The sequence below is a fragment of the Mesorhizobium sp. P160187 genome (assembly GCF_057766425.1).
In genome coordinates, this window is sequence record NZ_JBYMDX010000004.1 from 56169 (window position 1) to 277247 (window position 221079).

Genomic DNA, 221079 nt, shown 5'->3' on the forward strand with positions numbered 1-221079 from the left:
GCATCCTGCGCGGCGACGATTCCTCCGGCGAGTTCTATTCGATCGCTGTGTCGAACGGCTACCAGCAGGTCGATAGCGGCACCAAGATGATCCATCTCGGCAAGAACACGTCGAGCCGCATCATCTCCAAGGGCATTGCCGCCGGCTTCTCGCAGAACACCTATCGCGGCCAGGTCTCGGCGCACCGCAAGGCGACCAACGCCCGCAACTTCACCAATTGCGATAGTCTCCTGATCGGCGACCAGTGCGGCGCGCACACCGTGCCCTACATGGAAGCCAAGAACTCGACGGCGCAGTTCGAGCATGAGGCGACGACGTCAAAGATTTCCGAGGACCAGAAGTTCTACGTCATGCAGCGCGGCATCCCGGAAGAGGAGGCGATCGCGCTGATCGTCAACGGCTTCGTCAAGGATGTCATCCAGCAGCTGCCGATGGAGTTCGCGGTCGAAGCGCAGAAGCTTATCGGCATCAGCCTTGAGGGCTCGGTCGGCTGACCGGACAATATATCCAGGAAAGAAAAAATGCTTGAGATCAAGAACCTGCATGCCCGCATCGTCGATGACGGCACCGAGATCATCCGCGGCCTGAACCTGACGGTCAAAAACGGCGAGGTCGCTGCCATCATGGGTCCGAACGGCTCGGGCAAATCGACGCTGTCCTACATCCTCGCCGGCCGTGAGGACTATGAGGTCACCGAAGGCGACATCCTCTATAACGGCCAGTCGATCCTCGAAATGGACCCGGCCGAGCGCGCCACCGCGGGCATCTTCCTCGCCTTCCAGTATCCGATGGAGATACCTGGTGTCGCGACCATGGAGTTCCTGAAGGTGGCGATGAACGAGCAGCGCAAGGCGCGCGGCGAGGAGCCGCTAAAAATTCCGGAATTTTTGAAGCGGGTGAAGGAGGCGGCAGCCTCGCTCAACATGGACATGGCGATGCTGAAGCGGCCGCTCAATGTCGGCTTTTCCGGCGGCGAGAAGAAGCGCGCCGAGATCCTGCAGATGAAGCTGCTGGAGCCAAAGCTCTGCGTGCTCGACGAGACCGATTCAGGCCTAGACATCGATGCGCTGAAGATCGTCTCGGACGGCGTCAACGCGCTGCGTTCGCCCGACCGTGCCATCATCGTCATCACCCACTACCAGCGCCTGCTCGAGCACATCGTGCCCGATAGCGTGCACGTCCTATACAAGGGCCAGGTGATCAAGTCCGGCGACAAGTCGCTGGCGCTCGATCTCGAAGCCAATGGCTATGCCGGCGTGATCGGCGAAGCCGCGTGAGACGCCAGAAGGCCATTTTATGCTGAAAGGCGGGGCAAAACTGATGAATATGCATACACAACCCCAGCGCACGCAGGCCGAAACGGCGCTGATCGACGCCTTTGGCGAGCGTCTGTCGTTGCTGCCGGGTGACGGCGCGGTGATGCTGAAGCGCGACGACGCCATTGAGGCAATCAAGCACGGGCTGCCGACGCGGCGCATCGAATCCTGGCATTACACTGACCTGCGCCGGCTGTTGACTGCGGTGCCGGCGTTCGATCCGACGGCCGCCGCTAAGGGGCTGGCGCCCATCGTCGAAGGTTCCGCCGTGCTGGCAGTTCTAAACGGCGTCTCGAGTGCGAAATTCCCTGCCATCGAAGGCGTGACCGTCCAGCGCCTGTCGGAAAAGCTGACCGACGGCTCGATTGCGCCCGGCCTCGACCCCTATGGCAGCGATGACGCCATCGGCGCGCTGAACACTGCTTTCGTCGCCGACGGCTATTTCGTCGACATCGCCGATGGCGCAGCACTGGAGAAGCCGATCGAATTGCAGAACCTGCAAGCCGGCGGACAGACCCATGTGCGCTTTCCCGTGCGTGTCGGCGCCGGCGCCAAGGCTGCGATCGTCGAGCGTCAGGCGGGCGAGGGCGCGGCTCTGGCCAGCTCCGTCAGCCAGCTGGTGTTGGGCGAGGGCGCCGAGGTGACCTGGCTGATCATCCAGGAACAGCCGGAAACGGCCACCCATCTGGCGCAGTTCAAGGCGCATCTCGGCAAGAATTCGAAGCTGACGCTGTTCTTCATGAATGCCGGCGGCAAGCTTGTGCGCCAGGAGATCGTGGTGAAGACCACGGGCGAAGGCGCCGACTTCAAACTGCGCGGCATCAACCTGCTCGCCGGCGACACCCACACCGACGTGACCATGGTGCTCGACCATGCCGTGCCGCATACGACATCGACGGAAGTGATCCGCAATGTCGTGACCGGCAAGGCGCGCGGCGTCTTCCAGGGCCGCATCAACGTCCACCAATACGCGCAGAAGACCAACGCCAAGATGGCCTGCAACACGCTGCTTTTGTCGGATGATGGCGAGTTCTCGACCAAGCCTGAGCTGGAGATCTTCGCCGACGACGTCATCTGCGGCCATGGCGCGACCGTTACCGAGATCGACCACAACCATCTGTTCTACCTGATGGCGCGCGGCATCGACGAGAAGAGCGCCCGCGGCTTGCTGGTGAAGGCGTTCGTGGCCGAAGTGATCGAGGAACTGGACGACGAAACCATCGTCGAGGCCCTGGAAACAAGGCTGGACGACTGGTTCGTGGCGCACGGGTAAGCGCCTCTTTCCCTTCTCCCCTTGTGGGGTCCGAAGGACGGGCGAGGCAAGTGACTCGCCCCGGGCGGTGGCCGAGCGAAGCTCGGTCGGATGAGGGGTGCGTGACGAAGTGAGGCGGTGCCTCAAGAGAGCTTGTAATGGACCAGAAGATCGAAACAACCCCATACGACGTCGAGGCGATCCGCCGCGACTTCCCGATCCTGTCGCGCGAAGTCTACGGCAAACCGCTGGTCTATCTCGACAATGGCGCCTCGGCGGAGAAGCCGCAGGTGGTGCTGGATACGATCCAGCACGCCTATTCCCAGGAATACGCCAACGTCCATCGCGGCCTGCATTTCCTGTCGAATGCCGCAACCGACGCTTATGAGAAGGCACGCGAGACGGTGCGCCGTTTCCTCAATGCGCCAAGCACCGACAACATCGTCTTCACCTCGAACACGACCGCGGCGATCAACACCGTGGCTTACGGCTATGGCATGCCCAATATCGGCGCGGGCGACGAGATCGTGCTGTCGATCATGGAGCACCACTCCAACATCGTGCCGTGGCATTTCATCCGGGAGCGGCAGGGCGCCAAGCTGGTCTGGGTGCCGGTCGACGATCTCGGCATCTTCCACATCGAGGAATTCGAAAAGCGGCTGACCGACAAGACAAAGCTCGTCGCCATCACGCATATGTCGAACGCGCTGGGCACGGTGACGCCGATCAAGGAAATCGTGCGCATCGCGCATTCGCGTGGCATTCCCGTACTTGTCGATGGCAGCCAGAGCGCCGTGCACATGCCGATCGACGTCCAGGACCTCGACTGCGATTTCTTCGTCTTCACCGGTCACAAGGTTTACGGGCCGTCCGGCATCGGCGTGCTTTACGGCAAGAAGGATATTCTCTCGGCCATGCGCCCTTTCATGGGCGGCGGCGAGATGATCGAGGAAGTGACGGAAGACGTCGTCACCTACAACGAGCCGCCGCACCGCTTCGAGGCCGGCACGCCGCCGATCGTGCAGGCGATTGGCCTGGGTGCAGCATTGGAATACATGGAAAAGGTTGGCCGCGAGCGCATTGCCGCCCATGAGGCCGATCTCAAGACCTATGCGCATGAACGGCTGCGCGCCATCAACTCGCTGCGCATCTTCGGCGACGCGCCGGACAAGGGCGCCATCATTTCTTTCGAATTGCAGGGCATTCATGCCCATGACGTGTCGATGGTGATAGACAGGCAGGGTGTTGCCGTCCGCGCGGGCACCCATTGCGCCCAGCCGCTGTTGAAACGCTTTGGCGTAACCTCCACATGCAGGGCATCGTTCGGCATGTATAATACCAGGGCCGAAGTCGACGCTTTGGCCGATGCGCTGGAAAAAGCGCGCAAGTTCTTCGGGTGACAGGTTCTTTGGATGACGACCATGGATGATGCGAGCCACACCACCGCGCCGGAAGCAGCCATCAATCCGCTGGTTTCCGCCTCGGCCATTCCCGCCGACGAGCTGGCGCGGCTGACCGACGACATCGTCTCGGCGCTGAAGACCGTCTATGACCCGGAAATCCCGGCCGACATCTATGAGCTCGGCCTCATCTACAAGATCGACATCGAGGACAACCGCGCGGTCAAGATCGACATGACGCTGACCGCGCCCGGCTGTCCGGTGGCCGGCGAAATGCCCGGCTGGGTGGAAAACGCCGTCGGCGCCGTCGAAGGCGTCTCCGGCGTCGAGGTCAACATGACCTTCGACCCGCCCTGGTCGCCCGACCGCATGTCGGAAGAGGCGCAGGTGGCGGTGGGCTGGTACTAGGTTGACTGAGGTTGGTGCACTTGCACCAGTGGTAAAACTTCACCATTTTAGGTGAGGAATCATTCGGCAGGCCTTGAACCTGCATGGAATGGAAGAGGAAAAAGAATGGGACGCTTCGCCGTCATCACGATGACCGAAAAGGCCGCCGACCGGGTGCGCGAGATCGTCGCCACGCGCGACAATGCGCATGGCATTCGCCTCGGCATCAAGAAGGGCGGCTGCGCCGGCATGGAATACACGGTCGACCTGGTGACCGAGCCCAATACCAAGGACGACCATATCGAACGCGACGGCGCGCATGTCTATGTCGCGCCCGAGGCTGCCCTTTTCCTGTTCGGCACCGAGATGGATTTCGAGCAGACCACGCTGCGCACCGGCTTCACCTTCCACAACCCGAACCAGAGTTCGGCCTGCGGCTGCGGCGAATCCGTCGAACTGAAGCCCGCCGACCTGAAGGCGCTGGCTGAGGCGCGCGCTTCGGCCTGATCTTCCTTCTCCCCGTTCACGGGGAGGTGAGGAAATGGTCCGCGCAGCGGGCGAAAAGCCAATTGCTTGGCTTTTCGAATGACGAACGGCCCGAAGGGCCGGATGAGGGGCAGCGCTGACTATCGGAAGTCGCGCTCCGAGCCTCACTTCACCCACATCTTCGTCCGTTTATGCCAGTCGGCGATGGATTCCTCGGGATAGACGTCGAACGCATTGTCCTTCTTGCCGATCACCGGCTCGACCCAACTCGCCTTGTATTTCAACATCAGATGCACCTTCTCCGGCGGCTTCGGCAACTCGCTGTCGATTGCCGAGGCGAAGGGGTGGACCAGGTCCGGCCATGTCGGATCGTAGAGCCAGAGCGCCGAACCGCACTTCTTGCAGAAATTGCGCTCGCCCGTCGAAATCTCACACTTTGGATGCTCGTCGTCCGCGATCTCGGCCTGGTAGACGCCGAGATTGCGCTTGCCCTTGATTTTCAGCGTCTTGTAATCGGCGCCGAGATTGATGGCGAAGCCGCCGCCGCCCTGCTGCTTGCGGCAGATCGAGCAGTAGCACAGCATGAACGGCACCGGCGTGTTGCTCTCCACCTCGAAATGGACGGCATCGCAGCGGCAGGATCCCTTGAGCAGCAGCGGCATGACAAAACTCCGACGGATGACTCTCAACTTGCCAGCATGGTTTTTGATTGCAGCCGTGGCAAGCCCGGTGACATGATTGCGGCATGGACAATGAACGCATCGAAGAGCTGTTCGAAGGCCTCGGCCCGGTCAGTATCCGAAAACTGTTCGGCGGCAAGGGTATCTATTTCGACGGCGTCATCGTCGCCATCGTGCTGCGCGGCGAATTGCTGCTCAAGGCTGACGAGCAAAGCGCGTCCGACTTCGAAGCCGCCGGCTGCAAGCAATGGACCTATACCGGCACCCGCCACGGCAAGCTGGTTGCGATGCCGTACTGGAGCATTCCCGACAACGCGCTTGATGATCCTGACGAGATGAGGGTGTGGGCGCGCCGGGCGTATGAGGCGGGACGCCGGGCGGGGAAGTGAACCGGGACCGCCGCGTTTCTTCCCACCCCCCTCTGTCCTGCCGGACATCTCCCCCGCAAGGGGGGAGATCAGTTGTCACATTGGCCTTCGCCAATCACCAACGTTGAAAATGGGAGCCTGCGGCTAAGCTGTTAATCTCCCTCCTTGCGGGGGAGATGGCCGGCAGGCCAGGGGGGTGCTGTCCCGCCGACGTAGGCGATCCTACAGCGCCTTCGCAATCCTCGCCGCCAACCGCGCATTGTTCTCGACCAGCGCGATGTTGGTCTTCAAGCTCCGGCCGCCGGTCAGTTCGAGGATTTTGCCCAACAGGAACGGCGTCACCGCCTTTCCGGTCACATTCTGCACTTCCGCCGCCTTCTGCGCGGCCTCGATATAGCCGGCCATCTCGTCGGCCGGGATTTCATCGTCCTGCGGCACCGGGTTGGCGATCAGCATGCCGCCGACCAGGCCAAGTGCCGCCCTGGTCTTGTAGAAATGCGCGATCTCTTCCGGTCTGTGCAGGGTCAGCGGCGCGCGGAACGGCGAATGCCGCGACCAGAAGGCCGGCATCGTCTCGCAGCCATGGCCAATCACCGGCACGCCGCGCGTCTCCAGCACTTCCAGCGTCTTTTCGATGTCGAGGATCGCCTTGGCGCCGGCCGAGACGACGATGACCGGCGTGCGCGCCAACTCGTCGAGATCGGCCGAGATGTCGAAGCTCTTTTCCGCGCCCTTGTGGACGCCGCCAATGCCGCCGGTGGCGAACACCTTTATCCCGACCATGTCAGCGGCGATCATGGTGGCGGCGACCGTGGTGCCGCCGGTGCGGCCTTGCGCCACCGCAAAGCCGAGATCGGCGCGCGACAGCTTCATGGCGTCGCCGGTCATCGCCAGCGACTCGCGCTCGCCGTCGGACAGCCCGATCTTGATGCGGCCGGCAACCACGGCGATCGTCGCCGGCACCGCGCCATTGTCGAGGATGATCTTTTCGACATTGGCGGCCATGGCGCCATTGTCGGGGTAAGGCATGCCATGGGTGATGATGGTGCTTTCCAGCGCCACGACGGGGCGGCCAGCGGCGAGCGCCTCGGCCACGGGCGCGTGGATGTCGATGAAGGGGCGGGCGCTTTGCGGTGTCATGATGGTCTCCGATCCGGAGATCCGCGCGTCCGCTTGGACGTCGCGCTCCGGCAATGGCAATTGGCCGCCCTCATGCCATTTCCTGTGCGTCGGGCACAAGAGCCAGTGCCTCGGTGAAGGTCGCGGCCGTAAAGGCCGGAACCGCGTCGGCGCTTTCAATGGCCAGCGTGGCGGCGGCAACGCCCTCGCGCAATGCCCGGCGCAGGGGCAGGCCGCGCAGCAGAGCAGCGATGGTGGCGCCGGCCAGCGCGTCGCCGGCGCCGGTGACGTCGGCGACTTTACTCGGCGCCGGCGGCAGGATAGAGAAGGCGCCGGCTTCGTCGAATCCCAGCACCGGGCCATCGCCCGCCGTCACCACGCCACTGGTGAGGCCGCTGCAGCGCAGTCCGTCGATGGTCTCGCGCTCGGTGGCATTGGCATCGACGCCGGCCAGCACCATGGCCTCGCGCCGGTTCATGAAGACCTGCGCGAGCTCCTTCAGCACCGGTATCATCCGCACCACCTTGGCCGGCGAAATGGCAATGGCGAACACCGGCTTGCCGGCGGCGAGCCCCACCAGCCGCTCCAGCGCCGTTGATGACAGATTGGCGTCGCAGAGCACCGCATCGGCCTCGGCGACCACCTCGCGCACCTTGGAGCGGCGGATCTGCTTGGGGAACGCCAAATCGTAGAGCGCCATATCGGCAAAGCCGGTGATCAGCTCACCGTCGCGATCGATCAGCGCCGTGTAGCTCGGCGTCGTGCGGTCGAGGAAAACCGCCGACAGGTCGGCAATGCCGGAGTCGGCGATGGCGCGCGCAACCGTCTCGGCCGAGGCATCGCCGCCGCGCACCGACAAAAGCGAGGCCGAGACGCCGCGCCGCACCAGGCTGCGCAGCGCATTGAATACGCCGCCGCCGACATCCTCGCGCATCGTGCCGGGGTTGGACGCCGCGGGCACGTACGTGCCCGACACCTGGCCGCGGCGATCAATATGGGCGCCGCCCACCGCCAGTATCTTTGCTGATTTCACCATGCCGGCGATATGACCTTTGTTATTCGAGCCGCACAAGCGCTACGCTGTGCGGCGGAGCTTCGCAGGCAAGCCGGCGATTCGGCCGATCGAAACAGCCGGAGCGTCTGGCCCAATGGTGGATACATCCGGAAACGAAGGCGTGAGACAAAAAAAGAACAAATCCGGATAAAGATTGCTTTTCAGATATTTGACCCCTCTTGCCAAACGAGAACAAAAGTAGTACAAAATGGGCAGGGATTACGGATTGTCCGGCCTTCATTGACGACCAAGGGGTGATGTATCATGGCTCAGAATTCTTTGCGGCTTGTAGAGGACAAAGCGGTGGACAAATCAAAGGCTCTGGACGCGGCGCTGTCGCAAATCGAGCGCGCCTTCGGCAAGGGCTCGATCATGCGGCTTGGCGCCAACGAGCAGGTCGTCGAGATCGAAACCGTGCCGACCGGATCGCTGGGCCTCGACATCGCGCTTGGCGTCGGCGGCCTGCCGCGCGGCCGCATCGTCGAGATCTACGGGCCGGAAAGCTCGGGCAAGACGACACTGGCGCTGCACACAGTTGCCGAAGCCCAGAAGAAAGGCGGTATCTGCGCCTTCGTCGATGCCGAGCACGCACTCGATCCGGTCTATGCCCGCAAGCTCGGCGTCGATCTGGAAAACCTCTTGATCTCGCAGCCGGACACCGGCGAGCAGGCGCTAGAAATATGCGACACGCTGGTGCGTTCAGGCGCCATCGACGTGCTGGTCGTCGATTCGGTGGCGGCGCTGACGCCGCGCGCCGAAATCGAAGGCGAGATGGGCGATTCTCTGCCCGGTCTTCAGGCGCGTCTGATGAGCCAGGCGCTGCGCAAGCTGACCGCCTCGATCTCGCGCTCCAACACCATGGTCATCTTCATCAACCAGATCCGCATGAAGATCGGCGTCATGTTCGGTTCGCCCGAAACCACGACCGGCGGCAACGCGCTGAAATTCTACGCTTCGGTGCGCCTCGACATCCGCCGCATCGGCTCGGTCAAGGACCGCGACGAGGTCGTCGGCAACCAGACCCGCGTCAAGGTCGTCAAGAACAAGCTGGCGCCGCCCTTCAAGGTGGTCGAGTTCGACATCATGTATGGCGAGGGCGTCTCCAAGACCGGCGAACTGGTCGATCTCGGCGTCAAGGCCGGCGTGGTCGAGAAGTCCGGCGCCTGGTTCTCCTACAATTCGCAGCGTCTCGGCCAAGGTCGCGAAAACGCCAAACTGTTCCTGCGCGACAATCCCGACACGGCGCGTGAGATCGAACTTGCGCTGCGGCAGAATGCCGGGCTGATCGCCGAGAAATTTCTTGAAAATGGCGGCCCCGAGCGCGGCGAAAGCGACGACGGCTTCGAGGAAGAATCCGGCGCCATGTAGGGCACGGCCAGAGTTCGGCCATAAAAATCCAGTCTATTATCCGATGATTAAGTAACCGAGTTCTTTAGTATTGCGTTTCAAACCGCCGGCCTTCGCGCCGGCGGTTTTCGTTTTTGGGCAGCGTGAAGCCGGCTTGGCAGTTGCCGGGATGGCCCAATTCCGTGTTTCTGGACAGGGTGGGGCGTGCCCGCTAAAAGGCCAAGTCAATCTTCTAAAAAGCAGAGACCAGTGTCCGCCGGCCGTGCCGGCGGTTTTCGCGAAAAGGCAGCAGTCATGAGTGGCGTGAACGAGATCCGGTCGACATTCCTCGACTATTTCCGCAAGGAGGGCCACGAGGTCGTGGCCTCGAGCCCGCTGGTGCCGCGCAACGACCCGACGCTGATGTTCACCAATGCCGGCATGGTGCAGTTCAAGAACGTCTTTACCGGCCTGGAGAAGCGGTCCTATTCGCGCGCCACCACCGCGCAGAAAAGCGTCCGCGCCGGCGGCAAGCACAACGACCTCGACAATGTCGGCTACACCGCGCGCCACCTGACTTTTTTCGAAATGCTCGGCAATTTCTCCTTCGGCGACTATTTCAAGGAGCGCGCCATCGAACTGGCCTGGAACCTGATTACCAAGGAGTTCGGCCTGAACAAGGACAAGCTGCTGGTCACCGTCTATCACACCGATGACGAGGCGGCCGGCTTCTGGAAGAAGATCGCCGGTTTCTCCGACGACCGCATCATCCGCATCCCGACCTCCGACAATTTCTGGGCTATGGGCGACACCGGACCGTGCGGGCCGTGCTCGGAAATCTTCATCGACCGTGGCGAGCACATCTGGGGCGGCCCTCCCGGCAGCCCGGAGGAGGATGGCGACCGCTTCCTTGAATTCTGGAACCTGGTGTTCATGCAATATGAGCAGGTCACCAAGGATGAGCGCATCGACCTGCCGCGGCCGTCGATCGACACCGGCATGGGCCTGGAGCGCATGGCGTCCATCCTGCAAGGGGTGGAGAGCGTCTTCGAGACCGACCTGTTCCGCCACCTGATCGATGCGGCGTCATCGGCGCTCGGGCAGGGCCCGGACAAGGAGACGGTCGCCTCCTTCCGCGTCATTGCCGACCATCTGCGCTCGTCCTCCTTCCTGGTTGCCGACGGCGTGCTGCCGTCGAACGAAGGCCGCGGCTATGTGCTGCGCCGCATCATGCGCCGCGCCATGCGCCATGCGCAGTTGCTCGGCGCCAAGGAGCCGTTGATGTGGAAACTGGTGCCGGCGCTGGTGCGCGAGATGGGCCAGGCCTATCCCGAACTGCTGCGCGGCGAACAGCTGATCACCGAGACGCTGAAGCTCGAGGAGACCAGGTTCCGCAAGACGCTGGTGCGCGGCCTCGGCCTGCTCTCGGAGGCGACGGATACGCTGCACGCCGGCGATATGCTGGATGGCGAGACCGCGTTCAAGCTCTATGACACGTACGGCTTCCCGCTCGATCTGACGCAGGACGCACTGCGCCAGCGCAACATCTCGGTCGACCTTGCCGGATTCACCCATGCGATGGAGCAGCAGAAGGCCGAAGCGCGCAAGCATTGGGCTGGCTCCGGCGACGCGGCCACCGAGACCATCTGGTTTTCTGTACGCGAGAAGGCCGGCGCCACCGAATTCCTCGGCTACGAGACCGAACAGGCGGAAGGCCTCATCCAGGCGCTGGTCAAGGACGGCAAGACCGTCGACAGCGCGATCAAGGGCGACGCGGTGGCGGTGGTCGTCAACCAGACGCCGTTCTATGGCGAGTCCGGCGGCCAGATGGGCGACACCGGTATCATCTCCGGCGAAGGTTTCTCGATCGAGGTTTCCGACACGCAGAAAAAGGCCGACGGCCTGTTCGTGCACCTGGGCAAGGTGACGAACGGCACGGTCAAGCCAGGTGCAGCCGTCGAGCTGAAGGTTGACCATGCGCGCCGCACCCGGCTGCGCGCCAATCATTCGGCAACGCATCTGATCCACGAGGCGCTGCGCGAGGTGCTGGGCACCCATGTCGCGCAGAAAGGTTCGCTGGTCGCGCCCGAGCGCCTGCGCTTCGACATCTCGCACAACAAGCCGATCTCGGCCGAAGACCTCGAAGAGGTCGAGCGCATGGCCAACGAAATCGTCGTCCAGAACAGCCCGGTGACGACGCGCCTGATGTCGGTCGACGACGCCATCGCCGAAGGCGCCATGGCGCTGTTCGGCGAGAAATATGGTGACGAGGTGCGTGTCGTTTCGATGGGCACCGGCGTGCATGGCGCCAAGGCCAACCGGCCCTATTCGGTCGAGCTCTGCGGTGGCACCCATGTCCGGGCGACCGGCGATATTGGTCTGGTTCGCGTTGTCTCCGACAGCGCGGTCGCCGCCGGCGTGCGCCGCATCGAGGCGCTGACCGGCGAAGCCGCACGAAAATATCTCGACGAGCAGGACAGGCGCCTGAAGGCGACGGCGGCTGTGTTGAAGATTTCGCCGGCCGACGTGCCGGCGCGTGTCGAGGCGCTGCTCGAGGAACGCAAGAAGCTCGAGAAGGAACTGAGCGAAGCCCGCAAGAAACTCGCGCTGGGCGGTGGTGCCGCGGCCGATGCTCCGGCCACCACCGAAACCGTCGCCGGTATCGGCTTCCTCGGCAAAGCGGTTTCCGGCGTGTCGCCGAAGGATTTGAAGCCGCTGGCCGATGCCGGCAAGACTTCGCTCGGCTCAGGCGTCGTCGTCTTCGTCGGTGCGGGCGAAGACAACAAGGCAAGCGTCGTGGTCGCAGTGACGGACGATCTCGTCGGCCGCTTCAGCGCTGTCGATCTTGTGCGCGTTGCCTCGGCCGCATTGGGCGGGCAGGGCGGTGGCGGACGGCCCGACATGGCGCAAGCCGGCGGCCCGGACGCCTCGAAGGCCAATGATGCGATCGCCGCGGTGAGGGCGGCGCTGGAGGCAGCCTGAAAGCCACCCTATGTCGTATCTGGTTCGTGTGCGGCTTTCCGGCCTTCGCCGCCGTGCTTGCCATTCTGTGGCTGATAGTGGCAAGCCTGCAATCAGCTCTTAGACGGTCCGTCTAGCTAGTTCTTTTTCGCCGCTTTCAGGGCGCGCGTCATTCTGCTGGAATCGCCCCAGGTGGACAGCCAGATCAGCACGTCCGTGGCGATCGAAATCAGCGACCGTAAAAAGTTCAGCGCCGGGCCGGGCGATTTCAGCTGCTCTTCGGCGTGATGGAGATGGGCGAGCTCTTCCTCGCGGATCGCCAGGATGATGCCGTGCAAGTCGTGGTCGCGATTGGCGAGGAAAAACAGCTGATCGTCCAGATGGCGATGCACCGCCGCTTCAACCGCCGCCGTGCAGGCCCAGATGCCTTGCGGACCGAGCAGGGCGGTGACAAAACCCAGCACCCAGCCACCCCAGCTCCAGAACTGCATCACCCGGCACGGTCGCGACCGCCGCGCCGGCATGGCGGCGCGGAACGCAGCGCAATGCGTGCGCTCGTGCCCAAGCATCTCCGACAAGGATGGCACGCAATCCGGCCATAAGCGCCTGGCGACAAGAATCTGCGCCGAATAGATCCTGATCGCACCGAACTCACCGGCGTGGTTGACCCTGACAATTCTGGCGACGGTGAGCGCGTCCTGGCGAGATGGCTCAGCCATGGCCCGAACCCATATCAGCCCGCCGCCAGGCTCGGACGTTTTGCGATGCCCTCCCACCAGGCCTGGATGTCGGCGAACGCCGCAAGCAGCTTTTGCCCGTCGGCGACCTTGACGAAATAGGCGATGATGGATGCCGCATGCAGGTCGGCCAGCGTCAGTTGGTCCCCGAGCAGCCACGGCCCGGGAGGCTTGAGTGCGGTGAGCACCCGCAGCACCGTTTCTGCCTGGCGCAGCCCGTTGGCGACCAGTGCCTCGTCTGGCGCTTCCTTCTCAAGCCGCTCGACGGCGACGTCCCAGACCATCGACCTGTAGGCATAGGCGTCGAGCATGCCGATGATCTGGTTCATCGTTGCGCGGGTGCGGGCGTCTTTTGGCTGCAGTGCCGGGCCGTCGAACGCCTCGTCGACATAGCGGGCGATCGCGCTGGTTTCGAACAGGCGAAACCCGTTATGCTCGAAGGCCGGGATGCGGCCGAAAGGGTGATGCTCGAAGTACCAGGCGGGAGTGCCCTCGGCGGCAAAGACATCGACCGGCACAAGGTCGTAGTCGATGCCTTTTTCCGCCAGCACGAGGCGGACGATGCGCACATAGACGCTGTAGTCCGCCCCGTAGACGACCGGCTTGGCCATGGCTGCCGGCTTACGCCATCGCCTTCTGCAAATTCTCGTCGATCTTGTCGAGGAAGCCGGTGGTCGACAGCCATGGTTGGTCGGGACCGATCAAGAGCGACAGGTCCTTGGTCATGAAGCCGCTCTCAACCGTCTGGATGCAGACCTTCTCCAGCGTGTCGGCAAACCGCTTCAACTCGGCATTGTCGTCGAGCTTGGCGCGGTGGGCGAGGCCACGCGTCCAGGCGAAGATCGAGGCGATCGAATTGGTCGAGGTTTCCTCGCCCTTCTGGTGCTGGCGATAGTGGCGCGTCACTGTGCCGTGCGCGGCCTCCGCTTCCACCGTCTTGCCGTCCGGCGTCATCAGCACGGAGGTCATCAGGCCGAGCGAGCCAAAACCTTGCGCCACCGTGTCGGACTGGACGTCGCCGTCATAATTCTTGCAGGCCCAGACATAGCCGCCGGACCATTTCAGGGCGGAGGCCACCATGTCGTCGATCAGCCGGTGCTCGTACCACAGCTTCTTCGCCTTGAACTCGGCCTCGAATTCAGCCTCGTAGACCTCCTGGAAAATGTCCTTGAAGCGGCCGTCATAGGCTTTGAGGATGGTGTTCTTGGTCGAGAGATAAACCGGATAATTGCGCAGCAGGCCGTAATTCAGCGAGGCGCGGGCGAATTCGCGGATGGAGTCGTCGAGATTGTACATCGCCATGGCAACGCCGGCGCCGGGTGCGTCGTACACGTCATGCTCGATCACCTTGCCGTCCTCGCCGACGAACTTGATGGTCAGCTTGCCCTTGCCGGGGAAGCGGAAGTCGGTGGCGCGATACTGGTCGCCGAAAGCATGACGGCCGACGATGATGGGCTTGGTCCATCCCGGCACCAGACGCGGCACGTTCTTCATGATGATCGGTTCGCGGAAAATGGTGCCGCCGAGAATGTTACGGATGGTGCCGTTCGGCGACTTCCACATCTTCTTCAGCTTGAATTCCTCGACGCGCTGCTCGTCGGGCGTGATCGTCGCGCATTTCACGCCGACGCCCCATTTCTTGATGGCATGGGCCGAATCGATGGTCACCTGGTCGTTGGTGGCGTCGCGGTGCTCGACGCCGAGGTCGTAATATTCGAGCTTCAGGTCGAGATAAGGGTGGATCAGTTTGTCCTTGATGAACTGCCAGATGATGCGGGTCATCTCGTCGCCGTCGAGCTCGACGACCGGGTTCGCCACCTTGATCTTCGCCATGAAAAGAATGCCTCGCTTTTGGGGAACAAAACGGCCTCGCCCGCATGGCTTCGGCCGGGTATGCGGAGCGTATATCAAAGCCTATTTGGCCGCGCAAACGACGATCCGTGCAGAATGGGTCGTCTGTGCCGCGGCGGTTTTTCGCAAAAGCTTCATTTTGCCGAGCGGATGTGGCAGGGAACGATGAACATGCCGCAAACAGCAGTTCACTGAGATCATGTCCGCCGTCGATCATCCTGAAGACGCATCCGCCGCCGCCCCGGCGATCATCCTGGTCGAACCGCAGCTCGGCGAGAATATCGGCATGGTTGCGCGCGCCATGGCCAATTTCGGCCTTGCCGAACTGAGACTGGTCAACCCGCGTGACGGCTGGCCGAGCGATAAGGCGCGCGCCGCCGCCAGCCGCGCCGACCATGTCATCGATGCCGTAACAGTGTTCGGCGACCTGGCGTCCGCCGTCGCCGACCTCAATTTTGTCTTCGCCACCACGGCGCGGGAGCGCGACGGCTTCAAACCCGTGCGTGGTCCGGTCGAGGCGGGCAGGGCGCTCAGGGCGCGTCAGATAGCCGGCCTGCGCACCGGCATCTTGTTCGGCCGCGAGCGTTTTGGGCTCTACAATGACGAGGTCGGGCTGGCCGACGAGATCGTCACCTTCCCGGTCGATCCCGGCTTTTCCTCGCTCAACATCGCCCAGGCCGTGCTGTTGATGTCCTATGAGTGGATGAAATCCGGCCTGGAGGAGGAGACGGCGACCAATTTCTCCAGCCCTGAAATGAAGCCGGCAAGCAAGGAAGAGTTGCACGGCCTGTTTGCCTATCTCGAAGGCGCGCTCGAAGCGCGCGGCTATTTCCGCCCGGCGCCCAAGAAACCCAAGATGGTCGACAATCTGCGCGCCGTCTTGACGCGCGCCGGTTTCGCCGAGCCGGAACTGAAAGTGCTGCGTGGCATCATCTCGTCGCTCGACCGGTTTTCGCCGGCCATGCCGCGCGGTGACGGCTCGCCGGGAGACGATCCAAGGCGTTTGCCGGCCGCTGCGCGAAAACCCCAGGCAGACAAAGAAGATTAGAAATCGCTAAGCTTCGAACGGCTGAAGTAACCGAATTTTATTTGCTGCTCATCCATTGTTGTCAAAACGGTGGGTGGCAAATGTTCACGTCCAAAATCGGCCGTATGCGCTTCTTCTTCTATTCCCTCAGCGTAGCCCTGCTCGAGGCCGTTCTTGCCGTGCTGTGCATCGTTGGCACGATCGGCTTTGAGGGGCTGGTCAACTCGGCGCCCGGTCCATCGCGGCAAGGGATGGCAGGCGCGGTTCTGGTCGTTTCCCTCCTGGCCGTGGTCATGCGTGCCAACATCGCCTGGCGACGCAGCCGCGACGCCAACGGCAAAGCGTGGATCCTGTGGTCCTACATCGTGTTCTGCGCCATCTACGCCTTTCTCCAGGCAGGCACGCTGCTGGTCATCGATTTCAACAATCCGGAAAGCACGTCCAGCGGTCTCAACCTGCTTGCGCTGTCGATCTTTGGCCTTTGGTGCACGATCCTGGTGGCTAAGCCGGTGGCGGGCATCAATATCGACGAACTGACATCGGTTTTCGATTTCGATGGCGATACGCCCATGCCTGCGGGATCCGGCCGGATGGCCAGCAGCACGGCACAGTCTTCCATGCGCAACGCCACACCGGCCACGCGCTCGGTGCCGTCCGCCCAACCTTTGGGCCGTCCGCGGCCCGCCGGCTTCGGCAAGCGCGGGCTCTAGAGCAATCGAGGCAAGGTCGTCTTGGCCGGCTTTGCATGGAAGTTACTAACATTCGCCACTTCAAGACCATGATGGTTGCAGATAGAACGGCATTGGCCAATGACCGCCAAGCCTTCTGATCCAGCCTCTTTCATGGTCCGATATCAATGAGCCACCGTCCGATCCTGATGTTCGATTCCGGCGTTGGCGGATTGACCGTGCTGCGCGAAGCGCGCGTGCTGATGCCCGACCGGCGCTTCGTCTACGTCGCCGATGACAAGGCCTTTCCCTACGGCGCGTGGGAAGAGCCGGCGCTGCAGGCCCATATAGTCGAGCTCTTCGCCAAGCTGCTCGACCGTTTTGATCCGGAAATTTCGGTCGTCGCCTGCAATACCGCTTCGACGCTGGTGATCGATGCGTTGCGGGAAAAATTCCCTGGCCATCCCTTTGTCGGCACGGTGCCGGCAATCAAGCCGGCTGCCGAGCGCACCCGGTCCGGGCTGGTCTCGGTGCTGGCGACGCCGGGCACGGTGAAGCGCCAGTACACGCGCGACCTGATCGGCAAATGGGCGCAGAAATGCCATGTCCGGCTGGTCGGCAGCAACAATCTCGCCGGACTGGCCGAGGCCTACATGCGCGAGGGCTTTGTCGACGAGGAGGCCGTGCGTGCCGAGATCGCACCGTGTTTCGTCCAGCATGACGATTTGCGCACGGACATCGTCGTGCTCGCCTGCACGCACTATCCGTTTCTGGCCAATCGCATGCGCAAGACCGCGCCCTGGCCGGTCGACTGGATCGACCCGGCCGAAGCGATTGCGCGGCGTGCTCTGTCGCTGCTTCCGGCTGTCGACGGACCATTGCCGCAAAGCGAGCCCGACATCGCCGTCTTTACCTCGGGAAAGGCGGATTTCGCCATCAGCCGGCTGATGCAGGGTTTTGGATTGAGCGCGCGCTAATGCATGTCGCCCAAAAGTGCGCAGCGGTTTTGGGACAACGACATGCATAAAACGAAAAACTAAAGCGCGTCGCCGACGCGCTTTAGGCAGGCTCGAAGACAATGACGCGTCGATCCGGATCGGCCGAAACAAGCCTTAGCGTCAGGCCATCGCCCTGCCTGAACCCTGAGGCCTTCACATTCGCAACGACAGGCATGTCCGAGAGCTGAACGCGCACACGCTGATCACCGACGTCGGTGACGACGGCCTTGAATGTTTCACCCATGCGCCCCCTCAGCATCACCGCCTCGGCAAGGTCGATGGCCGCGTGGTTGATCTGCGAGGCGCGGGCGCCTGCGCGGCCCATCACCTTCGGCAGTCTGGAAAACGCCTCGGTAACGGCTTGCGGCACCGGCTGGCCGTTGACGATGGCCAGCACACAGCGCACGACATAGCGATCGGCCAGCCGCCTCAGGGGCGCGGTGGCGTGGGCATAGGTCGCGGCCATCGCCTCGTGCCAGGGGACAACGCCTTCTTCATAGGGTTGGTAGGACGCACCGGAGCCGGCGCGGCGGATTTCCAGCATCAGCGCTGCCTGGTGCATGTTGGTCGGATCGAGGGTTCGCTGATAGTCGGACAGGCTGGTCGAAGGAGGCCAGGACAGGCCTAAGGCCCGTGCCGCGCTGCGCAGTCTTTGTACTTTGGAAGCATCGGGCGGCGCCATCACCCGGAACAAGCCGGTCCGGTATGCCAGCATGGCGTCGGCAATCGCCATGTTGGCGGCCAGCGAAAGTGCTGCGTTGTCTTGCTCGGATTGCAGCAGCGGTCTGAACGCAAGCTGGAACGTGCCATCGGCAAGCTGTTCCACCTCCTGCTCGGGCGGGTCGACGCGCGAAGCGCCGCGACGGTCTTCGGCCGCCGCCATGCGCCGCGCGATTTCGGCGAAGCCGACTGGGACGTCGGCGGCCTGCACGCTGTCATAGGCGAGCTTGGCGCGGCTTTGAATGATTGCCCGCTCCGCGCCATCCAGCCTTACCGCTCCGTCGTCGGCGATCCGGACCGTGAAGATGACAGCCGGACGCGGACCGCCGGGCAGCAAGCTCGCGGCGCCCTCGGCAATCACCCGGGGATAGAGCCCGGCCTTGCCGTCCGGCAAATACAGGGTTTCGCCCCGCGCCCAGGCTTCGCGATCCACCGCGTCGCCGTCTGCGACGAACCAGGCTACGTCGGCGATGGCATAGTGCAACAGAAGGTCGCTACCGCTCGCTTCGATCGAAAACGCTTGGTCAAGATCGGTGGAAGCCGCGGGATCGAGCGTCACGAAGGGCATCGCCGTGCGGTCGGCATGCTGGTCGGGCACGCACCTGGCCGCCGTCTGTGCCATGACCACTACATCAGGGGGAAATCCCTCCGGCACATGGAACTCGGTGCGGATTTTCGCGAGGCCGGTGGCGAGTGCCTGCGAGGGATCGTTCAACGATTTCATGGCGCCGTCCTACACCGGCGTTGCGGGCACGGGAAGGTGGTTTTGCCGGCAGTGCCGGCCGACCATGGGCAGGCATGAGCGCGGAACGGAAGTTGACCGCCAGCGCTGGAACCGTCGCCGGAGCGCAACGTTTCTTCCTCTGTCAGCAAAGGAGGTGCCGATATGCCTGCAACCTCAAAAGCACAGCAAAAGGCCGCTGGAGCAGCCCTGTCGGCCAAGCGCGGCGAGACCAGGAAGAGCGAACTTCAAGGCGCGTCGAAGTCGATGTACAATTCGATGAGCGAAAAACAGCTCGAGGAATTCGCAGAGACCAAGCGCAAAGGCCTGCCGGAGAAGAAATCGGCAGACTGAAACCTTGAACCGAGTTGATAAACAAAGCCCGTGGCCGAAACCACGGGCTTCTTCGATTCAGGCCAAGCCCGAAACTCCTGACGTCACCAGCAGCGCTTCACCTTGTAGCGGATGACCTTCTTGTGGCCATGCCGCCAGATGACCTTCTTCTTCACCACGACATGGCAGGTCTGACGATGCTTGTGGCCCTGCCAATGCTTGGCCATCGCTGGCTCGGGCACGGCGATCGACATCGTCCCGGCCAGGACGGCTGCACCGACCAACGAGAGGAAAAACTTCTTCATGCGACTTCGGGCTCCTTTGGCTCCAGTCCCTTCCTAAATGCCGTCGGCGCAACAACCTCCCGCCGCATCCGGCACGGCACTCAACGCCAAAGACGTGATATGGTTGCCGGGCCCAGCGCCAGCGACGCGCTTGACTCTGCTCAAATCTCCGTTTAACGAGCCCACCAACACCGGGCCGCAATGCCCGGTTGTTTCTTTTGCATGGCAAGCCCGGGAAAGCAGGTTTATCGTTTCCTGGGTTTTGTCTAGACTGACGTGTCCCGTGGGTTTTCCGCCGCGTTGCGTGGGAAAACCCTGTCAGGCCTCGAAAACGGAGGCCAGAGGAGGGCGCGTTTCCTTCACCCGGACCATGAGGCTCCGGGTGGTTTGTTTTGAAAGGGAATGCGATGAGCAAGCGCGAATCCGCGAAGTACAAGATCGACCGCCGTCTCGGCGAAAACATCTGGGGCCGCCCGAAGTCCCCGGTCAACAAGCGTGAATACGGCCCCGGCCAGCACGGCCAGCGCCGCAAGGGCAAGCTTTCCGATTTCGGCCTGCAGCTGCGCGCCAAGCAGAAGCTGAAGGGTCACTATGGTGATGTCTCCGAAAAGCAGTTCCGCAAAGTCTATGAAGAGGCTGATCGCCGCAAGGGCGACACCTCCGAGAACCTGATCGGCCTGCTCGAGTCGCGTCTCGACGCGGTCGTCTACCGCTCCAAGTTCGTGCCGACCATTTTCGCGGCTCGCCAGTTCGTCAACCACGGCCACGTCAACGTCAACGGCAAGCGCGTCAACATCGGCTCGTACCGTTGCAAGCCGGGCGACGTCGTCGAAGTGCGCGAAAAGTCGAAGCAGTTGGTCATCGTGCTGGAAGCGGTCGGCCTCGCCGAGCGCGACGTGCCGGACTATATCGAAGTCGATCACAACAAGATGGTCGCGACCTTCTCGCGCATCCCCGGCCTGGCCGACGTACCGTTCGCCGTGCAGATGGAGCCGAACCTGGTCGTCGAATTCTATTCGCGCTAAGCGATCGCTTTTCTGCGATACCGGAAAGGGCCGCCCGTCGAGGCGGCCTTTTCTTTGTCGGCCATGTCCGCTAATCCGGTACTCTCGGCTATGGAAAGCGACAAGCCATGAACATGCTGGCAGACATCGAAACAGTTGAACCGATTGCTGAAGGCGGCTTCCATCCGCTGTTTGCCGACGTGCCGTCTTCCGTCGAGTTCAACAAACTGCGTAAGCGGCTGTTGCGGTTGACCCGCCAGGCGGTCGAGGATTTCGCCATGACGAGGCCCGGCGACCGTTGGCTTGTCGCTTTGTCCGGCGGCAAGGATTCCTACGGCCTGCTGGCCGTGCTGCTCGATCTCAAATGGCGCGGGCTGCTGCCGGTCGAGCTGCTGGCCTGCAATCTCGACCAGGGCCAGCCGAATTTCCCGAAGCACATTTTGCCCGATTACCTCGATGCGCATCGCATTCCCCATCGCATCGAGTATCAGGACACCTATTCGGTGGTCACCGACAAGCTGCCTCAGGGCAGCACCTATTGTTCGCTGTGCTCGCGGCTGCGGCGCGGCCATCTCTATCGCATCGCGCGCGAGGAGGGCTGTTCGGCGCTGGTGCTCGGCCACCACCGCGAGGACATTCTCGAAACCTTCTTCATGAATCTAATCCATGGCGGCCGCCTTGCCGCCATGCCGCCAAAGCTGCTCAATGACGACGGCGACGTCATGGTGCTGCGGCCGCTGAGCTACTGCGCCGAGGTCGATCTGGAAAAATTCGCGGCCGCTATGAAATTCCCGATCATTCCCTGCGATCTCTGCGGCAGCCAGGAAGGCCTGCAGCGCAACGCCATGAAGGCGATGCTGGACGACATGGAAAAGCGCATGCCGGGCCGCAAGGATACGATGCTGCGCGCGCTGTCCAACACCAGGCCGTCGCATCTGCTCGACAGAAAGCTGTTCGACTTTGCCGCCCTCAATGGCAGCCTCAGCACAGGACAAGACATTTCCGATGATATTTGACGACCAAGCGATCGACTGGCTGGCCGAGCTTCTCGCCGATGCAGCCAGGGCCGAAATCATGCCACGCTTTCGCCGGCTGGGCGAGGGCGACATCAGGCAGAAGACCTCGGCTGCCGACCTGGTGACCGAGGCGGACATCAACGCCGAGCGGCTGATCACGGCCAGGCTGCGCGAGCGCTATCCCACGGCGATGATCGTCGGCGAGGAAGCCTGTTCCGACAATCCGGCGCTGCTTCAGGGGCTCGGTGATGCCGACCTCGCCTTCGTCGTCGACCCGGTCGACGGCACCTTCAACTTCGCCTCCGGCGTGCCGCTCTTCGGCGTCATGCTGAGCGTCGTAGTCAAGGGCGAAACCGTCGCCGGTATCATCCATGACCCCGTAGGCCGGGACTGGCTGATCGGCGCCAAGGGCGCCGGCAGCCATATCCGCCATGCGCATGGCGCGCTGGAGACGGTGCACGTCGCCGATGCCGTGCCGATCTCACAGATGACCGGCTCCGTCTCCTGGCAATATCTGGCGGAACCGCAACGCTCGCTCCTGGCGCGCAACCAGACCAAGACCCTGTCGCAGTTCGGCTATCGCTGCGCGGCACATGAATACCGTCTTCTGGCCAGCGGCCATGCCCATTTCGTCGTCTACAACAAACTGATGCCATGGGACCATCTGGTCGGTGTGCTGATCCACGCCGAGGCCGGCGGCTACACCGCGCGGATCGACGGCAGCGCCTATCTGCCCTCGCATATCGACGGCGGCATTCTTGTCGCCCCGGACAAGGAAAGCTGGCAGGAGTTGCGCAGGGAACTCTGGGCGCAATAGGTCCAACTGCTGGTAGGGCTTTCGTCAAGTATATTGGCTCTGTTATAGTGTCCAATCTCTCGCGAAGTCGGAAGCCGCGAAATGAAACATCGGTCCGCAATTGTTGCAACGGCGCTTGCACTTGCCTTGGCCGCCGCTGGCGCCACTGAGGCAAGATCGCAGGAACGCGCGTGCGGCAGTCGCGATCCCGTCGATACCATAGACGAGATGTTTTCCGCGATCTTTGCCTGTTGGCAGCCGCCGCTTGGAAGTGCTGGCATGACCCTGACGCTGAGTTTCTCAATTCGCAAAAACGGCACGCTGATGGGCAAACCGCGCGCCACCTTTTCGCATATGGGAGACGATGCCGCGCTCAACCGGGTCTTCGTCACGTCCGTGCTCGAAGCGCTCGACAAGGCTCTGCCGATGCCGCTGTCGGACAGCATGGGTGGCGCCATCGCAGGGCGCCCGCTGTTCCCTCGTTTCACGGCAGTGATTGGCGGCGCATCCTGAAACGCGTCGCATAAAGGTGGATGCGGTTTTGAGACCAACAATCTCAAGGCGCGTCGCTCAATGCAGGTCGGTGACGTGCCCTGAAACGGGTGGGTTGTGCGGCTGGAACATCTTGCCGCGCTCGGCGATCAGGATCATCAGCAGGGCCGCAACCGAGACGCTGCAGAACCCTGCGGCCAGCGGCGTCACCGTGCCGTTGAAGGCCTGGCCGATCAGCGTACCGAGAATGCCGCCGAGAAATGTCTGCATGAAGCCCAGGATGGACGACGCCGTGCCCGCCAATTGCCCGAGCGGCTCCATTGCGAGCGCGTTGAAATTCGCGCCGAGCCCGCCGAAAGGCAGCATCGCAGAGGCAAAGAAGGTGATGAACAGCCAGAGCGGCATGTTCATTTCCAGCGAGACGACCAGCCAGGCAAGGCTGATGCACAGGAACAGAAGCAGCGCGCCTTGCGACAGCCGGCGCATGCCGACCCGTCCGACCAGCCGCGAGTTGAGGTAGTTCGAGAAGGCCAGCACGCCCGCAACGCCGGCGAAGATGACCGGGAATAGCTCGCCGACGTGGAAGATGTCGATATAGATCTGCTGCGCGGAGATGATGAAGCCGAACATGGCGGCGAAGATGAAGGTGCTGGCGAAAGCATAGCAGAGCGTGAGGCGGTTTGTGAGCACGATGCGGAAGCCGTCGATCACCGAAGAGACAGTCAACGGCCGGCGATGTTCGGGATGCAGAGTCTCCGGCAGGCGCAGCAGCGACCACGCCGACACGATCAGCGCCCCGACCGCCATGGTGACGAAGATCCAGTGCCAGGTTGCGAACAGCATGATGACCTGGCCGATCCCGGGCGCGATCACCGGGATGGCCATGAACACCATGAAGATCAGCGACATCACCTCGGCCATGCGCCTGCCGTCGAACGTATCGCGCACGATCGAGACGGCGATGACGCGTGTGGCGGCAGCACCGATACCTTGCACAAGCCGGCACAGCAACAGGATGGCGAAGGACGGGGCGATGGCCGCGGCCGCGGCCGCCACGACATAGATCGCCAGCCCGGCGACCAAGGGCGCGCGGCGCCCGAACCGGTCCGAAATCGGCCCGAAGAAAAGCTGTCCGCCGCCGAAGCCGAGCATATAGGCGGTGATCACATATTGGCGGTGGTTTTCATTTTCGACGCCGAGCGTGGCGCCGATTTGCTGCAGTGCCGGCAGCATGATGTCGATGGCCAGCGAGTTCAACGCCATCAGTGCCGCGCACAGCGCGATGAATTCCCAGCGCGGAATAGGCAATTTGCGTGCCTGTTGCGGCGCTTTTGCTGGCTGGTCCACGGCGGGTCCGATCTTCAAAACGAATATGCGCCGGCATGCCGGCGCATAAGTTCGTCCTCACTCCGATAGGGGGAGGTAACATTTTGCCGGGGCGGGGCTGCCCCGTCTCAACTCAGAATCAGGCTGTCGCTTTGACGCTGACGCCCTTGTCGACGAGCAACGTCTGCAACTCGCCCGCCTGGAACATTTCGCGGATGATGTCGCAGCCGCCAACGAATTCGCCCTTGACGTAGAGCTGGGGGATCGTCGGCCAGTTCGAATATTCCTTGATGCCCTGGCGCAGTTCGGCCGAGGTCAGCACGTCGACGCCCTTATAGTCGGCGCCGATGTAATCGAGGATCTGGACGACCTGGCCGGAAAAGCCGCACTGCGGAAAACCGGGCGTGCCCTTCATGAAAAGGACGACGTCGTTGCCCTTCACTTCGCTGTCGATGTAGTCGTTGATGCCGCTCATGAGATATCCTTTCACGCCTGTGGGAGTCAGGCTCGAAGCATAGCCATCAAATAAACCCATAGATGGGCCGAAACAAGATGTTTGCGCCGCCGTCGCGGAAATGGCGCAAAGGATCGCCTGTCTTGGGCCAAGCATCCGAGCCGATTGCAACCTTCGGAACATGATGAAAAGACGATATGGCGCCGCCCTTCCGATCGCCATCCTGCTGGCGGCGATTGCCGTTGTCTGGTGGCCGAGACGCCCGGAGCCGCCGCCGCTGGTCATTGGCGGAGACCTGCCCGCGCCTTGCCGGAATGTCGCCTTCGAGGCGGTGACCTATGTCGTCTGCGAGACCGATCTTCGCGCCGACAGCATCGGTGTTTTCCACGCCGGCGCCGATGGCAAGCCTTTTGGTTCGCTCGAAGCCTTCGACAAGGCGGTTGCGGGCGAGGGGAGGCCGGTGCTGCTCGCCATGAATGGCGGCATGTATCACGAGGATTTGTCGCCGGTCGGCCTGCTGGTCGAGGGCGGCAGCGAAAAGTCGCCGCTCAATCTTGCCGACGGCGAAGGCAATTTCTTCCTGAAACCGAACGGCGTTTTTCTGGTAGGCAAGGACGGCAAGGCGGCTGTCATGGAAAGCAACGCCTATGCCGTCGCCAAACCCGATGTCGCCTTCGCCACGCAGTCGGGCCCGATGCTGGTGGTCGATGGCGTGCTACATCCGCGCTTCGAGGCGAATGGCACCTCGCGCTACATCCGCAACGGCGTCGGCGTGCGCGATGAAAACACCGTTTTGCTGGCGATCTCGCGGTCTGAGGTCAGTTTCGGCATCTTTGCACGGCTGTTTCGCGACGCGCTACAATGCCGCAACGCCCTGTTCCTCGACGGCGCGGTCTCCGCGCTGTCGGATGGCGAGAGGATGATCGTCGGCGGAAAATACCCGGCTGGCCCGATCATCTCAGTGTCGGCGAAGCCGATCACGTCAGTGTCGGCGAAGCAGCCGCAGAAACAGTAGGCCAGTCTGGCTTCAGTCCGGCACGCTGGTCTGCAGGGCCAGCGCGTGCAGCACGCCGCCCATATTGCCCTTCAGCGCATCATAGACCATCTGGTGCTGCTGGACGCGGCTCTTTCCGCGGAAGCTCTCGGCCACCACTTCGGCTGCATAGTGATCGCCGTCGCCGGCGAGGTCGCGGATCGTCACCTTGGCGTCCGGAATGCCGTCCTTGATCAGTTTTTCGATGTCGTGGGCATCCATTGCCATGGCAAAATCCTGTTCTGGGCGGCTAGGCACGAAGTGACTCGGACGGCAGCCTAAAGCCTTTCTGGTCCGGGTTGAAGCCGTTCTGTCGGCGACGCAGTGTCTAAGGGCCATCCTGCGGCGGGTGCACCACACCATCTTCGGTGATGTCGTCGCGGGTCGAGAACCCCCGGCCAAGGCTGAACACCAGGACATAGAGCGGGATGTTGAGCGCCAGGTTGATGATCGGGAGATAGCTGGTCATCTGCCACAAGGGCGAAAAGAATGGTTGGCCATAGCCGTCGCAGATCAGCGATGAGCCGTATTCCCACAGCGCGCCGGTAATGACCGCAACGGCAAAGAGCTTGATGCAGGTGGCGACATGCCTTGCGCGCGCCGGGTTCGGCAAAAGGCGGCTCCACAGCACCAGGCAGAGGATGGGGATCGCATAGATCAGGCTTTGCAAGGCCAGCATCTGCAGTGTGCCATTGGCCGCCTCAAGGAACTGGTCACGCCTTTCCAGCAGCGGACAGACCTCGCTCGAGGTCGTCGACAGCAGGAAAAAGACGAACGGCCCAAGGAACCAGAAGAAGAACAGCGACGGCCAGAAGACGACTGCGATCAGCGTCCGGGCTGCCAGGCTGGTCAACTGGACTTGTCCATGAAGTTCGGGAACCAGCCTTCGTGGGCGGCGGTCAATTCGCTGACCGGGATCGCCCTGGCATCGCCGAGCTTCAGTTCGTTTCCACCGGTCGAGCCGATCCATGGCGCAAAGATGCCGAGCTTGCTCTGTTCCTCGCGGATGGCGTCCCATTCCTTGCTCTGCGGATCGACGGACAGCGTCAGGAGGTAGCGGCCCTGGTCTTCGCCGAACCAGACCGGGATCGGGTCGGTGCCGGCGAGCCCCGGAATTGTGGCGCCGATGCCGGACGCCATCGCCATCTCGGCCAGGGCTATCGCCAAGCCGCCATCGGAAAGGTCATGCGCCGCGGTCACGACGCCCGACGCGATCAGCGCGCGCACGTGGTCGCCGACGCGCTTTTCATGGGCGAGGTCGACGGGTGGCGGCGGCCCGTCGGTCCGACCGTGAATGTCCCTGAAATAGGCGGACTGGCCGAGATGGCTGCCCCAGCTTGGGGGCGCGCCGACCAGCAGGATCATCTGGCCCTCGGTGGCGAAGCCGATACGGGTCATCTTCGACCAGTCGGCGATCAGCCCGACGCCGCCGATGGTCGGCGTCGGCAGGATGCCTTGGCCATTGGTTTCATTGTAGAGCGAGACATTGCCCGACACGATCGGGAACCCGAGCGCCCGGCAGGCATCGCCAATGCCTTTCACCGCGCCGACCAGCTGGCCCATGATCTCGGGCCGTTCCGGATTGCCGAAATTGAGGTTGTCGGTGGCCGCCAGCGGCAGCGCGCCGGTGGCGGTAAGGTTGCGCCAGCATTCGGCCACCGCCTGCTTGCCGCCTTCATACGGGTCGGCCTCGCAATAGCGCGGCGTCACGTCGGAGGAGAAGGCGAGCGCCTTGGTCGGATGGCCTTCGACGCGCACCACGCCGGCGTCGCCGCCTGGAAGCTGCAGCGAATTGCCCTGGATCAGCGTGTCGTACTGCTCCCACACCCAGCGGCGCGACGACAGGTCCGGCCCGCCGAGCAGTTTCAACAGCGCATCGGCGACATCGGCCTTCGGCGCATCGCCGGCTGCGAGCGCCGCAGGCTTCTTCGGCTCGACCCAGGGGCGGTCATATTCCGGCGCCTTGTCGCCAAGGTCCTTGATCGGCAGGTTGGCGACCTCGTCACCCTGGTGAATGACGCGGAAGCGCAGATCGTCGGTGGTCTTGCCGACAATGGCGAAGTCGAGGCCCCATTTGTGGAAGATCGCCTCGGCTTCCTTTTCCTTCTCGGGGCGCAGCACCATCAGCATGCGCTCCTGGCTCTCCGACAGCATCATCTCATAGGCGCTCATGCGCTCTTCGCGCACCGGCACCTGGTCGAGGTGAAGCTCGATGCCGAGGTCGCCCTTGGCGCCCATCTCGACCGCCGAACAGGTGAGGCCGGCCGCACCCATGTCCTGGATGGCGATGACGGCGCCGGACGCCATCAGCTCAAGGCAGGCTTCGAGCAGGCATTTTTCGGTGAAGGGATCGCCGACCTGCACGGTCGGGCGCTTCTCGTCGATCTTGTCGTCGAACTCGGCCGAGGCCATCGTGGCGCCGCCGACGCCGTCGCGGCCGGTCTTGGCGCCGAGATAGACGACCGGCAGGCCGACGCCCTTGGCTTCCGACAGGAAGATCGCATCTGTCTTGGCGAGGCCGGCGGCAAAGGCGTTGACCAGGATGTTGCCGTTGTAGCGGGCGTCGAAATTGACCTCGCCGCCGACGGTCGGCACGCCAAAGGCGTTGCCGTATCCTCCGACGCCGGAAACCACGCCGCTGACCAGGTGCCTGGTCTTGGGATGGTCCGGTGCGCCGAAGCGCAAAGCGTTCATCGCCGCAATCGGCCGCGCGCCCATGGTGAAGACATCGCGCAATATGCCGCCGACGCCGGTCGCCGCACCCTGGTAGGGCTCGATGTAGGAGGGATGGTTGTGGCTCTCCATCTTGAAGACGACGCAGTCGCCATCGCCGATATCGACCACGCCGGCATTCTCGCCCGGACCCTGGATGACCTGCGGCCCGGTGGTCGGCAGCGTGCGCAGCCATTTCTTCGAGGATTTGTAGGAGCAGTGCTCATTCCACATCGCCGAGAAGATGCCGAGTTCGGTAAAGCTCGGTTCGCGCCCGACCAGATCGAGGATGCGCTGGTATTCGTCGGGCTTGAGCCCATGCGCGGCTATGAGTTCCGGGGTGATCGGCACGGAATTAGAAATGGTCATGGGCGGCGATTGGTGTCCATGGGAGAGGGAATTTGAGTCCCCTCATATCGCAAGCTTTGGCGTGATACACCCCATCGGATGACGAAAAACGCCGGAAAACACAAGGCGACGATGGTAGCGGGGCGCCGTTGGGGAACGCTATGGCATCCCGGCCGTTAGGCCTCAAACCAATCAGGAGATTTCGACATGGCCACCAAGCAAGGCAAGAAAGACAATCGCCTCTCCGACAAGGAGGCCATGCATATTGCCGAGACGACCGACGTTTCGCCCAAGCAGGCCAAGGACCTGGCCGAGAAGCACGGCAAGGACAAGGGCGCGAAGGAAGCCAAAAACTTCAAGGCAGAGGGCTGAACCTGAAGATCGGGATACAGGAGGACCGAGTCAGGACGAACTGTCGTAGCCGGCGCGGCCTTCCTCCAGCAGTCGCCGGATCACCGCGACGCCGCCGGTGATGTCCTCGCGCCGCCTTGGCTGCGAGACGCCGAAACGCACGCCGTGAAAAACCTGCTCGGAACGCCCCGCCTTAAACTCGTCCTCGTCGTCGAGGAGCACGCCATTTTCGAGGCATGCGCTCCTGAAAGTGCCGGACAGCCAGGGATCGGGCAGCGTCAGCCAGACGAAGGGCACGCTGCCGTGTGACTTGAAGGCGAAACCGGCCAGTGTCTCGCGCACGATGGCGATCCGGGCGGCAATTTCGGCAATGCTGCGTTTGCGGATATCGCCAGCCTTCCCAGACAGCACCAGCCGCGCATTCACCTCCGCCAGCAGGAACGGCATCCCGCCGGTCATCATCTTGTGGGCGACGCGGATGCGATGGCGATAGGCGGGCGGGCAGGAGAGCCAGCCGCCGCGAACACCTGCCGCGACCGATTTCGACAGACCGCCGGCGACAATGGTGCGCTCGGGCGCATATTCGGCAATGAGCGGCGTCGGATCTTCGGTCAGGCCGCCATAGAGATCGTCCTCGATGAGGATGACATTGTACGCGCGCGCGACGCGGGCGATCGCCTCGCGGCGCGAAACCGACAGGATCGCCAGGGTCGGGTTCTGCACCGTCGGCATCAGGAAGATCATCTTCGGGTGCTTTTGCGCGCAGACGCGTTCGAAATCCTCGGGATCGAGGCCTTCCACGTCCGATGCGACAAGTGCAATGCGCCGCCCGATCAGCCCGGCGCTGCGGGCGATCTGCGAATAGGTGAGGTGCTCGAAGGCGACATAGTCGCCCGGCGTGGTCAGCGCCGCGATCGCCGCCATCACCGCGGCATGTGTGCCAAGCGTGGGAACGATGGTTTCAGCAACCGGACGGAACGAATTGCGCGACAGCCAGCGGGCGCCGGCCTCGAACCAGCGCTCCGGAAAATCCCTGGTGTAGCTCGATATTTCGTGCGGATGATCCTGAACCGTGCGAAGCAACATGTCGGCGACAATGGCGCCCTGGCCGATGTCGGGCGCGGCAGTGCTGTCGAAACGCAGCTTGCCGGGCGGCGCATCGACATAGCGCGTGCCTTGCACGGCAGGCTCGGCGAATTCGGGTGACGCTTCCGATTGCTGCGCCAGCACATAGGTCCCGCGACCGACTTCGCCGCTCACCAGGCCGCGCTCGCGCAGCAGCTGATAGGCTCGGCCGATCGTGCCGACCGTCGTGCCGATATCATAGGCGAGATCGCGCTGCGGCGGCAATTTTGCCCCGGCATCGATGACGCCCTTGTCGATGTCCGACTCGATGCTGTCGGCAAGGCGCTGGTAAAGCGGGCCGGAACCGATGGTGAGGTCAGGGAGCCAATTTGTCATGGTGACAATTCTGTATATTGCACCAGATCGGGTGTCAATGCATATCAGAACCGAACCAAGATGGGTACAATTTGCAAGGTTGGCAGAAAGACAATGGATACAATCGAGACAATCCGCTGCGCGGGCATTGAATTGGTCGGGCCGCGCCCGTCCAGCCGGCGAGGCTTTGTCGGCCGGATCGTGCATGTGGTCAGATCGCTGGCGCGATCGATCGACGTGCTGATCGAGCGCCGTCGCGGCCGCCTGGCATTGCTCGAAATGACCGACGAGCAACTCAGGGACATCGGTGTGTCGCGTGACGACGCCCACCGCGAAGGCATCAGGCAATTCTGGGACTAACTTGTAGTCTGGTCAGCGGCGTGTGCCCGGAGCCCTGAGGCGTGAGACGCCCTTATCGGCAAGCACGGCGAGGATGCACAGCACCAGGAAAACACCGGTGACGGCCAGCGCCGCAAGGGCGACGTTGGCCGCGCCGTTTTTCGCAACGTCGAGGAACGGGTAGGGCACTTCGCCTGCGATCGGTGCGCGCGCCAGCGCATAGGCGAGATAGGCGATCGGATAGGCCATCCACCACGAAATGTCGCTCCAGCGTGTCCTGCCGTCAGCGCCTGCAACAAGCCACCACAGCACGAACAGCACCGGCGTCACATAGTGCAGCAGCACGTCACAGAGCAGGAACAGCCCCTGCGGCTGCCAGAGCTGCGCCAGAACTGTCGCGTAGACGATGAAGACTAGGGCGATGGAAGCCGCCACGCCCGCCCGCATCCGTGGCCCGGCAAAGGCCGGCAGCCAGGCGTAGCCCGAAGGCGACAGCAGCGAGACATGGACCAGCACTGCACCGATGTTGGTCAGGATGGTGAAGAAGCTGAACAGAAAGACGATGGAGCCGAGAAAGTTGCGGCCGGCTTCCATCGATGCCGGGATGGTGATGCACGCTTGCAGGACAAGCCCGGCCAGACCGATGATCAATCCCGCAAACTGCAGGAAGCGGCCCATGGCGTCAGGCGGCCGCGTTGCAGGAGGGGTTGCCCGTTTGCCAGCGCGCAATGTCGGATCCGATGCGCGCGCCGAGCGGATCGTCCATCAGCGGACCGAACACGTCGACGCGGCTGGAATTGCCTTGCGACTGGACGACCAGCAGCGGCTTGCCGCCATAATGCTTGGCCGGCACCAGCAGGAAGCGGGGCGTGCCGCTGAACGAATTCAGCTCATTGGCCATCTGATAGGATTTGAAGGCGGGATCCTTGCTGGCGATCCAGCATTTGTGGGCCGATATCGCTACCTGTTCCATGGCCAGCAGCGAAGCGCTCTTGCCCGTGGGGACCGGCGCGCTCTTCGGGCTGGACTGGCAGGACGCCAACGCCAAGCCGGCAGCAGCCAGGGGACCTAGGCGAACAATCGTCAGTCTCATGGTCAACCGCCCCCGCGTTTTGAAAGGAATTCGAAGAGATATCAGGCGGCGATGCCGAGTGCGCCTTCGAACAGCGCCCGGCCGTCACTGCCGCCATGCGCGGCCTCGATCAGGTTTTCCGGATGCGGCATCAGGCCGAGCACATTGCCCTTCTCGCTGATGATGCCGGCAATGTCGTTGATCGAGCCATTGGGATTGGTGCCTTCGGCATAGCGGAACACAACCTGTCCTTCGCCCTCGAGGCGCGCAAGCGTGTCGGCATCGGCGAAATAATTGCCGTCATGATGCGCAACCGGCGTGCGGATGATTTGGCCCGGCTGATAGCGGCGGGTGAACATGGTGTTGGCGTTGGCGATCTGCAGCTTCACCTCACGGCAAACGAATTTCAGCGAAGCATTGCGCATCAGCGCGCCGGGCAGCAGGCCGGCCTCGACCAGAATCTGGAACCCGTTGCAGACGCCAATGACCATGACGCCCTTGGCGGCCTTTTCAGCGACTGCCCGCATTACCGGCATCCGCGCGGCAATCGCGCCGCAGCGCAGATAATCGCCGAACGAGAAGCCGCCGGGAATGGCGATCAGGTCGACATCGGGGATTTCGGTGTCGGTCTGCCAGACGGTCGCCGGCGCCTGCCCGGAAATCTTGGTCAGCGCCGCAATCATGTCGCGGTCGCGGTTGAGGCCGGGGAGAAGAACGACAGCTGATTTCATATCAAGCGATCTCCACCGCGTAATTCTCGATCACCGTATTCGCCAGCAGCTTGTCGCACATGGCTTTCAGATCGGCTTCAGCCTTGGCCTTGTCGGTCTCTGAGAGCTCGAGGTCGAAGACCTTGCCCTGCCGCACCTGGCCGACGCCGCCGAACCCCAGTCCGGACAGAGCGTGCTCTATGGCTTTTCCCTGCGGGTCGAGCACGCCGTTCTTGAGGGTGACGGTGATGCGGGCCTTGATCATGCTGGACAGGTTCCTGTTCGAAGACTTAGCAATTCCAGGAAAAGTGTGAAGCGGTTTTCCGTCCGGAATTGCGTCAAGAAATGAAGACTTAGTGCGGCTTGCCTTTGAGGCCGTCGGTCGAGGCGACGAGCACCGGGCCGGTCGGGCGCGGCGGCTCGTTCTCGTTCATGATGCCAAGGCGGCGGGCAACTTCCTGATAGGCTTCGACGAGGCCGCCCATATCGCGGCGGAAACGGTCCTTGTCGAGCTTGTCCTGCGTTGCCACGTCCCACAGCCGGCACGAATCCGGCGAGATCTCGTCGGCAACGACGATGCGCATCATGTCGCCCTCGAACAGGCGGCCGCATTCGATCTTGAAATCCACGAGTTGGATGCCGACACCCATGAACAGGCCGGAGAGGAAGTCGTTGACGCGGATGGCCAGCGCCATGACGTCGTCGATCTCCTGCGGGCTTGCCCAGCCGAAAGCGGTGATGTGCTCTTCCGACACCATCGGATCGTCGAGCGCATCGGCCTTATAATAGAATTCGATGATCGAGCGCGGCAGAACGGTGCCTTCCTCGATGCCGAGGCGCTTGGACAGCGAGCCGGCGGCGACATTGCGCACCACCACTTCGAGCGGAATGATCTCGACTTCCTTGATCAACTGCTCGCGCATGTTGAGCCGGCGGATGAAGTGGGTCGGAATGCCCATGCGGTTCAGATGGTTGAAGATGTACTCGGAAATGCGGTTGTTGAGCACACCCTTGCCGTCGATGACCTCATGTTTCTTCTTGTTGAATGCGGTCGCATCATCCTTGAAGAACTGGATAAGTGTGCCCGGTTCCGGTCCCTCATAGAGGATCTTGGCCTTGCCTTCATAAATGCGGCGGCGATTTTTCATCTGATTTTTCTCTGGATTTGCGGGCAGGCGGCAAGCGACCAGTTCCTGTCCGTCTGCCTAAATTGGTGCGGCGACGGGTGGGGTTCAATGCCGGGTCTATCCCAATCACAGCGTTTGCTCAATCGGCAAATCCTTTCCATCGACCGCTTTCAGGAATGAAATGCCGCAGCGCAGCAAGCGATGTAGCATATTGACCGGCCCGCGCCCTTTTGGTTTGTGCTGCGGCAGCACACATATCCATCACCAACGCGAATCGATTTCATCGGAGGGAAGCCATGAGCAGCATGAAAGACCGCGAAGAGGGTTTTGAGCGCAAATTCGCCTTCGACGAAGAACTTCGCTTCAAGGCTTCGGCACGCCGCAACAAGGCGCTTGGCCTGTGGGCAGCCGAAAAGCTGGGCAAGTCCGGCACTGACGCCGACGCCTATGCCAAGGAAGTTGTGGTTTCCGATATCGAGGAAGCCGGCGATCACGACGTATTCCGCAAGATCCGCAAGGATTTCGACGCCGCCGGCGTCGACCAGTCGGATCACCAGATCCGCCGCACCATGGACGAACTGATGGCGCAGGCGATCGAGCAGATCAAGAACACCTAGAGCGAGTAGCGCTGGACCAATCGACCGCCCGGTCCAGCCGGGCGGTTTTTCTTTGCCTTTTCAGCCTTTTTCCGGCTGAAACTGTGCGTGGGCCTGTTACAAGGCTCTACCCAACGAGGAAAGCACCATGTCCCTGAAGTCACGCCTGGCGGCGGATGAAACGCTGTTCACCGCCTGGTCCGGCGTTCCGGACGCTTTGACGGTCGAAATCATCGCCAAGCAGGGTTTTGACGCCGTCACCCTCGATATGCAGCATGGCGGACACCACGAGGACTCGGTCCTGCGCGGGCTGGTGCCGGTGCTGGCCGCCAACAAGCCGGCGCTAGTGCGCATTCCGGTCGGCCGCTTCGACATGGCCAGCCGCGCCCTCGATTTCGGTGCCGAGGCGGTGATTGCACCGATGGTGAATTCGGTGGCCGATGCAAAACTCTTTGCCGCGGCGATGAAATATCCGCCGATGGGCGAGCGCTCCTGGGGCCCGACCTATGCTTTTCCGCGCCATGGCAAAGGCGACCACGCCGAATGGCTGCGCGACACCAATCAACGCACCATGGCCTTTGCCATGGTCGAAACGCGCGCCGCACTCGATGCGCTGGACGGCATCCTCGACACGCCGGGCATTGACGGCATCTTCCTCGGCCCATCGGATTTCTCCATCGCCTGGTCGAATGGCGCCACCGTCAATTCGACGCTGGAAAGCATGATGGAAACCGTCACCTCCATCGCCGAGCGGACGCGCAAGGCGGGCAAGCATGCGGCAATCTACGTCGTTGAGCCGGCGATTGCCGGCCGCGTCGTGGCGATGGGCTACCGGCTGCTGGCGATGGGCTCGGACCATGCGCTGATTTCGCTCGGCGCAAAGACACTCATCAAAAGCATGAACGATTCGATCAAGGGCTGAGGCGTGGTGCCTTGCCCGGTCAGGCCTTGAGGTCGGTCAGGAACTTGGCGAAGGTCATCGACCCTTCCGGCCACGGGCCGAAGCCGGCATCCTCATTGAGGTGACCGGTTTCGCCGGCATCGATGAACAGCGAACCCCAGGCAGCGGCAATGCCCTCGGCAACCTCGAAGGCGCAGAACGGATCGTTGCGGCTGGCGATGACGATGGACGGGAAGGGCAGCGGTTTGCGCGCATAGGGGCCAAAGGTCATCAGGTGACGCGGCCTTATCTCCGGGTTGGCGACGTCGGGCGGTGCGACAAAAAACGCGCCGGCGACCGGCTTCCTGAACTGCGGAATGGCCTGCACCGCGGCCGCCACACCGAGCGAATGGGCAACGATCACCACCGGCCGCTCGGCCTCGTTGACAGCGTTCGCCACGCTCGTCGTCCAGTCCTCGCGCACCGGCTTCGACCACTCCGCCTGTTCGACCCGACGCGCCGTCGACAGTTTCGATTGCCAGCGTGTCTGCCAGTGTTCGGGGCCGGAATTGGTGTAGCCCGGCACGATCAGAATATCTGCGTCTTTGACTTTCATGGCGCTGAGATAGCGAGCGACCGTGTCTCGTGCAACCCGCGCTGACGCATGCGGTGCATCACAATCGTGAACAACCTGTTCGATTCTTTCCATCTTGTGTGAACGATCGGGATCGACGATTTGAGGCGGGGAGAGATGGACAACAGAATAGGCTGGTGCGCGCCCTAGGGATAACGCGCTGAACGGAGAGTTTTATGAGCGAACTGCCTTTTGCCGCGACGACCCCCGTCAGCGTGTCACGCGTGGGCCTGAAGGCGCGCGACGCCGAAGGACTTGCCGATTACTACCGGGCTGTTGTCGGCCTGCAGGAATTGAGCCGCGCCGATGGCGCCATCACGCTGGGCGCTGCCGAGCGCCCGCTGCTGGTGATCGAGCCTGACGCAGCGGCCAAGCCCGACGATCCGCGCAGCGCCGGCCTTTTCCACACCGCTTTCCTTCTGCCCAGCCGCGCCGATCTCGGCCGTTGGATAAACCATGCCGCCGCCAACAAAATCCGCATCGAGGGCGCCTCCGACCATCTGGTCAGCGAGGCTCTCTACCTGACCGACCCCGAAGGCAACGGCATTGAAATCTATAGGGACCGTCTGCCGCAGGAGTGGAAGTGGAACGGCGACAAGATCGCCATGGCGACCGAGCGGCTGAACCTGGCTGCCGTGGTTGGCAGCGTGCCGGCCGGTGACGCCGGCTGGCAGGGCGCGCCGCAAAACAGCATTGTCGGCCATGTCCATCTGCGCGTCGGCCGGCCGGAAGATGCCGAGGCCTGGTGGCACGACGAATTTGGCTTCGACACGGTCGCTAAGTATGGAGGGCAGGCGGTGTTCCTGTCGTCGGGAGGCTACCACCATCATATCGGTGGCAATTCGTGGCACAGCGCGGGCGCCGGGCGCCGCGATCCGTCCCGCTCAGGGCTGGCCTGGGTCGAGATGCGCTCGGACAAGACAACCGCTGACATCACACGGGAAGATCCGTGGGGCACGGTGATCCGCACCGTGCCAGGCGCCCCAGGCTGAGCGTCTGCTCGGTTCTTACAAGGAATTGGCGGCGTAGCCCGTCAGCAGCCCATGCGCCCAGCTGTCGAATCCGGTCGCCGTGGCGCGGCCGGATGCTTCGGTCCAGTCATAGCTGACCGTATGATGGCTAAACGACCATTGTCTGTCCTTGCGCGTGGCAAGGGCATAGCGGGCATCCGGACTGCCGGTCACAGTCAAACCTGGGAATGCCTGGACGCCGACACTGCCGGGATTGAGGATTGTCCGGTTGTCCGACAAGCGCACAGCGCGCGGCGTATGTGTATGGCCGCACAAGGTCAGCCCGGCGCCGGCGCTGCCCAGCTTGTGCCTGATCTGCTTTTCATTGGACGGGTGGAAGTGGCTGCCTCCATCTTCCTCGAGCAGGAACACGTTGTCGTCACTCGGGCTGCCATGGCAAAGCAGGATGTCCTGGGCAGGCGACAGGGTGACCGGCAATGCCGAGAGCCAGGTCAATGATGCCTGGGACAGGCATTGGTGGGTGAAAGCATCGACGTCTTCCAACCCGGAAGCAGGCGGCTCGACCAGCACACGGTCGTGATTGCCGCGCACGGTCGGCCAATTCTGTGCAATTAGATATTGCGCAGTTTCTTCCGGCCATAGCGGCCCGGAAAGACAATCGCCCAGATTGACGATTATGTCGGGAGAAGCGTCTTTGATCTGCGCATGAACCGCCTCAAGCGCGCGCAGATTCCCATGGATGTCGGAAAGGACAGCCAGCCGCATGGAAGATCCTATCCGAAAACCCGCTTGAAGATCGTGTCGACATGCTTGGTGTGATAGCCCAGGTCGAATTTCTCGCGGATCTCGGCTTCGGGTAGCGCTGCGATGACTTCCTTGTCCGCCAACAATTCCTCAAGGAAATCAGCGCCATGTTCCCATACCTTCATGGCGTTGCGCTGCACCAGGCGGTAGGCGTCCTCGCGGCTGACGCCGGCTTGCGTCAGCGCCAAAAGCACGCGCTGCGAATGCACAAGGCCACGGAACTTGTTCATGTTCTTCAGCATGTTGTCGGGATAGACCAGCAATTTGTCGATGACGCCGGTCAACCGCGACAGCGCGAAATCGAGTGTTATCGTGGCGTCCGGGCCGATCATGCGCTCGACCGAGGAATGCGAAATGTCGCGCTCGTGCCAGAGCGCCACATTCTCCATCGCCGGCAGCGCCATGGAGCGCACCATGCGGGCAAGGCCGGTGAGGTTTTCGGTCAGCACCGGGTTGCGCTTGTGCGGCATTGCCGACGAGCCCTTCTGGCCCGGCGAAAAATACTCTTCCGCTTCCAGCACCTCGGTGCGCTGCAGATGGCGGATCTCGGTCGCCAGCCGCTCGACCGACGAGGCGATGACGCCGAGCGTGGCGAAGAACATGGCATGGCGGTCGCGAGGGATGACCTGCGTCGACACCGGCTCCGGCTTGAGCCCAAGCTTTTTCGCCACATGTTCTTCGACATAGGGATCGATGTTGGCGAAGGTGCCGATCGCGCCCGATATGGCGCAGGTGGCAATATCCTCTCGCGCGTGCACCAGCCGCTCGCGGCAGCGTGAGAACTCGGCATAGGCCTGCGCCAGCTTGACGCCGAAAGTGGTCGGCTCGGCATGAATGCCGTGGCTGCGGCCGATGGTGACGGTGTCCTTGTGCTCGAAGGCCCGGCGCTTCAGCGCGGCGAGCAGGCCGTCGAGGTCGGCCAGCAAAATATCGCTGGCGCGGCTGAGCTGCACCGCAAGGCAGGTGTCCAGAACATCCGATGAGGTCATGCCCTGGTGGATGAAACGCGCATCCGGCCCGACGAATTCGGCGAGATGGGTGAGGAAAGCGATGACGTCGTGCTTGGTGACCGCCTCGATCTCGTCGATCTTGCCGACGCCGAATTGGGCGGCGCCGCCCTTTTCCCAGATGGTCTTGGCGGCTTCCCTGGGGATGACGCCGAGCTCAGCCAGCGCATCGCAGGCATGGGCCTCGATTTCGAACCAGATGCGGAAGCGGGTTTCCGGCGACCAGATGGCGACCATTTCCGGCCGGGAATAGCGAGGGATCATCCGTCAGTCCTGATATGTCGGTGGTTAAGTGCGCCTCCTATCAGAGGCGGACCGAATGCTCAACGCTGCTGGCGTGCAAACCACAGGCTGGCGGCGGCAAGCGCGATGAATCCGAGCGGAAAATAGAGCCTGATACCCAGCACCACGAACTGGTAGAGCGCCGTCAGCGAGGTGAAGACCAGTTCGAACGCCCACCGGGCGGTGAAGGCCTCCGCGTGCCATTCGGCATAGTAGGAGCGGTATTGCAGCGCAAACAACCCGCCGGTGAAGGCGAGCGTCGTGGCAAGCAGGCAGACGAAGGCGGCGGCGAACGCCACCTCCCAATGCCGGTCGAGCGAGACAAGCCGCGCCGCGAACAACCCGACGGGAAAGGCCAATGCCGCGCCGGTCGCAAACAGCAGGACGACGAAGCGGATCTTTTCCGGGGTCTCCCAATTGTCGAGCCAAAGACCGGTCAGCGCGCTGGCGCCCATGGCCATCGCCCACAGCAAGGCGCCGACAAGCGCCGCGCCCGTCGATGGTATGGCGCGGCTGACGCGATTTCCGGCGCGCTTGCGCCAACTGGATTGATCGAGCGATGTCACAGGCGTCCGGTCACGGCGATCCAGCGAAAATCCGGTCCTTCGAAGCCGTATTGGCGCACTGCGATCAGCACCGCATAGGCGCTGATGCTGTCCATCGAGAACGTCTGCACCGCGCCGATCCTGTAGCCGTTCGGGCAGCCACGGCTTTTCGGGATCGATTTATCCTCATGCAGCAGATGGGTCTGGCCGCCATCCCTGGCCTCGATCCGCAGCAGGCGAAAACCGTTGACCTCGCCCTGGCTCTGGCAGCTTTCGGTGTCATTCATGCCGATCTCGTCCAGCCGGAATTCCAGCGGCGGGTCGACCGGCGAAAAGATCGGCCGTGGGTTCACCACCATGCGGAACGGGTCGGCCGACAATTCGGTCACCGGGTTGAAGCCGGCGGTGATGCCGCGGTTTGCGGTGAGTTCGGCCTGCACAACGACGGCTTCGCCCTTCTGCCTGGCTTGCTGACGGGCCGTCTCGAGCGAGGCGGTCTCATCCTCCAGCCGGACCCGGATTGGCGTGCCCTTCAGGAACGTGTCGTCGGCGGTGTTGATGTAGTAGCGATTAGCATAGGGAAAGCTCGAACCGTCTGCCACACCATATTCCTCGAAGGCGAAGACGCTGCCATCCTTGCTGAAGCCGAGGATTTCAAGCTCGGCGACATCGCCCGCTCGGGCGGCCATGGCGGATGCCAGATGGACCAGCAGGCAAACGCCAATCAGGACGAGATTTCGCATCGGGGTTCCGCTCCGCCTGCCGTGGTTCGATCGTTCCCTATCACGAGACGGTCAAAACATCGTGCTATTCAAAAGGCGATGCATCCAATTTCGCCTCTGTTTGTTATCGTCGATCGTTTTCAAAAGGAGAACACCCCATGACTGAGGCCAGCAAGATTCGCGAGCATATGGAAGTGGTCGGCGCCGACGGCGTTCACATCGGCACCGTCGACAGGGTCGATGGCGAGCGGATCAAGTTGACCAAGGCCGACAGCGGCGAGGGCGCCCATCAGGGGCATCACCACTACATTCCCTTGAGCCTGCTTGCCGAGGTCGAGGGCCAGAAAGTGTGGCTGTCGGCGAATTCGGATGTCGCGGTCAGCTTCGAGGAAGAGGAGTCCGACCCGACCTGACTGAAAGTCAGCGCGACGACCACACCGGAAACAGATCGCCTTCGGCCGGCGTCGCGGCATGGATGCCGCGGCTGATTGCGCGCGCCATGGTGGCGCCGGCGGCGGCAAAGAAATCGACGGCATCGTCGGCGCTGAGTTCTATGCCGCTCTTGCCCGTCGCCAGCGCGAACACCAGATCGCCGTCAGCCGGCGTGTGCACGGGCCAGATGGCGCGCACGAAGCCGTCATGCGCTGAAATGGCCAGCCGCTTGGCTGCCGCCTTGGTCAGCACGGCGTCGGTGGCGATGACGGCGATGGTGGTGTTGCCACCGGCCTCGGCTTGTCCACCGATACGCTTGTCGCGGTATTTCAACAGGATCCGCCTGGCGTCGTCCGGCATCGGCGAGGGATAGCCAAGCCCGCCGAACTCATCCCCGATCTCGAATGGCGCCGCCCAGAAATAGCGGGTCCGCGCGATCGTTACCGAGCCGGTCGGGTTGGCGGCGGCGAGCGCGCCGATGGTGACGCCCCTGTCGAGCACAGTCGAGGCAGAGCCAAGGCCGCCCTTCAGCCCGGAACTCAGCGCCCCGGTGCCGGCGCCGATTGTGCCGAGCGGAAAGTCGACTGTTGCCGCCTGGGCGGCTTCGTAGCCGAGGTCGCGGTAGGGAGGATAACGGCCCCAATCCTTGTCGCCGCCATTGCGCAGGTCGAACAGGATCGCCGCCGGCACGATCGGCACGCGAAAGCCGCCAACATCGACGCCAATGCCTTTTTCGCGCAGCGCTGCCTGAACGCCGGAGGCGGCGTCGAGGCCGAAGGCCGAGCCGCCCGACAGCACGACGGCATGAACCGCCTCGATGGAATTGTGCGGTTCGAGCAGGTCGGTCTCGCGCGTACCCGGCGCGCCGCCGAGGATCTGCACGCCACCGACCGCCGGTTCGTCGCACAATACGGTGGTGACGCCCGATTTCAGCTTGGCGTCCGACGCGTTGCCGACGCGCAGGCCGGCGACATCGGTGATCAGATTGCCCGGCCCGGTGCGAAACATCAATTCGTCTCCGCCGGCACGAAACGCGTCCCGTCGAAGCGGAAGGCGCGATAGAGGTTTTGGCTCAGATCGCCTTTGTCGTCGAACCGCAGCGGGCCGATCGCGGTGGTGAAATCATGCCCGGTTAGCGCGTCGGCCAGCCCCTTGCCCGAGGTCTCGGGCGCGGCCGAGGCCGAGGCCGCCTTGGCAATCTCCACCGCCGCATAGGCCGGCAAGGCATAGCCATCCGGCGCGATGTTTTTGGCCGTAAACGCCGCCAGCACCTTGGGATCGGCGACATCGGCCCATTCCGGCGGCGCGATCATCAGCGTGCCGACGGCGTAAGGCACATCGCCGGGTGGCGTGCGCAAATTCTCGCCGCCGGCAAAGACGATGCCGGCCTCGAGCTGGCCGGCGTCGCGGCCCATAATGGCGATGTCGTCGCCGTCGCCACCGGCAAAGACATGCGTAGCGCCCGCCTTCTTCAGCCGGCCGATCAGCCCGATCTGGTTGTCGAGCTGGGGCCGGAAGGTGTCTGTGAAGACCGGCTTCAGCGCCGCCTGTTCGGCCGCTGCGCGCAGCGTCTCGGCGATTTCGCGGCCATAGATGGTGCCGTCATCGACGATGGCGAACAATTCGCTCTGCCACAGCCGGGTCAGGATGGCGGCCACCGCATTGCGCTCGTCATCGCCGCGCGGGCCCAGCCGGTAGACCGGCCAGCCGGTTTTGGCGCGGCGGTCGGTCAGGCTTTCGGTGCGCACGCCAACGGTGATGACCGGTATGTTGGCGTCCTTCAGGATCGGCAGCGCCGCCTGGATCGCCTCGGTGCAGAGGAAGCCGAGGACGATATCGACCTTCGCAGCGGCGAATTCCCTGGCGGCGGCAGCCCCGCCATCGGCGGTGCAGGCATCGTCGACCGTCCTGATCTCGGCGCCGTCGGCTTCTGCTGCCAGGGCAGCACCCGCCTCGATCTGCTTGCCAAGTATCGCCGACGGACCGGACAGGGGTGCGGCGACGCCGACAAGCAAAGTCTGCGCGCCGGCGCTTGCCGGCAGCAGCCAGAGCAGTGCCGCTATTACAGCTGTTAGGGGTCGCATTCTGACGACGAATTCCTCCGTGCCGGTCGCATGCTTCCAGCGTCTCTTCCGCCAAGACCTAAAGGCTGCCCGCCCCAGGCGCAACACGGGAATTTGCGGATTGGCGTCAACCACTTCGCTTGTGGCCTATTGTGTGCCGCCATATATAACCCTTGGGTTCCCGCTTATGGAAAATCATCGGTGTTGAAGTTGAACGACATAGGGCCTCAGGCCTATCGCGACGCGATGGCGCATTTTGCCGGCCACGTCCATGTGGTGACCACCGACGGGCCCGCCGGCAAACGCGGCACGACGGTGATTGCCGCCTGTTCGGTGTCGGATACGCCGCCGACGGTTCTCGTCTGTCTCAACCGCGAGAATGCCAAGAACGAGCTGTTCGTGCAAAACGGCCGGTTTGCGCTGAACACGCTGGCTTCGCACCAGCAGCCGCTATCGGTGGCGTTTTCAGGCCTGACCGGGCTGTCGGCCGATGCGCGTTTCGCGCTTGGCGAGTGGGACGTCATATCGACGGGCGCGCCTACCCTGAAGGGCGCTCTTGCGGTTTTCGACTGCGAATTGATGGACACCAAGGATCTCGCCACCCATCGTGTGCTTTTTGGCAAGGTGACAGGCCTGCGCATGGGCGATAATTTGCGGCCGCTGATCTACCACGCCCGCGACTACCACGTGCTGCAGAGCGGAGCAGAGGCGGCAACGGAGAAAGAATGACCGAGCTGAAACCGCGCCCCGTGCCGCGGACGATCGACGAAACGCTCGATCTCCTGACCGGCGCGGACTATGTCGCGGATCGCTCGCTGGCCACGGTGCTGTTCCTGTCGCTGCGCATGCAGCGGCCGCTCTTCCTTGAAGGCGAGGCCGGCGTCGGCAAGACCGAGATCGCCAAGGTGCTGGCGCAGGCGCTCGGCCGCCGGCTGATCCGCCTGCAATGCTATGAAGGGCTCGACGTCTCCTCCGCCGTCTACGAGTGGAACTACGCTGCGCAGATGATCGAAATCCGCATGGAGGAGGCGGCAGGCAAGGTCGACCGCTCCGACATGGAACGCAACGTGTTCTCCGAAAAATACCTGATCCGCCGCCCGGTGCTCGATGCGCTGACCGGCAAGGCGGGTGCGGCCCCGGTGTTCCTGATCGATGAGCTCGACCGCACCGACGAGGCGTTCGAGGCGTTCCTGCTCGAAATCCTCTCCGACTTCCAGGTGACGGTCCCCGAACTCGGCACGATCAAGGCCGAGGAGCCGCCGATCGTCATCATCACCACCAACCGCACCCGCGAAATCCACGACGCGCTGAAGCGGCGCTGCCTCTATCACTGGGTCGACTATCCCAATGCCGAGCGCGAGCTGGAGATCGTGCGCCGCAAGGTGCCGCAGGCCAACAGCCGACTTTCCGCGGAAGTGGTGTCGTTCATCCAGAAGCTGCGCCGGGTCGAGCTGTTCAAGGCGCCGGGTGTCGCCGAAACCATCGACTGGGCCGGCGCGCTGACAGAACTCGACAAGGTGGCGCTCGATCCCGAAACCGTCTCCGACACGATCGGCGTTTTGCTGAAATACCAGGACGACATTGCCCGCATCGGCGCGGGCGAGGGCCGGCGCATCCTCGACGAGGTCAAGGCCGAGCTGGCGGCGGCGGAGTAGGGCAAGTGAAGGCGCCCGAACCCAGAGAGGCGACGGAAGACGGGCGCATCGCCGACAACATCGTCTATTTCGCCCGTACCTTGCGCAAAGCGGGCATGCGCGTCGGGCCGGCTTCGGTCAAGGATGCGATCGAGGCGGTGCTGGCCGCCGGCATCGGTTCGCGCGACGATTTCTACTGGACGCTGCATGCCGTGCTTGTGTCGCGGCACGAAGATCACCCTGTTTTCGACGAAGCCTTCCGGCTGTTCTGGAAATCGCGCGAGCTGATCGAGAAACTTCTGGCGATGTTCTCGCCGGTGGCTCCTGACACCAGGGAGAAGCAAAAGCCGCGCGCGGCAGAAAACCGCGTCAGCCAGGCCATGTTCGAAGGCCACGAGAAGAATCGGCCGGTCAGGGAAATCCCGGAGATCGAAGTCGACGCCCGGCTAACCTTCTCCGGGAATGAAGTGCTGCGCGGCAAGGATTTTGCCCAGATGAATGCCGACGAGATGGCAGACGCCAAGAAGGCGATTGCCCGGCTGCGGCTGCCGTTCGACATGGTCCGTACCCGACGCTTCAAGGCAGACCTGCATGGCCGCCGTATCGATCCACGCGCCATGATGCGCTCGGCCGCGCGCACCGGCGGCGAACTGATCCTGCCGAAATTCCGCTCAGCCCGCGAAGTGCATCCGCCGCTGGTGGTTCTCGCCGATATCTCCGGTTCGATGAGCCAGTACACGCGCATCTTCCTGCACTTTCTGCATGCGCTGACCGAAAAACGGCGGCGCGTGCACACCTTCGTCTTCGGCACGAGGCTGACCAATCTCACGCGGCAGATGCGCCATCGCGACCCCGATGCCGCCCTTGCCGACTGCTCGGCGGCGGTCAAGGACTGGTCGGGCGGCACCCGCATCGGCGATACGCTGGCGGAGTTCAACAAGCACTGGTCACGCCGCGTGCTCGGGCAGGGCGCGGTGGTGCTTTTAATCACCGACGGTTTGGAGCGCGACGATGTTTCCGGCCTGTCGCAAGAAATGGATCGCCTGCACAAATCCTGCCGGCGGCTGATCTGGCTCAACCCGCTTCTGCGCTTTGGCGGCTTCGAGGCGCGGGCCCGCGGCGTCAGAGCGATGCTGCCTCATGTCGACGAGTTCCGCTCGGTGCACAATCTCGATGCGCTGGCCGACCTCTGCGCCTCGCTGGACAAGAAATCGGCCGCTTCGGTCGATTCGCGTCGCTGGCTGGACGCTGGTGTCAGGCGCGCCGCATAGCCATATTGGATTCCGAAAAACAGGCTCCCAGAGAAAAACAGACTTTGAGGCAAGCGATCATGGACAACAGCATCTATCTCGATGAGGCCCGCGACCCCTTGATCATCGCGGAAGGCTGGATGAAGGACGGCAAGGATGTCGCCATCGCCACTGTGGTCGAGACCTGGGGTTCGGCGCCGAGGCCGGCCGGCAGTCATCTGGTCATCGACGCCGAAGGCAATTTTCACGGCTCGGTCTCGGGCGGCTGCGTTGAGGGTACCGTGGTGAGCGAGGCGATGGACGTCATCGACTCGGGGAAAGCGAAGATGCTGGAGTTCGGCGTTGCCGACGAAACCGCCTGGCAGGTCGGCCTGTCCTGCGGCGGCCGCATCAAGGTCTATGTGGAGCGGCTCGGTTAGGCATGGATCCCTACGCTCTCAAAGCCCTCAATGCCGAACGCCGTGCCCGCCGTGCGGCGATCCTGGTGACCGATCTCGGCGACGGCCGCGACCGCATCGTGCGAGAAGGCGACCAGGTTGCCGGCGATCTCGGGCAAGCGATCGCCAAGGCTTTCCGCACCGGCAATTCGGGTTCGGTCGAGGCTGAAGGGCGCACCTTCTTCCTCAACGCGCATTTGCCGCAGCCGCGCCTGGTGGTAGTCGGCGCCGTCCATATCAGTCAGGCGCTGGCGCCGATGGCCAGGATCGCCGGCTATCCCCTGGAGATCGTCGATCCGCGCACCGCCTTCGCCACCCCGGACCGTTTTCCCGATGTAGCCCTGCATGCCGAATGGCCGGAGGATGTGCTGAAACGCCAGCCGCTCGACAGCTATACGGCGCTCGCCGCCGTCACCCATGATCCGAAGATCGACGATTTCGCACTGAAGGCCGCGCTCGACGCCAACTGTTTCTATGTCGGCGCACTCGGCAGCCGCAAAACACACGCCAGGCGCGTCGAGCGCCTGCTGGCGCTCGGCGCCAGCGCCGACCAGATCGCCCGCATCCACGCACCGATCGGTATCGACATTGGCGCGGCGAGCCCGGCCGAGATCGCCGTCGCCATCCTGGCGCAGACGATCCACGCCTTTCGCTCGCGCGGGCTGGAATCGAAAGGCGCTGCGGCGTGAGATTCGGTCCGGTTCCAATCGACCAGGCCGAAGGCGCGGTGCTCGCGCATGCCACCACGGCGGGTGAGCGACGTTTCCGCAAGGCGCACACGCTGAGCGCACAGGACGTGGCGGCGCTGAAAGCAGCCGGCATTACCGAAATTGTCGCGGCGGTGCTTGCCGCTGATGATCTGAGCGAAGATGCGGCGGCTGAAAAGATCGCCGCTAGCATGATCCATCGCAACATCGAGGCAAAACCCGCCGCGACCGGCCGGGTCAATCTCCATGCCAAGGCAGCCGGTGTCTTCACCGTCGATGCCGCTATGATCGACGCTATCAACACGGTCGACCCGACCATCACCATTGCCACGCTGGCGCAGCACGCGCCGGTCGAGCAAGGCCAGATGGTGGCGACGGTCAAGATCATCCCGTTCGCCGTCGCCTCGGCCCTTGTCGATGCGGTGACAAAGATCTGCGCCGGCGGCGAGATCTTCGCCGTCAACGCCTACCATCCGGTGCGCATCGGCGTCATTCAGACGATGCTGCCCGGCATCAAGCCCAGCGTGCTCGACAAAACGCTGCGCGTCACCGAGGCCCGGCTGGCACGCTCCGGCGGTCGGCTGACGACGGAGCGCCGCACGCCGCACGAGATCGCGCGTGTAGCCGAGGCAGCGGCCGCGCTGGCGCGCGACAACGACATGGTGGTGATCTTCGGCGCCTCGGCGATGAGCGATTTCAACGATGTCGTTCCGGCGGCGATCGAGGCAGCAGGTGGCACGGTGATCCGCGCGGGCATGCCCGTCGATCCCGGCAATCTGCTGGTGCTGGGCACGCTCGACGGCAAGCGCGTCATCGGCGCGCCCGGTTGCGCCCGCAGCCCCAAGGAGAACGGTTTCGATTGGGTGCTCGACAGGCTGATCGCCGGCCTCGACGTCACCGCCAAGGACATCGCCGGCATGGGCGTTGGCGGCCTCTTGATGGAAATCCCGACCCGGCCGCAGCCGCGCGAGCCGCTGCCGGCGAGAGCCGGGCTGAAGGTCGAGATCGTGCTTCTGGCCGCCGGTCGCTCCAGCCGCATGGGCGGGCCGAACAAGCTTCTGGCGCTGTTCGACGGCAAACCGCTGGTGCGCCGGACAGTCGAGCGCGCACTGGCCTCGAAGGCAACCAGCACCGTTGTCGTCACCGGCCACCAGCGTGAGCGGGTGCACCAAGCCTTGACCGGCCTCGACGTGATCTTCGCCGACAATCCGGATTTTGCCGACGGCCTGTCCTCGTCTCTAAAAGCCGGCATTGCCCGCGTTGGAGCCGAGGCGGCCGGCGCCATGATCGTCCTCGGCGACATGCCGGGTATCTCATCGGCCGATCTCGACCGGTTGATCGAGGCCTTCCGTAGGGACGGCGGCCGCTCAGTGATGCGTGCCGCCCATGACGGCCGCCGCGGCAATCCGGTGCTGCTGCCACGCGCGCTGTTTGGAGGCATCGCTCACCTCGAGGGCGACACCGGCGCCCGCCATCTGGTCGAGGCCGAGGGACTGGATGTCATCGACGTCGAGATCGGCGACGGCGCGTCGATCGATGTCGACACCCGCGAGGCGCTGGAAGACGCCGGCGGCGTGCTGCAGGATTGACAAAGCGAAGCCGAAAAACGCATGCCTTTAGCATGGCTCTCTCTTTACTTGCCTCAGCGCTTCTACCCCCCTCTGGCCTGCCGGCCATCTCCCCCTCAAGGGGGGAGATCAGCAGCCTCGATGGCGGCGTCTATCCTACAGCTTTGAAGATTGGCGGAAGCCGGCGTGACATCCAATCTCCCCCCTTGAGGGGGAGATGGCCGGCAGGCCAGAGGGGGGTAGCCGCGCTCCATACCCTTCTGGTTTCACTTCTGTTCCTGTTCTCCACCACCCACGCTGACGCCCTCGAACTAAAACCCTACAAGGATGACCTCTTCGCCTATCCGGCGACGCTCTCTTCGTCTGACAAAGGCGCTTACGCCGTCATCGACTATCGCGAGATGCGCGACATCAACGACCGCGACGAAGTGCCGGAAAAGCGCGTGCATGCGCAGTATACCGACACCGGCGTGCGCAAGGTGCAGCGGGATTTGATGCTGAAAACCGAAGCCGGCGATGTCAGGCATGTCGCCGTAGGCAAGACCGAAGGCGCCGGTATCATCGTGCTTTACCTGCACGGGCAGGGCGGCAGCCGCAAGCAGGGCGTCGACGACTTCACCTTCGGCGGCAACTTCAACCGAATCAAGAACCTGATGGCCGGCAATGGCGGCCTCTATCTCTCACCCGATTTCACCGATTTCGGCGACAAGGGCGCGGCCCAGGTCGCGGCGCTGATCGGCCATTATGCCGAGGCCTCGCCGGACGCGAAAATCTTCGTCGCCTGTGGCTCGATGGGCGGCGCGCTGTGCTGGAAGCTGGCCGGCCGCAGCGATACGGGACGGCGCATCAACGGGCTGCTGTTGCTCGGCTCGCTGTGGGATGACAGTTTCCTGTCGAGCCCGGCCTACAGGCGCCATGTGCCGGTGTTCTTCGGCCAGGGCAGCAAGGACCCGGTCTTTCCCGTGGAGAAGCAGGAGGCCTTCTTCCGCTCCATCATTGCGAACTCGAAAGCCTATCCGACCCGGTTCGTCCGGTTCGAGACCGGCACCCATGGCACGCCGATCCGCATGGTCGACTGGCGCCAAACGCTGAACTGGATGCTGTCGAAGGCGCCCTGAGGCATATCGCCCAGAGGTGCCCCTTGGTTTTGGCAATCATGGTTCGGCCGATATCCTCTTAGGTGTAGGCTGATATGATCCAACAGATCGGAAGCACAGCGATGGACGCCCACCCCTTCAAGATCCAAATTCCGAACGAACAACTTGAAGATCTCCAGCGCCGGCTTAGCGCAACACGATGGCCAATTCCGCTAAGCGAAGCGGGCTGGAGCGATGGGGCCGAGCTGCCGTTTATCAAGCGCCTTGCGGATTACTGGCGAGACCGCTTCGACTGGAGAGTGCAAGAGGCGCGGCTGAACCGGCTGCCGCAATATCTGACGAGGCTGAACAACCTAGATGTCCACTTTGTCCACCAGCCAGGCAACGGACCGGCGCCGCTGCCGCTGATCATAACGCATGGCTGGCCCGGCTCACGGCGCGGTGTTGTAGTCGACCACTGTCTGCGGGTTCTCCTCGCCATCGTAAGACGCGTCCACATCATATTGGACGAGGGAAAAATCGCCGTTATGGAACAGGTATATCCCCTTGTCCGAGGCGTCGCCGATGCCGCGCCATTTGTTGAACGTGGTCAGCGTCTTGGCGTCTTCGTCATATTCGGAATTGGCCGCCCAGCCGGTTGTGCGGAAGCCGATGATATCCATGCCCAGCAGTTTGCCGTCGCTGTCATTGTTCTCGTAACGGATATCCATTTCGGGCTCGGTGAACTGCAACTGCCGCACGCCCGATACTTCGTCGGTCATGTAGTAGACCGAACTTGCGTTATAGGCTGCCGCTTGGCAGTAGAACTCGAAAAGCCGCGTTTCCTTGTCGGGATCGCTGGCAGCCGCGTCCTTTGCCTTGTATTTGATCGAAAAGATGTTCGGCTCCTCGCCGAGAAATTGCTTGTCACACTGATCGCCATAATCGGCGGCGAACAGTTTCTTCACCTGCTCGAGTGCGGTGTCCTTCTTCGGCGGCGGCGGCCCGTCACCACAGCTTGGCGGCAGCGCCCCCTCGAAATCGGCCTTGGATGGCTTCAGCGCGCCCTTGTCGATAAAGATTGGTCGGAACGGCGGGGCCTGGATCTGAGCGCTGACCTGGCGCAGCGTGTAGCAGCCGGCGAAGACTGCTTCCTTGCCGTCCTTGTCGGTGGCGCGGATGGCCACCGGGACACTGTAACAGATGCTGCCGGCGGCACCTTCATCGGAAATGGCGCCGGTTTCCACGTCGACCTTGTCGGTGCCGTCATAGCCCTTGACGAAAGTGTCGAAATCCTTTGCCGGCTTGGTATCGCCGTAGTAAGCCCAGGCGCGGGCGAATTCGTGCCGGTTGATGGCACTGTAGAGCGAACGGACCACCGCTGCGGCATCCGACCTGTCGTCGACATAAGGTGCCTGGTCATCGGTCGCCGGGTCATAATCGGCCAACAAAGCTTGGCTGGATACAGCAAGGGAGAAAAAAGCGGTCGCTGCCAGAAAGACAAGTCTCATCGGGGATCTCCACCACGACAGGATTCTATCACATCGATTGCGGCGACGTGGTGACGCTTGAAAAATCCTCCGGGAAGGCGCTACGTCCCGCCGTCGGCGCTTCAGCCGCAATGGAGATTTGAACGTGACACTATCGATGTATGAAGCCTCGGTGCCGGTGTTTTCGGCCAGGCTGAAGGCGCTGTCCGGCGTGCTGTCGGCGGCCGAACAGAATGCAATCGAGCGCAAGATCGACCCGCAGGTGTTTTTGACCGCGAGGTTGGCGCCCGACATGTACGCGCTGGTCAGGCAGGTGCAGGTCGCCACCGACCACGCCAAGGGCGCGCCATCAAGGCTGGCCCGTCGCGAGGTGCCGAAATACGAAGACAATGAAGCGACCTTCGCCGAGCTTCAGGCGCGCCTGACCAAGACGCTCGATCTGCTGGCGTCATTCTCGGCCGCCGAATTCGATGGTTCGGATGAAAGGGTGGTCGAACTGAAGTTTGGCCAGCGCGAAGCCTCGATGCCCGGCATGCAGTATCTGCTGCATGTCGCCATGCCCAACTTCTATTTCCACGTGACCACCGCCTACGACATCCTGCGCCACAATGGCGTGCCGCTGACCAAGGGCGCCTATCTCGGTAATCGTTGACGAATTCGGCATTCCGAGGTTTCCCGGTCGCTGCCGGGAAACCTCGTCTCGCGCTGGTTCAGCGCACGGACATTTCGCGGGCTATGCGCGGGAAGTCGGCCGGCTTGATGCCGATGTCGGCGCGGTCGGCATTGCTCATCGAGTGCAGCAGTGCCAGGGCGGAACGATAACGCAGATGCTCCTGCGGACGCGGACGGGCAAACATTTCAGTGAAGAACCCCATGATTCGGCCCCTAGTTGATCCTCCACATCTTCGAGTATAGGCAAATTATGAAGATTGTGGTGCAGCATTTGCATGGCAGCCATGCCGGGGGCGCAATTTTTTCGGCACAATTGGCTCACCCGCTGAAACTTATGACTGGTGCCGACCGTACGCATAGACGCTGGCACATGGCCGGCTTTTCCTCGCCACTCCTGGCGAATTTCCGGACTGCATGCAAATGCAGTCCGGCTTTTTGTTGAGCTGCACCATCAACCGGTCGCGCAAGCCCGGCGAACGCCTAAACTGGTTAAGATCAGCGGCATTCATTTTTAACGAGCCGGTTCTATGCTGCGACCGGCTCTGTTCGCACGCTTAAACGAGGGGGAGGCTGACATCGGCGCCAAGCGGGATTTCGCTTCCTTGCTCGACGATCTGTTCGTTGCCTCCGACAAGGATGAGGCGGCGGAAGAGACGAGCGCCCGGCCGTCGATCCCGTTCGACTATCTCTCCGTGGCCGACGAGCTTCATTCCGGCCGCATCAAGGTCTCGGGCGAAACGTTCGCAGCCGAATACCGCGAGGCGGGAGCCGATCTCGCCGCCGAATTCGCAGCCCTTCTCGATCATGCCAAGCTGGCGCTGGCCGGCGAAGAGGCAAAGCCCGAGGAAAAGCTGCCGACGATCGACCCTGACGCGATCGCCGTCGAGCTCGGCCTCGATCATCCAGTCAAGAACGCCGATCTCGGCCGCATGCGCCGCAGCTTCGCCTTCGCCAACCACCCCGACCGCGTCGCGCCGCATCTGCGCCAGCGCGCAATGATCCGCATGCAGGTGGCCAACATGCTGATCGACGAGGCCAAGCGGCGCGCTTTGGCTGGCGTCCGGCGCTGACTTTCCAGGGTTCACGCAAAAGTCGGTCCGCTAAGGGTTGGAGAGCGGCGCCGCTTTCCCTATAGATGCGGCTTCCTTCCAGCGTAGCCGCGCAATTCCCGCCGGAGAAAATTCGATGCATAAACGCCGTCTCGGTCGGACCGATCTTCTTGTGACCCAGATCTGCCTGGGGTCGATGACCTGGGGCGAGCAGAACACCGAGGCCGATGGCCATGCGCAGATGGATCTGGCTTTTGAGCGCGGCGTGAATTTCATCGACACCGCCGAGCTCTACCCGATCCCGCCCAAGGCCGAGACGCAGGGGCGCACGGAAAAGATCATCGGCAGCTGGATGAAGGCCAAGGGCAACCGCGACAAGGTGATCCTGGCCTCGAAGGTGGTCGGCCGCACCGCCAACAGCTGGTTTCGTGGCGACCGTCCGTCGAAATTGGTGCGCGCCGACATCTTTGACGCCATCGACAAATCGCTGGCCGAGCTCGGCACCGACTATCTCGACCTCTACCAGATCCACTGGCCGGAGCGCGACATCCCCTGGGGCGCCAACCCGACCCGCGTGGGTGCTGTGCCGCGCCGTGCCGATGCCGTTGGCGCGCCGGCCGGCGAGACGCCGATCGCCGAGACACTCGCAGTCTTCGAGGAGCTGGTGAAGGCGGGAAAGATCCGCCATCTCGGCCTGTCGAACGAAAGCTCCTGGGGTGTCATGCGTTTCATCGCCGAGGCCGACAAGGGCGTCGGCCCGCGCATCGTTTCGCTGCAGAACGCCTACAATCTGGTCAACCGTACGTTCGAGGTGAACCTGGCCGAAGTCTGCGGGCGCGAGGATGTCGGCTTTCTCGCCTATTCGCCGCTGGCGCAGGGCTATCTCACCGGCAAATACGACCATGGCGCACGGCCGCAGGGTTCGCGCTCGCAGCTGTTCAACCGCGGCCAGCGCTACGAGACGCCGAATGCGGCGGAGGCGCAACTCGCATACAACGAACTGGCGCGTTCCTTCGGCCTTGAACCGGCGCTGTTTGCCAACGCCTATGTCGCCAGCCGGCCTTTCGTCACGTCCAGCATCATCGGCGCGACGACGATTGCCCAGCTTGAGATGGCGCTGTCGTCAGCCGACGTGACCTGGACCGACGAGATGCAGAAGGGCGTGGATGCGATCCACCAGCGCGTCGGCAATCCGTGCCCATAAGCAGACCGTTTGGCCGGGATTGCCGAGCAAAGACAAGGGGAAGGGGACAGCCATGGATTTTCCGATCGAGACCGTCAGGGGAAAATTTCCGGCGCTGGACCTGACCGACAAGGGCCGCCGGCGCATCTATCTCGACAATCCGGCCGGCACGCAGGTGCCGCAAGCGGTTGCCGACGCGGTGGCGCGCTGCCTCCTCACCACCAACGCCAATCTCGGCGGCTATTTCGAAACCACGCTTGCCGCGCAAAAGGTGTTCGACGACGCCCATGAGGCGATGGCCGATTTCCTGGGTGCAGCGAGCGCGGAGGAAATAATCATCGGCGCCAACATGACGACGCTGACCTATCACATGTCGCGCACGCTCGGCCGCGGCTTCAAGCCGGGCGACGAGATCATCGTCACCCGCATGGATCATGAGGGCAATGTCTCGCCCTGGCTGCAACTGGCCGAAGATCTTGGCCTCCTGGTGCGCTTCCTGCCTTTCGACGAGAACAGCTGGCAGGTCGAGGAGGCGGCGCTCAGCGCTCTGCTTACCGACAGGACAAAACTCGTTGCGCTGAACTATGCCTCGAACCTCACCGGCTCGATCAATCGGGTGAAAGCGCTGACGGCCATCGCCAAACAGGCCGGCGCGGTGGTCTATGTCGACGCCGTGCAGTTCGCGCCGCATGGGCTGGTCGACGTGCAGGATCTCGGCTGCGACTTCCTGATCTGCTCGGCCTACAAATTCTTCGGCCCGCATATGGGCATATTGTGGGGACGCCGCGACATCATCGATGCGCTGCAACCCTACAAATGCCGTTGCTCTTCCAATGGCCTGCCGGAGCGCTTCGAACTCGGCACGCCGCAGATCGAACTGATGGCCGGGCTTACCGCAGCGGTCGATTACTTCGCCGAACTCGGTGCTGCGGCCGGCGAGGGCGGTTCGCGAAGGCAAAAGATCGCAAAGGCATACGAAGTGTCGATCGCCTACGAAAACCCGCTGGCGCTGAGGCTGATCGATGGGCTGTCCGCCATTGAGGGCCTGACCATCCGCGGCATCACCGATCAGAAGCGTGTCATTGAGCGCGTGCCGACCGTGTCCTTCACCGTCGACGGCATCGTGCCAGAGACGATCGTGCGGCAGATGAATGCCGAGAACATTTTTCTATGGTCGGGTCACAACTACGCCTGGGAGATCGTCCACCATCTCGGCATTCCGGCCGAGCAGGGCGTCGTGCGCATCGGTATTGCGCACTACAACACGGCGGCAGAGATCGACGAGACGTTGGAAAGCGTGCACCGGGTGATCGCCATGCTGAGGCAGCAGCGCTAGTCAGCTATCGCTGTTTGCCGCCGAAACCGGTGAGGAACGCCGTGAGATTGTCGCCGAGCGCGTCGCAAAGATAGCCGCCTTCCTGGACGATAACCGTCGGCAGGCCGAGCTTGGCAATTGCCTCGCCGATCCGCGAGAAACCGGGCGTGGTCACCGAAAGCCCGCCGAACGGATCGCCCTCGAACGCATCGAGACCGAGCGCCACGACCAGCGCGTCCGGCGAAAAGGCGCGGATACGCTGGAACGCCACTTCGAGGGCCTCCAGAAACGCCGCGTCGGCTGATTTGCGCGGCAATGGCAGGTTGAAATTATAGCCGAGGCCCGGACCTTCGCCGCGCTCATCGGCATGGCCCCAGAAGAACGGATAGAAGCGCACCGGATCGGCGTGCAGCGACACCGTCAGGACGTCGGAACGCGTATAAAAGATGCCTTGCGTGCCATTGCCGTGATGCAGGTCGACATCGAGGATCACCACCCGCGCTGCCTGCTTGCGCAACACCTGGGCCGCGACCGCTGAATTGTTGATGAAGCAGAAGCCGCCGGCGACATCGGCAAAGGCATGGTGCCCGGGTGGCCGGCAGAGCGCATAGGCGGCGGGCGCGCCAGCCATGACGGTTTCAGCCGCCTCGACCGCGCTCCAGGCGCTCCACAGCGCGCTGTGCCAGGTTTCGGCCGAAATCGGGCAGGCGGTGTCGGCCATGTGGTAGCCGGCCTGGCCGACCGCCGAGGCCGGATAGGACCCTGTGCGGGCCAGTGGATGGATGTTGGGGATGACTTCCGCGGATGCGCCCTCGATGCGCTGCCAGCGCGCAAAAATGTGTTCGAGGAAGGCGAGATATTCCGGCGTATGCACCGCCGCCACCGGGCCTAGGCCATGTTCCCTGGGCCGTTCGATGGTCAATCCGGCAGCTCTTGCGCCGGCTAACAATCGCTCGGCGCGCTCCGGCTGTTCCGGATTGGGCTGCGGCGCGCCGCTGGACAGGAATGCCTTCGGGTCGTGGCGTTTCTGCTCCTCGGCAAAGAAGGCTTTCATTCCGCGTCCCCATCCTGCGCTGCATCGGCAAAGGCGAAAAAGGCTTCACCGACGATCTTCTGCGTCTGCTCGTAGTGCGCCCAGGCAATGCCCAGCTTTTCATAAAAAGCCTTGGCGCCGTCATTATCGGTGTCGACGGACAGCCTGAGATAGACGCCGCCATCCCTGCGGCAGTCGCGGGCGACGCGGCGCAGCAGACTTTCGCCAATCTTGCGGCCGCGAAACCGGTCCTCGACATAGAGGTCCTGGATATAGACGCCGGGCCGCCCCATCCATGTCGAGAAGATCGGGAAATGCAGGCAGAGCCCCGCAAAATCGCCGCCGATCTCGGCGATCAGGGTGGAGAAGGCGGGCTTGTCGCCAAAGCCGTAGCGGCGGAGATCGTCGGCAGTGGACGTGATCTCCTGATGCGCGCCGATATGGGTGCCGAGCTTGAGCAGCGCGGCATGGATGGTGTCGACGTCGTCGATGGTGCCGGGGCGGAGGGTGACTGTACTCACGATAGGCAAGGCGCCCAGGCACCCCCCTCTGTCCTGCCGGACATCTCACCCTCAAGGGGGGGGATTGGCAGCTTTGGCGCTGCCATCCATTTTGCAACGATTGAGATTGGCGAAGGCCGCAGTGACATCCGATCTCCCCCCTTGAGGGGGAAATGGCCGGCAGGCCAGAGGGGGGTGTGCCAGAAGGCCATCATCGCAGATCAATCATCTCAAAACGCCACCCTATCACCGCCCTTCAGCGCCAGCATCTCGCGCGCCTCGGTCGGCGTTGCGACCTCCAGCGACAGGCCATCGAGAATGGCGCGTATCCTGCGCACCTGATCGGCATTGGATTTCGCCAATTGCCTTCCATCGTAGAGACTGTCCTCCAGCCCGACGCGGACATTGCCGCCCATCGCCGCCGCGATCGAGATCAGCGGCATCTGGTGGCGGCCGGCGGCGAGCACCGAGAACTGGTAGCTGTCGCCGAACAGCTTGTCGGCGATGCGCTTCATATGGATGAGATTGTCGGGATCGGCGCCGATGCCGCCGAGAATGCCGAGCACGAACTGGATGAACAGCGGCCCCGACACCAGCCCGCGGTCGCGAAAATGCGCCAGCGAATAGAGATGGCCGACATCGTAGCATTCGAACTCAAAGCGCGTGCCGCAGCCCTTGCCGAGCTTTTCGAGCACGCCTTCCATATCGGCAAAGGTGTTCTTGAAGATGGTGTCGCGCGTGGCTTCGAGCAGCTTTGGTTCCCACTCGTGCTGCCACTCCCTTGGCTTGTCGAGCATCGGGAACAGCGCGAAATTCATCGAGCCCATGTTCAGCGAGCACATTTCCGGCTCGGCCCGCAGTGGTGCCGCCAGCCGCTGGTCGAGCGTCATCAGCGACGAACCGCCGGTGGTGATGTTGATCACCGCATCGGTCGCTTGCTTGATGCGCGGCAGGAACTGCATGAACACCTCAGGATCGGCGGTCGGCCGGCCGTCTTTGGGATCGCGGGCGTGGAGATGCAGGATTGAGGCGCCGGCCTCGGCCGCCGCGATGGCGTCAGCCGCGATCTGGTCCGGCGTCACCGGCAGATAGCGCGACATGGACGGGGTGTGCACCGAGCCAGTGACCGCGCAGGTGATGATGACTTTCCTCGGCGCCATTCTTTAGCCCTCAGCCTTCGACCGGCAGGTCGAGTTCGGCGGCCAGAACTTCCAGCGAATCGCCGATGATGGAAATGATCTCGCCGACCTCTTCAGCCGTGACGATCATCGGCGGCGCCACCATGAAATTGTCGCCGTCGACACCGCCCTTGACCCTGCGGCCGTAGATGATCAGCCCGCGCTCGTAGGCGAGGTCGAGCAGGCGCTGCGTGGTTTTCTTGCCCTGCTCGATCGGCCGCAGCGTGTCGGGATCGGCAACCATCTCGGCGCCGGTGAGCAGGCCTTTGCCTCGGACATCGGCGATGAACGGAAAACGCTTCGCCAGCCCTTTCAGCCCGTCCATCAGCACGTCGCCCATCGCGGCGGCATTGGCGATCAGGTCGAGGCGGTCCATCTCGCCGAGCACGGCGAGCCCGGCCGCGCAGGCGAGCGGATTGCCAGCATAGGTGTGGCCATGCTGGAAGCCGCCCGACGCCAGCAGCGGCTCGACCAGCCGCATCGGGGCGGCCAGCGCGCCGAGCGGCGCATAGCCGGAGCCAAGCCCCTTCGACAGCGCGACGATGTCGGGCTTGCAGTTCCAATGGTCGCCGCCAAGGAATTTTCCGGTGCGGCCGGCGCCGCTCATCACTTCATCATGGATGAGCAGGATGCCGTAGCGGTCGCAGATCTCGCGTATACGCGGATAATAGCTGTCCGGTGCGACGAGGGCCGAAGTCGCCGCACCGCCGATCGGCTCCATGATGAAGGCGAGCACGCTGTCCGGGCCCTCGGCCTGAATCTTCTCCTCCAGCATGTCGGCATAGCGGACGCCGCGCTGCTCCATCGAAAGATTGTCGCGGTCGCGCCATGCCGTCGGCGCCGGCACGGTCGGCATCACCCGCATCATCGGTGTGAACGTTTCGGCCAGCGCATCGTCGCCGGTTATCGAAAGCGAACCCAGCGTGCCGCCATGATAGGAGGGAAAACGCGTGATAACCTTCCAGCGCTTCGGCTGGCCGGTCGCGACCGCCCATTGCCGCGCCAGCTTGATGCAGGATTCCGTCGCCTCCGAACCGCCGGAGACGAAGAAGATTCGGTCCATGCCCTCCGGCAGTTTGCCGGCGAGCTCCCGCGCCAGTTCTTCCGCCGGCTCGTTTTCGAAATGCAGGCGGTAGGCGAAGGTGGCGCGGTCCATCTGCCGCTTCATGGCGTCGAGCACGTTGCGGTTGGAATGGCCGATATTGGCGACCATCGGTCCGCTCGATCCGTCGATGAAGCGGCGGCCGTCCTGCGTCCACATATAAATGCCTTCGGCGCGGTCGATCAGCGGCCGGCGCAGGCTGGAGAGGTAGAACAGGTGCGAGGGCGCGCGCGTTCCTGAACCAGTTGATGAGGGCTTCTGCATGTCAGGACTTTCCGAGGTAGCGATCGATTACATTCCTGGTCACGCGCTCGACCATCGGGTCCTGCCTGAGCAGGCCGGCGACCCATTCGCAGCTTCCGGCGTGGAAAACCTCGCCCTTGCCGCGCGGGAAATTGACGATCATGCCGTTGCCGCGTTTGACCTTTTCCAGATTGGCGTCGGTCGCCTCACCAAACAGCGTTTCGGCCGTAAAGCGGCCATCCTCGTCGGTGAGAAACTGGTCCTCGATCGGGATATCGGCGCTTTCCTCGACCTGGCTCGCCATGCCGACGGCCAGCACCTGCAGCCCCTCAGGCGCACCGCTGTCCGGTGTCGGATAGGGCAGGCCGCCGCGGATCTCGAAATCGAGCCCGTCGACCTCATAGCCATAGACATGACTGTCGGCGCCAAGCAGGTCGCCATAATAGATTCCGGTGCCGGCAAAGGCCCAATGCTCGGGCCGATAGACCGGAAAGCCGCGCACGCCGCGCGGCGCGCAGCCGCCCCAGCCGGCATAGACGCCCCTCGTTGCGTTGAGGCCGAAGGTCAGAGCGCCGGGACGGCCGATCTCCGGCGCTTCCCAGGAGTTGGTGGCGCGGGTGACGTCGCCGCCATAGGCCGGGTCTTCGGCCCGCGCGCGGTATTTGTAACAGACCTGCCGGCGGCCTTCGTCCTCCAGCCTTGTCTGCCACATGAAATTGCCGGCAAAGCGCGCCGCATGGCCGCCGCGCTCGACGTAGCTGTCGACGGCGTCCCGCATTTCCCAGGTCCAGTACTCGTCATGGCCGACGAAGACCACGCAGTCATAGCCATCGAGGATTTCGGGCGAGAAGTGCAAATCGTGCTGGCTGGCGAGATCGACGCCGTAGCCGGCGCGCTCGGCAAAGCGGAAGAAGTGGCAGTCATAGCTCGCCCAGCCGGAGGAGGTGTATTTCTTCGAATGTCCGGTGGCGTACGCCCATTCCATGTGCGGATAGCGCGGCACTGTTTTCGGCGGCACCGCGACCTCCAGGGGCACGCGCGGCGCGTCCTTGGGCAGCACGACAAAGCCGCGGCACCACGGCCGCTGCGTCGACACCATGCGCGCATACTGGTCGCGGCCAGGTCCGGTGATACCCTGATAGGCGTTGGAGCCGCCCCAGGTGTTGTAGGACAGCCAGGTGCCCGTCGCCGCCACCTGCAGCACGCGACCGGGTTTTCTGCCGGGCAGGGGCGCGACGATGATGAGGTGATGGCAATGGATAGGCTCGCGCCCGTCCGCCGTCAGCGTCAGCCGATAGGCGCCGGATGGCCAATCGTCGCCGATGCGAAATTCGAAAGACGCCTCCCAGCCGCAGCCTTCGACCGAGCACTGGTCGGGCGTATCCTGCCAGCGCGCCGAAAGCCCCGTTTGCTCGAAGACCTTTGTCTCGCTGCCGCCGTCGCGGACAATGACAATGCTGAAGCGCGGCGCCGTCGAGCTGACATGCATCGTCACGCTCTCGCCGGCGCGGTAGGAAAATCGATCAGAATAGCACCAGATCTCGCCCCGCTCGCCGTCCATTCCCGGCCATTCATAGTAGTGGCCGCGCACTGCCTCGCGGCGCTGCTCGGGCGTCAGTCCGAAATCGGGAAATTCGGTTGGCAGATGGGTCATGAACACCGGAAAAGTGACAGGCCGCCATTTCGGCCATCTGCCGGCCAAGCGTCAAATGGAAACGATCGGGCCAGCAATTGCATACGACACAATTGCTTGGCCGCTCTTGGCCGCACCCGGCAAACCGACTATCTCAGGCGAGGCGGTATGTTCCGCCTCGGGAGCCGGCATGCTGAGAGTGCAGAAGGTCAAGGTCGATGACATCTACGTGCCGACGGCGCGCAAGAAGACGCTGCATCCCGAAACGGTCCGGCACCTGGCCGAAGACATACTGGAAAACGGCATGAAGACGCCGATCCAGGTTCGCAATGACGGCAAGCGCCACATCCTGGTCGAGGGCCTGCACCGGCTGGAAGCCGCCAAATGGCTCGGCGAGACCGAGATCGACGCCTATCTGGTGCAGGCCAAGCGCCACTGAGGCGCGCGACCCGATCGAAAACAGCCAAACCGGTCATTCTTCCGCGGATTTTTTCGCAGGGCATGTCGGCATGCGGCGTGCTCGCTCGTCCTTGGGGCGGAACCCGAGGAGACCGACATGTCCAGACCAATCTATTTCGCCATTCTTGCCTCGGTCGCTGCCTTGTTTGCAGCGCCCGGCCCAGCCAATGCAGTGGAGACCAAGCCCGCCATGACCACCGGAGCAACAGCCATGCCGAAGCCGGAAAAGTCCGGCCTGCTGCCGATCGACGGCCTGAATTACTACTATGCCGTCTACGGCAAGGGCGAACCGCTGCTTCTGCTGCATGGCGGCCTTGGCACGTCGGACATGTTCGCGCCGCTGCTGCCGAAGCTGGCGGAAAACCGCACCATCATTGCCGTTGACCTGCAGGGCCATGGCCGCACCGCGCTCGGCGAGCGACCCTTCAGCCTGGAGGGGATGGGCGACGACATGGCTGGTATCGTCAAGGCGCTCGGCTATGACAAGGTCGACGTGCTTGGCTATTCGCTGGGCGGCGGCGTCGCCTTCCGTATGGCCGTTCAGCATCCCGAGACGGTGAGACGTCTGGTCCTGGTCTCGACCGGCTTCGCCGCCAATGGCTTCTATGACGAGATGCGCGGCCAGCAGGCGCAGGTGAGCGCGGCCGCCGCCGATTTCATGAAGGACACGCCGATGTACAAATCCTACGTCGCCGTCGCCCCACGTCCCGACGATTTCCCCAAACTGCTCGATGCGCTGGGCAATTTCATGCGCAAGGATTACGACTATTCCGCCGATGTGGCGAAGCTGAAGATGCCAGTCATGCTGGCCTATGGCGACAGCGACATGTACAAGCCCGAGCACGAGATCAAGTTCTACCAGATGCTCGGCGGCGGGCTGAAGGATGCCGGCTGGATGCGTGAGAACCTGTCGCAGAACCGGCTGGCCATCATTCCCAATCGCACCCACTACGACGTCTTCTTCGCACCGGATCTGACGGCCGCGGCACTGCCCTTCCTCAATGGCGAAACCAAGGTGAAGACCTGGGACGAAGTCCTCAGCGAAACGAAATAGCTTGCCTGAAATGCATGCCGGCCGTCTCGAAGAGGCGGTCGGCTTTTTTGTGCCTGCGAAGCTACGGAGCCTTGGCGCAGCGATTGGTCGTATCAGCGCAATCGATGGCGCCATCAGGGCTTTTCAATTGACCGAAAGGTACCTGTCGATATCATCAAGAGACCTTCAGTGTGATGGGTTCGAATGATGACGAAATACCAGGGCGGATGCCATTGCGGGGCAGTGCGCTACGGCACCGAGGCGGCGCCGCTCAACCAGCGCGTCTGCCACTGCCGGCGCTGCCAGAAGGTCATCGGCGCGGCGTTCAACGCCCGCCTTTTGTTTCGCATCGACGATGTCACGGTCGAGGGAGAGGTGGCGACGGTCAACACCTCTCCGGACCTCAAGCGCGGCTTTTGCGCCGCTTGCGGCACCACGCTGTTTTCCCGACGCGACTCCGCCGGCATCGTCGGCATCACCACCGGCTCGCTCGACGATCCCTCGCTGTTCAAGCCGGAAATGCATATGTGGACCGCCTCGAAGCAGCCCTGGCTGCAACTCGATGACGGCCTGCCGCACCATGAAGGCGCGCCGCCTCCGAACTGACGCCGGCCTTACCGGAAATTAATCCCGAAACCACGACATAGCCGGCAAAGCGTCATTGGCGGGCCATGATTGCCTGCCTATCTATCGTCTGCGGGCCGGTATCGAGGAGACGACCGATGAGCGACAGAATCAGCACCCTGGACGAGCTTTTGAGCGACCCGATGGTCCTCCTCGTCATGGAGCGTGACCGCGTGCGCCCCGAACAGGTTCGCCTGCTGCTCGAACGTGCCCGCCGCCCGGCCGCCGACGCCGTGCCACCGGCGCATGTGGTGGCCAAAAGCTGCATGCAGCAATGGCTGGGAAGGTAAGGGCTTCCCCTTCTCCCCTTGTGGGAGAAGGTGGCCGAGCGAAGCTCGGTCGGATGAGGGGTGTTCCAGGGAACGCCAACGCCTCACTCCGCTGGAACACCCCTCATCCGTCTCGGCGCTACGCGCCGATCCACCTTCTCCCACAGGGGGAGAAGACAAGAGGGCCAATTCCTAACAACTTGATTCAAACTTTGTTGGTAATTTCTCGTTAGTAATCGAGGCCGGTTTGTCCGGCGGCGTCTGTTTGCCATCGGTCTGTTGTGTTTTGCGTACAGGTCCAGATGCGGATTTCAGGCGTCGTCAGTTTTGTCGTGGCATCGATTTGCCTTGCCGGCTGCTCGTCCACAGCGAGCGTCGATGGCTTGCAACCGTCGAACGAGACGACCAGTTCGGTCGTGCGTCCGAGCGCGCCGGTCACAGCGGCTCCGGCGGAGACCGCCGACCTCGCGCCGATGCGGTCCGACATGGTGGCCGACAACGCTGTGGCCGACAATGCGCCGCCCTTTTCCATGGTCGAGGAAGAAGAGGCCATCGTCGCGGGCACGCCGCAGGGGAGCACCAGACCACAGCTCGAGCCCGCCGCTCTGATGTCTGCGCCGAAGCGGTTGACGCGCGCTGCGCCGGCCATGCTGGCCTCGCCGGTCACCCGCTACGGTTTTCGCGACGCCAAGCCGATCAATTTCGGCAAGGCTTCGCCACGCTACCTTGCCGTCCACGGCGTCGACGTCTCGCGCTGGCAGGGCAATGTCAACTGGGGCAAGCTGCGCGCCCAGGGCGCCAACTTCGCCTACATCAAGGCGACCGATGGCGGCGACCATCTCGACCCGATGTTCATGAAGAACTGGCGCAATGCCGACGCCGCCGGGCTGAAGCGCGGCGCCTATCATTTCTTCTACTGGTGCCGCACCGCGGGCGAGCAGGCCGACTGGTTCATCCGCAATGTGCCAAGGGTCGAGGGCGCGCTGCCGCCGGTGATCGATGTCGAATGGAACGGCGAATCCTCCTGCAAGCGGCGGCCTTCGCGGGCCACCGTGCTGGAAAAGATGATGGTGTTCATGGACAAGCTGGAGCGCCATTACGGCCAGCGGCCCATCATCTACACCGCGCCGGATTTCTATCGCGACAATCTCAAGGGTGCGTTTCTCGATTATCCGTTCTGGCTGCGCGCCGTCGCGCGGCATCCCTCAAAAGTCTATCCCGGCCGCAAATGGCTGTTCTGGCAGTATTCCGGCTCCGGCCTGTCGCACGGCGTGACCGGCCGCATCGACCTCAACGTCTTCCATGGCGACGAGCGCGCCTGGCGGGCATGGGCAGGCGGGCAGACGACCGTCGCCGACGCCGACTGAACGTCAGGCAGGTGCCGGTGCGCCTGCGCTGCCTGCCGCTGCGCCTTGGATTGAATTTTCAGCGTCTCGCTAACGATCCGCTCACTCTGTCCTTTAGCGGTATCGCAACAGCCTTCCGGTAACGTGCCCGTGATCGGGTTTCGGAGGGGTCCATGCGCAATCCAGTTGTGGCTGTCGCACTTGCCGCCGCCGTCGGCTACGGGTTTTTCAGTTCGCTCGGCCACATGCCGGGCGGAAGTGGCGCTTCGCTGGCCGAGTCGAAGCAGAACGTCGTGTCCTATTCCACCGAGGACAAGGCGATGCAGGCCGCCAAGGACAGCGGCCGCTCGACCCTCAAGCGCTTCCACGAACTGATGGACGCCGGCACGCCGGGCACCTACACGGTAAAATTCCCGCTGACCCAGAACGGCGCCACCGAGCATATCTGGCTGCAGCTGGTCGGCTACAGCGAAGGCTCCTATATCGGCCTGCTTGCTGACGTGCCGGTCAATGGCAACAAGTACAAGATGGGCGACAGGATGACGGTAACCGAGGCCGACGTCGAGGACTGGATGATCAAGAACGGCAAGGTGATCTACGGCGGCTACACCACGCGCCAGGCGCTTGCGGATATGCCGAAGGAGCAGGTTGCAAAGTACGGGTTGACCTTCAAGGACTGAGGGTTGAGGCGCGGGCGAGTTTTATCGCGGTGCCTAGAGGGCTGTCGCGCTTTTCGCGTTCGCGTATCTCTGCCGTTTGCGCCAGCACCCAGTCGCGAAACACCTTGATTTTGGGCGCGTTGCGGCGGCTCTCCAGATGCACCAGCCAATAGCCGTCGCCGTCCGAGCCAAGCACGTCGAATGGCTGTATCAACTGGCCCTTTTCCAACAGGGCGCTGTAAAGGTTTTTGGTCAGGATCGCGGCGCCCTTGTCGGTCAGCGCCGCCATCGCATCATAGGCCTGCGTACCCAGCTTCGGGCCAGCGATGACGCGATCGGGCTCGAACGGCACGCCGGCAGCCTTGAACCAGATTTCCCACCAGGGATCGTCGGCACAGCATAGCGGCACTTGGTAGAGATCCTCGGGGCGGTGGATGCCGCCGACGCTTTCGGCGAGTCTCGGGCTGAGCATCGGCGTATAGTCCGCCTTGAACAGATAGTGAGCCGTCAGGCCCGGCCAATTTCCACTGCCGGTGCGAATGCCGACATCCATGTCGCCGCGCGTGAAATCGACCAGCCCGTGCGATGTATTCACCTTCACGGCAAGGTCGGGATGCATCAGCTGGAATGTTCCAAGCCATACGGCCAGCCAGTTCGATGCGAAGGTTTCCATGGTCGTCACCGACAGCACGCCGGTCGCTCCACCCTTGGTGGCGACCCATGCGTCGGCCAGTGTCGAGAACGCGCCTGTTGCGTGCGGCGCCAGCTGCTGTCCGGCCTCGGTCAGCACGATCTGCCTTGTTTTTCTTATGAAAAGCGGCGTTCCGGCACGTTCTTCCAGCACCTTTATCTGATAGCTGGCAGCTGATTGGGTCATGCCGAGTTCTTCGGCTGCCTTGGTGAAACTGCCCAGCCGGGCCGCGGCTTCAAAGACCCTGATGGCTCCTAATGGTGGCAGTTCCCAGCTCATGACGCATCAATCCTGCTGATGCATACTACGCGACGTTCGATTGGAAACCAAGCCCGGAAAACGGCATGCTGCATTCATCGGATCAAACCCTGGAGGATACGGCAATGACCACCACCATCGCTCTCTACAACACGCTTCGCCGGCCGATGCTCGACCTCTTCACCGCGCCGTTCAGACCTCGCAAGCACGGCCTGCTCGACCGCCGCTCGCTGTCGGATCATTTCCTCAGGGATATCGGTATGCTTGACGGACGCGTGCCTCCCGGCACCATTGGCTAAGCAAGCTCTTTGACCAGGGGAGGGAAAGATGACTGTGTTATCCGAGGATCTGGCGAAGAGCCGACAAACGATCAACGCCTATGAGGACTATGCCGAACGCTACGACGCTCTGGTGCGGCACGTTCCGAACCAAAGAGAACAGAAATGGCTGAAGCGCCTGGTGAAGATCGCCGGCAAAGGTGGCCGGATTCTTGAAGTCGGTTCGGGACCCGGATACGATGCGGACTTCGTCGAAGGGCTCGGTGTCCAGGTTCGGCGCACAGACGCAACGAAGCGGTTTCTCGAGTTGCAGGCCGCACGCGGCAAGCATGGTGAGTTTCTCGATCTCATCACCGACGATCTCGGCGGCCCCTACGACGCGGTGCTCGCATTGTGCGTCCTGATCCACGTGCCGCGCGAGCAGGCCGACCAGGTGCTTGCCAAGATTGCCGGGTCGCTGCGGCCGGGCGGCGCCTTCCTCGTCTCGATGCGCATTGGCGACGGTGAGAAGAGCGGCGAATATCATACGGTCTACTGGCGCAGGGACGACTTCGCGGCTCGCCTCGAAAACGCCGGGCTGGTTCTTGTCGGAGACGAATTCAACGTCGGCCGCGATCGCGAAGAGTGGACCACCTTTCTGGCTGTGAGGCCGTCATGACGCGCCGCGGACTGTTTTTGTTCGTGCTGCTCAGCCTCCTGTGGGGCATTCCCTATTTGTTGATCAAGCTGGCGGTTGCCGAGGTGTCGGTGCCCTTCCTGGTCTTTGCCCGAACAGCCGTCGGCGCCCTGGCGCTGCTGCCCTTCGTCCTTGTCCAGCGCAGTTTCGGATGGCTGAAGACACATTGGCGGGCGGTCGCCGCATTCTGTCTGGTCGAGATGATCCTGCCATGGGGGCTGATCACCCATGGCGAAGTCAGCATCGACAGTTCCACCGCCGGACTGCTGATTGCCATGACGCCGGCCGTAACCGTCGCGCTCTCAAAGCTGATGGGCTCGGATGAGCGGCTGGGGATACGCCGCTGGACCGGCCTTTTCCTCGGTTTTGCCGGTGTTTTCGTGCTGGCGCTGCCGACCTTGGGTGGCGGATTTCTCGCGGTCGTCGAGATTCTCATGGCCGCGGCCTGCTATGCCTCGGGTTCGATCATCGCGTCGCGCTGGCTGAACGATGTGCCGGCAACCTCGCTGACGGCAGTCTGTCTGGCAGGGGCCGCGCTGATCTACGCTGTGCCGGCGGCGTTGGCCTGGCCGGCGGCCATGCCGTCGACAACGGTGGTTGGCGCAATCCTCGGTCTTGGCGTGTTTTGCACGGCGATTGCCTTCGCCACCTACTTCCTGCTGGTGCGGGAGATCGGCCCCGAACGGGCGGTCGTCATCACCTATGTGGCGCCCGCCGTCTCCGTGGCAGCCGGCGTGCTCGTCCTTTCGGAGCCGCTCGATATCGGCATTGTCGCGGCCTTCGCGCTCATCCTGTGCGGATCATATCTCGGCACGTGGCGCGCTCCGCCAGAACCGTCCGCGTCCGCGACCTCGGCAAGTTGACCGGCGGCCGCCAGCCGCCGTCAGAAATAAGGTCGCAGGTTCTCGCGAATGCGGTCCAGCACCGTCTTTCCCGAGATATCGGCGGTGAAGGTCTTGCCGGTGATGGTCTCAAAGGCCTGCGTGTAAACCCGCGATGTCTGCTCGATGAGCTCGGCGGGGATTTTCGGAATACGATCCTTGTAGGGATCGCAGCGCGCGGTCACCCAGGCGCGAATAAAGTCCTTGTCGAAACTTTGCGGCCGCTCGCCCGCCTTGAAACGCTCTTCATAGCTTGCCGCAAGCCAGTAGCGGCTTGAGTCGGGCGTATGGATTTCATCGGCAAGGATGATGGCGCCATCCTTGTCCGTGCCGAACTCGTATTTGGTGTCGACCAGGATCAGGCCGCGCTTGGCGGCCAACGCTTTGCCGCGCGCAAACAGCGCCAGCGCATAGCGCGAGACTGTGTCCCATTGCTCTTCCGATAACAGGCCGCGCGTCAGGATCTCGTCGCGCGTCAAGGGCTCGTCATGACCGCCATCGAGCGCCTTGCTGGTCGGCGTGATGATGGCCTGCGGCAGCTTCTCATTGTCGCGCAGTCCGTCCGGTAGGCGGATGCCGTACATATCGCGTTCGCCGTTCTGGTATTTCGTCAGCACCGAAGTGCTGGTGGTGCCGGCGAGATAGTCGCGAACGACGATTTCCACCGGCAGAATGTCGAGCCTGGTGCCGACGACGACATTGGGGTCGGGATAATCGAGCACATGGTTGGGGCAGATGTCCGCCGTCTCCTCGAACCAGTAGCGCGCCGTCTGCGTCAGCAGCTCTCCCTTGAGCGGTATTGCGGTCAGGATCACATCGAAGGCGCTCAGCCGGTCGGTGGCGATGATGATGCGGCGGCCATCCGGCAGATCGTAATTCTCGCGGACCTTGCCTTTGTAGTGGTTCGGGAGTTCCGGAATGAAGGCATCCGAGAGAACGCGCAGTGCTGTCATCCTGGTCTCATGGCTCCTAACAGTTTGGGCGACTCTTAACAAAGTTGAGGGGGCTTCGATACCCGAGGAAGGGCGGTTCGTCCTTTGCGAATAATCAAGACATTGCCTTCGCCGTGCTATCTATTCGCAGCTTCCGGCACTCCTGGGGGACGCGGTGGACGTAGAGCTCAAATTTCTGATTGTCGGATTTGCCTGCGCGATCGCGGGCGGTCTGTCGTTCATCACCTTCGTCAAATGGCGCGAGGTGCAGGCGATGAGCCACTGGCTGCCGGCGCCGGGCAAGATCATCTCGTCGCGCGTCGAGGCGCGCGAAGTCAGAAGGTCGGGCGTCGGCTCGGACAGCAGCGACACCACCGAGATGCGCAATTTTCCGGCGGTCACCTTCGAATACAAGGTCGGTAAAAAGAAATATCAAAGCTCGCGCTACAGCGTGAAGGAGAATCTGGGGAATTTCGAAGTCACCGAAACCCTGGCGCAGTTTCCCACCGGCGCTGAAGTGACCGTCTTCTACAATCCGGCCGATCCGGGCAAGGCCGTGATCGAACGCACCCTGCCGGACGGCGCCTTCAAGTTCATGGTCAAGCTCTCGGCCGGGCTGGTGATCGGCACGGTGGTGCTGGTGTTTTCGCTCGGTGGCGTGCTGGAGGCGATCCGGCCGCACCTGCCCAAGCCGCAGAACCTCGGCGCCGGAGCGCTGCTGCTGTTCATGGGCCTGATGATCCTGCGCATGGCCTTCGTCCAGAAGTCGCTTGCCGAGCAGGCGGCAAAATGGCCGGTCGCCCCCGGCCGCATTGACTCCTCGGGCCTGCAGACGCTGCGAAACTACAGCAGCCATCGACGCTGGAGCACCGTCTTCAAATCCCGCATCGTGTACAGCTACGGCGTCGCAGGCCAGCACTACACCTCAGACCGCGTCACCTTCGGCGCCACGGTCACCGCTTCAATGCCCGGCCTCGTCAGCGGCCAGGCGCGCAGCTATGCCGAGGGCGGCAAGGTCGACGTGCATTACGACCCAGCCAACCCCGCCTCGGCAGTGCTCGAATGCAGGGTGGGCGGGCTTTGGCTGCTGTGGGTCTGTTCGGCCGCGTTTTTGGGCGGCGCGGCTTGGCTGGTCGGTTTTATCTGAGGTGCCACTTTCATGACGAGACATCCAATGATCGTTCGCAGGCTGGCCGTCGTTTGCCTGGCTCTGCTCGGCGCCGTGCAGGCAGCGAGCGCAAGAGAGTGTCTGCTAAGCCACGCCACCTATCGCGAGCCGCGTTCGGGCGCGGTATTGCAATTCCGGCCGCTCGACAATGAACCGGCGGCACTGACGGCCGAAGTGTTTTCGGTGACCGTCCCCAACACCGACACGCGCTTGCCGGCCGACATCACCTGGACCAATGGCAAAAATTCGTTTCCGCTCGGCACCATCCGCCATGCCTGCACCGACGACGACCGCGAAGCGGGGCTGGAAGACGGCAGCGGGATGTGCCGGATATGGATGGGCCAGGTCTATGCCTTGACCGGAGGCGGAGCCGAGCAGCTGAATTCACGCGAAGCGACACCGGCGCCCAAAGGGCTGTTGCTGCCCGATTTCGGCGCGGGCTTCACCGAATTTGCCGATTTCGCCAATGCCAATCCGGACGGCTCGGCGTGGGACGCCTTCACATTGACAGGATGCAGCGATGAATAGCGTCATGAGACCGATTGTCTGGATATGCACGCTGTTTGCCTCGGCGACGATATCAGCCGCAGCGCGGGCGGACGAGCCGGCGCCATCGCGCCCGCCGATCGACAAATGCGTCTGGGAAAAGCTGGCCGACAAGACGATCGGGCTGGCCGCCTGGGTGCAGCGCTGCGATTTCGGCTTCCGCCAGATTCATTTCGAATTCGTCGGCAACGCGCTCGCCATCAAATACAGCGATGGCGGCGCGCCCGATCCGCTGGTCGAGGTGTTCGACATCAAATCAGGCGAAACCGCCGAGGCCGCGGTGTTGCGCCTGTTGCTGGAAAAGACCGACAAATCAGGCAGCGCCCGCTGCGTGCTGACGCCCTACACCGAGGGCACCGTGCCCACCGGCGTCAAACTCTACACATTCAGCCCCGACGCCGCCTATCCCATAGAGCTGAAAGCGCTTGCCAATGACGAAGTTCCCGAACCGCCCTGCGGCGACTGGGGCGAAATGCCGGATGGTATTCAGTATTTCGAGGCGCCGGCGGGTGAGGGGCGGAGGGTGCTGTTCGTTCGGGCGGGGCAGGACGAGCCGCTGTTCGACGATCAGACGCTGCGGATGTTGCCGTAGGGTCTATGTGCGCGAAACCGACTGTAACCGTGCCGTGCGCCCTGACCTGCGAGCTAATGGTTGATCGTGCGTCACGCTTCGGACAAGTTTGATCGCCTATGACCACTACAACAGACAATGAGATGTACCAATGGCGCTGCTGACGATTGGCTATGAAGGTTCTGAAATTGACGACTTCGTATCCGTACTGAAGGCGGCGAAGGTCGAATTGCTTGTCGACGTGAGAGATCTACCTTTGTCGAGAAAACCAGGCTTCTCCAAAAATTCGCTCAGGAGCCATCTCGAAAACTCTTCGATCGACTATAGGCACACAAAAATCCTTGGTGACCCCAGAGAGGGGCGGTTGGCTGCTCGAAGCGGTGATCGTCCGCGGTTTGAACGCATCTTCAGAAACCATATCGCAAATGAGGCAGCCGGGAAAATTATCCGTGAATTAGCACTGCAGGCGGAGACAAAGAACATTTGTTTAATGTGTTTTGAAAGGGATCACAAAGACTGCCATCGATCGATTATTTGTGAAGAGATATTGAAAGTTAAGAAGAGTTCAATTAAAAATATTGGTGTTCCGAAGGGCTTTCGTCTAAAGGCTGCGTGATTGGCATCTCTCTCTCGGCGTGACTCTGCAGTGATTTTGGTAAAGGCGGCGCCACGAGTTGGAGAAACTCACGGCGAGCTGGTCTGTTGTGCAGGGCTAGATTTCAGCGGTAACTGGATTCGGCTATATCCAGTAGCTTTCCGGACGCTAGAAGATGCTCAGAAGTTCGGTCGGTGGGATACCATTGAGTACGGCTGGAGCCTTCCTAAAGGCGACCAAAGAAGAGAGAGCCGAAGGCTAGAGCATAAATCTCTCGTAATAACAGGCAGTTTGTCCGAAAAATCACGGGCTCAATTCTTAGCGCGGCATGTCGTTCCTAGCCTCAACACTGAACTGGAGGAAGGTCGAAGTCTGGCGCTTGTTCGACCGAAGAATGCTGAATTCGTGATTGAAAAAAAAGATCGCGCTACATTTGAGGACGAGAAAGCGCGATTTCGTATGTGGCATGACCAGGAGGCTAATAGCCTGTTTGGATTTCTGGATAAGAGCTTAGTTCCGTATGAGCCGGCTCCATTTCTTTTCAAATATAAATACGAAACGATGGACGGGTTGCGGGAAGGAACTTGTCAGGATTGGGAGATAGAAGCCACTTTTCTCAAGTGGCAACGGCTCTATGGCGAGACCGACACGCTTCAAAAGATGACCGAAAGATTTGGGGTTGAGTACTCGAGAAAAGGTTTTGTTCTCGCGATGGGTACTCACAAAGCCTATCCGCAATGGCTAATTAATGGCGTGATCCGGCTCGACCACGGAGTTGAGAACGAAATCCAACAATCGCTTTTTTAAAGGCCTATACGAAATCGGCCCGATCTTGCGACCGGGCCGATGATGTTGCGTTTTAGCGCTAGGACTTTCCTCAGCTGCACCCGCTCGTCGATCCACAAGTATCGCACTTCTCGCAGGTTCCGTTCCGTACCATGGTGAAGTTGTGGCATTCCGAGCATTCGTTGCCGGTGTAGCCTTGCATCAAGGATTGCTGACGCCGCGTAGAGGCAAGCGCCTTTGCCTCGGCCGCTTCTTTCGCTGCTTCGTCGGTGAACAACCCGGTGGGGTCGGCAGCCTCCTCGGAAACAATATCTTCGACCAGTTCCTTGGCTCGCTCCTCATAGTCGCGCTTGTAGGCGATGGCTTCGTCGCTTGCTGGTTTAAGCGCCAACACGTTGGAGCCCGAGAACGCAGTTGGAGTGACCCGGGCAGGGGCCGCGGTAGGCGATCCGGCAAAACCCTTGGGTTCGCCACCTAAGCCAGACACCAACTTGACCGGCGAGGCGCCGCGGGTAAGGCCCTTCGAGAACGGCGTCGCCTTGCCTTCGTTGATGCCGCGTCCGAGCGCCGTCTTGTCGAAATCCGACTGGTCGACATGGGCGAGGTCGTGGCGGCCGAGATAGGACACGGCGAGCTCGCGGAACACATAGTCGAGGATCGACGTCGCATTCTTGATGGCGTCATTGCCCTGCACCATGCCGGCCGGCTCGAATTTGGTGAAGGTGAAGGCCTCGACAAATTCCTCGAGCGGCACGCCATATTGCAGGCCAAGCGAGATGGCGATGGCGAAGTTGTTCATCATCGCCCGGAAAGCGGCGCCTTCCTTATGCATGTCGATGAAGATCTCGCCGATGCGGCCGTCATCGAATTCGCCCGTGCGCAGGTAGACCTTATGGCCGCCGACGACTGCCTTCTGGGTGTAGCCCTTGCGGCGGTTCGGCAGTTTTTCACGATCGCGATAGAGGCGTTCGATGACGCGCTCGACGATCTTCTCGGTGACCTGCACGGCACGCTGTGAAGCGGGCGCCGCGATCAACTGCTCGACCGCATCGTCCTCGTCATCCTCGCTGTCAGCGAGCAGCGACGAATTCAGCGGCTGCGACAGCTTCGAGCCGTCGCGGTAGAGCGCGTTGGCCTTCAGCGCCAGCTTCCACGACAGCATGTAGGCGCCCTTGGCGTCTTCCACCGTCGCATCGTTGGGCATGTTGATGGTCTTGGAGATGGCGCCGGAGATGAAGGGCTGTGCCGCCGCCATCATCTGGATGTGGCTGTTGATGGACAGCGAGCGCTTGCCGATCTTGCCGCACGGGCTGGCGCAGTCGAACACCGCGAGATGCTCGGCCTTGAGGAAGGGCGCGCCTTCCAGCGTCATCGCACCGCAGACATGGATGTTGGCGGCTTCGATGTCCTTCCTGGAGAAGCCGAGCGCCGGCAGCATCTCGAAGGAGAAGTCGTTGAGCTGCTCATCGGTGAAGCCGAACGTCTCCTTCACCCAGTCGGCGCCGAGCGTCCACTGGTTGAAGACGAACTTGATGTCGAAGGCCGACTTCAGTGCTGCGTTAAGCGCCGCGATCTTGTCATCGGTAAAGCCCTTCGCCTTGAGCGAGCCGGGGTTGACCGCCGGCGCCTGGTTCATGTTGCCGTGACCGACCGCATAGGCCTCGATCTCGGCGATCTGGCTTTCTGAATAGCCCAGCGTGCGCAGCGCTTCCGGCACGGCGCGGTTGATGATCTTGAAATAGCCGCCGCCGGCGAGCTTCTTGAACTTCACCAGCGCGAAGTCGGGCTCGATGCCGGTGGTATCGCAATCCATGACCAGGCCGATCGTGCCGGTCGGCGCAATCACGGTCGCCTGCGCGTTGCGGTAGCCATGCTCCTCGCCGAGTTCGATGGCGCGGTCCCAGGCAGCCTTGGCGTGCGCGGCCAGTTCCTGCTGCTTCAGGTCGGACGCGACCAGCGGCACCGGATTGACGGCGAGCTTCTCGTAGCCCTGCTTTTCGCCATAGGCGGCACGGCGATGGTTGCGCATGACGCGCAGCATGTTCTGCGCATTGCGGTCGTAATCGGCGAAGGCGCCGAGCTCGCCGGCCATCTCGGCCGAGGTGGCATAGGCAGTGCCGGTCATGATGGCGGTGAGCGCTGCGCAGATGGCGCGGCCCTCGTCGGAATCATAGGGAATGCCGGACGTCATCAGCAGGCCGCCAATGTTGGCATAGCCGAGGCCGAGCGTGCGGTACTCGTAGGACTGCTTGGCGATCTCCTTCGACGGGAACTGCGCCATCATCACCGAGATTTCGAGGACCACGGTCCACAGCCGCACCGTGTGCTCATAGGCGGCGATGTCGATCGTGCCATCGGCGTTGCGGTAGGGGAGTAGGTTGATCGAGGCCAGGTTGCAGGCCGTGTCGTCGAGGAACATGTATTCCGAGCACGGATTGGAGGCCCGGATCGCACCGGCCGAAGCGCAGGTGTGCCAGTCGTTCATCGTCGTGTTGAAATGCAGGCCCGGATCGGCCGAAGCCCAGGCGGCGTAGCCGATCTTTTCCCAGAGGTCGCGTGCCTTCAGCGTCTTCAGCACCTTGCCGTCCTTGCGGGCGGTCAGATGCCAGTCGGCGTCGTCCTCGACGGCGCGCAGGAAGTTGTCCTTCAGCGACACCGAATTGTTGGAGTTCTGGCCGGAAACGGTGAGGTAGGCGTCGGAATCCCAGTCGGTGTCGTAGGTCTTGAACGACATCGCGGTGTAGCCCTGCTTGGCGAACTGGATGACGCGGTAGATGTAGTTCTCCGGCACGGCCGACTTCTTGGCCGCCTTGATCTCGCGCTTCAGCGCGGTGTTGATCGACGGGTCGAAGCAATCGTCATCATGGCCTTCGCAATTGATGCAGGCCTTCATGATCGCTTCGAGATGTTTTTTCACGATCTTGGAGCCGGTGACCAGCGACGCCACCTTCTGCTCTTCATTGACCTTCCAGTCGATGAATTCCTCGATATCGGGATGGTCGGCGTCGACAATGACCATCTTGGCCGCACGACGCGTGGTGCCGCCCGACTTGATGGCGCCCGCCGCGCGGTCGCCGATCTTGAGGAAGCTCATCAGGCCGGACGAACGGCCGCCGCCCGACAGCTTTTCGCCTTCGCCGCGCAGCATCGAGAAATTGGAGCCGGTGCCCGAGCCATATTTGAACAGACGCGCTTCACGCACCCACAGGTCCATGATGCCGCCTTCGTTGACGAGATCGTCCTGCACGCCCTGGATGAAACAGGCATGCGGCTGCGGATGCTCGTAGGAGGACTTCGACTTGGTCAGCTTGCCGGTGAACGGGTCGACATAATAGTGGCCCTGGCTCGGACCATCGATGCCGTAGGCCCAGTGCAGGCCGGTGTTGAACCATTGCGGCGAGTTCGGCGCAACGCGCTGGGTGGCGAGCATATAGGCGAGTTCGTCGCGGAAGGCGCTCGCGTCTTCTTCCGACTTGAAGTAGCCGCCCTTGTAGCCCCAATAGGTCCAGGTGCCGGCCAGCCGGTCGAAGACCTGGCGGGCGTCGATTTCGGAACCGTAGCGCTCGGCTTCCGGCAGCTTGGCAAGCTCGGCCTCGTCGGCGACGGAGCGCCACAGGAAGGAGGGGACGTCGTTCTCCTCGACCTTCTTCAGGCGCGCGGGCACGCCGGCCTTGCGGAAATACTTCTGCGCCAGGATGTCGGCGGCTACCTGCGAGAACTGCGCCGGCACATCGATATTGTCCAAGCGGAACACCACCGAGCCGTCCGGATTCTTGATCTCCGAAAGCGCCTTGCGGAATTCGATCTCCGCGTAAGCTGATTGGCCTGGCTTGGTGAAACGACGCTCGATGCGCATTGGTCCGGTCCCTTTTGTCTATATATAGCGCTTTTCCCCGGGGATTTCTGCCCCCAATGCGAAACGCGCATGTCCGCCGTCTGCCGGCGTTCGAAAACACCGGCTCTCCTTGTGGCAGTCTTCGTCGCCTTGCTGGTCGAGCTTCTTACGAAGCCGCTGTTCCAACTCTGCGCCGAACCCTGCGGGTCCCTCAAAACTGAATTTTTCCTCGATTCCCTCGACCGAGGGAAATTCACACTATCTAGCGTCGAACCTGCCTGCAAACACTAAATATAGTGTTAACAGACAATTTATTCCAGTCCGACAAATCTCCCTTTTCGCTCCCGAAGCCCCCACGATCCAACGCTTCCGCCAGCCTCGTAAACAGGCAGAAATCATGGCCAAAACGCACAAAATCCGGGAAAAATGACCGGGCTCGAAACTCTCCGGTCGCGCCCTCAACAAGAGCACATGGCACATAAAAGGCGACTCGGTTTGCGTCGTCAAGGATTCGTTTGCGTAGCTTTTGTGACCCCAACATCTTGTGTGTCACATATGTGGATAACGGGGACAAAAAGCGGCTGAGGAAAGCCGATTCTGCCGGCGTGGACCGCTGGTGAGCGGTTCACCCGAGACAGGCCCGGCCGGATTCTGGCTCACAGCCTTTTCATTTTAGCTGGCGTGCATTATGTCTTTGGCGTCGCGCGGGGGCGCGTCTTGTCAATTCCAAGAGCATCCGTTACGCCCCGCTCATGACAGTTACCGTCCGTTTTGCCCCCTCACCAACCGGCCGCATTCATATCGGCAATGCCCGCACCGCCTTGTTCAACTGGCTGTTTGCCATGAACAACAAGGGCCGTTTCATCCAGCGCTTCGACGACACAGACATTGCCCGCTCGAGGCAGGAATTTTCCGACGCCATCCTCTACGACCTGCACTGGCTGGGCATTTTTCCCGACGCCACCGAATACCAGTCGCGGCGCTTCGAAACTTACGACGCGGCAGTGGAGCGGCTGCAAAGGGCCGGCGTTGTCTATCCCTGCTACGAGACCCCCGAAGAACTCGACCTGCGCCGCAAGGTGCGCCGCACGCGCGGCCTGCCGCCGGTCTATGGCCGCGAGGCGCTGGCGCTTTCGCAGCAGCAGATCGCCGAATACCGCTCCGATGGCCGCCGGCCGCACTGGCGCTTTCTGCTGCCGAATTTCACCAGCGATCCGCTGCAGCCCGAGCGCACCGAAATGCACTGGAACGATCTGGTGCGCGGCGAGGAAACCGTCGATCTGGCCTCACTGTCCGATCCGGTGCTGCGGCGTGAGGACGGCACTTATCTCTACACGCTGCCTTCGGTCGTCGACGACATCGAGATGGGCGTCAGCCATGTCATCCGCGGCGACGACCACGTCACCAACACCGGCGTGCAGATCGCGTTGTTCAAGGCGCTAGGCGCCGAGCCGCCTGTCTTCGGCCACCACAATCTCTTGACCACGGCCTCGGGCGAGGGCCTGTCGAAGCGCAGCGGTGCGCTGTCGATCGAGAGCTTGCGCGAGGAGGGCATCGAGCCGATGGCGGTTGCCTCGCTGGCCGTCCTTGTCGGCACCTCGGAAAATGTCGCGGCGGTGCATGACATGCCGGCACTGGCCGCGCGCTTCGATCCCGCCGCCACGTCGAAATCGGCGGCCAAATTCGACCCGGACGAGCTGTTCGTGCTCAATCGTGCGCTCATGCACCACATGCCTTTTTCCGAGGCGCGGGACCGGCTGATCGTGCTCGGCATCTCCGGCGACAAGGCCGAGCCGTTCTGGCTGGCGGTGCGCGGCAATCTCGACCGGCTGAGCGACGCGGTCGGCTGGTGGCGCATCCTTGCCGACGGCCCGCAGCCGGCGCCGGAATTTTCCGACGAGGATCGCGACTTCCTGCAGCAGGCCTTCGACCTGTTGCCGGAAGAGCCGTGGACCGGTACGGTCTGGAAAGACTGGACGGCCAGGATCAGGGAAGCCAGCGGCCGCAAGGGCAAGGCGCTGTTCATGCCGCTCAGGCTGGCGCTTACCGGACTTGCTTCCGGGCCGGAGCTTGCAGATCTATTGCCGCTGCTGGGTCGGGAAGGAACGCTGGCCCGACGACCCTGACCTTGCGCTGGTCCGGCGGGATCAGCGACACCGGCGACACCACCGGCTTGACGGCAAGGCGCTTGATGGCGGCGCGGTCGAGCCCGCCTTGTACGTTCGCCAGCGTCTCCGGATCCGCGCCCGGATCGGGTCTGGCCGCCGGCACCGGAATGAATGGCGTTGTCTCGGTATCAGGCTGCGATTGCTCGGGCGGTGGCGGGTTGCCTCCGATGATCTCGAAATTTCCGGCCTGCGCATTGCAGCCACAAGCCAGCGGCCGCGACATGTTGGGCTGTTTGTAGAGATAGGCGGTCGGCAACTCGCTGTAGGGCCTGCCGGTCACCGACGACGTCATGTTGGCCGAATCGTCTTCCATGCCGCGCGAATAGAACACCTGCATTTCGGTGCCGGGGCAGCTCGATTCACAATTCTTCTGGTCGCGCTCGAAATCGCCGAGCGAAGCCGAGTTCGACATCGGGAAGAAATAGCCGTCGCAGGTGCGCACGCAGCTCGTATGGAACTCGCCGCCAACCGTCGGGAAATCCGGCACGCCGGGCTGATTGAGCACCCGGCGCACATTGCGCTCCTCGCCGGGATCATCGGGCTGATCGAGCGTGTCGATCTGCCGGTTGCCGCCGAAAAGCTGGTCGAACAGATTGCCGTCGTCGGGTTCGCGGCTGGCTTCCTGCAGCGGCTCCCGGCGCGGCGCGGGCTCGTCACGGCAGCCATTGGCGTCGAGCGCGGCCAGGATGCGGCCGCGGTCGCGCCGCGAGCCGCCGGCAAGCTGCGCGCGCTTGGCTTGCAACGCATCGAGATTGGCGTTCATGCGATCGATGCTGCTGTTCAGCGCAGCACATTGGCTGACATTGCGCGAAAACAGCGAAAACCCGCAATTCGCATCGCTCGCACGACCGCGCACCTTTGATAGCTGTTCGAACTGGCGGGAGATGGCCTTGTCATACTTCCGCACCATGCTGGAATTGCCGCCGCCATTCGATGAAGAAGCAAGCTCGGCTTCCAGTTGACGGCAAACGCGGGAGGCGGCCTGCGGTTCAGTGGTGGCGACGGCCGAAAGCACAAGCGCGCCGAGCAGCGCAGCCAGGTGCTTCAGCCTCCATCGTCCGCCCGTCATTGCCCGAACCCCGCTTGCTTGCCTGTCTACCGGATTCGCGGTTAACCGTTCCCTCAATCTACAACCAAAGATGGTCTTAGCCCATAGAGGCGTTGCAGGAGGCGTTTGGATAGGGCCGCAACTGTGCGATCTCACCGCTGCATGAAAAAGGCGCAATCGCCCCGGAATTATCCCACGATCCAGCAATGCCCCGGGGAGCTGGCATGATCGCGATTACCCGTCGAACCGCGCTGCAGTTCGGTCTGTTGTGCCTGGCGGCGCCCGCCGCCCGGGCGCAGGAAAATCCGGCCGCTCCGGACTGGCGCAGCAAATTGGTCGAAGCCGCGCGTGAGCAGATCGGCGTCACCACCTTCTACGACCCGGCCTATGTCCGCCTCGGCTATCCCGGCGGCGACGTCGCGCCGGATAGGGGCGTGTGCACGGATGTCATCGTGCGCGCCTATCGCCGCGCCTTCAATCTCGACCTGCAGAAACTGGTGCATGAGGATATGGCCGCCAATTTCGCCGCCTATCCCAAGACCTGGGGCCTGAAAGCGACCGACCGCAACATCGACCACCGACGGGTCGGCAATCTTGCCGCTTTTTTCGGGCGCAAGGGAGTTTCCTTGCCCGCCAGCGAGTATCCTCCCGACTTTCAGCCGGGCGATATCGTCACCCAGATGCTGCCCGGCAACCTGCCGCACATCGTCATCGTCTCATCCGAACGCTCGGCGGACGTGCCGGAACGAGCGCTGGTCATCCACAATATCGGGGCGGGCGCCCGCGAGGAGGACACGCTGTTTGCCTTCAGGCAGACCGGGCATTACCGTTTCGTGCCTGCGTGAGAAACTCAGCCGAAATTAACCACCGCCTGCGCCTTGTGCGCCGCCTCGACCACCGCCAGCGCCGTCATATTGACGACGCCGCGCGACGTCACCGACGGCGTCAAAATATGCGCCGGCTTGTCGGTGCCAAGCAGGATCGGGCCGACATGCAGCGCATCCATCATCGTGCGCAGCGCGGTCAGCGTGATGTTGGCGGAGTCGAGGTTGGGGAACACCAGGAGATTGGCTTCGCCCTTCAGCCGCGAATGCGGATAGACGCGCTGGCGCAGATGCTCCGACAGGGCTGAATCGGCATGCATCTCGCCGTCGCATTGCAGGTCGGGCGCAACGCGCGCCAGGATCGCCGCTGCCTGCCGCATCTTCAGCGCGCTGGGAGAATCGCGCGAGCCGAAATCCGAATGCGACAGCAGCGCTGCCTTCGGCTCGATGCCGAAGCGCTGGATTTCCTCCGCCGCCAATATGGTCATTTCGGCGATTTCCTCGGCCGTCGGGTCGACCGAGACATGGGTGTCGGTGAGGAAGATGATGCCGCGCTGCGAGATCAGCATCGACAGCGTCGACAGGTCGCGGTCCTTGACGCTCGCGCGTGGTCCGATGACCAGCGTCACATTGCGCAGATGCCGCTCGAAACGGCCCTCGAGGCCGCAGATCATGGCGTCGGCGTCGCCGCGTTTGAGGGCCAGTGCCGCAATCACCGTATTGTCGGTGCGCACCATGGTGCGCGCGGCCTCCGTCGTCACGCCGCGCCGGCCGGCAAGCTCGATCAACAGGTCGACATAATGGCGGTAGCGCGGATCGTCTTCCGGGTTGATCAGGCCGAAATCGACGCCCGGCTTGATACGCAGGCCGTAGCGCTTCAGCCTGACCTCGATGACGTGCGGGCGGCCGATCAGGATCGGCTCGGCAATGCCTTCCTCCAGCACCACCTGGGCTGCGCGCAGCACGCGCTCGTCCTCGCCGTCGGCATAGATGACGCGCTTGGCGTTCGAAGCCTTGGCCGACGAAAACACCGGCTTCATCACCAGGCCGGAGCGGAAGACGAAGCGGTTGAGCTGGTCGATATAGGCGGCGAAGTCGGTGATCGGCCGGGTCGCGACGCCGGTGTCGCAGGCAGCCTTGGCCACCGCCGGCGCGATGCGCAGGATCAGGCGGGGATCGAAGGGCGAGGGGATAAGGAAGTCGGGTCCGAAGATCGGCGTCTCGCCGGAATAGGCGCGGGCGGCGACGTCGGATGGTTCCTCGCGGGCAAGGGCAGCAATTGCCCTGACCGCGGCCATCTTCATCTCCTCGTTGATGGCGCTGGCGCCGCAATCCAGCGCACCGCGGAAGATGTAAGGAAAACAAAGCACGTTGTTGACCTGATTGGGGAAATCGGAACGGCCGGTGCAGATCATCGCGTCGGGACGAGCGGCGCGCGCGACCTCCGGCATGATCTCGGGATTGGGGTTGGCCAGCGCCAGGATCAACGGCTTAGGCGCCATATGATCAAGCAATTCCGGCTTCAGCACGCCAGCGGCCGACAGGCCGAGAAAGACGTCGGCGCCAGGGATCACATCGGCCAGCGTGCGCGCCTCGGTGTCCTTCACATATGGGTCTTTCCAGCGATCCATCTCGTCGGTGCGGCCCTTGTAGGCGACGCCGAAGCGGTCGGTGACCCAGATGTTCTCTACCTTGGCGCCAAGCGAGACCAACAGGTTGAGGCAGGCGAGCGCTGCCGCACCGGCGCCTGAGGTGACGATCTTGATGTCGGAAATGGTCTTGCCGGCGAATTCCAGCCCGTTGAGCACCGCGGCGGCGACGATGATGGCGGTGCCATGCTGGTCGTCATGGAAGACGGGAATGCCCATGCGGGCCTTCAACTGCGCCTCGACCTCGAAGCATTCGGGCGCCTTGATGTCCTCGAGATTGATGCCGCCGAATGTCGGTTCCAGCGCCGAGATCGTCTCGACCATGCGCTCTATGCCCGGCGCGTCGATCTCGATGTCGAAGACGTCGATGCCGGCGAATTTCTTGAACAGCACCGCCTTGCCTTCCATCACCGGCTTGGAGGCGAGCGGGCCGATATTGCCGAGGCCGAGAACGGCCGAGCCGTTGGAGACGACGCCGACCAGATTGGCGCGCGCCGTGTAGTCGGCGGCGGTCGCCGGATTGTCGCGGATTTCGAGGCAGGGGGCGGCAACACCAGGCGAATAGGCCAGCGCCAGATCGCGCTGGTTGCCGAGTGGCTTGGTCGCCTGGATCTCGAGCTTTCCCGGCCTTGGATGCTTATGGAAGTAGAGGGCGGCTTCGTCGAGGTCCGAACGTGCCGTTTTCTTGTTCTCGCCTTCCATGCGGCCGCTCCCTCAAACCTGCTTTGCAGCCTTTTAGCACGCAAAAATGGTTTTTCGCGACGCCAAATGACGCAAGGGCGGCTAAAACAACCCGGTCCGGAAAGATCGAACTATTTCAAATGATTGCGCTGAAATCCTGCCGATTATCCATCGAGCCCTTCAGAACGCGCTGACATAGAGGCCGCCATCGACGGGGATGTTCTGGCCGGTGAGATAACCGGCATGGACCGAGCACAGAAAGGCGCAGATCTGGCCGAACTCTTCCGGCGTGCCGAGCCGCTTGGCCGGAACGTCGGCGCTGATGCGGGTCTTGCGCGCTGCGGCCGCTGCCGGGTCTTCCATCGTGCCGGCCTCATGCGGGCCGCGCAGCCGGTCGGTGTCGAGCTTGCCCGGCAGCAGGCTGTTGATGGTGACGTTGCGGTCGATCACCGTGCGCGCCACGCCGGCCAGGAACGAGGTCAGCCCGGCTCGCGCGCCGGACGACAGATCGAGGCCCGGAATCGGGACGTAGACCGACAGCGAGGTGATGTTGACGATGCGGCCGAAGCCGCGCATGGCCATGCCGTTGATGACGGCCTGCACCAGTTCGATCGGCGTCACCATGTTCTGCGTCACGCCTTCGAGGATCTTTGCGCGGTCGAGTTCGCGGAAATCGCGCAAGGGCGGGCCGCCATTGTTGTTGACCAGGATATCCGGGTCGGGGCAGGCGGCAAGGAGCGCGTGCTGCACGTCGGGTTTCGAGACGTCGCCGACGATCTCGGTCACCTTCACGCCGTAGCGTTCGCGCAGTTCGGCTGCGGTTTTTGCCAGCAGCTCGGCATTGCGGCCGTTGACGACGAGATCGCAGCCGGCCTCGGCCAGCGCCATGGCGCAGCCGCGGCCCAGCCCTTTGCTCGATGCGCAGACGATGGCCTTCTTGCCCTTGATGCCCAGATCCATGACGATTTTCTCCTGTGAATGGCGCGGCACGCTAGCCCTTTGGCTGGCCCAATCGCAACCGTCATACGGTTGTTGCATGAATCGAGGCATAGCCTGCGCGAAAGCAACGGTGACGATCTGATGTCCGGTACAGAAACCCGCACTTTCCGCAGCATGTTCATATCCGACCTGCATCTCGGATCGAAGGCGGCCAAGGCCGAGTTCCTGATCGATTTCCTGCGGTATCACGACGCCGATATCATCTATCTCGTCGGTGATATCGTCGACGGCTGGCGGCTGCGGCGCAGCTGGCATTGGCCGCAGAGCCACAATGACGTCGTCCAGAAACTGCTGCGCAAGGCGCGCAAGGGCACCTCGATCACCTATATCGCCGGTAATCACGACGAATTCGCGCGCCAGTTCCAAGGCGTGCATTTCGGCGGCATCGTCGTTGCCGACCGCGCCATCCACGAAACCGCCGATGGCAGGCGCCTGCTGGTCATCCACGGCGACCAGTTCGATACCGTCGTCCACAATGCACGCTGGCTGGCCTACCTCGGCGACTACGCCTATGACGCCGCGATGGTGGTCAACCGCGTGGTGACGAGGCTCCGCCATATGCTCGGCCTTCCCTACTGGTCGTTCTCGTCCTGGGCCAAGGTCAAGGTCAAGAAGGCGGTGAACTTCATCGGCTCGTTCCAGACGGTGCTGACCGAGGAGGCCCGCCGCTCGCATGTCGACGGCGTCATCTGCGGCCACATCCATCACGCCGCCATCGAGACTTATGAGGATGTGCAGTACATCAACACCGGCGACTGGGTGGAGAGCTGCACGGCGGTGGTCGAACATTTCGACGGCAAGATGGAGATCATCCACTGGGCGCTGGTGCTGCCCGAAGCACCGGACGAGCCGTTCATCCCCTTGCTGATCGAAGACAGGGTCGTCGAAGCGGCATAACCCTCCTGTTAATCGACTGGCCCAGGCAGTTTCGGACCGCTTTCGCGCATGTTAAGGGATCGATCTGCGTTGCAGCCCTTTGTGCAGCGTAATTGGATCGATTCATGTCGCTGCCGCCGCTCTCGCCCGAACAACTCGTCAAGCCGCGCCATTTCGAACTGCGCATGAGTCTGATCTTCGCGACATTATTCGTGTCGCTGGGAACGCATGTGCCTTATTTCCCGCTGTGGCTGCATGCCCAGGGTTTCCACGCCGAGCAGATCGCCATCATCCTGGCGGCGCCGATGTTCCTGCGCGTGGTGACGACGCCGCTGCTGACCGCGCTGGCGGACCGGGCGAAGGACAGGGCCGATGTCTATATCGCGCTGGTGGCCGCGACGATGGTGCTTTCCGCCGGCTATTTCCTCACTCCCACCTATGCGGCGGTGCTTGCCGTATCGCTGGCGCTGACGGTGGTGTGGACGCCGCATTCGCCGATCGCCGATTCGCTCGCGCTGTCGGGCGTGCGCCGCTTCGGCTCGAACTACACCGCGATGCGCAAATGGGGCTCGATATCCTATCTCTGCGCCAACGTCGCAGGCGGCTTTATCCTGGCCTGGACGAGCCCGCAGGCCGTGCCGGTAATCATCTTTGCGGCGCTGTCTGCCGCGCTCGTCGCCGGATTGCTGGCGCCGCGGCTTGGCCGCCCGCGCCGCGCTTCGCCGCTATCTGCCGCCGACATCCAGCATCAGGCGCCGAGCCTTCTCAATCCGTATTTCCTGTATTTCACCCTCGGCGTCGGCATCATCACCGCCAGCCATGCCTTCCTCTACGGCTTTGTCTCAATCTACTGGAAATCGGTCGGCATCAGCGATTCCGTCGTTGGCCTGCTGTGGGCCTGGGGCGTGGTGGCCGAGGTCTGCATGTTCGTGTTTTTCAACCGTATTTTTGCCTCCGTCTCAGTCGTCAAGGTGATGCTGATCGCCGGCGTCGGCTCCATCGTGCGCTGGATCGCCTTTCCGTTGATCTGGCCACTCGGGCTTGGCGTTGCCGGTTTCTTCGGCGTCCAGACCCTGCATTCGGTGTCGGTGGCGATGGTGTTGATCGGCCTGCAGAAGATGATCGGCGAAACGGTTTCGGAAGAACGCACGGGTGCGGCGCAAGGCATTGCCTATTTCTTCAACGGCTTCTTCATGGCGGCGGTGACGCTGGCGTCCGGCCCGCTTTACGAGCGCTACGGCGTCGACGGCTTCCTGGCGATGATCCCGATCGCCATCATCGGCCTGGCGCTGATCGGGCTCGCCGCGCGTTCAGCCCCACAGCATCCTGTCAGGCGGTGACACCAGCGACCCCTGGTACACGAGGCCGGGCTGGCGGTCGCGGGCAAGCAGCAGCGGACCGTCGAGGTCGACGAAGTCGGCGCCTTGCGCCAAAAGCACTGCCGGCGCCATCGCCAGCGACGTGCCGACCATGCAGCCGACCATCACGCCGAATCCCAGCTCCCGGGCGCGGTCGCGAAGGGTAAGGGCGGCGGTCAGGCCGCCGGATTTGTCGAGCTTGATGTTGACGGCGTCATAGAGGCCGACAAGCGCTTCGAGGTCCTTCGCCTCGTGGAGGCTTTCGTCTGCGCAGATCGGCGCCGGATGCGCGATGTGGCGCAAGATGGCATCATGGCCGGCGGGAAGCGGCTGTTCGATCAGGGCTATGCCATGTTCGCCGGCGAAAGCGAGATTCTCGATGATGTTGGCATCGGTCCAGCCTTCATTGGCGTCGAGGATGATGCGGCTGTCGGGCGCCGCTTCGGTCACGGCGCGGATGCGGGCCATGTCGTTGTCGCCGCCAATCTTGACCTTGAGCAGCGGCCGCCCGGCATTGGCGCGGGCTTGCGCCGCCATTGCCTCCGGCTCGCCTAGCGACAGCGTGTAGGCCGTCTCCAGCGCCGACAAGGGCACAGCGTGGATGGCGTCCGCGACCGCAACGCCGCTGATCTTGGCCTCCAGGTCCCACAAGGCGCAATCGATGGCGTTGCGGGCAGCACCCGCCGGCATCGCATCGAGCAGGTCCTTGTGGCTGATGCCGCCTTCTATCTGCCGGCGCATGGCCTCGATGGCGTCGCGCACCCCCTCCATGGTCTCGCCATAGCGTTTGTAGGGGACGCATTCGCCCCATCCGCGATTGTCCCCATCGCTGATCGTGCAGGTAATGACTTCGGCTTCGGTCTTCGACCCGCGCGAGATGGTGAAGGTGCCGGCAATGGGAAAACGCTCGGCCTCAACCGAAATGACACGCGCCATAATTTTCTGCTCCGGCTATGCGACAACGCGTCGTCGGCAAATCGACAGGTACGACCCGTCAGGCTAAACAGGACGCCATGTTGACCATCGGCAAACGCGACGCAAGCGGCAACGCCGCCAAGGAGGCCGACCACCAGCCCCGCGTTGCGGTCGGCGAGGAGGGCGGCGTCCTCGGCTGCGCTTTCTCCGGCATCTGGACGACGACCACAGTGGCGCTGATCGACGCCGAGATGCGCAAGATCGAGCAGCGCAAAGGCTTCCAGACGCTCGCTTTGGATCTTTCCCACATCGAGAAGATGGACACCGCCGGAGCCTGGCTGATCGATCGCCTGGTCAGTGTCTTCGAAAAGAAGGGTGTCGAGATCAAGATGCAGGGGCAAAGCGATGTCGCCTCGATCCTGCTCGGCGCCGTTGGCGAAGCTGTCCGGCGCGAGCCCGAATCGCGCGGCGTCCGGCGCCCCAACATCATCCTCCGCGGGCTGGAGGCGGTCGGCCGCCGCATCTATGAGATGCGCGACGATTTCCTCGCCTCGATGAACATCCTCGGCGCCACCATCGGCGGCGCCCAGATGAAGCTCGGGCGCGGCCATGCCATCAATCCGGCGGCGATCTTCAACCAGATCGATCGCATGGGTGTCGGCGCCATCCCCGTGGTGGTGCTGATGTCGGCGATCGTCGGCGCCATCGTCGCCCAGCAGGGCGCCTACCAGCTCAACTATTTCGGCGCCAACATTTTCGTTGTCGATCTGGTCGGCGTGCTGATCCTGCGCGAGCTCGGCGTGCTGATGACCGCCATCATGATCGCCGGCCGTTCCGGCAGCGCCATCACCGCCGAGATCGGCTCGATGAAGATGCGCGAGGAGGTCGACGCGCTGAAGGTCATCGGCCTCAACCCGATCGGCGTGCTGGTGTTTCCGCGCCTGGTGGCGCTGGTGATCGCGCTGCCCTGTCTCACCATCGTCGCCAATTTTGCCGCTCTTGGCGGCGGCATCCTAGCCGCCTGGCTTTATTCCGGTATTGCGCCGACGGCCTTCATCGACCGGCTGCGCGGGGCAATCGATATCAGCACCATCTTCGCCGGGCTGATCAAGGCGCCGTTCATGGCCATGATCATCGGTACCATTGCTTCCGTAGAAGGCATGAAGGTCGGCGGCAGCGCCGAATCGCTGGGTCTGCACGTCACCGCCTCGGTTGTGAAATCGATCTTCGTCGTCATCATCCTCGATGGCCTTTTTGCCATCTTCTACGCATCGATCGAGTTCTGACATGATGCACAGAAACTCAAAGGCGACCAAAGCTGTGCAGGGAATGGAAGAAGACGATATCGTGCTGTCGGTGCGCGATATCACCGTTTCCCTGGACGACAAGCTGATCCTCGACAAACTGGCGCTCGACATCAAGCGCGGCGAAATCCTCGGTTTCGTCGGCGCCTCGGGCGCCGGCAAATCGGTGCTGCTGCGCACGATTCTCGGCCTGCTGCACAAGCAGTCCGGCACGATCAAGCTGTTTGGTCTCGACCTCGAAAAGGCCAGCGACATCGAACGGTTGCGCATCGATATGCGGCTTGGCGTGCTTTTCCAGCACGGCGCCCTGTTTTCGGCGTTGACCGTGCAGGAAAACGTGCAGGTGCCGATGCGCGAATATCTCGATCTGCCGAAGAAACTGATGGACGAGCTGGCCTTGCTCAAGATCGAACTGGTCGGCCTGCCGCCGGACGCCGCGCAAAAATTTCCCTCGGAGCTTTCGGGCGGCATGATCAAGCGCGCCGCCCTGGCGCGGGCGCTGGCGCTCGACCCCGACATTGTCTTCCTCGACGAGCCGACTTCCGGCCTCGACCCGATCAGCGCGTCCGAATTCGACGAACTGGTGGTCAAGCTGCGCGATACGATGGATCTGACGGTCTATATGGTGACGCACGATCTCGACACGCTGTTTACCGCTTGCGACCGCGTGGCGGTGCTCGGCAACAAGAAAATCCTGGTCGAAGGCACGATCGACGACATGCTGAAAAGCGAAGAACCGTGGGTCAAATCCTATTTCCGCGGAAAACGCGCTCGGCAACTTGATCTTGCCGCGCGCGCATAGACATAAGTGGGGCAATGGAAACCAGAGCCAACTACGTAATTGTCGGCATTTTCACCCTGGCTGCAATCCTGGCGGCGTTCGGGTTCGTCTATTGGACCGCCCAGATCGGTGATCGCGGCGAGACGGCGGAGCTGCGCGTGCGCATTCAGGGTTCGGCCTCCGGCCTCGGCCCCGGCAGTCTGGTGCTGTTCAACGGCGTCAAGGTCGGGGTGGTCAAGCGGGTCTATTTCGACCGCAATGACCCCAATGCCGCCATTGCTACGACCGAGATCGACCAGACAACGCCGCTCACCAAATCGACGCAGGCCGATATTGGCATCGCCAGCCTTGCCGGCCAGGTCAACATCGAATTGAAGGGCGCCGATCCCAAGGAACCGAACCTGCTGGAAGAGGCGGCAAAGGAAGGCAGGACCGCCGAGATCATCGCCAATCCATCGGCGGTCACCAACCTGCTGCAAACGGCACAGAATATCTTCACCCGTGCCGACAAGGTGCTTTCCGAACTCGAAGGTTTCACCAGGGATGTGCGCGGGCCGCTGACCCAGACCGTCAAGAACGCCCAGACATTTTCCGATGCGCTGGCCAGGAATGCCGACGGCATCGACAAGTTCCTGACCGCCGTCAGCGCGCTGTCGGACGAGTTGAAGGGTGTTTCCGGCAAGCTCGACGGCACACTGAAGGCTGCCGAAGGCCTGCTCAATGCCGTCGACAAGGACAAGATCAAGAGCATCGTCGCCAATGTGGACGCCGTCACGGCCAATCTGAAGGAGACCAGCGGACAGCTCGATGGCGTGATCAAGAACGTCGATACCGCGGTCGGCTCGGTCAACGATTTCGCCAAGCGCACGCAAGGCACGCTGGCAAAGGTCGACAATGTGCTCGACGGCATCGATCCGGCACAAGTGCGCGTGGCGCTCGCCAACATTCAGAAGGCCAGCGAAAACGCCAACAAGGCCGCCGCCGACATCGCCAAGGTGACCGACAAGTTCGCCGACCGGGCCGACGACATCGACGAGACGATCAAGGACGCCAAACAGCTTGCGTCGCGCCTCAACGATGCCTCGGTGCGCGTCGACGGCATCCTGAAAAGGGTCGATACGCTGCTCGGTTCGGGCCAGGCCGACGGCGTCATGGCCGATGCCAGGGACACGCTGAAGTCGTTCAAGCAGGTCGCCGACACGCTGAACGCCCGGCTTGGCACGATCACCGACAATATTGCGCGCTTCTCGGGCCAGGGCCTGTCGAATGTCGAGGCGCTGGTCCAGGACAGCCGGCGTTCGATCAGCCGCATCGAAGAGGCGGTGACCGATCTCAGCCGCAACCCGCAGCGCATCCTGTCGGGCGGCGACGGCGAGGTCCGGCAGTTCGATGGCAGGGCACGGCGTTGACTTCCGTGCCCGCCCGCAGCAATTACATGGACCGCGGATGCGGATTCATCATACGATCCGGGGACAGTGGGGATCACGCGTGACGTTCGGGTTGGGTGGGTATAGATCGGCAGTCGTTTTGCTTGGCTTGACGCTGGCTGGTTGCGCGGCATTGGGAGGCAAGCCGGCGCCGCTCGATACGTTCGAGCTGTCCGCCCCGTCGATCGACGCCCATGGCCACAGCCGCCGCCAGATCCTGATCGCCCAGCCCTCCGCGCTCAAGGCGCTGGACAGCCAGAACATCGTCATCAAGCCGTCAGATCGCTCGATCCAGTATCTCAAGGGCGCGCAATGGGCCGACCGGCTGCCGCTGATCGTGCAGGCGAGGCTCGCCGAAACCTTCCAGCGCTCCGGCAGCTTTGCCGGCGTCGGCAAGCCGGGCGAGGGGCTGGCTATCGACTACCAGGTGATCGTCGAGATCCGCTCCTTCGAAGTCCGCGTCAATGGTGGCGAGCATGCCGAGGTCAATCTCTTCGTGCGCATCCTGAACGACCGCAACGGCGAGGTGCGCGCCTCGAAGAGCTTCACCGCATCCGCTCCCGTCTCCGGCAGCGGCAATCCGGCCTATGTCAACGCGCTCGACAGCGCCTTCGGCGAGGCGGCGAAGGATATCGTGGGCTGGACGGACTCGGTGATCTGAGCGAACCCGGCGAGGCTTCGAACGATCGTTCGTCGCGTTAAACCAGCACTCGACCAAATATCGCAGGTTCGCGCTGCCCCTCATTGCGCTGCCGGGCATTTCTCCCCGTATAGTGAGAAAGAACGCCATCGCCAATGATTTCGCCAATTGTCACCGTCGCAGTATGGGCGGCGAGGCTGATGCCATCTCCCTTCACCCCGTCGCTATACGGGAGAAGGTGCCGGCAGGCGGATGAGGGGCAGCGCAGACCGACGATTTTGCACAAAGAAAAAGGCGGGAACTTCCCGCCTTTTCTGTGTCTGTGGTGTCGCCTCAATTAGTGCAAACGGCCGCTCGCATGGGCCAGCATGGTGTAGACCTTGCCGGTGTCCGACGTCAGGTAGGTCTGCGCCATGATGTTGTCGCGGTCGTTGCGCGAGACGTCCTTGAGCAGCTTCTCGAAATCGTCGCAGTAGCGGTCGACGGCGGCGCGGAACTCCGCCTCGGCCTGATATTTGCGGCGGATTTCGTCAAAGGTCTGCTGGCCCTTGAGCGTGTAGAGGCGGCGCGTGAACACGTCACGCTCGCCGCGCCGGTAGCGGTTCCACAGCTCGATCGAGGCGTCGTGGTCGATCGCCCGGGCAATATCGACCGAGAGCGAGTTGAGCGACTCCATGACATGCAGCGGCGAGCGCTGGGCGGGAGTTGCGCGCGGTGCTTCCGCGGGCGCTGCCGGCCTGGCGACTTCCTCCTCGCGCGATGCTCCGGTCAGGAGATCGCGCACCCAGCCGCCTTGCGGCGTGCGGGCGTTGGCGTCGCGCTGGCGCGGTGCTTCGGCAGGGCGTTCGATATCGAGCGTGCCACGCAGGCCGCCGAGCGGCGCCTGCGGAGCAGGGCGCTCCGGCTGTGGCGCCGGCGGCGGGCGGCGTACCGGCTCGGCCGGGCGCTGCACTGGCGTCTGAGGCGCCGGGCGCAGGGCGCGCGGTTCGGCATTGTCGCCGCCACGTCCCGATTTCGCAACGATATCCGAAAGTTCCTTGAGCGCGTTGATCTGCTCGGCAACGGCACGGCGGATCGCCGAGGTCGATTCCTTGGCCTCTTCCGGCATTTCGATGACGCCCTTCTTGAGCTCGGCGCGGGTGAGGTCGAGCTCGCTCTTGATCGAGCTTGCGGTGCGCCGCATCTCCTCGGTCGCATCGGCGAACCGGCTGGTTGCCGAATCGACCACTTCCGTTATGGCGATGCGGATCTTGTCGGCTGATGCCAGCGTCTTGCCTTCGGCATTCTGCATCGTCTGGCCGACAAGGTTTTCGAACGAACGCATCACCTTCTCGAGGTCTTCCGACTTCTTGACCAAGCCGACGGCGAGATCTTCGAGCGACGATTGCCGCTCAAGCGTGTGCTCCAGATTGCTCTGCGCCGAGCTCAACAGATCCGAAGCCGAGGACAGCAAGCGGCTGTGCTCGTCGAACTTGGTGGCGATCGAGGCCACTTCGCGCAGGGTCGACGACGACAGTTCGGTAAGCCGCGTCGTGTTCGAATCGACCAGGCGTGCCGAGCTGGCGAAGGTCTGCGCGGCCTTTTCGGTGGTTGCCGCGAAGCTTTGCGTGCTGCCGCTCAGACGTTCGTCAACCTGGCCGAGGTTGATCGCCGCCTGTTCGATCAGCTCACCAAGCTGCGAGCTGGAGACGCTCATGCGGCCGATGAGGTCGGCGACGCTATCGGCGAGCGACGAGCGCGCGCCTTCGACGGCCGACAGCGTTTCGGCGGTGCGGCTGGCGAGCGCGTTGACGAGGGCGGCATTTTCGCTGCGCAGCTTCTCGGTCGCGCGTTCGGTGACCTCTTCCATGCTCTTTTGCAGTTCCGAGCCGCCCTGGGCGAAGCGCTCGACCAGCGGCCGCGCGGTTTCGTCCAGGATCTTCGCCATCTCGGCCGAACGCGCCGCCAGCATCGTGTTGAGCTCGCGGGTATTGGTGCCGATTGTCTTGGCAGCGTCGTTGGTGCTTTGGCCGATGTGCTGGCCGACCGCGGTAAAAGTCTCCGCAATCGTGTTGGCGCGCGAGATCAGCTGAGCTTCTGCGCTGGAAACCTGCTCGTTGAGCTTCTGGCCCATCGTCTCCGTCGTATAAAGAAGGCGGTTCTCGACGCTGGCGACCTGTTCCTCGACGCGCGAAGCTGCGGACGCAACGCTCGCGGCCAGTCGCTCATCGGCGCCGGCAAGAGCCTGCTCCATCTCGCGGGCGTGGACGGCAAGTTCCTGGCCGGTCTGGCGTGCGCGTTCGGCAACACGCTGCTCGGTGCTGGCGAAGGCGCCGACGATGTTGTCGGCATGCTCGCCGATCGTCGACGTGGAGTCGGCGATGCGCGACACCAGGCGGTGATCGGCCTCGTCGAAGATGCGGCTGATCTCGGTGGCGCGTGCCGACAGCGCGTCCGAACCCTCGGCAATGCGCGAGATCAGCTGCTGGTCGGCGGCGTCGAAGATGCGGCCAAGGTCGGAGGCGCGGGCGGCGAGCGCTTCGGCGGATTCGCCGATGCGCATGCTCAGCCGCTGGTCGGCGCCCTCGAAGTTACGCAGGATGTCGCCGGCGCGGTCGGCCAGCGACTGCGCCGTCTCGACCGCGCGGGCGACCAGCTTCTGGTCGGCGGCGTCGAACGTGCCGGCGATCTCGCCGGCGCGGGCAGCCAGCCGTCCGGCCGTTTCTTCGGCGCGGGCGAGCAGCGAGTTCGACGTCTCGTCGTGCCGGGCAAGCAGCACGCTCGACGTATCCTCGGTGCGAGCGAGCAAGGCGTTCGTCGTGTCCTCGGCGCGGGCCAGCAAGGCGTTCGTCGTATCCTCTGCGCGCGCAATCAGGGCGCTCGATGTGTCCTCGGCACGTGCGTGCATACGGCGATCCGCGTCCTCGAAGGTCCGGGCGATGTCCTCGGCCCGGGCCAAAAGGGCGGCCGAGGTCTGCTCGGCACGCTCGGCGATCTTGCGGTCCGCGTCACTGAAGGCAGCACCGGCCTGTTCGTGCAGCGCGCTGGTGACTTCCATCACCTTCTCGCGCAGCGCGCCGGCAACGAAGACGGCGCTCTTTTCGAGCACGCTGCGGACATTGTCGACACCCACCGACAACGCGCGCTCCATGGTTCCGGCGCGCTCTTCGATGATGCCGGTCTGCTTGCTGAAGGCCTGCTCGATCTTCTCGACATCGGCAGCGATTGCCGCCGAGATATCGGTGCTTCTGCCGGCAATCTGGTCGATATGGCCCGACAGCGAGCGGTCGACATCCTTACGAATGTCGGCGAGCTTTGCCAGATCGTCTTCCAGCGCCTGGGTCAACATGTTGCGGCCTTCGGCCAGCTTGCCGACATGGCCGGCGATGATGTCGTCAACCTCACCGCGGCTTGCCGACAGCTTCTGCAGGTCGGCTTCCAGCGCACGTTTCAGGATGTCTCGCCCCTCGGCCAGCTTCTCGACCTGGCCTGCGACCAGTCCGTCGATGCTCGACCGGCTCTCGGCCAGCTTGGCGAGGTCGTCCTCGAGAGCCTTCGACAGCGTCGCGCGATCCCGGACGAGCTTGTCGCTGTGACCCTCGATCAGGCTGTTGACATTTTCCAAATCCGCTTCCAGCACCCGTGCGAACTCGCCACGGTTTTCGCTCAGCTTCTGCGACTGGTCGGCAATGGCGCTCCTGATCGCATTGAGATCGGCTTCGAGCGCCCGTGTGAGGATGTCGCGGCCCTCGGCGAGCTTCTCGACCTGTCCGGCGACCAGCCCATCGATGTTGGAGCGGCTCTCCGCCAGCTTGGCGATGTCGTCTTCCAGTGCCTTTGAGAGCGCCGAACGGTCCTGGACGAGCCTGTTTTGATGATCGGCCATGATGCCGCTGACATTGTGCAAATCGTCCTGAAGCGCCTGAGATAGCGTCGAACGATCCTGGACAAGCCGGCTCGAGTGGTCGGTGATCAGGCTGTTAACATTCTGAAGGTCATCCTTAAGCGCCTGGGATAGCGTCGAACGATCCTGCACAAGCCGGTTCGAGTGGTCGGCGATCAGGCTGTTCACATTTTGCAGGTCGGCTTCCAATGCCCTGGAAAGCTGACCGCGCTCTTCCGCCACCTTGTCGGAATGACCCGCGATGGCACCCTTGATGGTGTTGAGGTCGGCTTCGAGCGCGCGCTTGAGGATATCGCGGCCCTCGGCCAGCTTCTCGACCTGGCCGGCGACCAGCCCGTCGATGCTCGACCGGCTCTCGGCGAGCTTGGCGAGGTCGGCCTCGAGCGTCTGTGACAACAGGCCACGATCGTCGGCAAGCCGGCTCGAATGGTCGGAGAGCAGGCCCCTGATGCCGGATAGGTCGTTCTCCAGCGCCTTGCTGAGTTCGGTGCGGTCCTCGGCCAGTTTCGCCGAGTGGTTCTCGATCACGCCCTTGATGCCGATAATGTCGTTTTCGAGCGCCTTGGTCAGGATGGCGCGGCCTTCGGCGATCTTTTCAACCTGGCCGGCGACCAGCCCGTCAATCGAGGCGCGGCTGTCGGCGAGCTTGCCGAGATCGGCTTCCAGGGCGCGCGACAGAATGTTGCGGCCTTCGGCCAGTTTACCGACATGTCCGGCGACCATTTCGTCAATGATCGTACGGGCTTGCACAAGTTTTCCGGAGTCTTCATGCAAAGCCTGGTTGAGCCGGTTGCGGCCTTCTTCAAGCCGCTCGAGATGGCTGCCCAGCGACGCGTCGATGGCGGCGCGCGACTCGTTGACCTTGCGCAGATCCTCTTCCAGGGCGCGCGAGATCAGGTTGCGGCCTTCGGCCAGCTTCTGCACCTGGTTGGTTACGGCCGCATCGATGCCGGCACGGCCCTCGGCGAACTTCGCCAGGTCCGCCTGCATGGCAGCCGCCATGCGTTCGCGGCTTTCGGACAGCTTGCGGCTGTGGTTTTCGACGGCGTCCTCGATGCCGACACGGGCATCGGCAAGACGCTGGATGTCGGTGTCGAAGGAGCGCGACACGACATGGCGGGCGGCTTCCATGCGGCCGGCGAAATCGCTGGCGCGGGCTTCGAGCATCGACGAGGTCGACGAGACGATGTCGGCCATGTCGGCGCCGATCTGGGTCTTACCCTGATCGATCATCGCCGACAAATGATCCTTGCTCTCGGCAAAGGTGTGGGCGATCTCGCGGGCGCGCTCGACCAGCGTTTCGTTGATCTGGCGGGCGCGCGCCTCGAGCGCGGCGTTGAGCTTCTGCGTGCCGGTATCGAGTGCTTCGGCGCGGGTCTGGAATTCGCTGATCAGCGCCTGGCCGCGCTCGGCCAGCGTCCGCTCGATGCCGTTCAGGCTGGACTCGAATTCCGAGCTCAGGGTGCGGGCGGCGCCGCCGAGCAGCGACACCATACCGGTGGTGCGGTCGTCGAGCAGGTCGGTCAGCGACCGGGTCAGGCCGTCTGTGGTGTCCGTCAGCTTGGCGATGCGGGTGTCGAGCAGCGAAGCAAAGGCTTCGCCCGATGTCGACAGCCTGTCGGTGATTGAATCCAGCCGGGTTTCGACGGAATCGAAGATCGACATCGAGCTTTCATTGATGCGGTCGATCAGCGTGTCGCCGGAATTCGTGATCGTCATCGACAGCTTGGTCGACGCGTTGAGGATAGAGTCGCGAATAATGTCGGAGGCGGCGCCGATCTCGTCCTTCAGCGTTTCATGCGCGCCGGTGATCGAGGCGCGCACGCGCTCGGCATGAGTGACGACGGCTTCGCGCTCGCTGCCCAGCCCGTCGACCAGCGACCGGATGCGCGATTCATTCTCCGAATAGGAGCGTTCGATCTGGTTGACCTCGCTGTGGACCAGCGTTTCGAGCTCGACGGCGCGCGCCAGCGTGCGCTCAATGCCTTCGCCCATCGCCGCCACTTCACGGCGAACGGCCTGGCCGATCATCATCACGCGGTCTTGGGCGAGGTTTTCCGGCTCCGCCAAGCGGAAAGCCACCTCCGTCATCGACTGCGCGGCAATGCGCATTTCCTGCGCGCGGCGGATCATCGCCGCGAAGGCCCAAAACAGGACGACCGGTATGATTGCCGCGATCGCCAGGCCGATCAGTTCAGGGCGGGCCAGGATTTGATCGAACGTACGAATTTTCCAGATGCTGGGGCCAAACAGCAGATTGGCGAGGCCGCCGGCGCCGGCGATCCAGGCCAGCGACACGAACGCCACGACCCAATAGATCGTGCTAGACGCGCGCCGGTTGAGGCTGTGCAGCAGCGTCTTGTAATCTTTCTGGCGGTCATCGTTTGCCGGCTTGAAGCCGGCTGGCTGGGCGCTGTTGCGCGATTCGACCGGGCGCAGCTCGGCGGGCTTGGCTGCCGGCTTCGCACTCTGGTTTTGTTGGACGGGCGCGTTTTGAGCGGGGGCGGGCTTCTGGGGGCGGCCTTCGCGCGCCAGTTCGTCCGCGGCCTGCGATATCTGCGCTTCCAGATCTTCCATCGACGCCGCGATATCGAGATCGCCGCTGCCGTCTCCGCTGAGATCGAGGTCTAGTGCCTTTTCGAGTTCCCTGGCTACGTCGCTGTCGAGAGTTCTGGTCGTCGTTGGTTTCTTCGCCATGCCTTCGCTACCCTGTACTAGCTGCCGAGGGACTTCTTATTTTTGCCTGATTCTGGCTCGTCTTATCCCACGCAGGAGGCTGAAAATGGACCTTCGTATCGTAATGACACACAGGGGTAAAGAAAACATGCATTCCGCGAGATACGTAAAACTTTAAATATAAGGTTAACGAGAACGTGATCTAACCGCCTCAGCGGCAACAATTTTCCAGCCCATTCATTAACGCGTTGGCGACGGAAATCGCCTAGTTTTTTCGGCGATCGGCACAAGGAGTTTCAAATTGGTACGCGGTGAAAGCGGCATTGCCTTCTCAATCCCGGGCGGCGATGCGTCGGGACCGGCCCGTTCGCGCCCAGTGGATCTGGCCCATCTGGCCCGTCAGACAATGGGCGATCGCGCCCTCGAACAGGAGGTATTGGCACTGTTCGTACAGCAGGCGCTTTCCGTCCGCGACAGAATAGTCGATGCCGACATCAGGGAGCGACTGCTTCTGGCGCATGGGCTGAAAGGTTCGGCGCGCGGGGTCGGCGCCTTTGCCATCGCCGACTGCGCCACCTCGATCGAACAGCAGCCGGAAGATGCGCGCATCCTCAAGCGCCTCGGCACCCTGATCGAGGAAGTGCGCGATTTCATCGCCGCCATCAGCCGGTAATGGCTGCCGCTCGGCAGCGGCCACCGGGATGAATCGACGAGGCCAGGGCGTGCTTTGGCCAGCCTTCCGAAAAAACGTCACAAAGCGGCGCTTTCGCGCCGCAGTTGACTTGTCCGGTGGAGTGATTATCTCGGCTGGGACTCCCTTCAGGTGATAAATGACCAAGCTGACCTTCATTGCCCATGACGGCACTCCTTTCGATGTCGAGGCCGAAAACGGCTCGACCGTCATGGAGAATGCGATCCGTAGCGCGGTGCCGGGCATCGAGGCAGAATGCGGCGGCGCCTGCGCCTGCGCGACCTGCCATGTCTATGTCGACGAAGCCTGGACGGCCGAGGTCGGCGAGCCGGAGGCGATGGAAGAGGACATGCTGGACTTCGCCTATGACGTCCAGCCGAACTCGCGGCTGTCCTGCCAGATCAAGGTGCGCGACGCGCTTGACGGCCTGGTCGTGCGCGTGCCGGCTCGCCAGGGTTGATCTCCCGTACCATCTGATTTTTCCCGCCGCCGCTTGGCAGCGGGCCAATGCTCATGCAGTCTCGCGCCAGTTTCGCCCCAGTCTGACAATGAGGCTCGCCTGGCATGACCGATGTAATCAAGACGGACGCACTCATCGTCGGGGCGGGTCCGGTCGGCCTGTTCGCCGTGTTCGAACTTGGCCTCTTCGACATGAAGTGCCATCTGATCGACATCCTCGACCGACCGGGCGGCCAATGCGCCGAACTCTATCCGGAAAAGCCGATCTACGACATTCCAGGCTGGCCCTCGATCTCGGCGCAAGGACTGGTCGACAAACTGCTCGAGCAAATTCACCCGTTCAAGCCGGATTTTACCTTCAACCGCATGGTCTCCAGCCTGGAAAAGCTGGACGACGGCTCATTTCGGGTCATCACCGACGAGAACGAGGTGTTCGAAGCCAAGGTGGTGGTGATCGCCGCCGGTGGCGGCTCGTTCCAGCCCAAACGGCCGCCCATTCCCGGCATCGAGGCCTATGAGGGCAGGAGCGTCTTCTATTCGGTGCGCCGTATGGAGGCATTCCGGGGCCACGACATCGTCATCGTCGGCGGCGGCAATTCCGCACTCGACTGGACGCTGAACCTGCAGCCGGTGGCAAAAAGCGTCACGCTGGTCCATCGACGCGCGGAATTCAGGGCGGCGCCCGACAGCGTCAACAAGATGTATGCCATGCAGGAGATGAAGCAGCTGGAGTTCCGGGTCGGCCAGGTGAGCGGCCTGACCGGCGCCGACGGCGAGCTGGCCTCTGCTACCATCAAGGGCGGGCCTGACGGCGACATCGAGGTGCCGTGCACGCGCATGCTGCCATTCTTCGGCCTGACCATGAAGCTCGGCCCGATCGCCGAATGGGGGCTCAACCTTCATGAGAACCTCATCCCGGTCGATACCGAGAAATTCCAGACCTCGGTGACAGGCATCTTTGCCGTCGGCGATATCAACTGGTACCCAGGCAAGCTGAAGCTGATCCTGTCGGGTTTTCACGAGGTGGCGCTGATGGCGCAGGCCGCCAAGCGCATCATCAGCCCGGGCGAGCGCATCGTCTTCCAGTACACGACGTCGTCGACGAGCCTGCAGAAGAAGCTCGGCGTCGTGGAGTAGGTCCTACAGGGCTTTCCGGATCACTCCACCAGAACGACCGGCGCCTCGGCGTCGTCGCGGCCGCGCAGTGACTTCTCCGGCATCAGCGCCAGCGTGATCAGCGCCAGCACGAGCGTGACCGCCGCGGCAAGGAAGATCATCATGAAGGGCGTCGCCGAGACGATCTGTCCGGCAGCCGGCGCGCCTTCGCCGGCAAGCGGCAGGCCATAGCCGAGCGCGACGGCGCCGAGCATGGCGACGCCGAGCGCGCTGCCCAGCGAACGCAGGAAGGTCAGCACGCCGGTGGCAACGCCGAGATGCGCGCGGTCGACGGCGTTCTGCACCGATACGGTGGCGACCGGGAAGGTGGTGCCGCTTCCAAGGCCGATGCAGATGGTCAAGAGCTCGACCACCAGCAGCGAGGCGCGGCCGGCGACCAGGCTGAGCACGCCAAGACAGATAATGGCGAAGAGAACGCCGACCATGGCGATACGCTTGTAGTGGAAGAAGCGCGGTATCGTGCGGCCGCTGAACGTCGCGCCGGCGACCGTTCCGAGCAGCAGGCCGAGCATGGCAAGGCCCGACTGGCTGACCGACAGGCCGATGATCGACTGCAGATAGACCGGCAGGTACACCGACAGGCCGATATTGGCGGCCTGCAGCAGGAACATCGACGCCGTGCCAGCAAGCACGATCGGATTGCTCAGCACTTCAAGCGAAATCAGCGGCTCGGCCGCACGCATCAGCCTGAGCGCGAACGCACCCCAGAAGACCGCCGAACAGGCGAGCAGGCCGACGATCTCGCGCGAGGCCCATGGATAGGCGCTGCCGCCCCAGTTGAGGGCCAAAAGCAGCAATGCCGTCGCCACCACCAGAAGCAGCGCGCCCGGCGCGTCGATGCGATGCCGCTTTGCGGCGACCGGCAGTTTGCGCAGCGGCTTGTTGATGATGGCCATGGCCAAGATGCCGAGCGGGATATTGATCCAGAAGATCAGCGACCAATGCAGATGTTCGGCAAATCCGCCGCCGAGCAAAGGCCCGGCGATGCTGGCGACCGCCCAGGTGCCCGAAATCCAGGCGGCATAACGCGCGCGTTCGCGCGGCGGCACCAGGTCGCCGATGACGATCTGCGCCAGGGCGAACAGGCCGCCGCCGCCCGCACCCTGGATCGCCCGGCCGACAACCAACACGAACATGTTGGGGGCCATGGCGCTGACCAGCGATCCCAGAAGGAAGATCAGGATCGCCGCATAGACGGTCGGCCGGCGGCCATAGACGTCGGAAATCTTGCCGTAGAGCGGCGCCATGGCCGTCGCCGTCAGGAGATAGCCGGTCACGATCCACGGCAGGTAGTCGGCATGGCCGAGCGAACGGCCGATGGTCGGCATGGCCGGCGCGACGATTGTCTGGTCGAGCGCCGCCAGCAGCATCGACAAAAGGATGCCGGCGATGATGACGTTCTTCTCGCTTTCCGTCAGCGGCGCGGCGGGCGCCACCCTATCCGGCTTGTCGACAGCCTGGTCCATATCAGTTCATCCATAACGTTCGAGAGCGATTGCGCGGCGCCAAATGGCCGCTCCGCTACGCGCCGCCTCAATTGGTCTTGATCTGGTGTTTCGAAGCTCGCGCCTTGCCAGCCTGACATATCTTGCGAGCCTGACATATGTCGTCCCGTATAGGCCGATTTCGACCTTTGCCCGAAAATTTTCTGGGGCTGGCCTCATGTTTCGGCAGAATTGGCTTGGTATCAGCCCTGTGGTTCAGCCGGGCGGAAGCTGGCCGTTCTGGACGCGCTGCATGCGGTAGCGCAGCAGCCGCAGGATGCGGCTTTCGAAATTCACGCCTTCGACGCGGTCGAAGCGCAACTGGTCCTGGTCATGCCTGGCGAGTTCGGCCGCGGTGATCTGCGCCGCCTTCGCCTTGGCCCCGGCGCAGGTCTTTTGCGCAAAGCTCGCGTTCAGCGCGTCTTCGAGCAGGCGGCCGTGGTTCTTGGCGATCTCGACATGACGCTCCTCATGGCGCTTGATGTCTGCCGACAGGGTGTCCCAGAACAGCCTGACATCGGGATCGGCCTTGCGCGGCCTGCGCCACTCCGGAAGGATGACCTTGACCTTGACGGTAACGGCGGCCTTGGCGATGCGGCAGGTGTCTGCGGTTTGCGCGTAGCTGATGCGGGTGGTGAACGCCATCTGGGTGGCGCCTGGATGCCGCATCCCGGTGCTTTTCACCTCGGGTCCATGCTTCGACAATTGCGTCTCGATGTCATCGAGCGTGCTGCCGCCGATGGCAAAATAGCTGTAGGTCTTCACCAGATTGGCAGCATTCGCCGGCAGGACGGTCAAAGCCAGCATCAGGGCGCAGAGCAGGGGTCGTTTCATCATGTTGCCTCTTCACTCACCTTGCTTTACGGCCGTTGCCGGCGCAACGGAATTGATCTTCCACCGATCACGCATCGTTGATGGATTGCAAGCGCTCGATGAGCCACATATGCCAATGAGCCACATGCCAATGAGACACATGGTTGAAGGACAATGACGACAAGGCGATGGCAACTGGCGCATAAGTGCCATCTCGACCTTGGCGAGAAAGCCATTGTGGTCGGCATTCTCAACGTCACGCCCGACAGTTTTTCGGATGGCGGACTGTTCATCACGCCTGACCAGGCGGTGGCGCAGGCGCACCGCATGGTGGAAGAAGGCGCCGCCGTCGTCGATATCGGCGGGGAATCGACGCGCCCCGGCGCCTCGCCCGTGACGCCTGAAGAAGAGCAGGCCCGCATCCTGCCGGTCATCGCCGCGCTCGCCAGTTCAGGCGAAGCCCTGATTTCGGTCGACACCTATCGCGAGGAAACCGCGCGCCTCGCCGTCGCCGCCGGCGCGCATATCGTGAACGATGTCTGGGGCTTGCAGCGTGAACCCGGCATCGCCCGCGTCGCCGCCGAGACCGGCGCCGGACTGGTCATCATGCATACCGGGCGCGGGCGGCAAAAACTGCCCGACGTCATCGCCGACCAGTTTTTGTTCCTCAAGGCTTCGCTGGAAGTCGCCAGGCGCAGCGGCGTTGCGGACGATCATATCGTACTCGATGCCGGCTTCGGCTTCGCCAAGGAGACGGCTGAGGAAAACCTCGACCTGATGGCGCGGTTTTCCGAGCTTAAGGAGCTCGGTTTTCCCTTGATGGCCGGCACCTCCAGAAAACGCTTCATCGGCACCGTCACCGGCCGCGAAGCCGGCGCGCGCGCCGCCGGGACGGCAGCCACCAGTGTCATTCTGAGGCTGAAGGGCGCCGATCTGTTTCGCGTCCACGATGTCGCAATCAACGTGGACGCACTGGCGGTCGCCGATGCTATGCTGGCGCGCGAAAAGCCAGGACGCTGAGCCCAGGACAGTAAGAAATGTACGTCATCCGCATGAAGAACTGCGCCTTCTTTGCCCGGCACGGCGTGCTGGATGAGGAAGAGGCGCTTGGCCAGCGTTTTTATGTCGATGCCGAGTTGACGGTCGAGCCCAGCCGCCCGCTGGAGGATGATTCCATCGAGGACACCGTCAATTACGGCATCGCCTTCACGGTGATTGAAAAGATCGTCACTGGACATCGCCGCTTCCTGATCGAGGCGCTGGCGCTCGAAGTGGCGAAGGCGCTGACTTCACGGTTCCCGCAGATCAGGAAGGCCGAGATCACCGTGCGCAAGCCCAACGCACCGGTGCCCGGCGTGCTCGATTATGTCGAGGTGACCGTTGTCTGGCCAGAGTAACAATAACACGGTCTATCTCAGCCTTGGCGGCAATCTCGGCGATCCCTCGGCCTCGATGGCGGCGGCGCTGCGCCTGCTCGACGCCGACGAGAGCACGCGCGTCGTCGCCGTCTCCTCACTTTACCGCACGCCGCCCTGGGGCAAGCTCGACCAGCCGGATTTCCTCAACGCCGCTGCCGAAATCTCGACCTCGCTGGCGCCAAGGGCGCTGCTCGACCTCTGCCTCGAGGCCGAGCGCAAGCTGAAGCGGGTGCGCGAGGAGCGCTGGGGTCCGCGCCTGATCGACATCGACATATTGGTGTTCGGCGACCGCACAATCCACGAAACCGGGCTGGAGGTGCCGCATCCCCGAATGGTGGAGCGCGCCTTCGTGCTGGCGCCCTTGGCAGAGATCGCGCCGGATCTGGCGGTGGGCGGCAGGAGCGTGACCGAGCGGCTCAGCGCCGTCGATACGTCAGGCATAGAGCGGCTGGCTTCCGGCCGCGATTGGTGGCTGGGTTAACCGGAGAAGCCGCCGCCATCGAGAAATGCCTGTTCGTCCGCCGTCGTCTCGCGGCCAAGCATCTTGTTCCTGTGCGGAAAGCGGCCGAAGCGCTGGATGATGTCGCGGTGCTCGATGGCGTATTTCACATACTCCGGCGCCCTGGCGGTGGTGAGCTCGACCGATCTGTCCTGGTCGGCGGGCAGTTCCGAATGTTCGTAGGGCAGGTACAGGAAGACGCGCAGGTTTTCTTCCAGCGAAAGGTCATGGCCGGCCGCAATCGCCTTGGCGGCAAAGTGCCGTGCCAGCGGATCGGTGGCGTACATATGGCCTGAGCCGCGAAAGCAGTTGCGCGGAAACTGGTCGAGCAGGATCATCAGCGCCAGCGAACCCTCGGCATGCTCCGACCATGCGTCGCACTCGCGCCGCGCGGCGGCAAAGTGCAGGTCGAGAAACCTGCTGCGGAAATCCGCGTCGAAGACGTCGTTCTTCTCGAACCACGCGTCTTCGCCGGCCTCGCGCCAGAATTTGGTGACGGCGAGCGCGCGCTCATCCGATGCGGTCATCAGCTTTCCCCCTGATCGGCGGGCTCGGGCTTGTGCAGCACGCCGGCCGTCTCTTCGTTCAGCGCCTGGCCGGGCCGGCGCGGTTGCGTCAGCGGCGTCGGGATCGGCGTGCCGGTATTGCCCCTGAGGAAACGTTGCCCGGCGCGGACGCCTTCGGCCAGCTGCGTCTCCAGTCGGGCATTGTCGCGCCGTCGCACATCCTCGATGACATCGGCGACATCTTCCGGCTCGACGCCCAAAACCTCGAGCGCGGAACCGCCGAAGACGAGGGCCGATTCGAAGGTCTCGCGCAGCTGGAAGTCGACCCCGGCGCGGATGAGCGACAGGGCGGTGCCGCGATCGAAGGCACGCGCCAGGACAGTCAGCAACGGGAACTCCGCCTTGATCAGTTCCGCCATGCGCACCGTGGCGTCCGGCTTGTCGACGCAGATCAGCACGGCGCGCGCGCGGCCTGCACCTGCGGCGCGCAGAATGTCGAGCCGCGTGCCGTCGCCATAGTAGACCTTGAAGCCGAAATCGGCGGCCGCCTGTATCATTTCGACATCATTGTCGATGATCGACACATCGATGCCGCGCAACAAAAGCGGCTGGCTCGCGATCTGGCCGAAACGGCCGAAGCCGATGACCAGCACGCTGCCGGTAAGGCCGTCGGCGATGTCGACGCCTTCAAGCGACTGCTCGTCGCGCGGCGTCAAATATTTGAGCGCAATGATGGCCAGCGGCGTCAGCACCATGGAGATGATGATGATAGCGGTCAGCGTTGCGTTGGCCCGGCTGTCGATGATGCCAACCGCCGCCGCGGCCGAATAGAGGACGAAGGCGAATTCGCCGCCTTGCGCCATGATCACGGCGCGTTCCAGCGCTTCACGATGACCGCTCTTCAGCATGCGGGCGACGAGATAGATGCCGAGCGCATTCATCGCCATGTAGGCGACGACATAGACGGCGATCAGCCGCCAGTTGTCGGCCACCACATGCAGGTCGAGCGACATGCCGACGGCGAGGAAGAACAGGCCAAGCAGGATGCCGCGGAATGGCTCGACGTCGGCCTCCAGCTGGTGGCGGAAGGTCGATTCCGACAACAGCACGCCGGCCAGGAAGGCGCCCATCGCCATCGAGAGGCCGGAAAGCTGCATAACCAGCGCCGACCCCAGCACGACCAGAAGTGCTGCCGCCGTCATGACTTCGCGCGCCTTGGCGTCGGCCAGGATGCGGAAGAACGGGTTGAGCAGATAGCGGCCGGCCACCACCAGCCCGACGATGGCGCCAAGACCGATGCCGATTTCGGCCAGCCTCTGCTGCAGGGTCATCTCGGCGCCGCCCGGCGCCAGGAAGGCGACCAGCGCCAGAAGCGGCACGATTGCCAGATCCTCGAGCAGCAGGATGGACACGATGCGCTGGCCCTTGGGGCTGGCCATCTCGCCACGCTCTTCGAGAAGCTGCATGACGATCGCCGTCGAGGTCAGGACGAAGCCGGCGCCGGCAACGAAGGATTGCGCGATCGGAAAGCCGCCGGCGAGACCAACACCGGTAAGCAGCAATGCGCAGACGCCGACCTGCAGCGCGCCGAGGCCGAAAATCTCGCGGCGCAGGCCCCATAGCCGCGACGGCTGCATCTCCAGCCCGATGATGAACAGGAACATGACCACGCCGAGTTCGGCGACATGCAGGATGGCTTCCGATTCGGAAAAAATGCCAATACCGAACGGGCCGATGACCACGCCCGCGGCGAGATAGCCGAGGATCGAGCCCAGCCCCATGCGTTTGAAGATCGGAACGGCGACGACGCCTGCGGCAAGCAGCGCCACCACCTGAATGAGATCGCTGCCCGATGCTTCCGCTGCCATGCCTCTTGTCCCTGTGTCCGACAGCACTCCTTGCATGCACTGGGAGCGGGAGGCAAGGGCGGGAAGCCTGCCAGAATGGGTAGGGTGCCGTGGCAGCGATTCCCCCGTGGAACAACAGTCTGCGCTTGCCTGTCGGACGGCTGGTATCTATATCTGGCAAATGCCTGATTATTCGTCCCGGCCGTCGCCGCTGCCACATATCCCGATGGATGCGCTCAGCGAAGTTCTGCAAGACTTTCGCTTGAGTGGCGTCAACTATGGCCGCTGCGAACTCCGGCACCCATGGAGCATAGACTTTCCGCAACAACAACTGCTTCGTTTTCACTTTGTCGGCCAGGGTCCATGCTGGATTCACACCGAAGCGCAAGGCTGGCAGGAGTTGCGCGATGGCGACCTGGTGCTGCTGCCGCAAGGCATCGCCCATCGGCTGGCGAGTGCGCCGGACGTGGTGGGCGACTCGCTCGAGGGCTGCCAGGTGATCAAGTTGGGCGGCAACGTTTGCGAAGTGATACGGCAGGGAACGGGCGCGACAAGCACCCTTTTCTGCGGCTCCATGTCTCTCGGCTTCTGTGCGCTCAATCCGTTGATCACGTTGATGCCGCCTCTCATCAAGGGTTGCGACGTGGCCGGCAATGACCCGATGGTCGGCCCTTTGCTGGCGGCCATGACGGTGGAGGCCGCGCAACCGCAGATGGGCAGCGCCACCATCCTGTCGCGTATGGCGGATTTGCTGACAGCCAGGCTCATCCGGTGCTGGGTCAATTGCAACGGCGCCTCGACCACCGGTTGGCTCGCAGCCATCCGAGACCCCCATATAGGGCGCGCTCTGGCGGCCATGCACCGCGACCCCGGCCACAACTGGACGCTGGGAAGCCTCGCCGGTGTGGCAGGCCAATCGCGTTCGATTTTCGCCGAGCGCTTCAGCGCGGTATTGGGGGAGGGTGCCGCACATTATCTCGCCCGCCTCCGCATGCAGCTTGCCCGCGAGTTACTGGGCCAAAACGGCTTGTCGGTTGCCGAAGTCGCTACCCGTTTGGGCTATGATTCCGAGGCGTCCTTCGCCCGCGCGTTCAAGCGCATCACCAATGTCTCGCCAGGCGTTGTGCGTCGCACAATCCCCGGACGAATGGATATGAATTTCGGATTTTAAGGTACATAACATCCGGGCGGACTCGCCTATCTAAGATCTCCAAACTGTGGAGATCTTTCCGTGACTGACACAACATTACAGCTTGAAGACGCCGCCATCGGCCTTGATGCCGATGCACCAGCCGCGTGGAGCGCGGCCACCTGGTTCGCGGTCCTTTCATTGGCGGCCACCAGCTTTGCCCTGGTGTCCGCCGAGTTCTTGCCGGCAGGGCTGTTGACGCCGATGGCGCGCGATCTCGGCATCAGCGAGGGAACGGCCGGACAGGTCGTCACCGCCACCGCTTCCGTTGGCGCCGTGACGGCCATGTTGAGCAATGTTCTCATCGGCCGATTGAACCGCAAGGCGGTGCTGGTTGGCCTCATGGCCTTGGCGGTCGGTTCCAATATTCTTGCGGCGCTGGCGCCCAATTTCTGGCTGTTGTTGCTGGGCCGGGCCGGACTGGGGATTGCTCTCAGCGCTTTCTGGGCACTTTCGGTTGCCGTCGTGTCGAGGCTGGTCGGCGCCAATGCGACAGGTCGAGGCATGGCGATCGTCACCCTCGGCGTCTCGCTCGCCACCATTGCCGCGCCGTCGATGGGTGCGTTGATCAGCGACTGGCTGGGATGGCGCAGCGCGATGGCCATGACGGCGGGGCTGGCCGCGCTTGCCATGCTGCTGCAGCTTCTCAGCCTGCCGACCTTGCCTGCGGCGGCAAGCAACAGCCTTGCAGACGTCTTTCGGCTGACACGGCGGCGTGGCATCCAACTCGGCATGCTTGCCATTGTTCTGCTGATGACCGGGCATTTTGCCGGCTCGGTCTATGTGCGCCCGTTCCTCGAACAGGTGACGCTCCTCACAACCGGGCCGATTGCCCTGGCGCTGCTCGGGTTCGGCATCGCCGCTGTGATCGGCAATATTGCCGGTGGCCGCCTGGCCGACACCAACATCCACATGGCCCTCGCAGTTACCGCCGCGTTGATGGCGTTTGCGGCACTCGCTTTGGTGCTTTGGGGCGCGCAAACCGGCGTTGCCTTCGGCTTTGTTACGCTGTGGGGCTTCGCCTTCGGCATGGCGCCGGTGGTGCTGCCGACCAATATGTCCCGCGCGGCGCCTGATGCGTTGGAAGCAGCAGGCAGTCTGATGGTCACTTCCTTCCAGGTTGCCATCACCGTCGGTGCGGTTGTCGGCGGTTATGTCGTGGACACCTATGGTGCTACGGGGCCTTTGACCCTAACCGCCGTCCTTGCCGCGGCGACGGCCGCACTGGCGCTGCTGCAGCCTCGTGGCTGAAACCTTGCTTCGTCTGACACGGGCGGCCTCAATCAGGCCGTCCGCGCCGTTGCAGCAGCGCTGCACAAGTTTATGCGCCGCACACGTTGCGTTTTGCCGCAATCGGCGGCTATGGGACGCCAGGCTTCGCCGTTGGAAGGCAGCGACGATCAAGTTCTGCCTTCGTGAGGAGAATGACTGACATGAAGAAGTTTTTGCTCGTCGGCGTGGGTGTCGCCATGCTTGCCGCATCGGCCTGTTCGAAGGCGCCTGAATGCACGCAGGAAATCGCGGCCAAGAAGGCGCAGGAAATGACCGCCGCGCTGCAGGAAGCGATCACCAAGGATCCGACCAAGGCCGCCGACCTGACCGCCAAGGTGCAGGCTGTGACGACCAAATATCAGGGCGCCACCACGCCGGCCGACGCCTGCAAGGCCTATGACGAGCTGACGGCCGCCATCAAGGGCTGATTCTTCGTTCGGAAATTGAGAAAGGCGGTGGCTCGAGTAGCCGCCGCCTTTTTTGCTGGTGTTCTTAGAGCGCATCGCGCTGACACGAAGGACGGCCGGCACGCACAGGACCCTGACACGTTGGCCTTGCTGTGGCTTGGGCCGTCGGAGACGCTGACATCGTCGGTTGCGCGCCACATGTCCGGTCGCGGCAGAAAGGTGCCGCCCCGAGCGGCCCGTGCTTGAGGAGCGCCAACCTGGCCGCAAGGTGGCGTGTCACTTCCCGATCGAGCTGAGCGGAACAGCTCAGCTATCGCGCAGTGCAACCCCGTTCCGCGCTTTTTTCGGGGAACCGCTTGAGAGTCAGTTTTTGGCGATGGAGCCGACTTCGACGGCGTCGACGCGCTTGAGGCTCATGCCGATGACCGGCACCAGCTGCTGGTCGACGCGCACCGCGATGGTCACCGTCATCGAATTGTCGTCGGGAATGCGGGCCTGCATGACGCCGCGCAATTGGTTGCGGTTGATGGTGAAGACGACTTTGCGGGCATCGACCACATTGCCGCCGATGATGTCCAGGCCCGACCCCGCGGCGCCGCCCATGAAATTGCCCTTGTAGTCGCGGCCCTTGCGCTCGACTGTCGCCGACATTTTCTGGGTGAAGACACCGACGCGGCAGTCGCCATCGAGCGTCATGCCGGTCTTGTTGTCCGGCGTCGAGCCGTCGAAGCTGCAGGTGAACTTCGTGCCCTTGTATTTGCCGGCGATGATTTCGCCCGGGCCGACCCATTTGCCTTCAACGGTGCGGAAGAACTGCTTGTCGGGCTCCGCTGCAAAGGCTTTCCCGGTCGGGCCCAGAGGTGCTGCAAGCGCGACCAGGGGCAGGACGCAGGACAAGATTACGCTTTTCATAGACGACACCCGGCAACAAGGAGGCTGTTGTTGGACGACCATGAACAAGATTGGTTAATGCTTGGTGACCGCGAGAGGGCGTTCACTTGGTCGAGGCGGGTGCTTCATTCTCTTTTCTGGCCGCAAACGAGGTCAGCGCCGACAGGAAATCGCCCATACCCGGCCGCCTGCCGGCAATGAAGGGCAGGGGCCGCGCCGTCTCCATGGCAGCAATGCCGATACGCGCCGTCATCATGCCGTTGACCACGCCTTCGCCGAGTTTCGCCGAAAGCCGTGCGGCAAGGCCATGCCCGACGATCTGCTGGACAAAGCTGTCGCCGACGGCGATCGAGCCGGTCACCGCCAGATGGGCAAGAACGCTGCGCGCCAGCCGGAAAAAGCCCAGCGTGCCCGGCTTGCCGCCGTAGAGTTCGGACAAGCGGCGGATCAGGCGCCCGGCCTCGAACACGACATAGGCAACGTCTACGAGTGCGCGGGGGCTGACGGCGGTGACCAGCGACACGCGTTTGGCTGCTTCGAGGATCATCACCTTGGCTCTCGCATCGAGCGGCCCGAGAATCTCGGTCTCGGCCAGTCGCACCAGATTGCCGCCATCGATGATCTCGCCGCGCAATTCGGCCAGGGAGCGCCTGCCGGCCGCGGTTTCGGGTTTCGCAGCGACAAAGGCCGAAAGCTCTTCGACGACGGCCCTTGCAGCCTTCGGATCGTCGCGCGCCACGGCATCGAGCGCCCGCTTTTGCAGTTTTTCGACCTCGGCCAGCCGGGCGATAGCCAGGAATTCGCGCACCAGCACGACTGCGAGGGCCAACACGGCAATTGCGGCCATTCCCGCTGCCAGCCACCCCAGCCACTCTGCGCGCTCGAACAGGTCGCGGATGAGCTGGTCGGTCCACAGGCCGACGGCGAGCGAAACCAGCACGCCGGCCGCGCCGAAAAACAGGCTGGCAAACAGCGAGCGCCTGCGCGGCGCGGTCGCCGGCGGCGGTTCGGCGGCGACAATGTCCGGCTCATCGAAGACATCGATCTCGGCCGGCACGACGACGGTGCGCGGCTTGCGCGGCGGCTCGGCATGGGGGCGGCGCGTTTCCTGCTTCGGTTCGGCCTCCGGCTCGATGCGGAAAGCTGCCGGTCTGCGGGGCGCGGTCATGCCAGATGGTCTCCGATCAGGAACTGCAAGGCGCGGTCCAGCCTGATATGCGGCAGCGACAGCGTGACGCCTTCAGCGGTGCGTTCGAGCTTTGGCGGGCGAAAGCGCACGAAACGGATCGCCGGATCGTCGCTGCTCTGCCGGTGGTCGGCTTCGGAAACGTCGAAAACCGCGTCAATTTTCTCCGGCAAGTCCCCGGGAAATATGGCGGTTTGGGCTTTACCATCAAAGGTTTCACCGTTGATCTTCTCGCCCTTCAGCGGCGTGCCGATGATCACCGGCAGGGTTTCGCGGCCTTGCTTGACCGTGCCTTCGCGCGTCGCGCGCACCGCCGCCATGGCGACCACGTCGACATCGGCGCCGGTGAAATTTGCCCGCGCCACGGCGCGGTCGGCAAGCCGCCGCACGATTGCCTGCAGCCGGTCATGGCTTTCGTGATGCAAATGGTCGGCCTTGGTCGCAGCAACCAGGATGCGGTCGATGCGGCGTGAAAACAGGTCGGTGAGGAAATTGCCTCGGCCAGGACGGAAACAGGAGAGGATTTCGGTCACCGCGCGTTCCAGGTCGGCCATCGCGCCGGGGCCGGCGTTCAACGCCTGCATCGCGTCGATCACCACGATCTGGCGGTCGAGGCGGGTGATGTGTTCGCGGAAGAACGGTTTCACCACATGCGTCTTGTAGGCCTCGTAGCGGCGCTCCATCATCGCTTGCAGCGAGCCGGACCGCGGCCGTTTCTCACCCTTGAGCAGCAAGGGCGCGAAGGTCAGCGCCGGCGATCCCTCGAGGTCGCCAGGCATCAGGAAACGGCCGGGCGGCAAGGTCGAAAGCGCCCGCTCGTCGAGCTTGCAGGCCTTGAGGTAGGCGGCAAAACTCTCGGCGAGGCGCCGCGCCGTCATCTCGTCGGAGTCGGCATTGGGGTCGATCCTCGCCGACAGCGCCCGCCAGTCCTGCGACAGGTCGGCCCGCACCGGCAGCATAGCCATCTCAAAAGCTTCATGCGAAAAATCGGCGAAGGATTTGCCGAGCAGCGGCAGGTTGAGCAGCCATTCGCCGGGGTAGTCGACGATGTCGACCGACAATCGGCCGCTGGAAAACATCCGGTTCCAACCGGAGGCAGACTCATATTCGATGGTGAGCCTGAGTTCCGAAATGGCGCGCGTCGAGTCCGGCCAGACACGGTCGTTGACCAGGGCGGAGATATGGTCCTCGTACTGAAAACGCGGCACGGCATCGTCCGGCTGTTCCTCGAGGAAGGCGCGAGCGATCCGTCCCGACTTCTGCGCCTCGAACAGCGGCAGGCGCCCGCCATGGACGAGATTGTGGACGAGAGCCGAGATGAACACCGTCTTGCCGGCCCGGGACAGGCCGGTGACGCCCAGCCGAAGCGACGGCGAAAAAAGCCCGCTCGCACGCCCCGACAGCGTATCCAGGGCAATTCTCGCTTCGTCGGTGAATGTGGTCAGCGATGATGCCAAAATCTGTTCTCTCAGGCGTGCTCTTGCGCCCGATATAGGCTTTGCGGTTCAAGTTTGAAATGGCGCCCGGCCTCGGCCGGCTCGGCTCAGAGATCGACGGGCGTCAGGAAGGCTTCGAGGTAGCCCGCGCCTTGCGCAGCCTCGGTGAGGTTGCCGCTGAAGCGCACGACCGCAAGGCCGGAGGTCGGGAAACCATGGTTCATGATGGCCCGAGCAGCCTCGTCGCCGTCGCCCGAGACCGCCATGGCAAGGTCTTCCGTCATCGGATTGTGGCCTATGACGAGCAGCGAGCCCGGCCCGCCATTGCTGCGGATGATGGCGAGGTAGCCGGCGGCATCCTCGCTGTAGAGCGTGTCGAAGAACAGCACCCGGCCGGTATCGGTGTGGCCGGCGATGCCTTCCAGCGTCTGGCGCGCGCGCTTGGCGTTGGAGCAGAGCGTGATATCGGGGATGTAGTTGCGGGCACGCATCGCCGTCCCCATCATTTCGGCATCGGCAATGCCGGATGCGTCGAGCGGGCGGTCGAAGTCGCGCACGCCGGGCAGGGCCCAGCCAGCCTTCGCATGCCTCAACAGATACAGTCTGCTCACCGGACCCCCAATGGTGTGCTGCCCACCAATGACACAACTGGATTAGCCACGAGAAAGGCCTGAGGCACAATGGGCGGCGACGCCCAAGCGCAGCGAATCATGTGCGAATTCGCCCGCGCCCTTCCTATGGAAGGCTTTGCTGAGGATCGCCCGCGCGGCATTAACAATTGCGTGAAACGCGCGCGGATTACGCTTGTGCAGCCTTCTCTGCGCGAATATATAGGCGCCAAATTTGGGGTTGTTGGGTGAGTCGAATGAACGATATCGTTACAGCCAATTACGTACCCTCCGAAGACGAGCCGTTCATGAACGAACGGCAGAAATCCTACTTTCGCTTGAAGCTCGTCACCTGGAAGACCGACATACTGCGCGAAGCGCGCGAAACACTCGAAATCCTGCAGCAGGAAAACGCCAACCATCCCGATCTCGCCGATCGCGCTTCCTCGGAAACCGACCGCGCCATCGAGCTTCGCGCCCGCGACCGCCAGCGCAAGCTCATTTCAAAGATCGATTCGGCGCTGCAGCGCATCGATGAAGGCACTTACGGCTATTGCGAGGAAACCGGCGAGCCGATCGCGCTGAAGCGTCTCGACGCGCGTCCGATCGCGACCTTGTCGATCGAAGCGCAGGAGCGCCACGAACGCCGCGAGAAGGTCTATCGCGACGATTGAGCCGCTGCCGTCAGGCAGGACTGTTTCATCAGAAATGGCCGGGTTTCCCGGCCATTTCTGTTTTTGGCCGAAGGGTTTAATCGCACGAAGTTAAAGCGTCGCGCTGAAACGGACGACGCGCTTTAAGCGCCGTTCCGATCGGGAAGCGGCAAGATGTGACGGTTCGCCGGGCTTTATCGTTTCTGGCTGGCGAGTTCGCCGAGCAGCTTGGTCATCTCGTCGTCGAGAGACTGCGGTGCCTTCGCAGCCGGCTTGCTTGCCGGTTTGGGGTGCGAATCGTCGAGCGAGACCTCGAGCTCCCGCATCAGGGTATCGTCGATGGACTCATGCTTCGGTGGCGGGGCCTGCCGGGCAGTATTGGCGGCGGAGCCATAGGCCGGCAGCGGTGTCACATTGGTCGCCTGGTAGATTTGAGCCGGTTTCGGCGCCGGCGCGGCCTGGCGCGGCGGAACGGCGGCCGGAGCAGCCCTTACCGGTTGCGGCGGCGGCGCCTGCCTTGCGGGCGCGGCGGGAGCGGGTTGTGGTGCGCGCGGACGCGGCGCCTGTTGCTGCTGGCCAACACCGCCATCGCCGGTCAATGCCGGACGGCGTGGCGCTGCAAGCCTGATATCGCGCTCGACGACAACGTCGGTTGGGCCGCCGATCAAAAGCAGGTGTTCGATGTCGTCGCGACGGATGAGCACCAGCCGGCGGTGGCTGTCGACCGCCGTGGCGTCCATGACCGCCAGCCGTGTCTTGCGGTTCCTCCCGCCGGCAACGAAGGTGCCGAAGGTCAGGTTGCGGATCAGCCTGATGATGATGAGCACGATGACCAGCAGGACAAGGGCAGCAAACGTCCACAGCAGCGCTGCGGCATATCCGGGACCCGCCACATTATCCAGCCACTGCATCGGTGCCCCCAATCGGCTTTTGAAGTGGAGGGACACTAGACCGTTGCGGCCAGCCACCGCAAGTTGCCTTCACGCTTCGTGAACAGCTTGAAAACACCGACGCGTCATTTTTACCCGACATTTGCCGCCAAGGCCTTTTCCGGATTAGGAGAATGTGATTCAACCGGCCGGGGGCGGTGTCGGACAACTCACGAGCAGGGGGCATATGGCCAGGGAAACGCGCGGCGATTTCTATCCGGTACCAATCGTCGATCAGAACACGCGGCCAGGCGCGGTTACCCGGCTCATCGTGTTCATCATCGTCCTGACCGGGGCCGCGATCGTTTTCGGCATTTTCCGCGAGCGTCTTGGCGATCCGTTCCTGCTCGGCATGCTGGGCGTGCTTGCCATGATCGGCGTTGGCTTCCTGTTCGCCACGGCCATCGGCTTCGTGCAGATCGCGCCGCGTTCGACCGGGGATGAACTGTCGAAGGCCTTCGTCGATTCGATGTCGCAGGGCCTGATCGTCACCGACACCAAGGGCCGCGTCGTCTATGCCAACCGGGCCTACGCCGAGATGACCGGTGCTGCGTCGGCCGCCGATCTGAAGACGGTCGAAGGCCTGCTTTCCGATGTCCCCGAAGCTTCGGTGACCATATACCGGCTGGCCTCGGGCTTGCGCGATGGCCAGGCCGGCGACGGTGAGTTCCGGCTAGCACAGTCGATCCGGCCGGGCGCCGAACCGGGCGCGCGCTGGTACCGGGCGCGGGCCCGGACCTTCAGCGTTCCCGGTCAGCGCCTGCCGATGCTTGCCTGGCAGCTTGCCGATATCTCGCAGGAACGGGCCGAGCAGGAGCGTTTCTTCCTCGACTTGCAGAAGGCCATCGACCATCTCGACCATGCGCCGGCCGGTTTCTTCTCAGCCGACCAGGAAGGCCGTGTCACCTACATCAACGCCACGCTCGCCGAATGGCTGGGCATCGATCTGGCGAGCTTCACCCCTGGCGCGGTGACACTCCCGGAAATCGTCGCCGGCGACGGCATGGCGCTGGTGCGCTCGGTCAAGGCCGATCCCGGCACCACCCGCAACGCCGTCATCGATCTCGATCTTACGACGACGACCGGCGAGGCGCTGCCGGTGCGCTTCATGCATCGGGTCTCGGCCAGCCGCGAGGGGACCAACGGTCCCACCCGCACCATCGTGCTCAACCGCACCCAGGGCGAGGACGCATCGGCCGACCTTCGTGCTTCGGAAGTGCGCTTCACCCGTTTCTTCAATTCGACGCCGATGGCCATTGCCGCCGTCGACAATGGCGGCCGCATCCTGCGCACCAACGCGCCGTTCCTGTCGCTGTTTTCCTCCGTCGTCGACGGCGACGCGGTCGACCGCCGCGTGCGGCTGGACACCGTGATCCACGAGCGCGACCGGCCGGCCTTTGCCGCCGCGTTCGAAAAGGCGCGGCTGAGGCAGGCCGACATCGAGCCGATCGACACGCTGCTGCCCGGCAATGAGGAGCGTCACATCCGCTTCTACGTCAACGCCGTCGCCGACGGCACCGGCGAGGGCGCCGAGGAATCGGCCATCGTCTATGCCGTCGAGACCACCGAGCAGAAGGCGCTCGAGGGCCAGATGGCGCAGAGCCAGAAGATGCAGGCGGTCGGACAGCTCGCCGGCGGCATCGCCCACGACTTCAACAATGTGCTGACCGCCATCATGATGGCGTCGGATCTTTTGCTGACCAATCACCGGCCGTCGGACCCGTCCTTCCCCGACATCATGAACATCAAGCAGAATGCCAACCGGGCGGCCTCGCTGGTGCGGCAGTTGCTCGCCTTCTCGCGCAAGCAGACATTGCGGCCGGAAGTGCTGAACCTGACCGACGTGCTTGCCGATCTCCGGATGCTGCTTGCCCGCCTGGTTGGCAACGAGATCAAGCTGAAGGTCGACCACGGCCGCGATTTGTGGCCGGTCAAGGTCGATATCGGCCAGTTCGAGCAGGTGGTGGTCAACCTGGCCGTCAACGCGCGCGACGCCATGCCGGCCGGCGGCGACCTCACCGTGCGCACCCGCAACGTCACCGCCGAACAATGCAAGAGCTTCTCCTACCGCGAGCTCACGCCTGCCGACTATGTCGTGGTCGAGGTCGAGGATAGCGGCTCGGGCATTGCGCCGGACGTGCTGAAGAAGATTTTTGAGCCGTTCTTCACCACTAAGGAAGTCGGCAAAGGCACCGGCCTTGGGCTGTCGATGGTCTATGGCATCATCAAGCAGACCGGCGGTTTCATCTTCTGCGATTCCGAAGTCGGCAAGGGCTCGACCTTCCGCATCTTCTTGCCGCGCCATATCGTGGAGGCGAAGAAGCCCGGCGACGTCAGCGAGGCGCCGGCTGCGCCGGTGAAAGCCGCCGACAGCGCCAAGGACCTGTCGGGCTCGGCCACTGTGCTCCTCGTCGAGGACGAAGACGCCGTGCGCATGGGCGGCTCGCGGGCGCTGACCTCGCGCGGCTATACCGTCCATGAGGCCTCCTCGGGCGTCGAGGCGCTGGAAGTCTTCGAAGCGCTCGGCGGCAAGGTCGATATCGTCGTGTCCGACGTGGTGATGCCGGAAATGGACGGACCGACGCTGCTCGGCGAACTGCGCAAGCGCCAGCCCGACATTAAGTTCGTCTTCGTGTCCGGCTATGCCGAAGACGCTTTCGCCAGAAACCTGCCGCCGGACGCGCAATTCGGCTTCCTGCCGAAGCCGTTCTCCCTCAAGCAACTGGCCACCGTGGTTAAGGATGTATTGGAGTCCTAGGGCGCCCTAATTCAAAGCTTGCGCAATGACGTGACACTGCCATGATTGCAGGCGAAACGGGCGGCGGGTTTTGGGGAGCATGTCGTGACGCCGCACAACGAGGCTGCCAGGGGCGACTATGCCGCAACGGTGCTGTTGCCGGGCGATCCGCAACGCGCCGAGTGGATGGCAAAGACATTTCTTGAGGCGCCGCGCTGCGTCAACCGCCGCCGGGGCGCACTCGGCTTCACTGGTCTCTATCGCGGCCGTCTCATCAGCATCCAGGCCACCGGCATCGGTGTCCCGTCCTTCCTGGTCTATGCGCATGAACTCCTGGATGTTCACGGCGTAAAAACGCTGATCCGCACAGGCACCTGCGGCGGCCTGACACCCCGCGTGCCGCTGCGCTCCTTGGTGATCTCGCAGTCGGTGCGCGCCGAAAGCGACCAAAGCGGCCAGGTCTTCGGCCTCTACGATGCTGCCGCCGGGCCCGATCCCGGCCTGTTCGCCCACGCTTTGGCCTGCGCCGCCCAGCTCGGCATCGACCACCAGGCCGGGCTGACCATCTGCAGCGATGTCTTCTACCACCCTGAAGGGCGCGACCGCTTTGCCGAAGCGCAGGCGCTTGGCGCTCTCGCTGTCGATATGGAAACCAGCGCACTCTACCGAATCGCGGCGCATTTCGGCGCCCGCGCGCTGTCGCTGCTGACCGTCGTCGACAACATCGTGACCGGCGAACAGACTGCCTATTCCGAACGTCAGGCGCTGTTCACCGATATGGCGCGGCTCGGGCTCGACGTTGCGGCGGAAGGCTAGCTTCCTCAGGCCGCTTCGCGCTTCGGCGTCAGCTCATCCATGTCTGGCCGGTGACCGCGCAGATAGAGCGCGCAGGTGGTACGCAGCATCGACGCGAAGTTGGGAATGGCGCCGTTGATCTCGATCGCTTCGTCATAGAGTTTTGAGATGAACTTCGGCGTCGTCAGGCCCTGGCTGTCGGCAATTTCGTCAAGCAGCGCCCAGAACGTTCCTTCAAGCTGGATACTCGTAGAGTGACCGTCGATGCGGATCGACCGGTTGATCTGTCGATAGCCTTCCGGATCCTGCCCGGCAAAAACCCTGCACATCCTTACCTCCCGATATTGTTGGTTTTGGGCGCAGCGTGTCGCGCTTTCAAGTTGTGGTTGTCCCTGCATGTTCGGCCTTGTGGGCCGAATCGGCAATCGGACTTTCGTCTTTAGGCGCAGGCATAGCAGCGATTGCAAATTTAGCCGTGGTAACCGGCTGCCACCACCTTTCGCGCGTGCCGCCCATAATCGCCTCCAACATGCAGCGGCGGAGACTGATTTGGCAAAGGCAATCCATTCCATGATCCGGGTTCTCCAAGAGGCCAGATCCGTCGATTTCTACAGAAACGCTTTCGGGCTCGACGTCGCCGACAGGCTGGATTTCGAGACATTCACGCTGATTTACCTTGCCAACGCCGAAACGGGGTTCGAGCTCGAACTCACCGTGAACAAGGGCCGCACCGAGCCTTATGGGCTTGGCGACGGTTACGGCCATCTGGCGGTCTCGGTGTCCGATCTCGACAGCGAACACGACCGGATCGGCGCGCTCGGCCTCAACCCCAAGAAGATCGTCGAATTCAACCGCGACGGATCGCTGATCGCCCGCTTTTTCTTCATTGAGGACCCCGACGGCTACAAGATCGAGGTTCTGCAGCGTGGAGGGCGCTTCCAGTAGGGGATTATCGGCCGCATTCAGCCCGCGCGACGCCAGCAACGGCGCTTTTCAAGGGCGCAAACAGCAAGCAGGGAGGAACAAAATGGTCACGATCTATGACGCGAGGCTCTCACGTCGTGAACTTCTCAAACGCGGCGGCATCGGCGCGTTGCTGGTCATTTCCGGCAGCGCCGTCATCAGCCCTGAAAATGCCTGGGGGCTCGAGACATCAGCGCTCAAGCCCGAAACCATGGCGACGCTGATCCAGATGGCGCGCGACATCTATCCGCACGATCAGGTGCCCGACAAATACTACGCCATCGCCGTAAAAAGCCATGACGAGCAGGCCGGCAAGGACGCTGCCTACAAGACGATGATCGAAGACGGCATCGCCGACCTCGACAAGAAGTCGGGCGAGGGCGGCTATCGCGGCCTCGGCTGGGAGGAGCAGCGCGTCGCCGTGCTGCAGCAGATCGAGGCGACGCCGTTCTTCCAGTCCATCCGCGGCGGCCTCGTCGTCAGCCTCTACAACCAGCAGGAGGTGTGGCCGATCTTCGGCTACGAGGGCGAATCCTACTCCAAGGGCGGCTACATCGCGCGCGGTTTCGACGACATAGAGTGGCTCTGAGCCCTCCGTCGTTTTGAAACCCCGCAAACAGGAATTCATGGGAGGAAACCATGGCAGCTTCATTTGATCTCAACAACGACGGCGTGGTCGTGATCATCGGCTCCGGCGCCGGCGGCGGCACGCTCGGCAACGAACTCGCCCAGAAAGGCGTCGATGTCGTCATCCTCGAGGCCGGCGCGCGCCACGAATACGAGGATTTCATCAATGACGAGTGGGGTTCCTTCAGCCAGCTCGCCTGGACGGACAAGCGCACAACCTCAGGCGACTGGCGGGTGTCGAAGGATTTCCCCAATTTGCCGGCCTGGATCGTCAAATCGGTCGGCGGCTCGACCACGCACTGGGCAGGCGCCTCGCTGCGCTTCCAGGAGCATGAGTTCAGGACGCTCTCGACCTACGGCAAGCTGGAAGGCGCCAACCTGCTGGACTGGCCAGTCACATTGGCCGAGATGGAGCCGTACTACGCCAAGGCGGAAGCCAAGATGGGCGTCACCGGCACCAATGGCTGGCCGCGGCTGCCCGGCAACAACAATTTCAAGGTGCTCAAGGCCGGCGCCGACAAGCTCGGCTATAAGGAATGTCATACCGGCAACATGGCAATCAATTCGGTCGAGCGCGACGACCGCAACTCCTGCCAACAGACCGGCTTCTGCTTCCAGGGCTGCAAATGGGGCGCCAAATGGTCGACGCTCTACACGGAGATTCCCAAGGGTGAGGCGACCGGCCATCTCGAGGTCCGGCCAAACGCCATGGCGATCAAGATCAACCATGACGCTACCGGAAAAGTGACCGGCGTCGTCTATGCCGACAAGGACGGCAATCTGCAGGAGCAGAAGGCCCGCATTGTCGCCGTCGCCGGCAACTCGATCGAAAGCCCGCGCCTGCTGCTGAACTCCGAGTCAGCGAAGTTTCCGCAAGGGCTTGCCAATTCGTCGGGGCAGGTCGGCAAGAACTACATGCGCCACACCACCGGTTCGGTCTACGCCATTTTCGACCAACCGGTGCATATGTATCGCGGCACCACCATGGCCGGCATTATCCGCGACGAGGCGCGGCACGATCCCTCACGCGGCTTTGTCGGCGGCTATGAATTCGAGACGCTGTCGCTCGGCTTGCCCTTCATGGCCGCCTTCCTCAATCCCGGCGGCTGGGGCCGTTCATTCACCACCGCGCTCGACCACTATGATCACATGGCTGGCCTGTGGATCGTCGGCGAGGACATGCCGCGCGCGGAAAACCGCGTCACGCTGCACAAGGACGAGAAGGACGCGCACGGCATGCCGATCGCCGACGTGCATTTCGATGATCATCCCAACGACACGGCGATGCGCAATCATGCCTACAAGCAGGCCACAGCGCTTTACGATGCGGTCGGCGCGACGCGCTCCTTCCCGACGCCGCCCTATCCCTCAACCCACAATCTCGGCACAAACCGGATGAGCGAAAAGGCGGAAGACGGCGTCGTCAACAAGCACGGCCAGGCGCACGACATCAAGAACCTGTTCGTGTCGGACGGCAGCCAGTTCACGACCGGTGCGGCTGAAAATCCGACGCTGACGATCGTGTCGCTGGCTATCCGCCAGGCCGAATACATCGCTTCGCAAATGTCGGCCAAGACGATCTGAGCCGTCCTCCCGGATCGCTACGCGGAACGCGCATGGCGCGTTCCGCCTTTTTCCCTGGGACTCACTATGCGCCGACCGGCTGTCCGTCCCTGCGGCGGATGGCGACGACGGAAGGTCGCGGCAACTGGCCGTCTTTGAAATCGGGCCATAGCGTCTGCACCTTGTCGAGCGTCTCGGCATCTTCCGCAGGGTGCTGCACCGACAGGAACAAAGTCGTGCCGTCCGGCGTGAAGCACGGGCCGGTCGCTTCGGCGCCGTGCGGGCAGGTGAACAGCAGCTTCGGCAGGCCGCGCGCCGCACCTTCGGTGTCGACGCCGTAGACGCCGTCCGGCAGGTCGAAAGCATTGGCGCCGTCCGTCGCCACCCACAGCCGCCCCGCCGGGTCGAAGGTGATGTTGTCGGGGCAGACGAACCAGCCATTGTCCGACGTATCCGGATGAAAAGTGGCGCCGACCTTGGCATCTTTCGGGTTGCCGCAGAGCACGAACAGGTCCCAGGCATAGTTTTCGGCCGTGTGGTCGGCGTCCGCGCCGCGGCCGCCAGGCGGGATCAACTCGACAATATGGCCCCAGAGATTTTCCGGCCGCGTGTTGGCCGGATTGACCTTTGACTGGTCGCGCTTCTTGTTCTTGGTCATCACCGCATAGACGCGGCCGGTCACCGGATTGGTCTCGATGTCCTCGGGCCGGTCCATCGGCGTGGCGCCGAGCGCATCTGCCGCAAACCGCGTCTTCAACAGCACCTCGGCCTGGTCGGCAAAACCGTTCTCGGCGGTAAGCTTGCCCTGGCCGTGCACCAGCGGCAGCCACGTCATCGAGCCATCGGCATCGAACCGGGCGACCGACAGCACGCCATCGTCGAGCAGATCGGCGCCGGAGGCCGCATTGGCCTTGTCATAGGCCTTGGCTGAGACGAAGCGGTACATATATTCGAAATAGTCGTCATCACCCATATAGACCACGACGTGGCCGTCCTTGTTGAGGACCACGGTCGAGGCCTCATGCGACATGCGGCCAAGTGCCGTGCGCTTCACCGGCTTGGACTGAGGATCGTAAGGGTCGATCTCGACCACCCAGTCGAAGCGGTTGGCCTCGTTCGGTTCCTTGTCGAGGTTGAAGCGGTCATGGAAGCGGCCGCGGCCATAGATATCGGAGCCGTTGAAGCCGTAACGGTCCAGAAGCTCGGCGGCCGGCGCCTTTTTCGGGTCGCCGCCGAAAATGTCGGACACGCCTTCCTCGCAGGTCAGCACCGTACCCCAGGGGGTGAAACCGCCGCTGCAGTTGTAGCTGGTGCCGAGCACTTTCGTGCCAGTCGCGTCGGCCGAGGTCTTCATCAGCGCATGGCCGGCAACCGGTCCGGAAACGGTCATTTCGGTGTTGGCGGTGATGCGGCGGTTCAGCGGGCTGTCCGCCACGCTTGCCCACTTGCCGTCCTTCAATTGCACCTCGACGATCGAATGGCCCATCGCGGCCATGCCGAGATCGACCTGTTCCCTGGTCATCGTCTTGCCGGCATCGCCCTCGGTCATCCCCGGAAACATCACATTGGGCGAGATGTATTCGTTGTTGACGCAGAGCAGGCCATGATCGGAATTCACCGTGCCCTTGGGCAGCGGCATGAAGGCGATGTAGTCGCAATTGTAGCCGAAGCGCTTTTCCTGTTCCTCCGCCGCGACCTTGTTGCCGTCGAATTCGGCGAGGCCGGCTGTAAGCGGGTCGCCCCAGCGCGCGACGATGGTCGTCTCATAGCCTTCGGCGGCGGCATGGGTCTTGCCGTAGACCCGTTTCAGCTCGGGAAAGCCGAGCGTCGACTGCGCTGTGGCGGCATGCGTTTCGCCGGCAAACAAGGAGCCGACAAAGCTGCCGCCGGCAATCAGCGCGCCGGAGGCGAGGCTGCCTTTCAAAAGAGACCGGCGCGAGACGCGCTCGGCGATGATTTCGCGGATGACGGGGGAGGATGAAGACGGTGCATTGGCCATGGTGTCTGCCTCTCAGGGTGGATGTTACGGCGCACCGTTGCCCTAGTCTGCTTAGGCAACATTCACATGACATAAGAGGAAGGTTTTGCCGCAACTGGGCGCGGCACTACGCATCGCTCAGCCCTTGGTGCAGGTCGAGGCGGTGAAGGCGCCGTCGGGCTGCTTCAGAATGATGTCGAATGACGGGGCGGTCTCGCCGTCCAGTGTTGCCTGTGTCATGGAGACGGAGTTGCCACCGGTGGTATAGCCGCCCAGCGGCCCGAGCCAGGTGATCTCGCCATTGGCGTTCATCTGATAGTTGTAGCCTTGCAGCGCCGTTCCGAACGTCACCGGGCCGGTATAGACATTGCCCTTGATGGTGATGTCGCCGAGGTTGAGGAAGGCGCCGAGCAAATAGACCTCGCAATGATAGGTGCCGTCAGGAAGTTTGCCCTCGCTGAAATCGGCGCGCGCGGCGCCGCTCGTTGCCATCAGCAGCAGGATGCCGGAAATGCGTGAGATGCGAGATGTCATGACGTCTCTCTTTTGAAGGGCGAGCTTGCCCTATTTTTGCGCGGTGCCGCAACATTGTTCGCCCGGAACCCACGGCCGGAGATCAAAAACTAGGCATTTGTCTCAATTGGGCGAAAATTAGGCAAAAGTCGTGTGCGCTGCGCAAATTTAGCTCAATCAATTTTCACTGGCTGCCATTGTTGTTTCTCCAGGCTAATATACCAACCGGCTGATAACGCTCGGCTATTCCATTCTTGTGAGCGGCGCCTTTGCGTTTGGCACGGCAGTTGCATTGCATTATCGCGGTGCAATCAAACAGCTTGGGAGTCTTCGGTATGAAGGGTAATTTCTCCACAATAACAAAAATGTTTTCGGCCGGCGTGGTCGCCGCCGGCCTGTCGATGTCGTCTCCGGCCAAGGCCGCCGAAGACACGATCAAGGTCGGCATTTTGCATTCGCTGTCGGGGACCATGGCGATTTCGGAGACGACGCTGAAAGACGCCATGCTGATGCTCATCGAAGAGCAGAACGCCAAGGGCGGCCTGCTCGGCAAGAAGCTTGAGGCGGTCGTTGTCGATCCGGCCTCCAATTGGCCGCTCTTCGCCGAGAAGGCGCGCGAGCTGATCTCCAAGGACAAGGTCGCCGCCGTGTTCGGCTGCTGGACCTCGGTGTCGCGCAAATCGGTGCTGCCGGTGTTCTCAGAACTCGACAACATCCTGTTCTACCCCGTCCAGTATGAGGGCGAGGAAAGCGAGCGCAACGTGTTCTACACCGGCGCCGCCCCGAACCAGCAGGCGATTCCCGCTGTCGATTATCTCATGAGCGAAGACGGTGGCTCGGTGAAGCGCTGGGTGCTGGAAGGCACCGACTACGTCTATCCCCGCACCACCAACAAAATCCTCGAGGCCTATCTGAAGGCCAAGGGCGTCGCCGCCGAAGACATCATGGTCAACTACACGCCGTTCGGCTTCTCCGACTGGCAGACCGAAGTCTCCGCAATCAAGAAATTCGGCTCTGCCGGCAAAAAGACCGCCGTCGTCTCGACCGTCAATGGCGACGCCAACGTTCCGTTCTACAAGGAACTCGGCAACCAGGGCGTCAAGGCCGAGGACATCCCGGTCATGGCCTTCTCGGTCGGCGAAGAAGAACTGGCCGGTCTCGATACCGCGCCGCTGGTCGGCCATCTCGCTGCCTGGAACTATTTCGAGAGCGTCGACACACCCGAAAACAAGAAGTTCATCGCCGACTGGCACAAGTTCATCAAGAATGACAAGCGCACCACCAACGACCCGATGGAAGCTCACTATATCGGCTTCAACATGTGGGTGAAGGCGGTCGAAAAGGCCGGCACCACCGATCCCGACAAGGTCATCGACGCCATGGTCGGCGTGTCCGTGCCGAACCTCACCGGCGGCTATTCGACCATGATGCCGAACCATCACATCACCAAGCCGGTGCTGATCGGCGAGATTCAAGCCGACGGCCAGTTCGAGACCGTGTCGCAGACGCCCGGCCTCGTGATGGGCGACGAATGGTCCGACTATCTGCCCGATTCCAAGGACCTGATTTCGGATTGGCGCGCGCCTCTGTCCTGCGGCAACTTCAACGTTGCCACCGGCAAATGCGGCGGCAAGGGCACGAACTGATCCCTCCCGGGACTGACCGATCGTGGACGCGTCCACGATCGGTACCGCCAAGCGTCCGGGCGCTTCAGCCCGCCCGGACGCCAAATTCCACCCTCCCGGAAAGTATCTGAACGGATGATCCTGTCGCGCACTCTCGGCCTCATGCTGGTGTTCCTGGTGGCAAGTCTTTTGCCGTCGAACGCAGCCGAAGCCGATCTGCGCGCCATCGTCGCCAAATTCGCCACCGGCACCGGCTTTTCCGCCACCGAGGCCGTGGTGCGCGAGCTTGCCGCCACCGGCGATCCGCTGGTTGAACGCCCGCTTGCAGCGCTCGCCGAAGGCAACCTTTACATCCGTAAAGCCGATTCCCTGGTCTTCGTCGGCAGTGAGGCCGCCGACAGCGTCACGCTGCTTGACCCGCTGAGTGGCGAGAAAGCCGGCGACGCCGCCAAGGCCGACATCACGAAGATCAAGGTCAACAACACGCTGCGCCGTGTCATCCGCGATGCGCTGGGAACGCTGACGTTGCGCGCGAAAGATCCTTCTGTCCGCATCGCCGCCGCCGACACCATGTTCAAGACCCCCGATGCCGCCAATATCGAGCCGCTCGATGCAGCCATCGCCGCCGAGACCGACGCCAAGGTCAAGGCATTGTTCGAACAGGCGCGCGCGGCATCGGTGCTGGTCTCCGACAAGCCGGAGGCCGACAAGCTTGCCGCCATTGCCCTGATCGGCGCGCGCGGCGACCGCGACGCGGTCTCGCTGCTCACCGCGGTCGAGGCCAATGCGCAAGGCGCGGTCAAGGATGCCGCGACGGCGGCAATCGCCAGCATCAATTCGAGCCTGGCGCTGTGGGATGCCGGCCAGAACATATGGTACGGCATCTCGCTTGGCTCGGTGCTGCTGCTGGCCGCCATCGGCCTCGCCATCACCTTCGGCGTCATGGGCGTCATCAACATGGCGCATGGCGAGATGGTGATGCTCGGCGCCTACACCACCTTCGTCGTCCAGCAGGTGATCCGAACCTCATTCCCCGGCCTGTTCGACTGGTCGCTGGTGATCGCGCTGCCGCTCGCCTTCCTGGTTGCCGCTTCCGTCGGCCTGATCATCGAGCGCGGCGTCATCCGTTTCCTCTACGGCCGGCCGCTGGAAACGCTGCTCGCAACCTGGGGCGTCTCGCTTGTCCTGCAGCAGGCGGTGCGCTCGATCTTCGGACCGACCAACCAGGAGGTCGGCAACCCCTCCTGGATGTCGGGATCGTTCGATGTCGGCCAACTCGCCGTCACCTGGAACCGCCTCTGGATCCTGGTCTTCGCGCTCACCGTCTTCGGCGTGCTGCTCTTTGTTATGAAGCGCACGCCCTGGGGCCTGCAGATGCGCGCCGTCACCGCCAACCGCCGCATGGCCGCCTCGATGGGCATCAGGACGCCTTGGGTCGATGCGCTGACCTTTGCGCTCGGCTCCGGCATTGCCGGCATTGCCGGCGTCGCGCTCAGCCAGATCGACAATGTCTCGCCCAATCTCGGCCGCGGCTACATCATCGACAGCTTCATGGTCGTGGTCTTCGGCGGCGTCGGCAATCTCTGGGGCACGCTGGTCGGCGCCTTCTCGCTCGGCATCGTCAACAAGGTTCTCGAACCCTATGCTGGCGCGGTGCTCGGCAAGATCGTCGTGCTGGTGCTGATCATCCTGTTCATCCAGAAGCGCCCGCGCGGCCTGTTCGCGCTCAAGGGCAGGGCGGTGGAAACATGATCACGGGACGCTTCTTCGCCGCGGGTGCCGACCGTCGCATCGCCATCACTATTTTCATCCTGCTGACGGCCGCCATTATCGTGCCGCTGCTCAACCTCGCACTGTCGCCGCAAAGCGCGTTCTATATTCCGTCCTACATCGTCGCGTTGACGGGCAAGTACCTCTGCTATGCATTGCTTGCCTTGGCGCTCGATCTCGTCTGGGGCTATTGCGGCATCCTCTCGCTCGGCCATGGCGCCTTCTTCGCCCTCGGCGGCTATGCGATGGGCATGTACCTCATGCGCCAGATCGGCTCGCGCGGCGTTTACGGCAATCCGATCCTGCCCGATTTCATGGTGTTCCTGAACTACAAGGAATTGCCCTGGTTCTGGACCGGTTTCGACCACTTCTGGTTCGCCGCCATCATGGTGCTGGCGGTGCCCGGCCTGCTCGCCTTCGTCTTCGGCTGGTTCGCCTTCCGCAGCCGCGTCACCGGCGTCTATCTCTCCATCATCACCCAGGCGATGACCTACGCGCTGCTGCTCGCCTTCTTCCGCAACGACATGGGTTTCGGCGGCAACAACGGCTTGACCGATTTCAAGGATATTCTGGGCTTCAACGTGCAGGCCGACGCCACCCGCTCGGCCCTGTTTGCCGCCAGCGCCATCATACTCGCGCTCGCCGTCTTCATCACCTGGGCAATCGTCGGCTCCAAATACGGCAAGCTGCTGATGGCGGTGCGCGACGCCGAGAGCCGCACCCGCTTCCTCGGCTGGCGGGCGGAGAACGTGAAGCTGTTTGCCTTCAGCGTCTCGGCTGTCATGGCCGGCATCGCCGGCGCGCTCTATGTGCCGCAGGTCGGTATCATCAATCCCGGCGAATTCGAGCCGTCCAATTCCATCGAAGTCGTGATCTGGGCAGCCGTCGGTGGGCGCGGCACCATTGTCGGCCCGATCGTCGGCGCGCTGCTGGTCAACGCCGGCAAATCCTGGTTCACCGGCCTGCTGCCGGAGTTCTGGCTGTTTGCGCTCGGCGGCCTTTTCGTCGCCGTAACCCTGTTCCTGCCCAAGGGCATCGTCGGCATGTGGGATTCCTGGCGCGGTAACGCTCGGGCGATGCGGGCTGCAGCGATTGCAGAGGAAGCGGGCACAGACCCTGACGTCCCGCCGCCACCGAAGATCGTGCGCAGCGCAGCAACAACGCCCGGTGCCTGGTCCGCGTCCGGGCCTGAACCGCAGCCGGCAGAATAGAGCGATGTCGAAGTCCAACACCATCCTCTATCTCGACGGCGTCTCGGTCTCCTTCGACGGTTTCCGTGCCATCAACAATCTGTCGCTGGTGCTCGACAGAGGCGAGATGCGCGCCATCATCGGCCCCAACGGCGCCGGCAAGACGACGATGATGGACATCGTCACCGGCAAGACACGGCCCGACGAAGGCGAAGTGTTCTTCGACGGGCAGGTCGATCTGACCCGGCACGACGAGGCCGAGATCGCCATGATGGGCATTGGCCGGAAGTTCCAGAAGCCGACCGTTTTCGAAAGCCACAGCGTCGAAGACAATCTGATGCTGGCGCTGAAGGGCCCGCGCTCGATCTTTCCGGCGCTGTTCCATCGCCGCTCGGCCGCCGAAGCCAGACAGATCGACGACATCCTCGGCATCATCCGGCTGGGCGACAAGCGCCACGATCAGGCAGCCAATCTCAGCCATGGCCAGAAACAGTGGCTGGAGATCGGCATGCTGCTGGCGCAGGACCCGAAGCTGCTTTTGGTTGACGAGCCGGTCGCAGGGATGACCGATGCCGAGACCGAGGAAACCGCGCGGCTGCTCAAGGACATAGCGCGCGACCATTCGGTCATCGTCGTCGAGCACGACATGCATTTCGTGCGCGAACTCGGCGTCAAGGTCACCTGCCTGCATGAGGGCTCGGTGCTGTCGGAAGGCTCGCTCGATTTCGTCTCGGCCGACGAGCGGGTCGTCGAAGTTTATCTCGGGAGATGAGCATGGTCTGGCGGGTGCAATTCCATCGCTTCGACTTTTCGTTCCTCCGCTTCTGGAGAAGGCGCTGACATGCTCGAAGTTTCCAACGCCACGCTCCATTACGGCGCTGCTCAGGCGTTGCGCGGTGTGTCGCTGACGGCGGGTGCCGGCAAGATCACCTGCGTGCTCGGCCGCAACGGCGTCGGCAAGACCAGTTTGATGAGATCGATCGTCGGCCACCACCGGCTGACGAGCGGAAGCGTTGCCTTCGAGGGGAAGGCGCTCGACCGGAGCGCGGCGTATGATCGCGCCCGGTCGGGCATCGCATTCGTACCGCAGGGCAGGGAGATCTTTCCGCTGCTGACGGTGCGCGAAAACCTGGAGTCCGGCTTTGCGCCGTTGAAGCGCGCCGACCGCAACGTGCCGGCGCATGTCTTCGAACTGTTTCCGGTGCTGAAGCAGATGCTGGGGCGGCGCGGCGGCGATCTCTCAGGCGGCCAGCAGCAGCAGCTCGCCATCGGCCGGGCGCTCGTCATGCGGCCGAAACTGCTGGTGCTCGACGAGCCGACCGAAGGCATCCAGCCCTCGATCATCAAGGACATCGGCCGCGCGATCCGCTATTTGCGCGATCAGGCCGGTATCGCCGTTCTGCTGGTCGAGCAATATCTGGATTTCTGCCGCGAGCTCGCCGACGAGGTCAACATCATGGACCGCGGCCAGATCGTCCACACCGGCCCGGCCGAAGATCTCGACCGGGCGGACGTCAGGAAGTTTCTGACGGTTTAACGCAGGTCGACGGCTGCACGGATCGTACACGTCGAAGATTGGCTGAAATGCCCACAATCACTTCGTCATTCTAGGGCGGAGCAAGGAGCGGAGCGACGCGCGCAGACCCTAGAATCCATGCCGCGACATCAGCCAAAGAGTGCCGCGATGCAGAACAAGATCGCTTCTGCGGCACATTGGCCATTCCACATTCTGCACCGTTAATGACGCTTCTTCGTCCCGGCATGGATCCCTGGGTCTTCGCTCCGCTTCGCGTCGCTACGCCCAAGGATGATGAAGTCGCGAAGGTCCGCACCCGTTGCGTCGGACTTTCGTCCGAGGCCGCCACACTCTGGCACGCCGAATACTACATGCTAGTCTTTCCTAGGCCTCGGTGAGTCGGCCGCTTCCGTATCAGTCTGGTTCTGTAGCAGATCGAGGGAATATGCTGGCTCAGCCTGCAAGTTCCACGCAAGCAAGCCACCCTAGCTTCCCTCGCAGTTCTGATTGTCGGTCAATGCGTTCAGATAATCTTGCCAGGAGAATGGGCTATGGAACGGTTCGTCGAGGACCACCAGAAACGACGGCTGACAGAGCGTGTCGACATCATCACCGCCATCAACATTCTGCGCTCGCAAGGCTACCAGCAGGATGAGCTGATCGGCGAAATCACCAAGGTTTTCTACGTCGACCTCGACACTTACAACGAGATCGTCATAGCGGCCTAAAAGCGCGTCGCGCCTGAACGGCCTCATGCGACGCGCTTTGGGGTGTTGTTTTACGTGTGGTGAGGTTCAGGCCCGCTGAATATCAGCCAGCCTACCCGGCGCGCCGGAAGGCGAGCACACGATTGCGGCCGCCGCGCTTGGCGCCGTAAAGCGCCTTGTCGGCGGCGCTGAGCACCTTGTCGAATTTGGTGCCGCCCTCGCTGCCGAAGGCGTAGCCGGCGCTGACCGTGCAGGAGAGCAGGCGGGTCTCGGTATCGATCCGGCGCATGGCAAAACTGGCCCGGATGCGCTCGGCTATGAATTCCACCTTTTCAGGCAAGGTGCGATCGAGCACCAATGCAAATTCCTCTCCGCCCATGCGCGCGGCGACATCGCCCGGCTGGAGATTGGCGGTCAAATCCTTGGCGAACAGTTTCAGCACCTCGTCGCCGGTGGCATGGCCGAACTCGTCATTTATGGCCTTGAAGCCGTCGAGGTCGAACACGATCACGGCGGTGAAGGACCGGACCGGTGTTTTGCCGTGCAGGTCGAACAAAGCGCGCCGGTTGAGCAGTCCGGTCAGCGGATCGGTCAGCGCTTCGCGGCGATGATGCTGCGCCAGGCGTCCCTGGTTAAGCGCCAGCGAGAGCGCGCCGATGCCGGTCATGCAGGCGATGACGACGATGAGGCTGAAATCCTCGGCCCAGTTGCTCGGCGCATGGCCAAGCACCAGCCTGCCATCCCAGACAAGTGCACCGGAGCACAGCACGAAGGAAATTGCGGTGGCGGTGTAGAGCCCTGCAATGCCGAGGATCGGGGCCGGGAATTCCGTACGACCTTTCCAGTATTCATAGGCCGTCGCAAACAAAAGCAGCGCGGCGAAGGCATTCTCCAGCATGAAGCCCAGCCCGTCATAGCCAAGCGCCATCGGCGGCAAGGCGACTGCCAGCGAGACGCCGGCGCCGACAGCAATGCGGGGCAGCGGTGACCTCCCTGTCGTGAACTGATGGGCAGCGCCCAGCATGGTCGCGAAGCCGAGCAGCAGGAACGTGAAGCTGGCGAGGCCGAGCAGGCGCCCGGGCGCGTCGATATAGGCCTGGTAGGCGAAGACGTCGGCAACGATAAGAAGCACGCTGACGGCCCAGGTCAGCAGGAATTTTTCCGAGCGCGCGGTAAGCCAGATGCCGAACAGCGTCAGGCCGAGGCAAGCGGCGGAAAACCCGACAGCCAACAGAAGGGAACTGTAGTCGAGCGACATGCCCTCGTCCTTGCGCGCGGCGGCCGGCCTCTAGAAAGGACCCGCACCGGATTTATGCAGGAAGGAGGTATCGATAAGGTTACGATGCGCATAAGCTATCACGCTTCGGTTGATCGTAGCAATTCTGGGTTGAAACCCTTTTCAAGGGAAAGCGCTACCCGGATTTCCGGGAAAACCGGTCCGCACTTTTCCTGGAATTGCTCCTAATGCATGTCGCCCAGAAGTGTGCCGCGGTTCTGGGACAACGGCATGCATCAAGACAAAGACTTAAATCGCGCCGTATGAATCCGTTTCAGCGCGACGCGCTTTAACCGATCAGCTCACCCGCTTCATCAGCGCCATGGCGCCGAACGGCGCGCGCACCTTGCCCTCGGTGATGAAGTAGACGAACACGTCGCGCGGTTTCACCGGCGCGTCGAAAGTCGGATCGGCGCGCCGCAGATCGGCCGGCTGCTTGCCTTGCGCCCAGGTCTTCACCCGCGCTGCCCATTCGTCCAAGCCATTCGGCGTATAGCAATCCGGATTGTCGTCGCTGCCGGTCTGCAGCCGCGCATAGATAAAATCGCCGGTGATGTCGGCGATACCAGGATATTTGGCATGGTCGGCATAGACGATTGCCGCCTTGTATTTGCGCGCCAGGCCCACAAATTCCGGCACGCTGAAACTGTCGTTGCGCACTTCCAGCGCATGGCGCAGCGCCACGCCATCCTGCTTTTCCGGCAGCAGCTTCAGGAAGGCCTCGAAATCGTCGGCGTCGAACTTTTTCGTCGGCGCGAACTGCCACAGGATCGGGCCCAGCTTGTCGCCCAGCGCGGCAATGCCGGAGCCGAGGAAGCGCGTGATGGACTCGCCGGCTTCGCCAAGCACGCGGCGGTTGGTGACGAAGCGATTGCCCTTCAGCGAATAGACGAAACCGTCCGGCGCCTCGCCCGCCCATTTGACGAAGGTCGGCTCCTTGAAGCTGGAATAGTAGGTGCCGTTGACCTCGATGCTCGGTACCTGGCGGGTGGCGTAACTCAGCTGTTTGGCCTTGGAAAGCTTGTCCGGGTAGAAGGACGTATCCCAGGGTTCGAAAGTCCAGCCGCCCATCCCGGCGCGGATTGTTCCTTGGCTGATCATCGTCTTCCTCCCAGTTCTAAAAATGCGGTCAGGCTATTTTTCCAACCGGTTTGATCATGTCGACCACGGTCCATCCGGGACGGTGGGGATTGGCTCGGCGGCCCGTTTCGTGGAAGCCATAGGCCGTATAGATCTCGATGTTCCGCTCCATGCGCGAATTGGTGTAGAGCCGCACCTCCGGCACCCCCCATAGCCGCGCCTGTTCCTGGGCGAAGTCGAGCAGCGCGGTGCCGAGTTTCCTGCCCTGGAAAGCGGGGGAGACCGCGACGCTGAAGATCATCGCATGATCGGGATGGCGCTCAATAACGATCAGCCCGGCGAGTTCCGCGCCGCTCTCCAAGAGCCAGACCTCGCCACGCTCGATGCGTGGCGCATAGTCCTCGGTGACTGGGAGCGGCGGCGCGCCTAACAGGGGCGTGTAGTGCTCATAGGCGGTCTGCGTCAGCGAGACGACTGCGTCGAGATCACCGGCAAGCGCCTGTCGGACTGTCATTCAAAGCTCTCCAGGCGCCCGACCGGTCTGTCAGTTACTCCGCCGCTTCGCGCTTGCCTCCGGGCCGCCGCTCCAAAAGCTCCTTCAGGAACTGGCCGGTGTAGCTGCGCTTTTCGCGCACGATGGCTTCCGGTGTGCCCTGTGCCACCAGTTCGCCACCGCCATCGCCGCCTTCGGGGCCGAGGTCGAGCACCCAGTCGGCGGTCTTGATGACTTCGAGATTGTGCTCGATGACCACCACCGTGTTGCCCTGGTCGACCAGTTCGTGAAGCACTTCCAGCAACTTGGCGACGTCGTGGAAGTGCAGGCCGGTGGTCGGCTCGTCGAGGATGTAGAGCGTCTTGCCGGTCGCCTTGCGCGACAATTCCTTGGCGAGCTTGATGCGCTGCGCCTCGCCGCCCGACAGCGTCGTCGCCTGCTGGCCGATATGGATGTAGCCGAGGCCGACCTGCTTCAGCGTCTCCAGCTTGTCGCGCACCCCGGGCACGGCGGCAAAGAAATCGACGCCTTCCTCGACCGTCATGTCCAGGACGTCGGCGATCGACTTGCCCTTGAACAGGACGTCGAGCGTCTCGCGGTTGTAGCGCTTGCCGTGGCAGACGTCGCACGTGACGTAGACGTCGGGCAGGAAGTGCATCTCGATCTTGATGACGCCGTCGCCCTGGCAGGCTTCGCAGCGGCCGCCCTTGACGTTGAAGGAGAAGCGCCCCGGCTGGTAGCCGCGGGCCTTGGCTTCGGGCAGACCGGCGAACCAGTCGCGGATCGGTGTGAAGGCGCCGGTGTAGGTGGCCGGGTTCGAACGCGGTGTGCGGCCGATCGGCGACTGGTCGATGTCGATGACCTTGTCGAGGAATTCGAGGCCCTCGATGCGGTCGTGATCGGCCGGATGCTCGCGCGAGCCCATGATGCGGCGCGACGCCGCCTTGAACAGCGTCTCGATCAGGAAGGTCGATTTGCCGCCGCCAGACACGCCGGTGACGGCGGTAAAAGTGCCGAGCGGGATTTCGGCAGTGACGTTCTTGAGATTGTTGCCGCGCGCGCCGACGATCCTCAGCCGGCGGTTTTTCTTGGCCTCGCGCCTGACACCGGGCGTGGCGACTTCGAGCGCGCCCGACAGATATTTACCGGTGATCGAGTTGGGATTGGCCATCACCTGCTGCGGCGTGCCCTGGGCGATGATCTCGCCGCCATGAATGCCGGCGGCCGGACCCATGTCGACGACATAATCGGCATGCAGGATGGCGTCCTCGTCATGCTCGACGACGATCACCGTGTTGCCGATGTCGCGCAGATGCTTGAGCGTGTCGAGCAGGCGGGCATTGTCGCGCTGGTGCAGGCCGATCGACGGCTCGTCCAGCACATAGAGCACGCCGGTGAGGCCGGAGCCGATCTGCGACGCCAGCCTTATGCGCTGGCTCTCGCCGCCCGACAGCGTGCCGGAATTGCGCGACAGCGTCAGATAGTCGAGGCCGACATCGTTGAGGAAGCGCAGGCGGTCACGGATTTCCTTGAGAACGCGCACCGCGATCTCGTTCTGCTGGTCGTTGAGATGTGGCGGCAGTTCGGTGATCCACTGGTCGGCCTTGCGGATCGACAGCTCTGTGACTTCGCCGATATGCTTGCCGGCGATCTTCACCGCCAGCGCTTCCGGCTTCAGCCGGTATCCCTTGCAGACCGGGCAGGGCGTCGCCGACATGAAGCGCTCGATCTCCTCGCGCATCCAGGCGGATTCGGTTTCCTTCCACCGCCGTTCGAGATTGGGAATGACGCCCTCGAACGTCTTGGTGGTCTTGTAGGAGCGCAGGCCGTCATCATATTGGAAGGTGACCTCGCGCTCGCCGGTGCCGCGCAGGACGGCTTCCTTGGCCTCTTCGGTCAGGTCTTTGAACTTGTCGCCGAGCTTGAAGCCATAGGCTTTGCCCAGCGCTTCCAGCGTCTGGGCGTAATAGGGTGAGGTCGACTTCGCCCACGGGCTGACGGCGCCGTCGCGCAGCGAGACGTTTTCGTCCGGCACGATCAGGCTGGCGTCGATGGCGCGCTGGTTGCCGAGGCCGTCGCAGGTCGGGCAGGCGCCGAACGGGTTGTTGAACGAGAACAGCCTGGGCTCGATCTCCGGAATGGTGAAGCCGGAAACCGGGCAGGCGAATTTTTCCGAGAACAGGATGCGCTCATGCGTCTCGTTCTTCGATTTGTTGACCGAGTCCTCGCCGGTCTGGCTGGCGTCGAGCGGCCGGTCGGCGAACTCGGCCACCGCCAGCCCTTCGGCGAGCTTCAGCGCCGTTTCGATGGAATCGGCAAGCCGTGTCGCCAGGTCGCCGCGCACGACGATACGGTCGACGACGACGTCGATGTCGTGCTTGTACTTCTTGTCCAGCGCCGGCACGTCGGCGATCTCGTAGAAGACGCCGTCGACCTTGACGCGCTGAAAGCCCTTCTTCTGCAGCTCCAGCAGTTCCTTGCGATATTCGCCCTTGCGGCCGCGCACGATCGGCGCCAGCAGGAAAAGGCGCGTGCCTTCCTCGACAGCCAGCACCCGGTCGACCATCTGGCTGACCGTCTGGCTTTCGATCGGCAGGCCGGTCGCCGGCGAATAGGGGATGCCGACGCGCGCGAACAGCAGGCGCATGTAGTCGTAGATCTCGGTGACGGTGCCGACTGTCGAGCGTGGGTTCTTCGACGTGGTCTTCTGCTCGATCGAGATGGCCGGCGACAGCCCGTCGATCTGGTCGACATCCGGCTTCTGCATCATTTCGAGGAACTGGCGCGCATAAGCCGACAGGCTCTCGACGTAACGGCGCTGGCCCTCGGCATAGATGGTGTCGAAAGCAAGCGACGATTTGCCGGAGCCCGACAGGCCGGTCATGACGATCAGGCTGTCACGCGGCAGGTCGAGATCGACATTCTTCAGGTTGTGTTCGCGTGCCCCGCGAATGGAAAGGTATTTATGGTCGGCCATCGCCGGTCGCCGCCTCAGGTCTGGTGTCAGTGGGATCGGCGGGTTTTCCCGGCCATTCCCTATGTAGGTATTTTTGCCGCCACGTCGAGAGACGCCACACTTCTCGACCAAGGCCGTTTAACCGTCTTTCGCGCGAAGGGGCAAGCGGAAAGAACAAAGGCCGAACACGCTCCTGACAAAGCTGTGCAGAAACTGACAAGGGTGTTTCAGAAACTGACCGTGACGCAAGCTCCCGGCGATCACATTTTCCGTAACCGGCTATTCAAGGTTGACGTCGTCGAATCGGGGGCGCACTCTGCCGGAGTCAACGGAGCCGGCCGTCTTTGATGGCCTCGCCGCCCATAGCGGCCTGCGAGACGCCGCAGGTTTTTGCGATTTGTGCTTCGGATTGACACCTGTCGCAACGGACATAGGAGCGGAGCATGACGCCACCGGATAGTCCCTTGAGGCTCCACCTGCTAGTGGAGCCGCGGCGGGCATAAGTGCCAGGTAGTTTCGAGGCATTGAAGTGTATGTGTCCAAATGGACGCATCGCGACAATCCAACAAACCACCCGACAAACCGTGACCTGCCGAATCCCACAAAAATCAGAGACGGCTAGTCGGATCGTCGGCTGAACGCCGCGAAGCATCCGAAATCAAAGTCGGTATAACACTACCGGCCAGTTTGGATTTGGAATCCAAAAAAAGCCCCGACCGTTAGCGGAAGCAACGGCGGGGCTGTTCTTTTGTGAGGAAGTCGTCGGCGCAGGGTTTCTCTCCCGTATAATAACTGGGAGAAGGGGCTACCGGTGCGGCGGCTTGATCCCACCCGTGCCGACATCGACAGTGATGTTGCCGGAAATCCTGACATCGGTGTCGCCGATCTTGAACGTGCCGTTCTCGCCGGCAGGCAGCGCGTCGTCCGGCTCCGGCTGCGGCGCGGGCTTGGCGATGCGGTAGTCGCCGGCCACGCCGGGCAGGGCGCCTTTCGGCGACGTGCTGCTGCTGTCCCCGGCAAATGCCATGCTCGATGTCGCCGCCGTGATGGCAATGGCTATGGTCAGTCTGTTCAGGTGGTAGCGCATGGCAAGACTATAGTGCCGCGCTCAAGGCGAGGCCAGACCAGCGGTGTTGAAATGAGGGAACACCGGCCTGCATTCAATCCGCCGATCAGGCCGCCGCCTTTTTGCGGGTGTCGAACACATGGTCGACGAGGCCCCACTCCTTGGCCTCCTTGGCGGTCATGAAGAAATCACGGTCGAGCGTGCGTTCGACCTCTTCATAGGTGCGGCCGCAATGCTGCGCATACAGTTCCGTCATGTGCCGTTTGGTGCGCAAAATGCCTTCGGCATGGCGCTGGATGTCGGAGGCCTGGCCCTGGAAGCCGCCCAAAGGCTGGTGCAGCACGATGCTGGCGTTGGGGAGCGCGATGCGCCGCCCCGGCGTTCCCGCCATCAGCAGGAAGGAGGCCATCGACGCGGCAAAGCCCATGCACACGGTCGACACCGGGCAGCTGACATATTGCATCGTGTCGTAGATGGCGAAACCGCTGGTCACCACGCCGCCCGGCGAGTTGATGTAGAGCGAGATCTCCTTGTCGGGATTGTCCGATTCCAGCGACAGGAGCTGGGCGCAGACCAGCGCCGACATGCCGTCATTGATCTCGCCATTGACGAAGATGATGCGCTCGCGCAGCAGCCGCGAGAAAATGTCGAAGGCGCGTTCGCCGCGGCTCGATTGCTCGATCACCATCGGCACCAGATTGGCAAAGCCGCTCATCTCATTGTCTCCGTTTTGATTTTTCCGGTTCAGGCAGCGCGCAGCAACAGGCGCGGCGCGTTGGCGGCGACTGGCGGCTTGGGCTTGTATGCGCGCAGCGAGAGCCGGCAGGCGGCGCCCGCCATCGCCACCGCAGGCGTTGCCGCCGCGGCAAACCCGTCATGAACAATGCGCAAATGCGTGCCACCGGAAACAGTGCGGGCAAGCGTGAAGGTCACGATACTGTCCAGCCCATTGGCATCGCCGGTTTCAGAACGCTCGCGCCAGGAATAGCGCAGCAGGCGCCCCGGTTCGGCATCGAGCACTTCGCACTCGATCGGCTTCTCAGGCCCGGCAAAGGCAAAGCGGCTGCCGGTTTCCGGCTTGATGTCGTTCGGCATCATCCATTCCGCCAAAAGCTCCGGCACGGTCAGCGCCCGCCACACTTTTTCCGGTGCGTCCGGCAGATCGCATTCGAAGGCGAGGGCATCCTTGGCGGTCTGCGTCTGCTTTTCGTCGGTCATTGGTCCATGTCCTTCAAAACGGCCTTCAGTCTTTCGATGCGCTCCGGCCAGAATGCGCGGTAGCGTTCGATCCAGCCGAGCAGCGGCTCGAGCCCTTGCGGATCGGCGCGATAGTAGGCGTTGCGGCCGGCCCGCCTTTCGCTGACCAGGCCGGCGCCGCGCAGCACGGCAAGGTGCTGCGACACCGCCGGCTGCGACACGCTCATGCCGGTGCGCAACTCCGAAACGCTCATCTCGCCGGAAGTCAGCCGCTCATAGACGGCGCGTCGCGTCGGGTCGGCCAGGGCGCGAAAAATCTGTGCTTCGATCATGGCAAAAGCATAAGTCAATACTTATCGATTTGGCAAGGGGTGTTTTGAATGCCCCGTATTGATTGGATCCTGCCGGGCCTCTAATCCATGGGCAACAAGATGGGCCGATCATCGCGAGGCAGGAGTAGTAATTTATGAATTCCAACGTCGATCTTTCGTCCGCCGAGAACCTCAACGAGGCTCTGAGGCTCTATCGCCGCCTCGTCCTCGGTATAGGCGCCATCGCCGTCATCGGTTTCGTGGCCGTAATCTTGTTGGCCAAGCTGGGTACGGCGCTATCGCCGCCATACGGGATTTACATCTTCGGCGAAGGATTGGGGACCTGGGGCCTGATCGCGGTGGTAGCGGCGCTCGTCGCTCAGGTCTGGTGGCACGGGCGCGCGATCGGGAAATTGCTGAATGACCCGGCTCTGAAATCTGAACCTGCAGTCGGGCTGATGTCGGCACCAACCGTGATCGCACAGCGCGCCCATGCCATGGGCATGGAGTGGAGCGGCTTTTTCGGTCCGTTGCGACCAGCGAAAAAACGGCGCTGACGACACCGCTTCTCGCCGCTGCGTGTCAGCTAAATCCACGCGCCCGCGTCGGCGATTGCGGCCATTCCTTGACAATCCGTGGTTAACAGTATAGGAACGAAAAGGGAACAAAAACCTTGTGGGAAAAGCCAGCCGCGGCAAGCCAGGATTGTGCGCGGCCTGTAAGGTGAACGACTTGAAATTTGTTTCGGATGAGCACGGAGAAGTGTCATGGCGGGTAGCGTCAACAAGGTCATTCTGGTCGGTAACCTCGGCGCGGACCCTGAAATCCGCCGCCTGAATTCCGGTGATCCGGTCGTCAACATCCGCATCGCCACGTCGGAAAGCTGGCGCGACAAGAACTCCGGCGAGCGCAAGGAAAAGACCGAATGGCACAACGTGGTCATTTTCAATGACCAGATCGCCAAGGTCGCCGAGCAGTACCTGAAGAAGGGCATGAAGGTTTACGTCGAAGGCCAGCTGCAGACACGCAAATGGCAAGACCAGACCGGCGCCGACAAGTACACGACCGAAGTCGTGCTGCAGAAATTCCGCGGCGAGCTGCAGATGCTCGATTCTCGCGGCGAGGGCGGCGGTCAAGTCGGCAACTATGCCGGCGGCGGCGGCGCGAGCCGTGGCTCGGATTTCGGCCAGTCTGGCCCCAATGAGAGCTTCAACCGCGGCGGCAATAGCGGTGGCGGCGGTTCCAAGGGCGGCGGTGGCGGCGGCTCGTCGCGCGAACTGGACGACGAAATCCCGTTCTGAGCTGACGATAGTCAGCGATATCTGAGGAGAGGGTGCGGTGTCGCTCGGACCGCTTCTGTCGGCGAGCCCTCCCATTCCATGGCACGCCTTCGCGGCCCTTGCCGCGCTGGCCGTTGGCGCTACGCAACTGGCGCTGCCGAAAGGCACGACGCGTCATCGTGTCGTCGGCTATGCCTGGGCGGCGCTGATGCTGGTCGTCGCCGTCTCCAGTTTTCTGGATCCAGCAGATACGCCTCGTCGGTCCGTTCAGCCCGATCCATCTCTTGTCGATTTTAGTGTTGATCGCCGTGCCGCTGGCGGTCTGGCACGCGCATATGCATCGGGTCGCCAACATCGCAGGGTCATGATATCGCTGTATGTTTTCGCCCTGATCGGCGCCGGCGTGTTCACGCTGCTGCCAGGGCGGATCATGCACACGGTCGTCTTCGGCCAGTGACGCTTTCTGAAAGGAAGATTGCCGTGAAAGCGCGGATCAAATGGGTCGAGGAGCGCACCTTCGTCGGCGAGTCCGGCAGCGGCCACAAACTGGTGCTGGGGACCGCCCCCGGCCGGAAGGCAAGACGCCGGGTCCGAGCCCGATGGAACTGGTGCTGATCGGCACCGGCGGCTGCTCGGCCTATGATGTCGTCCACATCCTCGAAAAAGGCCGCGAGGCGATTGAGGACTGTGTTGTCGAACTCGACGCCGACCGGGCCGAAACCGACCCGAAAGTCTTCACCCGCATCCACATGCATTTCATCGTCACGGGCCACGCGCTGTCGCACGACAAGGTCCAGCGCGCCATCAACCTATCGATCGAGAAATACTGCTCGGCCTCGGCCATGCTGGCCAAGACGGCTGTCATCACCCACGATTTCAAGGTCGTCGATACGGCGGTGGAGTAGGGAGTAGGGCTGCCGTTTACCCCGCCATCAGCGCCTTGATGCCATCCGCGACGAACTGAACCGCAAGCGCGGCCAGGATGACGCCGAGCAGGCGGGTCAGGATCGAGCGGCCGGTCTGGCCGAGGATGCGGTCGATGCGCTCCGACAGCACGAACACCAGATAGGTGATGGCAAGACAGACGAAGATGATGCCGACAAGCGCCGCTTGTGCGGCAAAACCCTGGAAAGAGCCCGACAGTAGCACGGTCGCCGAAATCGCACCGGGGCCGGCGATCAGCGGGATCGCCAGCGGGAAGGCCGCGATATTGTGGATCATGTCCTTGGTGATGGCGACGTCGCCGATCTTCTCCTTGCGGTCCTGGCGGCGCTCAAACACCATTTCGAACGCGATGAAGAACAGCAAAAACCCGCCGGCGACGCGGAAAGCCGGCAGCGTGATGCCGAACACCGACAGGATGGACGCCCCGGCCACCGCAAACAGCGCCATCACCAGGAAGCCGATGATCGAGGCGCGCACCGAAACCTGCTGACGTTCCTCGCGGTTCATGCCGCGTGTCACCGCGAGGAAGAGCGGCGCGAGACCTGGCGGGTCGATGGTCACCAGAATGGTGACGAAGGCGTTGAACAGGCTGTCGAAACTCGGCATCGCTGACCCCTCCCGCCGGGCCGGACCCCTGCGCCACGATAGTGGTAGAGCAAAGCCTGGCCGGTGGGAACCGTCTGAGATGCCGATACCGGAGACGCCGGCTATGTTAGGCGGCAGCGTTGCAACAGGCCTCCAGACGATAGCCGTCGGGATCGACGACGAAGGCAGCGTAATAGTTCTCGCCATAGTCGGCGCGCAGGCCCGGCGCGCCATTGTCGCTGCCGTCTGCACGCAAGGCGGCGGCATGGAAGGCAACGACACTCTGCCTCGTCGGCGCGGTAAAGCAGAAATGCAGACCGGACTTCTCGTCCGATGGCACTGGCCGCGCCGCGTCGTTCACCCACAGCGCCACGGTTTGCGCACCATAACCCAGTGAGCCTGGCGACTGGCTGAGGCAGGAATAACCGAGCGGCTTTAGCGCGGCATCGTAGAAGGGCTTCGAAACGTTGGTGTCGCGGACGCCGATCGAGACATGGTCAAGCATGCTTTTTGTCACCTTTTTGCAATATGTTGCGTCATCAGTCGTGGGCGACGCGGCGCGCCAGGAACTCGACTTCGAGACGCCATGTCTTGCCATCGTCGTGCGAACGCTCGCCGAGCCAGCGGAAGCTGTCTTTGGTGATGCGCGAAAAGCTCCAGCGGACCGAGGAACCAGTGCCGTCGGCGCCGACCTGCACAATTGTGTCGCCTTCGGCGCGACCAAGCTGGCGGCTGTAGTATTGGTTTCGCGGGTCGCTCCAGAAGATGTGCCAGGCATCCGAGCCGGGATCATAGGCCCGCAGCGTTGTGCCATAGAAAGTCCATCTGCCGACCGAGGGCGAGGGGCTGGCATCGCGCGCGGGCAGGATCCATACATCCTGGATCGCCCTGCCTTCCAGGACCCAACCGAAATGCACCTCGCCGCGTCCGGTGAGAACCGTGCCGTCCTCGAGATGGCGCGTGGCATCGAATGTCCAGGCGCCGACGAAGCGGCCGTAGAGATCCAGCTTTTCAGCCAGGCCGGGATTGGGGCCGTCGCTATGGAGCGCTTTGGCAAAGGAGGATGTACCGATCATACTTGCTGCCTTCGTTGTGTCAGGAGGCTGCAAGCGATAGGCCCCGACCGGGTGTCGCGCTTGGGAAAAATTGCTATCTTTCAAGCCATGACGACGAGCGAACAAAACCTGGCATCGGGGCAGGGCTGGCATGTGTCCGACGTGCTGTGCACGGCCGGCGCCGGCGACCGCCCGTTCGAGGAGGCGCACGACACCTTCTGCGTTGCCGCTGTCACCAGCGGCACCTTCCGCTACCGCACCAGGCAAGGCGCCGCCATGCTGGCGCCGGGCGCGATCCTGCTCGGCAATGTCGGCGCCTGCTATGAATGCGGGCATGAGCATGGCGCCGGCGACCGTTGCCTGTCCTTCCACTTCGCTCCGGCCTATCTCGACCGCATCGCCAGCGACGTGCCCGGCGCGAGCAAGCTCGCCTTCGGCGTGCCGCATATGCCGCCTTTGCCGGCGCTCGCATCGCTGCTGGCCGAGGCGGAAGCGGCGCGCGAGATGGTCGACATCGACGCCTTTGAGGAGCTTGGCCTGCGAATTGCCGGCGCAGCACTGGCTGTTGCCGGCGCAGCACTGCCTGTGGCCAGCGATGCGGTGCCGGGCGTCCGACCGCCGAGCCGCCGCGACCAGAAACGGGTTGCCGAGGCGGTGCGGCAGATCGAGCTCAATGCCGGCAGGCCGGTCTCGCTTTCCGAGCTTGCCTGCGCGACTGCGACCAGCCCGTATCATTTCCTGCGCACCTTCCGGCAGGTCGCCGGCATGACGCCCTATCAGTTTCTGCTGAGAACCCGGCTGCACCGCGCGGCGGTGCGGCTGCGCATGTCAGGCGATGCCATCTCGGAAATCGCCTTCGAGGCCGGTTTCAACGATTTGTCGACGTTCAATCGCCGTTTCCGGCGCGTCATGGGTGAGACGCCTGGCCACTATCGCTCCCGGCGGGTGGCTACCCGCTGACGCGTCTGTCTGCCTCCAGATACGCTCTTGACTTGGAAAACTGTCCTTCGCAGGCTTTTGCCCCTGGCGGCGGCGAATGCGTTATGGCCAAATCGTCGCAATCAGAGGTATCCATTTGAATTTACCGCTGAAATTGTCGTTGGAAAAGCACCACGAATATTGGAGTTTCGGCCGTGCTTCCTATATAAGCGGTCAATGATTCCTGATTAGATTGTGATCCGATTTGACCGACCAAAAACCCCCGCGCGGCGCCGACGGCGGCCCCACCGGCATCGAGCCCATCTCCATCATCGAGGAGATGCAGAGCTCCTACCTCTCTTATGCCATGAGCGTGATCGTCAGCCGTGCGCTGCCCGATGTGCGCGACGGCCTGAAGCCGGTGCACCGCCGCATTCTCTATGCGGCGCATGAGAGCGGTTACCACTGGAACCGCAAATATGTGAAGTCGGCCCGCCCGGTCGCCGACGTGATGGGCAAATACCATCCGCATGGCGACGCCTCGATCTACGACGCCTTGGTGCGCATGGCGCAGGACTGGTCGCTGCGCGTTCCGCTGATCGACGGGCAGGGTAATTTCGGCTCCATCGACGGCGATCCGCCGGCGGCGATGCGCTACACCGAATCGCGGCTGACCAAGGTCGCACATGAACTCTTGGAGGACATCGACAAGGAAACCGTCGATTTCCAGGAGACTTATGACGCATCCGACACCGAACCGAAGGTGCTGCCGGCCCGCTTCCCCAATCTTCTGGTCAACGGTTCCGGCGGCATCGCCGTCGGCATGGCCACCAACATCCCGCCGCACAATCTGGCCGAGATCTGCAACGGCGCCATCGCCATCATCGACAATCCGGCGATCGATTTGCCGGCGCTGATGGAGATCATTCCGGGTCCCGATTTCCCGACCGGCGGCATCGTGCTCGGCCGTTCCGGCATCTACAGCGCCTATGCGACTGGCCGTGGCTCTATCGTCATGCGCGGCAAGGTCAATGTCGAACAGCGCGGAAACGACCGTGAATCGATCATCATCACGGAAGTCCCGTACCAGGTGAACAAGGCCTCGATGATCGAGAAGATGGCCGAACTGGTGCGCGACAAGCGCATCGAAGGCATTTCCGACATTCGCGACGAAAGCGACCGCCAGGGCTACCGCGTCGTCATCGAGCTGAAGCGCGACGCCGTCGCCGACGTCATTCTCAACCAGCTTTATCGCTTCACGCCGCTGCAAACCTCCTTCGGCGCCAATATGGTGGCGCTGAACGGCGGCAAGCCGGAAGTGATGAACCTGACCGACATGCTAAAGGCATTTGTCGGCTTCCGCGAAGAGGTGATTAGCCGGCGCACGAAGTTCCTGCTGCGCAAGGCGCGTGACCGTGCCCATGTATTGGTCGGTCTCGCCATAGCCGTCGCCAACATCGACGAAGTGATCAAGCTGATCCGCACCGCGCCCGATCCGCAGACGGCGCGCGAGCAGTTGATGGAGCGGCGCTGGCCCTCCGGCGACGTCGAGTCATTGATTCTGCTGATCGACGATCCGCGCCATCGCATCAATGAGGATGGCACCTACAACCTGTCCGAGGAACAGGCGCGCGCCATCCTCGAACTGCGCCTGCAGCGCCTGACTGCGCTCGGCCGTGACGAAATAGCCGACGAGCTGAACACCATCGGCGACGAGATCAAGGATTACCTCGACATTCTGTCGTCCCGCGCCCGCATCCAGCAGATCGTCAAGGACGAGCTTGCCGCCGTGCGCGACGAGTTCGGCACGCCGCGCCGCACCGAGCTCACCGACGGCGGCGCCGACATGGAAGACGAGGATCTGATCCAGCGCGAGGACATGGTCGTCACCGTCAGCCATTCCGGCTACATCAAGCGCGTGCCGCTGTCGCTCTACCGGGCGCAACGCCGCGGCGGCAAGGGCCGCTCCGGCATGTCGACCAAGGAAGAGGATTTCGTCACCCGGCTGTTCGTCGCCAACACGCATACGCCGGTGCTGTTCTTCTCCTCGCGCGGCATCGTCTACAAGGAAAAGGTCTGGCGGCTGCCAATCGGCAATCCGCAGTCGCGCGGCAAGGCGCTGATCAACATGCTGCCGCTGGAGCAGGGCGAGCGCATCACCACCATCATGCCGCTGCCCGAGGACGAGACCAGCTGGGGCGAACTCGACGTCATGTTCGCCACCACGCGCGGCACCGTGCGCCGCAACAAGCTGTCCGAATTCGTCCAGGTCAACCGCAACGGCAAGATCGCCATGAAGCTGGAGGAGGAGGGCGACGAGATCCTCGGCGTCGAGACCTGCACAGACAATGACGATGTGCTTTTGACCGCCAGCTCCGGCCAGTGCATCCGCTTCCGCGTTGGCGATGTGCGCGTCTTCCAGAGCCGCAATTCGGTCGGCGTGCGCGGCATAAGCATGGCCGAGACCGACCGCATCATCTCCATGTCGGTGATCGAGCATGTCGATGCTTCGCCGGCGGAACGCTCCGCCTACCTCAAGCGGGCAGCACTGGAGCGGCGGCTTGCCGCCGAGGTGACCGGCGAGGAAGAAGAGATTGCACTCACCAATGAGGAGATTGGCGAGGAGACCGAGCTTTCCGACAGCCGTTACGAAGAGCTCAAGGCGCATGAGCAATTTGTGCTGACGGTGACCGAATATGGCTACGGCAAGCGCTCGTCATCCTACGATTTCCGCCTGACCGGACGCGGCGGCAAGGGCATCCGCGCCACCGACGTGTCGAAGGTGGCCGAGATCGGCCAGCTGGTGGCGACTTTCCCGGTCGGCAATGACGACCAGATCATGCTGGTTTCGGACGGCGGCACGGTCATCCGGGTGCCGGTCAACGGTATCCGTTTCGCCAGCCGCGCCACCAAGGGCGTGACCATCTTCAACACCGCCGAAGGCGAAAAGGTGGTTTCGGTCGAACGGATCTCGGAGCCGCAGGCCGACGAGGATGTCGAAGAGAGTGTCATTGAGGCCGTGGCCGGAGATGCCGTACCGGACAGCGCCGAATAGGTTTTGACCAACAACGCCGGCCCGATGGGCCGGCGCAAACAAGAAACTAGCAATAAATCAGGGGTGACGGTGGGGCCAGCGAGCGCCGAAACCTTCGAACCGCTTTGTCCGGACACGGACGCGCTCTGCCTCGCTATGCAATCCGAATGCGGTGGCGATCAGCATGGCGACGGTCATTGCGGTGGCGAGCATGTAGATCAGCATGTGCGTGTTCTCCTGCGCCTATCCAACGGTTAGATCGGGTTTTGGTTTCATCTTCCGAAGTGCAAACTAGCGAACGCGGCGTGAAGTCTTCGTGATCAAGGCATTCATCTGTCGTTCATGTCTGCGAAAAGGTTCACGCAGATGTTCCCAATCGCATTTGCCTTCCGCCCAATGCCCCGCTAGAAGCACCTCCCATGACCGATCGCATCGCCCTTTATGCCGGCTCCTTCGACCCGCTGACCAACGGCCATCTCGATGTCCTGAAGGCATCGCTGGCTGTCGCCGACACGGTTTATGCGGCGATCGGCACTCACCCCGGCAAGACGCCGCTGTTTTCCTTCGACGAACGGGTGAAGCTGATCGAGGCCGCGACCAAGGCCGAATTTGGCCGCGACGGCGACCGTATCAAGGTCGTCGCCTTTGACGGGCTGGTCATCGACGCGGCCCGCAAGCATGGCGCCTCGATCATGATCCGCGGCCTGCGTGACGGCACCGATCTCGACTATGAGATGCAGATGGCTGGAATGAACGAGACGATGGCGCCGGAACTGCAGACGGTTTTTCTGCCCGCCAGCCCGTCGGTACGCACCATTACCGCCACACTTGTGCGCCAGATAGCCTCGATGGGCGGCGACATCCGTCCGTTCGTGCCGGCCGCCGTTGCCGGCGCGCTCACCGCCAAATTCGCGAAATAGTGCATGTCGCCCAAAAGTGGATGCCGGTTTTGGGGCAACGACATGCACCCTAACAAAGACCTTCGGAGATCCCTTATGCAGCTGAAAAAGCTCGCCTCGTTCCTCGTCGTGCTTGCCGGTCTCGTGACCGCATCCGTTTCGGCCTTCGCCGCCGAGCCGGAAAACACCATGATCATCACCTTGAAGAACGGCGACGTCACCATCGCGCTGCGCCCTGATCTGGCGCCCAAGCATGTCGCGCAGATCAAGAAGCTGGTGCGCGAAGGCGTTTACGACGATGTCGCCTTCCACCGCGTCATCAACGGCTTCATGGCGCAGACCGGCGACGTCAAGTTCGGCAACATGAAGAAGGGGTTCAGCCCCGAAGCCGTCGGCACCGGCGGTTCCGAGCTGCCTGATCTTCCGGCCGAATTCTCGCAGAGTGAGCATTTCAAGCGCGGCACGCTCGGCATGGCCCGCTCGCAGGATCCGAACTCCGCCAATTCACAGTTCTTCATCATGTTCGCGCCGGCGCCAAACCTCGATGGCCAGTACACCATCGTCGGCAATGTCGTCAGTGGCATGGAGCTGGTGGACAAGATCAAGAAGGGCGACGAGGCCGACAACGGCACGGTCAGCGACCCCGACCGCATGGTCAAGGTACGCATCGCCGCCGACAAGTAAACCTATCAAATCATTCTGTTTTCTGAGATAAAGGAGATCCGACATGGCTGAGATCAAGGACCGCGAAAACGCGCTCATCCTGGAAACGACCAAGGGCAAGGTCGTCATCGAACTGTTTCCCGACCTGGCCCCCGGCCACGTCGCCCGCATCAAGGAACTGGCCCGCGAAGGCGCCTATGACGGCGTGGTTTTCCACCGCGTCATCGAAGGCTTTATGGCGCAGACCGGTGACGTCAAGTTCGGCAATTCGACCAAGCCCACTTTTGCCCCCTCCCGCGCGGGCATGGGCGGTTCCGAGAAGCCTGACCTGAAGGCTGAATTCTCCAACGCCAACCATGGCCGCGGCACCTGCTCGATGGCCCGTTCGCAGAACCCGAACTCCGCCAATTCGCAGTTCTTCATCTGCTTCGACGATGCCGCTTTCCTCAACCGCCAGTACACGGTCTGGGGCCAGGTCATCGAAGGCATGGACAATGTCGACAAGATCAAGCGCGGCGAGCCGGTGGTCGATCCCGACAAGATCGTGTCGCTGAAGGTCGCGGCCGACGTCAAGTAAGGACAAACGACGATGATGGGCGTGGTCTGGTCGCTGCTCGGCATCCTGTCAGGCGCCTTCATCGCCGTCCAGGCGCCGATCAACTCGCAGCTGGCGCGCGGCCTGGGGCTCCCGGTCGCGGCTGCTGCGTTTTCGTTCCTGTCAGGCGCGATCGTGCTTGGTATCATCTCCATTGCCGTTGTGCGGCTGCAGGACATCTCGCTCGACTGGAAGGCGCCGGCGCCTTGGCTGTTCATCGCCGGCGGCATGCTCGGCGGTTTCTATGTTACCCTGTCAACCATTCTTACGCCGCGCATTGGTGCAGCCGCGTTGATGGCGTTCCTGGTTGCCGGCCAGTTGCTGGCCGGCATGCTGATCGATCGCGTCGGCTTTCTCGGCGTGGCGGTGCGCGAGATTTCGCTCGGCCGCATCGCCGGCGCGGTGCTGCTGTTGGCCGGAGCGCTGCTCGTCCGGCTCTACTGATGCGCGTCGATCTCTTCGACTTCGACCTGCCGGAGGAGCGCATCGCGCTGCGCCCGGCCGAGCCGCGCGACAGCGCCAGAATGCTGGTGGTCAGGCCAGGCGAAGACTTTGCGGACCGCGCGGTGCGCGACCTTCCGTCCTTGCTCAGAACGGGCGACGTGCTGGTCTTCAACGACACCAAGGTCATTCCTGCCCAGTTGAGAGGCATCAGGCGGCGCGGCGAAGCGCAGGCGCAGGTCGACGCCACGCTGCATATGCGCATGGCGCCGGACCGCTGGCTGGCCTTCATGCGGCCGGGCAAGCGCATCGCCGCCGGCGACCGCATCCATTTCGGCCATGACGGCAATTCCTGTTTCCTCGGCCAGCTCGACGCCACAGTGATCGAGAAGGGCGATGCCGGCGAGGTGCTGCTCGGTTTCGACCTGTCGGGGCCGTTTCTCGACGAGGCGCTGCATGCCGTCGGCCACATCCCGCTGCCGCCCTATATCGCCTCCAAGCGCGACGACGACGCGCGCGACCTGACGGATTACCAGACAATCTATGCCAAGGAGGAGGGCGCAGTCGCTGCCCCCACCGCAGGCCTGCATTTCACGCCGGAGCTGTTTGCCGCGCTGGATGCAAAAGGCATCGAACGCCGCTTCGTGACCTTGCATGTCGGCGCCGGCACCTTCCTGCCGGTCAAGGCGGACGACACCGCTCACCACAAGATGCATGCCGAGACCGGCTCGGTCAGCGAAGCAACAGCCGACGCTCTGAATGGCGCCAAGGCGCGGGGCGGGCGCATCATCGCTGTCGGCACCACCTCGCTGCGCTTGCTGGAGAGCGCGGCACGGCCTGATGGCTCGCTGACCGCCTGGTCCGGCCCGACCGACATCTTCATCACGCCGGGCTATCGGTTCAAGACCGCCGACCTGCTGATGACCAATTTCCATCTCCCGCGTTCGACGCTGTTCATGCTGGTTTCGGCCTTCAGCGGCCTAGACACGATGCGTGCGGCCTATGCTCATGCCATCGGGAACAATTACAGGTTCTATTCCTACGGAGATGCAAGCCTGCTTTATCGAGCGGAGATGAGCGATGGACGATGACCTGCAAGCCCTCGATCGCGAAAGCCTGATCGCCGAAGTGAAGAAATTGCGTGCCGGCATTCGCCAGCACCGAGATTCTACCGGCCATGATTTATGCTGGCATCATCCCAACCTGTGGGACCTGCTTGCCGGAAAAGACCGATCCGTCGATTGCCGTGCCGCCATGGCCGAAATTCATGCGCGGCTGCATCCAATACCGCCAGTCGCTCGACAGGCAGGCGCCACGCGCGCCTGTCCATGACAAGGAATTCAATGGCTGAAACATTCACCTTCAAGATCCTCGCCACTGACGGCAAGGCGCGGCGCGGTTCCATCACCATGCCGCGCGGCGAAATCCGCACGCCAGCCTTCATGCCGGTCGGCACCGGCGGCACGGTCAAGGCCATGTATATGGATCAGGTGCGCGGGGTCGGCGCCGATATCATCCTGGGCAACACCTACCATCTGATGCTGCGGCCCGGGGCCGAGCGCGTGGCGCGGCTTGGTGGCTTGCATGAATTCGCCCGCTGGCCGCAGCCGATCCTGACCGACAGTGGCGGTTTTCAGGTCATGTCGCTGTCGAAACTCAGGAAATTGACCGAGAAGGGCGTCACGTTTCGCTCGCACATTGACGGCGCTGCCTACGAGATGTCGCCGGAGCGCTCGATCGAGATCCAGGGCCTGCTCGATTCCGACATCCAGATGCAGCTCGACGAATGCACAGCGCTGCCGGCCGACCTCAAGCAGATCGAGCGCGCGATGGAGCTGTCGCTGCGCTGGGCCGAGCGCTGCAAGACAGCGTTCGGCGACCAGCCCGGCAAGGCCATGTTCGGCATCGTCCAGGGTGGCGACAACGCAGCACTCAGGGTGCGCTCGGCGCAGGCGCTGAGCGCGATGGAGCTGAAGGGCTATGCCGTCGGCGGCCTGGCCGTCGGCGAGCCGCAAGCGGTGATGCTGGATATGCTGGAGATCACCTGTCCGGAATTGCCTGACAACAAGCCTCGATATCTCATGGGCGTCGGCACGCCGGACGACATCGTGAAATCGGTGGCGCGCGGCATCGACATGTTCGACTGCGTGATGCCGACCCGCGCCGGCCGCCATGGCCTGGCCTATACCAGGCGCGGCAAGGTCAATCTCAGGAATGCCCGCCATGCGGACGATCCGCGGCCGCTGGACGAGGAGAGCGACTGCCCGGCGGCACGCGACTATTCACGCGCCTATCTGCATCATCTCGTGCGCTCGCAGGAGGCGCTGGGCGCGATGCTTCTGACCTGGAACAACCTGTCCTACTATCAGAAGCTGATGCAGGACATTCGCGCCGCGATCGAGGCCCGGGACTTTGAGGCGCGCACGGCTGAGATTTCCGAGGCATGGGCGAGGGGTGATATTCCGGTGCTGTAGCCGGGCCTCAGGTACTGAGCGAATTCGCTGCGCGCAAGCTGCAGCCGGTGATCTGAAAGCTGCCGTCGGGCTGCTGTTCCAGCGTGTAGACCGCCTCATAGTCCTTGCCGTCGGGCCCAACGATCAGCACTTGCTGGATTAGCGAAGTTGGCCCCATCTGCTCGACCTTGCCGAAGGAATAGCTCTGCGGCTGGCGCACCGGCGGATAGCCGTTGGTCACCATGTTCATGAAGGTGTCGACGGTCGGAAAGATGCGCTTCACATTTGGAGCGGCGAAACTGTACGCCTTGGCGCCATCATTGGCGATGAGCGCCTTCAACTGACCATCGATGACGGCCTGGCCGGCCTTGACTTCGGCGTCGCCGGCAAGGGCTGCCGACACGAACAACGCGAACAGCAATGAAACGACTGCGAATGCGGTGCGGCGCATGGCCTGTCTCCATTGTCCCCCAACAAAACCCGTCCCGGGACGCATCATACCATACGCTTTGCGGAGCCTCACGGTTTCAGCAACCGCAATATTCGCCACGCAAGTGCCACATGATCATGCTTAAGCCTCCTTTAACGCGGGGCGCGCATCGTAGGACGGGTGGGGACCCGTTCGCGCAACCAGGGGACAACCATGTTCAAGCAGCCGATCGACCGGCGCCTTTTGCTGAAGGGCGCGGCAAGCCTCGCAGTTTTGGCTCCCTTGCCCGCCTGGGCAAGCACCGGGCCGACCGTCACGGAAGTCGCCTTCGATCCCGCCATTCCAGCGCTCGGCAACCCCGATGGCGACGTCACCATCGCCGAATTCGTCGACTATCAGTGCCCGATCTGCAAGCTCGTCTTCGTCGAGCTGAAGAAGTTGATGGAAGAGGACAACGGCGTCCGGCTTGTGATGAAGGACTGGCCGATCTTCGGCGACGTGTCGCGCGACGCGGCGCGGGTGACGCTGCTGAGCGGCGAACACTATGGCGCGGCGGTCGATGCGCTGATGACCAACCAGCGCGGCCTTTCGGAACGCCGCACCAACGACATCCTTTCTTCCGTCGGTGTCGATGTGGCGATGGTGCGTGCCGACCTCGCCATCCGTGAACCCGACATCGACGCTGCCCTTGTCCGCACCGAAGTCCAGGCGACGGCGTTCAAGCTGCGCGGCACGCCAGCCCTGGTCATCGGCGGCAACTTGTATCGGCGCGGCATGCCGGTGTCCGAACTGAGACAAGCCGTCGCCAAGGCGCGCTCGGCCTGATGCTTGAAAGCCGGGCGGCAGTCTGCCACAAGGGCCGCTTGTGTGCTGAAGCTTGATCGGGACCGGCAATGAAGACGTTTTTCATGCAGATAAAGTGCGATCTGGGCAAATCCTACGAGGTCGCCAGCGCGCTCGCCGATGCCGAAATCGCCTCGGAAATCTACTCGACCGCCGGCAATTACGACCTGCTTGCCAAATTCTACGTCGACGACGAGGAAGATGTCGGCCACTTCGTCAACGAGAAGGTGCAGATTATTCCCGGAATCAAGGACACCTTCACGGTCGTCACTTTCCGCGCTTTCTAAAGCAATTCCAGGAAAAAAATGTGAAGCGGTTTTCCGTCCGGAATTGCGTCAAAGCACAAAGCCATGGCAGGTCGCCGTTTCCATGAAACGGTGAACTGCTATGGCCGCATCAGGCACTTGCCCGGCGACAAGGCAGAGCCTGATTAAGGTCCTGTTCCGACTGCCCGAATTTTGGGCAGTCGGAACATACTGGTCGCCGATATCCTCCAAATCACCGATTGCGCTTGATTTTCTCCCGCGACGCCAGTGAAATGGCGTCACAGGGGAGTATGCGATTGGCAGCGTTCGATGAAATGCTTCCGGAAGTTTCCGGGCTGAGACAACCGTATACGGCTTACGACCGCTGGCTGAAGGAGCAGGATCCGGCCAGGCTTACCGAAAAGATGCAGGACGCCGAGCGCGTCTTCCGCAAGACCGGCATTACCTTCGCCGTCTATGGCGAGCAGGAAGCCTCCGAGCGGCTGATCCCCTTCGACATCGTGCCGCGCATCATCTCCGGCAATGAATGGCGGAGGCTAACGCAAGGCATCGAGCAGCGCGTACAGGCGCTGAACGCTTTCCTCGACGACATTTACCACCGCCAGGAAATCCTGCGCGCCGGCCGCGTGCCGAGGGAGCTGATCGCCAGGAACGAGGCGTTCCTGCCGGAAATGATCGGAGTGCGGCCACCGGCCGGCGTCTACACCCACATTATCGGCGTCGACATCGTCCGGATCTCGGAGAACGAGTTCTACGTGCTGGAGGACAATGCGCGCACGCCGTCGGGGGTCTCCTACATGCTGGAGAACCGCGAGACGATGATGCAGCTCTTTCCCGAGCTGTTCCAGCGGATCAAGGTGCGGCCGGTGGAGAATTATCCGCAATTGCTGCGCCAGTCGCTGGCGGCAGTGCGGCCGCAAAGCACCAAGGGCGCACCGACCATTGCCGTGCTGACGCCGGGCAGCTTCAACTCCGCCTATTTCGAACATGCCTTCCTCGCCGACCAGATGGGCGTGCAGTTGGTCGAAGGCCAGGATCTGCGCGTTGTAGACGGCCACGTCGCCATGCGCACGACCGAAGGCTACAAGCAGATCGACGTGCTTTACCGGCGCGTCGACGATTTCTTCCTCGACCCGCTGACCTTCCGGCCGGACTCGGCCCTTGGCGTGCCCGGCATCATGGACGTCTACCGCGCCGGCAACATCACCATCGCCAACGCGCCGGGAACCGGCATCGCCGACGACAAGGCGATCTATTCCTACATGCCCGACATCGTCGAGTTCTACACCGGCCGCAAGGCCATCCTCGGCAACATCCCGACCTGGCGCTGCTCGGAGCCCGACAGCCTGAAATACGTGCTCGAACACATCCATGAGCTGGTCATCAAGGAAGTGCACGGCTCCGGCGGCTACGGCATGCTGGTCGGCCCGGCTGCGACCAAGAAGGAATGCCAGGATTTCGCCAAGAAGCTGCAGGCGAAGCCTTCCAACTACATCGCCCAGCCGACGCTGGCGCTGTCGACTTGCCCGATCCTGACCGAAAAAGGCCTGTCGCCGCGCCATGTCGATCTCAGGCCCTATGTTCTGGTCTCCGACCGAATCCAGATCGTTCCCGGCGGCTTGACGCGGGTGGCGCTGAAGGAGGGGTCGTTGGTCGTGAATTCCTCGCAAGGCGGCGGCACGAAGGATACGTGGGTGTTGGACGATTAGGTAGGGAATAGGGCAGTAGGCAGTAGGCAGTAGGCAGTAGAGGGACAAGAAATGCCATATTCCACAGAGATTCAAATACTTACTAATCCCTACTCACTATTCCCTACTCACTAGCCCGAAGGGCCACTTCACATGCTTCTCGGCCGCACCGCCAACGGGCTCTACTGGATGAACCGCTATATCGAGCGGGCGGAAAACATGGCGCGTCTGGTCGATGCCGGCCTTCGCATGGCGCTGACCCGCACCCAGAGCGCGTCGGAAGAGTGGAATTCGGTGCTGCTCAGCGCCGGCTCCGACGTCACCTTCACGCAGAAATACAAGGACTATACCGCCGCCAACGTCGCCGACTTCCTGCTGCGCGACACCTCGAACCCGTCGAGCACGATGTCGGCGATCGAGACCGCTCGCAACAATGCCCGCATGGTGCGCACCGCGCTGACGCGCGAGACCTGGGAGAGCATCAACGAAGCCTGGATGGCCCTGAAGCGCATGCTGGCAAAGCCGATCGACGAGCGCGACCTGCCGAGTGTGCTCGACGCCATCAAACGCGAGACGGCGCTGATCCGCGGCTCGTTCTACGGCACGATGCTGCGCAACGAGATCTTCGACTTCTCGCAGCTCGGCACCTATGTCGAGCGGGCCGACAACACGGCACGCATCCTCGACGTGAAATACTACGTGCTGCTGCCGTCGATCTCCTGGGTCGGCTCGAGCCTCGACAACTACCAGTGGGAATCGATCCTGCGCTCGGTGTCGGCGCACCGTTCCTATCGCTGGGTCTATGAGGCCGACTACAAACCGACCAACATTGCCGACTATCTGATCCTCAATGTGCGCATGCCGCGCTCGCTGACCTTCTGTTATCGTTTTCTCGCCGAGCATCTGAAGTTCCTCGGCGACGATTATGGCGACCGTCATGCCTGCCACGCCACCGTCGACAGGACACAGGCGATGCTGCAGGCAGGGTCGATCAAGGACATATTCGACGCCGGCCTGCACGAATTCCTGGCCAGGTTCATTCAAGACAACACCAAGCTTGGTGAAGAGATCGCACAAGATTACCGGTTCAATTGAGCATGATCGCGAACCGGAGGACCGCGCTAGCGACAAGTGAGACCCGGTTTTCGGATAAGATCATGCTTGCAAACGGAAAATAGGGCATGCGGCTCAAGATCACCCACCGTACCGAATACCGCTACGACGCGCCGGTGCACTATCTGTTGCAGCGGCTGCGCCTGTTACCGGTCAGTGGCCCGACGCAGACCGTGCTGTCCTGGGCGCTGAAGATCGAGGGCGCGCGCGAGGAAGTCCGCTTTAACGACCATTTCGGCAACGATAACAGGCTGTTGAGCGTCGAGGGCGAGCGCGACTTCATCACCGTCGAGGCCTCCGGCGAGGTTGTCACGCGCGACACAGCGGGCGTCTCGGGTCCGCATCACGGCTTTGCGCCGCTGTGGCTGTTCAGCCAGGAGACAGCTTTGACCATCCCCGGCGAGGGCATAAGCGAGCTTGCCGCGGCGGTCGGCAAAGGTACCGACATCGAAAGGCTGCATCGGCTGATGGCGCTGATCGTCGAGCGCGTCGCCTACACGCCGGGCACCACCAGCGTGACGACCCCGGCGGAAGAGGCATTGGCGCTGAAGACCGGCGTTTGCCAGGATCACAGCCACATCTTTGTCACCGCAGCCCGCGTCATGGGTTTTCCGGCCCGCTATGTCAGTGGCTATCTGATGATGGATGCGGCCATCGAGCAGGCGGCGAGCCATGCCTGGGCCGAAGCCCATGTTCAGGGTCTCGGCTGGGTCGCCTTCGACGCCGCCAACGGCATTTCCCCCGATGAACGCTATGTCAGGGTAGCCACCGGCCGTGATTATCGCGACGCCTCGCCGGTGTCGGGAATTCGACTGGGACAGGCGGAGGAACAGCTTGCAGTCACCGTCACGGTAGAGCAGTAGTCTCCGGCAAGATTGCTGCCTGAAGAGATTCCATGACTTATTGCGTCGGCCTCAAGATCGATCGTGGGCTCGTGTTCATGTCGGACACGCGCACCAATGCCGGGATGGATTCGATCTCCACTTTCAAGAAGATGCATGTCTGGGAAGAGCCAGGCGAGCGCGTCATCGTGCTGATGTCGGCCGGCAATCTGGCCACGACGCAGGCCGTGGTCAGCCTGCTCGACGAGCGCACCAAAGCGGTGGCGGAACGCCACGCGACGCTGCTCGAGACCCCATCCATGTACCAGACGGTGCGGCTGGTCGGCGACACCGTCAAGGAAGTCATCGCCAGCTCGTCGCCTGCCGGCGAAAAGGCGGATTCCTATTTCAACGCCTCCTTCATCCTCGGCGGCCAGATCAAGGGCAGCCCGCCACGGCTGTTCATGATCTATCCCGAGGGCAATTTCATCGAATCCACCGACGACACGCCGTTCTTCCAGATCGGCGAGACCAAATACGGCAAGCCGATCATCATCCGTGCCTATGAAAGGACGATGAGCCTGGCTGAAACGGTCAAGCTCTTGCTGGTGTCGTTCGATTCGACGCTGAAATCGAACCTGTCCGTCGGCCTGCCTCTCGACCTGCTGTTCCTGGGGGAGGATACGTTCACGGTGGGTTTGAAAAAACGCATCGGCCAGGACGATCGATATTATCGTGCTATTTCCGAAGGCTGGTCGAACGCGTTGAAGACGGCCTTTGCCAGCCTGCCTGATTTTCCGGGGTAGCGCGGCAACCTTCGTCGCGGTTGCCTGTCTCTATTTAACATGTTAATCAAAAATTCAAACGGCTGGGCTGATCGGCACGTCGGGAGGATCCATGGACAACGAGCAATTCCGCGACTGGTCGAGGCGCGCCGCCGACTGGGGCGCTGATTACCGCGCCGGCCTTCGCGATCGGCCCGTGCGACCTGCCATAGCGCCGGGCGAGATCTTCAGGAGCATCGAAGCTTCTCCGCCGGAGGCCGCGGAATCGATGGAGACGATCTTCGCCGATTTCGAAGCCAAGATCGTGCCCGGCATGACGCATTGGCAGCATCCGCGTTTCTTTGCTTATTTCCCGGCCAATGCAGCACCCGTCTCGGTGGTTGCCGAATATCTGGTCTCTGCGATGGCCGCGCAGTGCATGCTGTGGCAGACTTCGCCGGCGGCGACAGAGCTTGAGACGCGCATCGTCGACTGGATGCGCCAGGCGCTCGGCCTGCCCGAAGGCTTTTCCGGCGTGATCCAGGACTCCGCATCATCGGCGACGCTGGCCGCCGTGTTGACCATGCGCGAGCGCACGCTCGACTGGCAGGGCAACAAGAAGGGTCTTTCCGGGCAGGGCAGGCTGCGCGTCTATTCCTCCGACCAGGTGCACACCTCGATCGACCGCGCCATCTGGGTCGCCGGCATTGGCGAGGAAAACCTCGTCCGCATTCCCGTCGCCGGCACCTACCGCGCCATGGATACCGCGGCTTTGGAAGCGGCGATTGTTGCCGACCGCGCGGCCGGCCTATTGCCGGCCGGCATCATCGCGTGCGTCGGCGGCACCAGCACCGGCGGCACCGACGACATCGCTGAAGTGGCCGCGGTGGCCAAACGCCAGGGGCTCTATCTGCATATCGACGCCGCCTGGGCCGGATCGGCCATGATCTGCCCGGAATACCGGCATTTCTGGACCGGTGTCGAGGGCGCGGACTCGATCGTCTTCAACCCGCACAAATGGCTGGGCGCGCAATTCGACTGCTCGATCCAGTTCGTCCGCCAGCCGGAGGATCTCGTGCGCACGCTGGCGATCAAGCCGGACTATCTGAAAACTCGCGGCCATGACGGCATCATCAACTACTCCGAATGGTCGGTGCCTCTCGGCCGTCGCTTCCGGGCGCTGAAGCTGTGGTTCCTGCTGCGCGCCCATGGCCTCGAGGCGCTGCGCACCATGATCCGCAATCACGTCGCCTGGAGCGAAGGCATAGCAGCGCGCCTGGCCGAGGAGGAGGATTTCGAGCTCGCCAGCCAGCCGATGCTGTCGCTGTTCTCGTTCCGGCATCGCGCCACATCCGGCGCTGACTGCGACGAGCACAATCTGCGTCTGGTCGACGCCATCAACAATGACGGCCGTATCTACCTGACGCAGACGCGTGTCGATGGGCGGGTCGCCATCCGCTTCCAGGCAGGCCAGTTCGAGACAACCGCGGCCGATGTCGATACCGCCTTCACTGTCATCTGCGAGTGTGCAAGATCCCCGAAGGACTGACAGGGATTGCCCGGGTGGTTGCCGCCGCCGGGGCAAGCCAGCAAGGACTTGCGAGCAAGCATATGGCCGGAAGGGCTGAAGGGGTTAGCCAGAATCTGACGGGCGTCTGGAGCGGGCGCTATTTCTATCCGCGCGAACTGCCGCCGGTTTCCTTCGTTGCAACGCTGATCGAGACGGCAACCAGCTTGACGGGGATGACCCACGAACCGGCGGCGACCAGCACGGCAAGATACGCAAGCCTGCAGGGGCAGCGAGAGGGCAACGCCGTCTCCTTTACCAAGACATACGACAAGGCCGAATTGAAGGCGCACCCGATTCACTACAGCGGCATCATCAACGGTGATGCAACCGAGATCAAAGGCACTTGGCGGATCCCGGGATACTGGTCCGGCAATTTCCTGATGATCCGCTCGCCAGGTAAAGTCGCGGCTGTCACCCGCAAGGTGGCGGAGCGGGTCTGAGCCGTATCTGCCCGGTTCGCCTTTGCAATCATCGATATTTCATTAGCCGGCGTCTCCCTTTTCATTGCTTTCGTTTTCAGCTACAAACAAGAAAAACGAAAACGGGAGGTTCTCAGTGTATTTGTCGCCGCGCCATGCCGAGATCATCCAGATGGCGAAGGACCATGGCCGTGTGCTGGTCGATGACCTCGCCACGCATTTCAACGTGACGCCACAGACCATCCGCAAGGACCTCAACGATCTCTGCGACCAGCGGCTGCTGACGCGCATCCATGGCGGGGCCCTGTTCCCGTCCGGCATCGAGAACATGGAGTATGAGGCGCGCCGCAAGATTGCCGCCGACGAGAAGGAGGCCATCGGCCGCGCGGCGGCCAGGCTGATACCCGACAACGCCTCCCTGTTCATCAACATCGGCACCACGACCGAGTCGGTCAGCAAGGCGCTGCTCGACCATACCGGGCTGATGGTCATCACCAATAATATCAATGTTGCCAACAGGATGCGCATCTATCCTTCGATCGAGGTGGTAATCGCCGGCGGCGTCGTGCGTGGCTCCGACGGCGGCGTTGTCGGCGAGGCCGCGGTCGATTTCATCAGGCAGTTCAAGGTCGACTATGCGGTGATCGGCGCCTCGGCCATCGACCATGACGGCGCGTTGCTCGATTTCGACTTTCGCGAAGTGAAAGTGGCGCAAGCCATTATCGCCAATGCCAGGCATGTCATCCTGGTCTCCGACCAGACCAAGTTCGAACGCACCGCGCCGGTTCGCATCGGCCATCTCTCGCAAGTCAACACCTTCATCACCGACCGTTGCGACATCCCGTCGGTGCGTAAGATCTGCGAGGAAGCGGAGGTTCAATTGATCGAAACGTCGCTCGGCTAGGCTATCGATCACGGTCCCGTTACATTTCGTTTGACATTCGTTCTTATTTCGAAATAATCCCGATACGGTTTCGTAACAACTCAAAAATGCTGCAATGCGAAATCGCGGGAGGGATTTGTGGACGCAGTCCGTGACATCTTCGTCATCGGTGGCGGCATCAATGGCTGCGGCATCGCCCGCGACGCCGTTGGGCGGGGCTTTTCGGTATTTCTCGCCGAGATGAACGATCTTGCCAGCGGAACCTCCTCCGGCTCGACCAAGCTGATCCACGGCGGTCTGCGCTACCTCGAATTCTACGAGTTCCGGCTGGTGCGCGAGGCGCTGATGGAGCGCGAGGTTCTGTGGAAGAACGCGCCGCACATCATCTGGCCGATGCGCTTCGTGCTGCCCTATGCCAAGGGCCTGCGCCCGGCCTGGCTGATCCGGCTCGGCCTGTTCCTCTACGATCATATTGGTGGCCGCAAATTGCTGCCGGCGACCCGGACACTGGACATGTCCAAGGATCCGGCGGGCAAGCCGCTGAAGCCGCTGTTTCACAAGGCCTTCGAGTACTCGGACGGCTGGGTCAACGATGCCCGGCTGGTGGTGTTGAACGCGCGTGACGCCGCCGACCGCGGCGCCACCATCCGCACCCGCACGAAAGTCGTCGGGGCGCGGCGCGAAGCCGATCTATGGGCGATCCGCGTGGAAGACGTGCGGACGGGAGATGCCGACGAGGTCAAGGCCCGGCTGCTGGTCAATGCCGCCGGTCCATGGGTCGACCACGTCCTGTCGACCACCGTGGGCCAGAACGACGTGCACAATGTGCGCCTGGTGCAGGGCAGTCATATCGTCATCAAAAAGAAATTCGATGATCCGCGCGCCTACTTCTTCCAGAACAAGGACGGGCGCATCATCTTCGCCATCCCTTACGAGGAAGAATTTACGCTGATCGGCACCACCGATCGCGACTATCCCGGCGATCCGCATGACGTGAAGATCAGCGACACCGAGATCGACTATCTCTGCGCGGCGGCGAGCGAATATTTTGCTGAAGCCGTGACGCGCCCCGACATCGTCTGGACCTATTCGGCCGTGCGCCCGCTCTACGACGACGGCGCTTCGAAGGCGCAGGAAGCGACCCGCGACTATGTGTTGAAAGCCGATGGCGGCGAGGGCAAGGCGCCGATCGTCAACGCTTTCGGCGGCAAGATCACCACCTACCGCCGGCTGTCGGAATCGATGCTGGAAAAGATCGAAGGTTTTCTCGGCAAGCGCGGCAAGCCGTGGACGGCGAACGCGCCCTTGCCAGGCGGCGATTTCCCGGCCACCGGTTTCGACGCCCAGGTGGCGAAGCTGAAGAGCGCCTATCCTTTCCTCGACCAGCGCCTGGCGCGTCGGTTGACCAGGCTTTACGGCACGCGCGCGCAAGTGCTGCTCGGCCTCGCCAAGTCGAACGCCGATCTCGGCCGCAATTTCGGCGCCGATCTCTATGAGGCCGAGGTACGCTACCTCAGCGAAAACGAATGGGCGCTGACCGCCGAAGATGTATTGTGGCGTCGCACCAAGCGCGGTCTGCATCTCAGCCGCGAACAGGCCTCGGCGCTTGACGAATTCATGCGCGGCATAAGCCGGCGCCATGTCGCGGCAGCGGAATAGGGAAGGCGATTGATGCACAAAGCCTGGGAGGAGGCATCATGCTGGAACTGAGAAACGTGACGAAGATGGTCGGCGCGGTGGAGCATATCCGCGACGTGTCGCTGACGCTTCAGCACGGCTCGCTCAACGTTTTGCTCGGGCCGACACTGTCGGGCAAGACCAGCCTGATGCGGCTGATGGCCGGGCTCGACGTGCCGACCACCGGTTCAGTCTGGTTCGACGGCCAGAATGTCACCGGCATGCCGGTGCAGCAGCGCAAGATCGCCATGGTCTATCAGCAGTTCATCAACTACCCCGCGATGACCGTCTACGAGAACATCGCCTCGCCGTTGCGCGTCGCCGGCACCGACCAGGCCAAGATCGACAAGGAAGTCCGCAACGCGGCAGGGCTTCTGAAGCTCACACCCTATCTCGACCGCACGCCGCTCAGCCTGTCCGGCGGACAGCAGCAGCGTACGGCGCTGGCCCGCGCCATCGTCAAGAATGCCAGCCTGGTGCTGCTCGACGAGCCGCTCGCCAATCTCGACTACAAATTGCGCGAGGAGCTGCGCGCCGAACTGCCCAAGATATTTGCCGCCGCCGGCACCATTTTCGTCTACGCCACGACTGAGCCGCATGAAGCCTTGCTGCTCGGCGGCAATACGGCGACGCTGTCCGAGGGGCGGATCACCCAATTCGGGCCGACCATCGACGTCTTCCGCAAGCCGATCGACCTGGTGACGGCGAAAACCTTTGCCGATCCGCCGCTCAACACCATCGTGCTGGCCAAGAAGGGCCCGGATTTCCTGCTCGAGGGCGGCGTCAAGCTGCCGGTGCCGGCCGAACTCGCCGGCATTGCCGACGCCAATTACACGATCGGCTTTCAGCCGCATCATCTGTCGCTGGAGCGGCCCAACGCTGCCGCGGTGCCGGTGCGCGCCAAGGTGACGATCACCGAGATCACCGGCTCGGAAAGCTTCATCCACCTCGATTTTGCCGATGCGCGCTGGGTCATGCTGACCCACGGCATCCGGGATTTCGAGCCGGACGCCGAGATCGAGGTGTTTATCGATCCGCGCCACATCATGGTCTTCGACAGCAACGGCAGCGCCGTCGCCGCGCCGAAGCTTGCGGCCTGAGGGGGAAGAGATGGCGCGCATCGACGTCAACCATGTCAGGCACTCCTACCTGCCCAATCCGCAGAAGGATGCCGATTTTGCGCTGCGGGAAGTGCACCACACATTCGAGGATGGCGGCGCCTATGCGCTGCTTGGGCCCTCGGGTTGCGGCAAGACCACGCTGCTCAACATCATTTCGGGACTTCTGCACCCCTCGCACGGTGAGTTGTTGTTCAACGGCAAGGACGTCACCAATCTGTCGACGCAGGAGCGCAACATCGCGCAGGTGTTCCAGTTCCCGGTCATCTACGACACCATGACCGTTTACGACAATCTTGCCTTCCCGCTGCGCAATCGCGGCGTGCCGGAGGCCGATGTCGACCGCAAGGTGCGCGAGACGCTGGAGATGATCGACCTGGCGTCGTGGGCGAAGAAGAAGGCGAGGGGCCTGACCGCCGACCAGAAGCAGAAGATCTCGCTCGGCCGCGGCCTGGTGCGCTCGGATGTCAATGCCATCCTGTTCGACGAACCGCTGACGGTTATCGATCCGCACATGAAGTGGGTGCTGCGATCGCAGTTGAAGCAACTGCACCGCCGCTTCGGCTACACCATGGTCTATGTCACCCATGACCAGACCGAGGCGCTGACCTTCGCCGACCAGGTCGTCGTCATGTATGATGGCGGCATCGTCCAGATCGGCACGCCGGCTGAATTGTTTGAGCGCCCGCGCCACACATTCGTCGGTTACTTCATCGGCTCGCCCGGCATGAACGTCATGCCGGTGGCGATCGACGGCAAGACCGCGACCATTGGCAGCCAACGCATCGAGCTGCCCGGCGCGCCAAAGACCGCCGCTGGGAGCTCCGGCGCCATCGAACTCGGCATCCGCCCCGAATATGTCAGGCTCGGCCGTGACGGCATGGCGGTTAAAATCAGCAAGGTCGAGGATCTCGGCCGCCACAAGGTGGTGCGCGCCAGCCTCGAAGGCCGCGAGATCGCTGCCGTCATCGGCGAGGACGAGAGCGTGCCGGCCGACCCAAAGGTTCGCTTCGATCCGGCCGGCATCAACATCTATGCCGATTCCTGGCTGGTTGAGATGGGGCGTGTCGAGATGGGGGCATAGATGGAAAAGACCTGGAACAACAAGGCCTGGTTCCTGGTGCTGCCGGTGCTGGTGCTGGTGGCGTTCTCGGCCGTCATTCCGCTGATGACGGTCGTCAACTATTCGGTGCAGGACACCTTCGGCAACAACGTCTTCTTCTGGGCAGGCACCCAGTGGTTCGAGGAACTGCTGTCGTCCAGCCGCTTCTGGGAAGCGATGGTGCGCAACCTGATCTTCTCCTTCATCATTCTGGCCATCGAAGTGCCGCTCGGCATATTCATCGCGCTCAACATGCCGAAGAAGGGCTGGGGCGTGCCGGTCTGCCTGGTGCTTATGTCGTTGCCGCTGCTCATTCCGTGGAACGTCGTCGGCACCATCTGGCAGGTCTTCGGCCGCAACGACATCGGCCTGCTCGGCTACTACGTCAACGCGCTCGGCATCGACTACAATTACGTTCAGGATCCGTTCGACGCCTGGGTCACCATCATCATCATGGACGTCTGGCACTGGACCAGCCTTGTCGTGCTGCTCTGCTATGCCGGCCTGGTTTCGATCCCGGATGCCTTCTACCAGGCGGCCAAGATCGACGGCGCCTCGCGCTGGGCGGTGTTCCGTTATATCCAGCTGCCGAAGATGCAGCGTGTGCTTTTGATCGCCGTGCTGTTGCGCTTCATGGATAGCTTCATGATCTACACCGAGCCCTTCGTCGTCACCGGCGGCGGCCCCGGCAACTCGACGACCTTCCTGTCGATCGACCTCGTCAAGACCGCGCTCGGCCAGTTCGACCTCGGTCCGGCGGCCGCCATGTCGCTGGTCTACTTCCTGATCATCCTGTTGTTGTCGTGGGTGTTCTACACCGTGATGACCAACTACGACGCGGAGCGCTGAGATGAGCGGCGCCAACGAAAGAGCCGACAGAGTGAGCGAAACCACCGCTTCGGGAAAATTGGCGAGCACGCTTTCGCAGGATCAGGTCGCCCGGCTGATGCGCAAGCGCGGCGAGGAATCGCGCTGGTGGTGGATCGTGCCGACGATCTACATCATCGTGCTTCTGCTGCCGATCTACTGGCTCATCAACATGAGCTTCAAGACCAATGCCGAGATCGTCTCCTCGCTGACGCTCTATCCGCATCAGCCTACGATCGCCAACTACGTCACTATCTTCACCGATGCGTCCTGGTATTCGGGCTACATCAACTCGATCACCTATGTTGTCATGAACATGGTGATTTCCGTGGCTGCGGCGCTGCCGGCGGCCTACGCCTTTTCGCGCTACCGCTTCCTCGGCGACAAGCATCTGTTCTTCTGGTTGCTGACCAACCGCATGGCGCCGCCGGCGGTGTTCGCGCTGCCATTCTTCCAGCTCTATTCGGCCTTCGGCCTGATCGACACCCACATCGCTGTGGCGCTGGCGCACTGCCTGTTCAACGTGCCGCTGGCGGTGTGGATCCTCGAAGGCTTCATGTCGGGCGTGCCCAAAGAGATCGACGAAACAGCCTATATCGACGGCTACTCCTTCCCGCGCTTCTTCGTCAGGATATTCATGCCGCTGATCGCCAGTGGCATCGGTGTCGCCTGCTTCTTCTGCTTCATGTTCTCATGGGTCGAACTTTTGATCGCCCGCACGCTGACCACCACTGACGCCAAGCCCATCGCCGCCACCATGACCCGCACCGTTTCGGCCGCCGGCATGGATTGGGGCCTGCTCGCCGCCGCCGGCGTGCTGACGCTGATCCCCGGCGCGCTCGTCATCTGGTTTGTCCGCAACTACATCGCCAAGGGCTTCGCCCTGGGGAGGGTGTGATGAAACAAAAGCACGGGTTCATCCTCACCACCACCGCCAATGGCTTTGCCCTGGGGAGGGTGTCACCATGAATCTCGACCTCACCTGGATGGCGTGGACGTGGCCGACGGCGGCGTTCTTCGGCACCATTCTTCTGCTGCTGTGCGGCATGGCGTTTTGGGAATTTGCCTCGCCGGGCGGCAATCCGCGCGTCGGCGTCCTGCGCTTCGAGACGACGCGCGGCGACCGTCTTTTTCTGTCGCTGCTTGGCAGCGCCTTTATCCATCTCGCTTGGCTGGGTCTTGTCGGATCCAACCTGTGGTGGGCTCTCGCTCTCTCCGTGGTCTACGCCGTCGGCGTGTTCCGCTACGTATAGAGGGGGAAACTGTTGGATCGACCGCGTGCCGGCGGCCGTTCCAGATCGCACTTGAAACCTAAATGTGGAGGAAACCTATGCGACGGCAATTTTTAACATCAACAACTGCCCTTGTCCTGTTGCTCGGGGTAGGCAACGCCTACGCCGGAATGGATGAGGCCAAGGCGTTTCTGGACAAGGAAATCGGCCCGCTGTCGACGCTCGACCGCGCCGGCCAGGAAGCAGAAATGCAGTGGTTCATCGATGCCGCGAAGCCTTTCGCCGGCATGGACATCAAGGTCGTGTCCGAAACCATCGCCACCCACCAGTATGAATCGCAGGTGCTGGCGCCGGCCTTTACCGCCATCACTGGCATCAAGATCACGCATGACGTCATCCAGGAAGGCGACGTCGTCGAGAAGATCCAGACCCAGATGCAGACCGGCCAGAACCTTTATGACGGCTGGGTCAACGATTCCGACCTGATCGGCACCCACTGGCGCTACCAGCAGGTCCGCAACCTGACCGACTGGATGGCGGGCGAGGGCAAGGACGTTACCAATCCGAACCTCGACCTGAAGGATTTTATCGGCACCTCCTTCACCACCGCGCCGGACAAGAAGCTCTATCAGCTGCCCGACCAGCAGTTCGCCAACCTCTACTGGTTCCGTTACGACTGGTTCAACGACGAGAAGAACAAGGCCGACTTCAAGGCGAAATACGGCTACGACCTCGGCGTTCCCGTCAACTGGTCGGCCTATGAGGACATCGCCGAGTTCTTCACCGGCCGCGAGATCGACGGCAAGAAGGTCTATGGCCACATGGACTACGGCAAGAAGGACCCGTCGCTCGGCTGGCGGTTCACTGATGCCTGGCTGTCGATGGCCGGCAACGGCGATAAGGGCCTGCCGAACGGCCTGCCGGTCGACGAATGGGGCATCAAGGTCAACGAGAAATCACAGCCGGTCGGCTCCTGCACGGCGCGCGGCGGCGACACCAACGGCCCGGCTGCCGTCTACTCGATCCAGAAATACCTCGACTGGCTGAAGGCCTACGCTCCGGCCGAAGCCCAAGGCATGACCTTCTCCGAATCCGGCCCGGTGCCGGCACAGGGTGCGGTCGCGCAGCAGATATTCTGGTACACCGCCTTCACCGCTTCGATGGTCGACGCCGGCGCCAAGGCGGTGCTGAACGACGACGGAACGCCGAAGTGGCGCATGGCCCCGTCGCCGCATGGCGTCTACTGGAAGGACGGCATGAAGCTCGGCTATCAGGACGTGGGTTCCTGGACGCTGATGAAGTCGACGCCGACCGACCGCGCCAAGGCCGCCTGGCTCTACGCGCAGTTCGTGACCTCGAAGACGGTCGACGTGAAGAAGAGCCATGTCGGCTTGACCTTCATCCGCGAAAGCACGATCCACGACAAGAGCTTCACCGAACGTGCGCCGAAGCTCGGTGGTCTGATCGAGTTCTACCGCTCGCCGGCCCGCGTTCAGTGGTCGCCGACCGGCACCAACGTGCCCGATTATCCGAAGCTGGCACAGCTCTGGTGGCAGGCGATCGGCGATGCCTCGTCCGGCGCCAAGACGGCGCAGGAAGCCATGGACTCGCTCTGCGCCGAGCAGGAAAAAGTCATGACCCGCATCGAGAAGTCGGGCGTCCAGGGCGATATCGGCCCGAAGATGGCCGAAGAGCATGACCTCGCCTACTGGAACGCCGACGCGGTCAAGAACGGCAATCTCGCGCCTCAGCTGAAGATCGAGAACGAGAAGGAAAAGCCGATCACCATCAACTACGACGAACTGGTGAAGAGCTGGCAGAAGTAATCTTGGCGTACGCGCCAGGATCATAGTGAACGGGGAGGCGGCATCTTGCCGTCTCCCCTGTTTGTATAGGCGAGCTACCGGGAGGACTAATGACCGGATACATCCTTGCAATCGACCAGGGTACGACATCGACCAGGGCGATCCTGTTCGACGGCGCGATGAAGGTCGCCGGCAGCAAGCAGCAGGAATTCACGCAGCATTATCCTGCCTCCGGCTGGGTGGAGCATGATCCGGAAGAGATCTGGGCAAGCGTCGTCGCGACGGTCAAAGGCGCGCTGAAGGCCGCCGGCCGCGAGGCCTCGGATGTGGCGGCGATCGGCATCACCAACCAGCGCGAAACCGTCGTCATCTGGGACAAGGCGACCGGCAAGCCGATCCACAATGCCATCGTCTGGCAGGACCGCCGCACCGCGCCGCTCTGCCAGAAGCTGAAGAAACACGGCCTGGAGAAAAAGTTCACCAGAAAAACCGGCCTGCTGCTCGATCCCTATTTCTCCGGCACCAAGATCGCCTGGATGCTGGACAAGGTGAACGGTGCGAGAAAGCGCGCCGAAAAGGGCGAACTGCTCGCCGGCACCATCGACAGTTTTTTGATCTGGCGGCTGACCGGCGGCAAGGTGCATGCGACAGATGCCACCAACGCCTCGCGCACGCTGGTCTACAACATCGAGAAAAATGTCTGGGACGACGAGCTGCTCTCCATCCTGCGCATCCCGGTGGCGATGCTGCCTGAGGTCAAGGATTGCGCCGACGACTACGGCGTGACGGAAAAAAGCCTGTTTGGCGCCGAAATCAAAATCCTTGGCGTGGCCGGCGATCAGCACGCAGCGACCATCGGCCAGGCCTGTTTCGAGCCAGGCATGATGAAATCGACCTATGGCACCGGCTGCTTTGCGCTGCTCAACACCGGCGCCGATCTGGTGCGCTCGAAGAACCGGCTGTTGACCACCATCGCCTATCGGCTGAACGGCAAGACTACCTATGCCTTGGAAGGCTCGATCTTCATCGCGGGTGCCGCCGTGCAATGGCTGCGCGACGGCATCAAGGTGATCGGCAAGGCCGAGCATAGCGGCGTTTTGGCGGCAACCGCCGACCCCACGCAGAACGTCTATCTGGTGCCGGCTTTCGTCGGTCTCGGCGCGCCGCATTGGGATGCCGAGGCGCGTGGCGCGATCTTCGGGCTGACCCGCAACTCTGGCCCGGCGGAGTTCGCCCGCGCGGCGCTGGAATCCGTCGCCTACCAGACGCGCGATCTCCTCGACGCAATGCGCAAGGACTGGAAGGGGGCGTCGGCCAAAACCGTGCTTCGCGTCGACGGCGGCATGGTGGCCTCCGACTGGACCATGCAGCGGCTGGCCGATATCCTCGATGCGCCGGTCGATCGCCCGACCATTCTGGAGACGACGGCGCTGGGTGCGGCGTGGCTTGCCGGCTCGAAAGCAGGCGTGTGGCCGAAGGCGAAGGATTTTGCCAATAGCTGGGCGCTCGAGCGCCGCTTCAAGCCGGACATGGATGCCGACACCCGCTCGGCAAAACTGGCGGGTTGGCGCGACGCGGTGCGCCGGACATTGAGCGCGTCCTGATTCGCACTTAAGACCAAGTCCGCGAAAAGACGAAGCCCGCGCCCGTTGCCGGCGCAGGCTCCGTCCTACCCTAACTTCGCCCTAAACACATCAATAGGGCGAATTACACTGCCGCCGAGGGCCGTAGTTGGGCTGGAATGTGTTGTCCGAGGCGCGGTAGGAGCGATAGCGGTCGTAGCACCACTGCACATGCGCATCGCCGCCGTAGACGCGGTTGTTCTCGCTGTTGACGATCGCACCGGTGATCAAGGCGCCGGTGGCGAAGGCAGCCAGCGGGAACCAGTAGTCGCCGTGACGGCGATAGCCGCGGTGATATTCGCGATAGCCGCGATGGCCATTCCAATAGCTGCCGCCATCATTGTTGCGCGAGAACTGGCGGCCTACGCGGAAATCGCGATTGCCGGAATTGCGGTTGCCGTGGCGCATCCACCGCCAGTTGTCATGACGAGAATCGCCCACATTCACGATGTCGGACGAAGTTGCTGATGACTGGGGCACGAACATCTGGGCGGCATTGGCCGGCATAGCGGCGGCCGCGGCAAACGAAATTGACAGGGTGGTCGCCACTAGACCCGTTGCGATCTTGTTCATGATCTTCTCCTTGAAGGGTGGTTGACGTCCCTTGTGAGACGAAAACGGCCCGCTCGTGCGATGGTTCCCACCAAAACAGTAAGTTGCTGATTTGTAATGTTTCTCGAATTTGGCGCGAGAGAAAAGGCGCGTCTCGCGCGCCAACAGATCGAAGCGGCGACCACGTTGCGGGAGCGGCTCACCGGGCTGGTGACGACGCAATTTGCGGCGCGTCTGGCGATGGCTGAAACCCCGGTCGAACGGCCATCTTTTTCCGGTTGACCGGTCGCGGCACTCTCCCTATGTTCCGCGCAATTTCGAGGGCGGCCTTTAGAGCCCGCGGGAGCGCGTAGCTCAGCCGGTAGAGCAACTGACTTTTAATCAGTAGGTCTCGGGTTCGAACCCCGACGCGCTCACCAGAAATATTTCGTGCGGAAGTTGCCCTGTCAGCAGCCCCCATCGCCTCCTACAATCGCCGCCCGGTCTTGACGTCGAACAGATGAGCGCAGGCGCGGTCGATCTCGATGCGCATCTGCTCGCCCTGTTTCAGTGCCAGCCGCTCGCGGAAAAGGCAGGAGATTTCTTCTCCGGCGCAGTCGACCCTGGCAAAGATTTCCGAACCCGTTGCTTCCAGAAGCACGATCGTGCCGGGGATTCCTTTGGCGGTCGTCGCTCGGATGTGTTCGGGGCGGATGCCGTAGATGAGGTCGCCGCCGGGAATGTTGGTCAGGTCGATGCCTTCCGGCAGCGGCAAGATCAGTCCACCGGCGCTGCGGAAAACACCTTCCTCGACATGGCCCCGAATGAAATTCATCGCCGGCGAGCCGATGAAGCCGGCAACGAAGAGGTTGGCCGGGCGGTCGTAGAGGTCGAGCGGCGCGCCGATCTGCTCGACAAGGCCGTCATGCAGCACGACGATCTTGTCGGCCATGGTCATGGCCTCGATCTGGTCGTGCGTGACGTAGATGGTTGTGGTCCCGAGCCGCTGGTGCAGCGCCTTGATCTCGCCGCGCATCTGCACTCGCAATTTGGCGTCGAGATTGGACAGCGGCTCGTCGAACAGGAACACCTGCGGGTCGCGCACGATGGCGCGGCCCATGGCGACGCGCTGGCGCTGGCCGCCGGAAAGCTGACGCGGATAGCGGTCGAGCAGCTTGTCCAGGCCGAGAATGCTGGCGGCCCTGCCGACGCGGCCGGCGGTGTCGGCCGGATCGGCTTTCTTGATCTTCAGGGCAAAGCCCATATTGTCGGCCACCGTCATATGCGGATAGAGCGCGTAGTTCTGGAACACCATGGCGATGTTTCGGTCGCGCGCCCTGAGATTGTTGACGACGCGATCGCCAATGGCGATCCTGCCGCCCGAGATCATTTCCAGTCCGGCAATCATGCGCAGCAGCGTCGACTTTCCGCAGCCCGACGGCCCGACCAGGATAACGAATTCGCCATCGGCGATGTCGACGCTGACATCGTGGATGATCTTGGCGGCTCCGAAAGCCTTCTGAACGTTGTTGATTGTTACCGATGCCATTGGATTTCTCCCGGAAATGAGTGATGTCGGGGCCGTGCCTCAGCCGCCCTTGACGGCGCCTGCGGTCAGCCCGGCGACGATCTGCCTTTGCGCGAACAGGGTCAGCACCAGCACCGGCAGCGTCACCACAAGTGCTGCGGCGGCGAGCGGACCCCAGCTCACCTGCTCGTAGGAAAGCATGTTGTAGACGGCGACCGGCAGCGTGCGGGTCTCGCGGCTGGCGAGCACAATGCCGAAGACGAAATTGTTCCATGAGAAGATGATCGACTGGATGAAGGCGACGACAATGCCCGGCTTGGCGATGGGCAAGGCGACCAGCCGGAACACCTGCCAGGAACTGGCGCCATCGATGTTGGCCGCTTCTTCCAGCTCCATCGGCGTGGTCTCGAAATAGCCGATCATCACCCAGACCACGATCGGCACCGTCACCACCAGATGGATGATGATCTGCGGCCACAGCGTGCCGAGAATGCCGACCCACTGGAACAGCAGGAACAGCGGAATGAGATAGGAAAGCCCCGGCGTCATGCGGGCGATCATGATGACCACCGCCGAGCGTTCGGCCTTGAGCCGCGCGATGCCATAGCCCGCCGGCACGCCGATCAGCAGCGCCAGCAACGTTGCCGTGCCCGTCACCAGAACCGAATTCCAGAAATAGAGCAGGAAATTGTTCTCCTCGAATACCTTCACATAGTTCGACCAGGCGAGATGTTCCGGGATCAGGATCGGCGGGTATGCACCGTTGTCGATCTCGAATTTCAGCGACAGCGAGATCATCCAGAGGAAGAACAGGATCGCCGGCGAGACGAAGACCAGAGCCGCGAAGAACAGCCCGATTCGGTTGAGCAGCCGTGAACTCATCTATTTGCCCTCCACCCCGATCCAATGGGAGCGCTGGCGCAGCATCAGCAGGATGAAGGACAGCGCGACGATGACGATGAAGAACACCACGGCCATGGCCGAGCCATAGCCGATGTCGTAGTAGGAGAAGGCGGTGTTGTAGAGATAGATGTTGATGGTTTCCGAGGCCGTGCCCGGTCCGCCCTGGGTCATGGCGTAGATGATGTCAAAACTCTTCAACGCATCGATGGTGCGGATGATCATCGCGATCATCAGGAACGGCGCGATCATCGGCAAGGTGAGATAGCGGAATTGCTGCCAGGCGTTGGCGCCGTCGATCTCGGCGCTCTCGAAGGGCTCGCGCGGCACGGAGGCCAAGCCGCCCAGCACGATCAGCATCACCAGCGGCGTCCACTGCCAGGTCTCGACCGCAACCAGCGACGGGATGACTGTCCTGGCGTTAAAGATCCATTCCTGCGCCGGAATGCCGACCAGCGACAACAGATAGTTGAGCACGCCGAGCTGGGGATGGAACATCATCGTCCAGACCAGCGCCACGGCGACCGGGGTCGCCATCATCGGCATGACGAAGACGCCACGCAACAGCCCGCGCAGCGGAAATTTCGCGTCGAAGATCAGCGCGGCAAGAGTGCCGAGGAACATCGGCGCCGCGACCGAAAGCGCCGTGTAGGTCAGCGTATGGAAAAGCGATTCCCAGAAGCGTTGGTCGACTGCCAGCCGCAGATAGTTTTCCATCCCGGCAAAGCTTCGCGCCTGGCCGAGGGTCCAGCGGTTGACGCTCATCCACAGTGTGAAGGCCCAAGGAAAGACGATCACGGCGCCGACGACGACGAGCGCCGGGACGACGAAAGGCCAGTAGTTGGGAGCCAGCCGGATGGTCTGGCTCCCTTCGATGGCTTGCGTCGTCACCCCGGTGCGTTCTGGGGTGATGGCGGACATCAGCCTTGCTCGCTCCGGTCGAGCACCGGCTGGAACTGCTCGGTGGCCTTCTTCAGTTCCTCCGCCGGATCGGCGCCGGCGATCAGATTGGTCAGCGCCACGCCATAGATGTCGCGGAACTCGGTGACCGGAATGATGACCGGCAGCGACAGCCGGCTGACATTGCCCGAGCCGACCACGGCATCGAGCCAACTCGCCGGCATGGTGACGCCTTCGCGCACCTTGGGATCTTCCAGCACCGACTTGCGGAACGGCACGCCGGCACCCGCCTGCAGCAGGCGCGCGCCCATGGCGGGCGAAATCGCCCACTGGCAGAAGAGGTAGGCGGCCTCCTTCTTCTCGCTGGTGGCCGTCACGCCGAGGCCGTCGCCAAAGGTGCCGGCGGCATGCGCCTTGGGCCCCTTGGGCATGACGCCGTAGCCAACCTTGCCGACCACTCGTGACTTTTCCGGATTTTCCATTGGCGGGGCAAAGCCGACGCCATCGAACCACATCCCGATCTTGCCTTGCAGGAAGGCGGACTGGGCTTCGGCCCAGTTGAATCCGGTGACGCCTGGAGGCGCCGACTTGGTCATCAGCCGCTGGTAGAGGCTGGCCGCCTCGACCGCCTCGGGCGAGGTCGTGCGCAGCTTGCCCTTGTCGTCGAGCGGCGTCATGTCGTAGCCGAGCATAAGCGACGTCCACACCGGCGTGTTGGCGTTCTTGAGGCCGCGGGCGACAAATCCATAGGTGTTGGTCGACGGGTCGGTCAGCGCTTCGGCCGCCGCGACCAATTGCTCGAAGGTTTCAGGGTATTTGAGGCCCTTGGCCTCGAACAATTCCTTGTTCCAGTAGACGATCCAGTAGTCGACTGAGAACGGCAGCGAGCGCAGCACGCCCTGGCCGTCCTTGGCAAACAGCATGCCGGCATCGGCGAAATCGGTTTCCACCAGCGCAGGATCGGTCAGGGTCGAGTCAGCGAGATAGCCTGATATGTCGGCCAGCCAGCCGCCCTTTTCGAACTGCCGCTTCTGCACGTGGTAGCTCAGATGCACGACATCGAAGCTCGGCTTGCCGGAGCTGAGTCGATCACCGTCTTCTGGCGCTGCTGCTGTTCCGGCGTCGCTTCGGCATTGACCTTGATCCCGGTCAGTTCCTCGAACTCGGCGATGTATTTTATCAGCGTGTCGCTGCGCGGGCTTTTCACCAGATTGACGTCAAGCGTCGTTCCCGCAAAGCGCTTCCAGTCGACGCCGGCGGCAAAGCTTGGGCGAACACCGGCAAAGCCGGCGGCGGCAAGGGCGGCGGTTCCCTGGAGGAGTTGCCTCCTGGTTGGGTTGAACAGATTGGACGACATTTTCTTCCTCCCGGTTGTTGTCGTTGTCGATTGCGCCGCAGCGACCGCGGCGCGGCTCATGCTTCCTCAGATTTGCAGCGCCAGTCGGCGCGCCTTGTCGATATGCTGGCTAATGGCCTCGACCGCCTTCCCAGGATCGCGGCTCTGCATCGCATCGATCACCGCCAGGTGCTCGCGCATGACCGGCACGACGCGCCCGTCGATACGGAACCGCTCCTGGTGGATCAGCCGGATCTTCACCGAATTGACCAGATAGGCCTTGGCGATGATCTCGTTGCCCAGCGCATCGATGAACGTGTCGTGCATGGCCCAGTCGATGGTCTGCGCCTTGGCCTCCATCTCCGGCGTCGGGGTATGCGCCAGCGCCTGGGCAAGCATGTCCTCATGCTCGCGCCGCAAGCGGGCAAGCTCGGCGTCGGAGGCGCTGACCGTAAACAGCGCCACCGCTTCACGCTCCATGAACAGGCGGAACTGAAAGGCCTCGCGGATCAGGCTGATATCGATATGGGCGATCTGCATGCCGCGCTGCGGGATGGTCGTCAGCAGTCCTTCCGCCTCGAGACGCGGCACGATCTCGCGAATGGCGCCGAGCGGCAGTCCGGTGAAGGCAACCAGCTCACGCTGCGACACGAACTGGCCCGGCTTGAAGTCGCGCGCCAGCAAATGCCGCGTGAAGCTGGCATAGGCCTTCTCCCTGAGGGTGGTCGGTTCGTTGCCGTCTTCCATTTCGGCGCGCTTCCCTTTGCCGGTCAGGCCGGTTCCCTGGCAAAAAAGCTGTCATAGGCTGCGGCAAGCTGCTGCTGCCCTTGCAAAGCGATCGGCTCCAGCGGCGGACGGACCGCCAGCCAGCGCTCGTCGCCGGTCTTGCGCGCCACCATCACCTTTACCGCGGGGGTGACCTGATATTTGAGCAATTCGAGCACAAAACTTTCGACGCGAGGATCGTCGCGCCCGTCCTCGGCCATGGCGCGGATTTCGCCCGGGACGAAATTGGCCATGCCCGAGATTGCGCCTTGAGCACCCAGTCGCACCGCACGCGCCAGATGCCTTTCATCGCCGATCAGGATCACCAGATCGCCATGGGCGGCAAGCAGCGCCTCGCTGTAGCTCCAATTTCCACCGGAATCCTTCACCCCGGCGACCACGTCGGGAAAAGCAGTGCGCAACCGGCCGATCAGGCCAAGCGAAAGCTGCACCGTGGTAACCGAAGGGATGTTGTAGAGCAGCACGTCACGGGCGAGGGGGCCGAGCGCGGCAAAGACGGCGGAGAACCAGCCGAAAAGGCCGTCCTCGCCGACATTCTTGAAGTAGCTTGGCGGGGCCAGCAGAATGTTTCGGGCGCCGCGCTGTAAGGCATGCTGTGCCTGTTCGGCGGCGTCTTCGGCGGCGCCGACCAGCACGCCGGCAACGAGTTGATGCGGCAGGATTCCAGCAGCCAGCATGGCTTCGGTTACCGACCGCCGCTCCGTCGTGCCCACCGATGCGCCTTCCCCTGTGGTGCCGAAAAGCGTCACGCTGCCGCAACCCTGCGCCAGGCAACTTTTGGCCTGAGCGATCATGGGGGCGGTGGCGATCTGCCCGCGGGCATCGAAAGGCGTGGCGAGAGCGGCCGAAAGGCCAAAGCGTGATGTCACCGGAAGGTCTCCGAAGTAGGTGTGTATGCCGTGATAGCACACTAACATGTTAGTCGTAAATTGGGGTGGTGCGCTTTTTAACAGCGGAGGGCCTTATCGAGCGGTTCACGGGTTCGAAGCCCATGGCGGATGGAGACCATTGGCGAAACAGCAGGATGGCCCAGTGTTCGGGCGCGGAGCGGCAGCTCCAACCTTGTCCCCATCCCAGTCGATGGCTAAACTCAGCCTTTCCCAGGGGAGGGTTCTGACATGACACTTCAGCTTTCGGCGGATGCTGTCGCTCCTAAGGCGGCGGCGCCTCAAAAGTACCTCTTCGGCCCGGTCGCCGATTTCCTCATGCTGGGCGGCAGCGCCTTTCTCATCCTGCCGGTGCTGTTTCTCGTTCCGCTCGAATATGAAGGTCCGGTGGCCGCAACGATGGTCTTCGTAGCCTATCTCGTGAACTATCCCCACTTCGCCCACTCCTACCAGCTCTTCTACCGCAATTTCGGGCGCAAGGTGACGGGCGACGGCTACGACGGGAGCCTGCAGCTCCGCTACATCTTCGCGGGCATTGTCGTGCCCCTGGTCATGGCCGGGTTCTTTGCCTATGGCGCCGCGGCGGCGAACACGCGCCTGCTCGGCTATGCCACCAACGCCATGTTCTTTTTTGTCGGTTGGCACTACGTCAAGCAGGGCTACGGCATGCTGATGGTGGATGCGGTGCTGAAGCGCAAATTCTTCGACGACCGCGACAAGAAGGTGCTGCTGGTCAACTCCTATGCCGTGTGGATCCTGGCATGGCTGCAGACGAATACGGCGGTCACCCAGGGCAAATATTATGGCCTGGACTATTACACATTCGCGGCCCCTTCCTGGATTACCGACATCGGCGTGCTGGCGGCCGTTGCGTCGACGGCGGCCACGCTCTTGATGCTGGTCAATCGCTGGCGGAAGAACGGTGGCGGCCTGCCCTATAACGGTTTGGTGGCCTATGTCGCGTCGCTCTATCTCTGGATCCTGATTGCGCGCGTAAACCCGCTTTGGCTGCTGATCGTGCCCGCGCTCCACTCGCTGCAGTATCTCGCCGTGGTCTGGCGCTACCAGACGAACGTCGAGCGAGACAGTTCCGATGCCGAAGGCGATCCGCAGCCGAAAATCCTGTCCTTTCTTGGCCCCCTCTACAGGTTTCGGCTCCTCGGCTTCATCGTCGGCGGCACGGCCCTTGGCTATCTCGGCTTCTGGCTGATCCCATCCGCCCTGACGGCTTTGATTCCCTATGACAGGCAAGTGCTGGGGTCATCGCTGTTCTTCTTCATCGTGCTCATCTTCATCAATGTGCACCACTATTTTCTGGACAATGTGATGTGGCGCCGTGGCAATCCGGAGGTATCGAAGTATCTGTTCCGCTGACTGATGCGCAGACTGTCGAGCCCGGTTTTCGTCAGCTGTCGAGTATGCCATCGCGAGCGTGATCGTCAGTGCAACGGAGAGCCCTGGAATGGCGGAGTTCTTTCCGAGAGCCGCCTGGAAAGTACCCTGCGGTGGCATCTGTACCGGCGTTGGCGACGCCGGCGTGGCCCTCGACGCGTGAGTTGCGGCCGACGTGCGGCGGGATCGGCTGGAACGTCACGAAACCAGTGAGACATTGCCGCCGGCATGGCGCTCGATGCGGCCGGCAAGGTCGAGTTCCAGCAGCACCATGGAGACTTGCGCGGCGTTGAGGCCGGTGTGGCGGATGATCTCGTCCACGCCCACCGGCGTTGGGCCCAGCGCCTCGAGCACGCCGCTGCGTTCGTCCTCACCGGGCGGGGGTGTTGCCGAAAAATCGGGTGCCTTTTCTGGCGGCGCAATGCTTCGTGTTCGCGTGCCCGCCAAGGGTGCGATCGCACCGGAAACGTCGGCCGCCTCGGTGACCAGGGTGGCGCCATCCTTGAGCAGCCCGTTGGAGCCGGCGCAGCGCGGATCGAGCGGCGAACCCGGTACGGCAAAGACCAGCCGGCCCATCTCGCCGGCCAGGCGCGCGCTGATCAGCGAGCCGGAGCGTTGCGCAGCTTCGATCACCACCAGTCCGAGGGCGGCGCCCGCGACAAGCCGGTTGCGGCGCGGAAAATCCTGCGCCCGCGGCTGCCAGCCGAACGGCATTTCCGAAATAACGGCGCCGCCACGCTCGGCAATGTCTTCGCACAAGCCGATATTTTCGGGCGGGTAGGGGACATCGAGCCCACCGGCCAGCACACCCACTGTACCAGTCGAGAGACTGCCCTGGTGTGCTGCCGTGTCGATGCCGCGCGCCAGGCCGGAAACGATGACGTAGCCGTCGCGGCCAAGATCCGCCGCCAGCATGCGCGCCATCTTGATGCCGGCGAGCGACGCGTTGCGGGCGCCGACGATGGCCACCGCCGGCAGGCGAAAGACGGCTGCCTCGCCCTTCACGGCAATCAGTGGCGGCGGATTGTCCATGTTTTTCAGCATCGGCGGGTAGTCGGCCTCGCCGATGCCGACGAAGCGGGCGCCGTTTTCACTGGCTGCGTCGAGTTCCGCTTCGGCTTCCTCCACGGAAGGAATGCGCATGATCCTTTTGGCTCCGCCCGAAATCATCAGCTCGGGCAGCATCTCCAACGCCGCCTCCGCCGAACCAAAGCGGTTGATCAATTCGCGAAACGAGGCCGGGCCGACATTTTGTGTGCGGATCAGCCGCAGCCAGCTCAGCCGCTGCCGGTCGCTGAGGCGCGGCCCGGCGGCGGGCTTGCTCAACCCTTGGCTCCGATCTTGCCTTCGGTGCCGGCAAGAAGGCGCGAAATGTTGGCGCGATGTTTGAAGATGACGATCAGGCTCATCACCAGGAACAGCCCGGCGGTCTCAGGTGTGCTCCAGAAATAAAGCGCGATCGGCACGATGACCGCCGCCGTCAGCGCTGCCAGCGAGGAATAGCGAAACAGAAAAGCCATCGCCAGCCAGACGACGATAAAAATCAGCGCCACATGCCAGCCGAGCGCGATCAGCACGCCGAGATAGGTCGCCACGCCCTTGCCGCCCTTGAAAACGAGCCAGACCGGAAACAGATGGCCAAGGAAGGCGCCAAGGCCCGCCCAGAGTCCAAGGCCGGCCCACAGTCCGTAGTCGTGTCCAAAATGGCGCGCGATCATCACCGCCGCCGTACCCTTCAACGCGTCGAGCACCAGCGTCGCGGCGGCGAGGCCCTTGTTGCCGGTGCGCAGAACGTTGGTGGCGCCGATATTGCCGGAGCCGATTTTGCGCACATCGCCGAGGCCGGCCGCGCGGGTGATCAAGAGGCCGAAGGGAATCGAGCCGAGGAGATAGCCGAACAGCAATGCCAGGATAACGTTATAACTCATTGTTTGCTCCCGCATTTCCCCAGCAACATATCGGTCTGCGACGTGGCGCGATCGCTCTAGCTCGAAAACACTGTGCGGCCCGCCACCAGCGTTTGCAAGACCATGCCTTGCAGCCGCGCACCTTCGAAGCAGGTGTTTTTCGAGCGCGAGCGGATGCCGCTTTCACTCACGATCCAGGGTTCTTCAAGGTCGATCAGCGCAAGATCGGCCGGCGCTCCCGGCTTCAGCGTGCCGCCCGGCAGGCCGAACAGCCTTGCTGGTGCGGTGGACAGTGTTTCGACCAGCCGAAGTAGCGGCACGTCCCCATTGTGGTAGAGCCGAAGCGCTGCTCCAAGCAGCGTCTCCAACCCGATCGCGCCGGCAGCTGCATCGGCGAAGGGAAGGCGCTTGGTGTCGACATCCTGCGGGTCGTGCGAGGAGACGATGATGTCGATCGTGCCGTCCTTGACCGCCTCGATCATGGCCAGCCGGTCTTCCTCCGCGCGCAAAGGCGGCGTCAGCCGGAAGAAGGTGCGGTATTCCCCGACATCGTTCTCGTTCAGCGACAGATTGTGGATCGCCACGCCCGCCGTGACATTGGCCTTGTCGGCTTTCGCGCGTGTCATCGCTTGCGCTGCCATCGCCGTCGAGATCTTGGCCGCGTGGTAGGCGCCGCGCGTCAGCCGTGCCAGCGCCAGGTCGCGCTCCAGCGGGATGGACTCGGCCTCGCGCGGAATGCCGGCAAGGCCGAGCCAGCTGGCATACAGGCCTTCATTCATCACGCCTGCCGAAGCGAGGTCGCCATCCTGTGTCTCATGTGCGATGACGCCGCCGAAATCGCGGGCATAGGTGAGAGCCCGGCGCATCACCAGTGCGCTGGATATTGTGTGCCGCCCATCGGTGAAGGCGACCGCACCGGCCTCGCGCAACAGGCCGAATTCGGTCATCTCGCGACCGGCGAGGCCTTTGGTGATCGCCGCCGCCGGAAAGATGTTTACGCTTGCCGTGTCCCGGGCGGTGCGCAGCACGAATTCGACCAGCGCGACATTGTCGATCACCGGGTCCGTGTCGGGCATCATAACGACGGAGGTGACGCCGCCGGCCGCCGCCGCAACGCTGGCCGAAGCGATGGTCTCGCGATGTTCGCCGCCCGGTTCGCCGATGAAGACGCGCGCGTCGATCAGGCCGGGAATGATCGCCTTGCCGGCGCAGTCGACCACGGTGGCTCCCGCCGGCAGCCCCTGGTTCAGGGCAGCCTTGCCGGCGGCAACGATCTTTTTCCCGTCGACGATGACGGTGCCGATCTCGTCGATGCCGCGTGACGGGTCGACGATGCGGGCGCGCTCAAAGACCGTGGTGCTCATGCGCTCCGGCCCTCGTTGCGGCGCGGGTCGAGCAGCGCTTCCATCACCGCCATACGCACGGCGACACCCATCTCGACCTGTTCCTGGATGACGCTTTGCGGCCCGTCGGCGATTTCGGACGCAATCTCGACGCCGCGGTTCATCGGCCCGGGATGCATCACCAGCGCGCCGTCCTTGGCGGCCTTCAGCTTTTCGGCATCGAGGCCGAAATAGCGGAAATATTCGCGTACCGAAGGCACGAAGGCGCCTTCCATCCGCTCGCGCTGCAGGCGCAGCATCATCACCACGTCGGCGCCCTTGAGGCCCTCGGCCATCGAGCGCGAGACGATGACGCCCATTTTCTCGATGCCGGTGGGCAGCAGCGTCGACGGCGCCACGACCCGCACCTGCGCGCCAAGCGCGTTCAAGAGCATGATGTTGGAACGCGCGACGCGCGAATGCAGGATGTCGCCGCAGATCGCTACGATCAGTTTCGACAGCGGCCCCTTGGCGCGGCGGATGGTCAGCGCGTCGAGCAGCGCCTGCGTCGGGTGTTCATGCGCGCCGTCGCCGGCATTGACCACCGAGCAGCCGACCTTCTGCGCCAAAAGGGCGGCGGCGCCCGCAGACTGGTGGCGGATGATCAGGATGTCGGGGCGCATGGCGTTCAGAGTCATGGCCGTGTCGATCAGCGTCTCGCCCTTCTTCACCGAAGAGCTCGCCACCGACATGTTCATGACGTCGGCGCCGAGCCGTTTCCCGGCCAGTTCGAACGACGACTGCGTGCGCGTCGAGGCTTCGTAGAAGAGGTTGATCTGGGTGCGGCCGCGCAGCGTCGAGGTCTTCTTTTCGGACTGCCGCGAAATGGCGACGGCGCGATCGGCCCGGTCGAGCAGAAGCTCGATGTCACCGGGGGAAAGATCGCGGATGCCCAGAAGATGGCGGTGAGGATAAAGCGGCAGGGACGAAGCGTCGGTCATCTCAAGGCGCTGCTATAGGGGGGAGAATTCCTTGCCGCAAGCGTCAGCTTGGCATTGCGGCCTTTCTCCCCGGTATTTTCGTCGCGCGCGCCGCCTGCCTTGGGCTATATCTAGCCGATTGCTTCGGATTCGAAGCCTTATGATGATAAGTGCCTTTCTAGCGTTAGAAGGCCCTTCTACTTTCAGAAGGATTGGGCGTGACCGACGACGTGACCAACCAGCCGCCGCCGCTGACGGGCGGCAACGCCTGGCGGGGCGATCCGTTGCTGATCCAGCTTGCCGAGCGTTTTTCCGATCCGGTGCGCAAGGACCTCGACGGGCTTGGCCGGTTCGTCCTGACGCAGGAGGCGCAGGAGCTGGCGCGCCTCGCTAATGTCGAGACGCCGAAGCTCCGCACGCATGACCGTCAGGGCCGGCGCATCGACCTCGTCGAATTCCATCCGGCCTATCATGCGCTGATGCGCCGCTCGGTTGCCGGCGGCCTGCATTCCTCGATCTGGGAAAACGGCGATAGCGAGATCGGCCGTCGCCATCAGGTGCGCGCCGCGCGTTTCTACCTGACCGCCGAACTCGAGACCGGGCATCTCTGCCCCATCACCATGACCAGCGCTTCGCTGGCCGCCCTGATGGCCAGCCCAAAGCTGTTTCGCGAATGGGCGCCGCGCGTGACGACGCGCAAATACGACCAGAGTCAGAAGCCGCCGGTCGACAAGACCGGGCTGACGCTCGGCATGGGCATGACCGAAAAGCAGGGCGGCACCGACGTGCGCGCCAACACCACACGGGCCGAACGCGCCGGCAGCGGCTTTTATCGCCTCACCGGCCACAAATGGTTCATGTCGGCGCCGATGTCGGACGCTTTTCTCGTGCTTGGACAGGCGCCTGAAGGGCTTTCCTGCTTTCTCGTCCCGCGCATCCTCGGCGACGGTTCCGGCAACGGCTTCCGCTTTCAGCGGCTGAAGGACAAGCTCGGCAACCGCTCCAACGCCTCATCGGAGGTAGAGTTCGTCAACGCCATCGGCGAGATGGTCGGCGAGCCCGGCGCCGGCATAAAGACGATCATGGACATGGTCACGCTGACCCGGCTCGACTGCGCCGTCGCCTCGTCGGCAATCATGCGGGCGGGGCTGGCTGAGGCCGTGCATCACGCCCGTCATCGCCAGGTGGCCGGCTCGACGCTGATCGAACAGCCGCTGATGCAGCGCGTGCTGGCGGACATGGCGCTCGATGTCGCCGCCGCCACGGCACTCTCGTTCCGACTGGCGCGCTCCTTCGACGAGGCTGCCGGCGACCGCGGCGAGGCTGCTTTTGCCCGCGCCATGACCCCGGTGGTCAAATACTGGGTCTGCAAGATCGCGCCGCCACTGCTCTATGAGGCGATGGAGTGCCTCGGCGGCAATGGCTATGTCGAGGAAGCGCCGCTCGCCCGCTACTACCGCGAAGCCCCGGTCAATGCGATCTGGGAGGGCTCAGGCAATGTCATGGCGCTCGACGTGCTGCGCGTGCTCGGCCGCGCGCCCGGCCTGTTCGAGGAGGTGCTGGCCGGCATCGACCGCGATCTCGGCGCCGGCGGACGCGGAACCATTGGCGTGCTCAAGGCGGCCATGCAGGTCGCCGGCACCGATGAGGGGTCGGCCCGCCTGCTGACCGAACAGCTGGCGCTGTCGGCGGCAGCTGCGGAATTGCGCCGGCTGGGGGCAGGGCGGATTGCGGACGCCTTCGTCGAGACGCGGCTCGCCGGCCAGTGGCGCAACACCTATGGCATGCTCGATTCGCGCCACGATGCGCGCATGATCGTCGACACGCTCTATCCGCCGGTGAATTGAGGGCCTTCCGCCAGGCCTCGAACGAATTTGCCTGCCTGTGGACAGCCGTTAACCTTAACGAATGGTTTCCGTTGCAGCCGCAGGCCGCAGACCCCACTGTCTTTGTCACCAAAGCAGGAATGCCATGCGGCACATTTTGACGTCCTTTCTGGCCTTGCACTGGGCGCTGGTTTTCGCCCTGCTGGCGTTCATCTGTGTCGATGGAAACCGCGGCGTTGCGGGCGCTCTGGGCGTGCTCGGCGTCGTCGTGGAAAACACTCGTCTGGCCGATCTCGACAATGCTGCCGTCGTGGCGCCGCTGGCCATCGCCTTGCTGGTCGTGGCGGTGCTGTTTTGCTGGGTCTTCGTCGAGAGCCTGGTTAACGCCGCAGCGAGCCCGGACGGAGCCGACAGTGTGGCGCGGACCGCCTTCATTTCGGCATCCGCGGTGTTGTCGCTGATCCTGATCGGCGGCGCAGCGCGAGGCATCAACGGCCTGTTTTTGGTTGTCGCCGTGCAATTGGCGGCACTTCTGGCCTCCTATGTCGCCATGCTGGCCGAGCGGAGGTCGGTCTTCGCTGTCATGGTTTCTCGGGAGGCAGAGAGCCGCGCCACCGCCCATGCCATGGCCAAGGGTGCCGCGCACGGCTCCTTGCTGTCGCGCATTTCCGGCCGTCCGGACATTGGTCCCAGCGGTCGCAGAGGCGGCTCCAGCCGCAGGGACGGTCACTGATGCGCACGCTGTTCGCATTGTGGGCCGCGCCACTCGCTCTGTTCTGGGGCTGGTTCTTCCTGTCGCTCAACGACATCAATTTCGGCTACGTCATGCTCAGCCGGCAGCTGCATGATTTCGTGTTTCAGCTCTACGGGCAGATGCTGGGCATCGATCCGGCGATCATTCCGGGCATGGTGGCAAGGGCCTGCATCTTCGACGGCTTCCTGCTGATGGCATTGTGGGCGTTTCGCCGCCGCCGCAACATCATGGCCTGGGTCAGGCGGCAGGCGGGGAATCCGGTTCCGTCCGATCGCGTGGGTCAAGCGACTGGAGCCGGTCCAGAACTCCCTGCAGAATAAAGGCCGCAGCCGCCGAATCGATCTTGCCGGCGCGCTTTCGGCGCGAGAAATCCATCTCGATCAGCGTCCGCTCCGCCGCCACCGTCGACAGCCGCTCGTCCCACAGCACGAAGGGCAGGTCGGTTATACCTGCCATGTTGCGCACGAAGGCGCGCGACTTCTGGGCGCGGGGACCTTCCGAACCGTCCATGTTGATGGGGAGACCGAGTACAAACGCGCCGACATTGTCCTTCTGCAGCTGGGCGAGCAGCGCTGCCGCATCCAGCGAAAACTTTTTGCGCAGGATGACCGGGCGCGGATGGGCAAAGGACAGGCCGCGGTCGGAAACGGCGACACCGATCGTCTTGTCGCCGAGGTCGAGCCCGGCCAGCGTCCTGCCGCCTTCCAGGCGTGACGGCAGATCCTCGATTGCTATGATGCCCAACGGCTTTCCCCACCAGCTTTACCGTGACCCAGTCTTAACCGTGACCCAGACTTACCGTGACCCAGACTTGCCGTCACAAAGAGCGCGACACGTTCTTTTGAACCGCGAGCACACTATGTCACTTTAATTTTGCTGCCGGCGTTCTATCTTCCGGCGCAACCAAAATCGAGGAACACGATCGATGAAATTGACCTGGTACGGACATTCCGCCTTCCGCGTCGAGACATTAGGCGCGACCATCCTGATCGACCCCTATCTCGTCGGCAACCCATCATGGACGAGCGGCTGGGAGGGGCCGGCGGAAGGCGTCACCCATGTGCTTTTGACCCACGGCCACAGTGACCATGTCAGCGGCGCGGTGGAGGTGCTGAAGAAGAGCGGCGCCCAGCTGGTCGCCAATTACGAGATCTGCATGTACCTGGTCGGCAAGGGCGTCGACGGCAAGAAGATCAATCCCGGCAATCATGGCGGCACCGTCGATTGCGGTGCCTTCACCACCACCTTCGTGCAGGCACTGCATTCCTCGTCGTTTGGGCTCGATGGCGGCCAGAACGTCTACCTCGGCAATCCCAACGGGCTGGTCCTGCATTTCCCGGAGGACAAGACGCTCTACCATATGGGCGACACCGACATCTTCTCCGATATGGCGCTGATCGAGGAACTGCATGAGCCGAAGATCGGCCTCGTGCCGGTCGGCGACCGCTTCACCATGGGCGGCGCGGTGGCGGCCCTGGCCTGCCGGCGCTTCTTCCACTTCGACACGGTCGTTCCCTGCCATTTCGGCACCTTCCCGATCATCGACGCGACGGCGGAGAAGTTCGTGGCCGGCCTCGAAGGATCAGGTGTCGACGTAGCCTTGCCAGCCATCGGCCAAACGATCACACTATAGAGCGATCGTTGAAACGATCCCTTGTCGCAAAGGGGAATTAAACCATGGTTTTGAGAGAGACTCTTTGCGTTTCGATGCTGGTCGCTGCGTCGCCCGCATCCGCCGCCGAGGACTTCATCAAGGGCGTTTACCTCCAGACCCAGGAGCTTTGCGCGCAAGCCAAAAAGGACACGCTGCAGACGCTGATTGACACCGGCAATGTCATCTTGTCGGCGGACGGCCTGCAAAGCGTCGAGTATAATTGCGAGTTCGTCCAGGTCACCAAGGCGACGCGCTCGCCGAGCTGGGCGGTCACTGCCATCTGCCAGGAGCCGGGCTTTCTCTTTCCCGATATACTGTCGATCACGCAGATGAACGCGACCCAAATCGACATCGTCTCGGTGCGCCCGACCGCCGACGAAGGCGAGCAGGCCGGCAATGGCGGCAGCTATTATCTGTGCGAGGGTGTATCGCTGCCCTAGGCTGAAATGCCGCCCTGGCATGAACGGGCTCTATCCCCAAGCACGATCGATGTTGCGCGGCACGCGCCACGCCGCTATAGCGCCATCTGGTTTTCCCAAAGGCTAAAGACATGTCCGTTGATCTGCAAACTGTGAAGCGCGTCGCGCGTCTCGCCCGCATTGCGGTGAGCGAGGAGGATGCCGAGCGCATGACCGGCGAGCTGAACGCCATTCTGGGCTTTGTCGAGCAGCTGAACGAGGTCGATGTCTCCGGCGTCGAGCCGATGACATCGGTGACGCCGATGGAGATGAAGAAGCGCCAAGACATCGTCACCGACGGCAACAAGGCTGCCGATATCGTCGCCAACGCGCCGGCCACTGACGAGAATTTCTTCCTCGTGCCGAAGGTCGTGGAGTAGCTGGCCGATGGCAATCGAGATCGCCGTCGAAACGCCGCTGCAGGACGATGTCCGCGCTTTGGTCGAGGAGCTCAACGCGACGCTGCTCGAACTGACGCCGCCGGAGCATTGCTACCATCTGACGGTCGAGCAGATGGCTGGCGACGACACCACCGTGTTCATCGCCCGCGACGACGGGCAAGCCATCGGTTGCGGCGCGCTGAAGCGCCATGACGCCCGCGTCGGTGAGGTCAAGCGCATGTACACGCGGCCCTCGCATCGCGGCAGGAAGATCGGCGCCAAGATCGTCGAGCATGTCGAAACGCTGGCGCGCAGCGAAGGGCTGAAGCGCCTGGTGCTTGAAACCGGCGACCGCCATCCCGCCGCCTGGACCGTCTACGAACGCGCCGGCTTCTCGCGCTGCGGGCCGGTGCTGGATTATCCCGATTCCGAGTGGTCGGTGTTTTACGAAAAGAGCCTTTGATGAGCGGATTGACCCATCTGACAATTTCGCAGGCGCGCGCCAAGCTGCGCGCCAAGGAGATTTCGGCCGTCGAAATCACCGAGGCCTATCTCGGTGCCATCGAGCGCGCCAATCCGGTGCTCAATGCCTACATCGTCGTCACCGGCGACAAGGCGCGCGATATGGCCAAAGCTTCCGACGCCAGGCTCGCCAAGGGCCAGGGCGGTGCGCTGGAAGGCATCCCGCTCGGCATCAAGGACCTGTTCGGCACCGAAGGTATCCACACCCAGGCCTGCAGCCATGTGCTGGACGGCTTCAAGCCGCGCTACGAATCGACCGTCACCGCCAATCTGTGGGCAGACGGCGCCGTCATGCTGGGCAAGCTTAACATGGACGAGTTCGCCATGGGCTCGTCCAACGAGACCTCCTATTACGGCCCTGTCGTCAATCCGTGGCGGCGTTCGCGCCTCGACACGGTGGTGATGCCGACCACGCATCAGGGCGATGGCGGTTTCGTTTCGGCCGGCGGCACCAAGACCGCGCGCACGCTGGACAATGCCCAACTGGTGCCGGGGGGCTCGTCGGGGGGCTCGGCTTCCGCCGTCTCGGCTTTCCTGTGCGCCGGCGCCACCGCCACCGACACCGGCGGCTCGATCCGCCAGCCAGCCGCCTTCACCGGCACCGTCGGCATCAAGCCGACCTATGGCCGCTGCTCGCGCTGGGGCATCGTCGCCTTCGCTTCGTCGCTCGATCAGGCGGGCCCGATCGCCCGGGACGTGCGCGATGCCGCGATCATGCTGAAGTCCATGGCCTCGGTCGACGCCAAGGACACCACTTCCGTCGACCGGCCGGTGCCGGATTACGAGGCGGCGATCGGCAAACCGATCAGGGGCATGAAGGTCGGCATTCCCCGGGAATACCGCGTCGACGGCATGCCGGAAGAGATCGAGGCGCTGTGGCAGAAGGGCATTGCCTGGCTCAGGGATGCCGGCGCCGAGATCGTCGACATTTCGCTGCCGCACACCAAATATGCTTTGCCGGCTTATTATATCGTAGCGCCTGCCGAAGCATCATCCAATCTGGCGCGCTATGACGGCGTCCGCTATGGCTTGCGCGTGCCGGGCCAGGACATTGTCGACATGTACGAAAAGACCCGAGCCGCCGGGTTCGGTCGGGAGGTCAAGCGTCGCATCATGATCGGCACCTATGTGCTGTCGGCAGGTTATTACGATGCCTACTATCTGCAGGCGCAGAAGGTGCGCAATTTGATCAAGCGCGACTTCGAGACGGTTTTTGCCGACGGCGTCGACGTCATCCTGACGCCGGCGACGCCGTCGGCCGCCTTCGGCATCGCTGACGAGGACATGGCCGCCGATCCGGTCAAAATGTACCTCAACGACATTTTCACGGTGACCGTGAACATGGCCGGACTGCCGGGCATTGCCGTGCCTGCCGGCCTCGATGCCAAGGGCCTGCCGCTCGGCCTGCAGCTGATTGGCCGTCCCTTCGACGAGGAAACCCTGTTCCAGACAGCCGCCGTCATCGAGCAGGCGGCGGGAACCTTCCAGCCGGAGAAGTGGTGGTAGCATGCCGCCTCCGTCTCGCATTTCCATCGTCGAGACGGGAAACGAACTGCTGATCACGAACCCGCCACGCACCTCGGATTTCAGGACAGTCTTTGTCCTGATCGGGGCCGCGATCGTCGCCTACACCGGCTACATGGGATTGACGGATATGTCGTCCGCAACGCTCACCAGCGGCACGCTCGGCCTGCTGTCCTTCGTGGCGGTCATTGCCCTCTTCACCTATTTCCTGGGCAAGGATTTCATCTGGCGGGTGTTCGGCAGGGAAACCCTGCGGCTGACCGACACTGCAGCCGTGCGCTCGGTGAGGGGTTCCTTGCGAAATCGGTGGCCACTGCCTTTGAAAGGGCATCTTAGGGTCGAAATCCTCGACCATACCTATCCCACGGACGAAGTGGGACTGTCGGAAGTCATCAGCTTGACCAACGCGAACGGCGTCCTTGTTTTCGGCAGGGAGTTAAGCCGCCTCGAAGCGGAAGCGGTAGCGAGTGCGGTCGAGCACTTCACCGGCCGTCACAATTTGAGCTGGAGATAGGCAGGCAATGTTCTTCTATCTCTCCAAGGTATTCTGGTTCTTCGTCCAACCACTCAACCTGGCGATCTTCCTGCTGCTTGCCGGCTTGCTCGCGGCGCTGATCGGCCGCCGGCGATTGGCGGCGACGGGCAGTGTGTTCGCCTTCCTGATTCTGGCGCTGTCGGCCTGGACGTCGCTTGGCGCCATGATGCTCAATCCGCTCGAAGAGCGCTTCCCAAAGCCGCCGCTGCCGCGGAAGGTCGACGGCATTGTCGTGCTCGGCGGCGGCTTCGAGGGCGCCATCAACTTGGCGCGCGGCGGCTATGAGCTGAATTCCGGCGGCGACCGCATGGTCGAGGCGGCGATCCTTGCCCGGCGCTTTCCCGAGGCGAAAGTGGTTATCTCGGGCGGCACCGGTGAACTGTTCATCGATGGCGAGGGGGATGCGGCCACCGCGCCGCGGCTGCTCGGTGCGCTTGGCGTCGACGCCGATCGCCTGATGCTCGAGAGCAAATCCCGCAACACCTATGAGAATGCCGTCTTAACCAAGGAACTGGTAACGCCGAAATCGGGCGAAACCTGGCTGCTGGTGACCTCCGCCTTCCACATGCCGCGCGCCAAGGCGCTGTTCGACAAGGCCGGCTTTCACACGGTCCCGTGGCCGGTCGACTATCGCACCTCGGGCAAGGAAGGCTTTGGCCTGTTTCGCGACAACGCACCCGATTCGCTGCAGACCACGACCATGGCGATCCGCGAATGGATCGGGCTCGCCGCCTATTGGCTATCGGGCCGGATCGACCAGCTTTTCCCCGGCCCGGGCGGCTGACCGATCACCGCTTGTCGCGCCGCTGAAAAGAACTGGCGCCGCACCAGCACCGCCAGAAGCAGCAGCGTCGACAGCACGAACACGATCGGGTCGACGAACCAGCCGAGATAGCCGATCGAGAAGAACACCGCGCGCAGGCCTGAATTGAAATGCTTGCCGGCCAGCATGTTCATGCGCGCCGCGCGCCACACCGCCGTTTCGCTGACCGGGTTGCGTGACGCCTCGCCATAGGGGATCGGCACCGCGCCGATCAGGATCGTGCAGTAGTTGAACAGACGGTAGGCCCAGCCGAACTTGAAGAAGGCGAAGGCCAGGATCAGCACCAGGCCAAAGACCTTGATCTGGAAGGCGGAGCGCGATGAGGTCGCGTTCAACGGCAGGTCGTTCAGCACGGCAAGGACCTGATCCGAGGCGCCAAGCAGCGCGAAACAGCCACCGAGCGCAATCAGCGAACTGGAGGCGAAAAAGGCGGTGCCTTGCTGCAGGCCGCTCATGATGGCGGTGTCGACGATGCGGATTTCGCGCTCGGCCATGGTGCGCATCCAGGCCTCGCGCTGCACGTTCATGGCCATCGTCAACGACACCCGGCTGACCAGTCTGCCGTCGGACGCCAGCGTATGCAGCAACCATGCGAGCAGGAAGAAAGCCAGCGCCGCCAGATCAGCCGTCGACAGATGGAAGGAATCGCCCATGCCCCCTTTTACCACAGGCAAAGCGGTCAGTTCGATGCTCCAATGCATGCCGCCCAGAGGTGAGCTGCGGTTCTGGGACAACGACATGCATTGAAACAAGAACTTAAAGCGCGTCGCATGAATCCGTTTCAGCGCGACGCGCTTTCAGCCGGTGATGTCGCTGCCGGAGCAAACAAGGTCGGCAGGTGCAGCGCCGCAATCCGCAAAACAGCACAAACATCATGGAAAGTCCTATATGTAGGTCTTGATCCCATTCCCGGAGACGGCGCAGCGTGTTTCTTTCGGTTTTCGACCTGTTCAAGATCGGCATCGGACCGTCGAGTTCGCACACGATGGGACCGATGACAGCGGCGCGGCGGTTTCTCGACGAGATCGCCGGAGACGACTGGCCGCGCCCGGCCGGCGCGAAAGTTGATCGTCTCGGCGCCAGCCTGCACGGTTCGCTCGCCTATACCGGTATCGGCCATGGCTCGGATCGCGCCGTTGTCCTCGGCCTTGCTGGCCTGACACCGCAGACGGTCGATCCCGATCAGGCCGAAGGCATCGCCACGCGCATCGCCGCCGAGAAGCGGATATCGCCACACGGCCATCCCTCCTATCGCTTCGACCCGGCGACGGATCTGGTGCTCGACCGCAAGACGCCGCTCACCGGCCACGCCAACGGCATGGCCTTCTACGCTTACGATGCCGGCGACCGGCTGCTGCTCAAGCGCATCTATTATTCCATCGGCGGCGGCTTCGTGGTGTCCGAGGAAGAGCTGCAGCGGATGAAGGTCAAGGGCTCGGTGACCACAGAAGGCAAGAAGGTGCCCTATCCCTTCAAGAACGCCGTCGAGATGCTGAAGATGGCAGGCAAAAGCGGCCTGTCTATCGCCGACATGAAGCGCGTCAATGAAGAGACGCATATGTCGCGCGAGGAGCTCGACAGCGGCCTTGATGCGATCTGGGGCGCCATGAAGGGCTGCATCGACCGCGGCCTGTCGCAGGACGGCATCATGCCGGGCGGGCTGAAAGTGCGCCGTCGTGCCCGCATGCTGCACGACAAGCTGCAGGAGCAATGGCAGCAGAACAAGCCCAACCCTTTGCTGGCCAATGACTGGCTGTCGATCTACGCCATGGCGGTGAACGAAGAGAACGCCGCCGGTGGACGCGTCGTCACCGCGCCGACCAATGGCGCGGCCGGCACATTGCCGGCGGTGCTGCGTTACTGGCTGCATTTCCACCCCGAGGCCGACCAGCCGAGCATCCGCGACTTCCTGCTCACGGCCGCCGCCGTCGGCGGCATCATCAAGACCAATGCCTCGATCTCCGGCGCCGAGGTCGGCTGCCAGGGCGAGGTCGGTTCGGCCTCGGCGATGGCTGCCGCGGGTCTCTGCGCCGTCATGGGCGGCACGCCCGAGCAGGTCGAGAACGCCGCCGAAATCGCGCTCGAACATCATCTCGGCATGACTTGCGATCCAGTCGGCGGTCTGGTCCAGGTGCCTTGCATCGAGCGCAACGCGCTCGGCGCCGTCAAGGCGGTCACCGCCGCCTCTCTGGCGATCAAAGGCGACGGCGTCCATTTCGTGCCGCTCGACGCCGCGATCGAAACAATGCGCCAGACGGGCCTCGACATGAACGAGAAGTACAAGGAAACCAGCCTTGGTGGGCTCGCCGTCAATGTCGTGGAATGCTGACCGTGCAACGCCACTGGCACTGTGGAGAAGTCGGGCAGGGCCGTTGACGCAATCGCGCGCCGGACTAAACCTTAAGCGATGGCACTCAATCTCCTAAAACTGTGCGTCGGTTGCGACAGCGTCGAGGACCTCGAAGAATGGATCGCCTTCCGCCTCGATGAGCGCCGCCGCGCCGGCGAACCCGCCGAGCACTGGCACACCACCCGCATGGTGCCGACGCGCGGCGCCGAGGTCACCGATGGCGGTTCGCTTTATTGGGTGATCAAGGGCAGCGTGCAATGCCGCCAGCTGATCACTGATATCAGGCCGTTCACGGACGACGAAGGCATCGGCCGTTGCCGCCTGATGCTCGACCTCGACGTCGTGCGCACCGACTGGCAGCCGCGCCGCGCCTTCCAGGGCTGGCGTTATCTCAAACCTTCGGATGCGCCCGCAGATATCGGCAAGGGCAAGGCCGGAATGGTCGAGATGCCGCCGAAACTAAAGCGCGAGCTCGCCGATCTGGGCTTGCTGTAGAGCCAAGGGCGCGGCCGCTTCTCCCAGAGCGTCGAGCGCTGGCCCTTCATCTTGTCCAAGGCTGGACTTGCAAGGGGGCCGACAACGCCACATCTTGCTTCTTATGAGCGACAAGAAGCAGCGCGTGCCCGCAAGGGCCAGTCCTGCGCCGGTCAAGCCTCAATCCAATGCCGGCGAGATCGACGCCTTCATCCGTCAGGCCCGGACGCTTGTCGCGTCCGCGACCGGCACGGGCCGGCTGATCCTTGCCCTCGACGCAACGATGAGCCGCCAGCCGACCTGGGATCTCGCCACCAAGCTGCAGGGCGAAATGTTCGACGCCGTCGGCAAGGCCGGAACTCTCAGCGTCCAACTGGCCTATTTTCGCGGGTTGGGCGAGTGCCGCTCGTCGGCTTTTGTCGCCGACACCAATGCCCTGAAGCAGCTGATGACGCGGATCGACTGCCGTGCCGGCCACACCCAGATCGGCAAGGTGCTGGCGCATGCGCTGAAGGAAACGGCGGCGGCCAAGGTCAATGCTCTGGTCTATATCGGCGACGCCATGGAAGAGGATATCGACGACCTGGCGCAGAAGGCCGGGGGCCTCGGTCTGCACGGCGTTCCCGTCTTCGTCTTCCAGCAAGGCCATGATCCCGGCGCAGAAAAGGCGTTCAAGGAGATTGCGCGGCTGTCCAAAGGGGCTTGGTTCCGATTTGATCGGCGGGCTGCCGCGACCTTGGCCGGGCTGCTTTCGGCGGTCGCCGTCTATGCGACGGGTGGATTGAAGGCGCTCGAGGCAAGGGACAGGCCGGGAGACCGGCTGCTGATCGAGCATCTCAGGGGCGGCGGGAATTGATGGGCGCTATCATTGCACTTGTTGCACTGTTTCTGGTGCTGCTCGGCGCGGCGACGATCTTTGTCCGCGCCGATGCGCAAAAACTGGCAAGCGGCATGCGCACGCTCGGGCCGGTGCTTCTGGCGCTGGTCGGGCTTGCCGTTCTGGTGGTCGGGCGCGAAGGCATTGCCGGCCTCATCCTGGCCGCGGCCCTTGCCTGGTACGGTTCGATGCGAATGAAGCGGCCGTCGGTCGGGCCGGCGCCCGGCAAGCGCTCGACGGTGCGGACCGCCGCACTGGAAATGGAGCTTGATCACGATACGGGCGGGCTTGAAGGCCTGGTTCTGGCCGGCCGTCATGAAGGCAAGATGCTGGGCGCGATGGGCCTGGCCGAGTTGCAGCAGCTTTACCGCGAACTCCCCGGCGACCCGGAGAGCCGCCAGCTCCTAGAGACGTATCTTGACGGCCGTTTTCCCGTCTGGCGCAAAGACGCTGAGGCGAACGGTGGCGAAGGGCTGGGTGTTGCGCCAGGTGCGGGCGCCATGACTAAGGAGGAGGCCTACAAGATCCTTGGTCTTGAAGCGGGGGCCGCCGCGGCGGATGTCCGCAAGGCGCACCGCCGCCTGATGCAGCGCCTGCACCCCGACATCGGCGGCACGTCTTTCCTGGCGGCGCGGATCAACGAAGCCAAGGACGTCTTGCTCTCCAATCACAACTAGTCTCCTTCGACGCAGTAAATTTCCGGGAGATGGTTCCGACGCCGCCCTACTGTTGGACGGCGTAGCAGGCGATTTTCTTTTTCTTCAGGGCATTGCAGGCATTCCAGGCCGCGTCCTTCGAGCGGAAGCCGCCGAACCGGGCGCGGTAATAGGTCTCGCCATCCTTTTCGAAGGCGACGGTGAAACCGGAAGCAGCCCCAAGAACTTTGGGCGCCTGCTTGGCGGTCTTGTCTAGGAAAGCCTGGGCTTCGGACTGCTTGGGCGACGACGCCACCTGCACCGCCCAACCAGCCGGCACCGAGGCCGTGTTGACCGGGTCGACCGCCTGTGGGGATACAGGCGTGGGTTCGGCATAGGCAGCCACAATCTGCGCAGTTTCGACCTTCGGCGCCGTCACGATGACGGTCTTGACCTTCCTGGTCTTGACGACGGGGGCGGGCTCTTCGACCGCGGCCACCGTCTGTTCGTCGGCAGACTGGCCTTCAGCAGACTGCTCGTCAGCGGATGTCGGATCGTCATTGGACGCTACGGCATCGTCTTCAACGATCGGCTTGCCATCCGGCGTCGGCGCGTCATGCTTGGGCAGGAAGACCTTGGCCAGCGCCTTGACCGGATTGTCGCCGCCGGCCTTGGCGACCAGGGCGCCGCCGCCGCGGGTCGATGCGCGCGGCATGTAGGCGTTGATCAGGCCGGCCATCTGGTTGTCGCGGCTGCGCCCCGAAGTGCCGCCCATGACGACGGCGACGAGGCGGCGGTTGCCATCCGAAACCGACGAGACGAGGTTGAAGCCGGAGGCGCGGGTATAGCCGGTCTTGATGCCGTCGACGCCCTTGATGCGGCCGAGCAGACGGTTGTGGCCATTGATGCGCTGGCGGCCGTAAAGGAAGGAGCGCTGCGAGAAATAGCCGTAATACTGCGGATAATGTTCCCTGAGCGCTATGCCAAGCATCGCCATGTCGTGGGCGGTTGTGAACTGGCCGGGATCGGGCAGGCCGTTGGCATTGCGAAACACGGTGCCGTCCATGCCGAGCGCGCGCGCCTTAGCGGTCATCATGCGAGCGAAATTGCTTTCGCTGCCGCCGAGCAGTTCGCCGAGCGCGGTCGCCGAATCATTGGCCGACTTGGTCACCATCGACAGGATGGCGGTCTCGACCGAAACCGCTCCGCCCGCCTTGACGCCGAGCTTGGTCGGCGGTTCGGCCGCCGCTTTGGCCGAGAACGGCACGGGCGTGTTCCTGCTGATCCGGCCCTTCGCCATGGCCTCGAAGGTCAGATAGAGCGTCATCATCTTGGTCAGCGACGCCGGGTAGCGCCGGCCGTTGGCATCGGACGAATAAAGCACCTTGCCGGTCTTGGCGTCGACGACGATCGCCGAAGACCTGGCGGCCATCGAGGACGCGGCATCCGCAACGACAAATGACATCGCCAAAGCGAGGATCATGATCGTTTTGAGGGAAGATGCGGATTTTGAACCGAAGACCGACAACGCCTGACGCACTGATAGTTCCTTTGAAACTCATTGCCCTGGAGGCGGCAAAGGGATCCGACCTCACTTGTCGTCAAACTATCGCGGCCAGCGTTACCAATCCGTTTATGGTAACCGGCGCGTTCACCATTTTCCTCGGGCTTGAGCCTTTCTTTATTCGAATTTTAGCTGTTGCCGGCGCAGCGCGGCCTGATGCCGCTGAAATCTTGACTTTTGTGCAGCGCACAATATATTCTCGTGCATTGCACAATCGCGCTCAGGCAAGGGCGCTTCAAAACGCCAAGGGAAACGTCAAATGACCCAGACCTACGAGGACTTCTCGAAATACGGCAAGGAGTTTGCCGATACCGGATTGAAGAGCTTCACCTCGCTCTCCAAGGGCGCGCAGGCGATCGCCACTGAAGCTGGCGAATACACCAAGAAGAGCTTCGAAGCCGGCAGCGCCGCGGTCGAAAAGCTGTTCTCCGCCAAGTCGCTGGAAAAGGCGGTCGAGATCCAGTCCGACTTCGCCAAGCAGAGCTATGAGAGCTTCGTTGCCGAGGCGACCAAGTTCGGCGATCTCTATGCCGATCTCGCCAAGGAGGCTTACAAGCCCTTCGAGTCGATTGTCGCCAAGGCGAAGTAATTTCGCTCGAGAATACCAGGCACGGCCTTTCGGGCTTGCAAAACAGACCCGGTCGCGGATGCGCGGCCGGGTTTTTTCATGCCGGTTTAATTCCGGGGCTTTGGCGGTTCACGATTTTGAAAATCGCCTCGGTTTGCCCACCTAGCCATATTGTCAGCTAACAAGAAGGGCTTAAAATCGTCCATCGAACACCTACATATCGAACTCGCATGGGGATTCGAAAGAGGCAGGACTACGTGACTTCAGGTTTGACTGCCACGACAAGCGTGGTGCGGATGCAAAGTGACGGCGACGGCAATGAGGCCGGTCGCGGCACAGCCGTCATTACGCGCACGAAGACCAAGACCAAGAAGCCCAGCCTTTACAGGGTCCTCATCCTCAACGACGACTACACGCCCATGGAGTTCGTGGTTCACGTCCTGGAGCGTTTTTTTCAAAAGGACCGCGAAGCCGCCACACGCATCATGCTTCATGTTCACAATCATGGGGTGGGCGAGTGCGGGGTCTATACATTCGAGGTGGCCGAGACCAAAGTGTCTCAGGTCATGGATTTCGCCCGACAGAATCAGCATCCGCTGCAATGCGTGATGGAGAAGAAGTGAGGTAACATGCCGGCTTTCTCCCAAGGCCTGGAAAAGGCGCTTCACCAGGCGCTGACGCTCGCCAATGAGCGGCACCATGAATATGCAACCCTAGAACATCTGCTGCTCGCCCTCATCGACGACACGGAGGCGGCCGCCGTCATGCGCGCCTGCAACGTCGATCTCGACGAGCTGAAGCACACCGTTCTGACCTATATCGACACCGAACTCGACAATCTCGTCACCGGCTACGATGAGGATTCCAAGCCGACCGCCGGCTTCCAGCGCGTCATCCAGCGCGCCGTGATCCATGTGCAGTCATCCGGCCGCGAGGAAGTATCCGGCGCCAACGTGCTCGTCGCCATCTTTGCCGAGCGCGAGAGCCATGCCGCTTATTTCCTGCAGGAACAGCAGATGACCCGCTACGACGCGGTCAACTACATCTCGCACGGCATCGCCAAGCGCCCCGGCGCATCGGAGACGCGCTCGCCGCGCGGCGCCGATGACGAGCAGGGCGGCCAGAACGGCGCCGAGCCGCAGGAGGAAGGCGGCAAGAAGAAGCAGCAGCAGGATGCGCTGACGGCTTATTGCGTCAACCTCAACAATAAAGCCAAGGCCGGCAAGATCGATCCGCTGATCGGCCGGGAGAGCGAAATCAACCGCACCATCCAGGTGCTGTGCCGCCGCTCCAAGAACAACCCGCTCTATGTCGGCGATCCCGGCGTCGGCAAGACGGCGATTGCCGAAGGTCTGGCCAAGCGCATCGTCGAAGGCGATGTGCCCGAAGTGCTGCAGGACGCCACCATTTTCGCGCTCGACATGGGCACGCTTCTGGCCGGCACGCGCTACCGTGGCGATTTCGAAGAGCGGCTGAAGCAGGTCGTCAAGGAGCTCGAGGATTATCCGGGCGCCGTGCTGTTCATCGACGAGATCCACACCGTCATCGGCGCCGGTGCGACGTCCGGCGGCGCGATGGATGCGTCGAACCTGTTGAAGCCGGCGCTGTCTTCGGGTGCCATCCGCTGCATCGGCTCGACCACTTACAAGGAGTTCCGCCAGTTCTTCGAGAAGGACCGCGCTCTGGTGCGGCGCTTCCAGAAGATCGACGTCAACGAGCCGACCATCGAGGACGCCATCGAGATCATGAAGGGCCTCAAGCCCTATTATGAGGAATTCCACAAGGTGAAGTTCACCAACGAGGCGATCAAGGCTTCGGTGGAACTGTCGGCCCGCTACATCAACGACCGCAAGCTGCCGGACAAGGCGATCGACGTGATCGACGAGACCGGCGCCTCGCAGATGCTGGTGCCGGAAGCCAAGCGCAAGAAGACGATCGGCATCAAGGAGATCGAAGCCACGATCGCCACGATGGCCCGCATCCCGCCCAAGACGGTTTCGGCAGACGACGAGAAGGTGCTGCAAGGCCTCGACATCGAGCTGAAGCGCGTCGTCTATGGCCAGGACACCGCCATCACCGCGCTGACCTCGGCGATCAAGCTGGCGCGTGCCGGCCTGCGCGAACCGGAAAAGCCGATCGGCTCCTACCTGTTCTCAGGCCCGACCGGCGTCGGCAAGACCGAAGTCGCCAAGCAGTTGGCTGCCTCGCTCGGCGTCGAGCTGATCCGCTTCGACATGTCGGAATATATGGAACGCCACACCGTCTCGCGGTTGATCGGCGCGCCTCCCGGCTATGTCGGCTTCGACCAGGGCGGCTTGTTGACCGACGGGGTCGACCAGCATCCGCACTGCGTGCTCTTGCTGGATGAAGTCGAGAAGGCGCATCCGGACCTGTTCAACATCCTGTTGCAGGTCATGGACCACGGCAAGCTGACCGACCACAACGGCAAGCAGATCGACTTCCGCAATGTCATCCTTATCATGACCACCAATGCGGGCGCATCCGATGCGCAGCGCGCGGCGATCGGTTTCGGATCGACCAAGCGCGAAGGCGACGATGTCGAGGCCATCAACCGGTTGTTCACGCCGGAGTTCCGCAACCGTCTCGATGCGATCATCCCGTTCGGCTCGCTGCCGGTGCCGGTCATCCATCAGGTGGTGCAGAAGTTCGTCATGCAGCTCGAGGCCCAGCTCTCCGAGCGGGGCGTCACCTTCGACCTGTCGTCCGACGCGATCGCCTGGCTGGCCGACAAGGGCTATGATGAGCGCATGGGTGCGCGGCCGCTCGGCCGGGTCATCCAGGAGCACATCAAGAAGCCGTTGGCCGACGAGGTGCTGTTCGGCAAGCTCAAGAAGGGCGGCACGGTGCGCGTCACCGTCGAGAAGAAGGAAACCGGCGAAACCGGCCTGAAGCTCGAATCACTGGCCGACGAAGCCCCGGTGCAGCCGAAGCAGGAGCCGGAAGAGACGCCGAAAGCCCGCAAGGCGGTGGCCAAGAAGCCCGTCGCCAAGAAGGCGGTGGCGCAGAAGCCTCAGCCCAAGGGCAAGGACGAGCCTGAGCCCAAGGGCAAGGATGGCGGCAAGCGCAGCCTGGTGCCGCAACTGCCGCGCAAGAGCTGAAAGGTTCGCCTATGAAGGGCCCGGTGACGGGCCCTTTTTTCATTGGCTGGCCGGTTTGCCGACACAGCGCCCCTGCTTTTCAGGGCAGATGTTGTTAGGTCAGGCGGCGACGCCCTCGGGTGCAAACTTGCCCAGGAAGTACCCGCACGCCTTCCAGATGGCGATCGAAATCAGAACGCTCGCATAGCCATCCACGGCATAATGCCAGCCAAGGACGACCGAGCCGACCATGATGATTGCGGCGAATGCCCACATCAAAAGGCCGGCCAACCGTGAGCGGCGTGTTGCATAAAGCGCGAAAAGCACCGCCATCGCTACATGCATGGACGGGAAGGCGGATATGCCGAGACTGCCTGGCGTCGCCCCGATATAGCCGCTCCACACAAGGTCCTGCGTGCTGAGCGCCCAGATCGGATAGATGCGATCGGCGGCGGCGAGTGCTTGCATCAGGGAATGATAGTCGCTGCCCAGCCCCAGTCGCTCGTAAAAGCACGGCCCTGCCGAAGACAGGCCCATCGCCAGGAAAAAACCCGCCAGTATCCACACGAGCATGAAGCTCATCAGGAACTGGTGACGCAGCTTCGTGTCCCTGCGCGTGATGCAAGCGATGAAGACCGAGGCGATAAGGACGACGAACCAGGAATTGTAAGCCAGGTTGAACGATCTTACGGCGAGCGGCGACTGGACGATAAACCATAGCCATTCATGGGGCGCTCGGCCGAAATGCAGCACCCGGTCGGCCTGAGCCAATGCGTGATCCCATGCGAATGGCGAAAGGATCGCGACCGCGCCTTTCAACACACCGAAAGCGGATATGAGCGCAATGCACGCGGCCAGACCATTCAGGCTGTTGGCGTTGCGCTCGGCGTCGCCGAAGACGCCGCCGATCGATCGCAGAAAAGTGCCGAGCGGCTCGGGATCCCGCTTGATGAGTGCAAGGTGAAAAAAGCTGCCGAGTGCGAAGGCGCAGCCACCGATCCAGAAAGCGAAAAGAAGGTATTGGGCATAGTCTTCCAGCACGCCGAAATCCGGCATGTTTCCGGTGCGCAGGCCGACCGCGGCTGCCAAAAGCAGGGCAGCGATGGCCATCGCATGCAGCAGGCGGTGTCGCCGGTACGCGTCCGCCAAGGTGCGCAGAAAGGCCCGCCCGGCAGCTGCTTTTACCAACGGCTCTGATGTCGCAACCGAATGTTCCACGATTTTTAAAACCCAAACGCATCCCGGTACGGCACTTTATCACGGGGTGGTTTGATATTTTCCTAACCGACGTGGTGGATTGTGGCTGAGCGCATCGCCCTGAGGCGCGCGCCACCTCAACCGTTCAGCGCTGCTCGGATCTTCGCCGCGTTCTCCGTCAGCACTTCGGGCTTCTCCATCTGCCCCGTATGCGGCTTGAGCGCGATGCCTTCGAACCGCGGGATGACATGGACATGTAGGTGGTAGACGGTCTGGCCGGACGCCGGTTCGTTGAACTGCAGGATGGTGACCCCGTCAGCGCCGAAACCCTTTTTGACCGCCAGCGCGACCGTCTGGACCGTGGTGAACAGCCGGCCGAGCGTCGCCGGATCGGCATCGAGCAGATTGCGCGACGGTACTTTGGGCACCACCAGCGTGTGACCGGGGCCTTGCGGCATCACATCCATGAAGGCGACCACGGCATCATCCTCGTAGATGCGGTGCGAGGGGATTTCGCCGCGCAGGATCTTTGCGAAGATATTGCTGGGGTCGTAGGCCTCGGTCATGGCGGCGCTCCGGGAGTATGCTCCCGGTGTAGCGAAGCTGTCCTGGACCGGCAAGATGGTCAGGTAAGATGGTCAGGCGAGGGCAGGCGCGGATCGCTATTCCTCAAGATCCTTGCGGAACGGCGTATGCTCTTCCAGAATTTCGCCCATCCGCTCGACCTCGCGCCGCTCACGCCGGAGATAATCGGCCACAGCATTGCGCAGGCCGGGATGTGCGATGTAGTGCGCCGAATGCATGGTCACGGGACGATAGCCGCGCGCCAGTTTGTGCTCACCCTGCGCGCCGGCCTCGATCACCTTCAGCTTGCGCTCGATGGCGAAGTCGATGGCCTGATGGTAGCAGACTTCGAAATGCAGGAACGGGTGGTCCTCGATGCAGCCCCAATTGCGGCCGTAGAGCGCATCGGAGCCGATGAAGTTGATGGCGCCGGCGACATAGCGGCCATTGCGCTTGGCCATGACCAACAGGATGTCCTGGGACATGCGCTCCCCGATCAGCGAGAAGAACTTGCGGTTGAGATAGGGCCGGCCCCATTTGCGGCTGCCGGTATCCATATAGAAGGCGAAGAAATCGTCCCAGGCCCTTTCGGTCAGGTCCTTGCCGGTCAGCCGGTCGATCGAGATACCGTTGGCGAGCGCCTCGCGGCGCTCCTTCTTCATCGCCTTGCGCTTGCGCGATGCCAGCGTGGCGAGAAAGTCGTCATAGGTCGAAAAGCCTTCGTTGAAGAAATGGAACTGCTGGTCGGTGCGGTGCAGGAAGCCGGCTGCTTCCAGCGTTGCAACGTCGCTTTCATTGGCGAAGGTGACATGCGCGGAGGACACGCCGAGCTTTTCCGTCACCGCCTTCAGGCCCGCTGCGAGACCGGCCTTCACAATGGCGCTGTCCTCGCCCTTGCTGACCAGCAGGCGAGGGCCGGTGACCGGAGAGAACGGCACGGCGCATTGCAGTTTCGGATAGTAGTTGCCGCCGGCGCGTTCGAACGCATCGGACCAGCCGTGGTCGAAGACATATTCGCCCTGGCTGTGCGATTTGAGATAGCAGGGCACGGCGCCCAGCAATCTGCCTTGGGCATTTTCCAGTCTGAGATGATGACCTTGCCAGCCGGTGCGCCGCACGGCGCAGCCGGAATCTTCAAGCGCGCTCAGAAAAGCATATGAAACGAGAGGGTTATAGCCGTTTTCTGTGTCGCTGCGGGTTGTGCCGGTAAAGCCGTTCCACTCGTCGCATGTGAAGGCATTGATGCCGGCGGCGACGCGGATGGAGAACTCCGCATTCGCCGTTTGCCCATCGCCTTCGTCACCCTGATCCATGAGGCTTATTTAAGCTCTGTCGGGGCCGCTACAAGTCACGTTTCAGGCACTCCCATCAGGCGACTTTGACCAGATCGGGTTCGAACCCTTCGAACGTCATCTGGTCGGCGTATTTGAAGGTGAGATCCACCGCCGGCTGGTCATGCACCGTCCAGGTGATGACAGGCATTTTAAGCCTTTCGCGCACGAAGCTGACGAACGGGTTCGGCAGATCGCCCGCGGCATAGGAGGTGAAGGCGAGGTCATGCGCCAGCATGGCGAAATGCGCCTCGATCAACTGGTTGTCCTTGCCATAGGCCGTGAGCCCGCCCGGAATTCCTGGCGCATCCCTGGGGAAATCGCGGACCAGCCAGTGGTCGAACGACATGATCGCCGCCTTGCCCTTGTAGCGCTCCAGCATCTTGCCGACGCTCGCCACCAGGCCCTCGTCGTAGCCGGGCACGCCCTTCAATTCGACCACCAAAGGCACGCGGCCGTCGACCAGGTCGAGCACCTCCTGAAGTGTCGGCACATGGTCCTTGGTGCCGCCGATCCTGAGCGCCGCCAGTTCCGCTGCCGTGCGCTGCCAGACGAAGCCGTCCTGGCCGGTCAACCGCCTGAGATCGCCGTCATGAATGATGACGGGGACGCGGTCGGACGACAAATGCACGTCGCATTCGATCGCATAGCCGCGCTCGGCGGCAGCAGCGAAGGCCGACAGCGTGTTTTCCCAGCGCGTCTTGTTCATGTCGTGAAAGCCGCGATGCGCCACCGGGCGGGCGGTCAGCCAGGAAAGGTCGGTCATTGTCTTGGTCCTGCTCATGCGACCTCGAAGACGGCTTCGATTTCCACTGCGGCATTAAGCGGCAGACAGGCGGTGCCGACGGCGGAGCGGGCATGCTTGCCGCGCTCGCCAAGGGCGGCGACCAGGAAATCGGAGGCGCCATTGGCGACCAGATGCTGCTCGACGAAATCCGGCACTGATGCAACAAAGACGGTGATCTTGACCAAACGCTGGATTTTTTCGAGATCGCCAAGTGCTGCTTTTGCTTGGGCCAAGACATTGATTGCGCAGTACTTTGCGCCTTCCTTGCCGGTTGCGGTATCGACGTCGCGGCCGAGCAGGCCGCTTGCCTGCAGCTTGCCGTCCTTGAGCGGCAACTGCCCGGCGGTGAACAAAAGATTGCCGGACCTGCAATAGGGCACATAGTTCGCGGCGGGCGCTGCGGCGGCAGGTATTGTCACGCCGAGATCGCTTAGCCGCTTTTCGATTGTTTCACTCATGGTATTTCCCTATTGCTTGGAGACGCCGCGCTGGCCGGGCCGAAATTGCTATTTTTGCCTCGCTTCCGCCACGACTTTTTTTAAGCTGGACCATCTTTACCTGCGGCCTGCCATCAGCTGCGACGATCGGAGCCCCTTATGCGCGCAACGCGCCTTGCCTTCCACGCCGTTCTCTTTCCGGTGCTGTTCTCGATGGCTCCAGCCTTTGCCGTGCCGGCGCTGCAGGCGCATCGCGCCGTCTACGATCTTACCCTCGACAAGGCGTCGGACCGCTCGGGCATCACCGGGATTTCCGGCCGCATGGTCTATGAGTTCAACGGCTCGCCCTGCGAGGGCTATACGGTAAAATTCCGTTTCGTCACCCAGATCGCCACCGGCGACAACACCAGGCTGACCGACCAGCAGACGACCACGTTCGAGGACGCCGAAGGCAAGACCTTCTCGTTCGTGACCAAATCCTTCGTCGACCAGAACCTCGACAAGGAGGTCAAGGGCACCGCCACGAAAGAGACCAAGGGCCTCAAAGTCGACATTGACAAGCCCGAGAAGAACAGCCTGGAACTTGCCACCACCCAGTTCCCGACCCAGCATCTGGTCGAACTGATCGGCAAGGCCGAGAAGGGCGAGAATTTCTACGAAACCAGCCTTTTCGACGGTTCGGAGGATGCCAACAAGGTGATGACCACCACCGTCATCGTCGGCAAGAAGGCCGAGGGCGACAAGGCCGACCCCGAAGCGCCGGCGCTGGCCAAGCTTGCAGGCGACAAATACTGGCCGGTCGACATCGCCTATTTCGACGAGACCGACAAATCGGGCGAAGAGGTGCCGGAATACCGCATCAGCTTCAAGCTGCACGAGAACGGCATCACCCGCGACCTCACAATGGACTATGGCGAGTTCTCGATGACCGGAAAGCTGGTCAACCTGTCGCTGTTCGATCAGACCAAGCCTTGCCCCGTCTCGAAATAGCAACAATGCGGCGCTGGCCACGGCAGGCTTGATGGCAGTTCCCGATGGCGGTCTATGTCGATGCGGCAATCTGGAAATGGGCCGGCCATCGCTGGTGCCACCTGATGGCCGACGATACGGACGAACTGCATCGTTTCGCCGCCGAGCTTGGCGTCAAGCGTTCGTCCTACCAAGGGCCGCCCAGGACATCGGCGCCGCACTATGACATAACCGGCTTCGAGCGCGACCGGGCGGTGCGGCTCGGCGCCATCGAATGCAGCCGCGAGGAGATCGTTGCGATCTTCAGGCGCGTACGGGTACCCAACGGAAAGGGCCGATCGTGACGCTAACGGCATTCTTGGCTTATTGCCTTGCCATCACACTTGCCGCCGCCACGCCGGGACCGGCGATGTTCACGGTGATCACCAACGGCGTGGCACGCGGCTTCCTGCGTGCGTTCGTCGCCGGAAATGGGCATTGCCGCCGGCGATGCCGTGCTGGTCACCCTGGCACTGCTCGGGCTGGTGGCGCTGGCCCAGACCTTCGAATGGGTGTTTCTCCTGTTGAAATACGCCGGTGCGGCCTACCTGATTTTCCTCGGCATCAAGATGTGGCGGGCCGCGGCCGCGCAATCGGCTGCGCAAGGAATCCCCCAAACCGGATTGTCGCGGTCGTTCCTGCTTGGCGCCTCCGTGGCGCTCGGCAACCCGAAGGCGATCCTGTTCCACGCCTCGATCATGCCGCTGATCCTCAACCTCGACACCATGACGTTTGCCGACGGCCTGCTGGTGGTGGCAGTCGTCGTCGGCGCCAATATTCTCACCATGGGCATCTACGCCGCGCTGGCGGGCAGGGCATCCGGCTGGTTCAGGACGCCCGGACGCATGCGGCTGATTAACCGGTTCGCCGGCAGCGCCATGATCGGCACCGGAGCGCTGATTGCCGCACGCTGAGCGATGAAGCACCTCACCGCTTGCGTTTGCAGCGCTTCCCCTCTATATGCGCGCTCATTCCACACACGGACTTTGGTGTCTGCCCGGGAGAAATCCGGCTGAAACCTCCGGTGGCGTTCGAGGACAAAGTCCAAAAATGCCTGTGTCCGTGGAGGCTAACCGGAAAAGGAACTAAGAATGGCACTGCCTGATTTCAGCATGCGCCAGCTTTTGGAAGCTGGCATTCACTTCGGCCACCAGACCCACCGCTGGAACCCGAAGATGGCGCCTTACATCTACGGCGCCCGCAACAACATCCACATCATCGACCTGTCGCAGACGGTGCCTTTGCTGCACCAGGCTCTGAAGCAGGTTTCCGACACCGTTGCCAAGGGCGGCCGCGTGCTGTTCGTCGGCACCAAGCGCCAGGCGTCCGACATCGTCGCCGACGCCGCACAGCGTTCGGCCCAATACTATGTCAACTCGCGTTGGCTCGGCGGCATGCTGACCAACTGGAAGACGATCTCGAATTCGATCCAGCGCCTGCGCAAGCTCGACGAGATGCTGGCCGGTGAGGCCCAGGGCCTGACCAAGAAGGAACGCCTGAACCTCGACCGCGAGCGCGAGAAGCTCGACAAGGCGCTCGGCGGTATCAAGGACATGGGCTCGACGCCCGACCTGATGTTCGTCATCGACACCAACAAGGAAGCGATCGCCATTCTCGAGGCCAAGCGCCTCGGCATTCCGGTCGTCGCCATCATCGATTCGAACTGCGATCCGGACAAGATCGACTTCCCGATCCCCGGTAATGACGACGCGGCGCGCGCCATCCAGCTCTATTGCGACCTGATCGCCAAGGCTGCCATCGACGGCATCGCCCGCCAGCAGGGCGCGCTCGGCGTCGACATCGGCGCCTCGGTCGAAGCTCCGGTCGAACCGGCGCTTGATCCGGCTCCGGCCCCGGCTGCGGACGCTCCGGAAGCTTGACAGTCGAAGGCCGGTTGCGGCCTTCATCATTCTCATATTTGGCACGCTAGACGGACGCATCACCGAGTACCGGTGGTGCGTCGGTGCATTTAAAACAAAGAGGCGACAATGAGCATTTCGGCTGCACAGGTCAAAGAACTCCGCGACTTGACCGGCGCGGGCATGATGGACTGCAAGGCGGCGTTGACCGAGACCAACGGCAACATCGAAGAGGCCGTCGACTGGCTGCGCAAGAAGGGCATTTCCAAGGCCGACAAGAAGGCTGGCCGTACTGCCGCCGAAGGCCTGATCGGCGTCGACTCCGGCGTCCGCGAGGCCGCCATCGTCGAGGTTAACTCCGAGACCGATTTCGTGGCCCGCAACGAGCAGTTCCAGGAGATCGTTCGCAATGTCGCCAAGGTCGCGCTTGCTTACGGCACGACGGAGGCTGTCTCTGCCGCAAAGTATCCGGGTTCGGACAAGTCGGTCACTGACACCATCAAGGACGCCGTTGGCACCATTGGCGAGAACATGAGCTTCCGCCGTTCGGCCAAGCTCACCGTCCCGCACGGTGCTGTCGCAACCTACGTCCACAATGCGGTTGCCGATGGTCTTGGCAAGCTCGGCGTTCTGGTCGCGATCGAGACGACGGGCAATGAGCATGCCGCCAACGCCTTTGGCCGCCAGGTCGCCATGCATGTCGCCGCCACCAACCCGCTGGCGTTGACCGCCGAGCAGATCGATCCGGCAGCGGTCGAGCGCGAGAAGGCGATCTTCGCCGACCAGGCGCGCCAGTCCGGCAAGCCGGAAGCGATCATCGAAAAGATGGTCGAAGGCCGCCTGCGCAAGTTCTACGAGGAAGTCGTGCTCCTCAAGCAGGCCTTCGTGCTCAATCCCGACATCACTGTCGAGCAGGCGCTGAAGGATGCCGAGAAGGACATCGGCGCTCCGGCCAAGATCTCCGCCTATCTGCGCTTTGCGCTGGGCGAAGGCATCGAAAAGGAAGAGACCGATTTCGCGGCGGAAGTCGCGGCGGCCGTGAAGAAGTAGTTTTAAAAATAGCCCCGAAAAGGGCTTCTCAGCTCAGGCAACTCGGCCGGGTGTCCGCAAGGATGCTCGGCCGATTTCTTGTGCGGTGTCGATGAAGGCCCTGAGCTTTGGCGCCGTCGACGCCCTGCGCGGGAAGTAAAGGAAGAGGCCGGGCTCCTCGATCGCCGTTTGCGGCAGGATCTGAACGAGGCGGCCGGCTGCCAATTCCGCGCGCACCAGCGGCTCGAACACATAGGTCAGCCCGACGCCGGCAAGCGCAAGGTCGATCGCGGCCAGCGAATCGGTGACGATGACCGTACCCTTCGTCTCGGCCACGACATCCTTGCCGTCCTCGGTCAGGTCCCAGCGATAGAGTGCGCCGGAGCGCACAAGCCGGTAGCCGATGCAATTGTGGTCCGAAAGATCCGCCACACTGCGCGGACGGCCATGCCGGCCGACATAGGCGGGGGAGGCGACGATCACGGCGTTGAATGGCGGCGTCAGCCGGACCGTGACCATGTCCTGTGCGATCATCTCGCCCAGCCGGATGCCGGCATCGAAACCCTCGCCGACAATGTCCACCAGCCCCTGGTCGGTGAGCAATTCGATGGTCACATCAGGATAGCGTTCAGCCATCGCGGCGACCACGGGAGTGACGGCAAGTGGAACGGCGATGTTGGGAACGTTCAACCTGAGCAAGCCGGAGGGCCGGCCCTTGATGGCTCGGATGCGGTCCATCCGGTCGGCGATATCCTGGAGGGCAGGGGCTGCCGTGTCCACCAGCGCCTTGCCGGCTTCCGTCAGCGAGACGCTGCGCGTGGTGCGCGCAAACAGCGGCTGGCCGATCCGCTCCTCCACGAGGCGCACCGCATGGCTGACGGCGGATGGGGACATGCCCAGTTCGGCCGCGGCAAGCGCAAAGCCGCCGCGTCGCGCAACGGCGACGATGACAGGCAAATGGCTGAGCAGATCCCGGTCCATTCGTGCATGATATCGCATAGTCCTTGCGAACAATTCAATCTTCTCGATGCCGACAGGCTGGCCCACATTGCCGTCACCGATGCACAAAGGATAAAAGACATGAATGCCTTGAAATACGCTACCTTCGCCGCAGGCCTTGCTCTGGCGCCGGTCGATGCCGGCGGCGCCGAGCCGTCCGGTCAGCGCGCGCTCGCCGACGAACGCGCCGTCATCCGCATCGCCGATGCCATCGACCGTGCCGTCGATGCGCAGGACTGGAAGCTTGCCCGCTCCTATTTCGCCGACCGTGTCACCGTCGACTTCAGCAGCCTGTCAGGACAGCCTGCCGCCACCATCCCCTCCGACGATCTGATCGGTACCTGGGCCGGCAACCTGAGGGGCAGCAAGACCAGCCTGCATCTGCGCACCAATCACCAGGTGATCTTTGAGGCGGACGCGGCGACCGTCTCTTCGAACGGCTATGCCTGGAACCGGATGGAAGGCAATGGCGACCCGCTGTGGGAAGTCTGGGGCACTTACGAGCACCATCTGGTTCGCTCCGGGACCGGCTGGAAAGTCGACGGCTTCATTTTCCGCGCCACGCATCAGCGCGGCAATCCCTGGGTCAAGACGACGCCTGGCCAATGAGCCGGCGTCAATAAAAGTCGGGATAGGAAAACACCATGACCATGAGCTATTACACACTGGGCAACAGCGGCCTGCGCGTCAGCCGGCTGGCACTGGGCACCATGACCTTTGGCACCGAATGGGGCTGGGGCGCGGACAGGGAAACCGTGCGCGCCATGGCCGACGCCTATGTCGAGGCCGGCGGCAATTTCTTCGACACCGCCGACCTCTACACCGGCGGCACAGCCGAAACCTGGCTCGGCGAATTCATCGCCGAGCGAGGCTTGCGCGACAAAGCGGTGATCGCCACGAAATTCACCTTCAACGCGGAGCCCGGCAATCCGAACGCCGGCGGCAATGGCCGCAAGAACATCTTGCGCGCCGTGGACGCCTCGCTGAAGCGGTTGGGCACTGACTATATCGACCTCTACCTCCTCCATGTCTGGGACGGGCTGACGCCGGCCGAGGAGGTCATGCGCACGATGGATGATCTCGTGCGTGCGGGCAAAATTCGCCATGTCGGCCTGTCCGATGTGCCGGCCTGGTATGCTGCCCGCGCGCAGACGATCGCCGAGTGGCGCGGCTACGAGCCGGTGTCGGCCCTGCAGCTTGAATATTCGCTGGTGGAGCGTTCGATCGAAAATGAGTTCGTGCCCTTCGGCACCCGCCATGGCGCAGGAATCATGGTGTGGAGCCCGCTGGCAAGCGGGCTGCTCAGCGGCAAGTACCGGCCGACGCAGGAAGGCCATGCCGGCCGGCTCGACGGCTTTCGCAACACCACTCATCCGGGGTTCCAGAAGTTCACCGAGCGCAACTGGGCGATCGTGGCGGAGCTCGAAAAAGTTGCCGCCGAACTCGGACGCAGCATGGCGCAGGTCGCGCTCAACTGGGTGGCAACGCAACCGGGCATCGCCACCGTGATTCTTGGCGCCACCAAGCTGGCGCAGTTGCAGGACAATCTGGCGGCGTTGGATTTCACTTTACCCGCCGAGCTTCGCGCGCGGCTGAATACGGTCAGCAAGACACCGCCGCCATTCCCGTACGCCTATTTCGGTTCCGACATACAAGCCCGGGTTACCGGCGGCGCCGTGACCGGCGACAAGCCGTTGGGTTATGCGCCGCCGCTGCTGGTCGAGGGCGACGCCGTCAGCATCACCAGCAACTGACGGGCCGCGACGGGAAGGCGGAATTGGGCGAGGGGCGCCGCGTGACATCGCGGCGCCCTTCGTGTATCGGAACTCGGCATCGCGCCAGCGGCGGCGCCCGCGCGAGGGCGGCCTGCCCAGGCTGCCACACGCAACAATGACGAGGTCCAGATGACGGCAAAGCCCCTCTATCGACGTGTCCTGCTGAAAGCGTCGGGCGAAGCGTTGATGGGCGAGCAGCATTTCGGCATCGATGTCTCGGTGGTCGACCGAATCGCGGCCGACATCGCCGAAGCCCGCGCACTTGGCATCGAGGTCGGCGTCGTCATTGGCGGCGGCAATATCTTTCGCGGCGTGGCGGTGGCATCCAAGGGCGGCGACCGCGTCACCGGCGACCACATGGGCATGCTGGCCACCGTCATCAACTCGCTGGCGCTGCGCACCTCGCTGAACAAGATCGGCGTCGATGCCGTCGTGCTGTCGGCCATCGCCATGCCCGAACTTTGCGAGAGTTTTTCCCAGCGCCAGGCCACCGCCTATATGAACCAGGGCAAGGTCGTCATTTTCGCCGGCGGCACCGGCAATCCGTTCTTCACCACCGATTCGGCCGCGGCCTTGCGCGCCGCCGAGATCGGCGCCGACGCGTTGTTCAAGGGCACCCAGGTCGACGGCGTCTATTCGGCCGATCCCAAGAAGGATCCGAATGCGACCCGCTTCGAGCGCATCAGCCATGCCGAAGTCATCAACAAGGGCCTTTCGATCATGGATACCGCCGCAATTGCACTTGCGCGCGAAAACAACATCCCGATAATCGTCTATTCGATCCACGAAAAAGGTGGTTTCGGCGATATTCTGCGGGGCGGTGGCCGTTGCACGATCGTCGCCGACGAGTGACCCGGAGTATACTCTCCTAAAAAGGGGATCAGTTTTCGAAAGCGGGTCCGAATATAGGCCCTAAGCACTGAACCCGGATCAAACGGGTCGAGGAGACTAAGATGAGTGGTGAGTTCGACGACCTCAAGCGGCGCATGGATGGCGCGATCGCCGCCTTCAAGCACGATCTGGCTTCGCTGCGCACCGGCCGTGCCTCCAGCAATCTGCTCGACGCCATCCAGGTCCAGGCCTACGGCACCACCATGCCCATCAACCAGGTGGCGAACGTGTCGGTGCCGGAGCCGCGCATGATTTCGGTTTCGGTCTGGGACAAGTCGATGGTCGGCGCGGTCGATCGTGCCATCAGAGAATCCAATCTGGGCTTCAATCCGATCGTCGACGGCACCAACCTCAGGATTCCGCTGCCCGAGCTCAACGAGCAGCGCCGCAAGGAACTGGTCAAGATCTCGCATGGCTACGCCGAGAACGCCCGCGTTGCGGTGCGCCATGTCCGTCGCGACGGCATGGACTTCTTGAAGAAGGCGGAAAAGGACGGCGACATCAGCGAGGACGATCAGCGGAAGCGCTCCGATCAGGTCCAGAAGCTGACCGACGAGACGATCAGCACCATCGATCACCTGCTTTCCGATAAGGAAGCTGAAATCATGCAGGTTTAGGGTCGGCCCACACCGGCCCGAAAGCGAGACAATGGCAACGCCGGCGCATGTCGCGATCATCATGGATGGAAACGGACGCTGGGCCAAGGCGCGCGGCATGCCGCGGCTTGCCGGCCATCGCGCCGGCGTCGAAGCGCTGCGCAAGACGGTGCGCGCCGCGCCCGGTCTCGGCATTTCCTTCCTGACCGTCTACGCCTTTTCATCGGAAAACTGGTCGCGGCCCAAGGCCGAAGTGAGCGACCTGATGGGGCTTTTGAAGCTGTTCATCCGCCGCGATCTGGCCGAACTGCACCAGAACGGCGTGCGCGTCAGGATCATCGGTGACAGGGCGGGGCTGCAGCCGGACATCAGGGGCCTGCTCGAAGAGGCCGAATCGCTGACTGCGCGCAATGAATCGCTGACCTTGGTCATCGCCTTCAACTATGGCGGGCGCGACGAGATCGTGCGCACGGCACGCAAGCTCGCAGCCGCAGTGGCGCGCGGCGAGATCGACGCAGAGGCGATCACGGCAGACACTTTTGCCGGCGCCCTCGACACCGCAGGCATTCCCGATCCGGAGCTGGTCATCCGCACCAGTGGCGAGCTTCGGCTGTCGAACTTCCTTCTGTGGCAGGCAGCCTACAGCGAACTGGTTTTTCTGCCTTGCTACTGGCCTGACTTCAGCCGCGAACACCTGGCCGACGCATTGCGCGATTTTGCTGGCCGCGAGCGCCGTTTTGGCGGGCTTGCCGCTCAAGATGTCGCTGCCTCGTGATCGGCGGCGGGATGAACAATCTTCAGCTTCGCATCGTCTCGGCGCTGGTGCTGGCCGCAATAGCGCTTGGCCTGACCTGGTTGGGAGCGCTGTGGTTCCGCCTGCTTTGCGCCGGGATATCGGCGGTCATCTTCTATGAATGGGCGCGCATGTCGCGCCCCTTGGCCGGTGCGACCCTCGGCTTCATTCCCGAAGCGCTGCTTCTGGTTTTCGTCGTCGCCCTGGTTGCAGGCGTGCCGGCATCGTGGCTTCTGTCTCTTGTCCTGGCCATGGTTGTGGTCGCTGCTGTCGGCGCCCGTATGCATGGAGCGGCGCAATGGGATGCAGCCGGTCTTGCCTACGCGGCTTTGTCCGGCTTATCGCTGGCGCTGCTGCGCGGCGGCGACCATCCCGGCCTGGTCGCAATCCTGTTTCTGTTCGCCGTGGTCTGGGCGACCGACATCTTCGCCTATTTCGTCGGCCGCTCCGTCGGTGGGCCCAAGCTCGCGCCATCTATATCCCCCGGCAAGACGCAGAGCGGCGCGCTTGGCGGCGCTGTCGGCGGCGTGGCCGCCGGCGTGCTTCTGGCTGCCGCCGCCGGGGCCGGCAATCTTGGCGTCCTCGCCTTGGTTGCGCTGGTGCTGTCGATTGTTGCCCAGGCTGGCGATCTCTTCGAATCCTGGGTCAAGCGCCGCCACGGCCGCAAGGATTCAAGCGCGTTGATACCCGGGCATGGCGGTGTCATGGACAGGGTGGACGGGCTTGTCGCGGCGGCTTTTGCCCTATACGTGATCGGCTGGATTTCGGCGGGCGCCGATCATCCGGCGCAGGGGCTGTTTCCGGCTTGAGTGATATTTCACGGCGAAGAAATGGCGCACGCCACGGATTCGCCTGGATTGATGTCACAGTCGCGGCGACACCTTTTGCCGCGGGTGAATTTGAGGGCATGACTTGAACGAAATTCTTCACGCGTTGTTCAGCACGGAAGGCTTTGTCCTCGGCACGCTGGTGCCGTTTCTGTTCGTGCTGACCGTGGTCGTCTTCATTCACGAAATGGGCCATTACCTGGTCGGCCGCTGGTGCGGCATTGGCGTGAAGGCCTTTTCGATCGGCTTCGGCCCCGAACTTCTCGGCTTCAACGACAGCCACGGCACGCGCTGGAAGCTCTGCGCCATACCGCTCGGCGGTTATGTCAAATTCGTCGGCGACATGAGCGCCACGTCGAGCCAGCCGAGTTCGGAAGATCTGGAAACGCTGACTGACGCTGAACGCAAGGTCGCCTTCCACACGCAACCCATCTGGAAACGCGCCGCCACGGTGGTGGCCGGACCGTTGTTCAACTTCCTTTTGACCATTGCCGTCTTTGCCGTGCTGTTTTCCCTCTATGGCCGCCCTGTGTTTGAGCCGATGGTGGCGGCGGTCACCGCCGGCAGTCCAGCCGCAAGGGCCGGCATTTTGCCAGGCGACCGATTCGTCGCCGTCGACGGCAGCAAGGTTGAGACCTTCGCCGACGTCCAGCGCCTAGTTTCGGGCCGCGGCGGCGACGCCATCACCTTCACCATGTTGCGCGACGGCAAGGAGGTCACGGTCGTCGCGACGCCGGAGCCGATGGAGCAGCTGGACGCACTGGGCAACAAGGTCAAGGTGGCCGTCATCGGCGTCGTCAACAACAAGGATGTCGGCCAGCCCAGGCTGATCACCTACAGCCCTGTCGGAGCAGTCGGCGCCGCGGTCGAGGAGACGGGGCACGTCATTCAGCGCACCGGCCAGTTCCTGCAGCGATTCGTTGTCGGCCGCGAAGACAAATGCCAGCTGGGCGGCCCGATCAAGATCGCCAAGATGTCGGGGCAGGCGGCAAAGCTTGGCTTCCTGTGGCTGGTGCAACTCGTCGCCGGACTGTCGGTCGGGATCGGAATTCTGAACCTTTTGCCGATTCCCCCCCTCGACGGCGGCCACCTCCTGTTCTACGCACTCGAAGCCGTTTTCCGGCGTCCGGTATCGGAGCGGATGATGGAAATGGGATACCGGGCCGGCCTCTTTCTGGTGCTGGGATTTATGGGCTTCGTCTTCTGGAACGATCTGTTTGGGTGCTGAAATCATGAAGAAATTTGGCTTCAGCACCGGCAATGTTGAGACGCCGTTTACCATGCACGGGGGTATGCGTGACGCGAAAGCCACGCATCAGGGTTAAGTAATTACAAATTAACCTGAAGCCTTGCGTGTAGGGAAAATCCGGTTAATACGGTAGGAGAAATTACCGCACGTCCGGTTTTCTCGCCGTGGGGACTTCGAGAAAAGGTACAAAAGCCCGATGAAGGCAGCATCCAAATTTTTGAGCGCCGCGTCCGCGGTGGCTATGTCCGCCGCTCTGGTTGTACCAGGTGCGCTCGCCGTGCAGTTCGTTGCCACATCTGCGGCGCAAGCAGCCGTTGTCTCGAGAGTCGAGGTCAACGGCAACCAGCGCGTAGACGCCGACACCATCCGCAACTACATCACGATCAAGCCGGGCAAGGCGTTTTCCAGCGCCGATATCGACGATGCGGTCAAGGCACTGTTTGGTACCGGGCTGTTCTCGGACGTTCAGATCAATCAGGTCGGTTCGACGCTGGTGGTCAAGGTTGCCGAATATCAGGTCGTGAACCAGGTTCTGTTCCAGGGCAACAAGAAGCTCAAGGACAATGCGCTGGCAATCGCCGTGCAGTTGAAGCCGCGCGGAACGTTCTCGCAGGCAACGCTGGACTCCGATGTCGAGGCGGTGAAAGCTGCCTACAAGCGAATTGGCCGCGACGATGCCGCCGTGACGACGCAGATCATGGACCTCGGCGACAACCGCGTGAACGTGGTCTTCAACATCAACGAAGGCGGCCGCACCAAGATCGCCGCAGTCAATTTCGTCGGCAACAGCGCCTATTCGAGTCGCCGCCTGTCCGACGTCATCGCCACCAAGCGCTCAAGCTTCCTGTCCTTCGTGCTGCGTGACGACGTCTATGACGAGGACAAGCTTCGCGCCGACCAGGAATCGCTTCGCCGCTTCTATTACAATCACGGCTATGCTGACTTCCAGGTGGTCTCTGCTGTCGGCGAGCTCGACGACACGACCAACCAATACACCGTTACCATCACCGTCCAGGAAGGGGACCGCTATACGTTCGGCGACGTCAGCGTCGAGAGCACCATTCCCGAAGTCGACTCGAAGGCGCTGGAATCGGTGGTTCAGACCCACAAGGGCGACGTCTACAACGCCAAGGATGTCGAGGACACCATCATCGCGCTGACCGAGAAGGTGGCGGGTTCTGGTTATGCCTTCGCCCAGGTGACGCCGCGCGGCGACCGTAACTTCGAGAATCACACCATTTCGGTCGTCTACACGATCGACCAGGGCACCAAGGCCTATGTCGAGCGCATCGAAATCCGCGGCAACGACCGCACGCGCGACTATGTCATTCGGCGCGAATTCGATGTCAGCGAAGGCGACGCCTTCAACCAGGTTCTCATTCAGCGCGCGAAGAAGCGGCTGGAAGCGCTGGATTATTTTGAGAAAGTCGACATTTCGACTGTTCCGGGTTCCGAGCCTGACCAGGTCGTGCTTGTGGTCGACGTGGTCGAGAAGTCGACTGGTGAGTTCTCGATCGGCGCCGGTTATTCGACCGGTGGCGAGACTGCCGGTCCGTCCGTCGAGGGATCGGTTGCGGAGCGCAACTTCCTCGGTCGCGGCCAGTACATCAAGGTCTCGGCCGGCGGCGGCAAGAATTCGCGCGACTACAGCCTGTCCTTCACCGAGCCCTATTTCCTCGGGCGCCGTATCGCCGCCGGTTTCGATATCTTCCAGCAGACGCGAAATTATTCGGACTACGACAGCGAGACGCTGGGTGCGACGGTTCGCTTCGGCCTGCCGATCACCGATAATATCTCGACGCAGCTAGCGTACAATATCGCGCAGGAAAAGTATAAATATGATGATGACTGCTTGACCAGCGGCACCTATGATCCCTCGAAATGCGACGTTTCTGCCGCAATTCGAGAGGGTATTGATGAAAGCCCTTGGATCAAATCGTCCGTCAGTCTCGGCTTGGTCTACAACACCATAGACGACATGAAGAGCCCGCATGAAGGCATCTACGCCACCACGACTGTGGAAGTGGCCGGCCTTGGTGGCGATGCCAAATTCGTCAAGGTTACCGGTCGCGGCACCGTCTACCAGACTCTATCAGAACAGTTGGATCTGGTCGGCCTGATCTCCGGCGGTGCTGGCCATATCGCGGGCTATGGCGATAATGGACTGCGTATCTTCGATCAGTTCAAGAGCAGCGACCGCATGATCCGCGGCTTCGAGTATGGTGGCATTGGCCCTGTGGATATTGCAACAGGTGACCACCTCGGCGGCACCACCTATTTCAATGCTTCGGCGGAAGCTCAGTTCCCGATACCGGTCATTCCGGAAAGCTTTGGCGTGCGTGGCGCTGTGTTTGCTGATGCCGCCACACTGTACGGCAGCAAGATTGATACTCCTGGCGTCACTCAGGCCTCGGTTGATATGAAGTTGCGCGCGTCGGTTGGTGTCGGCTTGTTGTGGTCATCGCCCTTCGGCCCGATCCGCATCGACTACGCGATGCCCGTCAAGAAGGAAAAGACCGACGACGTGCAGGAATTCAACTTCGGCATGTCGAGCCGCTTCTGATCTTGCGGTAACGATGCTTCCGGGCCGTTGGGGTCCGGAAGAGAATTGATCCGACCTAGCTGGATATTGCTTCTGGAATGACCGATCCGGTGTTCTTCGCGCCATCACGCCGGTATACGGCTGGCGAAGTCGCGAATCTGACCGGCGCATCGCTTGTCGATTCCGATTTTGCCCACATATCGATCGATGCGTTGGCGCCAGCCAATGAAGGCGGCGAGGGTGCGCTCGTCTTCGTCGACGGCAAGCGCAATTTCGCGCTGATGCAGTCGCTGAAGGCGGCGGCCGTGTTTTGTCCCGCCGAGTTCGCGGGCAAGGCGCCGGCCGGCATCGCGGTTCTGGTTCATCCGCGCCCGCAGCAGGCCTTCGCCATGATCGGCCGGCTGCTGTTCCCGACGGCGGCTACGCCGGGACCGATGACCAGCGAAACCGGGGTCTCGCCGCAAGCTCATGTCGATGCCTCGGCGCATATCGAGGCCGGGGCGATCATCGAGGCCGGAGCGGTCATCGGCCCCCGCGCTTCCATCGGCAGCGGAACGGTCATTGCCCCCCACGCCGTTATCGGCCCCTCCTGCCAGATCGGCCGTGACGGCTACATTGGGCCGGGTGTCAGTGTTCAGTATGCGCTGATCGGCAACCGCGTCATCATTCATGGCGGCGCCAGGATAGGCCAGGACGGCTTCGGCTTTGTCGGCGGCGCCAAAGGCCCTGAGCGTGTGCCGCAGGTCGGCCGCGTCATCATCCAGGACGATGTCGAAATCGGCTCGAACACGACCGTCGATCGCGGCGCCATGTCGGATACGGTCATCGGTCAGGGCACCAAGATCGACAATCTGGTGCAGATCGCCCATAACGTTCGCATCGGCCGCAATTGCATTATTGCCGGGCTCTCTGGTATTTCCGGCTCCGTCACTGTCGGCGACGGTGTCACCATGGGCGGCGGCGTTGGCCTTGCCGATCATTTGACCATCGGATCAGGGGCCAAGCTTGCTGCAAGAAGCGGGTTCATGAGCAACGTGCCGGCGGGCGAGATCTGGGGAGGCTATCCGGCGCAGCCGATGGCGGAAGCCATGCGCGAGATCGCCATGCTGAGGAAGCTCGCCAGGACGCGCAAGCAGGGCGAAGGGGGAAGTAGCTGAGATGGTGCCGGCGACGCTCGAAGCGGTCGATATATTGGGTTTGATGAAGCTTTTGCCGCATCGCTATCCCTTCCTGATGATCGATCGCATCATCGAAATCGACGGCAATGATTCTGCCATCGGCATCAAGAACGTGACCATCAATGAGCCGCATTTCCAGGGCCATTTCCCGGATCAGCCGGTGATGCCGGGCGTGCTCATCGTCGAGGCCATGGCGCAGACCGCCGGCGCGATCTGCATCCGTAACCTCAACACGGAAAAGCCGTCGCTGGTCTATTTCCTGACCATCGATAATGCGAAATTCCGCAAACCGGTCGTCCCGGGCGACCAGTTGAAAATCCACGTCAAGAAAATCAAGATGCGCGGCAACCTGCTCAAATTCGCCTGCGAGGCCATGGTGGAGGGCACAAAGGCCGCCGAAGCCGAGATCGCGGCAATGATGGTTACCGGCTGACGGTTCGAAATGCTCATGAAAATACAGACTTCAATCCACCCCTCGGCCGTCATCGAGGCCGGCGCTCAGATCGGCGAAGGCGCCGCAATAGGACCTTTCTGCTATGTCGGCGCTGACGCCGTGATCGGTGACCGCGTCGAACTGGTCAGCCATGTCTCGGTGCTGGGCGCGACAACCATTGGCGCCGCGACCAAGGTCTATCCAATGGCGACACTGGGCGGACCGCCGCAGAACACCAAGCACAAGGGCGGCCGCACCACTTTGGTCATCGGCCAGAACTGCACGATCCGCGAAGGCGTGACCATGCATCTCGGCACCGATTCCAGCCGCGGCGAGACGACCGTCGGCGACAACGGCAATTTCCTTGCCTATGCTCACATTGCCCATGATTGCGTCGTCGGTAAAAAC

229 protein-coding genes, 1 tRNA gene and 4 pseudogenes (2 of these 234 running past the window's edge) are annotated in these 221079 nt (G+C 62.8%); 148 read left to right on the plus strand and 86 right to left on the minus strand.

The features are described 5' to 3' along the window. From sufB to sufA, 6 genes are all read left to right on the plus strand, one after another. A protein-coding gene (sufB, locus tag AC3CCE_RS17195) for a Fe-S cluster assembly protein SufB (RefSeq protein ID WP_023706434.1) crosses the window boundary here: on the plus strand, window positions 1-494 show its final stretch. 1024 nt of this gene lie to the left of the window's left edge; 494 of the gene's 1518 nt are visible here — the last part of the coding sequence; its start codon lies off the left edge, out of view; the stop codon is at window positions 492-494. Between the two features lie 27 nt (window positions 495-521). Then, window positions 522-1277, plus strand: a complete 756-nt coding sequence (gene sufC, locus AC3CCE_RS17200; protein WP_023748559.1) for a Fe-S cluster assembly ATPase SufC — start codon at window positions 522-524, stop codon at window positions 1275-1277. A gap of 43 nt (window positions 1278-1320) precedes the next feature. After that, window positions 1321-2589, plus strand: a complete 1269-nt coding sequence (gene sufD, locus AC3CCE_RS17205) for a Fe-S cluster assembly protein SufD (protein WP_023684863.1) — start codon at window positions 1321-1323, stop codon at window positions 2587-2589. 137 nt (window positions 2590-2726) lie between these two features. Further along, entirely contained in the window at window positions 2727-3968 is a 1242-nt protein-coding gene (locus tag AC3CCE_RS17210) for a cysteine desulfurase (RefSeq protein ID WP_352624549.1), read from the plus strand. A gap of 21 nt (window positions 3969-3989) precedes the next feature. Then, window positions 3990-4376: an SUF system Fe-S cluster assembly protein gene (locus AC3CCE_RS17215; RefSeq protein ID WP_023709315.1), complete on the plus strand. Its 387-nt coding sequence runs from the start codon at window positions 3990-3992 to the stop codon at window positions 4374-4376. Window positions 4377-4481: 105 nt separating this feature from the next. Continuing rightward, window positions 4482-4862 carry a Fe-S cluster assembly scaffold SufA gene (gene sufA, locus AC3CCE_RS17220; protein WP_013532156.1) on the plus strand — a complete coding sequence of 127 codons (381 nt, stop codon included), beginning with the start codon at window positions 4482-4484 and terminating at the stop codon, window positions 4860-4862. Between the two features lie 143 nt (window positions 4863-5005). Here the strand turns inward: sufA and AC3CCE_RS17225 are convergent, their stop codons facing one another. Further along, complete coding sequence (locus AC3CCE_RS17225) at window positions 5006-5503, minus strand: GFA family protein (protein WP_023669121.1); 498 nt, start codon at window positions 5501-5503, stop codon at window positions 5006-5008. A gap of 83 nt (window positions 5504-5586) precedes the next feature. Here AC3CCE_RS17225 and AC3CCE_RS17230 point away from each other — a divergent pair, with 83 nt between their 5' ends. Further along, a complete protein-coding gene (locus tag AC3CCE_RS17230; protein ID WP_352624552.1) occupies window positions 5587-5910 on the plus strand; it encodes a TfoX/Sxy family protein in 324 nt (107 codons plus the stop codon). Window positions 5911-6111: 201 nt separating this feature from the next. On the opposite strand, the gene AC3CCE_RS17235 is transcribed toward AC3CCE_RS17230, so the two are convergent. Next, a complete protein-coding gene (locus AC3CCE_RS17235) occupies window positions 6112-7029 on the minus strand; it encodes a pseudouridine-5'-phosphate glycosidase (protein WP_352624554.1) in 918 nt (305 codons plus the stop codon). Window positions 7030-7099: 70 nt separating this feature from the next. Further along, window positions 7100-8044, minus strand: a complete 945-nt coding sequence (locus AC3CCE_RS17240; RefSeq protein WP_352624556.1) for a carbohydrate kinase family protein — start codon at window positions 8042-8044, stop codon at window positions 7100-7102. A 282-nt stretch (window positions 8045-8326) separates the two neighbouring features. Between AC3CCE_RS17240 and recA the strand changes: the two genes are divergently transcribed. After that, window positions 8327-9430, plus strand: a complete 1104-nt coding sequence (recA, locus tag AC3CCE_RS17245) for a recombinase RecA (protein WP_023669117.1) — start codon at window positions 8327-8329, stop codon at window positions 9428-9430. Between the two features lie 273 nt (window positions 9431-9703). After that, the gene (gene alaS / locus AC3CCE_RS17250; RefSeq protein WP_352624558.1) at window positions 9704-12370 is read left to right on the plus strand and encodes an alanine--tRNA ligase; all 2667 of its coding nucleotides are present in this window, start codon (window positions 9704-9706) and stop codon (window positions 12368-12370) included. A gap of 116 nt (window positions 12371-12486) precedes the next feature. On the opposite strand, the gene AC3CCE_RS17255 is transcribed toward alaS, so the two are convergent. Genes AC3CCE_RS17255 through AC3CCE_RS17265 form a run of 3 tightly spaced genes read right to left on the minus strand, consistent with a single transcriptional unit; the run spans window position 12487 to window position 14919 of the window. After that, on the minus strand, window positions 12487-13068 hold the full coding sequence (locus AC3CCE_RS17255) for a demethoxyubiquinone hydroxylase family protein (protein WP_352624560.1): 582 nt from the start codon (window positions 13066-13068) through the stop codon (window positions 12487-12489). 14 nt (window positions 13069-13082) lie between these two features. After that, complete coding sequence (locus AC3CCE_RS17260) at window positions 13083-13697, minus strand: glutathione S-transferase family protein (protein WP_352624561.1); 615 nt, start codon at window positions 13695-13697, stop codon at window positions 13083-13085. A 10-nt stretch (window positions 13698-13707) separates the two neighbouring features. Further along, entirely contained in the window at window positions 13708-14919 is a 1212-nt protein-coding gene (locus AC3CCE_RS17265; protein WP_352624563.1) for an NADP-dependent isocitrate dehydrogenase, read from the minus strand. Between the two features lie 217 nt (window positions 14920-15136). Here AC3CCE_RS17265 and AC3CCE_RS17270 point away from each other — a divergent pair, with 217 nt between their 5' ends. The 3 genes from AC3CCE_RS17270 (at window position 15137) to murI (ending at window position 17609) form a co-directional block, all read left to right on the plus strand. Then, window positions 15137-15985 carry an RNA methyltransferase gene (locus AC3CCE_RS17270; RefSeq protein WP_352624565.1) on the plus strand — a complete coding sequence of 283 codons (849 nt, stop codon included), beginning with the start codon at window positions 15137-15139 and terminating at the stop codon, window positions 15983-15985. 41 nt (window positions 15986-16026) lie between these two features. Then, window positions 16027-16674 (plus strand): DUF805 domain-containing protein, encoded by a 648-nt coding sequence (locus tag AC3CCE_RS17275; protein WP_352624567.1) that lies wholly within the window; start codon window positions 16027-16029, stop codon window positions 16672-16674. Window positions 16675-16820: 146 nt separating this feature from the next. Next, a complete protein-coding gene (murI, locus tag AC3CCE_RS17280) occupies window positions 16821-17609 on the plus strand; it encodes a glutamate racemase (RefSeq protein ID WP_023684874.1) in 789 nt (262 codons plus the stop codon). Window positions 17610-17691: 82 nt separating this feature from the next. Here the strand turns inward: murI and AC3CCE_RS17285 are convergent, their stop codons facing one another. Continuing rightward, window positions 17692-19074 carry an RNB domain-containing ribonuclease gene (locus AC3CCE_RS17285; protein WP_352624569.1) on the minus strand — a complete coding sequence of 461 codons (1383 nt, stop codon included), beginning with the start codon at window positions 19072-19074 and terminating at the stop codon, window positions 17692-17694. Between the two features lie 162 nt (window positions 19075-19236). Between AC3CCE_RS17285 and AC3CCE_RS17290 the strand changes: the two genes are divergently transcribed. After that, window positions 19237-19425: a DUF3008 family protein gene (locus AC3CCE_RS17290; RefSeq protein WP_023684876.1), complete on the plus strand. Its 189-nt coding sequence runs from the start codon at window positions 19237-19239 to the stop codon at window positions 19423-19425. An 83-nt stretch (window positions 19426-19508) separates the two neighbouring features. On the opposite strand, the gene AC3CCE_RS17295 is transcribed toward AC3CCE_RS17290, so the two are convergent. Continuing rightward, complete coding sequence (locus AC3CCE_RS17295; protein WP_023690200.1) at window positions 19509-19709, minus strand: hypothetical protein; 201 nt, start codon at window positions 19707-19709, stop codon at window positions 19509-19511. Window positions 19710-20095: 386 nt separating this feature from the next. Here AC3CCE_RS17295 and rpsD point away from each other — a divergent pair, with 386 nt between their 5' ends. The 4 genes from rpsD to AC3CCE_RS17315 all read left to right on the plus strand — a co-directional run bounded on the left by rpsD (window position 20096) and on the right by AC3CCE_RS17315 (window position 23017). Next, window positions 20096-20713 carry a 30S ribosomal protein S4 gene (rpsD, locus tag AC3CCE_RS17300; protein WP_023669107.1) on the plus strand — a complete coding sequence of 206 codons (618 nt, stop codon included), beginning with the start codon at window positions 20096-20098 and terminating at the stop codon, window positions 20711-20713. A 107-nt stretch (window positions 20714-20820) separates the two neighbouring features. Next, entirely contained in the window at window positions 20821-21708 is an 888-nt protein-coding gene (gene ttcA / locus AC3CCE_RS17305) for a tRNA 2-thiocytidine(32) synthetase TtcA (RefSeq protein WP_352624572.1), read from the plus strand. After that, the gene (locus AC3CCE_RS17310; protein ID WP_023684879.1) at window positions 21698-22525 is read left to right on the plus strand and encodes an inositol monophosphatase family protein; all 828 of its coding nucleotides are present in this window, start codon (window positions 21698-21700) and stop codon (window positions 22523-22525) included. Before ttcA ends, AC3CCE_RS17310 begins: the two co-directional genes overlap by 11 nt. Window positions 22526-22606: 81 nt before the next feature. Beyond that, window positions 22607-23017: a hypothetical protein gene (locus AC3CCE_RS17315; protein ID WP_488377167.1), complete on the plus strand. Its 411-nt coding sequence runs from the start codon at window positions 22607-22609 to the stop codon at window positions 23015-23017. Window positions 23018-23074: 57 nt separating this feature from the next. Here AC3CCE_RS17315 and AC3CCE_RS17320 read toward each other — a convergent pair whose 3' ends face one another. Beyond that, window positions 23075-24343 carry a multidrug effflux MFS transporter gene (locus AC3CCE_RS17320; protein ID WP_352624576.1) on the minus strand — a complete coding sequence of 423 codons (1269 nt, stop codon included), beginning with the start codon at window positions 24341-24343 and terminating at the stop codon, window positions 23075-23077. Window positions 24344-24461: 118 nt separating this feature from the next. Further along, complete coding sequence (gene grxD / locus AC3CCE_RS17325) at window positions 24462-24797, minus strand: Grx4 family monothiol glutaredoxin (protein WP_023669102.1); 336 nt, start codon at window positions 24795-24797, stop codon at window positions 24462-24464. A 160-nt stretch (window positions 24798-24957) separates the two neighbouring features. On the opposite strand from grxD, the gene AC3CCE_RS17330 reads away from it, so the two are divergent. Beyond that, window positions 24958-25791, plus strand: a complete 834-nt coding sequence (locus AC3CCE_RS17330) for a phosphodiester glycosidase family protein (RefSeq protein WP_488377168.1) — start codon at window positions 24958-24960, stop codon at window positions 25789-25791. 12 nt (window positions 25792-25803) lie between these two features. Here AC3CCE_RS17330 and AC3CCE_RS17335 read toward each other — a convergent pair whose 3' ends face one another. The 3 genes from AC3CCE_RS17335 to purL form a co-directional block, all read right to left on the minus strand. Then, the gene (locus AC3CCE_RS17335) at window positions 25804-26037 is read right to left on the minus strand and encodes a BolA/IbaG family iron-sulfur metabolism protein (RefSeq protein WP_010909092.1); all 234 of its coding nucleotides are present in this window, start codon (window positions 26035-26037) and stop codon (window positions 25804-25806) included. Between the two features lie 100 nt (window positions 26038-26137). After that, window positions 26138-26662 (minus strand): hypothetical protein, encoded by a 525-nt coding sequence (locus AC3CCE_RS17340; protein ID WP_352624579.1) that lies wholly within the window; start codon window positions 26660-26662, stop codon window positions 26138-26140. Beyond that, window positions 26659-28890: a phosphoribosylformylglycinamidine synthase subunit PurL gene (purL, locus tag AC3CCE_RS17345; protein ID WP_352624581.1), complete on the minus strand. Its 2232-nt coding sequence runs from the start codon at window positions 28888-28890 to the stop codon at window positions 26659-26661. The genes AC3CCE_RS17340 and purL overlap by 4 nt, the downstream gene beginning before the upstream one ends. A gap of 186 nt (window positions 28891-29076) precedes the next feature. Between purL and AC3CCE_RS17350 the strand changes: the two genes are divergently transcribed. Beyond that, the gene (locus tag AC3CCE_RS17350) at window positions 29077-29241 is read left to right on the plus strand and encodes a hypothetical protein (RefSeq protein WP_023669098.1); all 165 of its coding nucleotides are present in this window, start codon (window positions 29077-29079) and stop codon (window positions 29239-29241) included. 30 nt (window positions 29242-29271) lie between these two features. Here the strand turns inward: AC3CCE_RS17350 and AC3CCE_RS17355 are convergent, their stop codons facing one another. Then, window positions 29272-30681: an aminotransferase-like domain-containing protein gene (locus AC3CCE_RS17355; RefSeq protein ID WP_352624583.1), complete on the minus strand. Its 1410-nt coding sequence runs from the start codon at window positions 30679-30681 to the stop codon at window positions 29272-29274. Between the two features lie 93 nt (window positions 30682-30774). Here AC3CCE_RS17355 and AC3CCE_RS17360 point away from each other — a divergent pair, with 93 nt between their 5' ends. Beyond that, the gene (locus tag AC3CCE_RS17360; RefSeq protein ID WP_488377169.1) at window positions 30775-31020 is read left to right on the plus strand and encodes a DUF1127 domain-containing protein; all 246 of its coding nucleotides are present in this window, start codon (window positions 30775-30777) and stop codon (window positions 31018-31020) included. Window positions 31021-31032: 12 nt separating this feature from the next. On the opposite strand, the gene AC3CCE_RS17365 is transcribed toward AC3CCE_RS17360, so the two are convergent. From AC3CCE_RS17365 to purC, 5 genes are all read right to left on the minus strand, one after another. Continuing rightward, entirely contained in the window at window positions 31033-31677 is a 645-nt protein-coding gene (locus tag AC3CCE_RS17365; RefSeq protein ID WP_352624588.1) for a Pr6Pr family membrane protein, read from the minus strand. A gap of 4 nt (window positions 31678-31681) precedes the next feature. Beyond that, window positions 31682-32092, minus strand: coding sequence for a hypothetical protein (locus AC3CCE_RS17370; protein ID WP_352624590.1), 411 nt, complete (start codon window positions 32090-32092; stop codon window positions 31682-31684). Between the two features lie 41 nt (window positions 32093-32133). Then, window positions 32134-32802, minus strand: coding sequence for a phosphoribosylformylglycinamidine synthase subunit PurQ (purQ, locus tag AC3CCE_RS17375; protein ID WP_023684888.1), 669 nt, complete (start codon window positions 32800-32802; stop codon window positions 32134-32136). Window position 32803: 1 nt separating this feature from the next. Continuing rightward, entirely contained in the window at window positions 32804-33046 is a 243-nt protein-coding gene (purS, locus tag AC3CCE_RS17380; RefSeq protein ID WP_023669092.1) for a phosphoribosylformylglycinamidine synthase subunit PurS, read from the minus strand. Between the two features lie 88 nt (window positions 33047-33134). After that, window positions 33135-33929, minus strand: a complete 795-nt coding sequence (gene purC, locus AC3CCE_RS17385; protein WP_013532127.1) for a phosphoribosylaminoimidazolesuccinocarboxamide synthase — start codon at window positions 33927-33929, stop codon at window positions 33135-33137. 275 nt (window positions 33930-34204) lie between these two features. On the opposite strand from purC, the gene AC3CCE_RS17390 reads away from it, so the two are divergent. Then, window positions 34205-34525 carry a DUF1476 domain-containing protein gene (locus AC3CCE_RS17390; protein ID WP_023669091.1) on the plus strand — a complete coding sequence of 107 codons (321 nt, stop codon included), beginning with the start codon at window positions 34205-34207 and terminating at the stop codon, window positions 34523-34525. A 127-nt stretch (window positions 34526-34652) separates the two neighbouring features. After that, on the plus strand, window positions 34653-35426 hold the full coding sequence (locus AC3CCE_RS17395) for an HpcH/HpaI aldolase family protein (protein ID WP_023690189.1): 774 nt from the start codon (window positions 34653-34655) through the stop codon (window positions 35424-35426). A gap of 19 nt (window positions 35427-35445) precedes the next feature. Here AC3CCE_RS17395 and AC3CCE_RS17400 read toward each other — a convergent pair whose 3' ends face one another. Continuing rightward, window positions 35446-36000 (minus strand): RBBP9/YdeN family alpha/beta hydrolase, encoded by a 555-nt coding sequence (locus tag AC3CCE_RS17400; protein WP_352624593.1) that lies wholly within the window; start codon window positions 35998-36000, stop codon window positions 35446-35448. A 194-nt stretch (window positions 36001-36194) separates the two neighbouring features. Between AC3CCE_RS17400 and AC3CCE_RS17405 the strand changes: the two genes are divergently transcribed. Further along, window positions 36195-37010, plus strand: coding sequence for a VOC family protein (locus tag AC3CCE_RS17405; protein ID WP_352624595.1), 816 nt, complete (start codon window positions 36195-36197; stop codon window positions 37008-37010). Window positions 37011-37025: 15 nt separating this feature from the next. Here AC3CCE_RS17405 and AC3CCE_RS17410 read toward each other — a convergent pair whose 3' ends face one another. Genes AC3CCE_RS17410 through AC3CCE_RS17425 form a run of 4 tightly spaced genes read right to left on the minus strand, consistent with a single transcriptional unit; the run spans window position 37026 to window position 40370 of the window. Continuing rightward, the gene (locus AC3CCE_RS17410) at window positions 37026-37754 is read right to left on the minus strand and encodes a metallophosphoesterase family protein (RefSeq protein ID WP_352511268.1); all 729 of its coding nucleotides are present in this window, start codon (window positions 37752-37754) and stop codon (window positions 37026-37028) included. 8 nt (window positions 37755-37762) lie between these two features. Continuing rightward, window positions 37763-39064, minus strand: a complete 1302-nt coding sequence (gene purB / locus AC3CCE_RS17415) for an adenylosuccinate lyase (protein ID WP_352624597.1) — start codon at window positions 39062-39064, stop codon at window positions 37763-37765. A 59-nt stretch (window positions 39065-39123) separates the two neighbouring features. Next, on the minus strand, window positions 39124-39588 hold the full coding sequence (locus tag AC3CCE_RS17420; protein WP_352511404.1) for a hypothetical protein: 465 nt from the start codon (window positions 39586-39588) through the stop codon (window positions 39124-39126). 56 nt (window positions 39589-39644) lie between these two features. Next, a complete protein-coding gene (locus AC3CCE_RS17425; protein WP_352511266.1) occupies window positions 39645-40370 on the minus strand; it encodes a DUF2259 domain-containing protein in 726 nt (241 codons plus the stop codon). A 137-nt stretch (window positions 40371-40507) separates the two neighbouring features. On the opposite strand from AC3CCE_RS17425, the gene AC3CCE_RS17430 reads away from it, so the two are divergent. After that, window positions 40508-40762, plus strand: coding sequence for a DUF2171 domain-containing protein (locus AC3CCE_RS17430; protein WP_023669083.1), 255 nt, complete (start codon window positions 40508-40510; stop codon window positions 40760-40762). 7 nt (window positions 40763-40769) lie between these two features. Here the strand turns inward: AC3CCE_RS17430 and AC3CCE_RS17435 are convergent, their stop codons facing one another. After that, window positions 40770-41789 carry a P1 family peptidase gene (locus AC3CCE_RS17435; RefSeq protein WP_352573665.1) on the minus strand — a complete coding sequence of 340 codons (1020 nt, stop codon included), beginning with the start codon at window positions 41787-41789 and terminating at the stop codon, window positions 40770-40772. Next, entirely contained in the window at window positions 41789-42865 is a 1077-nt protein-coding gene (locus AC3CCE_RS17440) for a branched-chain amino acid ABC transporter substrate-binding protein (protein WP_352511264.1), read from the minus strand. Before AC3CCE_RS17440 ends, AC3CCE_RS17435 begins: the two co-directional genes overlap by 1 nt. A 180-nt stretch (window positions 42866-43045) precedes the next feature. Here AC3CCE_RS17440 and AC3CCE_RS17445 point away from each other — a divergent pair, with 180 nt between their 5' ends. The 8 genes and pseudogenes from AC3CCE_RS17445 to AC3CCE_RS17480 all read left to right on the plus strand — a co-directional run. Continuing rightward, the gene (locus AC3CCE_RS17445; RefSeq protein ID WP_352511263.1) at window positions 43046-43573 is read left to right on the plus strand and encodes a flavin reductase; all 528 of its coding nucleotides are present in this window, start codon (window positions 43046-43048) and stop codon (window positions 43571-43573) included. Next, window positions 43570-44499 carry an AAA family ATPase gene (locus AC3CCE_RS17450; RefSeq protein WP_352511262.1) on the plus strand — a complete coding sequence of 310 codons (930 nt, stop codon included), beginning with the start codon at window positions 43570-43572 and terminating at the stop codon, window positions 44497-44499. Before AC3CCE_RS17445 ends, AC3CCE_RS17450 begins: the two co-directional genes overlap by 4 nt. A 5-nt stretch (window positions 44500-44504) precedes the next feature. Continuing rightward, window positions 44505-45749 (plus strand): vWA domain-containing protein, encoded by a 1245-nt coding sequence (locus AC3CCE_RS17455; RefSeq protein ID WP_352624601.1) that lies wholly within the window; start codon window positions 44505-44507, stop codon window positions 45747-45749. 59 nt (window positions 45750-45808) lie between these two features. Next, window positions 45809-46147: an XdhC family protein gene (locus AC3CCE_RS17460; RefSeq protein ID WP_023669077.1), complete on the plus strand. Its 339-nt coding sequence runs from the start codon at window positions 45809-45811 to the stop codon at window positions 46145-46147. A 2-nt stretch (window positions 46148-46149) separates the two neighbouring features. After that, entirely contained in the window at window positions 46150-46854 is a 705-nt protein-coding gene (locus tag AC3CCE_RS17465; RefSeq protein ID WP_023734543.1) for an XdhC family protein, read from the plus strand. Next, entirely contained in the window at window positions 46851-48461 is a 1611-nt protein-coding gene (locus tag AC3CCE_RS17470; protein WP_352624603.1) for an NTP transferase domain-containing protein, read from the plus strand. Before AC3CCE_RS17465 ends, AC3CCE_RS17470 begins: the two co-directional genes overlap by 4 nt. 185 nt (window positions 48462-48646) lie before the next feature. After that, window positions 48647-49558: an alpha/beta hydrolase family protein gene (locus AC3CCE_RS17475; RefSeq protein ID WP_488377170.1), complete on the plus strand. Its 912-nt coding sequence runs from the start codon at window positions 48647-48649 to the stop codon at window positions 49556-49558. 101 nt (window positions 49559-49659) lie between these two features. Beyond that, window positions 49660-49959 (plus strand): annotated as a pseudogene (locus AC3CCE_RS17480) (epoxide hydrolase N-terminal domain-containing protein); the annotation flags it as partial. 9 nt (window positions 49960-49968) lie between these two features. Here AC3CCE_RS17480 and AC3CCE_RS17485 read toward each other — a convergent pair. Then, a complete protein-coding gene (locus AC3CCE_RS17485) occupies window positions 49969-51027 on the minus strand; it encodes a DUF1176 domain-containing protein (protein ID WP_352624605.1) in 1059 nt (352 codons plus the stop codon). Between the two features lie 124 nt (window positions 51028-51151). On the opposite strand from AC3CCE_RS17485, the gene AC3CCE_RS17490 reads away from it, so the two are divergent. Next, entirely contained in the window at window positions 51152-51658 is a 507-nt protein-coding gene (locus tag AC3CCE_RS17490; RefSeq protein ID WP_023743118.1) for a DUF1993 domain-containing protein, read from the plus strand. A 58-nt stretch (window positions 51659-51716) separates the two neighbouring features. Here AC3CCE_RS17490 and AC3CCE_RS17495 read toward each other — a convergent pair whose 3' ends face one another. Continuing rightward, complete coding sequence (locus AC3CCE_RS17495; protein ID WP_023706483.1) at window positions 51717-51881, minus strand: hypothetical protein; 165 nt, start codon at window positions 51879-51881, stop codon at window positions 51717-51719. 324 nt (window positions 51882-52205) lie between these two features. On the opposite strand from AC3CCE_RS17495, the gene AC3CCE_RS17500 reads away from it, so the two are divergent. The 3 genes from AC3CCE_RS17500 (at window position 52206) to AC3CCE_RS17510 (ending at window position 55246) form a co-directional block, all read left to right on the plus strand. Then, window positions 52206-52748 (plus strand): hypothetical protein, encoded by a 543-nt coding sequence (locus AC3CCE_RS17500; RefSeq protein ID WP_352511257.1) that lies wholly within the window; start codon window positions 52206-52208, stop codon window positions 52746-52748. Window positions 52749-52863: 115 nt separating this feature from the next. Continuing rightward, on the plus strand, window positions 52864-53931 hold the full coding sequence (locus AC3CCE_RS17505) for an aldo/keto reductase (RefSeq protein ID WP_352511255.1): 1068 nt from the start codon (window positions 52864-52866) through the stop codon (window positions 53929-53931). A 52-nt stretch (window positions 53932-53983) separates the two neighbouring features. After that, entirely contained in the window at window positions 53984-55246 is a 1263-nt protein-coding gene (locus AC3CCE_RS17510) for a cysteine desulfurase-like protein (RefSeq protein ID WP_023690167.1), read from the plus strand. 4 nt (window positions 55247-55250) lie between these two features. Here AC3CCE_RS17510 and AC3CCE_RS17515 read toward each other — a convergent pair whose 3' ends face one another. From AC3CCE_RS17515 to AC3CCE_RS17535, 5 genes are all read right to left on the minus strand, one after another. After that, a complete protein-coding gene (locus AC3CCE_RS17515) occupies window positions 55251-56279 on the minus strand; it encodes a histone deacetylase family protein (protein WP_352511253.1) in 1029 nt (342 codons plus the stop codon). Then, window positions 56276-56779 carry a GNAT family N-acetyltransferase gene (locus AC3CCE_RS17520; RefSeq protein ID WP_352511251.1) on the minus strand — a complete coding sequence of 168 codons (504 nt, stop codon included), beginning with the start codon at window positions 56777-56779 and terminating at the stop codon, window positions 56276-56278. The genes AC3CCE_RS17515 and AC3CCE_RS17520 overlap by 4 nt, the downstream gene beginning before the upstream one ends. A gap of 209 nt (window positions 56780-56988) precedes the next feature. Then, on the minus strand, window positions 56989-57918 hold the full coding sequence (gene kce / locus AC3CCE_RS17525; protein WP_023743112.1) for a 3,5-dioxohexanoate:acetyl-CoA acetone transferase: 930 nt from the start codon (window positions 57916-57918) through the stop codon (window positions 56989-56991). A gap of 10 nt (window positions 57919-57928) precedes the next feature. Beyond that, window positions 57929-59302 carry an aminotransferase family protein gene (locus AC3CCE_RS17530; RefSeq protein WP_023743111.1) on the minus strand — a complete coding sequence of 458 codons (1374 nt, stop codon included), beginning with the start codon at window positions 59300-59302 and terminating at the stop codon, window positions 57929-57931. 1 nt (window position 59303) lies between these two features. Next, window positions 59304-60935, minus strand: a complete 1632-nt coding sequence (locus tag AC3CCE_RS17535; RefSeq protein WP_352624608.1) for a N,N-dimethylformamidase beta subunit family domain-containing protein — start codon at window positions 60933-60935, stop codon at window positions 59304-59306. A 169-nt stretch (window positions 60936-61104) separates the two neighbouring features. Between AC3CCE_RS17535 and AC3CCE_RS17540 the strand changes: the two genes are divergently transcribed. From AC3CCE_RS17540 to AC3CCE_RS17565, 6 genes are all read left to right on the plus strand, one after another. Continuing rightward, entirely contained in the window at window positions 61105-61353 is a 249-nt protein-coding gene (locus AC3CCE_RS17540) for a ParB N-terminal domain-containing protein (protein WP_023694150.1), read from the plus strand. Window positions 61354-61470: 117 nt separating this feature from the next. Beyond that, complete coding sequence (locus tag AC3CCE_RS17545; protein ID WP_352511248.1) at window positions 61471-62427, plus strand: alpha/beta fold hydrolase; 957 nt, start codon at window positions 61471-61473, stop codon at window positions 62425-62427. A 186-nt stretch (window positions 62428-62613) separates the two neighbouring features. Then, window positions 62614-63012: a GFA family protein gene (locus AC3CCE_RS17550; protein WP_023684918.1), complete on the plus strand. Its 399-nt coding sequence runs from the start codon at window positions 62614-62616 to the stop codon at window positions 63010-63012. A 116-nt stretch (window positions 63013-63128) separates the two neighbouring features. Next, window positions 63129-63320, plus strand: a complete 192-nt coding sequence (locus AC3CCE_RS17555; protein WP_023669058.1) for a hypothetical protein — start codon at window positions 63129-63131, stop codon at window positions 63318-63320. Window positions 63321-63601: 281 nt separating this feature from the next. After that, complete coding sequence (locus AC3CCE_RS17560) at window positions 63602-64666, plus strand: glycoside hydrolase family 25 protein (protein WP_352624610.1); 1065 nt, start codon at window positions 63602-63604, stop codon at window positions 64664-64666. Window positions 64667-64818: 152 nt separating this feature from the next. Next, entirely contained in the window at window positions 64819-65325 is a 507-nt protein-coding gene (locus tag AC3CCE_RS17565) for a DUF2314 domain-containing protein (protein WP_023700830.1), read from the plus strand. Here AC3CCE_RS17565 and AC3CCE_RS17570 read toward each other — a convergent pair. Beyond that, window positions 65315-66274 (minus strand): LysR family transcriptional regulator, encoded by a 960-nt coding sequence (locus AC3CCE_RS17570; protein WP_352624612.1) that lies wholly within the window; start codon window positions 66272-66274, stop codon window positions 65315-65317. The genes AC3CCE_RS17565 and AC3CCE_RS17570 overlap by 11 nt on opposite strands. 65 nt (window positions 66275-66339) lie before the next feature. Between AC3CCE_RS17570 and AC3CCE_RS17575 the strand changes: the two genes are divergently transcribed. From AC3CCE_RS17575 to AC3CCE_RS17585, 3 genes are read left to right on the plus strand one after another with little or no spacing between them, the layout of a single operon-like run. After that, on the plus strand, window positions 66340-66552 hold the full coding sequence (locus AC3CCE_RS17575) for a hypothetical protein (protein WP_023731195.1): 213 nt from the start codon (window positions 66340-66342) through the stop codon (window positions 66550-66552). A 28-nt stretch (window positions 66553-66580) separates the two neighbouring features. Further along, entirely contained in the window at window positions 66581-67189 is a 609-nt protein-coding gene (locus AC3CCE_RS17580) for a class I SAM-dependent DNA methyltransferase (protein ID WP_023694158.1), read from the plus strand. Continuing rightward, window positions 67186-68070 carry a DMT family transporter gene (locus AC3CCE_RS17585; protein WP_023739360.1) on the plus strand — a complete coding sequence of 295 codons (885 nt, stop codon included), beginning with the start codon at window positions 67186-67188 and terminating at the stop codon, window positions 68068-68070. The genes AC3CCE_RS17580 and AC3CCE_RS17585 overlap by 4 nt, the downstream gene beginning before the upstream one ends. 20 nt (window positions 68071-68090) lie before the next feature. Here the strand turns inward: AC3CCE_RS17585 and AC3CCE_RS17590 are convergent, their stop codons facing one another. Continuing rightward, window positions 68091-69032: a phosphoribosylaminoimidazolesuccinocarboxamide synthase gene (locus AC3CCE_RS17590; RefSeq protein WP_352624703.1), complete on the minus strand. Its 942-nt coding sequence runs from the start codon at window positions 69030-69032 to the stop codon at window positions 68091-68093. Window positions 69033-69195: 163 nt separating this feature from the next. On the opposite strand from AC3CCE_RS17590, the gene AC3CCE_RS17595 reads away from it, so the two are divergent. The 5 genes from AC3CCE_RS17595 to AC3CCE_RS17615 all read left to right on the plus strand — a co-directional run bounded on the left by AC3CCE_RS17595 (window position 69196) and on the right by AC3CCE_RS17615 (window position 72707). Then, entirely contained in the window at window positions 69196-70167 is a 972-nt protein-coding gene (locus tag AC3CCE_RS17595; protein ID WP_352624615.1) for a DUF3592 domain-containing protein, read from the plus strand. Window positions 70168-70194: 27 nt separating this feature from the next. Then, window positions 70195-70716 (plus strand): hypothetical protein, encoded by a 522-nt coding sequence (locus AC3CCE_RS17600; protein WP_023739358.1) that lies wholly within the window; start codon window positions 70195-70197, stop codon window positions 70714-70716. Window positions 70717-70720: 4 nt separating this feature from the next. Beyond that, the gene (locus AC3CCE_RS17605; protein WP_352624617.1) at window positions 70721-71326 is read left to right on the plus strand and encodes a hypothetical protein; all 606 of its coding nucleotides are present in this window, start codon (window positions 70721-70723) and stop codon (window positions 71324-71326) included. 130 nt (window positions 71327-71456) lie between these two features. Further along, window positions 71457-71921: a DUF488 domain-containing protein gene (locus tag AC3CCE_RS17610; protein WP_031246558.1), complete on the plus strand. Its 465-nt coding sequence runs from the start codon at window positions 71457-71459 to the stop codon at window positions 71919-71921. Next, on the plus strand, window positions 71922-72707 hold the full coding sequence (locus AC3CCE_RS17615; protein WP_156933979.1) for a hypothetical protein: 786 nt from the start codon (window positions 71922-71924) through the stop codon (window positions 72705-72707). 70 nt (window positions 72708-72777) lie between these two features. Here AC3CCE_RS17615 and AC3CCE_RS17620 read toward each other — a convergent pair whose 3' ends face one another. Beyond that, window positions 72778-76542: a vitamin B12-dependent ribonucleotide reductase gene (locus AC3CCE_RS17620; protein WP_352624620.1), complete on the minus strand. Its 3765-nt coding sequence runs from the start codon at window positions 76540-76542 to the stop codon at window positions 72778-72780. Between the two features lie 731 nt (window positions 76543-77273). Between AC3CCE_RS17620 and gltX the strand changes: the two genes are divergently transcribed. After that, the gene (gltX, locus tag AC3CCE_RS17625) at window positions 77274-78647 is read left to right on the plus strand and encodes a glutamate--tRNA ligase (protein WP_352512654.1); all 1374 of its coding nucleotides are present in this window, start codon (window positions 77274-77276) and stop codon (window positions 78645-78647) included. Here the strand turns inward: gltX and AC3CCE_RS17630 are convergent. After that, on the minus strand, window positions 78565-79758 hold the full coding sequence (locus AC3CCE_RS17630) for a DUF2865 domain-containing protein (protein WP_352624622.1): 1194 nt from the start codon (window positions 79756-79758) through the stop codon (window positions 78565-78567). The two genes, gltX and AC3CCE_RS17630, sit on opposite strands and share 83 nt — an antisense overlap. 203 nt (window positions 79759-79961) lie before the next feature. Here AC3CCE_RS17630 and AC3CCE_RS17635 point away from each other — a divergent pair, with 203 nt between their 5' ends. Further along, window positions 79962-80582 (plus strand): DUF1287 domain-containing protein, encoded by a 621-nt coding sequence (locus tag AC3CCE_RS17635; RefSeq protein ID WP_352512650.1) that lies wholly within the window; start codon window positions 79962-79964, stop codon window positions 80580-80582. A gap of 5 nt (window positions 80583-80587) precedes the next feature. Here the strand turns inward: AC3CCE_RS17635 and AC3CCE_RS17640 are convergent, their stop codons facing one another. Together AC3CCE_RS17640 and AC3CCE_RS17645 are read right to left on the minus strand one after the other, a co-directional pair. Beyond that, window positions 80588-82912: an NADP-dependent malic enzyme gene (locus AC3CCE_RS17640; protein WP_352512648.1), complete on the minus strand. Its 2325-nt coding sequence runs from the start codon at window positions 82910-82912 to the stop codon at window positions 80588-80590. A 159-nt stretch (window positions 82913-83071) separates the two neighbouring features. After that, entirely contained in the window at window positions 83072-83851 is a 780-nt protein-coding gene (locus AC3CCE_RS17645; RefSeq protein ID WP_352512646.1) for an SDR family oxidoreductase, read from the minus strand. A gap of 120 nt (window positions 83852-83971) precedes the next feature. On the opposite strand from AC3CCE_RS17645, the gene AC3CCE_RS17650 reads away from it, so the two are divergent. Next, a complete protein-coding gene (locus AC3CCE_RS17650) occupies window positions 83972-84787 on the plus strand; it encodes a UDP-2,3-diacylglucosamine diphosphatase (RefSeq protein ID WP_352512644.1) in 816 nt (271 codons plus the stop codon). A 104-nt stretch (window positions 84788-84891) separates the two neighbouring features. Then, window positions 84892-86106, plus strand: a complete 1215-nt coding sequence (locus AC3CCE_RS17655; protein ID WP_023715970.1) for an MFS transporter — start codon at window positions 84892-84894, stop codon at window positions 86104-86106. Here AC3CCE_RS17655 and dgcA read toward each other — a convergent pair. Then, window positions 86077-87060 carry an N-acetyl-D-Glu racemase DgcA gene (gene dgcA, locus AC3CCE_RS17660; protein WP_352624625.1) on the minus strand — a complete coding sequence of 328 codons (984 nt, stop codon included), beginning with the start codon at window positions 87058-87060 and terminating at the stop codon, window positions 86077-86079. The genes AC3CCE_RS17655 and dgcA overlap by 30 nt on opposite strands. Window positions 87061-87137: 77 nt before the next feature. Here dgcA and AC3CCE_RS17665 point away from each other — a divergent pair, with 77 nt between their 5' ends. Genes AC3CCE_RS17665 through AC3CCE_RS17680 form a run of 4 tightly spaced genes read left to right on the plus strand, consistent with a single transcriptional unit; the run spans window position 87138 to window position 91212 of the window. Continuing rightward, the gene (locus tag AC3CCE_RS17665) at window positions 87138-88325 is read left to right on the plus strand and encodes an MlaE family ABC transporter permease (protein ID WP_023708615.1); all 1188 of its coding nucleotides are present in this window, start codon (window positions 87138-87140) and stop codon (window positions 88323-88325) included. Window position 88326: 1 nt separating this feature from the next. After that, the gene (locus tag AC3CCE_RS17670; protein WP_488377171.1) at window positions 88327-89145 is read left to right on the plus strand and encodes an ABC transporter ATP-binding protein; all 819 of its coding nucleotides are present in this window, start codon (window positions 88327-88329) and stop codon (window positions 89143-89145) included. A gap of 14 nt (window positions 89146-89159) precedes the next feature. Then, the gene (locus AC3CCE_RS17675) at window positions 89160-90533 is read left to right on the plus strand and encodes an MlaD family protein (RefSeq protein WP_352624627.1); all 1374 of its coding nucleotides are present in this window, start codon (window positions 89160-89162) and stop codon (window positions 90531-90533) included. A gap of 37 nt (window positions 90534-90570) precedes the next feature. Then, window positions 90571-91212, plus strand: a complete 642-nt coding sequence (locus tag AC3CCE_RS17680; protein WP_444849047.1) for an ABC-type transport auxiliary lipoprotein family protein — start codon at window positions 90571-90573, stop codon at window positions 91210-91212. A 316-nt stretch (window positions 91213-91528) separates the two neighbouring features. Here the strand turns inward: AC3CCE_RS17680 and AC3CCE_RS17685 are convergent, their stop codons facing one another. Then, entirely contained in the window at window positions 91529-97771 is a 6243-nt protein-coding gene (locus tag AC3CCE_RS17685) for a kinesin (protein ID WP_352624629.1), read from the minus strand. Window positions 97772-98051: 280 nt separating this feature from the next. Here AC3CCE_RS17685 and AC3CCE_RS17690 point away from each other — a divergent pair, with 280 nt between their 5' ends. The 3 genes from AC3CCE_RS17690 (at window position 98052) to AC3CCE_RS17700 (ending at window position 100037) form a co-directional block, all read left to right on the plus strand. Beyond that, window positions 98052-98423, plus strand: a complete 372-nt coding sequence (locus AC3CCE_RS17690) for an Hpt domain-containing protein (protein WP_352624631.1) — start codon at window positions 98052-98054, stop codon at window positions 98421-98423. A gap of 157 nt (window positions 98424-98580) precedes the next feature. Continuing rightward, window positions 98581-98901, plus strand: a complete 321-nt coding sequence (locus AC3CCE_RS17695; protein ID WP_023673507.1) for a 2Fe-2S iron-sulfur cluster-binding protein — start codon at window positions 98581-98583, stop codon at window positions 98899-98901. A gap of 104 nt (window positions 98902-99005) precedes the next feature. Then, window positions 99006-100037: an NAD(P)/FAD-dependent oxidoreductase gene (locus tag AC3CCE_RS17700; RefSeq protein ID WP_488377172.1), complete on the plus strand. Its 1032-nt coding sequence runs from the start codon at window positions 99006-99008 to the stop codon at window positions 100035-100037. Window positions 100038-100057: 20 nt separating this feature from the next. Here the strand turns inward: AC3CCE_RS17700 and AC3CCE_RS17705 are convergent, their stop codons facing one another. Beyond that, a complete protein-coding gene (locus tag AC3CCE_RS17705; protein WP_352624635.1) occupies window positions 100058-101542 on the minus strand; it encodes an MDR family MFS transporter in 1485 nt (494 codons plus the stop codon). 234 nt (window positions 101543-101776) lie between these two features. Then, complete coding sequence (locus AC3CCE_RS17710; RefSeq protein WP_031196153.1) at window positions 101777-102397, minus strand: DUF922 domain-containing Zn-dependent protease; 621 nt, start codon at window positions 102395-102397, stop codon at window positions 101777-101779. 150 nt (window positions 102398-102547) lie between these two features. Between AC3CCE_RS17710 and folP the strand changes: the two genes are divergently transcribed. From folP to folK, 3 genes are read left to right on the plus strand one after another with little or no spacing between them, the layout of a single operon-like run. Next, the gene (folP, locus tag AC3CCE_RS17715) at window positions 102548-103393 is read left to right on the plus strand and encodes a dihydropteroate synthase (RefSeq protein WP_023742509.1); all 846 of its coding nucleotides are present in this window, start codon (window positions 102548-102550) and stop codon (window positions 103391-103393) included. A 17-nt stretch (window positions 103394-103410) separates the two neighbouring features. Then, complete coding sequence (gene folB / locus AC3CCE_RS17720; RefSeq protein WP_023673502.1) at window positions 103411-103770, plus strand: dihydroneopterin aldolase; 360 nt, start codon at window positions 103411-103413, stop codon at window positions 103768-103770. Continuing rightward, window positions 103754-104272 carry a 2-amino-4-hydroxy-6-hydroxymethyldihydropteridine diphosphokinase gene (folK, locus tag AC3CCE_RS17725; protein ID WP_023685987.1) on the plus strand — a complete coding sequence of 173 codons (519 nt, stop codon included), beginning with the start codon at window positions 103754-103756 and terminating at the stop codon, window positions 104270-104272. Before folB ends, folK begins: the two co-directional genes overlap by 17 nt. Here the strand turns inward: folK and AC3CCE_RS17730 are convergent. Together AC3CCE_RS17730 and AC3CCE_RS17735 are read right to left on the minus strand one after the other, a co-directional pair. Continuing rightward, window positions 104269-104817 (minus strand): DUF924 family protein, encoded by a 549-nt coding sequence (locus AC3CCE_RS17730; RefSeq protein WP_023673500.1) that lies wholly within the window; start codon window positions 104815-104817, stop codon window positions 104269-104271. The two genes, folK and AC3CCE_RS17730, sit on opposite strands and share 4 nt — an antisense overlap. Continuing rightward, a complete protein-coding gene (locus AC3CCE_RS17735; protein WP_023715853.1) occupies window positions 104817-106664 on the minus strand; it encodes a monovalent cation:proton antiporter-2 (CPA2) family protein in 1848 nt (615 codons plus the stop codon). The genes AC3CCE_RS17730 and AC3CCE_RS17735 overlap by 1 nt, the downstream gene beginning before the upstream one ends. 160 nt (window positions 106665-106824) lie before the next feature. Between AC3CCE_RS17735 and AC3CCE_RS17740 the strand changes: the two genes are divergently transcribed. The 3 genes from AC3CCE_RS17740 (at window position 106825) to AC3CCE_RS17750 (ending at window position 109532) form a co-directional block, all read left to right on the plus strand. Continuing rightward, window positions 106825-107814, plus strand: a complete 990-nt coding sequence (locus AC3CCE_RS17740; protein ID WP_352624707.1) for an AraC family transcriptional regulator — start codon at window positions 106825-106827, stop codon at window positions 107812-107814. Between the two features lie 60 nt (window positions 107815-107874). Next, window positions 107875-109083: an MFS transporter gene (locus AC3CCE_RS17745; RefSeq protein ID WP_352624639.1), complete on the plus strand. Its 1209-nt coding sequence runs from the start codon at window positions 107875-107877 to the stop codon at window positions 109081-109083. Window positions 109084-109265: 182 nt separating this feature from the next. Then, a complete protein-coding gene (locus AC3CCE_RS17750; protein WP_023673496.1) occupies window positions 109266-109532 on the plus strand; it encodes a hypothetical protein in 267 nt (88 codons plus the stop codon). Between the two features lie 342 nt (window positions 109533-109874). Here AC3CCE_RS17750 and AC3CCE_RS17755 read toward each other — a convergent pair whose 3' ends face one another. The 4 genes from AC3CCE_RS17755 to AC3CCE_RS17770 form a co-directional block, all read right to left on the minus strand. Continuing rightward, a complete protein-coding gene (locus AC3CCE_RS17755) occupies window positions 109875-110423 on the minus strand; it encodes a hypothetical protein (protein WP_023673495.1) in 549 nt (182 codons plus the stop codon). Window positions 110424-110505: 82 nt separating this feature from the next. Beyond that, window positions 110506-111570: a YcjF family protein gene (locus tag AC3CCE_RS17760; RefSeq protein WP_352624641.1), complete on the minus strand. Its 1065-nt coding sequence runs from the start codon at window positions 111568-111570 to the stop codon at window positions 110506-110508. Beyond that, entirely contained in the window at window positions 111567-113045 is a 1479-nt protein-coding gene (locus tag AC3CCE_RS17765) for a YcjX family GTP-binding protein (RefSeq protein ID WP_488377173.1), read from the minus strand. The genes AC3CCE_RS17760 and AC3CCE_RS17765 overlap by 4 nt, the downstream gene beginning before the upstream one ends. 86 nt (window positions 113046-113131) lie before the next feature. Then, a complete protein-coding gene (locus AC3CCE_RS17770; protein WP_352624645.1) occupies window positions 113132-113635 on the minus strand; it encodes a SixA phosphatase family protein in 504 nt (167 codons plus the stop codon). 69 nt (window positions 113636-113704) lie between these two features. Here AC3CCE_RS17770 and AC3CCE_RS17775 point away from each other — a divergent pair, with 69 nt between their 5' ends. Together AC3CCE_RS17775 and dksA are read left to right on the plus strand one after the other, a co-directional pair. Then, window positions 113705-113884, plus strand: coding sequence for a hypothetical protein (locus tag AC3CCE_RS17775; RefSeq protein ID WP_023706174.1), 180 nt, complete (start codon window positions 113705-113707; stop codon window positions 113882-113884). Between the two features lie 5 nt (window positions 113885-113889). After that, complete coding sequence (gene dksA / locus AC3CCE_RS17780; protein WP_023673491.1) at window positions 113890-114306, plus strand: RNA polymerase-binding protein DksA; 417 nt, start codon at window positions 113890-113892, stop codon at window positions 114304-114306. 173 nt (window positions 114307-114479) lie between these two features. Here dksA and AC3CCE_RS17785 read toward each other — a convergent pair whose 3' ends face one another. Continuing rightward, window positions 114480-115196 carry a hypothetical protein gene (locus tag AC3CCE_RS17785; RefSeq protein ID WP_352624647.1) on the minus strand — a complete coding sequence of 239 codons (717 nt, stop codon included), beginning with the start codon at window positions 115194-115196 and terminating at the stop codon, window positions 114480-114482. Between the two features lie 205 nt (window positions 115197-115401). Here AC3CCE_RS17785 and cckA point away from each other — a divergent pair, with 205 nt between their 5' ends. After that, window positions 115402-117972 (plus strand): cell cycle histidine kinase CckA, encoded by a 2571-nt coding sequence (cckA, locus tag AC3CCE_RS17790; protein ID WP_352624649.1) that lies wholly within the window; start codon window positions 115402-115404, stop codon window positions 117970-117972. Between the two features lie 84 nt (window positions 117973-118056). Beyond that, complete coding sequence (locus tag AC3CCE_RS17795; RefSeq protein WP_352512628.1) at window positions 118057-118767, plus strand: purine-nucleoside phosphorylase; 711 nt, start codon at window positions 118057-118059, stop codon at window positions 118765-118767. 5 nt (window positions 118768-118772) lie between these two features. On the opposite strand, the gene AC3CCE_RS17800 is transcribed toward AC3CCE_RS17795, so the two are convergent. Next, on the minus strand, window positions 118773-119075 hold the full coding sequence (locus AC3CCE_RS17800) for a ribbon-helix-helix domain-containing protein (protein ID WP_023670924.1): 303 nt from the start codon (window positions 119073-119075) through the stop codon (window positions 118773-118775). A 220-nt stretch (window positions 119076-119295) separates the two neighbouring features. Here AC3CCE_RS17800 and AC3CCE_RS17805 point away from each other — a divergent pair, with 220 nt between their 5' ends. The 3 genes from AC3CCE_RS17805 to AC3CCE_RS17815 all read left to right on the plus strand — a co-directional run bounded on the left by AC3CCE_RS17805 (window position 119296) and on the right by AC3CCE_RS17815 (window position 121920). Beyond that, on the plus strand, window positions 119296-119691 hold the full coding sequence (locus tag AC3CCE_RS17805; RefSeq protein WP_023684616.1) for a VOC family protein: 396 nt from the start codon (window positions 119296-119298) through the stop codon (window positions 119689-119691). An 82-nt stretch (window positions 119692-119773) separates the two neighbouring features. Further along, the gene (locus AC3CCE_RS17810) at window positions 119774-120298 is read left to right on the plus strand and encodes a gluconate 2-dehydrogenase subunit 3 family protein (RefSeq protein ID WP_352512627.1); all 525 of its coding nucleotides are present in this window, start codon (window positions 119774-119776) and stop codon (window positions 120296-120298) included. Window positions 120299-120348: 50 nt separating this feature from the next. Next, a complete protein-coding gene (locus AC3CCE_RS17815; protein WP_352512625.1) occupies window positions 120349-121920 on the plus strand; it encodes a GMC family oxidoreductase in 1572 nt (523 codons plus the stop codon). Between the two features lie 64 nt (window positions 121921-121984). Here the strand turns inward: AC3CCE_RS17815 and AC3CCE_RS17820 are convergent, their stop codons facing one another. Then, the gene (locus tag AC3CCE_RS17820) at window positions 121985-123898 is read right to left on the minus strand and encodes a PhoX family protein (RefSeq protein WP_352512624.1); all 1914 of its coding nucleotides are present in this window, start codon (window positions 123896-123898) and stop codon (window positions 121985-121987) included. A gap of 117 nt (window positions 123899-124015) precedes the next feature. After that, window positions 124016-124411 carry a hypothetical protein gene (locus AC3CCE_RS17825; protein WP_352512622.1) on the minus strand — a complete coding sequence of 132 codons (396 nt, stop codon included), beginning with the start codon at window positions 124409-124411 and terminating at the stop codon, window positions 124016-124018. Between the two features lie 314 nt (window positions 124412-124725). Between AC3CCE_RS17825 and urtA the strand changes: the two genes are divergently transcribed. The 6 genes from urtA to AC3CCE_RS17855 all read left to right on the plus strand — a co-directional run bounded on the left by urtA (window position 124726) and on the right by AC3CCE_RS17855 (window position 131219). Continuing rightward, window positions 124726-126036, plus strand: coding sequence for an urea ABC transporter substrate-binding protein (gene urtA, locus AC3CCE_RS17830; protein ID WP_352624652.1), 1311 nt, complete (start codon window positions 124726-124728; stop codon window positions 126034-126036). A gap of 114 nt (window positions 126037-126150) precedes the next feature. Further along, complete coding sequence (gene urtB / locus AC3CCE_RS17835; RefSeq protein WP_352624654.1) at window positions 126151-127767, plus strand: urea ABC transporter permease subunit UrtB; 1617 nt, start codon at window positions 126151-126153, stop codon at window positions 127765-127767. Next, window positions 127764-128996, plus strand: coding sequence for an urea ABC transporter permease subunit UrtC (gene urtC / locus AC3CCE_RS17840; RefSeq protein ID WP_027049484.1), 1233 nt, complete (start codon window positions 127764-127766; stop codon window positions 128994-128996). The genes urtB and urtC overlap by 4 nt, the downstream gene beginning before the upstream one ends. A gap of 4 nt (window positions 128997-129000) precedes the next feature. Next, window positions 129001-129747, plus strand: coding sequence for an urea ABC transporter ATP-binding protein UrtD (gene urtD, locus AC3CCE_RS17845; protein WP_352624656.1), 747 nt, complete (start codon window positions 129001-129003; stop codon window positions 129745-129747). A 69-nt stretch (window positions 129748-129816) separates the two neighbouring features. After that, window positions 129817-130512 carry an urea ABC transporter ATP-binding subunit UrtE gene (gene urtE, locus AC3CCE_RS17850; RefSeq protein ID WP_023688639.1) on the plus strand — a complete coding sequence of 232 codons (696 nt, stop codon included), beginning with the start codon at window positions 129817-129819 and terminating at the stop codon, window positions 130510-130512. 530 nt (window positions 130513-131042) lie between these two features. After that, window positions 131043-131219, plus strand: coding sequence for a hypothetical protein (locus AC3CCE_RS17855; RefSeq protein WP_023670936.1), 177 nt, complete (start codon window positions 131043-131045; stop codon window positions 131217-131219). Between the two features lie 91 nt (window positions 131220-131310). On the opposite strand, the gene AC3CCE_RS17860 is transcribed toward AC3CCE_RS17855, so the two are convergent. The 4 genes from AC3CCE_RS17860 to uvrA all read right to left on the minus strand — a co-directional run bounded on the left by AC3CCE_RS17860 (window position 131311) and on the right by uvrA (window position 137024). Next, window positions 131311-132456 carry a GGDEF domain-containing protein gene (locus AC3CCE_RS17860; protein ID WP_023670937.1) on the minus strand — a complete coding sequence of 382 codons (1146 nt, stop codon included), beginning with the start codon at window positions 132454-132456 and terminating at the stop codon, window positions 131311-131313. Window positions 132457-132771: 315 nt separating this feature from the next. Then, on the minus strand, window positions 132772-133575 hold the full coding sequence (locus tag AC3CCE_RS17865) for a DUF72 domain-containing protein (protein ID WP_023696502.1): 804 nt from the start codon (window positions 133573-133575) through the stop codon (window positions 132772-132774). Between the two features lie 28 nt (window positions 133576-133603). Further along, on the minus strand, window positions 133604-134068 hold the full coding sequence (locus AC3CCE_RS17870) for a GNAT family N-acetyltransferase (RefSeq protein WP_023706185.1): 465 nt from the start codon (window positions 134066-134068) through the stop codon (window positions 133604-133606). A gap of 34 nt (window positions 134069-134102) precedes the next feature. Beyond that, the gene (gene uvrA / locus AC3CCE_RS17875) at window positions 134103-137024 is read right to left on the minus strand and encodes an excinuclease ABC subunit UvrA (protein ID WP_023754909.1); all 2922 of its coding nucleotides are present in this window, start codon (window positions 137022-137024) and stop codon (window positions 134103-134105) included. Between uvrA and AC3CCE_RS17880 the strand changes: the two genes are divergently transcribed. Further along, entirely contained in the window at window positions 137013-137351 is a 339-nt protein-coding gene (locus AC3CCE_RS17880; RefSeq protein ID WP_155923317.1) for a hypothetical protein, read from the plus strand. The two genes, uvrA and AC3CCE_RS17880, sit on opposite strands and share 12 nt — an antisense overlap. 457 nt (window positions 137352-137808) lie before the next feature. Here AC3CCE_RS17880 and AC3CCE_RS17885 read toward each other — a convergent pair whose 3' ends face one another. The 4 genes from AC3CCE_RS17885 to AC3CCE_RS17900 all read right to left on the minus strand — a co-directional run bounded on the left by AC3CCE_RS17885 (window position 137809) and on the right by AC3CCE_RS17900 (window position 139598). Next, window positions 137809-138090 (minus strand): hypothetical protein, encoded by a 282-nt coding sequence (locus AC3CCE_RS17885; RefSeq protein WP_031199587.1) that lies wholly within the window; start codon window positions 138088-138090, stop codon window positions 137809-137811. Between the two features lie 85 nt (window positions 138091-138175). Then, complete coding sequence (locus AC3CCE_RS17890; protein WP_023712389.1) at window positions 138176-138784, minus strand: ATP-dependent Clp protease proteolytic subunit; 609 nt, start codon at window positions 138782-138784, stop codon at window positions 138176-138178. 29 nt (window positions 138785-138813) lie between these two features. Then, window positions 138814-139287 (minus strand): SRPBCC family protein, encoded by a 474-nt coding sequence (locus AC3CCE_RS17895; RefSeq protein ID WP_023754908.1) that lies wholly within the window; start codon window positions 139285-139287, stop codon window positions 138814-138816. Continuing rightward, on the minus strand, window positions 139284-139598 hold the full coding sequence (locus AC3CCE_RS17900) for an ArsR/SmtB family transcription factor (protein WP_023712387.1): 315 nt from the start codon (window positions 139596-139598) through the stop codon (window positions 139284-139286). The genes AC3CCE_RS17895 and AC3CCE_RS17900 overlap by 4 nt, the downstream gene beginning before the upstream one ends. Before the next feature lie 134 nt (window positions 139599-139732). Here AC3CCE_RS17900 and AC3CCE_RS17905 point away from each other — a divergent pair, with 134 nt between their 5' ends. From AC3CCE_RS17905 to AC3CCE_RS17920, 4 genes and pseudogenes are all read left to right on the plus strand, one after another. Next, entirely contained in the window at window positions 139733-140134 is a 402-nt protein-coding gene (locus AC3CCE_RS17905; protein ID WP_023670945.1) for a hypothetical protein, read from the plus strand. A gap of 210 nt (window positions 140135-140344) precedes the next feature. Beyond that, window positions 140345-140878, plus strand: coding sequence for a single-stranded DNA-binding protein (gene ssb, locus AC3CCE_RS17910; RefSeq protein ID WP_023670946.1), 534 nt, complete (start codon window positions 140345-140347; stop codon window positions 140876-140878). A gap of 37 nt (window positions 140879-140915) precedes the next feature. After that, window positions 140916-141314: a DUF2306 domain-containing protein gene (locus AC3CCE_RS17915; RefSeq protein ID WP_352624662.1), complete on the plus strand. Its 399-nt coding sequence runs from the start codon at window positions 140916-140918 to the stop codon at window positions 141312-141314. Window positions 141315-141337: 23 nt separating this feature from the next. Then, window positions 141338-141762: pseudogene (locus AC3CCE_RS17920) on the plus strand (OsmC family protein). A gap of 16 nt (window positions 141763-141778) precedes the next feature. On the opposite strand, the gene AC3CCE_RS17925 reads toward AC3CCE_RS17920, so the two are convergent. From AC3CCE_RS17925 to AC3CCE_RS17935, 3 genes are all read right to left on the minus strand, one after another. Continuing rightward, window positions 141779-142408, minus strand: coding sequence for a MarC family protein (locus AC3CCE_RS17925; RefSeq protein WP_023670949.1), 630 nt, complete (start codon window positions 142406-142408; stop codon window positions 141779-141781). A 106-nt stretch (window positions 142409-142514) separates the two neighbouring features. Then, window positions 142515-142892, minus strand: coding sequence for a VOC family protein (locus AC3CCE_RS17930; RefSeq protein WP_023734320.1), 378 nt, complete (start codon window positions 142890-142892; stop codon window positions 142515-142517). Window positions 142893-142926: 34 nt separating this feature from the next. Next, complete coding sequence (locus AC3CCE_RS17935) at window positions 142927-143463, minus strand: hypothetical protein (protein ID WP_023734321.1); 537 nt, start codon at window positions 143461-143463, stop codon at window positions 142927-142929. Window positions 143464-143550: 87 nt separating this feature from the next. Here AC3CCE_RS17935 and AC3CCE_RS17940 point away from each other — a divergent pair, with 87 nt between their 5' ends. Both AC3CCE_RS17940 and gyrA read left to right on the plus strand, forming a co-directional pair. Next, window positions 143551-144402: a helix-turn-helix transcriptional regulator gene (locus tag AC3CCE_RS17940; protein ID WP_352512613.1), complete on the plus strand. Its 852-nt coding sequence runs from the start codon at window positions 143551-143553 to the stop codon at window positions 144400-144402. A 223-nt stretch (window positions 144403-144625) separates the two neighbouring features. Continuing rightward, on the plus strand, window positions 144626-147415 hold the full coding sequence (gene gyrA, locus AC3CCE_RS17945) for a DNA gyrase subunit A (RefSeq protein ID WP_023734322.1): 2790 nt from the start codon (window positions 144626-144628) through the stop codon (window positions 147413-147415). A gap of 57 nt (window positions 147416-147472) precedes the next feature. Here the strand turns inward: gyrA and AC3CCE_RS17950 are convergent, their stop codons facing one another. Then, window positions 147473-147619, minus strand: coding sequence for a hypothetical protein (locus tag AC3CCE_RS17950; RefSeq protein WP_023700785.1), 147 nt, complete (start codon window positions 147617-147619; stop codon window positions 147473-147475). 194 nt (window positions 147620-147813) lie between these two features. On the opposite strand from AC3CCE_RS17950, the gene coaD reads away from it, so the two are divergent. The 7 genes and pseudogenes from coaD (at window position 147814) to tgt (ending at window position 152466) form a co-directional block, all read left to right on the plus strand. Next, on the plus strand, window positions 147814-148314 hold the full coding sequence (gene coaD, locus AC3CCE_RS17955; protein WP_023670954.1) for a pantetheine-phosphate adenylyltransferase: 501 nt from the start codon (window positions 147814-147816) through the stop codon (window positions 148312-148314). Window positions 148315-148389: 75 nt separating this feature from the next. Then, window positions 148390-148977 (plus strand): peptidylprolyl isomerase, encoded by a 588-nt coding sequence (locus AC3CCE_RS17960; protein ID WP_023734323.1) that lies wholly within the window; start codon window positions 148390-148392, stop codon window positions 148975-148977. A 43-nt stretch (window positions 148978-149020) separates the two neighbouring features. Beyond that, complete coding sequence (locus AC3CCE_RS17965; RefSeq protein ID WP_023730156.1) at window positions 149021-149533, plus strand: peptidylprolyl isomerase; 513 nt, start codon at window positions 149021-149023, stop codon at window positions 149531-149533. A 12-nt stretch (window positions 149534-149545) separates the two neighbouring features. After that, window positions 149546-149995 (plus strand): DMT family transporter, encoded by a 450-nt coding sequence (locus tag AC3CCE_RS17970; protein WP_023693398.1) that lies wholly within the window; start codon window positions 149546-149548, stop codon window positions 149993-149995. Further along, window positions 149995-151083: a tRNA preQ1(34) S-adenosylmethionine ribosyltransferase-isomerase QueA gene (queA, locus tag AC3CCE_RS17975; RefSeq protein ID WP_023746162.1), complete on the plus strand. Its 1089-nt coding sequence runs from the start codon at window positions 149995-149997 to the stop codon at window positions 151081-151083. Before AC3CCE_RS17970 ends, queA begins: the two co-directional genes overlap by 1 nt. Then, a pseudogene (locus tag AC3CCE_RS17980) lies at window positions 151073-151343 on the plus strand (hypothetical protein). Before queA ends, AC3CCE_RS17980 begins: the two are co-directional and overlap by 11 nt. Next, window positions 151336-152466: a tRNA guanosine(34) transglycosylase Tgt gene (gene tgt / locus AC3CCE_RS17985; protein ID WP_352512609.1), complete on the plus strand. Its 1131-nt coding sequence runs from the start codon at window positions 151336-151338 to the stop codon at window positions 152464-152466. Before AC3CCE_RS17980 ends, tgt begins: the two are co-directional and overlap by 8 nt. Before the next feature lie 7 nt (window positions 152467-152473). Here tgt and AC3CCE_RS17990 read toward each other — a convergent pair whose 3' ends face one another. Continuing rightward, on the minus strand, window positions 152474-152896 hold the full coding sequence (locus tag AC3CCE_RS17990; protein ID WP_023684643.1) for a DUF4864 domain-containing protein: 423 nt from the start codon (window positions 152894-152896) through the stop codon (window positions 152474-152476). 192 nt (window positions 152897-153088) lie between these two features. On the opposite strand from AC3CCE_RS17990, the gene AC3CCE_RS17995 reads away from it, so the two are divergent. The 17 genes from AC3CCE_RS17995 (at window position 153089) to glpK (ending at window position 170647) form a co-directional block, all read left to right on the plus strand. Then, window positions 153089-153700 carry a DsbA family protein gene (locus AC3CCE_RS17995; protein WP_352512608.1) on the plus strand — a complete coding sequence of 204 codons (612 nt, stop codon included), beginning with the start codon at window positions 153089-153091 and terminating at the stop codon, window positions 153698-153700. 68 nt (window positions 153701-153768) lie between these two features. After that, window positions 153769-154005: an Lrp/AsnC family transcriptional regulator gene (locus AC3CCE_RS18000; RefSeq protein ID WP_023670963.1), complete on the plus strand. Its 237-nt coding sequence runs from the start codon at window positions 153769-153771 to the stop codon at window positions 154003-154005. Between the two features lie 275 nt (window positions 154006-154280). Further along, window positions 154281-155693, plus strand: coding sequence for a circularly permuted type 2 ATP-grasp protein (locus AC3CCE_RS18005; protein ID WP_488377174.1), 1413 nt, complete (start codon window positions 154281-154283; stop codon window positions 155691-155693). Between the two features lie 132 nt (window positions 155694-155825). Continuing rightward, on the plus strand, window positions 155826-156767 hold the full coding sequence (locus tag AC3CCE_RS18010) for an alpha-E domain-containing protein (protein WP_023693403.1): 942 nt from the start codon (window positions 155826-155828) through the stop codon (window positions 156765-156767). 86 nt (window positions 156768-156853) lie between these two features. Further along, window positions 156854-157648, plus strand: a complete 795-nt coding sequence (locus AC3CCE_RS18015; protein WP_023670966.1) for a transglutaminase family protein — start codon at window positions 156854-156856, stop codon at window positions 157646-157648. 32 nt (window positions 157649-157680) lie between these two features. Then, window positions 157681-158412, plus strand: coding sequence for a proteasome-type protease (locus tag AC3CCE_RS18020; RefSeq protein WP_023742489.1), 732 nt, complete (start codon window positions 157681-157683; stop codon window positions 158410-158412). Window positions 158413-158503: 91 nt separating this feature from the next. Then, window positions 158504-159919 carry a pyridoxal phosphate-dependent decarboxylase family protein gene (locus tag AC3CCE_RS18025; RefSeq protein WP_023815793.1) on the plus strand — a complete coding sequence of 472 codons (1416 nt, stop codon included), beginning with the start codon at window positions 158504-158506 and terminating at the stop codon, window positions 159917-159919. Window positions 159920-159933: 14 nt separating this feature from the next. Next, complete coding sequence (locus AC3CCE_RS18030) at window positions 159934-160380, plus strand: hypothetical protein (RefSeq protein WP_023693406.1); 447 nt, start codon at window positions 159934-159936, stop codon at window positions 160378-160380. A 115-nt stretch (window positions 160381-160495) separates the two neighbouring features. Next, window positions 160496-161263 (plus strand): DeoR/GlpR family DNA-binding transcription regulator, encoded by a 768-nt coding sequence (locus AC3CCE_RS18035; protein WP_023670971.1) that lies wholly within the window; start codon window positions 160496-160498, stop codon window positions 161261-161263. 117 nt (window positions 161264-161380) lie between these two features. Then, entirely contained in the window at window positions 161381-162901 is a 1521-nt protein-coding gene (glpD, locus tag AC3CCE_RS18040) for a glycerol-3-phosphate dehydrogenase (protein WP_352512604.1), read from the plus strand. A gap of 38 nt (window positions 162902-162939) precedes the next feature. After that, window positions 162940-164019, plus strand: a complete 1080-nt coding sequence (locus AC3CCE_RS18045; RefSeq protein WP_023684650.1) for an ABC transporter ATP-binding protein — start codon at window positions 162940-162942, stop codon at window positions 164017-164019. 10 nt (window positions 164020-164029) lie between these two features. Continuing rightward, a complete protein-coding gene (locus AC3CCE_RS18050) occupies window positions 164030-165121 on the plus strand; it encodes an ABC transporter ATP-binding protein (RefSeq protein ID WP_023730147.1) in 1092 nt (363 codons plus the stop codon). After that, window positions 165122-165988: a carbohydrate ABC transporter permease gene (locus AC3CCE_RS18055; RefSeq protein ID WP_023670975.1), complete on the plus strand. Its 867-nt coding sequence runs from the start codon at window positions 165122-165124 to the stop codon at window positions 165986-165988. It begins immediately after the preceding gene. Window position 165989: 1 nt separating this feature from the next. After that, window positions 165990-166904: a carbohydrate ABC transporter permease gene (locus AC3CCE_RS18060; RefSeq protein ID WP_023670976.1), complete on the plus strand. Its 915-nt coding sequence runs from the start codon at window positions 165990-165992 to the stop codon at window positions 166902-166904. 67 nt (window positions 166905-166971) lie between these two features. After that, the gene (locus AC3CCE_RS18065) at window positions 166972-167259 is read left to right on the plus strand and encodes a DUF2160 domain-containing protein (RefSeq protein WP_023693410.1); all 288 of its coding nucleotides are present in this window, start codon (window positions 166972-166974) and stop codon (window positions 167257-167259) included. 77 nt (window positions 167260-167336) lie between these two features. Continuing rightward, entirely contained in the window at window positions 167337-169064 is a 1728-nt protein-coding gene (locus AC3CCE_RS18070) for an ABC transporter substrate-binding protein (RefSeq protein ID WP_023670978.1), read from the plus strand. An 89-nt stretch (window positions 169065-169153) separates the two neighbouring features. After that, complete coding sequence (gene glpK, locus AC3CCE_RS18075; RefSeq protein WP_352624670.1) at window positions 169154-170647, plus strand: glycerol kinase GlpK; 1494 nt, start codon at window positions 169154-169156, stop codon at window positions 170645-170647. Between the two features lie 90 nt (window positions 170648-170737). Here the strand turns inward: glpK and AC3CCE_RS18080 are convergent, their stop codons facing one another. Continuing rightward, window positions 170738-171238: a BA14K family protein gene (locus tag AC3CCE_RS18080; protein ID WP_352545851.1), complete on the minus strand. Its 501-nt coding sequence runs from the start codon at window positions 171236-171238 to the stop codon at window positions 170738-170740. Between the two features lie 96 nt (window positions 171239-171334). On the opposite strand from AC3CCE_RS18080, the gene AC3CCE_RS18085 reads away from it, so the two are divergent. Both AC3CCE_RS18085 and AC3CCE_RS18090 read left to right on the plus strand, forming a co-directional pair. Further along, the gene (locus AC3CCE_RS18085; protein ID WP_023826983.1) at window positions 171335-171499 is read left to right on the plus strand and encodes a hypothetical protein; all 165 of its coding nucleotides are present in this window, start codon (window positions 171335-171337) and stop codon (window positions 171497-171499) included. 61 nt (window positions 171500-171560) lie between these two features. After that, a tRNA-Lys gene (locus AC3CCE_RS18090) sits at window positions 171561-171636 on the plus strand. Window positions 171637-171683: 47 nt separating this feature from the next. On the opposite strand, the gene AC3CCE_RS18095 is transcribed toward AC3CCE_RS18090, so the two are convergent. From AC3CCE_RS18095 to AC3CCE_RS18120, 6 genes and pseudogenes are all read right to left on the minus strand, one after another. Continuing rightward, window positions 171684-172745, minus strand: coding sequence for an ABC transporter ATP-binding protein (locus AC3CCE_RS18095; RefSeq protein ID WP_352624672.1), 1062 nt, complete (start codon window positions 172743-172745; stop codon window positions 171684-171686). Window positions 172746-172784: 39 nt separating this feature from the next. Continuing rightward, window positions 172785-173606: a carbohydrate ABC transporter permease gene (locus tag AC3CCE_RS18100; RefSeq protein ID WP_352624674.1), complete on the minus strand. Its 822-nt coding sequence runs from the start codon at window positions 173604-173606 to the stop codon at window positions 172785-172787. Continuing rightward, window positions 173607-174545 carry a carbohydrate ABC transporter permease gene (locus AC3CCE_RS18105; RefSeq protein WP_023742463.1) on the minus strand — a complete coding sequence of 313 codons (939 nt, stop codon included), beginning with the start codon at window positions 174543-174545 and terminating at the stop codon, window positions 173607-173609. It abuts the gene before it with no gap. Further along, window positions 174545-175881: pseudogene (locus AC3CCE_RS18110) on the minus strand (ABC transporter substrate-binding protein). Before AC3CCE_RS18110 ends, AC3CCE_RS18105 begins: the two are co-directional and overlap by 1 nt. A gap of 66 nt (window positions 175882-175947) precedes the next feature. Continuing rightward, window positions 175948-176607, minus strand: coding sequence for a GntR family transcriptional regulator (locus AC3CCE_RS18115; protein WP_023815787.1), 660 nt, complete (start codon window positions 176605-176607; stop codon window positions 175948-175950). Between the two features lie 23 nt (window positions 176608-176630). Beyond that, window positions 176631-177515 (minus strand): dihydrodipicolinate synthase family protein, encoded by an 885-nt coding sequence (locus tag AC3CCE_RS18120; protein WP_352624677.1) that lies wholly within the window; start codon window positions 177513-177515, stop codon window positions 176631-176633. A 249-nt stretch (window positions 177516-177764) separates the two neighbouring features. Here AC3CCE_RS18120 and AC3CCE_RS18125 point away from each other — a divergent pair, with 249 nt between their 5' ends. After that, window positions 177765-178907 (plus strand): hypothetical protein, encoded by a 1143-nt coding sequence (locus AC3CCE_RS18125; RefSeq protein WP_352624679.1) that lies wholly within the window; start codon window positions 177765-177767, stop codon window positions 178905-178907. Between the two features lie 216 nt (window positions 178908-179123). Here AC3CCE_RS18125 and dprA read toward each other — a convergent pair whose 3' ends face one another. The 4 genes from dprA to AC3CCE_RS18145 are packed head-to-tail and all read right to left on the minus strand — an operon-like array spanning window position 179124 to window position 183155. Further along, a complete protein-coding gene (dprA, locus tag AC3CCE_RS18130) occupies window positions 179124-180251 on the minus strand; it encodes a DNA-processing protein DprA (RefSeq protein ID WP_023742459.1) in 1128 nt (375 codons plus the stop codon). Next, window positions 180248-180853, minus strand: a complete 606-nt coding sequence (gene plsY / locus AC3CCE_RS18135; protein WP_023706212.1) for a glycerol-3-phosphate 1-O-acyltransferase PlsY — start codon at window positions 180851-180853, stop codon at window positions 180248-180250. Before plsY ends, dprA begins: the two co-directional genes overlap by 4 nt. Before the next feature lie 56 nt (window positions 180854-180909). Beyond that, the gene (locus AC3CCE_RS18140; protein ID WP_352624682.1) at window positions 180910-182196 is read right to left on the minus strand and encodes a dihydroorotase; all 1287 of its coding nucleotides are present in this window, start codon (window positions 182194-182196) and stop codon (window positions 180910-180912) included. Then, a complete protein-coding gene (locus AC3CCE_RS18145; RefSeq protein ID WP_023696535.1) occupies window positions 182193-183155 on the minus strand; it encodes an aspartate carbamoyltransferase catalytic subunit in 963 nt (320 codons plus the stop codon). The genes AC3CCE_RS18140 and AC3CCE_RS18145 overlap by 4 nt, the downstream gene beginning before the upstream one ends. A gap of 197 nt (window positions 183156-183352) precedes the next feature. Here AC3CCE_RS18145 and AC3CCE_RS18150 point away from each other — a divergent pair, with 197 nt between their 5' ends. The 3 genes from AC3CCE_RS18150 (at window position 183353) to AC3CCE_RS18160 (ending at window position 186034) form a co-directional block, all read left to right on the plus strand. Further along, a complete protein-coding gene (locus AC3CCE_RS18150) occupies window positions 183353-184981 on the plus strand; it encodes a DNA alkylation response protein (RefSeq protein WP_023688598.1) in 1629 nt (542 codons plus the stop codon). 124 nt (window positions 184982-185105) lie between these two features. Further along, the gene (locus AC3CCE_RS18155) at window positions 185106-185693 is read left to right on the plus strand and encodes a hypothetical protein (protein WP_023670994.1); all 588 of its coding nucleotides are present in this window, start codon (window positions 185106-185108) and stop codon (window positions 185691-185693) included. Then, a complete protein-coding gene (locus AC3CCE_RS18160; RefSeq protein ID WP_023670995.1) occupies window positions 185693-186034 on the plus strand; it encodes a DUF6105 family protein in 342 nt (113 codons plus the stop codon). Before AC3CCE_RS18155 ends, AC3CCE_RS18160 begins: the two co-directional genes overlap by 1 nt. Here AC3CCE_RS18160 and ruvX read toward each other — a convergent pair. Continuing rightward, window positions 185952-186458: a Holliday junction resolvase RuvX gene (gene ruvX, locus AC3CCE_RS18165; RefSeq protein ID WP_023726663.1), complete on the minus strand. Its 507-nt coding sequence runs from the start codon at window positions 186456-186458 to the stop codon at window positions 185952-185954. The two genes, AC3CCE_RS18160 and ruvX, sit on opposite strands and share 83 nt — an antisense overlap. A 181-nt stretch (window positions 186459-186639) precedes the next feature. Between ruvX and AC3CCE_RS18170 the strand changes: the two genes are divergently transcribed. The 7 genes from AC3CCE_RS18170 to AC3CCE_RS18200 all read left to right on the plus strand — a co-directional run bounded on the left by AC3CCE_RS18170 (window position 186640) and on the right by AC3CCE_RS18200 (window position 191571). Then, window positions 186640-187347 (plus strand): metal-dependent hydrolase, encoded by a 708-nt coding sequence (locus AC3CCE_RS18170; protein WP_352624685.1) that lies wholly within the window; start codon window positions 186640-186642, stop codon window positions 187345-187347. A gap of 44 nt (window positions 187348-187391) precedes the next feature. Next, window positions 187392-187808 (plus strand): hypothetical protein, encoded by a 417-nt coding sequence (locus AC3CCE_RS18175; protein WP_352624687.1) that lies wholly within the window; start codon window positions 187392-187394, stop codon window positions 187806-187808. Between the two features lie 110 nt (window positions 187809-187918). Then, a complete protein-coding gene (gatC, locus tag AC3CCE_RS18180) occupies window positions 187919-188206 on the plus strand; it encodes an Asp-tRNA(Asn)/Glu-tRNA(Gln) amidotransferase subunit GatC (RefSeq protein ID WP_023670999.1) in 288 nt (95 codons plus the stop codon). 7 nt (window positions 188207-188213) lie between these two features. Further along, complete coding sequence (locus AC3CCE_RS18185) at window positions 188214-188669, plus strand: GNAT family N-acetyltransferase (RefSeq protein WP_023726661.1); 456 nt, start codon at window positions 188214-188216, stop codon at window positions 188667-188669. Beyond that, window positions 188669-190234, plus strand: coding sequence for an amidase family protein (locus AC3CCE_RS18190; RefSeq protein WP_023734345.1), 1566 nt, complete (start codon window positions 188669-188671; stop codon window positions 190232-190234). The genes AC3CCE_RS18185 and AC3CCE_RS18190 overlap by 1 nt, the downstream gene beginning before the upstream one ends. Before the next feature lies 1 nt (window position 190235). After that, a complete protein-coding gene (locus AC3CCE_RS18195; protein ID WP_352624688.1) occupies window positions 190236-190766 on the plus strand; it encodes a hypothetical protein in 531 nt (176 codons plus the stop codon). A gap of 7 nt (window positions 190767-190773) precedes the next feature. Beyond that, window positions 190774-191571, plus strand: coding sequence for a YdcF family protein (locus tag AC3CCE_RS18200; RefSeq protein ID WP_023734347.1), 798 nt, complete (start codon window positions 190774-190776; stop codon window positions 191569-191571). Here AC3CCE_RS18200 and AC3CCE_RS18205 read toward each other — a convergent pair. Next, a complete protein-coding gene (locus tag AC3CCE_RS18205; protein WP_023671004.1) occupies window positions 191520-192263 on the minus strand; it encodes a DUF599 domain-containing protein in 744 nt (247 codons plus the stop codon). The genes AC3CCE_RS18200 and AC3CCE_RS18205 overlap by 52 nt on opposite strands. 272 nt (window positions 192264-192535) lie before the next feature. Here AC3CCE_RS18205 and AC3CCE_RS18210 point away from each other — a divergent pair, with 272 nt between their 5' ends. The 4 genes from AC3CCE_RS18210 (at window position 192536) to AC3CCE_RS18225 (ending at window position 195988) form a co-directional block, all read left to right on the plus strand. Beyond that, on the plus strand, window positions 192536-193939 hold the full coding sequence (locus tag AC3CCE_RS18210; protein ID WP_023688590.1) for an L-serine ammonia-lyase: 1404 nt from the start codon (window positions 192536-192538) through the stop codon (window positions 193937-193939). A 78-nt stretch (window positions 193940-194017) separates the two neighbouring features. After that, a complete protein-coding gene (locus AC3CCE_RS18215; protein WP_023671006.1) occupies window positions 194018-194455 on the plus strand; it encodes a DUF1489 family protein in 438 nt (145 codons plus the stop codon). A 103-nt stretch (window positions 194456-194558) separates the two neighbouring features. Beyond that, a complete protein-coding gene (locus AC3CCE_RS18220) occupies window positions 194559-195290 on the plus strand; it encodes a VWA domain-containing protein (RefSeq protein ID WP_352624690.1) in 732 nt (243 codons plus the stop codon). Next, window positions 195290-195988 carry a DnaJ domain-containing protein gene (locus AC3CCE_RS18225; protein WP_023700739.1) on the plus strand — a complete coding sequence of 233 codons (699 nt, stop codon included), beginning with the start codon at window positions 195290-195292 and terminating at the stop codon, window positions 195986-195988. Before AC3CCE_RS18220 ends, AC3CCE_RS18225 begins: the two co-directional genes overlap by 1 nt. A 46-nt stretch (window positions 195989-196034) precedes the next feature. Here the strand turns inward: AC3CCE_RS18225 and AC3CCE_RS18230 are convergent, their stop codons facing one another. Next, window positions 196035-197429 (minus strand): D-alanyl-D-alanine carboxypeptidase, encoded by a 1395-nt coding sequence (locus AC3CCE_RS18230; RefSeq protein WP_023748392.1) that lies wholly within the window; start codon window positions 197427-197429, stop codon window positions 196035-196037. Between the two features lie 68 nt (window positions 197430-197497). Between AC3CCE_RS18230 and AC3CCE_RS18235 the strand changes: the two genes are divergently transcribed. The 4 genes from AC3CCE_RS18235 to clpA all read left to right on the plus strand — a co-directional run bounded on the left by AC3CCE_RS18235 (window position 197498) and on the right by clpA (window position 201197). Beyond that, window positions 197498-197773, plus strand: a complete 276-nt coding sequence (locus tag AC3CCE_RS18235) for a hypothetical protein (RefSeq protein ID WP_023726657.1) — start codon at window positions 197498-197500, stop codon at window positions 197771-197773. Next, window positions 197770-198099: a phasin family protein gene (locus AC3CCE_RS18240; protein ID WP_023671011.1), complete on the plus strand. Its 330-nt coding sequence runs from the start codon at window positions 197770-197772 to the stop codon at window positions 198097-198099. Before AC3CCE_RS18235 ends, AC3CCE_RS18240 begins: the two co-directional genes overlap by 4 nt. 275 nt (window positions 198100-198374) lie before the next feature. Then, on the plus strand, window positions 198375-198701 hold the full coding sequence (clpS, locus tag AC3CCE_RS18245; protein ID WP_023671012.1) for an ATP-dependent Clp protease adapter ClpS: 327 nt from the start codon (window positions 198375-198377) through the stop codon (window positions 198699-198701). A gap of 6 nt (window positions 198702-198707) precedes the next feature. After that, window positions 198708-201197, plus strand: a complete 2490-nt coding sequence (gene clpA, locus AC3CCE_RS18250) for an ATP-dependent Clp protease ATP-binding subunit ClpA (RefSeq protein WP_023684681.1) — start codon at window positions 198708-198710, stop codon at window positions 201195-201197. Between the two features lie 99 nt (window positions 201198-201296). On the opposite strand, the gene AC3CCE_RS18255 is transcribed toward clpA, so the two are convergent. From AC3CCE_RS18255 to AC3CCE_RS18275, 5 genes are all read right to left on the minus strand, one after another. Next, a complete protein-coding gene (locus AC3CCE_RS18255; RefSeq protein ID WP_352512583.1) occupies window positions 201297-202232 on the minus strand; it encodes a phosphatase PAP2 family protein in 936 nt (311 codons plus the stop codon). Between the two features lie 278 nt (window positions 202233-202510). Continuing rightward, window positions 202511-202939 (minus strand): HIT family protein, encoded by a 429-nt coding sequence (locus AC3CCE_RS18260; RefSeq protein ID WP_352512582.1) that lies wholly within the window; start codon window positions 202937-202939, stop codon window positions 202511-202513. A gap of 96 nt (window positions 202940-203035) precedes the next feature. Further along, a complete protein-coding gene (locus tag AC3CCE_RS18265; RefSeq protein WP_352512581.1) occupies window positions 203036-204250 on the minus strand; it encodes a GNAT family N-acetyltransferase in 1215 nt (404 codons plus the stop codon). A gap of 55 nt (window positions 204251-204305) precedes the next feature. Then, window positions 204306-205034, minus strand: a complete 729-nt coding sequence (locus tag AC3CCE_RS18270) for a glycerophosphodiester phosphodiesterase (protein ID WP_352512579.1) — start codon at window positions 205032-205034, stop codon at window positions 204306-204308. Between the two features lie 14 nt (window positions 205035-205048). Continuing rightward, window positions 205049-205513 (minus strand): RidA family protein, encoded by a 465-nt coding sequence (locus AC3CCE_RS18275; RefSeq protein ID WP_023684686.1) that lies wholly within the window; start codon window positions 205511-205513, stop codon window positions 205049-205051. Window positions 205514-205651: 138 nt separating this feature from the next. Here AC3CCE_RS18275 and AC3CCE_RS18280 point away from each other — a divergent pair, with 138 nt between their 5' ends. The 5 genes from AC3CCE_RS18280 to tsf all read left to right on the plus strand — a co-directional run bounded on the left by AC3CCE_RS18280 (window position 205652) and on the right by tsf (window position 209409). After that, entirely contained in the window at window positions 205652-206482 is an 831-nt protein-coding gene (locus tag AC3CCE_RS18280; protein ID WP_023724373.1) for a cell envelope integrity EipB family protein, read from the plus strand. 44 nt (window positions 206483-206526) lie between these two features. Continuing rightward, window positions 206527-206805, plus strand: coding sequence for a DUF4031 domain-containing protein (locus tag AC3CCE_RS18285; protein WP_023671020.1), 279 nt, complete (start codon window positions 206527-206529; stop codon window positions 206803-206805). A 108-nt stretch (window positions 206806-206913) separates the two neighbouring features. Then, window positions 206914-207414, plus strand: a complete 501-nt coding sequence (locus AC3CCE_RS18290) for a LysE family translocator (RefSeq protein ID WP_352512577.1) — start codon at window positions 206914-206916, stop codon at window positions 207412-207414. Between the two features lie 177 nt (window positions 207415-207591). Continuing rightward, window positions 207592-208380 (plus strand): 30S ribosomal protein S2, encoded by a 789-nt coding sequence (gene rpsB / locus AC3CCE_RS18295; RefSeq protein ID WP_023671022.1) that lies wholly within the window; start codon window positions 207592-207594, stop codon window positions 208378-208380. A 108-nt stretch (window positions 208381-208488) separates the two neighbouring features. Next, a complete protein-coding gene (gene tsf, locus AC3CCE_RS18300) occupies window positions 208489-209409 on the plus strand; it encodes a translation elongation factor Ts (protein ID WP_023684688.1) in 921 nt (306 codons plus the stop codon). Between the two features lie 33 nt (window positions 209410-209442). Here the strand turns inward: tsf and AC3CCE_RS18305 are convergent, their stop codons facing one another. After that, window positions 209443-210369: a LysR family transcriptional regulator gene (locus tag AC3CCE_RS18305; protein WP_352512576.1), complete on the minus strand. Its 927-nt coding sequence runs from the start codon at window positions 210367-210369 to the stop codon at window positions 209443-209445. Window positions 210370-210468: 99 nt separating this feature from the next. Between AC3CCE_RS18305 and AC3CCE_RS18310 the strand changes: the two genes are divergently transcribed. From AC3CCE_RS18310 to lpxA, 11 genes are all read left to right on the plus strand, one after another. After that, entirely contained in the window at window positions 210469-210996 is a 528-nt protein-coding gene (locus tag AC3CCE_RS18310; protein WP_352512575.1) for a nuclear transport factor 2 family protein, read from the plus strand. Between the two features lie 35 nt (window positions 210997-211031). Further along, a complete protein-coding gene (locus AC3CCE_RS18315; protein ID WP_352512574.1) occupies window positions 211032-212141 on the plus strand; it encodes an aldo/keto reductase in 1110 nt (369 codons plus the stop codon). A 150-nt stretch (window positions 212142-212291) separates the two neighbouring features. After that, the gene (gene pyrH / locus AC3CCE_RS18320; RefSeq protein ID WP_023671026.1) at window positions 212292-213014 is read left to right on the plus strand and encodes a UMP kinase; all 723 of its coding nucleotides are present in this window, start codon (window positions 212292-212294) and stop codon (window positions 213012-213014) included. A 101-nt stretch (window positions 213015-213115) separates the two neighbouring features. Beyond that, complete coding sequence (gene frr, locus AC3CCE_RS18325) at window positions 213116-213670, plus strand: ribosome recycling factor (RefSeq protein ID WP_023671027.1); 555 nt, start codon at window positions 213116-213118, stop codon at window positions 213668-213670. Between the two features lie 31 nt (window positions 213671-213701). Further along, on the plus strand, window positions 213702-214424 hold the full coding sequence (locus AC3CCE_RS18330; protein WP_023748403.1) for an isoprenyl transferase: 723 nt from the start codon (window positions 213702-213704) through the stop codon (window positions 214422-214424). Window positions 214425-214435: 11 nt separating this feature from the next. Further along, window positions 214436-215251, plus strand: coding sequence for a phosphatidate cytidylyltransferase (locus tag AC3CCE_RS18335; RefSeq protein WP_352513709.1), 816 nt, complete (start codon window positions 214436-214438; stop codon window positions 215249-215251). A gap of 103 nt (window positions 215252-215354) precedes the next feature. Then, window positions 215355-216497, plus strand: coding sequence for an RIP metalloprotease RseP (rseP, locus tag AC3CCE_RS18340; protein WP_352513708.1), 1143 nt, complete (start codon window positions 215355-215357; stop codon window positions 216495-216497). 217 nt (window positions 216498-216714) lie between these two features. After that, complete coding sequence (gene bamA, locus AC3CCE_RS18345; RefSeq protein ID WP_023693445.1) at window positions 216715-219081, plus strand: outer membrane protein assembly factor BamA; 2367 nt, start codon at window positions 216715-216717, stop codon at window positions 219079-219081. Between the two features lie 77 nt (window positions 219082-219158). Further along, window positions 219159-220217 carry a UDP-3-O-(3-hydroxymyristoyl)glucosamine N-acyltransferase gene (gene lpxD / locus AC3CCE_RS18350; protein ID WP_023684695.1) on the plus strand — a complete coding sequence of 353 codons (1059 nt, stop codon included), beginning with the start codon at window positions 219159-219161 and terminating at the stop codon, window positions 220215-220217. A gap of 1 nt (window position 220218) precedes the next feature. Next, window positions 220219-220671, plus strand: coding sequence for a 3-hydroxyacyl-ACP dehydratase FabZ (fabZ, locus tag AC3CCE_RS18355; protein WP_352459337.1), 453 nt, complete (start codon window positions 220219-220221; stop codon window positions 220669-220671). A gap of 15 nt (window positions 220672-220686) precedes the next feature. After that, window positions 220687-221079, plus strand: partial view of an acyl-ACP--UDP-N-acetylglucosamine O-acyltransferase gene (gene lpxA, locus AC3CCE_RS18360; protein WP_352459336.1) — the 5' end (the start) only. 441 nt of this gene lie beyond the right edge of the window; 393 of the gene's 834 nt are visible here — the first part of the coding sequence; its start codon is at window positions 220687-220689; the stop codon falls past the right edge of the window.

What these genes read in the sequence shown, in the direction of transcription:
- AC3CCE_RS17290 (WP_023684876.1), top strand. Translation starts at nt 19,237, where the DNA reads ATGCCTGCAACCTCAAAAGCACAGCAAAAGGCCGCTGGAGCAGCCCTG.
- AC3CCE_RS17695 (WP_023673507.1), top strand. Translation starts at nt 98,581, where the DNA reads ATGACCAAGCTGACCTTCATTGCCCATGACGGCACTCCTTTCGATGTC.
- gltX (WP_352512654.1), top strand. Translation starts at nt 77,274, where the DNA reads ATGACAGTTACCGTCCGTTTTGCCCCCTCACCAACCGGCCGCATTCAT.
- AC3CCE_RS18045 (WP_023684650.1), top strand. Translation starts at nt 162,940, where the DNA reads ATGCTGGAACTGAGAAACGTGACGAAGATGGTCGGCGCGGTGGAGCAT.
- AC3CCE_RS17255 (WP_352624560.1), bottom strand. Translation starts at nt 13,068, where the DNA reads ATGGCTGAGCCATCTCGCCAGGACGCGCTCACCGTCGCCAGAATTGTC.
- AC3CCE_RS18140 (WP_352624682.1), bottom strand. Translation starts at nt 182,196, where the DNA reads ATGAGCACCACGGTCTTTGAGCGCGCCCGCATCGTCGACCCGTCACGC.
- AC3CCE_RS18060 (WP_023670976.1), top strand. Translation starts at nt 165,990, where the DNA reads ATGAGCGGCGCCAACGAAAGAGCCGACAGAGTGAGCGAAACCACCGCT.
- AC3CCE_RS18185 (WP_023726661.1), top strand. Translation starts at nt 188,214, where the DNA reads ATGGCAATCGAGATCGCCGTCGAAACGCCGCTGCAGGACGATGTCCGC.
- AC3CCE_RS17515 (WP_352511253.1), bottom strand. Translation starts at nt 56,279, where the DNA reads ATGAAAGCCTTCTTTGCCGAGGAGCAGAAACGCCACGACCCGAAGGCA.
- AC3CCE_RS17860 (WP_023670937.1), bottom strand. Translation starts at nt 132,456, where the DNA reads ATGTCGCTCGACTACAGTTCCCTTCTGTTGGCTGTCGGGTTTTCCGCC.
- AC3CCE_RS17635 (WP_352512650.1), top strand. Translation starts at nt 79,962, where the DNA reads ATGATCGCGATTACCCGTCGAACCGCGCTGCAGTTCGGTCTGTTGTGC.
- AC3CCE_RS17645 (WP_352512646.1), bottom strand. Translation starts at nt 83,851, where the DNA reads ATGGATCTGGGCATCAAGGGCAAGAAGGCCATCGTCTGCGCATCGAGC.
- AC3CCE_RS18100 (WP_352624674.1), bottom strand. Translation starts at nt 173,606, where the DNA reads ATGAGTTCACGGCTGCTCAACCGAATCGGGCTGTTCTTCGCGGCTCTG.
- AC3CCE_RS17390 (WP_023669091.1), top strand. Translation starts at nt 34,205, where the DNA reads ATGAGCAGCATGAAAGACCGCGAAGAGGGTTTTGAGCGCAAATTCGCC.
- tsf (WP_023684688.1), top strand. Translation starts at nt 208,489, where the DNA reads ATGAGCATTTCGGCTGCACAGGTCAAAGAACTCCGCGACTTGACCGGC.
- bamA (WP_023693445.1), top strand. Translation starts at nt 216,715, where the DNA reads ATGAAGGCAGCATCCAAATTTTTGAGCGCCGCGTCCGCGGTGGCTATG.
- AC3CCE_RS17775 (WP_023706174.1), top strand. Translation starts at nt 113,705, where the DNA reads ATGGGCGGCGACGCCCAAGCGCAGCGAATCATGTGCGAATTCGCCCGC.
- AC3CCE_RS18160 (WP_023670995.1), top strand. Translation starts at nt 185,693, where the DNA reads ATGCGCACGCTGTTCGCATTGTGGGCCGCGCCACTCGCTCTGTTCTGG.
- AC3CCE_RS17435 (WP_352573665.1), bottom strand. Translation starts at nt 41,789, where the DNA reads ATGTTTCGCACCGGGCCGGGCAATCTGATCACCGATGTCGCCGGCCTG.
- AC3CCE_RS17740 (WP_352624707.1), top strand. Translation starts at nt 106,825, where the DNA reads ATGCCTGATTATTCGTCCCGGCCGTCGCCGCTGCCACATATCCCGATG.
- AC3CCE_RS17760 (WP_352624641.1), bottom strand. Translation starts at nt 111,570, where the DNA reads ATGACCGCGCCCCGCAGACCGGCAGCTTTCCGCATCGAGCCGGAGGCC.
- cckA (WP_352624649.1), top strand. Translation starts at nt 115,402, where the DNA reads ATGGCCAGGGAAACGCGCGGCGATTTCTATCCGGTACCAATCGTCGAT.
- AC3CCE_RS18205 (WP_023671004.1), bottom strand. Translation starts at nt 192,263, where the DNA reads ATGGGCGATTCCTTCCATCTGTCGACGGCTGATCTGGCGGCGCTGGCT.
- pyrH (WP_023671026.1), top strand. Translation starts at nt 212,292, where the DNA reads ATGACGGCAAAGCCCCTCTATCGACGTGTCCTGCTGAAAGCGTCGGGC.
- AC3CCE_RS18225 (WP_023700739.1), top strand. Translation starts at nt 195,290, where the DNA reads ATGGGCGCTATCATTGCACTTGTTGCACTGTTTCTGGTGCTGCTCGGC.
- urtD (WP_352624656.1), top strand. Translation starts at nt 129,001, where the DNA reads ATGTCGAAGTCCAACACCATCCTCTATCTCGACGGCGTCTCGGTCTCC.
- purS (WP_023669092.1), bottom strand. Translation starts at nt 33,046, where the DNA reads ATGATCAAGGCCCGCATCACCGTCACCCTCAAGAACGGCGTGCTCGAC.
- AC3CCE_RS17585 (WP_023739360.1), top strand. Translation starts at nt 67,186, where the DNA reads ATGACGCGCCGCGGACTGTTTTTGTTCGTGCTGCTCAGCCTCCTGTGG.
- AC3CCE_RS17960 (WP_023734323.1), top strand. Translation starts at nt 148,390, where the DNA reads ATGCAGCTGAAAAAGCTCGCCTCGTTCCTCGTCGTGCTTGCCGGTCTC.
- AC3CCE_RS17545 (WP_352511248.1), top strand. Translation starts at nt 61,471, where the DNA reads ATGTCCAGACCAATCTATTTCGCCATTCTTGCCTCGGTCGCTGCCTTG.
- AC3CCE_RS17335 (WP_010909092.1), bottom strand. Translation starts at nt 26,037, where the DNA reads ATGGCAATGGATGCCCACGACATCGAAAAACTGATCAAGGACGGCATT.
- AC3CCE_RS17605 (WP_352624617.1), top strand. Translation starts at nt 70,721, where the DNA reads ATGAGACCGATTGTCTGGATATGCACGCTGTTTGCCTCGGCGACGATA.
- AC3CCE_RS18310 (WP_352512575.1), top strand. Translation starts at nt 210,469, where the DNA reads ATGAATGCCTTGAAATACGCTACCTTCGCCGCAGGCCTTGCTCTGGCG.
- AC3CCE_RS17505 (WP_352511255.1), top strand. Translation starts at nt 52,864, where the DNA reads ATGCATAAACGCCGTCTCGGTCGGACCGATCTTCTTGTGACCCAGATC.
- kce (WP_023743112.1), bottom strand. Translation starts at nt 57,918, where the DNA reads ATGGCGCCGAGGAAAGTCATCATCACCTGCGCGGTCACTGGCTCGGTG.
- AC3CCE_RS17310 (WP_023684879.1), top strand. Translation starts at nt 21,698, where the DNA reads ATGATATTTGACGACCAAGCGATCGACTGGCTGGCCGAGCTTCTCGCC.
- AC3CCE_RS18265 (WP_352512581.1), bottom strand. Translation starts at nt 204,250, where the DNA reads ATGGATCAGGGTGACGAAGGCGATGGGCAAACGGCGAATGCGGAGTTC.
- AC3CCE_RS17360 (WP_488377169.1), top strand. Translation starts at nt 30,775, where the DNA reads ATGGATACAATCGAGACAATCCGCTGCGCGGGCATTGAATTGGTCGGG.
- AC3CCE_RS17755 (WP_023673495.1), bottom strand. Translation starts at nt 110,423, where the DNA reads ATGAAAAGCGTAATCTTGTCCTGCGTCCTGCCCCTGGTCGCGCTTGCA.
- AC3CCE_RS17735 (WP_023715853.1), bottom strand. Translation starts at nt 106,664, where the DNA reads ATGGCAGCGGAAGCATCGGGCAGCGATCTCATTCAGGTGGTGGCGCTG.
- AC3CCE_RS18255 (WP_352512583.1), bottom strand. Translation starts at nt 202,232, where the DNA reads ATGCCGGATTTCGGCGTGCTGGAAGACTATGCCCAATACCTTCTTTTC.
- sufA (WP_013532156.1), top strand. Translation starts at nt 4,482, where the DNA reads ATGGGACGCTTCGCCGTCATCACGATGACCGAAAAGGCCGCCGACCGG.
- AC3CCE_RS17600 (WP_023739358.1), top strand. Translation starts at nt 70,195, where the DNA reads ATGATCGTTCGCAGGCTGGCCGTCGTTTGCCTGGCTCTGCTCGGCGCC.
- AC3CCE_RS18020 (WP_023742489.1), top strand. Translation starts at nt 157,681, where the DNA reads ATGACTTATTGCGTCGGCCTCAAGATCGATCGTGGGCTCGTGTTCATG.
- AC3CCE_RS17460 (WP_023669077.1), top strand. Translation starts at nt 45,809, where the DNA reads ATGGACAACAGCATCTATCTCGATGAGGCCCGCGACCCCTTGATCATC.
- purB (WP_352624597.1), bottom strand. Translation starts at nt 39,064, where the DNA reads ATGATCCCTCGCTATTCCCGGCCGGAAATGGTCGCCATCTGGTCGCCG.
- AC3CCE_RS17235 (WP_352624554.1), bottom strand. Translation starts at nt 7,029, where the DNA reads ATGACACCGCAAAGCGCCCGCCCCTTCATCGACATCCACGCGCCCGTG.
- AC3CCE_RS17500 (WP_352511257.1), top strand. Translation starts at nt 52,206, where the DNA reads ATGCTGCGACCGGCTCTGTTCGCACGCTTAAACGAGGGGGAGGCTGAC.
- AC3CCE_RS18280 (WP_023724373.1), top strand. Translation starts at nt 205,652, where the DNA reads ATGCGCGCAACGCGCCTTGCCTTCCACGCCGTTCTCTTTCCGGTGCTG.
- AC3CCE_RS17965 (WP_023730156.1), top strand. Translation starts at nt 149,021, where the DNA reads ATGGCTGAGATCAAGGACCGCGAAAACGCGCTCATCCTGGAAACGACC.
- sufC (WP_023748559.1), top strand. Translation starts at nt 522, where the DNA reads ATGCTTGAGATCAAGAACCTGCATGCCCGCATCGTCGATGACGGCACC.
- AC3CCE_RS17700 (WP_488377172.1), top strand. Translation starts at nt 99,006, where the DNA reads ATGACCGATGTAATCAAGACGGACGCACTCATCGTCGGGGCGGGTCCG.
- AC3CCE_RS17800 (WP_023670924.1), bottom strand. Translation starts at nt 119,075, where the DNA reads ATGTGCAGGGTTTTTGCCGGGCAGGATCCGGAAGGCTATCGACAGATC.
- AC3CCE_RS17355 (WP_352624583.1), bottom strand. Translation starts at nt 30,681, where the DNA reads ATGACAAATTGGCTCCCTGACCTCACCATCGGTTCCGGCCCGCTTTAC.
- AC3CCE_RS17880 (WP_155923317.1), top strand. Translation starts at nt 137,013, where the DNA reads ATGGTCGGCCATCGCCGGTCGCCGCCTCAGGTCTGGTGTCAGTGGGAT.
- AC3CCE_RS17925 (WP_023670949.1), bottom strand. Translation starts at nt 142,408, where the DNA reads ATGCCGAGTTTCGACAGCCTGTTCAACGCCTTCGTCACCATTCTGGTG.
- AC3CCE_RS17930 (WP_023734320.1), bottom strand. Translation starts at nt 142,892, where the DNA reads ATGCTTGACCATGTCTCGATCGGCGTCCGCGACACCAACGTTTCGAAG.
- AC3CCE_RS18105 (WP_023742463.1), bottom strand. Translation starts at nt 174,545, where the DNA reads ATGTCCGCCATCACCCCAGAACGCACCGGGGTGACGACGCAAGCCATC.
- AC3CCE_RS17405 (WP_352624595.1), top strand. Translation starts at nt 36,195, where the DNA reads ATGAGCGAACTGCCTTTTGCCGCGACGACCCCCGTCAGCGTGTCACGC.
- AC3CCE_RS18275 (WP_023684686.1), bottom strand. Translation starts at nt 205,513, where the DNA reads ATGAGTGAAACAATCGAAAAGCGGCTAAGCGATCTCGGCGTGACAATA.
- rpsB (WP_023671022.1), top strand. Translation starts at nt 207,592, where the DNA reads ATGGCACTGCCTGATTTCAGCATGCGCCAGCTTTTGGAAGCTGGCATT.
- AC3CCE_RS17540 (WP_023694150.1), top strand. Translation starts at nt 61,105, where the DNA reads ATGCTGAGAGTGCAGAAGGTCAAGGTCGATGACATCTACGTGCCGACG.
- AC3CCE_RS17665 (WP_023708615.1), top strand. Translation starts at nt 87,138, where the DNA reads ATGTTGACCATCGGCAAACGCGACGCAAGCGGCAACGCCGCCAAGGAG.
- purL (WP_352624581.1), bottom strand. Translation starts at nt 28,890, where the DNA reads ATGACCATTTCTAATTCCGTGCCGATCACCCCGGAACTCATAGCCGCG.
- AC3CCE_RS17670 (WP_488377171.1), top strand. Translation starts at nt 88,327, where the DNA reads ATGATGCACAGAAACTCAAAGGCGACCAAAGCTGTGCAGGGAATGGAA.
- AC3CCE_RS17495 (WP_023706483.1), bottom strand. Translation starts at nt 51,881, where the DNA reads ATGGGGTTCTTCACTGAAATGTTTGCCCGTCCGCGTCCGCAGGAGCAT.
- grxD (WP_023669102.1), bottom strand. Translation starts at nt 24,797, where the DNA reads ATGAGCGGCATCAACGACTACATCGACAGCGAAGTGAAGGGCAACGAC.
- AC3CCE_RS17705 (WP_352624635.1), bottom strand. Translation starts at nt 101,542, where the DNA reads ATGGACCAGGCTGTCGACAAGCCGGATAGGGTGGCGCCCGCCGCGCCG.
- AC3CCE_RS17900 (WP_023712387.1), bottom strand. Translation starts at nt 139,598, where the DNA reads ATGATCGAAGCACAGATTTTTCGCGCCCTGGCCGACCCGACGCGACGC.
- AC3CCE_RS17870 (WP_023706185.1), bottom strand. Translation starts at nt 134,068, where the DNA reads ATGACAGTCCGACAGGCGCTTGCCGGTGATCTCGACGCAGTCGTCTCG.
- AC3CCE_RS18085 (WP_023826983.1), top strand. Translation starts at nt 171,335, where the DNA reads ATGTTTCTCGAATTTGGCGCGAGAGAAAAGGCGCGTCTCGCGCGCCAA.
- AC3CCE_RS18000 (WP_023670963.1), top strand. Translation starts at nt 153,769, where the DNA reads ATGAAGACGTTTTTCATGCAGATAAAGTGCGATCTGGGCAAATCCTAC.
- AC3CCE_RS17935 (WP_023734321.1), bottom strand. Translation starts at nt 143,463, where the DNA reads ATGATCGGTACATCCTCCTTTGCCAAAGCGCTCCATAGCGACGGCCCC.
- AC3CCE_RS17680 (WP_444849047.1), top strand. Translation starts at nt 90,571, where the DNA reads ATGCGGATTCATCATACGATCCGGGGACAGTGGGGATCACGCGTGACG.
- AC3CCE_RS17270 (WP_352624565.1), top strand. Translation starts at nt 15,137, where the DNA reads ATGTCCGCCGTCGATCATCCTGAAGACGCATCCGCCGCCGCCCCGGCG.
- AC3CCE_RS18010 (WP_023693403.1), top strand. Translation starts at nt 155,826, where the DNA reads ATGCTTCTCGGCCGCACCGCCAACGGGCTCTACTGGATGAACCGCTAT.
- AC3CCE_RS17575 (WP_023731195.1), top strand. Translation starts at nt 66,340, where the DNA reads ATGCTGCATTCATCGGATCAAACCCTGGAGGATACGGCAATGACCACC.
- AC3CCE_RS17890 (WP_023712389.1), bottom strand. Translation starts at nt 138,784, where the DNA reads ATGAGCGGCTTTGCCAATCTGGTGCCGATGGTGATCGAGCAATCGAGC.
- AC3CCE_RS17865 (WP_023696502.1), bottom strand. Translation starts at nt 133,575, where the DNA reads ATGATCAGCCAAGGAACAATCCGCGCCGGGATGGGCGGCTGGACTTTC.
- AC3CCE_RS17950 (WP_023700785.1), bottom strand. Translation starts at nt 147,619, where the DNA reads ATGCTGATCTACATGCTCGCCACCGCAATGACCGTCGCCATGCTGATC.
- recA (WP_023669117.1), top strand. Translation starts at nt 8,327, where the DNA reads ATGGCTCAGAATTCTTTGCGGCTTGTAGAGGACAAAGCGGTGGACAAA.
- AC3CCE_RS18195 (WP_352624688.1), top strand. Translation starts at nt 190,236, where the DNA reads ATGCCGCCTCCGTCTCGCATTTCCATCGTCGAGACGGGAAACGAACTG.
- AC3CCE_RS17510 (WP_023690167.1), top strand. Translation starts at nt 53,984, where the DNA reads ATGGATTTTCCGATCGAGACCGTCAGGGGAAAATTTCCGGCGCTGGAC.
- AC3CCE_RS17315 (WP_488377167.1), top strand. Translation starts at nt 22,607, where the DNA reads ATGAAACATCGGTCCGCAATTGTTGCAACGGCGCTTGCACTTGCCTTG.
- AC3CCE_RS17990 (WP_023684643.1), bottom strand. Translation starts at nt 152,896, where the DNA reads ATGCGCCGCACCGCATTCGCAGTCGTTTCATTGCTGTTCGCGTTGTTC.
- AC3CCE_RS17410 (WP_352511268.1), bottom strand. Translation starts at nt 37,754, where the DNA reads ATGCGGCTGGCTGTCCTTTCCGACATCCATGGGAATCTGCGCGCGCTT.
- AC3CCE_RS17580 (WP_023694158.1), top strand. Translation starts at nt 66,581, where the DNA reads ATGACTGTGTTATCCGAGGATCTGGCGAAGAGCCGACAAACGATCAAC.
- AC3CCE_RS17400 (WP_352624593.1), bottom strand. Translation starts at nt 36,000, where the DNA reads ATGAAAGTCAAAGACGCAGATATTCTGATCGTGCCGGGCTACACCAAT.
- AC3CCE_RS17365 (WP_352624588.1), bottom strand. Translation starts at nt 31,677, where the DNA reads ATGGGCCGCTTCCTGCAGTTTGCGGGATTGATCATCGGTCTGGCCGGG.
- AC3CCE_RS18115 (WP_023815787.1), bottom strand. Translation starts at nt 176,607, where the DNA reads ATGGAAGACGGCAACGAACCGACCACCCTCAGGGAGAAGGCCTATGCC.
- AC3CCE_RS17535 (WP_352624608.1), bottom strand. Translation starts at nt 60,935, where the DNA reads ATGACCCATCTGCCAACCGAATTTCCCGATTTCGGACTGACGCCCGAG.
- AC3CCE_RS17750 (WP_023673496.1), top strand. Translation starts at nt 109,266, where the DNA reads ATGAAGAAGTTTTTGCTCGTCGGCGTGGGTGTCGCCATGCTTGCCGCA.
- AC3CCE_RS18335 (WP_352513709.1), top strand. Translation starts at nt 214,436, where the DNA reads ATGAACAATCTTCAGCTTCGCATCGTCTCGGCGCTGGTGCTGGCCGCA.
- AC3CCE_RS17215 (WP_023709315.1), top strand. Translation starts at nt 3,990, where the DNA reads ATGGATGATGCGAGCCACACCACCGCGCCGGAAGCAGCCATCAATCCG.
- AC3CCE_RS17810 (WP_352512627.1), top strand. Translation starts at nt 119,774, where the DNA reads ATGGTCACGATCTATGACGCGAGGCTCTCACGTCGTGAACTTCTCAAA.
- AC3CCE_RS18330 (WP_023748403.1), top strand. Translation starts at nt 213,702, where the DNA reads ATGGCAACGCCGGCGCATGTCGCGATCATCATGGATGGAAACGGACGC.
- AC3CCE_RS17560 (WP_352624610.1), top strand. Translation starts at nt 63,602, where the DNA reads ATGCGGATTTCAGGCGTCGTCAGTTTTGTCGTGGCATCGATTTGCCTT.
- AC3CCE_RS17885 (WP_031199587.1), bottom strand. Translation starts at nt 138,090, where the DNA reads ATGCGCTACCACCTGAACAGACTGACCATAGCCATTGCCATCACGGCG.
- AC3CCE_RS17330 (WP_488377168.1), top strand. Translation starts at nt 24,958, where the DNA reads ATGATGAAAAGACGATATGGCGCCGCCCTTCCGATCGCCATCCTGCTG.
- AC3CCE_RS17675 (WP_352624627.1), top strand. Translation starts at nt 89,160, where the DNA reads ATGGAAACCAGAGCCAACTACGTAATTGTCGGCATTTTCACCCTGGCT.
- AC3CCE_RS18260 (WP_352512582.1), bottom strand. Translation starts at nt 202,939, where the DNA reads ATGACCGAGGCCTACGACCCCAGCAATATCTTCGCAAAGATCCTGCGC.
- AC3CCE_RS17855 (WP_023670936.1), top strand. Translation starts at nt 131,043, where the DNA reads ATGGAACGGTTCGTCGAGGACCACCAGAAACGACGGCTGACAGAGCGT.
- folP (WP_023742509.1), top strand. Translation starts at nt 102,548, where the DNA reads ATGACGACAAGGCGATGGCAACTGGCGCATAAGTGCCATCTCGACCTT.
- AC3CCE_RS18220 (WP_352624690.1), top strand. Translation starts at nt 194,559, where the DNA reads ATGAGCGACAAGAAGCAGCGCGTGCCCGCAAGGGCCAGTCCTGCGCCG.
- AC3CCE_RS18200 (WP_023734347.1), top strand. Translation starts at nt 190,774, where the DNA reads ATGTTCTTCTATCTCTCCAAGGTATTCTGGTTCTTCGTCCAACCACTC.
- AC3CCE_RS17240 (WP_352624556.1), bottom strand. Translation starts at nt 8,044, where the DNA reads ATGGTGAAATCAGCAAAGATACTGGCGGTGGGCGGCGCCCATATTGAT.
- dgcA (WP_352624625.1), bottom strand. Translation starts at nt 87,060, where the DNA reads ATGGCGCGTGTCATTTCGGTTGAGGCCGAGCGTTTTCCCATTGCCGGC.
- tgt (WP_352512609.1), top strand. Translation starts at nt 151,336, where the DNA reads ATGGCTGAAACATTCACCTTCAAGATCCTCGCCACTGACGGCAAGGCG.
- folB (WP_023673502.1), top strand. Translation starts at nt 103,411, where the DNA reads ATGTACGTCATCCGCATGAAGAACTGCGCCTTCTTTGCCCGGCACGGC.
- AC3CCE_RS17995 (WP_352512608.1), top strand. Translation starts at nt 153,089, where the DNA reads ATGTTCAAGCAGCCGATCGACCGGCGCCTTTTGCTGAAGGGCGCGGCA.
- gatC (WP_023670999.1), top strand. Translation starts at nt 187,919, where the DNA reads ATGTCCGTTGATCTGCAAACTGTGAAGCGCGTCGCGCGTCTCGCCCGC.
- AC3CCE_RS18055 (WP_023670975.1), top strand. Translation starts at nt 165,122, where the DNA reads ATGGAAAAGACCTGGAACAACAAGGCCTGGTTCCTGGTGCTGCCGGTG.
- AC3CCE_RS17650 (WP_352512644.1), top strand. Translation starts at nt 83,972, where the DNA reads ATGTCCGGTACAGAAACCCGCACTTTCCGCAGCATGTTCATATCCGAC.
- AC3CCE_RS17285 (WP_352624569.1), bottom strand. Translation starts at nt 19,074, where the DNA reads ATGAAATCGTTGAACGATCCCTCGCAGGCACTCGCCACCGGCCTCGCG.
- AC3CCE_RS18170 (WP_352624685.1), top strand. Translation starts at nt 186,640, where the DNA reads ATGAAATTGACCTGGTACGGACATTCCGCCTTCCGCGTCGAGACATTA.
- AC3CCE_RS17940 (WP_352512613.1), top strand. Translation starts at nt 143,551, where the DNA reads ATGACGACGAGCGAACAAAACCTGGCATCGGGGCAGGGCTGGCATGTG.
- AC3CCE_RS17730 (WP_023673500.1), bottom strand. Translation starts at nt 104,817, where the DNA reads ATGACCGCATCGGATGAGCGCGCGCTCGCCGTCACCAAATTCTGGCGC.
- AC3CCE_RS17630 (WP_352624622.1), bottom strand. Translation starts at nt 79,758, where the DNA reads ATGACGGGCGGACGATGGAGGCTGAAGCACCTGGCTGCGCTGCTCGGC.
- AC3CCE_RS18305 (WP_352512576.1), bottom strand. Translation starts at nt 210,369, where the DNA reads ATGGACCGGGATCTGCTCAGCCATTTGCCTGTCATCGTCGCCGTTGCG.
- urtE (WP_023688639.1), top strand. Translation starts at nt 129,817, where the DNA reads ATGCTCGAAGTTTCCAACGCCACGCTCCATTACGGCGCTGCTCAGGCG.
- AC3CCE_RS18095 (WP_352624672.1), bottom strand. Translation starts at nt 172,745, where the DNA reads ATGGCATCGGTAACAATCAACAACGTTCAGAAGGCTTTCGGAGCCGCC.
- AC3CCE_RS17640 (WP_352512648.1), bottom strand. Translation starts at nt 82,912, where the DNA reads ATGGAAGGCGAGAACAAGAAAACGGCACGTTCGGACCTCGACGAAGCC.
- clpS (WP_023671012.1), top strand. Translation starts at nt 198,375, where the DNA reads ATGCAAAGTGACGGCGACGGCAATGAGGCCGGTCGCGGCACAGCCGTC.
- AC3CCE_RS17565 (WP_023700830.1), top strand. Translation starts at nt 64,819, where the DNA reads ATGCGCAATCCAGTTGTGGCTGTCGCACTTGCCGCCGCCGTCGGCTAC.
- AC3CCE_RS17260 (WP_352624561.1), bottom strand. Translation starts at nt 13,697, where the DNA reads ATGGCCAAGCCGGTCGTCTACGGGGCGGACTACAGCGTCTATGTGCGC.
- AC3CCE_RS17550 (WP_023684918.1), top strand. Translation starts at nt 62,614, where the DNA reads ATGACGAAATACCAGGGCGGATGCCATTGCGGGGCAGTGCGCTACGGC.
- AC3CCE_RS17485 (WP_352624605.1), bottom strand. Translation starts at nt 51,027, where the DNA reads ATGAGACTTGTCTTTCTGGCAGCGACCGCTTTTTTCTCCCTTGCTGTA.
- queA (WP_023746162.1), top strand. Translation starts at nt 149,995, where the DNA reads ATGCGCGTCGATCTCTTCGACTTCGACCTGCCGGAGGAGCGCATCGCG.
- AC3CCE_RS18080 (WP_352545851.1), bottom strand. Translation starts at nt 171,238, where the DNA reads ATGAACAAGATCGCAACGGGTCTAGTGGCGACCACCCTGTCAATTTCG.
- AC3CCE_RS18025 (WP_023815793.1), top strand. Translation starts at nt 158,504, where the DNA reads ATGGACAACGAGCAATTCCGCGACTGGTCGAGGCGCGCCGCCGACTGG.
- urtC (WP_027049484.1), top strand. Translation starts at nt 127,764, where the DNA reads ATGATCACGGGACGCTTCTTCGCCGCGGGTGCCGACCGTCGCATCGCC.
- AC3CCE_RS17530 (WP_023743111.1), bottom strand. Translation starts at nt 59,302, where the DNA reads ATGCAGAAGCCCTCATCAACTGGTTCAGGAACGCGCGCGCCCTCGCAC.
- AC3CCE_RS17610 (WP_031246558.1), top strand. Translation starts at nt 71,457, where the DNA reads ATGGCGCTGCTGACGATTGGCTATGAAGGTTCTGAAATTGACGACTTC.
- AC3CCE_RS17655 (WP_023715970.1), top strand. Translation starts at nt 84,892, where the DNA reads ATGTCGCTGCCGCCGCTCTCGCCCGAACAACTCGTCAAGCCGCGCCAT.
- AC3CCE_RS17710 (WP_031196153.1), bottom strand. Translation starts at nt 102,397, where the DNA reads ATGATGAAACGACCCCTGCTCTGCGCCCTGATGCTGGCTTTGACCGTC.
- AC3CCE_RS17265 (WP_352624563.1), bottom strand. Translation starts at nt 14,919, where the DNA reads ATGGCGAAGATCAAGGTGGCGAACCCGGTCGTCGAGCTCGACGGCGAC.
- AC3CCE_RS17970 (WP_023693398.1), top strand. Translation starts at nt 149,546, where the DNA reads ATGATGGGCGTGGTCTGGTCGCTGCTCGGCATCCTGTCAGGCGCCTTC.
- AC3CCE_RS18285 (WP_023671020.1), top strand. Translation starts at nt 206,527, where the DNA reads ATGGCGGTCTATGTCGATGCGGCAATCTGGAAATGGGCCGGCCATCGC.
- AC3CCE_RS17570 (WP_352624612.1), bottom strand. Translation starts at nt 66,274, where the DNA reads ATGAGCTGGGAACTGCCACCATTAGGAGCCATCAGGGTCTTTGAAGCC.
- AC3CCE_RS17430 (WP_023669083.1), top strand. Translation starts at nt 40,508, where the DNA reads ATGACTGAGGCCAGCAAGATTCGCGAGCATATGGAAGTGGTCGGCGCC.
- AC3CCE_RS18070 (WP_023670978.1), top strand. Translation starts at nt 167,337, where the DNA reads ATGCGACGGCAATTTTTAACATCAACAACTGCCCTTGTCCTGTTGCTC.
- ssb (WP_023670946.1), top strand. Translation starts at nt 140,345, where the DNA reads ATGGCGGGTAGCGTCAACAAGGTCATTCTGGTCGGTAACCTCGGCGCG.
- AC3CCE_RS18240 (WP_023671011.1), top strand. Translation starts at nt 197,770, where the DNA reads ATGACCCAGACCTACGAGGACTTCTCGAAATACGGCAAGGAGTTTGCC.
- AC3CCE_RS18155 (WP_023670994.1), top strand. Translation starts at nt 185,106, where the DNA reads ATGCGGCACATTTTGACGTCCTTTCTGGCCTTGCACTGGGCGCTGGTT.
- AC3CCE_RS17230 (WP_352624552.1), top strand. Translation starts at nt 5,587, where the DNA reads ATGGACAATGAACGCATCGAAGAGCTGTTCGAAGGCCTCGGCCCGGTC.
- AC3CCE_RS17555 (WP_023669058.1), top strand. Translation starts at nt 63,129, where the DNA reads ATGAGCGACAGAATCAGCACCCTGGACGAGCTTTTGAGCGACCCGATG.
- AC3CCE_RS17685 (WP_352624629.1), bottom strand. Translation starts at nt 97,771, where the DNA reads ATGGCGAAGAAACCAACGACGACCAGAACTCTCGACAGCGACGTAGCC.
- rpsD (WP_023669107.1), top strand. Translation starts at nt 20,096, where the DNA reads ATGAGCAAGCGCGAATCCGCGAAGTACAAGATCGACCGCCGTCTCGGC.
- AC3CCE_RS18190 (WP_023734345.1), top strand. Translation starts at nt 188,669, where the DNA reads ATGAGCGGATTGACCCATCTGACAATTTCGCAGGCGCGCGCCAAGCTG.
- coaD (WP_023670954.1), top strand. Translation starts at nt 147,814, where the DNA reads ATGACCGATCGCATCGCCCTTTATGCCGGCTCCTTCGACCCGCTGACC.
- AC3CCE_RS17785 (WP_352624647.1), bottom strand. Translation starts at nt 115,196, where the DNA reads ATGCAGTGGCTGGATAATGTGGCGGGTCCCGGATATGCCGCAGCGCTG.
- alaS (WP_352624558.1), top strand. Translation starts at nt 9,704, where the DNA reads ATGAGTGGCGTGAACGAGATCCGGTCGACATTCCTCGACTATTTCCGC.
- AC3CCE_RS17210 (WP_352624549.1), top strand. Translation starts at nt 2,727, where the DNA reads ATGGACCAGAAGATCGAAACAACCCCATACGACGTCGAGGCGATCCGC.
- AC3CCE_RS17370 (WP_352624590.1), bottom strand. Translation starts at nt 32,092, where the DNA reads ATGAGACTGACGATTGTTCGCCTAGGTCCCCTGGCTGCTGCCGGCTTG.
- sufD (WP_023684863.1), top strand. Translation starts at nt 1,321, where the DNA reads ATGAATATGCATACACAACCCCAGCGCACGCAGGCCGAAACGGCGCTG.
- AC3CCE_RS18230 (WP_023748392.1), bottom strand. Translation starts at nt 197,429, where the DNA reads ATGATCCTCGCTTTGGCGATGTCATTTGTCGTTGCGGATGCCGCGTCC.
- AC3CCE_RS17465 (WP_023734543.1), top strand. Translation starts at nt 46,150, where the DNA reads ATGGATCCCTACGCTCTCAAAGCCCTCAATGCCGAACGCCGTGCCCGC.
- AC3CCE_RS17450 (WP_352511262.1), top strand. Translation starts at nt 43,570, where the DNA reads ATGACCGAGCTGAAACCGCGCCCCGTGCCGCGGACGATCGACGAAACG.
- AC3CCE_RS17820 (WP_352512624.1), bottom strand. Translation starts at nt 123,898, where the DNA reads ATGGCCAATGCACCGTCTTCATCCTCCCCCGTCATCCGCGAAATCATC.
- AC3CCE_RS17905 (WP_023670945.1), top strand. Translation starts at nt 139,733, where the DNA reads ATGAATTCCAACGTCGATCTTTCGTCCGCCGAGAACCTCAACGAGGCT.
- uvrA (WP_023754909.1), bottom strand. Translation starts at nt 137,024, where the DNA reads ATGGCCGACCATAAATACCTTTCCATTCGCGGGGCACGCGAACACAAC.
- AC3CCE_RS17350 (WP_023669098.1), top strand. Translation starts at nt 29,077, where the DNA reads ATGGCCACCAAGCAAGGCAAGAAAGACAATCGCCTCTCCGACAAGGAG.
- lpxD (WP_023684695.1), top strand. Translation starts at nt 219,159, where the DNA reads ATGACCGATCCGGTGTTCTTCGCGCCATCACGCCGGTATACGGCTGGC.
- AC3CCE_RS17620 (WP_352624620.1), bottom strand. Translation starts at nt 76,542, where the DNA reads ATGCGCATCGAGCGTCGTTTCACCAAGCCAGGCCAATCAGCTTACGCG.
- AC3CCE_RS17825 (WP_352512622.1), bottom strand. Translation starts at nt 124,411, where the DNA reads ATGACATCTCGCATCTCACGCATTTCCGGCATCCTGCTGCTGATGGCA.
- urtA (WP_352624652.1), top strand. Translation starts at nt 124,726, where the DNA reads ATGAAGGGTAATTTCTCCACAATAACAAAAATGTTTTCGGCCGGCGTG.
- AC3CCE_RS17895 (WP_023754908.1), bottom strand. Translation starts at nt 139,287, where the DNA reads ATGACCGACGAAAAGCAGACGCAGACCGCCAAGGATGCCCTCGCCTTC.
- frr (WP_023671027.1), top strand. Translation starts at nt 213,116, where the DNA reads ATGAGTGGTGAGTTCGACGACCTCAAGCGGCGCATGGATGGCGCGATC.
- urtB (WP_352624654.1), top strand. Translation starts at nt 126,151, where the DNA reads ATGATCCTGTCGCGCACTCTCGGCCTCATGCTGGTGTTCCTGGTGGCA.
- ttcA (WP_352624572.1), top strand. Translation starts at nt 20,821, where the DNA reads ATGAACATGCTGGCAGACATCGAAACAGTTGAACCGATTGCTGAAGGC.
- AC3CCE_RS18175 (WP_352624687.1), top strand. Translation starts at nt 187,392, where the DNA reads ATGGTTTTGAGAGAGACTCTTTGCGTTTCGATGCTGGTCGCTGCGTCG.
- AC3CCE_RS17440 (WP_352511264.1), bottom strand. Translation starts at nt 42,865, where the DNA reads ATGCGACCCCTAACAGCTGTAATAGCGGCACTGCTCTGGCTGCTGCCG.
- purC (WP_013532127.1), bottom strand. Translation starts at nt 33,929, where the DNA reads ATGAAAAATCGCCGCCGCATTTATGAAGGCAAGGCCAAGATCCTCTAT.
- AC3CCE_RS17425 (WP_352511266.1), bottom strand. Translation starts at nt 40,370, where the DNA reads ATGCGAAATCTCGTCCTGATTGGCGTTTGCCTGCTGGTCCATCTGGCA.
- AC3CCE_RS17225 (WP_023669121.1), bottom strand. Translation starts at nt 5,503, where the DNA reads ATGCCGCTGCTGCTCAAGGGATCCTGCCGCTGCGATGCCGTCCATTTC.
- purQ (WP_023684888.1), bottom strand. Translation starts at nt 32,802, where the DNA reads ATGAAATCAGCTGTCGTTCTTCTCCCCGGCCTCAACCGCGACCGCGAC.
- AC3CCE_RS18215 (WP_023671006.1), top strand. Translation starts at nt 194,018, where the DNA reads ATGGCACTCAATCTCCTAAAACTGTGCGTCGGTTGCGACAGCGTCGAG.
- plsY (WP_023706212.1), bottom strand. Translation starts at nt 180,853, where the DNA reads ATGAGTTATAACGTTATCCTGGCATTGCTGTTCGGCTATCTCCTCGGC.
- AC3CCE_RS18315 (WP_352512574.1), top strand. Translation starts at nt 211,032, where the DNA reads ATGACCATGAGCTATTACACACTGGGCAACAGCGGCCTGCGCGTCAGC.
- AC3CCE_RS18145 (WP_023696535.1), bottom strand. Translation starts at nt 183,155, where the DNA reads ATGACCGACGCTTCGTCCCTGCCGCTTTATCCTCACCGCCATCTTCTG.
- fabZ (WP_352459337.1), top strand. Translation starts at nt 220,219, where the DNA reads ATGGTGCCGGCGACGCTCGAAGCGGTCGATATATTGGGTTTGATGAAG.
- AC3CCE_RS17295 (WP_023690200.1), bottom strand. Translation starts at nt 19,709, where the DNA reads ATGAAGAAGTTTTTCCTCTCGTTGGTCGGTGCAGCCGTCCTGGCCGGG.
- AC3CCE_RS18065 (WP_023693410.1), top strand. Translation starts at nt 166,972, where the DNA reads ATGAATCTCGACCTCACCTGGATGGCGTGGACGTGGCCGACGGCGGCG.
- AC3CCE_RS18270 (WP_352512579.1), bottom strand. Translation starts at nt 205,034, where the DNA reads ATGACCGACCTTTCCTGGCTGACCGCCCGCCCGGTGGCGCATCGCGGC.
- glpK (WP_352624670.1), top strand. Translation starts at nt 169,154, where the DNA reads ATGACCGGATACATCCTTGCAATCGACCAGGGTACGACATCGACCAGG.
- clpA (WP_023684681.1), top strand. Translation starts at nt 198,708, where the DNA reads ATGCCGGCTTTCTCCCAAGGCCTGGAAAAGGCGCTTCACCAGGCGCTG.
- AC3CCE_RS18125 (WP_352624679.1), top strand. Translation starts at nt 177,765, where the DNA reads ATGACACTTCAGCTTTCGGCGGATGCTGTCGCTCCTAAGGCGGCGGCG.
- murI (WP_023684874.1), top strand. Translation starts at nt 16,821, where the DNA reads ATGAGCCACCGTCCGATCCTGATGTTCGATTCCGGCGTTGGCGGATTG.
- AC3CCE_RS17395 (WP_023690189.1), top strand. Translation starts at nt 34,653, where the DNA reads ATGTCCCTGAAGTCACGCCTGGCGGCGGATGAAACGCTGTTCACCGCC.
- AC3CCE_RS17815 (WP_352512625.1), top strand. Translation starts at nt 120,349, where the DNA reads ATGGCAGCTTCATTTGATCTCAACAACGACGGCGTGGTCGTGATCATC.
- AC3CCE_RS18050 (WP_023730147.1), top strand. Translation starts at nt 164,030, where the DNA reads ATGGCGCGCATCGACGTCAACCATGTCAGGCACTCCTACCTGCCCAAT.
- AC3CCE_RS18015 (WP_023670966.1), top strand. Translation starts at nt 156,854, where the DNA reads ATGCGGCTCAAGATCACCCACCGTACCGAATACCGCTACGACGCGCCG.
- dksA (WP_023673491.1), top strand. Translation starts at nt 113,890, where the DNA reads ATGAACGATATCGTTACAGCCAATTACGTACCCTCCGAAGACGAGCCG.